General features: G+C 70.8%; 204 protein-coding genes, 1 tRNA gene and 5 pseudogenes (2 of these 210 running past the window's edge). 119 read left to right on the forward strand and 91 right to left on the reverse strand.

Annotation, left to right across the window (positions count from 1 at the left end; genetic code table 11):
• The 3 genes in view from PH203_RS02825 to PH203_RS02835 are tightly spaced (at most 44 nt apart) and all read right to left on the reverse strand, a layout consistent with a single transcriptional unit that may run on beyond the window.
• On the reverse strand, nt 1-168 hold the 5' portion of the coding sequence (locus tag PH203_RS02825; protein ID WP_289915649.1) for a TetR/AcrR family transcriptional regulator. 450 nt of this gene lie to the left of the window's left edge; 168 of the gene's 618 nt are visible here — the first part of the coding sequence; its start codon is at nt 166-168; the stop codon falls past the left edge of the window.
• 44 nt (nt 169-212) lie between these two features.
• Complete coding sequence (locus PH203_RS02830; protein WP_289915651.1) at nt 213-2,297, reverse strand: YhgE/Pip domain-containing protein; 2,085 nt, start codon at nt 2,295-2,297, stop codon at nt 213-215.
• Complete coding sequence (locus PH203_RS02835; RefSeq protein WP_289915653.1) at nt 2,269-3,117, reverse strand: ATP-binding cassette domain-containing protein; 849 nt, start codon at nt 3,115-3,117, stop codon at nt 2,269-2,271. The genes PH203_RS02830 and PH203_RS02835 overlap by 29 nt, the downstream gene beginning before the upstream one ends.
• A gap of 199 nt (nt 3,118-3,316) precedes the next feature.
• Here PH203_RS02835 and PH203_RS02840 point away from each other — a divergent pair, with 199 nt between their 5' ends.
• The 3 genes from PH203_RS02840 (at nt 3,317) to PH203_RS02850 (ending at nt 5,720) form a co-directional block, all read left to right on the forward strand.
• Complete coding sequence (locus tag PH203_RS02840) at nt 3,317-3,886, forward strand: SAV_6107 family HEPN domain-containing protein (protein ID WP_289915654.1); 570 nt, start codon at nt 3,317-3,319, stop codon at nt 3,884-3,886.
• Nucleotides 3,887-4,276: 390 nt separating this feature from the next.
• Complete coding sequence (locus PH203_RS02845) at nt 4,277-5,047, forward strand: methyltransferase (RefSeq protein WP_289915656.1); 771 nt, start codon at nt 4,277-4,279, stop codon at nt 5,045-5,047.
• Between the two features lie 277 nt (nt 5,048-5,324).
• Nucleotides 5,325-5,720 (forward strand): DUF3040 domain-containing protein, encoded by a 396-nt coding sequence (locus PH203_RS02850; RefSeq protein WP_289915658.1) that lies wholly within the window; start codon nt 5,325-5,327, stop codon nt 5,718-5,720.
• 203 nt (nt 5,721-5,923) lie between these two features.
• On the opposite strand, the gene PH203_RS02855 is transcribed toward PH203_RS02850, so the two are convergent.
• The 4 genes from PH203_RS02855 to PH203_RS02870 all read right to left on the reverse strand — a co-directional run bounded on the left by PH203_RS02855 (nt 5,924) and on the right by PH203_RS02870 (nt 11,493).
• Entirely contained in the window at nt 5,924-8,308 is a 2,385-nt protein-coding gene (locus tag PH203_RS02855) for a DUF3488 and transglutaminase-like domain-containing protein (RefSeq protein WP_289915661.1), read from the reverse strand.
• Entirely contained in the window at nt 8,305-9,684 is a 1,380-nt protein-coding gene (locus tag PH203_RS02860; RefSeq protein WP_289915664.1) for a DUF58 domain-containing protein, read from the reverse strand. Before PH203_RS02860 ends, PH203_RS02855 begins: the two co-directional genes overlap by 4 nt.
• Complete coding sequence (locus tag PH203_RS02865) at nt 9,684-10,712, reverse strand: MoxR family ATPase (RefSeq protein ID WP_289915666.1); 1,029 nt, start codon at nt 10,710-10,712, stop codon at nt 9,684-9,686. The genes PH203_RS02860 and PH203_RS02865 overlap by 1 nt, the downstream gene beginning before the upstream one ends.
• A 253-nt stretch (nt 10,713-10,965) precedes the next feature.
• Nucleotides 10,966-11,493 (reverse strand): carbonic anhydrase, encoded by a 528-nt coding sequence (locus tag PH203_RS02870; RefSeq protein WP_289915668.1) that lies wholly within the window; start codon nt 11,491-11,493, stop codon nt 10,966-10,968.
• 330 nt (nt 11,494-11,823) lie between these two features.
• On the opposite strand from PH203_RS02870, the gene rsmH reads away from it, so the two are divergent.
• From rsmH to PH203_RS02950, 16 genes are all read left to right on the forward strand, one after another.
• Nucleotides 11,824-12,780 (forward strand): 16S rRNA (cytosine(1402)-N(4))-methyltransferase RsmH, encoded by a 957-nt coding sequence (gene rsmH / locus PH203_RS02875; RefSeq protein ID WP_289915670.1) that lies wholly within the window; start codon nt 11,824-11,826, stop codon nt 12,778-12,780.
• A 42-nt stretch (nt 12,781-12,822) separates the two neighbouring features.
• On the forward strand, nt 12,823-13,362 hold the full coding sequence (locus tag PH203_RS02880; RefSeq protein WP_289915671.1) for a septum formation initiator family protein: 540 nt from the start codon (nt 12,823-12,825) through the stop codon (nt 13,360-13,362).
• 5 nt (nt 13,363-13,367) lie between these two features.
• Entirely contained in the window at nt 13,368-15,332 is a 1,965-nt protein-coding gene (locus PH203_RS02885) for a penicillin-binding protein 2 (protein ID WP_289915674.1), read from the forward strand.
• 174 nt (nt 15,333-15,506) lie between these two features.
• Nucleotides 15,507-17,027 carry a UDP-N-acetylmuramoyl-L-alanyl-D-glutamate--2,6-diaminopimelate ligase gene (locus PH203_RS02890; RefSeq protein WP_289916616.1) on the forward strand — a complete coding sequence of 507 codons (1,521 nt, stop codon included), beginning with the start codon at nt 15,507-15,509 and terminating at the stop codon, nt 17,025-17,027.
• Nucleotides 17,028-17,031: 4 nt separating this feature from the next.
• Nucleotides 17,032-18,432, forward strand: coding sequence for a UDP-N-acetylmuramoyl-tripeptide--D-alanyl-D-alanine ligase (gene murF, locus PH203_RS02895; protein WP_289915677.1), 1,401 nt, complete (start codon nt 17,032-17,034; stop codon nt 18,430-18,432).
• Complete coding sequence (gene mraY, locus PH203_RS02900) at nt 18,429-19,502, forward strand: phospho-N-acetylmuramoyl-pentapeptide-transferase (RefSeq protein WP_289915680.1); 1,074 nt, start codon at nt 18,429-18,431, stop codon at nt 19,500-19,502. The genes murF and mraY overlap by 4 nt, the downstream gene beginning before the upstream one ends.
• Complete coding sequence (murD, locus tag PH203_RS02905) at nt 19,484-20,917, forward strand: UDP-N-acetylmuramoyl-L-alanine--D-glutamate ligase (RefSeq protein WP_289915682.1); 1,434 nt, start codon at nt 19,484-19,486, stop codon at nt 20,915-20,917. The genes mraY and murD overlap by 19 nt, the downstream gene beginning before the upstream one ends.
• Before the next feature lie 20 nt (nt 20,918-20,937).
• Nucleotides 20,938-22,290: a putative lipid II flippase FtsW gene (gene ftsW, locus PH203_RS02910; RefSeq protein ID WP_289915685.1), complete on the forward strand. Its 1,353-nt coding sequence runs from the start codon at nt 20,938-20,940 to the stop codon at nt 22,288-22,290.
• Between the two features lie 6 nt (nt 22,291-22,296).
• A complete protein-coding gene (murG, locus tag PH203_RS02915; protein ID WP_289915686.1) occupies nt 22,297-23,394 on the forward strand; it encodes an undecaprenyldiphospho-muramoylpentapeptide beta-N-acetylglucosaminyltransferase in 1,098 nt (365 codons plus the stop codon).
• Between the two features lie 36 nt (nt 23,395-23,430).
• Complete coding sequence (locus PH203_RS02920; RefSeq protein WP_289915690.1) at nt 23,431-24,225, forward strand: FtsQ-type POTRA domain-containing protein; 795 nt, start codon at nt 23,431-23,433, stop codon at nt 24,223-24,225.
• A gap of 278 nt (nt 24,226-24,503) precedes the next feature.
• Nucleotides 24,504-25,700 (forward strand): cell division protein FtsZ, encoded by a 1,197-nt coding sequence (ftsZ, locus tag PH203_RS02925; RefSeq protein WP_289915691.1) that lies wholly within the window; start codon nt 24,504-24,506, stop codon nt 25,698-25,700.
• Nucleotides 25,697-26,434: a peptidoglycan editing factor PgeF gene (gene pgeF / locus PH203_RS02930; RefSeq protein WP_289915692.1), complete on the forward strand. Its 738-nt coding sequence runs from the start codon at nt 25,697-25,699 to the stop codon at nt 26,432-26,434. The genes ftsZ and pgeF overlap by 4 nt, the downstream gene beginning before the upstream one ends.
• 6 nt (nt 26,435-26,440) lie before the next feature.
• Nucleotides 26,441-27,160 carry a YggS family pyridoxal phosphate-dependent enzyme gene (locus tag PH203_RS02935; RefSeq protein WP_289915694.1) on the forward strand — a complete coding sequence of 240 codons (720 nt, stop codon included), beginning with the start codon at nt 26,441-26,443 and terminating at the stop codon, nt 27,158-27,160.
• A gap of 129 nt (nt 27,161-27,289) precedes the next feature.
• Nucleotides 27,290-27,931, forward strand: a complete 642-nt coding sequence (gene sepF / locus PH203_RS02940) for a cell division protein SepF (RefSeq protein WP_289915696.1) — start codon at nt 27,290-27,292, stop codon at nt 27,929-27,931.
• Between the two features lie 50 nt (nt 27,932-27,981).
• Nucleotides 27,982-28,272: a YggT family protein gene (locus PH203_RS02945; protein ID WP_037937545.1), complete on the forward strand. Its 291-nt coding sequence runs from the start codon at nt 27,982-27,984 to the stop codon at nt 28,270-28,272.
• Nucleotides 28,273-28,324: 52 nt separating this feature from the next.
• Nucleotides 28,325-29,512 carry a DivIVA domain-containing protein gene (locus PH203_RS02950; RefSeq protein ID WP_289915705.1) on the forward strand — a complete coding sequence of 396 codons (1,188 nt, stop codon included), beginning with the start codon at nt 28,325-28,327 and terminating at the stop codon, nt 29,510-29,512.
• A 471-nt stretch (nt 29,513-29,983) separates the two neighbouring features.
• Here the strand turns inward: PH203_RS02950 and ileS are convergent, their stop codons facing one another.
• Entirely contained in the window at nt 29,984-33,145 is a 3,162-nt protein-coding gene (ileS, locus tag PH203_RS02955; protein ID WP_289915707.1) for an isoleucine--tRNA ligase, read from the reverse strand.
• 615 nt (nt 33,146-33,760) lie between these two features.
• Here ileS and PH203_RS02960 point away from each other — a divergent pair.
• From PH203_RS02960 to PH203_RS02985, 6 genes are all read left to right on the forward strand, one after another.
• Nucleotides 33,761-34,771 carry a TraR/DksA family transcriptional regulator gene (locus PH203_RS02960; protein WP_289915708.1) on the forward strand — a complete coding sequence of 337 codons (1,011 nt, stop codon included), beginning with the start codon at nt 33,761-33,763 and terminating at the stop codon, nt 34,769-34,771.
• A gap of 61 nt (nt 34,772-34,832) precedes the next feature.
• Nucleotides 34,833-35,432: a signal peptidase II gene (gene lspA, locus PH203_RS02965; protein WP_289915710.1), complete on the forward strand. Its 600-nt coding sequence runs from the start codon at nt 34,833-34,835 to the stop codon at nt 35,430-35,432.
• 46 nt (nt 35,433-35,478) lie between these two features.
• On the forward strand, nt 35,479-36,423 hold the full coding sequence (locus tag PH203_RS02970) for an RluA family pseudouridine synthase (protein ID WP_289915712.1): 945 nt from the start codon (nt 35,479-35,481) through the stop codon (nt 36,421-36,423).
• Complete coding sequence (locus tag PH203_RS02975; protein ID WP_289915714.1) at nt 36,420-36,890, forward strand: GNAT family N-acetyltransferase; 471 nt, start codon at nt 36,420-36,422, stop codon at nt 36,888-36,890. The genes PH203_RS02970 and PH203_RS02975 overlap by 4 nt, the downstream gene beginning before the upstream one ends.
• Before the next feature lie 91 nt (nt 36,891-36,981).
• Nucleotides 36,982-38,568 carry a Na+/H+ antiporter gene (locus tag PH203_RS02980; RefSeq protein WP_289915716.1) on the forward strand — a complete coding sequence of 529 codons (1,587 nt, stop codon included), beginning with the start codon at nt 36,982-36,984 and terminating at the stop codon, nt 38,566-38,568.
• 68 nt (nt 38,569-38,636) lie between these two features.
• Entirely contained in the window at nt 38,637-39,377 is a 741-nt protein-coding gene (locus PH203_RS02985) for an SDR family oxidoreductase (RefSeq protein WP_289915717.1), read from the forward strand.
• A gap of 144 nt (nt 39,378-39,521) precedes the next feature.
• Here the strand turns inward: PH203_RS02985 and PH203_RS02990 are convergent, their stop codons facing one another.
• The gene (locus tag PH203_RS02990; RefSeq protein ID WP_289915719.1) at nt 39,522-40,634 is read right to left on the reverse strand and encodes a mechanosensitive ion channel domain-containing protein; all 1,113 of its coding nucleotides are present in this window, start codon (nt 40,632-40,634) and stop codon (nt 39,522-39,524) included.
• A 29-nt stretch (nt 40,635-40,663) separates the two neighbouring features.
• Here PH203_RS02990 and PH203_RS02995 point away from each other — a divergent pair, with 29 nt between their 5' ends.
• Complete coding sequence (locus PH203_RS02995; protein ID WP_289915720.1) at nt 40,664-41,233, forward strand: dienelactone hydrolase family protein; 570 nt, start codon at nt 40,664-40,666, stop codon at nt 41,231-41,233.
• A 39-nt stretch (nt 41,234-41,272) separates the two neighbouring features.
• On the opposite strand, the gene PH203_RS03000 is transcribed toward PH203_RS02995, so the two are convergent.
• The 5 genes from PH203_RS03000 to PH203_RS03020 form a co-directional block, all read right to left on the reverse strand.
• Complete coding sequence (locus PH203_RS03000) at nt 41,273-42,256, reverse strand: zinc metalloprotease (protein ID WP_289915721.1); 984 nt, start codon at nt 42,254-42,256, stop codon at nt 41,273-41,275.
• Between the two features lie 164 nt (nt 42,257-42,420).
• Nucleotides 42,421-44,082: an alkaline phosphatase D family protein gene (locus PH203_RS03005; protein ID WP_289915722.1), complete on the reverse strand. Its 1,662-nt coding sequence runs from the start codon at nt 44,080-44,082 to the stop codon at nt 42,421-42,423.
• A gap of 127 nt (nt 44,083-44,209) precedes the next feature.
• On the reverse strand, nt 44,210-45,022 hold the full coding sequence (locus tag PH203_RS03010; protein WP_289915724.1) for a thioredoxin domain-containing protein: 813 nt from the start codon (nt 45,020-45,022) through the stop codon (nt 44,210-44,212).
• A 109-nt stretch (nt 45,023-45,131) separates the two neighbouring features.
• On the reverse strand, nt 45,132-45,824 hold the full coding sequence (locus tag PH203_RS03015) for a hypothetical protein (protein WP_289915727.1): 693 nt from the start codon (nt 45,822-45,824) through the stop codon (nt 45,132-45,134).
• Between the two features lie 122 nt (nt 45,825-45,946).
• A complete protein-coding gene (locus PH203_RS03020; protein WP_289915728.1) occupies nt 45,947-47,287 on the reverse strand; it encodes a DUF2252 domain-containing protein in 1,341 nt (446 codons plus the stop codon).
• Between the two features lie 215 nt (nt 47,288-47,502).
• Between PH203_RS03020 and dnaE the strand changes: the two genes are divergently transcribed.
• Nucleotides 47,503-51,042, forward strand: coding sequence for a DNA polymerase III subunit alpha (gene dnaE, locus PH203_RS03025; protein WP_289915729.1), 3,540 nt, complete (start codon nt 47,503-47,505; stop codon nt 51,040-51,042).
• 79 nt (nt 51,043-51,121) lie between these two features.
• Here dnaE and PH203_RS03030 read toward each other — a convergent pair whose 3' ends face one another.
• Nucleotides 51,122-51,286, reverse strand: a complete 165-nt coding sequence (locus tag PH203_RS03030; protein WP_181387430.1) for a hypothetical protein — start codon at nt 51,284-51,286, stop codon at nt 51,122-51,124.
• 224 nt (nt 51,287-51,510) lie between these two features.
• On the opposite strand from PH203_RS03030, the gene PH203_RS03035 reads away from it, so the two are divergent.
• The 4 genes from PH203_RS03035 (at nt 51,511) to PH203_RS03050 (ending at nt 55,407) form a co-directional block, all read left to right on the forward strand.
• Nucleotides 51,511-52,722 carry an NYN domain-containing protein gene (locus PH203_RS03035; RefSeq protein ID WP_289915735.1) on the forward strand — a complete coding sequence of 404 codons (1,212 nt, stop codon included), beginning with the start codon at nt 51,511-51,513 and terminating at the stop codon, nt 52,720-52,722.
• Nucleotides 52,723-52,828: 106 nt separating this feature from the next.
• On the forward strand, nt 52,829-53,803 hold the full coding sequence (locus PH203_RS03040; RefSeq protein ID WP_289916618.1) for an ABC transporter ATP-binding protein: 975 nt from the start codon (nt 52,829-52,831) through the stop codon (nt 53,801-53,803).
• 76 nt (nt 53,804-53,879) lie between these two features.
• Nucleotides 53,880-54,701 (forward strand): ABC transporter permease, encoded by an 822-nt coding sequence (locus PH203_RS03045; RefSeq protein ID WP_289915737.1) that lies wholly within the window; start codon nt 53,880-53,882, stop codon nt 54,699-54,701.
• Between the two features lie 34 nt (nt 54,702-54,735).
• A complete protein-coding gene (locus PH203_RS03050) occupies nt 54,736-55,407 on the forward strand; it encodes an AAA family ATPase (protein ID WP_289915739.1) in 672 nt (223 codons plus the stop codon).
• A 293-nt stretch (nt 55,408-55,700) separates the two neighbouring features.
• Here PH203_RS03050 and ybaK read toward each other — a convergent pair whose 3' ends face one another.
• The 4 genes from ybaK to PH203_RS03070 form a co-directional block, all read right to left on the reverse strand.
• Nucleotides 55,701-56,204 carry a Cys-tRNA(Pro) deacylase gene (gene ybaK / locus PH203_RS03055; RefSeq protein ID WP_289915743.1) on the reverse strand — a complete coding sequence of 168 codons (504 nt, stop codon included), beginning with the start codon at nt 56,202-56,204 and terminating at the stop codon, nt 55,701-55,703.
• 15 nt (nt 56,205-56,219) lie between these two features.
• Nucleotides 56,220-56,960: an LON peptidase substrate-binding domain-containing protein gene (locus tag PH203_RS03060; protein WP_289915745.1), complete on the reverse strand. Its 741-nt coding sequence runs from the start codon at nt 56,958-56,960 to the stop codon at nt 56,220-56,222.
• A gap of 11 nt (nt 56,961-56,971) precedes the next feature.
• A complete protein-coding gene (locus PH203_RS03065; RefSeq protein WP_289915746.1) occupies nt 56,972-58,006 on the reverse strand; it encodes a hypothetical protein in 1,035 nt (344 codons plus the stop codon).
• Between the two features lie 133 nt (nt 58,007-58,139).
• Entirely contained in the window at nt 58,140-59,717 is a 1,578-nt protein-coding gene (locus PH203_RS03070) for an oxidoreductase (protein WP_289915748.1), read from the reverse strand.
• 158 nt (nt 59,718-59,875) lie between these two features.
• On the opposite strand from PH203_RS03070, the gene hisD reads away from it, so the two are divergent.
• The 10 genes from hisD to PH203_RS03120 all read left to right on the forward strand — a co-directional run bounded on the left by hisD (nt 59,876) and on the right by PH203_RS03120 (nt 67,636).
• A complete protein-coding gene (gene hisD / locus PH203_RS03075) occupies nt 59,876-61,219 on the forward strand; it encodes a histidinol dehydrogenase (RefSeq protein ID WP_289915749.1) in 1,344 nt (447 codons plus the stop codon).
• The gene (locus tag PH203_RS03080) at nt 61,216-62,325 is read left to right on the forward strand and encodes a histidinol-phosphate transaminase (RefSeq protein ID WP_289915750.1); all 1,110 of its coding nucleotides are present in this window, start codon (nt 61,216-61,218) and stop codon (nt 62,323-62,325) included. The genes hisD and PH203_RS03080 overlap by 4 nt, the downstream gene beginning before the upstream one ends.
• Nucleotides 62,322-62,915, forward strand: coding sequence for an imidazoleglycerol-phosphate dehydratase HisB (gene hisB, locus PH203_RS03085; protein ID WP_020137489.1), 594 nt, complete (start codon nt 62,322-62,324; stop codon nt 62,913-62,915). Before PH203_RS03080 ends, hisB begins: the two co-directional genes overlap by 4 nt.
• Nucleotides 62,912-63,076: a hypothetical protein gene (locus PH203_RS03090; protein ID WP_289915760.1), complete on the forward strand. Its 165-nt coding sequence runs from the start codon at nt 62,912-62,914 to the stop codon at nt 63,074-63,076. Before hisB ends, PH203_RS03090 begins: the two co-directional genes overlap by 4 nt.
• Nucleotides 63,073-63,729 (forward strand): imidazole glycerol phosphate synthase subunit HisH, encoded by a 657-nt coding sequence (gene hisH, locus PH203_RS03095; RefSeq protein WP_289915762.1) that lies wholly within the window; start codon nt 63,073-63,075, stop codon nt 63,727-63,729. Before PH203_RS03090 ends, hisH begins: the two co-directional genes overlap by 4 nt.
• Nucleotides 63,729-64,463: a bifunctional 1-(5-phosphoribosyl)-5-((5-phosphoribosylamino)methylideneamino)imidazole-4-carboxamide isomerase/phosphoribosylanthranilate isomerase PriA gene (gene priA / locus PH203_RS03100; protein ID WP_289915763.1), complete on the forward strand. Its 735-nt coding sequence runs from the start codon at nt 63,729-63,731 to the stop codon at nt 64,461-64,463. The genes hisH and priA overlap by 1 nt, the downstream gene beginning before the upstream one ends.
• A gap of 16 nt (nt 64,464-64,479) precedes the next feature.
• On the forward strand, nt 64,480-64,881 hold the full coding sequence (locus PH203_RS03105) for a RidA family protein (RefSeq protein WP_289915766.1): 402 nt from the start codon (nt 64,480-64,482) through the stop codon (nt 64,879-64,881).
• A complete protein-coding gene (hisF, locus tag PH203_RS03110) occupies nt 64,878-65,633 on the forward strand; it encodes an imidazole glycerol phosphate synthase subunit HisF (protein ID WP_289915767.1) in 756 nt (251 codons plus the stop codon). The genes PH203_RS03105 and hisF overlap by 4 nt, the downstream gene beginning before the upstream one ends.
• A 135-nt stretch (nt 65,634-65,768) precedes the next feature.
• Nucleotides 65,769-66,356: a helix-turn-helix domain-containing protein gene (locus tag PH203_RS03115; protein ID WP_289915768.1), complete on the forward strand. Its 588-nt coding sequence runs from the start codon at nt 65,769-65,771 to the stop codon at nt 66,354-66,356.
• A gap of 14 nt (nt 66,357-66,370) precedes the next feature.
• Entirely contained in the window at nt 66,371-67,636 is a 1,266-nt protein-coding gene (locus tag PH203_RS03120) for an MFS transporter (protein WP_289915770.1), read from the forward strand.
• A 55-nt stretch (nt 67,637-67,691) separates the two neighbouring features.
• Here the strand turns inward: PH203_RS03120 and PH203_RS03125 are convergent, their stop codons facing one another.
• A complete protein-coding gene (locus PH203_RS03125) occupies nt 67,692-68,327 on the reverse strand; it encodes a TIGR03085 family metal-binding protein (protein WP_289915771.1) in 636 nt (211 codons plus the stop codon).
• 83 nt (nt 68,328-68,410) lie between these two features.
• On the opposite strand from PH203_RS03125, the gene hisI reads away from it, so the two are divergent.
• The 11 genes from hisI (at nt 68,411) to lgt (ending at nt 77,383) form a co-directional block, all read left to right on the forward strand.
• Entirely contained in the window at nt 68,411-68,809 is a 399-nt protein-coding gene (gene hisI, locus PH203_RS03130; protein WP_289915772.1) for a phosphoribosyl-AMP cyclohydrolase, read from the forward strand.
• An 11-nt stretch (nt 68,810-68,820) separates the two neighbouring features.
• On the forward strand, nt 68,821-70,308 hold the full coding sequence (locus tag PH203_RS03135) for an anthranilate synthase component I (RefSeq protein WP_289915773.1): 1,488 nt from the start codon (nt 68,821-68,823) through the stop codon (nt 70,306-70,308).
• Nucleotides 70,309-70,379: 71 nt separating this feature from the next.
• The gene (locus PH203_RS03140) at nt 70,380-71,021 is read left to right on the forward strand and encodes a TIGR02234 family membrane protein (RefSeq protein ID WP_289915775.1); all 642 of its coding nucleotides are present in this window, start codon (nt 70,380-70,382) and stop codon (nt 71,019-71,021) included.
• Nucleotides 71,022-71,230: 209 nt separating this feature from the next.
• Complete coding sequence (locus PH203_RS03145) at nt 71,231-71,467, forward strand: HGxxPAAW family protein (RefSeq protein WP_289915777.1); 237 nt, start codon at nt 71,231-71,233, stop codon at nt 71,465-71,467.
• Between the two features lie 81 nt (nt 71,468-71,548).
• Nucleotides 71,549-71,989, forward strand: coding sequence for a DUF2752 domain-containing protein (locus PH203_RS03150; RefSeq protein WP_289915779.1), 441 nt, complete (start codon nt 71,549-71,551; stop codon nt 71,987-71,989).
• Between the two features lie 184 nt (nt 71,990-72,173).
• Entirely contained in the window at nt 72,174-72,983 is an 810-nt protein-coding gene (gene trpC / locus PH203_RS03155; RefSeq protein WP_289915780.1) for an indole-3-glycerol phosphate synthase TrpC, read from the forward strand.
• A gap of 22 nt (nt 72,984-73,005) precedes the next feature.
• Complete coding sequence (locus PH203_RS03160) at nt 73,006-73,239, forward strand: tryptophan synthase subunit(beta) (RefSeq protein ID WP_289915782.1); 234 nt, start codon at nt 73,006-73,008, stop codon at nt 73,237-73,239.
• A gap of 74 nt (nt 73,240-73,313) precedes the next feature.
• Nucleotides 73,314-74,597: a tryptophan synthase subunit beta gene (gene trpB, locus PH203_RS03165; RefSeq protein WP_289915784.1), complete on the forward strand. Its 1,284-nt coding sequence runs from the start codon at nt 73,314-73,316 to the stop codon at nt 74,595-74,597.
• Entirely contained in the window at nt 74,594-75,412 is an 819-nt protein-coding gene (gene trpA, locus PH203_RS03170; protein WP_289915787.1) for a tryptophan synthase subunit alpha, read from the forward strand. The genes trpB and trpA overlap by 4 nt, the downstream gene beginning before the upstream one ends.
• 130 nt (nt 75,413-75,542) lie before the next feature.
• Complete coding sequence (locus tag PH203_RS03175; RefSeq protein WP_289915790.1) at nt 75,543-76,319, forward strand: thioredoxin domain-containing protein; 777 nt, start codon at nt 75,543-75,545, stop codon at nt 76,317-76,319.
• 83 nt (nt 76,320-76,402) lie between these two features.
• Nucleotides 76,403-77,383, forward strand: coding sequence for a prolipoprotein diacylglyceryl transferase (lgt, locus tag PH203_RS03180; protein ID WP_289915791.1), 981 nt, complete (start codon nt 76,403-76,405; stop codon nt 77,381-77,383).
• A 65-nt stretch (nt 77,384-77,448) separates the two neighbouring features.
• Here the strand turns inward: lgt and PH203_RS03185 are convergent, their stop codons facing one another.
• The 7 genes from PH203_RS03185 to PH203_RS03215 are packed head-to-tail and all read right to left on the reverse strand — an operon-like array spanning nt 77,449 to nt 85,415.
• Nucleotides 77,449-78,279 (reverse strand): CoA ester lyase, encoded by an 831-nt coding sequence (locus PH203_RS03185; protein WP_289915792.1) that lies wholly within the window; start codon nt 78,277-78,279, stop codon nt 77,449-77,451.
• Complete coding sequence (locus PH203_RS03190; protein WP_289915793.1) at nt 78,276-79,478, reverse strand: CoA transferase; 1,203 nt, start codon at nt 79,476-79,478, stop codon at nt 78,276-78,278. Before PH203_RS03190 ends, PH203_RS03185 begins: the two co-directional genes overlap by 4 nt.
• Complete coding sequence (gene rbsK / locus PH203_RS03195; protein ID WP_289915794.1) at nt 79,475-80,368, reverse strand: ribokinase; 894 nt, start codon at nt 80,366-80,368, stop codon at nt 79,475-79,477. Before rbsK ends, PH203_RS03190 begins: the two co-directional genes overlap by 4 nt.
• On the reverse strand, nt 80,365-81,828 hold the full coding sequence (locus tag PH203_RS03200) for an ADP-ribosylglycohydrolase family protein (RefSeq protein WP_289915796.1): 1,464 nt from the start codon (nt 81,826-81,828) through the stop codon (nt 80,365-80,367). Before PH203_RS03200 ends, rbsK begins: the two co-directional genes overlap by 4 nt.
• Nucleotides 81,816-83,000, reverse strand: a complete 1,185-nt coding sequence (locus PH203_RS03205; protein WP_289915798.1) for an ADP-ribosylglycohydrolase family protein — start codon at nt 82,998-83,000, stop codon at nt 81,816-81,818. Before PH203_RS03205 ends, PH203_RS03200 begins: the two co-directional genes overlap by 13 nt.
• A gap of 7 nt (nt 83,001-83,007) precedes the next feature.
• Complete coding sequence (locus PH203_RS03210) at nt 83,008-84,327, reverse strand: ADP-ribosylglycohydrolase family protein (RefSeq protein WP_289915799.1); 1,320 nt, start codon at nt 84,325-84,327, stop codon at nt 83,008-83,010.
• The gene (locus tag PH203_RS03215) at nt 84,324-85,415 is read right to left on the reverse strand and encodes an ADP-ribosylglycohydrolase family protein (RefSeq protein ID WP_289915802.1); all 1,092 of its coding nucleotides are present in this window, start codon (nt 85,413-85,415) and stop codon (nt 84,324-84,326) included. Before PH203_RS03215 ends, PH203_RS03210 begins: the two co-directional genes overlap by 4 nt.
• A gap of 272 nt (nt 85,416-85,687) precedes the next feature.
• Between PH203_RS03215 and PH203_RS03220 the strand changes: the two genes are divergently transcribed.
• From PH203_RS03220 to PH203_RS03230, 3 genes are all read left to right on the forward strand, one after another.
• The gene (locus PH203_RS03220; protein WP_289915804.1) at nt 85,688-86,419 is read left to right on the forward strand and encodes a VIT1/CCC1 transporter family protein; all 732 of its coding nucleotides are present in this window, start codon (nt 85,688-85,690) and stop codon (nt 86,417-86,419) included.
• Between the two features lie 374 nt (nt 86,420-86,793).
• Nucleotides 86,794-91,410: a glutamate synthase large subunit gene (gene gltB / locus PH203_RS03225; RefSeq protein ID WP_289915806.1), complete on the forward strand. Its 4,617-nt coding sequence runs from the start codon at nt 86,794-86,796 to the stop codon at nt 91,408-91,410.
• Entirely contained in the window at nt 91,403-92,866 is a 1,464-nt protein-coding gene (locus PH203_RS03230; protein ID WP_289915808.1) for a glutamate synthase subunit beta, read from the forward strand. The genes gltB and PH203_RS03230 overlap by 8 nt, the downstream gene beginning before the upstream one ends.
• A 101-nt stretch (nt 92,867-92,967) precedes the next feature.
• Here PH203_RS03230 and PH203_RS03235 read toward each other — a convergent pair whose 3' ends face one another.
• The 3 genes from PH203_RS03235 to PH203_RS03245 form a co-directional block, all read right to left on the reverse strand.
• Nucleotides 92,968-93,726, reverse strand: a complete 759-nt coding sequence (locus tag PH203_RS03235) for a family 16 glycoside hydrolase (RefSeq protein ID WP_289915810.1) — start codon at nt 93,724-93,726, stop codon at nt 92,968-92,970.
• The gene (gene wecB, locus PH203_RS03240) at nt 93,723-94,886 is read right to left on the reverse strand and encodes a UDP-N-acetylglucosamine 2-epimerase (non-hydrolyzing) (protein ID WP_289915811.1); all 1,164 of its coding nucleotides are present in this window, start codon (nt 94,884-94,886) and stop codon (nt 93,723-93,725) included. The genes PH203_RS03235 and wecB overlap by 4 nt, the downstream gene beginning before the upstream one ends.
• Nucleotides 94,887-95,000: 114 nt before the next feature.
• Nucleotides 95,001-96,245 (reverse strand): glycosyltransferase family 2 protein, encoded by a 1,245-nt coding sequence (locus tag PH203_RS03245; RefSeq protein WP_289915812.1) that lies wholly within the window; start codon nt 96,243-96,245, stop codon nt 95,001-95,003.
• 517 nt (nt 96,246-96,762) lie between these two features.
• Between PH203_RS03245 and PH203_RS03250 the strand changes: the two genes are divergently transcribed.
• Both PH203_RS03250 and PH203_RS03255 read left to right on the forward strand, forming a co-directional pair.
• Nucleotides 96,763-98,580, forward strand: a complete 1,818-nt coding sequence (locus tag PH203_RS03250; RefSeq protein ID WP_289915814.1) for a polysaccharide deacetylase family protein — start codon at nt 96,763-96,765, stop codon at nt 98,578-98,580.
• Between the two features lie 11 nt (nt 98,581-98,591).
• On the forward strand, nt 98,592-99,626 hold the full coding sequence (locus tag PH203_RS03255; protein WP_289915815.1) for a hypothetical protein: 1,035 nt from the start codon (nt 98,592-98,594) through the stop codon (nt 99,624-99,626).
• On the opposite strand, the gene PH203_RS03260 is transcribed toward PH203_RS03255, so the two are convergent.
• Nucleotides 99,623-100,528: a chitosanase gene (locus PH203_RS03260; RefSeq protein WP_289915817.1), complete on the reverse strand. Its 906-nt coding sequence runs from the start codon at nt 100,526-100,528 to the stop codon at nt 99,623-99,625. The genes PH203_RS03255 and PH203_RS03260 overlap by 4 nt on opposite strands.
• Entirely contained in the window at nt 100,525-101,439 is a 915-nt protein-coding gene (locus tag PH203_RS03265; RefSeq protein WP_289915820.1) for a rhomboid family intramembrane serine protease, read from the reverse strand. Before PH203_RS03265 ends, PH203_RS03260 begins: the two co-directional genes overlap by 4 nt.
• Nucleotides 101,440-101,536: 97 nt before the next feature.
• Between PH203_RS03265 and PH203_RS03270 the strand changes: the two genes are divergently transcribed.
• Entirely contained in the window at nt 101,537-102,265 is a 729-nt protein-coding gene (locus PH203_RS03270) for a VWA domain-containing protein (protein ID WP_289915821.1), read from the forward strand.
• On the opposite strand, the gene PH203_RS03275 is transcribed toward PH203_RS03270, so the two are convergent.
• Nucleotides 102,246-103,100 carry an aldo/keto reductase gene (locus PH203_RS03275; RefSeq protein ID WP_289915824.1) on the reverse strand — a complete coding sequence of 285 codons (855 nt, stop codon included), beginning with the start codon at nt 103,098-103,100 and terminating at the stop codon, nt 102,246-102,248. The genes PH203_RS03270 and PH203_RS03275 overlap by 20 nt on opposite strands.
• Nucleotides 103,101-103,160: 60 nt before the next feature.
• On the opposite strand from PH203_RS03275, the gene PH203_RS03280 reads away from it, so the two are divergent.
• Both PH203_RS03280 and PH203_RS03285 read left to right on the forward strand, forming a co-directional pair.
• Complete coding sequence (locus PH203_RS03280) at nt 103,161-103,502, forward strand: MerR family transcriptional regulator (RefSeq protein WP_289915826.1); 342 nt, start codon at nt 103,161-103,163, stop codon at nt 103,500-103,502.
• A gap of 49 nt (nt 103,503-103,551) precedes the next feature.
• Nucleotides 103,552-105,198, forward strand: coding sequence for a cytochrome bc complex cytochrome b subunit (locus PH203_RS03285; RefSeq protein ID WP_289915827.1), 1,647 nt, complete (start codon nt 103,552-103,554; stop codon nt 105,196-105,198).
• On the opposite strand, the gene PH203_RS03290 is transcribed toward PH203_RS03285, so the two are convergent.
• Nucleotides 105,176-106,150, reverse strand: coding sequence for an acyl-CoA dehydrogenase family protein (locus PH203_RS03290; protein WP_289915830.1), 975 nt, complete (start codon nt 106,148-106,150; stop codon nt 105,176-105,178). The genes PH203_RS03285 and PH203_RS03290 overlap by 23 nt on opposite strands.
• Nucleotides 106,150-107,289 (reverse strand): acyl-CoA dehydrogenase family protein, encoded by a 1,140-nt coding sequence (locus PH203_RS03295; protein ID WP_289915833.1) that lies wholly within the window; start codon nt 107,287-107,289, stop codon nt 106,150-106,152. Before PH203_RS03295 ends, PH203_RS03290 begins: the two co-directional genes overlap by 1 nt.
• A gap of 70 nt (nt 107,290-107,359) precedes the next feature.
• Between PH203_RS03295 and PH203_RS03300 the strand changes: the two genes are divergently transcribed.
• Genes PH203_RS03300 through PH203_RS03310 form a run of 3 tightly spaced genes read left to right on the forward strand, consistent with a single transcriptional unit; the run spans nt 107,360 to nt 109,985 of the window.
• On the forward strand, nt 107,360-108,151 hold the full coding sequence (locus PH203_RS03300; protein WP_289915835.1) for an SDR family oxidoreductase: 792 nt from the start codon (nt 107,360-107,362) through the stop codon (nt 108,149-108,151).
• Nucleotides 108,152-108,166: 15 nt separating this feature from the next.
• Nucleotides 108,167-108,781: a TetR/AcrR family transcriptional regulator gene (locus PH203_RS03305; RefSeq protein ID WP_289915837.1), complete on the forward strand. Its 615-nt coding sequence runs from the start codon at nt 108,167-108,169 to the stop codon at nt 108,779-108,781.
• A gap of 46 nt (nt 108,782-108,827) precedes the next feature.
• Nucleotides 108,828-109,985: an acetyl-CoA C-acetyltransferase gene (locus tag PH203_RS03310; protein WP_289915839.1), complete on the forward strand. Its 1,158-nt coding sequence runs from the start codon at nt 108,828-108,830 to the stop codon at nt 109,983-109,985.
• Here the strand turns inward: PH203_RS03310 and PH203_RS03315 are convergent.
• Genes PH203_RS03315 through PH203_RS03330 form a run of 4 tightly spaced genes read right to left on the reverse strand, consistent with a single transcriptional unit; the run spans nt 109,969 to nt 113,296 of the window.
• Nucleotides 109,969-111,018 (reverse strand): nitronate monooxygenase, encoded by a 1,050-nt coding sequence (locus PH203_RS03315; protein WP_289915841.1) that lies wholly within the window; start codon nt 111,016-111,018, stop codon nt 109,969-109,971. The genes PH203_RS03310 and PH203_RS03315 overlap by 17 nt on opposite strands.
• Complete coding sequence (locus PH203_RS03320; RefSeq protein ID WP_289915842.1) at nt 111,018-111,737, reverse strand: CoA-transferase; 720 nt, start codon at nt 111,735-111,737, stop codon at nt 111,018-111,020. The genes PH203_RS03315 and PH203_RS03320 overlap by 1 nt, the downstream gene beginning before the upstream one ends.
• Nucleotides 111,734-112,552: a CoA-transferase gene (locus tag PH203_RS03325; protein WP_289915845.1), complete on the reverse strand. Its 819-nt coding sequence runs from the start codon at nt 112,550-112,552 to the stop codon at nt 111,734-111,736. Before PH203_RS03325 ends, PH203_RS03320 begins: the two co-directional genes overlap by 4 nt.
• A complete protein-coding gene (locus tag PH203_RS03330) occupies nt 112,553-113,296 on the reverse strand; it encodes an enoyl-CoA hydratase family protein (protein ID WP_289915847.1) in 744 nt (247 codons plus the stop codon).
• 54 nt (nt 113,297-113,350) lie between these two features.
• Here PH203_RS03330 and PH203_RS03335 point away from each other — a divergent pair, with 54 nt between their 5' ends.
• Together PH203_RS03335 and PH203_RS03340 are read left to right on the forward strand one after the other, a co-directional pair.
• The gene (locus PH203_RS03335) at nt 113,351-114,109 is read left to right on the forward strand and encodes an SDR family oxidoreductase (RefSeq protein WP_289915848.1); all 759 of its coding nucleotides are present in this window, start codon (nt 113,351-113,353) and stop codon (nt 114,107-114,109) included.
• The gene (locus PH203_RS03340; protein WP_289915849.1) at nt 114,093-114,998 is read left to right on the forward strand and encodes an SDR family oxidoreductase; all 906 of its coding nucleotides are present in this window, start codon (nt 114,093-114,095) and stop codon (nt 114,996-114,998) included. The genes PH203_RS03335 and PH203_RS03340 overlap by 17 nt, the downstream gene beginning before the upstream one ends.
• A 42-nt stretch (nt 114,999-115,040) precedes the next feature.
• Here the strand turns inward: PH203_RS03340 and PH203_RS03345 are convergent, their stop codons facing one another.
• Complete coding sequence (locus PH203_RS03345; RefSeq protein WP_289915850.1) at nt 115,041-115,922, reverse strand: hypothetical protein; 882 nt, start codon at nt 115,920-115,922, stop codon at nt 115,041-115,043.
• A 39-nt stretch (nt 115,923-115,961) separates the two neighbouring features.
• Nucleotides 115,962-116,553: pseudogene (locus PH203_RS03350) on the reverse strand (beta-galactosidase); the annotation flags it as partial.
• An 18-nt stretch (nt 116,554-116,571) separates the two neighbouring features.
• Here PH203_RS03350 and PH203_RS03355 point away from each other — a divergent pair.
• The 6 genes and pseudogenes from PH203_RS03355 to PH203_RS03380 all read left to right on the forward strand — a co-directional run.
• Nucleotides 116,572-116,769 (forward strand): annotated as a pseudogene (locus PH203_RS03355) (AraC family transcriptional regulator); the annotation flags it as partial.
• Nucleotides 116,770-116,937: 168 nt separating this feature from the next.
• Nucleotides 116,938-117,279: a chorismate mutase gene (locus PH203_RS03360; protein WP_289915852.1), complete on the forward strand. Its 342-nt coding sequence runs from the start codon at nt 116,938-116,940 to the stop codon at nt 117,277-117,279.
• A 148-nt stretch (nt 117,280-117,427) separates the two neighbouring features.
• Nucleotides 117,428-118,015 (forward strand): response regulator, encoded by a 588-nt coding sequence (locus PH203_RS03365; RefSeq protein WP_289915854.1) that lies wholly within the window; start codon nt 117,428-117,430, stop codon nt 118,013-118,015.
• Nucleotides 118,016-118,071: 56 nt separating this feature from the next.
• On the forward strand, nt 118,072-120,576 hold the full coding sequence (gene pepN, locus PH203_RS03370; protein WP_289915855.1) for an aminopeptidase N: 2,505 nt from the start codon (nt 118,072-118,074) through the stop codon (nt 120,574-120,576).
• 161 nt (nt 120,577-120,737) lie between these two features.
• Entirely contained in the window at nt 120,738-122,183 is a 1,446-nt protein-coding gene (locus PH203_RS03375; protein ID WP_289915857.1) for an aminotransferase class V-fold PLP-dependent enzyme, read from the forward strand.
• On the forward strand, nt 122,180-123,664 hold the full coding sequence (locus PH203_RS03380) for a SidA/IucD/PvdA family monooxygenase (RefSeq protein ID WP_289915860.1): 1,485 nt from the start codon (nt 122,180-122,182) through the stop codon (nt 123,662-123,664). The genes PH203_RS03375 and PH203_RS03380 overlap by 4 nt, the downstream gene beginning before the upstream one ends.
• Nucleotides 123,665-123,788: 124 nt before the next feature.
• Here PH203_RS03380 and PH203_RS03385 read toward each other — a convergent pair whose 3' ends face one another.
• Nucleotides 123,789-125,603: a 5'-nucleotidase C-terminal domain-containing protein gene (locus PH203_RS03385; RefSeq protein ID WP_289915862.1), complete on the reverse strand. Its 1,815-nt coding sequence runs from the start codon at nt 125,601-125,603 to the stop codon at nt 123,789-123,791.
• A 150-nt stretch (nt 125,604-125,753) separates the two neighbouring features.
• Between PH203_RS03385 and PH203_RS03390 the strand changes: the two genes are divergently transcribed.
• A complete protein-coding gene (locus PH203_RS03390) occupies nt 125,754-126,473 on the forward strand; it encodes an SIMPL domain-containing protein (protein ID WP_289915864.1) in 720 nt (239 codons plus the stop codon).
• Nucleotides 126,474-126,617: 144 nt separating this feature from the next.
• Nucleotides 126,618-128,054, forward strand: coding sequence for a pyruvate kinase (gene pyk / locus PH203_RS03395; protein ID WP_289915865.1), 1,437 nt, complete (start codon nt 126,618-126,620; stop codon nt 128,052-128,054).
• Between the two features lie 10 nt (nt 128,055-128,064).
• On the opposite strand, the pseudogene PH203_RS03400 reads toward pyk, so the two are convergent.
• Both PH203_RS03400 and PH203_RS03405 read right to left on the reverse strand, forming a co-directional pair.
• Nucleotides 128,065-128,840 (reverse strand): annotated as a pseudogene (locus PH203_RS03400) (transcriptional regulator).
• 106 nt (nt 128,841-128,946) lie between these two features.
• Nucleotides 128,947-129,021: transfer RNA gene (locus tag PH203_RS03405), tRNA-Leu, on the reverse strand.
• 100 nt (nt 129,022-129,121) lie between these two features.
• On the opposite strand from PH203_RS03405, the gene PH203_RS03410 reads away from it, so the two are divergent.
• Nucleotides 129,122-129,778, forward strand: coding sequence for a response regulator (locus PH203_RS03410; RefSeq protein WP_289915866.1), 657 nt, complete (start codon nt 129,122-129,124; stop codon nt 129,776-129,778).
• Between the two features lie 84 nt (nt 129,779-129,862).
• Here PH203_RS03410 and PH203_RS03415 read toward each other — a convergent pair whose 3' ends face one another.
• The 8 genes from PH203_RS03415 to PH203_RS03450 all read right to left on the reverse strand — a co-directional run bounded on the left by PH203_RS03415 (nt 129,863) and on the right by PH203_RS03450 (nt 139,751).
• Nucleotides 129,863-130,579 carry an ABC transporter ATP-binding protein gene (locus tag PH203_RS03415; RefSeq protein ID WP_289915867.1) on the reverse strand — a complete coding sequence of 239 codons (717 nt, stop codon included), beginning with the start codon at nt 130,577-130,579 and terminating at the stop codon, nt 129,863-129,865.
• The gene (locus PH203_RS03420; protein WP_289915868.1) at nt 130,576-131,457 is read right to left on the reverse strand and encodes an ABC transporter ATP-binding protein; all 882 of its coding nucleotides are present in this window, start codon (nt 131,455-131,457) and stop codon (nt 130,576-130,578) included. The genes PH203_RS03415 and PH203_RS03420 overlap by 4 nt, the downstream gene beginning before the upstream one ends.
• A 3-nt stretch (nt 131,458-131,460) precedes the next feature.
• Entirely contained in the window at nt 131,461-133,287 is a 1,827-nt protein-coding gene (locus PH203_RS03425; RefSeq protein ID WP_289915870.1) for a branched-chain amino acid ABC transporter permease, read from the reverse strand.
• Between the two features lie 5 nt (nt 133,288-133,292).
• Nucleotides 133,293-134,225, reverse strand: a complete 933-nt coding sequence (locus PH203_RS03430) for a branched-chain amino acid ABC transporter permease (protein ID WP_289915872.1) — start codon at nt 134,223-134,225, stop codon at nt 133,293-133,295.
• 139 nt (nt 134,226-134,364) lie between these two features.
• Nucleotides 134,365-135,594, reverse strand: coding sequence for a branched-chain amino acid ABC transporter substrate-binding protein (locus PH203_RS03435; protein WP_289915874.1), 1,230 nt, complete (start codon nt 135,592-135,594; stop codon nt 134,365-134,367).
• Between the two features lie 290 nt (nt 135,595-135,884).
• Nucleotides 135,885-136,496 (reverse strand): Tat pathway signal sequence domain protein, encoded by a 612-nt coding sequence (locus PH203_RS03440; RefSeq protein ID WP_289916619.1) that lies wholly within the window; start codon nt 136,494-136,496, stop codon nt 135,885-135,887.
• Nucleotides 136,497-136,923: 427 nt separating this feature from the next.
• Nucleotides 136,924-137,412: a hotdog fold thioesterase gene (locus tag PH203_RS03445; RefSeq protein ID WP_289915875.1), complete on the reverse strand. Its 489-nt coding sequence runs from the start codon at nt 137,410-137,412 to the stop codon at nt 136,924-136,926.
• A 59-nt stretch (nt 137,413-137,471) separates the two neighbouring features.
• Nucleotides 137,472-139,751 carry an FdhF/YdeP family oxidoreductase gene (locus PH203_RS03450; RefSeq protein ID WP_289915877.1) on the reverse strand — a complete coding sequence of 760 codons (2,280 nt, stop codon included), beginning with the start codon at nt 139,749-139,751 and terminating at the stop codon, nt 137,472-137,474.
• A gap of 280 nt (nt 139,752-140,031) precedes the next feature.
• On the opposite strand from PH203_RS03450, the gene polA reads away from it, so the two are divergent.
• Both polA and PH203_RS03460 read left to right on the forward strand, forming a co-directional pair.
• Nucleotides 140,032-142,758, forward strand: coding sequence for a DNA polymerase I (gene polA / locus PH203_RS03455; RefSeq protein WP_289915879.1), 2,727 nt, complete (start codon nt 140,032-140,034; stop codon nt 142,756-142,758).
• Nucleotides 142,759-143,195: 437 nt separating this feature from the next.
• Nucleotides 143,196-143,543, forward strand: a complete 348-nt coding sequence (locus PH203_RS03460) for a hypothetical protein (RefSeq protein WP_289915882.1) — start codon at nt 143,196-143,198, stop codon at nt 143,541-143,543.
• Here PH203_RS03460 and PH203_RS03465 read toward each other — a convergent pair.
• Nucleotides 143,479-144,354, reverse strand: a complete 876-nt coding sequence (locus PH203_RS03465; protein ID WP_289915883.1) for a DUF4184 family protein — start codon at nt 144,352-144,354, stop codon at nt 143,479-143,481. The two genes, PH203_RS03460 and PH203_RS03465, sit on opposite strands and share 65 nt — an antisense overlap.
• A 273-nt stretch (nt 144,355-144,627) precedes the next feature.
• Between PH203_RS03465 and PH203_RS03470 the strand changes: the two genes are divergently transcribed.
• The 3 genes from PH203_RS03470 to PH203_RS03480 all read left to right on the forward strand — a co-directional run bounded on the left by PH203_RS03470 (nt 144,628) and on the right by PH203_RS03480 (nt 147,631).
• A complete protein-coding gene (locus PH203_RS03470; RefSeq protein WP_289915885.1) occupies nt 144,628-146,340 on the forward strand; it encodes a lytic transglycosylase domain-containing protein in 1,713 nt (570 codons plus the stop codon).
• Nucleotides 146,341-146,485: 145 nt separating this feature from the next.
• On the forward strand, nt 146,486-146,620 hold the full coding sequence (locus tag PH203_RS03475; RefSeq protein ID WP_289915888.1) for an SPW_0924 family protein: 135 nt from the start codon (nt 146,486-146,488) through the stop codon (nt 146,618-146,620).
• 21 nt (nt 146,621-146,641) lie between these two features.
• A complete protein-coding gene (locus PH203_RS03480; protein ID WP_289915890.1) occupies nt 146,642-147,631 on the forward strand; it encodes a DUF3068 domain-containing protein in 990 nt (329 codons plus the stop codon).
• On the opposite strand, the gene hrpB is transcribed toward PH203_RS03480, so the two are convergent.
• Together hrpB and PH203_RS03490 are read right to left on the reverse strand one after the other, a co-directional pair.
• Nucleotides 147,621-150,134 carry an ATP-dependent helicase HrpB gene (hrpB, locus tag PH203_RS03485; protein ID WP_289915891.1) on the reverse strand — a complete coding sequence of 838 codons (2,514 nt, stop codon included), beginning with the start codon at nt 150,132-150,134 and terminating at the stop codon, nt 147,621-147,623. The genes PH203_RS03480 and hrpB overlap by 11 nt on opposite strands.
• Before the next feature lie 71 nt (nt 150,135-150,205).
• Nucleotides 150,206-151,075, reverse strand: coding sequence for a class I SAM-dependent methyltransferase (locus PH203_RS03490; RefSeq protein WP_289916621.1), 870 nt, complete (start codon nt 151,073-151,075; stop codon nt 150,206-150,208).
• 372 nt (nt 151,076-151,447) lie between these two features.
• Between PH203_RS03490 and rpsA the strand changes: the two genes are divergently transcribed.
• The 4 genes from rpsA to PH203_RS03510 all read left to right on the forward strand — a co-directional run bounded on the left by rpsA (nt 151,448) and on the right by PH203_RS03510 (nt 155,598).
• Complete coding sequence (rpsA, locus tag PH203_RS03495; RefSeq protein WP_289915893.1) at nt 151,448-152,944, forward strand: 30S ribosomal protein S1; 1,497 nt, start codon at nt 151,448-151,450, stop codon at nt 152,942-152,944.
• A 550-nt stretch (nt 152,945-153,494) separates the two neighbouring features.
• Nucleotides 153,495-154,433 carry a PAC2 family protein gene (locus PH203_RS03500; RefSeq protein ID WP_289915894.1) on the forward strand — a complete coding sequence of 313 codons (939 nt, stop codon included), beginning with the start codon at nt 153,495-153,497 and terminating at the stop codon, nt 154,431-154,433.
• 75 nt (nt 154,434-154,508) lie between these two features.
• Nucleotides 154,509-155,132, forward strand: a complete 624-nt coding sequence (coaE, locus tag PH203_RS03505; protein WP_289915900.1) for a dephospho-CoA kinase — start codon at nt 154,509-154,511, stop codon at nt 155,130-155,132.
• A gap of 85 nt (nt 155,133-155,217) precedes the next feature.
• The gene (locus PH203_RS03510; protein WP_289915902.1) at nt 155,218-155,598 is read left to right on the forward strand and encodes a tetratricopeptide repeat protein; all 381 of its coding nucleotides are present in this window, start codon (nt 155,218-155,220) and stop codon (nt 155,596-155,598) included.
• A gap of 27 nt (nt 155,599-155,625) precedes the next feature.
• On the opposite strand, the gene PH203_RS03515 is transcribed toward PH203_RS03510, so the two are convergent.
• Nucleotides 155,626-155,886 carry a DUF6343 family protein gene (locus tag PH203_RS03515; protein ID WP_289915903.1) on the reverse strand — a complete coding sequence of 87 codons (261 nt, stop codon included), beginning with the start codon at nt 155,884-155,886 and terminating at the stop codon, nt 155,626-155,628.
• 76 nt (nt 155,887-155,962) lie between these two features.
• Between PH203_RS03515 and PH203_RS03520 the strand changes: the two genes are divergently transcribed.
• The 3 genes from PH203_RS03520 (at nt 155,963) to PH203_RS03530 (ending at nt 158,243) form a co-directional block, all read left to right on the forward strand.
• A complete protein-coding gene (locus PH203_RS03520; protein WP_289915906.1) occupies nt 155,963-156,874 on the forward strand; it encodes an acyltransferase domain-containing protein in 912 nt (303 codons plus the stop codon).
• A gap of 74 nt (nt 156,875-156,948) precedes the next feature.
• Complete coding sequence (locus PH203_RS03525; protein WP_289915908.1) at nt 156,949-157,629, forward strand: class I SAM-dependent methyltransferase; 681 nt, start codon at nt 156,949-156,951, stop codon at nt 157,627-157,629.
• A 149-nt stretch (nt 157,630-157,778) separates the two neighbouring features.
• Nucleotides 157,779-158,243: a DoxX family protein gene (locus PH203_RS03530; protein ID WP_289915911.1), complete on the forward strand. Its 465-nt coding sequence runs from the start codon at nt 157,779-157,781 to the stop codon at nt 158,241-158,243.
• A 213-nt stretch (nt 158,244-158,456) separates the two neighbouring features.
• On the opposite strand, the gene PH203_RS03535 is transcribed toward PH203_RS03530, so the two are convergent.
• On the reverse strand, nt 158,457-159,050 hold the full coding sequence (locus tag PH203_RS03535) for an RNA-binding S4 domain-containing protein (protein WP_289915913.1): 594 nt from the start codon (nt 159,048-159,050) through the stop codon (nt 158,457-158,459).
• 101 nt (nt 159,051-159,151) lie between these two features.
• Between PH203_RS03535 and PH203_RS03540 the strand changes: the two genes are divergently transcribed.
• Both PH203_RS03540 and pip read left to right on the forward strand, forming a co-directional pair.
• Nucleotides 159,152-159,829 (forward strand): uracil-DNA glycosylase, encoded by a 678-nt coding sequence (locus PH203_RS03540; RefSeq protein ID WP_289915916.1) that lies wholly within the window; start codon nt 159,152-159,154, stop codon nt 159,827-159,829.
• A 37-nt stretch (nt 159,830-159,866) separates the two neighbouring features.
• Nucleotides 159,867-160,829 carry a prolyl aminopeptidase gene (gene pip, locus PH203_RS03545; protein ID WP_289915918.1) on the forward strand — a complete coding sequence of 321 codons (963 nt, stop codon included), beginning with the start codon at nt 159,867-159,869 and terminating at the stop codon, nt 160,827-160,829.
• 4 nt (nt 160,830-160,833) lie between these two features.
• Here the strand turns inward: pip and PH203_RS03550 are convergent, their stop codons facing one another.
• On the reverse strand, nt 160,834-161,502 hold the full coding sequence (locus tag PH203_RS03550; protein ID WP_289915921.1) for a GntR family transcriptional regulator: 669 nt from the start codon (nt 161,500-161,502) through the stop codon (nt 160,834-160,836).
• Nucleotides 161,503-161,662: 160 nt separating this feature from the next.
• Here PH203_RS03550 and PH203_RS03555 point away from each other — a divergent pair, with 160 nt between their 5' ends.
• Together PH203_RS03555 and PH203_RS03560 are read left to right on the forward strand one after the other, a co-directional pair.
• Complete coding sequence (locus PH203_RS03555) at nt 161,663-163,114, forward strand: NCS1 family nucleobase:cation symporter-1 (protein ID WP_289915922.1); 1,452 nt, start codon at nt 161,663-161,665, stop codon at nt 163,112-163,114.
• Between the two features lie 5 nt (nt 163,115-163,119).
• Nucleotides 163,120-163,914 (forward strand): aspartate/glutamate racemase family protein, encoded by a 795-nt coding sequence (locus PH203_RS03560; RefSeq protein ID WP_289916623.1) that lies wholly within the window; start codon nt 163,120-163,122, stop codon nt 163,912-163,914.
• 201 nt (nt 163,915-164,115) lie between these two features.
• On the opposite strand, the gene PH203_RS03565 is transcribed toward PH203_RS03560, so the two are convergent.
• The 3 genes from PH203_RS03565 to PH203_RS03575 form a co-directional block, all read right to left on the reverse strand.
• Nucleotides 164,116-164,568 carry a GNAT family N-acetyltransferase gene (locus tag PH203_RS03565; protein ID WP_289916627.1) on the reverse strand — a complete coding sequence of 151 codons (453 nt, stop codon included), beginning with the start codon at nt 164,566-164,568 and terminating at the stop codon, nt 164,116-164,118.
• 175 nt (nt 164,569-164,743) lie between these two features.
• Nucleotides 164,744-165,889, reverse strand: a complete 1,146-nt coding sequence (locus tag PH203_RS03570; protein WP_289915924.1) for a terpene synthase — start codon at nt 165,887-165,889, stop codon at nt 164,744-164,746.
• Nucleotides 165,890-166,060: 171 nt separating this feature from the next.
• A complete protein-coding gene (locus PH203_RS03575; RefSeq protein WP_289915926.1) occupies nt 166,061-166,459 on the reverse strand; it encodes a RidA family protein in 399 nt (132 codons plus the stop codon).
• A 302-nt stretch (nt 166,460-166,761) separates the two neighbouring features.
• Here PH203_RS03575 and PH203_RS03580 point away from each other — a divergent pair, with 302 nt between their 5' ends.
• The gene (locus tag PH203_RS03580) at nt 166,762-167,145 is read left to right on the forward strand and encodes a hypothetical protein (protein ID WP_289915927.1); all 384 of its coding nucleotides are present in this window, start codon (nt 166,762-166,764) and stop codon (nt 167,143-167,145) included.
• Nucleotides 167,146-167,200: 55 nt separating this feature from the next.
• Here the strand turns inward: PH203_RS03580 and PH203_RS03585 are convergent, their stop codons facing one another.
• Both PH203_RS03585 and PH203_RS03590 read right to left on the reverse strand, forming a co-directional pair.
• Nucleotides 167,201-167,872, reverse strand: a complete 672-nt coding sequence (locus PH203_RS03585) for a hypothetical protein (RefSeq protein WP_289915929.1) — start codon at nt 167,870-167,872, stop codon at nt 167,201-167,203.
• A gap of 83 nt (nt 167,873-167,955) precedes the next feature.
• Nucleotides 167,956-168,570 carry a hypothetical protein gene (locus tag PH203_RS03590; RefSeq protein ID WP_289915931.1) on the reverse strand — a complete coding sequence of 205 codons (615 nt, stop codon included), beginning with the start codon at nt 168,568-168,570 and terminating at the stop codon, nt 167,956-167,958.
• A 448-nt stretch (nt 168,571-169,018) separates the two neighbouring features.
• On the opposite strand from PH203_RS03590, the gene PH203_RS03595 reads away from it, so the two are divergent.
• The 7 genes and pseudogenes from PH203_RS03595 (at nt 169,019) to PH203_RS03630 (ending at nt 177,776) form a co-directional block, all read left to right on the forward strand.
• Nucleotides 169,019-169,801 carry a nucleotidyltransferase domain-containing protein gene (locus tag PH203_RS03595; protein ID WP_289915934.1) on the forward strand — a complete coding sequence of 261 codons (783 nt, stop codon included), beginning with the start codon at nt 169,019-169,021 and terminating at the stop codon, nt 169,799-169,801.
• Between the two features lie 218 nt (nt 169,802-170,019).
• The gene (locus PH203_RS03600) at nt 170,020-171,306 is read left to right on the forward strand and encodes a beta-ketoacyl-ACP synthase 3 (protein WP_354671229.1); all 1,287 of its coding nucleotides are present in this window, start codon (nt 170,020-170,022) and stop codon (nt 171,304-171,306) included.
• Nucleotides 171,303-172,547, forward strand: a complete 1,245-nt coding sequence (locus tag PH203_RS03610; RefSeq protein WP_289915936.1) for a beta-ketoacyl-[acyl-carrier-protein] synthase family protein — start codon at nt 171,303-171,305, stop codon at nt 172,545-172,547. Before PH203_RS03600 ends, PH203_RS03610 begins: the two co-directional genes overlap by 4 nt.
• An 18-nt stretch (nt 172,548-172,565) precedes the next feature.
• A complete protein-coding gene (locus PH203_RS03615; protein WP_289915938.1) occupies nt 172,566-173,705 on the forward strand; it encodes an SDR family oxidoreductase in 1,140 nt (379 codons plus the stop codon).
• Nucleotides 173,706-173,869: 164 nt separating this feature from the next.
• Nucleotides 173,870-175,228 carry a hypothetical protein gene (locus PH203_RS03620; RefSeq protein ID WP_289915940.1) on the forward strand — a complete coding sequence of 453 codons (1,359 nt, stop codon included), beginning with the start codon at nt 173,870-173,872 and terminating at the stop codon, nt 175,226-175,228.
• Between the two features lie 145 nt (nt 175,229-175,373).
• Nucleotides 175,374-175,559 (forward strand): annotated as a pseudogene (locus tag PH203_RS03625) (hypothetical protein); the annotation flags it as partial.
• A 285-nt stretch (nt 175,560-175,844) separates the two neighbouring features.
• Nucleotides 175,845-177,776 carry an FUSC family protein gene (locus PH203_RS03630; RefSeq protein ID WP_289915943.1) on the forward strand — a complete coding sequence of 644 codons (1,932 nt, stop codon included), beginning with the start codon at nt 175,845-175,847 and terminating at the stop codon, nt 177,774-177,776.
• 42 nt (nt 177,777-177,818) lie between these two features.
• On the opposite strand, the gene PH203_RS03635 is transcribed toward PH203_RS03630, so the two are convergent.
• Nucleotides 177,819-178,769, reverse strand: a complete 951-nt coding sequence (locus PH203_RS03635) for an endonuclease/exonuclease/phosphatase family protein (protein ID WP_289915944.1) — start codon at nt 178,767-178,769, stop codon at nt 177,819-177,821.
• A gap of 105 nt (nt 178,770-178,874) precedes the next feature.
• On the opposite strand from PH203_RS03635, the gene PH203_RS03640 reads away from it, so the two are divergent.
• From PH203_RS03640 to PH203_RS03650, 3 genes are all read left to right on the forward strand, one after another.
• Nucleotides 178,875-180,254: an amidohydrolase gene (locus PH203_RS03640; protein ID WP_289915947.1), complete on the forward strand. Its 1,380-nt coding sequence runs from the start codon at nt 178,875-178,877 to the stop codon at nt 180,252-180,254.
• Between the two features lie 92 nt (nt 180,255-180,346).
• A complete protein-coding gene (locus PH203_RS03645; protein WP_289915949.1) occupies nt 180,347-181,036 on the forward strand; it encodes a DUF899 domain-containing protein in 690 nt (229 codons plus the stop codon).
• Nucleotides 181,037-181,191: 155 nt separating this feature from the next.
• Nucleotides 181,192-181,380 (forward strand): hypothetical protein, encoded by a 189-nt coding sequence (locus PH203_RS03650; protein WP_289915952.1) that lies wholly within the window; start codon nt 181,192-181,194, stop codon nt 181,378-181,380.
• Nucleotides 181,381-181,389: 9 nt separating this feature from the next.
• Here the strand turns inward: PH203_RS03650 and PH203_RS03655 are convergent, their stop codons facing one another.
• The 3 genes and pseudogenes from PH203_RS03655 to PH203_RS03665 form a co-directional block, all read right to left on the reverse strand.
• Nucleotides 181,390-183,321 carry an ABC transporter ATP-binding protein gene (locus tag PH203_RS03655; protein ID WP_289915955.1) on the reverse strand — a complete coding sequence of 644 codons (1,932 nt, stop codon included), beginning with the start codon at nt 183,319-183,321 and terminating at the stop codon, nt 181,390-181,392.
• A gap of 234 nt (nt 183,322-183,555) precedes the next feature.
• On the reverse strand, nt 183,556-183,999 hold the full coding sequence (locus PH203_RS03660) for a hypothetical protein (RefSeq protein ID WP_289915957.1): 444 nt from the start codon (nt 183,997-183,999) through the stop codon (nt 183,556-183,558).
• Nucleotides 184,000-184,436: 437 nt separating this feature from the next.
• A pseudogene (locus PH203_RS03665) lies at nt 184,437-185,006 on the reverse strand (ATP-binding protein); the annotation flags it as partial.
• A gap of 238 nt (nt 185,007-185,244) precedes the next feature.
• Here PH203_RS03665 and PH203_RS03670 point away from each other — a divergent pair.
• Together PH203_RS03670 and PH203_RS03675 are read left to right on the forward strand one after the other, a co-directional pair.
• Nucleotides 185,245-186,105 carry a helix-turn-helix transcriptional regulator gene (locus PH203_RS03670; protein WP_289915959.1) on the forward strand — a complete coding sequence of 287 codons (861 nt, stop codon included), beginning with the start codon at nt 185,245-185,247 and terminating at the stop codon, nt 186,103-186,105.
• Complete coding sequence (locus PH203_RS03675) at nt 186,106-186,360, forward strand: DUF397 domain-containing protein (RefSeq protein WP_059197394.1); 255 nt, start codon at nt 186,106-186,108, stop codon at nt 186,358-186,360.
• 85 nt (nt 186,361-186,445) lie between these two features.
• Here the strand turns inward: PH203_RS03675 and PH203_RS03680 are convergent, their stop codons facing one another.
• The 4 genes from PH203_RS03680 to PH203_RS03695 form a co-directional block, all read right to left on the reverse strand.
• The gene (locus tag PH203_RS03680; RefSeq protein WP_289915965.1) at nt 186,446-187,150 is read right to left on the reverse strand and encodes a dual specificity protein phosphatase family protein; all 705 of its coding nucleotides are present in this window, start codon (nt 187,148-187,150) and stop codon (nt 186,446-186,448) included.
• A 125-nt stretch (nt 187,151-187,275) separates the two neighbouring features.
• Nucleotides 187,276-188,193 (reverse strand): hypothetical protein, encoded by a 918-nt coding sequence (locus PH203_RS03685; protein WP_289915967.1) that lies wholly within the window; start codon nt 188,191-188,193, stop codon nt 187,276-187,278.
• Nucleotides 188,190-190,586: a PEP/pyruvate-binding domain-containing protein gene (locus PH203_RS03690; RefSeq protein ID WP_289915969.1), complete on the reverse strand. Its 2,397-nt coding sequence runs from the start codon at nt 190,584-190,586 to the stop codon at nt 188,190-188,192. Before PH203_RS03690 ends, PH203_RS03685 begins: the two co-directional genes overlap by 4 nt.
• 299 nt (nt 190,587-190,885) lie before the next feature.
• Complete coding sequence (locus PH203_RS03695) at nt 190,886-192,400, reverse strand: PLP-dependent aminotransferase family protein (RefSeq protein WP_289915971.1); 1,515 nt, start codon at nt 192,398-192,400, stop codon at nt 190,886-190,888.
• 47 nt (nt 192,401-192,447) lie between these two features.
• Between PH203_RS03695 and PH203_RS03700 the strand changes: the two genes are divergently transcribed.
• Nucleotides 192,448-192,936, forward strand: a complete 489-nt coding sequence (locus PH203_RS03700; protein WP_289915973.1) for a carboxymuconolactone decarboxylase family protein — start codon at nt 192,448-192,450, stop codon at nt 192,934-192,936.
• Between the two features lie 61 nt (nt 192,937-192,997).
• Here PH203_RS03700 and PH203_RS03705 read toward each other — a convergent pair whose 3' ends face one another.
• The 4 genes from PH203_RS03705 to PH203_RS03720 form a co-directional block, all read right to left on the reverse strand.
• Nucleotides 192,998-194,485, reverse strand: a complete 1,488-nt coding sequence (locus PH203_RS03705; RefSeq protein WP_289915975.1) for a glutamate synthase subunit beta — start codon at nt 194,483-194,485, stop codon at nt 192,998-193,000.
• A gap of 161 nt (nt 194,486-194,646) precedes the next feature.
• Nucleotides 194,647-195,126 (reverse strand): anthrone oxygenase family protein, encoded by a 480-nt coding sequence (locus PH203_RS03710; RefSeq protein ID WP_289915977.1) that lies wholly within the window; start codon nt 195,124-195,126, stop codon nt 194,647-194,649.
• A 253-nt stretch (nt 195,127-195,379) separates the two neighbouring features.
• Complete coding sequence (locus PH203_RS03715) at nt 195,380-196,075, reverse strand: DUF2293 domain-containing protein (protein WP_289915980.1); 696 nt, start codon at nt 196,073-196,075, stop codon at nt 195,380-195,382.
• Nucleotides 196,063-196,848, reverse strand: coding sequence for an NAD(P)H-binding protein (locus tag PH203_RS03720; RefSeq protein ID WP_289915982.1), 786 nt, complete (start codon nt 196,846-196,848; stop codon nt 196,063-196,065). The genes PH203_RS03715 and PH203_RS03720 overlap by 13 nt, the downstream gene beginning before the upstream one ends.
• A 252-nt stretch (nt 196,849-197,100) precedes the next feature.
• On the opposite strand from PH203_RS03720, the gene PH203_RS03725 reads away from it, so the two are divergent.
• The 4 genes from PH203_RS03725 to PH203_RS03740 all read left to right on the forward strand — a co-directional run bounded on the left by PH203_RS03725 (nt 197,101) and on the right by PH203_RS03740 (nt 199,285).
• A complete protein-coding gene (locus PH203_RS03725) occupies nt 197,101-197,478 on the forward strand; it encodes a helix-turn-helix domain-containing protein (RefSeq protein ID WP_354671230.1) in 378 nt (125 codons plus the stop codon).
• A complete protein-coding gene (locus PH203_RS03730; protein ID WP_289915986.1) occupies nt 197,403-198,044 on the forward strand; it encodes a uridine kinase in 642 nt (213 codons plus the stop codon). The genes PH203_RS03725 and PH203_RS03730 overlap by 76 nt, the downstream gene beginning before the upstream one ends.
• Before the next feature lie 49 nt (nt 198,045-198,093).
• A complete protein-coding gene (locus PH203_RS03735; protein ID WP_289915987.1) occupies nt 198,094-198,507 on the forward strand; it encodes a PPOX class F420-dependent oxidoreductase in 414 nt (137 codons plus the stop codon).
• Nucleotides 198,508-198,856: 349 nt separating this feature from the next.
• The gene (locus tag PH203_RS03740; protein ID WP_289915989.1) at nt 198,857-199,285 is read left to right on the forward strand and encodes a CBS domain-containing protein; all 429 of its coding nucleotides are present in this window, start codon (nt 198,857-198,859) and stop codon (nt 199,283-199,285) included.
• 55 nt (nt 199,286-199,340) lie between these two features.
• Here the strand turns inward: PH203_RS03740 and corA are convergent, their stop codons facing one another.
• The gene (gene corA, locus PH203_RS03745) at nt 199,341-200,468 is read right to left on the reverse strand and encodes a magnesium/cobalt transporter CorA (RefSeq protein ID WP_289915990.1); all 1,128 of its coding nucleotides are present in this window, start codon (nt 200,466-200,468) and stop codon (nt 199,341-199,343) included.
• A 365-nt stretch (nt 200,469-200,833) separates the two neighbouring features.
• On the opposite strand from corA, the gene PH203_RS03750 reads away from it, so the two are divergent.
• Nucleotides 200,834-201,628: a methyltransferase domain-containing protein gene (locus tag PH203_RS03750; RefSeq protein WP_289915992.1), complete on the forward strand. Its 795-nt coding sequence runs from the start codon at nt 200,834-200,836 to the stop codon at nt 201,626-201,628.
• 307 nt (nt 201,629-201,935) lie between these two features.
• Here the strand turns inward: PH203_RS03750 and PH203_RS03755 are convergent, their stop codons facing one another.
• On the reverse strand, nt 201,936-202,829 hold the full coding sequence (locus PH203_RS03755; RefSeq protein WP_289916632.1) for a sugar kinase: 894 nt from the start codon (nt 202,827-202,829) through the stop codon (nt 201,936-201,938).
• 401 nt (nt 202,830-203,230) lie between these two features.
• Nucleotides 203,231-204,139: a pseudouridine-5'-phosphate glycosidase gene (locus PH203_RS03760; RefSeq protein WP_289915994.1), complete on the reverse strand. Its 909-nt coding sequence runs from the start codon at nt 204,137-204,139 to the stop codon at nt 203,231-203,233.
• Nucleotides 204,140-204,238: 99 nt separating this feature from the next.
• On the opposite strand from PH203_RS03760, the gene PH203_RS03765 reads away from it, so the two are divergent.
• Nucleotides 204,239-204,667, forward strand: coding sequence for a VOC family protein (locus PH203_RS03765; protein WP_289915996.1), 429 nt, complete (start codon nt 204,239-204,241; stop codon nt 204,665-204,667).
• A gap of 53 nt (nt 204,668-204,720) precedes the next feature.
• Here PH203_RS03765 and fdhA read toward each other — a convergent pair whose 3' ends face one another.
• The 3 genes from fdhA to PH203_RS03780 all read right to left on the reverse strand — a co-directional run bounded on the left by fdhA (nt 204,721) and on the right by PH203_RS03780 (nt 207,581).
• A complete protein-coding gene (gene fdhA / locus PH203_RS03770) occupies nt 204,721-205,953 on the reverse strand; it encodes a formaldehyde dehydrogenase, glutathione-independent (RefSeq protein ID WP_289915999.1) in 1,233 nt (410 codons plus the stop codon).
• A gap of 144 nt (nt 205,954-206,097) precedes the next feature.
• Nucleotides 206,098-206,652: a methylated-DNA--[protein]-cysteine S-methyltransferase gene (locus tag PH203_RS03775; protein WP_289916001.1), complete on the reverse strand. Its 555-nt coding sequence runs from the start codon at nt 206,650-206,652 to the stop codon at nt 206,098-206,100.
• Nucleotides 206,653-206,708: 56 nt separating this feature from the next.
• Nucleotides 206,709-207,581 carry a glycerophosphodiester phosphodiesterase family protein gene (locus PH203_RS03780; protein WP_289916004.1) on the reverse strand — a complete coding sequence of 291 codons (873 nt, stop codon included), beginning with the start codon at nt 207,579-207,581 and terminating at the stop codon, nt 206,709-206,711.
• A gap of 291 nt (nt 207,582-207,872) precedes the next feature.
• Between PH203_RS03780 and PH203_RS03785 the strand changes: the two genes are divergently transcribed.
• The 7 genes from PH203_RS03785 to PH203_RS03815 all read left to right on the forward strand — a co-directional run bounded on the left by PH203_RS03785 (nt 207,873) and on the right by PH203_RS03815 (nt 216,598).
• Nucleotides 207,873-208,742 carry an MHYT domain-containing protein gene (locus PH203_RS03785; RefSeq protein WP_289916006.1) on the forward strand — a complete coding sequence of 290 codons (870 nt, stop codon included), beginning with the start codon at nt 207,873-207,875 and terminating at the stop codon, nt 208,740-208,742.
• 40 nt (nt 208,743-208,782) lie between these two features.
• Nucleotides 208,783-210,921 (forward strand): excinuclease ABC subunit UvrB, encoded by a 2,139-nt coding sequence (gene uvrB, locus PH203_RS03790; protein ID WP_289916008.1) that lies wholly within the window; start codon nt 208,783-208,785, stop codon nt 210,919-210,921.
• 151 nt (nt 210,922-211,072) lie between these two features.
• Entirely contained in the window at nt 211,073-211,651 is a 579-nt protein-coding gene (locus tag PH203_RS03795; protein ID WP_289916009.1) for a TerD family protein, read from the forward strand.
• A gap of 49 nt (nt 211,652-211,700) precedes the next feature.
• Nucleotides 211,701-213,749, forward strand: coding sequence for a TerD family protein (locus tag PH203_RS03800; protein WP_289916012.1), 2,049 nt, complete (start codon nt 211,701-211,703; stop codon nt 213,747-213,749).
• 243 nt (nt 213,750-213,992) lie between these two features.
• A complete protein-coding gene (locus PH203_RS03805; RefSeq protein ID WP_289916014.1) occupies nt 213,993-214,994 on the forward strand; it encodes a TerC/Alx family metal homeostasis membrane protein in 1,002 nt (333 codons plus the stop codon).
• A 129-nt stretch (nt 214,995-215,123) separates the two neighbouring features.
• Complete coding sequence (locus PH203_RS03810) at nt 215,124-215,426, forward strand: hypothetical protein (RefSeq protein ID WP_289916016.1); 303 nt, start codon at nt 215,124-215,126, stop codon at nt 215,424-215,426.
• Between the two features lie 71 nt (nt 215,427-215,497).
• Complete coding sequence (locus PH203_RS03815; RefSeq protein ID WP_289916018.1) at nt 215,498-216,598, forward strand: ionic transporter y4hA; 1,101 nt, start codon at nt 215,498-215,500, stop codon at nt 216,596-216,598.
• A 61-nt stretch (nt 216,599-216,659) separates the two neighbouring features.
• On the opposite strand, the gene PH203_RS03820 is transcribed toward PH203_RS03815, so the two are convergent.
• Both PH203_RS03820 and PH203_RS03825 read right to left on the reverse strand, forming a co-directional pair.
• Complete coding sequence (locus tag PH203_RS03820; protein WP_289916020.1) at nt 216,660-217,967, reverse strand: MFS transporter; 1,308 nt, start codon at nt 217,965-217,967, stop codon at nt 216,660-216,662.
• 51 nt (nt 217,968-218,018) lie between these two features.
• Nucleotides 218,019-219,065, reverse strand: a complete 1,047-nt coding sequence (locus tag PH203_RS03825) for a S66 peptidase family protein (RefSeq protein ID WP_289916022.1) — start codon at nt 219,063-219,065, stop codon at nt 218,019-218,021.
• 103 nt (nt 219,066-219,168) lie between these two features.
• Between PH203_RS03825 and aroQ the strand changes: the two genes are divergently transcribed.
• Nucleotides 219,169-219,642, forward strand: a complete 474-nt coding sequence (gene aroQ, locus PH203_RS03830; protein WP_289916023.1) for a type II 3-dehydroquinate dehydratase — start codon at nt 219,169-219,171, stop codon at nt 219,640-219,642.
• Nucleotides 219,643-219,676: 34 nt separating this feature from the next.
• Here aroQ and PH203_RS03835 read toward each other — a convergent pair whose 3' ends face one another.
• The 5 genes from PH203_RS03835 to PH203_RS03855 form a co-directional block, all read right to left on the reverse strand.
• A complete protein-coding gene (locus PH203_RS03835) occupies nt 219,677-220,405 on the reverse strand; it encodes an amino acid ABC transporter ATP-binding protein (protein ID WP_289916635.1) in 729 nt (242 codons plus the stop codon).
• Between the two features lie 68 nt (nt 220,406-220,473).
• On the reverse strand, nt 220,474-221,370 hold the full coding sequence (locus PH203_RS03840) for an amino acid ABC transporter permease (RefSeq protein WP_289916024.1): 897 nt from the start codon (nt 221,368-221,370) through the stop codon (nt 220,474-220,476).
• A complete protein-coding gene (locus PH203_RS03845) occupies nt 221,367-222,254 on the reverse strand; it encodes an ABC transporter substrate-binding protein (RefSeq protein ID WP_289916026.1) in 888 nt (295 codons plus the stop codon). Before PH203_RS03845 ends, PH203_RS03840 begins: the two co-directional genes overlap by 4 nt.
• A 370-nt stretch (nt 222,255-222,624) precedes the next feature.
• Nucleotides 222,625-223,281, reverse strand: a complete 657-nt coding sequence (locus tag PH203_RS03850) for an MBL fold metallo-hydrolase (protein WP_289916027.1) — start codon at nt 223,279-223,281, stop codon at nt 222,625-222,627.
• Nucleotides 223,282-223,908: 627 nt separating this feature from the next.
• Nucleotides 223,909-224,595 carry a maleylpyruvate isomerase family mycothiol-dependent enzyme gene (locus PH203_RS03855; RefSeq protein ID WP_289916028.1) on the reverse strand — a complete coding sequence of 229 codons (687 nt, stop codon included), beginning with the start codon at nt 224,593-224,595 and terminating at the stop codon, nt 223,909-223,911.
• Nucleotides 224,596-224,819: 224 nt separating this feature from the next.
• Here PH203_RS03855 and uvrA point away from each other — a divergent pair, with 224 nt between their 5' ends.
• Nucleotides 224,820-227,864: an excinuclease ABC subunit UvrA gene (gene uvrA / locus PH203_RS03860; protein ID WP_289916030.1), complete on the forward strand. Its 3,045-nt coding sequence runs from the start codon at nt 224,820-224,822 to the stop codon at nt 227,862-227,864.
• Between the two features lie 165 nt (nt 227,865-228,029).
• Here the strand turns inward: uvrA and PH203_RS03865 are convergent, their stop codons facing one another.
• The 3 genes from PH203_RS03865 to PH203_RS03875 form a co-directional block, all read right to left on the reverse strand.
• Nucleotides 228,030-228,935, reverse strand: coding sequence for a carbohydrate kinase (locus PH203_RS03865; protein ID WP_289916032.1), 906 nt, complete (start codon nt 228,933-228,935; stop codon nt 228,030-228,032).
• Entirely contained in the window at nt 228,932-230,044 is a 1,113-nt protein-coding gene (locus PH203_RS03870; protein ID WP_289916033.1) for a LacI family DNA-binding transcriptional regulator, read from the reverse strand. The genes PH203_RS03865 and PH203_RS03870 overlap by 4 nt, the downstream gene beginning before the upstream one ends.
• Before the next feature lie 129 nt (nt 230,045-230,173).
• Nucleotides 230,174-230,686, reverse strand: the 3' portion of a protein-coding gene (locus PH203_RS03875) for a hypothetical protein (protein WP_289916034.1). It continues 447 nt past the right edge of the window; 513 of the gene's 960 nt are visible here — the last part of the coding sequence; its start codon lies off the right edge, out of view; the stop codon is at nt 230,174-230,176.

The raw sequence follows: 230,686 nt of genomic DNA on the forward strand, positions 1-230,686 counted from the left end.
CTTGCTCGCGAAGTTGTAGTAGACCGTGCCCTTCGCCACCCCGGCCCGCTCGGCGATCTCGTCGACCGTCGTGGCGGAGAAGCCCTGCTCCGCGATGAGTGTCACGGCCGCCTCGTAGAGCTTCTGCCGGGTGGCCTCGCGGCGCGTACTGCCGCTGCTGCTTTCCATGGTCCCGATTCTCACAGCAACCGGGGACCCGGAGGTCGTCGAGGTCACAGGCTCAGCTCCGGGTGCAGTCGGTCGAGCGTCCACACCTGGCGGCGGCGGGCCGAGACCGCGGTCAGCGCGAGGGCACCCGCGGTGAAGGCGACGAGCACCACGCACGCGTGCCACACCGGACCGAGACCACCGCCCGTGATGAGCCGGCGCAGCGCCTCCACGACGTAGCTCATCGGCAGGAAGGGGTGGAGCGCGTTGAAGAAGCCCGGGCTGGTCTGCACGGGGTAGGTGCCGCCCGCGGACGTCAGCTGGAGCATCAGGAAGGCGAGCACGAGGATCCGGCCCGCCGCCCCGAAGCGGGCGTTCAGCCACTGCACGATCGCCGCGAAGCACGCCGTGACCAGGAACAGGAAGCCCACGGTTCCGGCCGCCCGCACCATCTGCAGGCCGATCGCCCAGTGCAGCACCGACATCAGGGCCACCGTCTGCAGCACCCCGACCGCCACCACCGGCAGCCAGCCCGCCAGCGCGATCCGCCACGCGGGGGCGCCCGCGGCGAGCGCACGCCGGTTCATGGGCGCCATCAGCATGTACGCCACCATGGCGCCCACCCACAGGGAGAGCGGGATGAAGTACGGGGCGAATCCGGTGCCGTAGTTGGGCGCCTTGTGCAGATCCCTGGAGACCAGCTGGACGGGGTCGGCCATCACGCCGGTGCGCTGGTCGCGGTCGGCCTTGTCGTAGTCGGGGATCTGCTCCGCGCCGTCGTGCAGTCCGTCCGAGAGCTTCCCGGAGCCGTCGACGAGCTTGTACATGCCGCCGTTCAGATCCTCGGCGCCGGTCTTGAGCTCGCCGACCCCCTCGTCCAGGTCGCCGGCGCCGGTCTCGGCCGTACCGAGGCCCGTGTGCAGCTTCTTGGCGCCCGCGGCGACCTTGCCCGCGCCCGCGTTCAGGTCGTTGATCTTGGAGACGGCGTCGTCGAGGTCCTCGGAGAGATGCGGCGCCCGGTCGGCCAGCGCCTGGGCCTGCTTCTGCAGGGTCGCCAGGTTCTTGTCGAGCTTCTTCAGATCGCCGTCCTGGTCGCCCACGAGGGTGTTGATGTCATCGGCGACGGTCGCCACATCGGCGGCCGCGTCCTTGGCCTTCTCCAGGTCCGGGCAGGCCGCGTCGGGCAGTACGGGGTTCTCGCAGCGCGCCTTGTAGACGTCGTTCAGCGTGTCGGACGCCGTACGCGCGCCCTCGGCGGCGGCCGGTGCCGTCTTCACCAGGGTGCCCAGATGCTTGCGGATCGCCTTGCTGGAATCCGCGACGAGCTGGGCGGTGTCACCGATCGTCTTCTCGTTGTCCTCAAGGAACGGGCCGACCTTCGCGGCGACCCCGTTGACCTTGTCGGCGAGCGTCTGCGTGCCCTCCGCGACCTGCTGCGAGCCGTCCTCCAGGTCGCCCGCGCCCGCGTCGAGCTTCGTGATCCCCTTGGACAGCTTGCCGCTGCCGCTCTTGGCGTCCTTCAGCCCGTCGGCGAGATCTTTCGACCCCTTCTCGGCCTTGCCGATGCCGCCCTCCAGCTTGTCCGCGCCCTTGGCCGCCTTGACCGTCGCGCCATGGATGTCGGAGAACGAGATGAAGATCCGGTCCAGGAAGGACCGCGACGCCTTCGTGGACGCGGCCTGGCGCACCTCGCTGAAGACCGTGCGCGAGATCTGGCCGACGATGTAGTTGTTCGCGTCGTTCGTCCGCACCTGAAGCGCACCCGTCTCGGGGGAGTCGCCCGCGTTGGACGCGATCCGCGCGCTGAAGTCGGCCGGCACGGTGAGCGACAGGTAGTACGTGCCGTCCTCCACGCGCGCGCGTGCCTCGGCGGCACTCACCTCGTGCCACTCGAAGACGTCGCTGTCCCGCAGCCCCTTCACGATGTCGTCACCCACCGCGAGCTTCTTCCCCTCGGCGGTCGCCCCCTTGTCGTCGTTCACGAGGGCCACGGGGATGCGGTCGAGCCGGCCGTACGGGTCCCAGAACGACCACAGGTAGAGAGCGCCGTACAGCAGCGGCAGCACCAGCAGCGCGACCAGAGCGGCGCGCGGCAGCTTCCCCCTGCCGAACCGCCGCAGCTCAAGCGCGGCCAGTCGCGGCGATCGCATCGCCGTCCTCCTTCTCCTCGTCGGAGTCCTGGGTGGAGTCCTGGGTGGCGTCTTCGGTGGTGTCTTGGGCGGCCTCTTCGGTGGTGTCCTCGGTGGCGGCCCCCGGGGCGGAGCCCTCGGGTGAGTCCTGGGCGAAGCCCTGTGTGGACACCTTCACGGCGTCCTCGGGAGCCTCGCTGCACACCGCCACCACCGTGGTCCCCGCCTCGGCGATCGACCTCAACAGCGCCCAGACCTCCGCCCGTTCGGCGTCCGACAGCTTCAGATCGGTGTCATCGATCCCGAGCAGCGACGGACGCCCGATCAGCGCCAGCGCGACGGACAGCCGCAGCGCCTCCACCCGCTCCAGATCGCGTACGGCGGTCCGCGAGCCCTTGGGCAGGGACTCCCGGTCGAGTCCGGCGGCGGTCAGGGCGGTGTCGATGCGCAGCTTTGCCTCGGCGGCGCGCTCGGCTCGCGGCCGCAGCAGCCCCCGCAGCGAGTCCCCGAACCGCCGCTGCAGCAGCGCCCGTTCCCGCAGGTGCTCCCCGACGGTCAGGGCCGGGTCGAGGTCGGTGACACCGGCGACGTGGGCCACGGCGCTCACCCGCCGCACCGCCCCCAGGTGCTTCGGCAACCGCGCCCCGCCCACGGCCGCCGTCCCCTCGGACGCCTTCATCCGCCCGGTGAGCGCGAGCAGCAGACAGGTACGGCCCGATCCCGACGGCCCTTCGACCGCGATCAGCGAACCGGGCGCCGCGTCGAGGTCGATCCCGCGGAACGCCCATCCACGCGGCCCCTTGAGCCCGAACCCCTCGGCTGTGACGGCGACTCCGTCCACAGCCCACCCCCTGAATCTCCGAACTGCCGGAAGAACTACCGGAGTTTTTGAACTGACTGGTCAGTGCAAAAAGTAACCCGAACCTTCGATCGAAGCAAAGGCGCAGGTCAGAACGGATTGTCAGTGCCATACCTCACGATGGGCACATACGGCATCCCGTAACGGGACGTGCCGTCACACAGACGACAGGAGGTTCGTCATGGCCAGCTATCACGCCGCAGCCGCCCGCCGGCGCCGCGCCACCGGCCCTGCCCCCTCACTGACCGGTCCGGCGAGCGACGTGCACCCCGTGCTCCGCCGGTCCACGGCCCCGCCCGCCGCCCTCGACCTGCTCGCCCAGGCCCGTGCCGGACTCGACGAGGCCGCCGTCCTGGAGACTCCGAACGAGCGCTATGCCACGGCCCACCTCGCCGCCCTGCGCACCGCCGCCGCCGTGCTCGCCGCACGAGGGCGCCCCGAGCCCACGTCCCGACGCCGGGCCAAGATCCGGAGCGCCTGGGAAGTGCTCCCCGAGATAGCGCCCGAGCTCGCCGAGTGGAGCGCGCTGTTCGCCTCCGGCGCCCGGCGCCGCGCCCGGGCCGAGGCGGGTATCCAGGGCGCGGCCAGCCGCCGGGACGCCGACGACCTCATACGCGACGTGGCGATGTTCCTGCGCCTCGTCGAACGCATGCTCGTCCTCCAACCGGTCCTGCCCCAGCCCCGCCAGGACATGGACCAGCCGGACCCGGGCGAGCACGACACGGGCCGGGACATGCCGGACGCGGGCTGACGGCCCCTACACGGCCGGGTTGTGCGCCGGTCAGGGGTGCCTGGAGACCGGGGGTGCCTGCCCACGGGGCCCTGGCGGCCGGGGTACCTGTCGGCGCCTAGCCGTGCGCCGGCGGGGGCGTGCGCCCTCCGGGCGCCTGGAGGTCCGCTCGGGCGAGGGTCGCGGACTCCTCGCGAACCCCTCACCGACTCCCCGTGCCCCGCCTGCGGACATCTAGAGGTCCGCCGTATGAGACGTGGGGTCGGGCCGCTGGCCGTGGTGGCCGGGTGAGGCATCCGAGGCAATAGGGTGGAGGGCGCCTGAAGCCTTCCCCGCCGGTACCCCGGAGGGGCGGGCAGCCCGTTCGCCCCGCCGCGCAAGAGGCGGTGCCGCGCCGAGGAGTCAACTGCCGTGTCGGACCCACTGCGACCCCGCGCCTCTCTCCGTACCGCCGTGGTCTGGGAGGTCCTCCAGGAGGCCCTTGAACGGCGGGTCAAGGCCACGGGCCAGGAGTCGCTCGACATCCTGGACACCGGGGGCGGCAGCGGTAACTTCGCCGTGCCCGTCGCCCGGCTCGGCCACCGTGTCACCGTCGTCGACCCCAGCCCCAACGCGCTGTTCGCCCTGGAGCGCCGCGCCGCCGAGGCCGGAGTCGCCGACCGGGTCCAGGGTGTCCAGGGCGACGCCCACGGCCTGTTCGACGTGGTCGAGCGCGGTGCCTACGACGCGGTGCTGTGCCACGGCGTGCTGGAGTACGTCGACGACCCGGCCGAGGGCATCCGCAACGTGGTGGCCGCCCTGCGTCCCGAGGGCGTCCTCAGCCTCCTCGCCGCCGGCCTCGGCGGCGCCGTGCTCGCCCGCGCCCTCGCCGGTCACTTCAAGGAGGCCAAGCAGGCCCTCGACGACCCGAACGGCCGATGGGGCACCGGCGACCCCGTGCCGCGCCGTTTCACCACCGACCAGCTCACCGAGCTGGTCGAGGGCGCGGGCCTGACGGTCGCCGCCGTGCACGGCGTACGGGTCTTCGCCGACCTGGTCCCCGGAGTGCTGGTCGACACCGAGCCCGGCGCCCTGGAGGCCCTGCTCAAGCTGGAGGAGGCGGCGGCCGAACTCCCCGCCTTCCACTCCGTGGCCACGCAGCTTCATGTGCTCGGTGAGACCCGAGGGACCGCAGAGGCCTGAGACGACTCCGCTGGTGCGGCGCTGATCAGGGACTTGGGTGCAGATGGAGTACGCCACAGGCCCCCCGATCGGGCGGTCGGCGCCGTATGATCGAGGGAGACCGTCCGGCATGACGGGCCGGCCGCTGGGGAATGCAAGATCTAGCGGGCCGGGACGTTCATGGCGGAATCCCGGTTGGCCAATTGGCGTAGAGGGGCGGGTTTCACGGGGGCGATTCCCTGCCTATCCTGAAGGGACCCCCTAGTCGCCCCGGCGACTGCACGATGAGGAGGACTCCGTGCCGCTCTCGGAGCACGAGCAGCGAATGCTCGAGCAAATGGAGCGAGCGCTGTACGCCGAAGATCCCAAGTTCGCGACAGCGCTTGAGGGAAGCGGGCTGCGCACGTACACCCGGCGACGGGTCTACCAGGCGGTCGCGGGCTTCCTCGTGGGTATCGCGCTCCTCATGGCCGGTATGGTCGCCAAGCAGGTGTGGCTCAGTGTGGTGGGCTTCCTCGTCATGCTGGGCTGTGCGGTACTCGCCGTGACCGGTTGGCGCAAGGCTCCCAAGCCGGGCGAGCAGCCCGCGGCCGGTGCCCCCCACGCTCGCCGTCAGACCAGGCAGAAGCGCTCCATGATGGACCGCATCGAGCAGCGCTGGCAGAAGCGCCGCGATGAACAGGGCGGCCATTAGCTCGACCAGCAGCTGATGCTGAGGGGGTGACCGCCCGGCGGGTGGTCACCCCCTCACGCACGCCCTCTTCGCGGTTCCGTACGCCCCCTCGCTGCCCGTCGGCGGGTGGCGGAGATCCCGGCCCGCGCAACGCTTGAGGCCCCGATCCGCTCACATGGATCGGGGCCTCAGCCATTGCTCCGAAGGCCACGGGCTCCGAAGGCTCAGCCCTGCTGGCCCGACGGCTTGCGCAGCGTCGGTCTGGCCGCCGCCGCCCGGGCCGTCACGCCGTTCCACCACTCCGAGAACGCCCACACCACCCGCACGGTGGAACGCGGGGCGAACATCGCCCGCAGTTCCGTGCCGCGGGGTGCCGGATCGGCGAGGCCGGCGATCGCCCGCCGGACGTCCTCCGCCAGCCCCGCCGTCGGGCGCGGCCGCGGTGCGTAGAGGACCTGCTCCACGGCGTCCGCCACCCGGTGGACCGCGGCAGCGGCCGCCGGGTCGAGATGGCCGAGTCTGACGATCCGGGCCGCGGCCTTGCGCGGGGTCTGTGAATCGTCCGGCAGGATTCCGAAGTCCCATGCCGTATCGGTCAGTTCCAGCCAGACCGCCAGGGTGTGGGGCGCGACGTCCGCCTCACCGCGGCCGTGCGCGCCCAGCCGGGTCGCCCGGACGCGCCGCCGCCACAGCATCGGCGCCAGCGGGATCACCAGGGCGGCCAGCCCGCCGAGGGCCCATGCCAGCACGACGTACCACTTCGGCCCGTCGTCCTCCGTGACGGGCAGGGCCGCGGAGGACTCGCTCGGGCACGCGTCCAGCTTCTTCTGCTCCGCCGAGCAGCTCTCGCTCGCCGAGGCGGAGGTGGACGGCGCCGTGCTCGCCGACGACGACGGGCTGCCGATGCTCGGGAGGGAGGTGTTCGGGCTGTCGGTCTGGGTGTACTCGGGCAGCGTGCCCCGGGTCGGGGTGGGCTCGAAGCGGGTCCAGCCCACGCCCTCGAAGTACAGCTCGGGCCAGGCGTGGGCGTCCCGCAGCCCCACCGTCACCGTGCCGTCGGCCTCCGGAGTGCCGGGCGCGAAGCCGACCGCCACCCGGGCCGGAATGCCCAGGCTGCGGGCCATCGACGCCATGGCGAAGGAGAAGTGGATGCAGAAGCCCTGCTTGTCCCTGAGGAAGTTGGCGATGGCCCGGGAGCCGGTGCCGACGCTCACCTGGGTGTCGTACTGGAAGCCGCCGGTCAGGGAGAAGTACTCCTGGAGCTTGACCGCCTGCTCGTAGTGGTTCGCGGAGCCCTTGGTGACCTCACGCGCGGTGCTGGCCACGACCGGCGGCAGCGAGCTCGGCAGCTTGGTGTACCAGGCCTTCAGGTCCGCGGGTGGCGCCGGGGCCGCGGCCAGTTGTTCCGCGGTCGGCTGCACGACCAGGCTCTTGACCTCGTACGTGGACCCGCCGGTGTTCTGGCCCTTGTCGCCGACGAGGGCCATGCCCTCGGGCTCGTAGCGCCAGTTGCCGTCGATCTGCACCCCGCTGGGCGGGTACGGCATCGGCAGCCAGTCCTGCTTGTAGCCCTTGTCGGCCGCGACCAGGGTCGTGATCTCGGCACGGCGGACGTCTGCGCCGAGACCGACCGGGTTGGGGAACTCGTCCGGCACCGGGGCGATGTCGCGCTTGGACGCTTCCCAGACCTTGCCGTCGAACTTGTCCAGGGACACGATCCGCATATAGAGGCTGGACTGGTCCTCGGGCTTGGTGCGCAGGGTCAGGACCTTCTTGTCCTGGTCCAGGTTGAGGTTGTCACGCAGGGACAGCAGCGGGTTCACCGCGGAGATGGTGCCGCCGCTGCCGTTGCCACCGCCCACCCCCGCCCCGGCGCCGTCCAGGAGGCCGCCGTCCATCGCGGGCAGCGCGACCGGCACCACCAGGGCGAGCCCCAGTGCGACCGCGCCGATGCGCCGCCCGGTGCGGACCGGCGCCACCACGCCGGATTCCCCGCCCGGGGTGCGAGGCGCGCCGCCGAAGACCCGGCCCCACTGGGAGAGCCGGTCGCGCCCCTCCGCGAGGAGCAGCGTCAGATAGCCGGCCGCCGCGACCAGGAACCACAGCCAGTCGGAGCCGCCGTCGGACAGCCCCGCGGCGACGGAGTACAGCGCGAGCAGCGGCAGCCCGGCCGGAGCCGCACTGCGGAAGGTCACCGCGAGGGCGTCCACGGCGAGGCCGATGACCAGCACCCCGCCGACGATCATCAGCCGGATGCCGTCGGACTCCAGCGGCGCCGGGATCGCGTACCGCGCGATGTCGTCGCTGCCCTGCTGGAGGAGATCGGCGAAGCGCTGGAACGCCTCCGGACCCGGGACCAGCCCGCCGAGCGCCTGCTCCCGGGTGAAGGCCAGCGTCAGCATCATCAACGTGACGAGGGCCTGTGCGGCCACCGTCAACGGCCGGGCCAGCGGCACCCGTCGGGTCGCCGCGCCCACCAGCGACTGGATGCCGAGCAGGAAGCCGGCCTGCAGGATCCAGGTGGCCGGCTCGACCAGGGGGAGCATGGCGCAGGACGCCATCAGGGTGGCCGCCCAGGCGCACAGGGCCAGTCGTGCCCGCCCGCTCATGCCGGTCCTCCCTCGGCTCCGCCGCCGCTCGTGGCACCGAGGCCGGTGCGCTCGCGGTCCGCCTGGCGCCACAGCTCGGTCAAGGACGCGCCCCGCGGCACGCGCAGCGCCGTCCAGCCCGCCTCGCGCAGCATCCGCAACCGCTCCTCGTTCCTGTCCAACGGCCGTGCCGCATCGCCGGGTTCCCGCACCCAGCCGTCACTGTCCAGCAGGAAGGCGACCGCGCTGCCACTGCGCTGGCGCATCTTGGCCGCCACTGTCGCCTGTACCTCGTCGAGGTCGCCGAGGAAGGCGACCAGCAGCCCCTCGTTCCCCCCGCGCAGCACGTCGTAGGCCCGTGACAGGCCCGTGCCGTCGGAGTGGTCGATCACGGCGAGGGTGTCCATCATCAGCCCGGCCGCGTCCGCCGACTCCTGGCTGGCGCCCGCGAACCCGTCCGCGCCCTCGCCGGGCACCGAGTTGCCGGTGTCCGTCAACAGTCGTACGGAAAAGCCCCGTTCGAGCATGTGCACCAGCGCCGACGCGGTGCCCGAGACGGCCCACTCGAAGGCCGAGTCGGGGCCCGCGCCCCGGAAGGCGAGAGACCGGGTGTCCAGCAGCACCGTGCAGCGGGAGCGCTGGGGCTGCTCCTCGCGGCGCACCATCAGCTCGCCGTAGCGCGCGGTGGACCGCCAGTGCACCCGGCGCAGATCGTCGCCGTAGCGGTACCCGCGCGGGATGACGTCGTCCTCGCCGGCCAGCGCCAGCGAGCGCTGCCGCCCGTCGCCGTACCCCTTGGCCTCACCGCTGAACCGCACCGGCGGCAGCGGCTCCACGCGCGGGATCACCGTCAGGGTGTCGTACGAGGAGAAGGACCGGGTCAGTTCGCACATGCCGAACGGGTCGGTCAGGCGCAGCTGGAGCGGGCCCAGCGGATAGCGGCCGCGCAGGTCGGAGCGGACCCGGTAGGAGACCTCGCGGCGGCCGCCCGCCTCGACCCGGTCCAGGACGAAGCGGGGGCGCGGGCCGAGGACGTAGGGCACCCGGTCCTGGAGCATCAGCAGGCCGGTGGGCAGCCGCGAAACGTTGTCCACGCGGAGATGGACCCGGGCCTCGGAGCCGGCGGGCACGCGCGCGGGGGAGAGCCGGCGGCTGCCGGCGACCCGGTAGCGGGTGCGGTAGAGCACGGTCGCGCAGACCAGCGGCAGCACGGCGAGCAGCAGGCCGACCCGGAGCAGATCGCTCTGCCCCAGGACGTACGCGCAGATGGCTGCGGCGATGCCGGCGGCCAGGAAGGAGCGGCCGCGGGTGGTGAGCCCGGCCAGTGCGGTGCGCACCCCGCCCTTGTCGCCCCGGTCTGCCTCGGAGTGCTGGCCCGGCCCCGCGGCGGTGGTCATCACAGCCTCCGCGGCGGCTGCTGGCCGTACGTCTGCGTGCCGTGGCCCAGACCGATGCCGCTCTGCTGCTGGGGCACCGGGGTGCGCTGCAGGATCTCCTGCACGACCTGCTCGGAGGTGCGCCGGTTGAGCTGGGCCTGGGCGGTGGGCAGCAGCCGGTGGGCCAGGACGGCGACGGCGAGGGCCTGCACGTCGTCCGGCAGCGCGTAGTCCCGGCCGCTGAGAGCGGCGGACGCCTTCGCCGCGCGCAGCAGGTGCAGCGTCGCACGCGGGGAGGCGCCGAGTCTCAGGTCGGGGTGGCTGCGGGTGGCCGCGACCAGGTCGACCGCGTACCGCCGGACCGCGTCGGCCACATGGACGCCGCGGACGGCGTCGACCAGCTTCACGATGTCGTGCGCGTGCGCCACCGGCTGGAGGTCGTCCAGCGGGTTCACCCCGCCGTGGATGTCGAGCATCTGCAGCTCGGCCTCCGCGCTGGGGTAGCCGATGGAGACCCGCGCCATGAAGCGGTCGCGCTGGGCCTCCGGCAGCGGGTAGGTGCCCTCCATCTCCACCGGGTTCTGCGTGGCCACCACCATGAAGGGACTGGGCAGCTCGTACGTCTGCCCGTCGATGGTGACCTGACGCTCCTCCATGGACTCCAGGAGCGCCGACTGTGTCTTCGGCGAGGCGCGGTTGATCTCGTCGCCGATCACGATCTGCGCGAAGATCGCGCCCGGCTTGAACTCGAAGTCCCGGCGCTGCTGGTCCCAGATGGACACACCGGTGATGTCCGAGGGCAGCAGGTCGGGCGTGAACTGGATACGCCGCACCGAGCAGTCGATGGACCGCGCCAGTGCCTTGGCCAGCATGGTCTTGCCCACGCCCGGCACATCCTCGATCAGAAGATGCCCCTCGGCGAGCAGTACGGTCAGCGAAAGCCGTACGACCTCGGGCTTGCCCTCGATCACACCCTCCACCGAACTGCGGACTCGCTCCACAGTGGCAGTCAGATCAGTAAGGCTCGCTCGATCGTCATAGGTCGTCACCCGGCCCTCCTCGGCCCGTTCTTTCTCCGGGCCGACGCTCTGCAGTGCGGACCGGCCCACCCCTGAAACACGGACACCACGCGTGAATGGTTCCGCGCGACGTCCACCCCCGCATTCTTGCTGCCGTTACCGATTCGTGTCACTCGCCTGTGGACAACTGCCTGCGATATGTCGGGGCTTGCGACCTTTTGAGTACCCCGGAACCGGAAATCAACAGCAGAAAGACAGCTTCGGAGGGCGATCGGAAAGGCGATCAGGAAGGGTCGATCTCGCGCAGCAGGCCCGTCTTCACGTCGAACACGAAGCCGCGCACGTCGTCGGTGTGCAGCAGGAACGGGTTGGTGCGCACCCGCTGCATGGACTGCCGTACGTCCTGGTCGACGTCCCGGAAGGACTCCACGGCCCAGGCCGGGCGCTGGCCGACCTCCATCTCCAGGTCGGTGCGGAAGTCCTCGGTGATCTGCTCCAGACCGCAGCCGGTGTGGTGGATCAGGACGATGCTGCGGGTGCCGAGCTTGCGCTGGCTGATGGTGAGCGAGCGGATGACGTCGTCGGTGACCACGCCGCCCGCGTTGCGGATGGTGTGGCAGTCACCGAGCTCCAGGCCGAGCGCCTTGTGCAGGTCGAGCCGGGCGTCCATGCAGGCGACGATGGCCACGTGCAGGACGGGGCGGGCGTCCATGCCGGGATCGGCGAAGGCGGCGGCGTACCGCTCGTTCGCCTCGACGAGGCGGTCTGTGACCGCGTTGGTGGCGGAGGATGCGGAAGTCGTCATAGGCATGACGTTACTGGTCACGCCGTTTCCGGTCTTGTTGTGAGATGGGAAAAAGAGCGTTATCACGTGCTCACTGTGAGGTAACCCACAAGGGTGAGGAGGGGGGCTCTCCCCGCCGGGCCGCGCCGCACAGGCCGGTTGATTGACCGCGAGACAGCGTGGACTAAAGTGACGCGAAGCGGGAGGCGAGGTCTCCCCGCTGGCATGAATTCCCCAGGAGACACCGGCAAAGTCACCGGATCTCCCCACGCGCGCGGCGCGTACGTACGGCTCGGCCCTCTCCCGGAGGGCGGGGATCCGGCGGTGCGGACGGCCCGCCGGACCTGAGAGGGCCCCTTGAGCAACAGTCGACATGTCCCGGTGATGCTCCAGCGGTGCCTGGACATGTTGGCCCCCGCCCTGCAGGCCCCCGGCGCGGTCGTCGTCGACTGCACCCTCGGCCTCGGCGGCCACAGCGAGGCCCTCCTCCAGCAGTTCCCCGAGGCCCGCCTCGTCGCCCTCGACCGCGACAAGGAGGCCCTGCGCCTGTCCGGCGAGCGCCTCGCGCCGTACGGGGAGCGCGCGACCCTCGTCCACGCGGTGTACGACGAGCTCCCGGAGGTCCTGCGAAGGCTCGGCGTCCCGCGCGTGCAGGGCGTCCTCTTCGACCTCGGCGTCTCCTCCATGCAGCTCGACGAGGCCGACCGCGGCTTCGCCTACGCCCAGGACGCCCCGCTCGACATGCGCATGGACCAGACGACCGGCGTGAGCGCCGCCGAGGTCCTCAACACCTACCCGGCCGGTGAACTCGTCCGGATCCTCCGGGCGTACGGCGAGGAGAAGCAGGCCAAGCGGATCGTGTCGGCGATCGTGCGCGAGCGCGAGAAGGAGTCCTTCTCCAACAGCGCGCGGCTGGTCGAGCTGATCCGGGACTCCCTGCCGCAGGCCGCCAAGCGCACCGGCGGCAACCCGGCCAAGCGCACCTTCCAGGCCCTGCGCATCGAGGTCAACGGTGAACTCGCCGTCCTGGAAAGGGCGATCCCGGCCGCGGTGGACGCCCTCGCCGTGGGCGGTCGGATCGCCGTCCTGTCGTACCACTCGCTCGAGGACCGCCTGGTCAAGCAGGTGTTCGCGGCCGGTGCCGCCAACACCGCGCCCCCCGGGCTGCCGGTCGTGCCCGAGCAGTACCAGCCGCGGCTCAAGCTGCTCACGCGCGGTGCCGAACTTCCCACGGAGGAAGAGGTCGCCGAGAACCGGCGCGCCGCCCCCGCGCGGTTGCGTGGTGCCGAGCGCATCCGGGAGGCGCTGGAATGAGGAGCGTGAGTGGGTTGGGCAACTGGACTCACTGGAGGGTGAGTGAGTAGGAAACCCGAACTGAGGGGGCGGGCCGCCCGTCTCGCGCGACTCTTCCCGACCACCGGGGGCCGGGCCCAGGCGGCCCGCACCCCGTTCGTCCTCCTCGTCGTCCTGCTCCTCGGCGGCGGTCTCATCGGGCTTCTCGTGCTGAACTCCGCGCTCTCCGAAGGGGCGTTCAAGCTCGACGACCTCCAGCGGGAGACCAAGAGCCTCACCGACCAGGAGCAGGCCCTCCAGCGGGACATCGACGCCTACTCCGCCCCGGACGCCCTGCAGCGCCGGGCCCGCGAACTCGGCATGGTCCCCGGCGGCGACCCCGCCTTCCTCGACCCCGACGGCACCGTCAAGGGCGTCCCGGGAGCCGCGGCCGAACAGTCCTCGGCCCAGGTCGTACGGCCGCCCGAGGTGATGCTCCCGCCGCCGGTCACCTCGGCACCCCCGTCGCCCTCGGCGACCCCGACGGCGGCCGCCACGCCCGGCGCCGCCGCAGCCAGCCCCTCCACCACCCCGTCCTCCCCGACCCCGACCCCCGGCAGGTGACGGAAGTGTCCGACAGGGAACCGCCGCGCCGCCGTGTGCCCGGACCCGCCAGGCCCGCCCCCGACGCCCGGCGGCGCCCCGCCGGCCCCGGCGCCCGCCCGGCCCGCCGGCCCACGGCGCCACGACCGAGGGCGCCGCGTCCCGCGGCCCCGCGCCTGATCAGGCTCGGCAGCCCCCGGCCCCGGCTCCGCATGGTCAGCCTCGCCCTGACCCTCGTACTGATCGCCTTCACCGTGCGACTGCTCCAGGTCCAGGCCGTCGACGCGAGCACCTATGCCGCCAAGGCCGAGCAGAACCGGTACGTCGGCTACACCCTGGCCGCCGAGCGCGGTCAGATCACCGACCGCTCCGGGGTGGCTCTGGCGACCAGCGTGGACGCGTACGACATCACGGCCGACCCCACGCTGTTCAGCAGGAAGCAGCTCAAGATCTCCGACGGGCCCGAGCAGGCGGCCGCGCTGCTCGCCCCGATCCTCGGGCAGGAGCAGGCCGAACTCGCTAAGAAGCTGCGGGCCAAGGGGCAGTACGTCAAGCTCGCCGGCCGGCAGACGCCTCAGGTCTGGAAGCAGATCAAGGATCTCAAGAGCGCGCTGGCCGCGAAGGCCGCCGAGGACAAGACCACCGTCAATGTGCTCGCCGGTGTCTTCGCCGTCGCCACCAGCAAGCGCGTGTACCCCAACGGTGATCTCGCCGCCGGGATACTGGGCTGGGTCAACGCCGACGGCAAGGGCGGCGGCGGGGTCGAGCAGCAGCTGAACGGCCTGCTGGCCGGCAAGGACGGCAAGATCCGCTACGCCCAGTCCGGCGGCCGTCAGGTGCCGACCGCGGGTTCCACGGAGACCCCCGCCGTCGCCGGCAGCGACGTCGAGCTCACCATCGACCGCGACATCCAGTGGGCCGCGCAGAACGCCATCTCCGAGCAGGTGAAGAAGTCCAAGGCGGACCGCGGGTACGTGATTGTGCAGGACACGCGGACCGGCGAGATCCTCGCCATGGCCAACTCGCCCGGCTTCGACCCAGGCGACCTGTCCCAGGCCGATCCGAGCACCCTGCACAACTGGGCCGTGGAGGACGCCTACGAGCCCGGCTCCACCGCCAAGGTCATGTCGATGGCCGCCGTGCTGGAGGAGAACGTCGCGACGCCGCTGACCCATGTCGTCGTGCCCAACCGGCTGCACCGCGGCGACCGGCTCTTCCAGGACGACATCGACCACGAGACCTGGTACCTCACGCTCAACGGCGTGCTCGCCAAGTCCAGCAACATCGGCACCATCCTGGCGACCGGCCAGCTCGGCAGGACGCAGGCCCAGTCCAACCAGGTCCTCTACTCCTATCTGCGCAAGTTCGGCCTGGGCAGCTACAGCGGCCTCGACTTCCCCGGCGAGACCAGAGGCATCCTCGCGGCGCCGCAGGACTGGTCGACCTCGCAGCAGTACACGATTCCTTTCGGCCAGGGCGTCTCCCTCAACGCGATGCAGGCCGCGTCCGTCTACTCCACGATCGCCAACGGCGGCGTACGGATCGAACCCACGCTCGTCCGCGGCACCCAGGGACCTGACGGCCGCTTCACCCCCGCCGCGAAGCCGGAGCGGACAAGGGTGATCAGCGCGAAGACGGCGAAGACCCTCGCCCAGATGCTGGAGTCGGTCGTGGACGACCGGGAGGGCACCGGCACCAAGGCGCGCATCCCCGGCTACCGGGTCGCGGGCAAGACGGGTACGGCCAACCGCGTGGATCCGGCCACCGGCAAGTACCGCGGCTACACCTCCTCGTTCGCCGGGTTCGCGCCCGCCGACAAGCCCCGTGTCACCGTGTACTGCGCCATCCAGAACGCCACCAAGGGCAGCTACTTCGGCGGCCAGATCTGCGGTCCCGTCTACAAGCAGGTCATGGAGTTCGCCCTGAAGACCCTCCAGGTCCCGCCGACCGGGGCCAAGTCCGCCAGCCTCCCCGTCACCTTCAAACCCTGACCTGCACTGTTCAGCACGGAACCACCCAGGAACCAGCTCGTGACAACGATCACTCCCGATTCCGGGAACCAGGGCGTGCCCCTGCCCTCACTTCGCTCCGAACGGGGTGTGCCCGGTACGCTCACCGCCGTGCCACACGCTGATCAGTCCCAAACCACCCAGAAGGGCCATCCCGTGACATATCCGGGGCCGCCCCGGCCGGTTCAGGTCTCCGCCACACCCCTTGCGGAGCTCGCCGATCAGCTGGGTGTCACCGGGCCGGAGAACGACGTAACGGTCACGGGCATCACCCATGACTCGCGCGCGGTCCGCCCCGGCGACCTGTACGCCGCCCTCCCGGGCGCCCGTCTGCACGGCGCCGACTTCGTGACCCAGGCCGCCGGCCTCGGCGCGGCCGCCGTGCTGACCGACCCGACCGGCGCCGAGCGCGCCGCTGCGACCGGCCTGCCGGTCCTGGTGGTCGACGACCCGCGCGCGCGGATGGGCGAACTGGCGGCCACGATCTACGGCCGCCCCGGCCGCGATCTGCTCCAGATCGGCATCACCGGCACCTCCGGCAAGACCACCACCGCCTACCTGGTGGAGGGCGGTCTGAAGGCCGTCCGCAGCACCGGGCTCATCGGCACCGTCGAGATGCGCATCGGCGACGAGCGCATCAAGTCCGAGCGCACCACCCCCGAAGCCACCGACCTCCAGGCCCTGTTCGCCGTCATGCGCGAACGCGGCGTCGAGGCGGTCGCCATGGAGGTCTCCAGTCACGCGCTGGTCCTCGGCCGGGTCGACGGCACCGTCTTCGACATCGCCGTCTTCAACAACCTGAGCCCGGAACACATGGAGTTCCACTCCGACATGGAGGACTACTTCCAGGCGAAGGCGCAGCTGTTCACGGCGAAACGCAGCAGGCTCGGCATCGTCAACTACGACGACGAGTACGGCCGCAGGCTGGTCAAGGAGGCGGGCGTCCCGGTCCTCACCTTCTCCGCCGAGGGCCACCCCGACGCCGACTGGCGCGCCGAGGACGTCCAGGTCGGCCCGATGGACTCGACGTTCACCGTGGTCGGCCCGGGGGGCGAGCGGATCGCCGCCAGGTCGCCGATCGCCGGGCCCTTCAACGTGGCCAACTCCCTCGCCGCGATCGTCGCCCTCGCCGCCGCCGGCCTCGACCCGCAGACCGCGGCCGACGGCGTGGCCGCGGTGGCGGGCGTGCCGGGGCGCCTGGAGCGCGTGGACGCCGGACAGCCGTATCTGGCGGTCGTGGACTACGCCCACAAGACCGACGCCGTCGAATCGGTCCTGCGCGCCCTGCGCAAGGTCACCGAGGGCAAGCTGCACATCGTGCTCGGCTGCGGAGGCGACCGCGACAGGACCAAGCGGGCCCCGATGGGCGCCGCCGCGGCCCGGCTCGCCGACACCGCCGTACTGACCTCCGACAACCCCCGCTCCGAGGACCCCCTCGCGATCCTCGCAACCATGCTCGAAGGCGCGGCGTCCGTGCCAGTACACGAGCGCGGCGAGGTCCAGGTCTTCGAGGACCGGGCCGCCGCGATCGCCGCCGCCGTCGCCCGAGCACGGCCCGGAGACACCGTGCTGGTCGCGGGCAAGGGCCATGAGCAGGGCCAGGACATCGCCGGGGTGGTCCGTCCCTTCGACGACCGCCAGGTGCTTCGAGAAGCCATCCAGAAGACCCAGGGATGAACTTGTGATCGCCCTCTCTCTCGCCGAGATCGCCTCAGTCGTCGGCGGGCAGACCCACGACATACCGGATCCGTCGGTACAGATCACCGGGCCGGTGGTCCGTGACTCCCGCGAGGTGGAGCCCGGCAGCCTCTTCGTCGCCTTCGTCGGCGAGCGCGTCGACGGCCATGACTTCGCCGCGCAGGTCGTCGAGGCGGGCGCGGCCGCCGTCCTGGCCTCGCGCCCGGTCGGCGTCCCCGCGATCGTCGTGGACGACGTGCAGACCGCGCTCGGCGCCCTCGCCCGTCATGTCGTACGACGGCTCGGTGCGACCCTCGTGGCCCTCACCGGCTCCGCGGGCAAGACCAGCACCAAGGACCTGATCGCCCAGGTGCTGCAGCGCAAGGCGCCGACGGTGTGGACCCCCGGCTCGCTCAACAACGAGATCGGGCTGCCGCTGACCGCCCTGAGCGCCACCGACGAGACGAGGTTCCTCGTCCTGGAGATGGGCGCCCGCGGCATCGGCCACATCCGCTACCTCGCGGATCTGACGCCGCCGAAGATCGGCCTCGTCCTCAACGTCGGCACCGCCCACATCGGCGAGTTCGGCGGCCGTGAGCAGATCGCCCAGGCCAAGGGCGAGCTCGTCGAGGGCCTGCCCGAGGACGGTACGGCGGTCCTGAACGCGGACGACCCCCTCGTACGGGCCATGGCGTCCCGTACGAAGGCGAGGGTGATCCTTTTCGGAGAGTCCGACGAAGCGGACGTACGCGCCGAGAACGTGCGACTCACGGACAGCGGACAGCCTGCCTTCCTGCTTCGCACACCCTCCGGTGCAAGCGAAGTGACCATGCGCCTGTACGGTGAGCACCACGTGTCGAACGCGCTCGCCGCGGCCGCCGTCGCCCATGAGCTGGGCATGTCCGCGGAAGAGATCGCCACCGCGCTCTCCGAGGCGGGCTCCCTCTCCCGCTGGCGGATGGAGGTCACCGAGCGCCCCGACGGCGTGACCGTCGTCAACGACGCCTACAACGCCAATCCGGAGTCCATGCGGGCCGCCCTGCGCGCGCTCGTGGCCATGGGCCAGGGGCGGCGGACCTGGGCGGTGCTCGGCAAGATGGCCGAGCTCGGGGACGAGGCGCTCGCCGAGCACGACGCGGTCGGGCGGCTCGCCGTCCGGCTCAACGTCAGCAAGCTCGTCGCGGTCGGGGGCAGGGAAGCGTCCTGGCTGCAACTGGGCGCATATAACGAGGGTTCGTGGGGTGAGGAGTCGGTGCACGTGTCCGACGCACAGGCGGCGGTCGACCTGTTGCGCAGTCAGCTGCGCCCGGGAGACGTCGTACTCGTGAAGGCGTCCCGTTCGGTGGGCCTGGAGAGTGTCGCCGCGGCGCTGCTCGGCGGCGAGGGTGAGGTTGCCGCCCGATGATGAAGCAGATCCTGTTCTCGGGAGTCATCGGCCTCTTCCTGACCCTGGTCGGCACCCCGCTGCTGATCAAGCTCCTGGCCCGCAAGGGCTACGGCCAGTACATCCGGGACGACGGCCCGCGTGAGCACGCGAGCAAGCGCGGTACGCCGACCATGGGCGGTATCGCCTTCATCCTGGCCACGGTCGCCGCCTACTTCCTGTCCAAGCTCATCACCGGCTACCCCCCGACCTACTCGGGTCTGCTGGTGCTCGGCCTGATGGTCGGCATGGGTCTGGTCGGCTTCCTCGACGACTACATCAAGATCGTCAAGCGGCGCTCGCTGGGTCTGCGGGCCAAGGCGAAGATGGCCGGCCAGCTGATCGTCGGCATCTCCTTCGCGGTGCTCGCGCTGATGTTCCCGGACGCCCGCGACAACACCCCGGCCTCCGACCGGCTGTCGTTCATCACGGACTTCGGCTGGAAGATCGGCCCCGTGCTGTTCGTGGTCTGGGCGCTGTTCATGATCCTCGCGATGTCGAACGGCGTGAACCTCACCGACGGTCTGGACGGTCTGGCCACCGGCGCCTCCGTGCTCGTCTTCGGTGCCTACACCTTCATCGGCGTCTGGCAGTTCCAGGAGTCCTGCGCCAACGCGGGCACCCTGACCAACCCGGGCGCCTGTTACGAGGTGAGAGACCCGCTCGACCTCGCGGTCATCGCCTCGGCGCTGATGGGTGCCTGCCTGGGCTTCCTGTGGTGGAACACCTCGCCCGCGAAGATCTTCATGGGCGACACCGGTTCGCTCGCGCTCGGCGGTGTCCTCACCGGTCTCGCGATCTGCTCCCGCACGGAGCTGCTCGTGGCGATCATGGGCGGTCTGTTCGTCCTCATCACCATGTCGGTCGTCATCCAGGTCGGTTCCTTCCGGCTCACCGGAAAGCGCGTCTTCCGCATGGCACCGCTCCAGCACCACTTCGAACTCAAGGGCTGGTCAGAAGTCCTGGTCGTGGTCCGCTTCTGGATCATCCAGGGCATCTGTGTGATCGTCGGCCTGGGCCTCTTCTACGCGGGATGGGCAGCAGAAAAGTGACCTCCTCGGAGCCTCTCGACTGGCAGGGCAAGCACGTCACCGTCGCCGGACTCGGCGTCTCCGGCATCCCGGCGGCCAAGGTGCTGCACGCGCGCGGGGCGCACGTCACGGTCGTCAACGACGGCGACGACGCACGCGCGCGTGAGCAGGCCGCCGAACTGGAGGCGCTCGGCATCACCGTCCGCCTCGGTGACGGCGCGACCCTGCCCGAGGGCACCGACCTCATCGTCACCGCACCTGGATGGAAGCCGGACAAGCCGCTGTTCGAGGCGGCCCGTGCGGCCGGCGTGGAGATCTGGGGCGACGTCGAACTCGCCTGGCGCCTGCGCGGCCCCGACGCGGCCCCCTGGCTCGCGATCACCGGCACCAACGGCAAGACCACGACCACGCAGATGCTCGCGTCGATCCTCAAGGCGGCGGGCCTGCGCACGGCAGCCGTCGGCAACATCGGCGTCTCGGTGCTGGACGCGGTGCTCGGCGAGGAGCAGTACGACGTCCTGGCCGTGGAGTTGTCGAGCTATCAGCTCCACTGGGCGCCCTCCCTGCGCGCCCACTCCGCCGCCGTCCTGAACCTCGCCCCGGACCACCTCGACTGGCATGGCTCCATGGAGGCGTACGCGCGCGACAAGGGCCGCATCTACGAGGGCAATCGCATCGCCTGTGTCTACAACGTGGCCGACAAGGCCACCGAGGACCTGGTGCGCGAGGCGGACGTCGAGGAGGGCTGCCGGGCCATCGGCTTCACCCTGGGCTCCCCGGGCCCCTCCCAACTCGGGCTCGTGGACGGCATCCTGGTCGACCGCGCCTTCGTCGAGAACCGGCAGAAGAACGCCCAGGAGCTCGCCGAGATCTCCGACGTCAACCCGCCGGCCCCGCACAACGTCGCCAACGCCCTTGCCGCGGCGGCCCTCGCCCGTGCGTTCGGGGTGCCCCCGAAGGCCGTACGGGACGGTCTGCGGGCGTTCACGCCGGACGCGCACCGCATCGCGCATGTGGCCGATGTGGACGGGGTCGCTTACGTCGACGACTCCAAGGCCACCAACACCCATGCCGCGGAAGCCTCGTTGGCGGCCTACGAGTCGATCGTGTGGATCGCGGGCGGACTCGCCAAGGGTGCCTCCTTCGAGGAGCTGGTCGCCAAGTCGGCAAAGCGACTTCGCGGTGTCGTGCTCATCGGCGCCGACCGCGCGCTGATCCGTGAAGCCCTCGCGCGACACGCCCCGGAAGTACCCGTCGTCGACCTCGACCGGACAGACACTGGGGCGATGCTCCAGGCGGTGACGGAGGCGAAGCGGCTGGCTCAGCCCGGCGACACGGTGCTGCTGGCCCCGGCCTGCGCCTCCATGGACATGTTCACCAACTACAACAAGCGCGGTGACGCGTTCGCGGAGGCGGTTCGCGAACTCGGCTCCTGACCGACGTAGCGGAGGCTCTGATGCCCAGCAGCCGTACCGGCCGACCGCCCGTGCAACGGGTCGTCAGACGTCCCGCCGCCTCCCGTCCGGTGCGCGACAACCCCGTACGACGCCTCTACACACGCGCGCGCAAAGCCTGGGACCGGCCGCTGACCGCGTACTACCTGATCCTCGGCGGCAGCCTGCTGATCACCGTGCTCGGGCTCGTCATGGTCTACTCGGCGTCCCAGATCACGGCCCTGCAGAAGTCGCTGCCGGGCTCCTTCTTCTTCCGCAAGCAGTTCCTGGCCGCCGCCATCGGTGCCGTGCTGCTGCTGATCGCCTCCCGGATGCCGGTCAAGCTGCACCGGGCGCTGGCCTATCCGATCCTCGCGGGCGCCGTCTTCCTGATGGCGCTGGTGCAGGTGCCGGGGATAGGAGTCGCGGTCAACGGCAACCAGAACTGGATCGCCCTCGGCGGCTCCTTCCAGATCCAGCCCAGTGAGTTCGGCAAGCTCGCCCTGGTGCTGTGGGGCGCCGATCTGCTGGCCCGCAAGCAGGACAAGAAGCTGCTGACCCAGTGGAAGCACATGCTGGTGCCGCTGGTCCCGGTCGCCTTCATGCTGCTCGGGCTGATCATGCTCGGCGGCGACATGGGCACGGCGATCATCCTCACGGCGATCCTCTTCGGCCTGCTGTGGCTGGCGGGGGCGCCCACCCGGCTCTTCGTCGGGGTGCTGTCGATCGCCGCCACGATCGGTGTGATCCTGATCAAGACCAGCCCCAACCGGATGGCCCGGCTCCAGTGCATCGGCGCCACCGACCCGGGCCCGGGGGACGCCTGCTGGCAGGCCGTGCACGGGATCTACGCCCTCGCCTCCGGCGGAATCTTCGGCTCCGGGCTCGGCGCGAGTGTGGAAAAATGGGGGCAACTCCCGGAAGCGCACACGGACTTCATCTTCGCCGTCACCGGTGAGGAACTGGGCCTGGCGGGGACGCTGTCGGTGCTGGCCCTCTTCGCGGCTCTAGGCTATGCGGGTATCCGCGTGGCCGGACGCACGGAGGACCCCTTCGTCAGGTATGCCGCGGGAGGCGTGACCACCTGGATCACGGCCCAGGCCGTGATCAACATCGGTGCGGTGCTCGGCCTGCTGCCGATCGCCGGAGTCCCCCTCCCGCTGTTCTCCTACGGAGGATCCGCCCTGCTCCCGACCATGTTCGCCATCGGGCTGCTGATCGCCTTCGCGCGTGACGATCCCGCTGCGCGGGCGGCGCTTTCGATGCGGCAACCCCGCTTTGGTAGAAAGCGGGGTGGCGGGGGGCCTTCGGGACCTCGGAGATGGAACACGATGCGACGGCGTGCCTCGGTGGCGCGCTCGTCCGGAGAGCGGTGAATTTCGGTGCATGTCGTACTCGCCGGTGGGGGGACCGCCGGCCACATCGAGCCCGCGCTCGCCCTCGCGGACGCCCTGCGCAGGCAGGACCCGACCGTGGGGATCACGGCCCTCGGCACGGAGCGCGGCCTGGAGACCACGCTGGTCCCGCAGCGGGGCTATGAGCTCGCGCTGATCCCCGCCGTACCGCTGCCACGCAAGCCCACCCCCGAGCTGATCACCGTCCCGGGCCGGCTGCGCGGCACCATCAAGGCCGCCGAGCAGATCCTGGAACGCACCAAGGCGGACGCCGTCGTCGGCTTCGGCGGTTATGTGGCGCTGCCCGGCTATCTCGCCGCCAAGCGCCTCGGTGTGCCGATCGTGATCCACGAGGCCAACGCCCGCCCCGGCCTCGCCAACAAGATCGGCTCGCGGTACGCCGCCAGGGTCGCCGTCTCCACCCCGGACAGCAAGCTGCGCGACGCCCGCTACATCGGCATCCCGTTGCGCCGCACCATCGCCACCCTGGACCGGGCCGCCGCCCGCCCCGAGGCCCGCGCGATGTTCGGCCTCGACCCCAACCTGCCGACCCTCCTGGTCTCCGGCGGCTCCCAGGGCGCCCGCCGCCTCAACGAGGTCGTCCAGCAGGTCGCCCCCTGGCTCCAGCAGGCCGGCATCCAGATCCTGCACGCGGTCGGCCCGAAGAACGAACTGCCGCACGTACAGCAGATGCCGGGGATGCCCCCGTACATCCCGGTACCGTACGTGGACCGGATGGACCTCGCGTACGCCGCGGCCGACATGATGCTCTGCCGCGCGGGCGCGATGACCGTCGCCGAACTCTCCGCCGTCGGACTTCCGGCCGCCTACGTCCCGCTGCCCATCGGCAACGGCGAACAGCGGCTCAACGCCCAGCCGGTGGTCAAGGCCGGCGGCGGACTGCTGGTCGACGACGCGGAGCTGACCCCCGAGTGGGTCCAGCAGAACGTCCTGCCCGTCCTCGCCGACCCGCACCGGCTGTACCAGATGTCCCGCGCCGCCGCCGAGTTCGGCCGCCGGGACGCCGACGACCTGCTCGTCGGCATGGTGTACGAGGCGATCGCCGCCCACCGTGCACACCGCTAGGGACGGCGTCTTGACATAGAGCGAAGGGCAGGGAGCGTGGCCGGAACGACTACCGCCGAGCGCGGTGAACGCCAGCAGGAGTCGTCCGGTCCGCCGCCTGCCCGGCGCTTGAGGGTGCCTCAACCCCGTACGATCATCATTCTTGCCGTCGCGCTGGTCCTGCTCGGCGCGGGCAGCGCCTGGGCGCTGTACGGCTCGCAGTGGCTGCGTGTGGAGCGGGTGACGGTCTCCGGCACCGACGTCCTGACACCCGCACAGGTGCGCGAGGCCGCCGATGTCCCGCTCGGATCGCCACTGATTTCCGTCGACACCGATGCGATTGAGGCACGGTTGCTACGGAAATTGCCCCGAATTGACTCGGTTGACGTGACTCGCTCCTGGCCCCATGGAATCGGGCTGAAAGTGGTCGAGCGGACTCCGGTTCTTCTTGTCGAAGAGGGCGGAAAGTTTGCCGAAGTGGACGATGGCGGCGTCCGTTTTGCCACGGTTTCCCAGGCTCCGAAAGGCGTTCCCGCGCTCGAATTGACGGTCTCCGAGTCCGGCTCCGCCGCTGCGAGCCTGCGCCGCTTCGGCGCGGACCGGCTCGTACGCGAAGCCGTCCGCGTCGCCGGTGACATTCCGGCCGCCGTCGCGAAGAACACCCGGACCGTCAAGGTGCGCTCGTACGACGACATCTCGCTGGAGTTGAGCGGTGGGCGGACCGTCGCGTGGGGGAGTGGCGAGAAGGGCACCGCGAAGGCCCGTACGCTCACCGCTCTGCTGAAAGCTGCGCCCGATGCGCGGTACTTCGACGTCTCGGTTCCCACCGCCCCTGCGTCATCAGGGAGTTGACGTACATCCGCGCAGGCCAGCACCCTGGTTGGCTACCGCTACGGCTGATCACATAGGGTGAAAAGAAAAACGGGAGGTTCGGCGTGTTCGTTGAACGTGCGCCACTTGTCGACTTAGTGTCCTGTTCAGAAGACTCCAGGGAACAGACACACTGGTAACCCTAAACTTCAACGTTAGGGTTCGGGTCGGCACTATGGACCGTCCCATTCGGCATCCGTCGGCGTATCGCATGACCACGCGAGACGACGACACGTAACTCGAGGCGAGAGGCCTTCGACGTGGCAGCACCGCAGAACTACCTCGCAGTCATCAAAGTCATCGGTGTCGGCGGCGGTGGTGTCAATGCCATCAACCGGATGATCGAGGTCGGTCTCAAGGGCGTCGAGTTCATCGCCATCAACACCGACGCACAGGCGCTGTTGATGAGCGATGCCGACGTCAAGCTCGACGTCGGCCGGGAACTCACCCGCGGACTCGGCGCCGGAGCCAACCCGGCCGTCGGCCGCAAGGCCGCCGAGGACCACCGCGAGGAGATCGAGGAGGTCCTCAAGGGGGCCGACATGGTCTTCGTGACGGCCGGTGAAGGCGGCGGCACCGGCACCGGCGGCGCGCCCGTCGTGGCCAACATCGCCCGCAACCTGGGCGCCCTCACCATCGGCGTCGTCACCCGCCCGTTCACCTTCGAGGGCCGGCGCCGCGCCAACCAGGCCGAGGACGGCATCGCGGAGCTCCGCGAAGAGGTCGACACCCTCATCGTCATCCCGAACGACCGGCTGCTGTCCATCTCGGACCGCCAGGTCTCGGTCCTCGACGCCTTCAAGTCGGCCGACCAGGTCCTGCTCTCCGGTGTCCAGGGCATCACCGACCTCATCACCACGCCCGGCCTGATCAACCTCGACTTCGCCGACGTCAAGTCGGTCATGTCCGAGGCCGGTTCGGCCCTCATGGGCATCGGCTCGGCCCGCGGCGACGACCGCGCGGTGGCCGCCGCCGAGATGGCGATCTCCTCGCCGCTGCTGGAGGCGTCCATCGACGGCGCCCGCGGTGTGCTGCTCTCCATCTCCGGTGGCTCCGACCTCGGCCTGTTCGAGATCAACGAGGCCGCCCAGCTGGTGAGCGAGGCCGCCCACCCCGAGGCCAACATCATCTTCGGCGCGGTCATCGACGACGCCCTCGGCGACGAGGTGCGCGTCACGGTCATCGCCGCCGGCTTCGACGGCGGCCAGCCGCCGGCCCGCCGGGACACCGTCCTCGGCTCGGCCTCCAACTCGGCCCGCCGCGAGGAGCCCACTCCGGTACGGCAGACCGAGTCCCGCCCGTCCTTCGGCTCGCTCGGCAGCGTCACGCCGAAGGAGGACCCGGAGCCCGCGCCCGACCCGGTCGCCGACCTCCCGGTCGCCCCGCCGGTCCCGCCGTCGCGGACCTACTCCGACAGCGCGGCCGAGGAGCTGGACGTGCCGGACTTCCTGAAGTGATAGGACAGCGCTCCGGAACGAGCACTGTGAGCGGCGCGCACTTCGCCTTCACCGACCGGTGGGGCGGGGTGAGCGCCGTTCCGTACGAGGAGCTCAACCTCGGCGGGGCGGTCGGGGACGACGCCGACGCCGTACGCACCAACCGTGAACTGGCCGCCAAGTCGCTGGGTATCGACCCGGCGCGGGTGGTCTGGATGAACCAGGTGCACGGGGCGGAGGTGGCCGTGGTCTCCGAGCCCTGGGGTGACCGGCCGGTGCCGGAGGTCGACGCGATCGTCACCGCCGAGCGCGGTCTCGCCCTCGCCGTCCTCACCGCGGACTGCACGCCGGTCCTGCTCGCCGACCCGGTCGCCGGAGTCGTCGGTGCCGCCCACGCGGGCCGGCCCGGCATGGTGGCCGGGGTCGTCCCCGCCGCCGTACGGGCCATGACCGGACTCGGCGCCGATCCCGCCCGGATCGTCGCCCGCACCGGACCCGCCGTGTGCGGCCGGTGCTACGAGGTGCCCGACGCGATGCGCGCCGATGTGGCCGCCGTCGAACCGACGGCGTACGCCGAGACGAGCTGGGGCACACCCGCGGTGGACGTGACCGCCGGAGTGCACGCGCAGCTCGAAAGGCTCGGGGTGCACGACCGGGAGCAGTCGCCGGTGTGCACGCTGGAATCGGGCGACCACTTCTCGTACCGACGCGATCGCACCACGGGGCGACTCGCGGGATATGTCTGGCTGGACTGAGAGAGCATGACGGACCGTAAGGGCGAACTCGCCGCGAACCTGGCGAAAGTGGAGGAGCGCATCGCCGCCGCGTGCACGGCCGCTGGGCGCAAGCGCGAGGAGGTGACCCTGATCGTGGTCACCAAGACCTACCCCGCGAGCGATGTGCGGATCCTGGCGGAACTCGGCGTGCGCCACGTCGCCGAGAACAAGGACCAGGACGCGGCACCCAAGGCGGCCGAGTGTTCGGATCTGCCGTTGACTTGGCACTTCGTGGGCCAGCTGCAGACCAACAAGGTGCGTTCTGTGGCCGCTTATGCCGATATGGTGCAGTCCGTCGACCGTGCTCGGCTTGTCACCGCGCTCTCCAAGGAAGCGGAGCGGCAGGGGCGGGAACTCGGCTGTCTGATCCAGGTCGCGCTCGACGCGGACGAGGGCGGACGCGGGGACCGCGGGGGTGTCGGACCCGATGGAATCGAAGAGTTGGGCGAACTCGTGGCGCGGTCGCCGGGGCTGCGGCTGGCGGGTCTGATGACCGTCGCACCGCTCACCGGCGTCTACGCGGGGCGCGAACTCGCGGCGTTCGAGCGGTTGATGGATTTGTCGACCGACCTGCGCCGAGCTCATCCGGCTGCGAACATGGTCTCGGCAGGAATGAGTGCGGATCTCGAACAGGCCGTGGCGGCCGGGGCGACACATGTACGCGTCGGCACCGCGGTACTCGGTGTCCGCCCGAGGCTCGGGTAACGTCGCCAGGAAGTCGGACCACAGCAGAAAATATGGTCAATACCGCCGAAAAGCGGGTGTAACGACCACGTGGATCGCAGGCACTTGGCAGTCGTCAGCCGATCCACCACAGAGCGGAGGACTCAGAGCATGGCCGGCGCGATGCGCAAGATGGCGGTCTACCTCGGCCTCGTGGAGGACGATGGGTACGACGGCCGCGGATTCGACCCCGACGACGACTTCGAGCCCGAACTGGACCCGGAGCCCGAGCGTGACCACCGGCGGCACGAGCCGGTGCATCAGGCGCACAGCGCACATCAGTCCCAAAGGGACGAAGAGGTGCGAATCGTGCAGCCGGCTGCGCCGCGTGAACCGCTCGCCCGTTCCGCTTCGCTGGCCGCTGAATCCGGACGCCCCGCGCGGATCGCGCCCGTGGCGTCCATCACACAAGAACGCCAGAGCCTGGAGAAGAACGCACCGGTGATCATGCCCAAGGTCGTGTCGGAACGAGAGCCTTACCGGATCACCACACTTCACCCGCGGACCTATAACGAGGCCCGTACCATCGGGGAACACTTCCGTGAGGGCACCCCGGTGATCATGAATCTGACTGAGATGGATGACACAGACGCCAAGCGACTTGTCGACTTTGCGGCCGGTTTGGTGTTTGGTCTTCACGGCAGCATCGAGCGGGTGACGCAGAAGGTGTTCCTGTTGTCGCCTGCTAACGTCGATGTCACGGCGGAGGACAAGGCCCGTATCGCAGAGGGCGGGTTCTTCAATCAGAGCTGAGACAGACGACCGGTAAGCAGTAACGAACAGGGGAGAGGGAAACACAGGCCATGGGCGTGTTCGCGCAGGTGATCTACATCGCGCTGATGGTGTTCCTCATCGTGCTCATCTTCCGGTTGGTCATGGACTACGTCTTCCAGTTCGCCCGCTCGTGGCAACCTGGCAAGGCGATGGTGGTCGTTCTGGAGGCCACCTACACTGTCACCGATCCACCGCTGAAGCTTCTGCGGCGGTTCATCCCGCCGCTGCGCCTCGGGGGCGTGGCGCTCGACCTGTCCTTCTTCGTGCTGATGATCATCGTCTACATCTTGATCTCCATCGTGGGCAATCTCGCGAGGTGACAGTGGACGATACGGTCTTGCCGACTGCCGATGACTACGTTGAGGTGAAGAGATGCCGTTGACCCCCGAGGACGTGCGGAACAAGCAGTTCACGACCGTCCGCCTCCGAGAAGGCTATGACGAGGACGAGGTCGATGCCTTCCTCGATGAGGTCGAAGCCGAACTGACGCGCCTGCTGCGCGAGAACGAGGACCTGCGCGCCAAGCTGGCCGCGGCGACGCGTGCCGCCGCGCAGAACCAGCAGAACATGCGCAAGCCCCCGGAGGGCCCCGGCGGCCCCCAGGACCAGCAGCAGGGTATGCCGCAGGGCGGGATGCAGCAGGGTGGAATGCCGCAGCAGGGCATGCGTGGGCCGGGCGGCCCCGTGCCGGCCGGCATATCGGGCCCGCCGCAGCAGCAGATGGGCGGCCCCATGGGCGGCCCGCCCCAGCTGCCGAGCGGCGCCCCGCAGCTGCCTGCCGGTCCCAGCGGCCAGGGCGGCCCGCAGGGTCCCGGCCCGATGGGGCAGGGTCCCGGTCCGATGGGCCAGGGTCCGATGGGTGGCCAGCCCCCCATGCAGCAGCAGATGGGCGGCCCCATGGGCGGTCCTATGGGTGGCCCCATGGGCGGTCCGATGGGCGGCCCCGGTCAGGGCCCCGGTGGCGACAGCGCCGCCCGTGTCCTCTCGCTGGCCCAGCAGACCGCCGACCAGGCGATCGCCGAGGCCCGTTCCGAGGCCAACAAGATCGTCGGTGAGGCGCGTTCGCGTGCCGAGGGTCTCGAGCGTGACGCCCGTGCCAAGGCCGACGCCCTGGAGCGGGACGCGCAGGAGAAGCACCGCGTCGCGATGGGCTCCCTGGAGTCCGCCCGCGCCACGCTGGAGCGCAAGGTCGAGGACCTGCGCGGCTTCGAGCGCGAGTACCGCACCCGCCTGAAGTCGTACCTGGAGTCGCAGCTGCGTCAGCTGGAGACCCAGGCCGACGACTCGCTGGCCCCGCCGCGCACCCCGGCGACCGCGTCGCTTCCGCCGTCCCCGGCGCCCTCCATGGCCCCGGCCGGCGCGAGCGCCCCGTCGTACGGCGGCAACCCGGGCGGCATGGGCGGTGCCCCGGCTCCGGCTGCCCCGTCCTACGGCGGCCAGCAGCAGATGTCCCCGGCGATGACCCAGCCGATGGCTCCGGTCCGCCCGCAGGGTCCTGGCCCGATGGGCCAGGCGCCCTCCCCGATGCGTGGCTTCCTCATCGACGAGGACGACAACTGACGGGTTGTAGCACGCCATAGGCGTCGGCAGCGTTCAAAAGGGGCGAGCCCTGGACTTTGGTCCGGGGCTCGCCCCTTTTACGCGTGTTGATCAGTGGGCCGAGGTGGGCGGATGGGGAGCGGGTGACTTTTCGGTGCCCGGTGCCCGGTGCCCGGTGCCCGGTGCCCGGTGTTGGTGCTGGGCGGGGGTGGGTGTCGCTCGCCCGCGCCGGCGGGGTGCCGCTGCGCCCACCCGTGCCGCCCCAGCGGCACGACTGCCCGCAGCTACGTGGGGTGGGGGTGTCGGGGCTGTGGTGCGATGGTCGGCGGCTGTGTGGGGTGGGGCCGCTCCAGTGGCGCGACCGCCCGCGGCTACGTGGGGTGGGGGTGTCGGGGCTGCGGTGCGATGGTCGGCGGCTATGCGGATGTTCGGCTCTTTGTGACGAAGGCCCGGTCTCCCCGCGTGGGGAGACCGGGCCTTCGTAGGACGCGTTTACGCCTTGCGCAGGCGGAACGTCAGGGACAGGCCCTCGTCCGTGAACGGGTCGCCGTATGTGGCGTCCGTCTCACCCTGGCCGCTGTCCTCATTCAAGAAGGCCGTCGCCAGGACCTCGTCGGAGATCAGGCCCGAGTGCTCGGTCAGGGCCGCGACCACCGCCGGGTCGGTGGACGTCCAGCGCAGGGAGATGCGGTCGGCCACATCGAGGCCGCTGTTCTTGCGGGCCTCCTGGATCAGGCGGATCGCGTCACGCGCGAGGCCCGCCTGACGGAGCTCCTCGGTGATCTCCAGGTCCAGGGCGACCGTGGCACCGGAGTCCGAGGCGACCGACCAGCCCTCGCGCGGGGTCTCCGTGATGATGACCTCGTCCGGGGCCAGGGTGATCGTCTCGCCGTCGACCTCGACCGACGCCGTGCCCTCGCGGAGGGCCAGCGACAGTGCCGCCGCGTCGGCGTTCGCGACCGCCTTCGCGACGTCCTGGACGCGCTTGCCGAACCGCTTGCCCAGAGCGCGGAAGTTGGCCTTGGCGGTGGTGTCGACCAGGCTGCCGCCCACCTCGGAGAGGGACGCCAGCGACTCGACGTTCAGCTCCTCCGTGATCTGCGAGTGCAGTTCGGGGGTCAGGGTCTCGAAGCCCGTCACCGCGACCAGCGCCCGCTTGAGCGGCTGGCGGGTCTTCACGCCCGACTCCGCGCGCGTGGCGCGGCCCAGCTCGACCAGCCGGCGGACCAGGACCATCTGCCGCGACAGCTCCGGGTCGATGGCGGAGAGGTCCGCCTCCGGCCAGGAAGACAGGTGGACAGACTCGGGCGCGCCCGGCGTCACCGGGACGATCAGGTCCTGCCAGACCCGCTCGGTGATGAACGGGGTCAGCGGGGCCATCAGCTTGGTGACCGTCTCGACGACCTCGTGCAGCGTGCGCAGTGCGGCCTTGTCGCCCTGCCAGAAGCGGCGACGCGAGCGGCGGACGTACCAGTTGGACAGGTCGTCGACGAAGGCCGACAGGAGCTTGCCGGCGCGCTGGGTGTCGTACGCCTCCAGAGCCTGCGTCACCTGGTCGGTGAGCGCGTGGAGTTCGGAGAGCAGCCAGCGGTCCAGGACCGGGCGGTCGGCGGGGGCCGGGTCGGCCGCGGAGGGCGCCCAGTTCGACGTACGGGCGTACAGGGCCTGGAAGGCGACCGTGTTCCAGTAGGTCAGGAGCGTCTTGCGGACGACCTCCTGGATGGTGCCGTGGCCCACGCGGCGGGCCGCCCACGGGGAGCCGCCGGCCGCCATGAACCAGCGGACCGCGTCGGCGCCGTGCTGGTCCATCAGCGGGATCGGCTGCAGGATGTTGCCCAGGTGCTTGGACATCTTGCGGCCGTCCTCGGCGAGGATGTGGCCGAGGCAGACGACGTTCTCGTACGACGACTTGTCGAAGACCAGGGTGCCGACCGCCATCAGCGTGTAGAACCAGCCTCGCGTCTGGTCGATGGCCTCGCTGATGAACTGGGCCGGGTAGCGGGACTCGAAGAGTTCCTTGTTCTTGTACGGGTAGCCCCACTGCGCGAACGGCATCGAACCCGAGTCGTACCAGGCGTCGATGACCTCCGGCACGCGCGTGGCCGTCTTGCCGCAGGCGTCCTTGGGGCAGGCGAAGGTGACGTCGTCGATGAACGGGCGGTGCGGGTCCAGCTCCGACTGGTCCGTGCCCGTCAGCTCGGTGAGTTCCGCGCGGGAGCCGACGACCGTGAGGTGGTCGTCCTCGCAGCGCCAGATCGGCAGCGGGGTGCCCCAGTAGCGGTTGCGGGACAGCGCCCAGTCGATGTTGTTGTTCAGCCAGTCGCCGTACCGGCCGTGCTTGACCGTGTCCGGGAACCAGTTGGTGTTCTCGTTCTCCTGGAGGAGACGGTCCTTGACCGCGGTGGTGCGGATGTACCAGGAGGGCTGCGCGTAGTAGAGGAGCGCGGTGTGACAGCGCCAGCAGTGCGGGTAGCTGTGCTCGTACGGGATGTGCCGGAAGAGGAGGCCGCGCTGCTGAAGGTCCTCGGTGAGCTTTTCGTCCGCCTTCTTGAAGAAGACGCCGCCGACCAGGGGGACGTCCTCCTCGAAGGTGCCGTCGGGGCGGACGGGGTTCACCACGGGCAGGCCGTAGGCGCGGCAGACCTTGAGGTCGTCCTCACCGAAGGCGGGGGACTGGTGGACCAGACCCGTACCGTCCTCGGTCGTGACGTACTCGGCGTTCACCACGTAGTGGGCGGGCTCCGGGAACTCCACGAGCTCGAACGGACGTTGATACGTCCAGCGCTCCATCTCGGCGCCCGTGAAGGACTGGCCGGTGGTCTCCCAGCCCTCGCCGAGCGCCTTCTCGACGAGCGGCGCGGCCACGACGAGCTTCTCCGTACCTTCCGGGCCCTTCGTCGCGACGACATAGGTCACGTCGGGGTGAGCGGCGACCGCGGTGTTGGAGACCAGCGTCCAGGGCGTGGTCGTCCAGACCAGGAGCGCGGCCTCGCCGGCGAGCGGACCGGAGGTGAGCGGGAAACGGACGTACACGGACGGGTCGACGACCGTCTCGTAGCCCTGCGCCAGCTCGTGGTCCGACAGGCCGGTGCCGCAGCGGGGGCACCAGGGGGCGACGCGGTGGTCCTGGACCAGCAGGCCCTTGTTGAAGATCTCCTTGAGCGACCACCAGACCGACTCGATGTACTCGGGGTCCATCGTGACGTAGGCGTCGTCGAGGTCGACCCAGTAGCCCATGCGGGTCGTCAGGTCGGAGAAGGCGTCGGTGTGGCGCAGCACGGACTCGCGGCACTTGGCGTTGAACTCGGCGATGCCGTACGCCTCGATGTCCTTCTTGCCGCTGAAGCCGAGCTCCTTCTCCACCGCGAGCTCGACCGGGAGGCCGTGGCAGTCCCAGCCGGCCTTGCGGGCGACGTGGTAGCCGCGCATGGTGCGGAAGCGGGGGAAGACGTCCTTGAAGACGCGCGCCTCGATGTGGTGGGCGCCCGGCATGCCGTTGGCGGTGGGCGGGCCCTCGTAGAACACCCACTCGGGCTGCCCCTCGGACTGCTCCAAGGACTTGGCGAAGATCTTCTGCTCGCGCCAGAAATCGAGCACCGCGTGCTCGAGCGCGGGCAGATCGACCTGGGCGGGCACCTGGCGGTACTGCGTCATCAGTCTTCCTCCGGCGGACTTGCTGCCTTCCGTCCGGAGGGACGAGAGCCGAATCTTGTACGCCGGTTTCGGCGCGCTCCCGCGGTACCACCCTCCTTGGCTCTCCGGTGCGCCTTCCACACCGATGAGCCCCCTCATTGGGGTCGCGATGCCGGGTCTACTGTCCTGTCGGGCCCGTGGGCGGAGCCCACTGACCCAAGGATTTCTTCCGGCGGCTCCGGGGTGATCTTCACGTCGCGCTCGCCCCCGGGCTTCCACCGTCCCCGGGTCGCTCTGGGCTGCGTACGTCGCTACTCGTCCCCATCCACGCTTCTCGCTCCGCCCAGTGTACGGCGCCGCACGGACAGCGGCCGACCGGTTTTCGGGGGTCCCGGAGGCCGGGCGCCGCCGGGGCCGGGGTGACTCGAATGGAGCGGTACGCGTGTTCGGATTCTGGGACGCGCGGTCCGGCGGATTACCCGGCGGGGAGCTGGGCACAACGCATGCAGGCTCGGCGCGCTGAGTGCGCGAGCCGGGCGAATCGGGCGGTGCGCCCCGTTGCCGCGGGACTCAAGTCGATTTATCGTCCCAGCACGATTCGCGTGCAAGATCACAATATGTGAAGGGGCCGCGGCCATGGTGGCGAAGAAGACCGCCGTACAGCAGTCGGCGTCAGGCAGTGCGGCCAAGGATGTGGGCGGGAAGAAGAGCGCGCAGGGAGGTACCGGCAAGGCCGCCAAGGCCGTGAAGACGGTGGGCGCCGCCGCGAAGAGGGCCGCTGCCAAGAGTCCCGCGAAGAAGACCGCGGTCAAGAAGGCCACGGCCTCCAAGGCGGCTCCCGCGCGGAAGGCCGTCGCGGAGGAGGGGCCCGAGAGACCGGTGGCGGCCGGGAAGGCCGCCTCGAAGCGGACGGTGGCGAAGAAGGCGGCAGCCGAGAAGACGGCGGCCAAGAAGGCGCCGGCGGGCAAGAAGGCCGCGGCGTCCAAGGCGGCGGCCGAAGAGCCGGCAGTGGCGGTGAAGAAGACGGCCGCCAAGAAGACCGCTGCCGGGAAGAGCATCTCCAAGAGCACTTCCACGAAGAGTGCGGCCGGCAAGAGCACGTCCGGCAAGAGCACGGCCAAGACGGCGGGCGCGGCCCAGGCCGCGAAGCAGACGGGAGCCACGACGGTGGTTGCGAAGAAGACTCCTGGCACGGCCACGGCGGCGAAGACGGCCGTCCCCAAGGCACGCCTCGCCGCGGCGGTGGCACCGGGCGAGCTCGCGGTCCGCCCCGGCGAGGACCCCTGGACGCCCGAGGAGGTCGCGGAGGCGCGCGCCGAGCTCCAGTCCGAGGCGCTGCGGCTGCGCACCGAGATCGCGTCGTCCGAGGAGTCCCTGCAGGGTCTGATGCGGGACTCCGGGGACGGCGCCGGCGACGACCAGGCCGACACCGGCACCAAGAACATCACGCGCGAGCACGAGATGGCTCTCGCGGCCAACGCGCGCGAGATGCTGCTCCAGACCGAGCGCGCCCTGGAGCGGCTCGACGCGGGCACGTACGGCCTGTGCGAGAACTGCGGCAACCCCATCGGCAAGGCGCGTATGCAGGCCTTCCCGCGGGCCACGCTCTGTGTGGAGTGCAAGCAGAAGCAGGAACGCCGGTACTGAAGGCCCACGCACGCGTGCCGTACCCTCGTCCTCAGTCAGGTACCTAGGTCGAGGGACTCACGTGGCAGAGGCGGAGCGCATCATCGGTACGCCGGACTCCCCGGAGGGGGCGGAGGCCGAGCCGGAGCAGTCGGCCGGCGCGGAGGGGCAGCAGAGCGCCGAGGCGCGGCCCAGGGGGAAGCGGCGGATCGCCGTGCTGTTCGCGGTCGCCGCGTTCGCGTACGTCCTCGACCTGGTCAGCAAGATGATCGTGGTCGCCAAGCTGGAGCACCACGCGCCGATCGAGATCATCGGGGACTGGCTGAAGTTCGAGGCGATCCGCAACGCGGGCGCGGCCTTCGGCTTCGGCGAGGCCTTCACCGTGATCTTCACGGTGATCGCGGCGGCGGTGATCGTGGTGATCGCCCGGCTCGCCCGCAAGCTGTACAGCCTGCCCTGGGCGATCGCGCTCGGCCTGCTGCTGGGCGGTGCGCTCGGCAACCTGACCGACCGGATCTTCCGCTCGCCCGGCGTCTTCGAGGGCGCGGTCGTGGACTTCATCGCGCCGAAGCACTTCGCGGTGTTCAACCTGGCCGACTCGGCGATCGTGTGCGGCGGCATCCTGATCGTGCTGCTGTCCTTCAAGGGGCTGGACCCAGACGGGACCGTCCACAAGGACTGAGGGGCTCGTTTACGGGGGTGTCGGTGCTGTCCGGCATACTCGACGGGTGAGCACAGTTCCCGAGATCCGTACCCTGCCCGTGCCCGACGGCCTGGAGGGCGAGCGCGTCGACGCCGCCATCTCCCGCATGTTCGGCTTCTCCCGCACCAAGGCCGCCGAGCTGGCGGCGGCGGGCAAGGTCCAGGTCGACGGGAGCGTGGTCGGCAAGTCCGAGCGGGTGCACGGCGGGGCCTGGCTGGAGGTCGAGATGCCGGGCGCGCCCGCCCCCGTGCAGATCGTCGCCGAGCCGGTCGAGGGCATGGAGATCATCCATGACGACGATGACGTGGTGGTCATCGTCAAGCCCGTCGGGGTCGCCGCCCATCCGTCGCCCGGCTGGACCGGCCCGACCGTCATCGGCGGCCTCGCCGCCGCCGGGTACCGCATCTCGACCTCCGGTGCCGCCGAGCGCCAGGGCATCGTGCACCGGCTCGACGTCGGCACGTCCGGGCTGATGGTGGTCGCCAAGTCCGAGTACGCGTACACCTCGCTCAAGCGCCAGTTCAAGGAGCGCACGGTCGACAAGCGCTACCACACGCTCGTGCAGGGCCACCCGGACCCGACGAGCGGCACCATCGACGCGCCCATCGGCCGGCACCCCCACCACGACTACAAGTGGGCGGTCACCGCCGAGGGCAAGCCGTCGGTCACCCACTACGACCTCATCGAGGCGTTCCGCGCGGCCTCCCTGCTCGACGTGAAGCTGGAGACCGGCCGCACCCACCAGATCCGCGTCCACATGGCCGCCCACCGCCACCCGTGCGTCGGCGACCTGACCTACGGCGCCGACCCGACCCTCGCCAAGCGGCTGCACCTGACCCGCCAGTGGCTGCACGCCGTCCGCCTCGGCTTCGAGCACCCCGGGGACGGGGAGTGGGTCGAGTTCGCCAGCGACTACCCGGCCGACCTGCAGAAGGCGCTGGACCAGGTCCGCGAGGAGACGTACGGGTGAGCGTGCCGTCGTACGCGGTCCGGGTCGTCGAGGACCCCGCGGACCGCGAGATGTGCTTCGTGGTGCGCAAGGAGGTCTTCGTCGCCGAGCAGGGCGTGCCCGAGGACCTGGAGTACGACGCGTACGACGCCGTGGCGGTGCATGTGCTGGCCGTGCGGGAGGACGGGGTGCCGCTGGGCACCGGGCGGCTGCTGTACGGCCCCCGGGCCGCGGAGAAGGTCGGCGGTGATCTGTCGCTGGGGTCGCTCGGGCGGCTCGCCGTCACCCAGGAGGCGCGGGGACTGGGCGTCGGGGTGGCGCTCGTGCGGGCCATCGAGGAGGCGGCACGCGCGCGTGGGCTGACGGCGGTGGATCTGCACGCGCAGACGCATGCGCTGGGGTTCTACGAGCGGTTGGGGTACGTGGCGTACGGGCCGGAGTACCTGGAGGCGGGCATTCCGCATCAGGGGATGCGGCGCGCTCTGTAGGACCAAATCGGGCGTGGCGGTATCAAAGGGCCGTCCGTGGCAGGCTGGTGGTCTGTAGGTTCTTGATCGCCCAGACCTCCGGAGCCTGACCGTGGATCAGCTGGCCCTGTTGTTCGTGCTGTTGCTCGGGGCCGTGGTGAGTGTCCCGGTGGGGGACCGGTTCGGACTGCCTGCGCCGGTGCTCATGACCCTGCTCGGGATCGTGCTCGCCCTGCTCGACTTCGTGCCGAACGTCGAGATCCCGCCCGAGCTGATCCTGCCGCTGCTGTTGCCGCCGCTGCTCTACGCCGCCGTGCGGCGGACCTCCTGGCGGCAGTTCGCGGCCAACGTCAGACCGATCTTCCTGCTCGCCGTGGCGCTGGTGTTCGTCACCACGTTCTGTGTGGCCGTCGTCGCCCACGCGATCGTGCCCGGGCTGCCGATCGCCGCCGCCGTCGCGCTGGGCGCGCTGGTCGCGCCGCCCGACCCGGTCGCCGCGACCGCCGTCGCCGGACAGCTCGGGCTGCCGCGGCGGCTGGTGTCGATCCTGGAGGGCGAGGGGCTCTTCAACGACGTGACGGCGATCGTGCTGTACCACGTGGCGATCACCGCGGCCGTCAGCGGCTCGTTCACGGTCGGGGAGGCCGCCGTCGAGCTGGTGCTGTCCGCCGTCGTGGCCGTGGCGATGGGACTCGCCCTCGGCTGGGGCGCCAACCGGCTCATGGACCTGCTCGACGACGCGACCCTGCAGATCGGCCTGACCCTCCTCGTGCCGTACGCCTCCTATGTGCTGGCCGAGGAGCTGCACGGCTCCGGAGTGCTCGCCGTGCTCACCACCGCCCTGTTCCTCGCCGAGTACGCCACCGACGCCGACGACGTGCTCACCCGGCTCGCCGGGCACACCTTCTGGGACATCGTCGACACGCTGGTCACCGGTGTGGCCTTCGGGCTGATCGGGCTCGAACTGCACAACGCCGTCAGGACCGCGTCCGGCCGGTGGGGCGAGATGCTCGGCTGGGCCGCCGCGATCGTGGGGGTCGTCGTCCTCGTACGGCTGGCGTGGCTGCTGCCCGCGACCTGGGTCGCCAAACGGCTGCACGCCAAGCAGGACTACGACGAGGAGATCCCCATGAGCTGGCGGGAGACCGTCGTCATGTGGTGGTCCGGGATGCGTGGGGTGGCGTCCGTGGCGCTGGCACTGGCGATTCCGCTGAAGACCGACGAGGGGTCGGCCTTTCCCGACCGGGACGAGATCGTCTTCATCGCGTTCGGGGTCATCATGGCGACCCTGGTGCTGCAGGGGCTGACCCTGCCGTGGCTCGTGAGGAAGCTCGGGGTGAAGGCCGACACCGAGCGGGAGAAGGAGTTCGAGAAGGCGCTGGCGATCCGGGCGGCCAAGGCGGCCAAACGCAGGCTACGGGAGATCGAGGAGGTCGAGGAGCTGCCGGAGGAGCTGTCCGAGCAGATGCTGCGGCGGGCCTTCGAGATCGGGATCCGGATCAGCCCGGACATGGGGGACGAGGAGCGGCGGGAGGCGCATCAGCAGCGGGTCACACGGCTGAAGCGGGTCCGGCGGATCCAGGGCGAGATGCTGAGCGCCGCGCGCCACGAGGTGCTGGCGGCGCGGAGCGAGGCGGGGGCCGATCCCGAGATCGTGGACCGGGTGCTGAGACACCTCGACGTGCGCAGTCTGCGGTGATCCGGCCGTCGCATGGCGATCACGTAAAGGGAAATGACTTTGCGGGCGGCCCTTTTTAGGGTGGTGGCATGGCTCGCAATGTGGTGATCAGTGGTGGCGGTACGGGAATTGGGCTGGCGGCGGCCCGTGTCTTCGCCGCGGACGGGGACCGGGTGCTGCTGCTCGGGCGGCGCAAGGACGTGCTGGAGCAGGCCGGGGTGGCGGGGGCGTTGAGCTACGCGGCCGATCTCAGTGACACGGCGAGTGTGCGCGGGGTCGCCGAGTTCGTCGGGCGGGAGCTGGGGACCGTGGATGTGCTGATCCACAGTGCCGGGGGCGCCGGGCACCTTGAACCGCCGGCCGAGGGCGACGATCCGCTCGACGCCGTCGCCCACAACTGGACCGTCAACTTCCGGATCAATCTGCTGACCGCCGCGCTGCTCACCGAGGCGCTGAAGGACCGGCTCGCCTCGCCCGGCGGACGGGTGCTGTTCGTCAGTTCCATCGCCGCCTACCGGGGGTCCGGGAGCGGGGCCTACGGGGCGGCCAAGGCCGGGCTGCATCCGTACGCCCATGATCTGACGCGCGAGCTCGGGCCGCGCGGGATCACCGTGAACGTGGTCGCGCCCGGCTATGTGGAGGACACCGAGTTCTTCGGGGCGGCCATCGACCCCGCCCGGCGGGAGCGGCTGATCGGCGAGACCCCCAACGGGCGTGCCGGGACGCCCGGCGACGTCGCCGGCACGCTGCACTGGCTGGCCTCGCCCGGCGCCGGGCATGTGACGTCGCAGGTCGTGCAGGTCAATGGGGGTGCTGAGCGGGGGCGTTGAGGGTTCTTTTCTGCTGGGGGGCCGGGGGTCGCCCCCCGGGTGGGTGCAGCACTTCGCAGGTCGTGCAGGTCAACGGGGGCGCCGAGCGGGGGCGTTGAGGGGCGGCCGGCGAGGAGGTGTGCCGAGCCGCCCCACGAGCGGTCGTCAGCGGCCCGCCCTCGGTGGCTCGTGGGCTCGGCGGGGGCCGCCGTCCGGGGAGGTGGGGCGGTTGCCGTTGACGCCGGGGGGCAGGGTGGCGTCCGCCGTGTTGACCCGGGGCAGGGCGTACGGGTGGTGCTCGGAGAGCCAGCGGAGCATGCGTTCGCGGACCGTGACCCGGACCGTCCAGATGTCGTCCGCGTCCTTGGCGGTGACCAGGGCCCGTACCTGCATGGTGTTCGGGGTGGAGTCGGTGACGGTCAGGTCGTAGGCGCGGCCGTCCCAGGCCGGGCAGTCGCGCAGGATGTCCCGGAGCTGCTCGCGCATCGCGTCCATCGGAGCCGAGTGGTCCAGGTGCCAGTAGACGATGCCGGTCATCTGGGCGCCGCCGCGCGACCAGTTCTCGAAGGGCTTGGAGGTGAAGTACGACACCGGCATGGTGATCCGGCGTTCGTCCCAGGTGCGGACCGTCAGGAACGTGAGGGTGATCTCCTCGACCGTGCCCCACTCGCCGTCCACCACGACTGTGTCCCCTATGCGCACCATGTCGCCGAACGCGATCTGCAGCCCCGCGAACATGTTGCTCAGCGTGGACTGCGCGGCGACACCGGCGACGATGCCGAGGATGCCGGCCGAGGCCAGCAGCGAGGCGCCGGCCGCGCGCATCGCCGGGAACGTCAGCAGCATCGCGGCGATCGCCACGACGGCGACGATCGCGGTGACCACCCGTGTGATGAGGGTCACCTGGGTACGGACGCGCCGGACCCGAGCCGGATCGCGCTGGGCGCGGGTGTAGCGGGTGTACGTCGTCTCGACGACCGCCGCCGCGATCCGGATCGTCAGCCAGGCCGTCGCCCCGATGAGCACCAGCGTCAGCGTCCGGCCGATGCCGATCCGGTGGGCCTCCAGCACCCGAGCCTCGTCGTAGGACCCTCTCAGCAGGGCCGCGAAGATGACGAGCTGGTAGGGGATGCGGCCGCGGCGCAGCAGGCCCCAGAGCGGGGTCTCACTGTGCCGTTCGTCGGCCTTCCGCATCAGGAGGTCGGTCGCCCAGCCGATGAGCAGCGTGAGGACGACCGAGCCGCCGATGACGATCAACGGGCGCAGTACGTTCTCCATGTCTTCGACCGTACTGGCACGATGGGCTCATGAACATCATGCTCTTTCACTCGACGTACGGTCTGCGGCCCGCGGTGCGCGCGGCGGCGGACCGGCTGCGCGCCGCCGGACACGAGGTGTGGACGCCGGACCTGTTCGAGGGGAGCACGTTCGAGACGGTCGAGGAGGGCCTGGAGTTCAAGGAGCGGATCGGCAAGGACGAGCTGCTCAAGCGGGCCGTGCTGGCCGCGGCGCCCTACTCGGAGCGGGGCCTTGTGTACGCCGGGTTCTCCTTCGGCGCCTCCGTCGCGCAGACCCTCGCTCTCGGCGACGACAAGGCGCGCGGGCTGCTGCTTCTGCACGGCACCTCGGACATCGCCGCCAACGCCTCGGTCGACGAGCTGCCGGTCCAGCTGCATGTCGCCGAGCCGGACGCCTTCGAGACCGACGACTGGCTGAGCTCCTGGTATCTCCAGATGGGCCGGGCCGGCGCCGATGTGGAGATCTACCGGTACGCCGGGGCCGGTCACCTGTACACCGACCCCGACCTGCCGGACTGGGACGAGGAGGCCGCCGAGGCCACCTGGAGAGTGGCGCTCGGCTTCCTCGACTCGCTCTAGACGGCGCCTCGCTCTAGACGGGGCCCCGCCTTAGGCGGTTCAGCCGGCCGCCCGGTACGCCGCCCAGTTCTGCTGCATGCGCGTCACCTGGCCCGCGGTGAACTGGTACATGCAGTCGTCGTACGTGTAGTCCATGAAGTTGTGGATCGGGTCGACGCCCGGCTTGGTGGTGCAGGTGTCGCGGCCGGTCGGGCACTCGTACGCGGCGCTCTTCTCGGCGGGGGTGTCGTCGACGTAGTCGCCCTTGCCGTTACAGCCGCCCTGGAAGGTGTGGTACAGCCCCATCCAGTGGCCGACCTCGTGGGTGGCGGTGTCGCCCTCGTCGTAGTTGGTGGCCGAGCCGCCGGGCAGGGACGCGTCGAGGAGGACGACGCCGTCCATGGACGGGCTGGCCTTGTACGAGCTGGGGAAGGTGGCCCAGCCGAGGAGGCCGTCGCCGAGGTTGGCGGAGTAGATGTTGAGCGCGTTGGCGCCGCCCTTGCGCAGGGCGGACTTCATCGCCTTCTCCTCGGCGGAGCCGTAACCGACGTTGTACCAGGCCGCGTTGTCGGTGTAGTCGGTGCCGGCCAGCGTGAACTGGTAGCCGGAGTCGACGTTCCCGGTGCCCTGGCCGGCGTAGGCCGCGTTCAGGACGTTCAGCTGGGCGGTGATGTCGGAGGAGCTGAGCTGGCCGGTGGCCCCGTCGTGGATGACGTGGAAGTACACCGGGATGCTCGTCGAGGCGGCCGCGGCGAGGCTCCGGCTGCCGGAGGACGGCAGTTTGTCGAGCTTGGCGCGCAGATCGGCATCCATCGACTGGGCCTTGGCGGTGCTGATCTCGTTGGGCTCGGCGACCGTCTCGCCGCTGTGGCCGGGACGGGCCTCACGGGCGGCGGCATTGGTGTCCGTGTCGGCGCAGTCGGCGGCGGACGAGATCTGGGCCGCTGCAAGCCCGGCGGGTGCCGACAGCGGGGTGAGCATCAGGGTTCCGGCCACGGCTGCGGTGGTGAGGAGACGTCTGGATATCCGGGCAGGCGCACGCATGCAGGCTCCTGGTGGGATGCGGAAGGAAGCGGTACGCAGGGGTTTCCTGGCCGCCGCCCGGAGATTACGTGTACATGCTCAAGCCTGTAAATGCCCCCGCCGCGGCGGATGGTGTGGCCGGAACCGGACCGGGCCCGCACCACCCGCCGTCGACGGGACCCGCCTTACACCGGGTCGTACGTCCGCTCGACCTTCTGCGTGCCGCTGCGCGTGCGGTACGAACGGGCCCAGGACGAGGTCGCGTCGGCCTTCGTCCGGTCGGAGAGGACGTAGTAGTCCATCTGTGCGCGGGCGGCCGTGATGTCCAGGACGCCGTAGCCGTGGCGGTCGGTGTCGACCCAGTGGACATGCCGGTTGGCGGCCTTGATGACCGGCGAGGCGAGCGCGGAGACCACGCCCTCGGGGACCTTCAGGATGTCGTCGAGGTTGTCGGAGGTCACCGACGTGACGACGAACTCGGTGGCGGCCGAGGCGGACAGCGGATACGTACCGGCGTCCACCGGCACGTCGTTGGCCCACGCCATGTGGATGTCGCCGGTCAGGAACACGGTGTTGCGGATCGCGTTCGAGCGGAGGTGGGCGAGCAGTTCACGGCGGTCGTCCGTGTAGCCGTCCCACTGGTCGGTGTTGAGGGCGAGCCCCTCCTTCGGCAGCCCGAGCAGCTCGGCGAGCGGCTTGAGCAGGTCGGCGGAGAGCGAGCCGATGGCGAAGGGCGAGATCATCACCGAGTTGCCGACCAGCCGCCAGGCGGTGTCGGAGGACTTCAGCCCGGCCTTCAGCCAGTCGAGTTGGGCCCGCCCGGTGAGCGTGCGGTCCGGGTCGTCGACCGAGCCGTTGCCGACGGAGACCTGCTGCGAGCGGAAGGAGCGCAGGTCGAGCAGCGACAGATCGACCAGTTTGCCGAAGCGCAGCCGCCGGTAGGTCGTCCCCGCGATCGCCGGACGCACCGGCATCCACTCGAAGTAGGCCTGCTTGGCGGCCGCCTGACGCGCGGCCCAGGCGCCCTCCGCCCCCTCGGTGTGGTTCTCGGCCCCGCCCGACCAGGCGTCGTTGGCGAACTCGTGGTCGTCCCAGATTGCGACGACGGGCGCCGCCGCGTGCAGCGCCTGGAGGTCGGCATCGGTCTTGTACTTGCCGTGCCGGGTGCGGTAGTCGGCCAGCGACAGGATCTCGTGGGTCGGCGCGTGCTGCCGTACGACGGTGTCGCGCGTCCCGTACTCGCCGGTGCCGTACTCGTAGATGTAGTCGCCCAGATGCAGCCAGGCGTCCAGGTCGCCGCGCGCCGCGAGATGGCGGTACGCGGAGAAGTAGCCGGCCTCCCAGTTGGCGCAGGAGACCACGCCGAAGCGCAGGTTGGACACGGCCGCGTCCGCCGCCGGCGCGGTGCGGGTACGCGCCACCGGGGAGTCCGTGCCGCCCGCCGAGAAGCGGAACCAGTAGTCGGTGGCCGGGGCCAGGCCGCGGATGTCGGCCTTCACGGTGTGGTCGGACGCGGCGGTCGCGGTGACGGAACCCTTGGCGACGACGTTCGTCAGCGCCTTGTCCGTGGCGACGATCCAGCTCACCTCGGTGTCCGGGCCGAGCCCGGAGCCGGGTATCGCCTCGGCGGTGGGGGTCACCCGGGTCCACAGCAGGACGCCGTCCGGGAGCGGGTCGCCGGAGGCGAGGCCGTGCAGAAAGGCGGGGGCCTCGGTGGCCGCGCGGGCCGGGATCGCGGCGGCGAGCGGACCGGCCAGGACGGCAGTGGCCGCCGCGGCCTTGACGACCGTACGGCGGCGCGGCGACAGGGAGTTGAGATGCTCGGTTGCTCTGAATCTACTGGTCACGAGCGATCAGGTTACTGGCCGGTATGAACGAGAGCGGGCGAACCGGTGAAAGTTCGCCCGCTCTTCGGCCGTAGGTCGTCTCGGACCGGGGTCGGGCCAGGGGTCAGGCCCAGGTTCAGGCTCGGGCTCAGGCCTTGAGAGCCGCCTCGATCGCGGTGTTGAAGTCGGCCACCGTCATCGGCGCGTTGTCGCTGCCCGGGGCGGTCAGCGCCTTGCCGTCCATCTTCAGGGTCGGGGTGCCCTGGACGCCGCTGTCGTCGAACTTCGCGGACATCTCCAGCGCCCACTTGTCGTAGGTGCCGTTCTTCACGGCGTTCTGGAAGGTCTTGTTGCCCTTCAGGGCGTCGACCGTGTCCGCGATCTCGATGAGGTAGGAGTCGTCCTTGAACTTGTCGTCGGACTCCTCCGGGTGCCACTTCGCCGAGTACATCGCGGTCTTGTACTCAAGGAACGCCTCGGGGCTGACGTTGAGCGCCGCGCCCAGCGCGCTGAGCGCGTTCTTCGAGCCCTCGCCGGTCAGGCTCCGGTCGAGGAAGCTCGCGCCGATGAACTGGACCTTGTACTTGCCGTCCTCGACGCCCTTGTCCAGGGTCGCGCCGACCGTCTGCTCGAACTGGGCGCAGACCGGGCAGCGCGGGTCCTCGTACATCTCGAGGGTCTTCTTGGCGCTGCTCTTGCCGATGACGACCGTCGTGCCGTCGGCGCCCGTGGTGTTGGCCGGCTTGACGAGCTTGTCGTCCTTCGCCGCCTCCCAGTAGCCGGGCTTGTTGCCCTGGACGACCGCGTAGCCGATGCCGCCGGCTATCGCGAGGACGCTGACGACCGAGAAGGCCACGATGACCTGCCGCTTGACCTTGGCACGCTTGGCCTGGCGCTCGCGCTCCTCGCGCAGCCGCTCGCGGGCCGCCGTCTTCGCCGCCTGGCTGTTCCGCTTGCTCATGGGTGATCTCCGTAAGGGGACGCGCACAACTCGTGTGCGGGATATCTGGGGTGCGCACACCGGGTGCGCGGGATGCATGGGGCACTGGTGGTGCTCGGCTGGCGTTCGGTCAGACGAACGCGACCGGGCACGGCGGTCCACGCCGTCCCAGGGAGTGCGCGAGGATCCGGTCGCGCACGAGAGCGGTACGACGACGCGGGCGCCGCGGGGTGCGGGCGGCGGGGGTCCGGCGTACCGTCACCGCGGCGACGGCCAGCAGGAGCGGCCGGAACGTGGTCGCCACCGCCGCGCCGAGCAGCTGGGCCAGCGCCCGCTCGCCGCGGCGCAGCCAGGCGGCCGCGACGAGACCGACGCCGATGTGGGCGCCGAGCAGCAGCCAGGCGGCCTGGGGATCGGTGTGGGCGAGGGCGCCCGCGAGGCGGTCGGTGTCGGTACCGGTGACCCGGGCCAGCGGACTGCCGACGCTGGTGCCGTCGCCGCAGAACACGTTCCAGCCGACCGAGCGCAGGGGGCCCGCGACGGGTCCGCCGGCGGCGCCGTAACAGACGTGCTGCCCGGTGGTGAAGACGGTGTCGGCGGCCAGCTCCAGCGGGATCACCAGGGCGGCGATCCGCCCGAAGCTCCGCTCGCGGCCGGCGAGGGCGTATGCGAGGACGAACACCGCGGCCGCGATCAGGGCCACGGTGTTCAGGGGCAGCGGGACCCGGGACAGCAGCACGTGCGACGCGGTGCTGAGCGTCACGACGAGTGCCGTGAACAGCGCCGCGCGGAGCGCTCGTAGCTGGGTCCCGGATATGTCCATAGCGCAGAGAGTGTGTCACGCGGGCCTGTAAGGGACCCCTAAAAGATTCCTGTGAGCGGCCCTGTCGTTATGACCCTGTTGTCGTCGGCCCGTTGTTGCAGGCCTGTTGTCGTCGGCGGTTTCTACAGGCCCGGAATGCGGCCGTTGCGGAACAGGTCCACGAAGATCTGGTGGTCGGCACGCGCGCGTGCCCCGTAGTCGTGCGCGAAGGAGACCAGCAGGTCGGCGAAGCCGTCCTCGTCGGCCGCGATGGCCGCGTCGATGGCCCGCTCGGTCGAGAAGGGCACCAGGGACTCGCCGGACTGGTCGTCAGCGGCCGAGTGCATGGTGGCCGTCGCCCGGCCGAGGTCCGCGACGACCGCCGCGATCTCCTCCGTGTCGTCGATGTCACCCCAGTCCAGGTCCACGGCGTACGGCGAGACCTCGGCGACCAGCTGACCCGCGCCGTCCAGCTCGGTCCAGCCCAGCCACGGGTCCGCGTGCTGCTGCAGGGCCCGCTGCGAGAGCACCGTGCGGTGGCCCTCGTGCTGGAAGTAGTCGCGGATCGCCGGGTCGGTGATGTGCCGGGAGACGGCCGGGGTCTGGGCCTGCTTGATGTAGATCACGACGTCGTTCTCCAGCGCGTCGCTGTGGCCCTCCAGAAGGATGTTGTACGACGGCAGGCCGGCCGAGCCGATGCCGATGCCGCGGCGGCCGACCACGTCCTTCACCCGGTAGGAGTCCGGGCGGGCCAGCGAGGTCTCCGGGAGGGTCTCCAGATAGCCGTCGAAGGCGGCGAGCACCTTGTAGCGCGTGGCCGCGTCCAGCTCGATGGAGCCGCCGCCGGGCGCGAAGCGGCGCTCGAAGTCGCGGATCTCGGTCATCGAGTCCAGCAGGCCGAAGCGGGTCAGCGAGCGGGCGTCGCGCAGCGCGTCCAGGAGCGGGCCCTCGGCGGTGTCCAGGGTGAACGGCGGCACCTCGTCGCTCTTGGCGCCGGTGGCCAGGGCGTGGATGCGCTCGCGGTAGGCGGCCGCGTAGATCTGCACCAGCTCGCTGATCTGGTCGTCGCTGAGTGCCTTGGCGTACCCGATGAGGGCGATGGAGGCGGAGAAACGCTTGAGGTCCCAGGTGAAGGGGCCGACGTAGGCCTCGTCGAAGTCGTTGACGTTGAAGATCAGCCGGCCCGTGGCGTCCATGTACGTGCCGAAGTTCTCCGCGTGCAGGTCGCCGTGGATCCACACGCGCGAGGTGCGCTCGTCCAGGTACGGGCCGCCCCGCTTGGAGCCGAAACCAATATTTGCAGTGAGGTCGTGGTAGAAGAGGCACGCCGTACCCCGGTAGAACGCGAACGCCGAGGCCGCCATCTTGCGGAACTTCACGCGGAACGCGGCCGGGTCGGCGGCCAGGAGCTCGCCGAAGGCGGTGTCGAAGACGGCGAGGATCTCCTCGCCGCGAGGCTCGTCGCTGAGCTGCGGTACCGACATCGCTGGGTGCCTCCTGGTGCATGTGTACGTGCATGTGTACGACAGCGTTTCTGTCGTCTCAACGGGCGGGGCCGGACGAAAGTGCCCGCGAAAACCCTCGCTGTGAAGGTACGCGGGGCAGCCCCCGGAGTGTCAGTGGTCAGGCATAGACTTCGACGCTGTCCCCCGAACTGTCCGCCCGTCTGTCGCCGAGTGTTTTCCATGGAGGCCACGCCGTGTCAAAGCCGCCGTTCACGCACCTGCACGTCCACACCCAGTACTCCCTGCTGGACGGTGCCGCGCGGCTCAAGGACATGTTCAACGCGTGCAACGAGATGGGCATGACCCATATCGCCATGTCCGACCACGGCAACCTCCACGGGGCGTACGACTTCTTCCACACCGCGAAGAAGGCCGGGGTCACCCCGATCATCGGCATCGAGGCGTATGTTGCCCCCGAGTCCCGGCGCAACAAGCGCAAGATCCAGTGGGGTCAGCCGCACCAGAAGAGGGACGACGTCTCCGGTTCGGGTGGTTACACCCACAAGACGATGTGGGCCGTGAACAAGACGGGCCTGCACAACCTCTTCCGGCTCTCCTCGGACGCGTACGCCGAGGGCTGGCTGCAGAAGTGGCCCCGGATGGACAAGGAGACGATCTCCCAGTGGTCCGAGGGGATCGTCGCCTCCACCGGCTGCCCCTCCGGCGAGCTCCAGACCCGGCTGCGCCTCGGCCAGTACGACGAGGCCCTGAAGGCGGCCGCCGACTACCAGGACATCTTCGGCAAGGACCGCTACTTCCTGGAGCTGATGGACCACGGCATCGAGATCGAGCACCGGGTCCGCGACGGCCTCCTGGAGATCGGCAAGAAGCTCGGCATCCCGCCGCTGGTGACGAACGACTCGCACTACACGTACGCGCACGAGGCGACCGCCCACGACGCCCTGCTGTGCATCCAGACCGGCAAGAACCTCTCCGACCCGGACCGCTTCAAGTTCGACGGCACCGGCTACTACCTGAAGTCCACGGACGAGATGTACGCCATCGACTCCTCGGACGCCTGGCAGGAGGGCTGCGCCAACACGCTCCTGATCGCGGAGATGGTCGACACCACCGGCATGTTCGAGGCCAAGAACCTCATGCCGAAGTTCGACATCCCCGAGGGCTACACCGAGGTCACCTGGTTCCGCGAGGAAACCATGCGGGGCATGCACCGCCGCTTCCCGAACGGCATCCCGGACGACCGCATGAAGCAGGTCGAGTACGAGATGGACACCATCATCTCGATGGGGTTCCCGGGCTACTTCCTCGTGGTCGCCGACTTCATCATGTGGGCCAAGAGCCAGGGCATCGCGGTCGGCCCCGGCCGAGGCTCCGCGGCCGGTTCGATCGTCGCCTACGCCATGGGCATCACCGACCTCGACCCGATCCCGCACGGTCTGATCTTCGAGCGGTTCCTCAACCCCGAGCGCATCTCGATGCCCGATGTCGACATCGACTTCGACGAGCGTCGGCGCGTCGAGGTGATCCGGTACGTGACCGAGAAGTACGGCGCCGACAAGGTCGCCATGATCGGCACCTACGGCAAGATCAAGGCCAAGAACGCGATCAAGGACTCCGCGCGCGTGCTGGGCTACCCGTACGCGATGGGCGACCGTCTCACCAAGGCGATGCCCGCCGACGTCCTCGGCAAGGGCATCGACCTCGACGGCATCACCAACCCCTCGCACCCGCGGTACAACGAGGCGGGCGAGATCCGGGGGATGTACGAGAACGAACCGGACGTGAAGAAGGTCATCGACACCGCCAAGGGCGTCGAGGGCCTGGTCCGGCAGATGGGCGTGCACGCGGCCGGCGTGATCATGTCCAGCGAGCCGATCGTCGACCACGCCCCGGTCTGGGTGCGGCACACCGACGGCGTGACCATCACACAGTGGGACTACCCGAGCTGCGAGTCGCTCGGCCTGCTGAAGATGGACTTCCTGGGCCTGCGCAACCTGACGATCATGGACGACGCCGTCAAGATGGTGAAGTCCAACAAGGGCATCGATCTCGACCTGCTGGCCCTGCCGCTCGACGACCCCAAGACCTTCGAACTCCTCCAGCGCGGTGAGACCCTCGGCGTCTTCCAGTTCGACGGCGGCCCCATGCGTTCGCTGCTGCGGCTGATGAAGCCCGACAACTTCGAAGACATCTCCGCCGTCTCCGCGCTCTACCGTCCGGGCCCGATGGGCATGGACTCGCACACCAACTACGCCCTGCGCAAGAACAAGCTCCAGGAGATCACCCCGATCCACCCGGAGCTGGAGGAGCCCCTCGAAGAGGTCCTCGCGGTCACCTACGGCCTGATCGTCTACCAGGAGCAGGTGCAGAAGGCCGCCCAGATCATCGCCGGCTACTCGCTCGGCGAGGCCGACATCCTCCGCCGCGTGATGGGCAAGAAGAAGCCCGAGGAGCTGGCGAAGAACTTCACCATCTTCCAGGCCGGCGCCCAGAAGAACGGCTACAGCGACGAGGCCATCCAGGCCCTGTGGGACGTGCTGGTCCCCTTCGCCGGCTACGCCTTCAACAAGGCGCACTCCGCCGCGTACGGACTGGTCTCGTACTGGACCGCCTACCTCAAGGCCAACCACCCGGCCGAGTACATGGCCGCGCTGCTGACCTCCGTCAAGGACGACAAGGACAAGTCGGCCGTCTATCTCAACGAGTGCCGCCGCATGGGCATCAAGGTGCTCCCGCCGAACGTCAACGAGTCGGTGCACAACTTCGCCGCCCAGGGCGACGACGTGATCCTCTTCGGCCTGGAGGCCGTGCGCAACGTCGGCACCAACGTGGTCGAGTCGATCATCAAGAGCCGCAAGGCCAAGGGGAAGTACGCCTCCTTCCCCGACTACCTCGACAAGGTCGAGGCGGTCGCCTGCAACAAGCGCACCACCGAGTCGCTGATCAAGGCGGGCGCCTTCGACACCCTCGGACACACCCGCAAGGGCCTGACCGCGCACTTCGAGCCGATGATCGACAACGTGGTCGCGGTCAAGCGCAAGGAGGCCGAGGGCCAGTTCGACCTCTTCGGCGGCATGGGCGAGGAGGAGACCAGCGAGCCCGGCTTCGGACTCGACGTCGACTTCACCACCGACGAGTGGGACAAGACCTATCTGCTCGCCCAGGAGCGGGAGATGCTCGGTCTCTACGTCTCCGACCACCCGCTCTTCGGCCTGGAGCACGTGCTCTCCGACAAGGCCGACGCGGGCATCGCCCAGCTCACCGGAGGTGAGCACGCGGACGGCGCCGTCGTCACCATCGGCGGCATCATCTCGGGCCTGCAGCGCAAGATGACCAAGCAGGGCAACGCCTGGGCGATCGCCACCGTCGAGGACCTCGCCGGCTCCATCGAGTGCATGTTCTTCCCGGCGACCTACCAGCTCGTCTCGACCCAACTCGTCGAGGACGCCGTGGTGTTCGTCAAGGGCCGCCTCGACAAGCGCGAGGACGTCCCGCGCCTGGTCGCCATGGAGATGCAGGTCCCCGACCTGTCCAACGCGGGCACCAACGCGCCCGTGATCCTCACCATCCCGGCGACCCGGGTCACCCCGCCCATGGTCAGCCGCCTCGGCGAGATCCTCACCCACCACAAGGGCGAGAGCGAGGTCCGCATCAGGCTCCAGGGCCCGACCAAGACCACCGTGCTCCGCCTGGACCGGCACCGGGTGAAGCCGGACCCGGCACTCTTCGGCGACCTGAAGGTGCTGCTCGGACCCTCCTGCCTGGCGGGCTAGCGACACGTCGAGAGGGCGCACCCGCAAGCCGGGTGCGCCCTCTCTGTGTGCCCGGGTCTCAAAACCCGTTATGCAGATGTCAGTTGTGGCCGAAGCGCTTCTGCTTGCCCTTGCGGGCGATGTCACCCGGAGTCACCTGGGTCATGCGCTGCTCGGCCTGCGCCTCCATCGAGGACTGCTGGGCCTGCTGCTGACCACGCTCGGACTGCGGCTGCTTACGGTCACGGTTCTTGTTCTTGGCCATGGTGATCTGCCTCCTGAGGGGGATCTAGGGGCCAGGGCCGGGACCAGATTCACATAGGCTTACAAAGAACGCATTTCGGATAATTACCGTCCGTGACAGGGCTTGTCGCTCGGATCGGTCCCGAAACGCCACGCCGAAGATCGAGTTCCGGCCGTTAACCTCCGCGCGGTCGGGCAGACTCGAAGGAAGCCCGAAGTAAACCGCCTCGGAAGAGGGTGAGTCGCGTGGACCGCTGCATCGTCCTGGTGGACGCCGGGTATCTGCTGGGGGCCGCCGCCTCGCTCCTTGCCGGGGAACCCTCGCGCTCCCGGATCACCGTCGACCACGCCGCCCTCATCCAGGGACTGCGCGAGCGCGCCGAGTCCGACACGGAACGGCCCCTGCTGCGCATCTACTGGTTCGACGGCGCCCCCGACCGCGTCCCGCAGCCCGAGCACCGCCGGCTGCGTGTGATGCCCCGGGTCACCGTCCGGCTCGGCGCCCTGACCCGCAGCGACGGCCGCTGGGCCCAGAAGGGCGTCGACGCGGCCATGCACGCCGAGCTCACCGAGCTGGCCCGCAACCGCGCCTGCTCGGACGTCGTGCTGGTGACCGGCGACGGCGATCTGCTGCCCGGCATGATGGCGGCGAAGGAGCACGGCGTCGCCGTACACCTGTGGGCCGTGCAGGCCGCCGACGGGGACTACAACCAGTCCGAGGACCTGGTCGCCGAGGCCGACGAGCGGCGCGTCCTTGACCGTACGTGGATCACCAAGGCCGTGCGCGCGAAGGAGCTCGGCGGGATCTGTGCTCCGCCGCCCGCGCCGCGGCCCGAGATCGCCGCGATCCTGTCCGCGCCGCTGCCCGACTCCGCGCTCGCCGCGCCGGCCGAGCGGCCCGCCGAGGAGGGCGAGCACGCGCCCGCCGCCGCGGAGAACGGCATCCAGGAGCGGGTGCCCGCGCCCAAGGGCGTGCCCACCCCCAAGGACCTGGCCGCCCTGCGCGCCCCCGGCGTCCAGCCGCAGCACCCGGCCAACGCCACCCTGCGCTGGTCCTCCGACAAAGGCTGGGTAGACCGGCCCGGCGGCTCCGCCGAACCGCCCGAGATCGCGTCGATGCCGACGCTCGCCCAGCTGACCACGGCCGAGCAGCGATGGGCGGACCGCGAGGAGGACATCACCACCGTCGGCGGCGACCCCTACGAGGTGGGGCAGGTCTTCGCGCGACGGTGGATGGAGCGGCTCGGCGACCAGAGCCATCTGCAGAAACTGTCGGGGATGTATCCGCGCATCCCGCACCGCATCGACGGCGAGCTGCTGCGCTACGCCGCCCGCTTCGGACTCCTCGCCCACAAGGACGACCAGATCGACGAGCACGACCGCTACGCCATCCGTGGCGGGTTCTGGCGCGAGATCGACGTACGGACGGCCACGGAACACGCGCCCGCGGGGGAGTGAAACGGCACATACGCCGCCCCAAGGACGAGCCGCGCTCCCCGACCCCGTACTCTCGTCCCTTGTGAGTACGCGCGCGGCACAGGCACTTCGACACGGTGACGATGTCGTGTGCGCGGTACGCGGACTGACCAAGACCTACCCCGCGGTACGAGGCCGGCGCGGCGCCCCCGGAACACCCGAGGTGCGCGCCACCGACGACGTACGACTGGACATCCGGCGCGGTGAGATCTTCGGGCTGCTCGGGCCGAACGGGGCCGGCAAGTCCACCCTCGTACGGCAGCTGACCGGGCTGATGCGGCCCGATCGCGGGACCGTGGAGATCCTCGGGCACGACATCGTGCGGCACCCGGAGCGGGCCGCGCGGATCCTCGCCTATCTCGGGCAGGAGTCCAGCGCGCTCGACGAACTGACCGTCTCGCTCGCGGCCGAGACCACCGGGCGGCTGCGGGGCCTTGAGGCGCGGGCGGCCCGGGACGAGAAGGACGCCGTGCTGGACGAGCTGGGGCTCACGGCGCTCGCGGGGCGCCCGCTGAACAAGCTCTCCGGCGGGCAGCGGCGGCTGGCCTGCTTCGCCGCCGCGCTGGTCGGGGAGCGGCCGCTGCTGGTCCTCGACGAACCGACCACCGGGATGGATCCGGTGGCGCGGCGGGCCGTGTGGTCCGCGGTGGACCGGCGCCGGGCCGAGCGCGGGACGACCGTGCTGCTCGTCACCCACAACGTCATCGAGGCGGAGACCGTCCTCGACCGGGTCGCCGTGCTCGACCAGGGGCGCGTGATCGCCTGCGACACACCTTCCGGACTCAAGGAGCAGGTCGCCGGGGAGGTCCGCGTCGACCTCGTGTGGCGGGAGGGCGCGCCGCTGCATGTGCCGGAGGTGGCCGCGCTGGAGGACCGGGCCGTCGCCTCGGGGCGGCGGTGGACGCTGCGGCTGGCGCCGGAGGAGGCGCGGGCGGTCGTCGCGACCGTCACGGGCGGGGCCGCCTTCGCCGCCCTCGACGACTTCACGCTGGCCACGCCGAGCCTTGAGGACGTGTACCTCGCGCTCGGCGGGGCGGCACAGCAGGGGTTGGTGAAGGCTTGAGCACACAGACCGCCGTATCCGTACCGAACAGCGCCGTGACCGTCGTGAACCGCCGTGTGAAAGGGAGCAGCGCCACGTGAGTGTCGTACCCGCCGAGGTTCTGCCGGGCAGTGTCCTGGGCGTCGAGGAGACGGTCCGGGAGGCGGCCGAGCTCGGGCCGCGGGCCCGGCTGTGGCCGGCGCTCGTCGCCGTGTACCGGGCGCAGCTGTCCCGGGCGCGGGTGGCGCGTATCCCGCTGCTGTTCGTGGCGACCTTCCAGTCGGTCGGGATCATGATCCTGATGAGGGGGGTCGTCGACGGCGGGGCCGAGGCACAGGCCGTGGTGGCCGGGGCGTCGGTGCTCGTCGTGGCGTTCGTCGCGCTGAACCTGCTCGCGCAGTACTTCGGGCAGTTGCGGGCGAGCGGGGGGCTCGATCACTACGCGACGCTGCCGGTGCCGCCGGCCGCGGTGGTGCTCGGGGCGGCGGGGGCGTACGCCTCCTTCACCGTGCCCGGCACCGTGGTGACCGCCGTCTTCGGATGTGTGCTGTTCGGGCTGCCGTTCGCGCATCTGTGGGTGCTGGTCGCGGTGATCCCGCTTGCGGGAGCCGCGCTGGCGGGGCTCGGGGCAGCCTTCGGGCTGCTTGCGCCGAGGCCGGAACTGGCGACCGTGCTGGGGCAGTTGGGGATGTCCGCCGCGCTGCTGCTCGGGGTGCTTCCGGCTGACCGGATGCCGGAGGCGGTGCAGTTCCTGCGGGATCTGCTGCCTTCGACGTACGGCGTCGAGGCGTTCGCGCGGACGTTCGGGCCGCATCCGGACTGGGCGTTCGTCCTCGGTGACCTGGCCGTGTGCGGGGTCGTAGGCGTCGTCTCGCTCGCCGTCGCCACCTGGGCGTACCGTCGGGCGGCCGTCCGGTGACGCGCCGCTCAGGCGGGCCTGGCACGATGTCAGGGTGACCGCACCGCTGACTCCTCCTCCGCCGCCGAGCGATCCGTCCCCGCACCAGGCCGCCTGGCAGGTGCCGCCGCCCTATGGGCCCGGGGGGCCGGGTCCCGCGTACGAACAGGACGGCCCCGGTATGAAGACCGAACTGCGGGAGGCCGCGGTGGTCGCGGTCGCGGTGGCGCTCGGTGGGGTGCTGCTGGGGGTGCTGTGGTGGTGGCTGGCTCCCTCCGTGCCGTTGGTGGGGGATGTCGTCGACAAGAGCTGGGTCGTCTACCTCGGGGACAGCGAAGGGGAGCAGGCGGTGGGGGTGGACGGAACGTTCACTCTGCTCGCGTTGGCGTTCGGGTTCTTGAGCGCGCTCGTGGTGTTTCTGGTGCGGCGGCGGGGCGGGGTGCCGCTGGTTGTCGCGCTGGGGGTCGGTGGGTTGCTCGGATCGCTGCTGGCCTGGCGGGTGGGGGTCTGGCTCGGGCCCGCGCAGGATGTGATCGCCCATGCGAAGTCCGTGGGCAAGGGGGTCACGTTCTCGGCGCCGTTGAAGTTGGGGGCGAAGGGGGCGTTGCTGGCGTGGTCGCTTGCGGGGCTGGTGGTGCATCTGGGGCTGACGGCGCTGTTCGGGCCGCGGGATCCGGATCCGTACCAGCAGGGGCCGTACGGGCCTCATGGGGCGCCGTTGTCGTAGGTGGTGGGTGTGTGTGGTTGCGGGCGGGCTTTTTCTCGCCCCCGCCGCCCCTACCCGTCCCGTCCCTGGGGGCTGCCGCCCCCAGACCCCCGCTTCGGCCCCGAAAGGGCCTCGTCCTCAAACGCCGGACGGGCTGAAAACACCCCTCCGGCGTTGAGGCGTGCCGTTCCTGGATGTTTACGCCGGGCGACTGCCGTGGTTTGCGCGGCGCTTCTTGAGGCGCCACTTCCGCTTGCGCGTTTTCTTCGACATGTTCCTCGTACCTAGTCGAGGAACCCGGGCTCGTCGAGGGGTCACGCACGGCCGATGGGGGCCACCGTCGCTTCCGTCAGTCTGGTGAGGTCCTCGGGGGACAATTCGACCTCCAGGCCCCTTCGGCCCGCCGAGATGCAGATCGTGGTGTGGGCGGAGGCCGAGGCGTCCAGGACCGTCCGGAGCTTCTTGCGCTGGCCCAGGGGGGAGATGCCGCCTCGGACGTAGCCGGTGGTGCGTTCGGCCAGGGTCGGGTCGGCCATGGTCGCCCGTTTGCCGCCCACCGCGGTGGCCAGGGCCTTCAGGTCCAGTTGGCCCGCCACCGGGACCACCGCCACCGTCAGGGCGCCGTCCACGTCCGCCACCAGCGTCTTGAACACGCGGTCAGGGGAGACGCCCATCGCCTCCGCCGCCTCCTCGCCGTAGGAGGGGTGCGCGGGGTCGTGGTCGTAGGCGTGGACCGTGTACGGGACCTCGGCCGCCGTCAGGGCCACCGTTGCCGGGGTTCCGGCCGACTGCTGCTGCTTCTTCTGCTTCTTCGCCATTGATGCCGTCCCGGCTCAGTTCATACTCGTCGGGCCGCGCGTCAGGTCCGACGCCGGCAAGGACGGCAGGTTACGGATGATCGAGGTCTCCGAGCGAAGGAGTTTCAGTTCGTCCCGGAGGCGGGACGCGGTGTCGGGGGACTGGAGCAGGCGCTGCTTGGTGGGGGTGTCCAGCATCATCGCGGCGGCCACCAGGTAGGAGACCACCCCTGGTTCGTCGGGGAGTTCCGAGCCCGTGGTCAGGGAGCGTTCCCGGGCGCCCGCCAGGCGCTTCTGGTACTGGCGGAAGGCTCGCAGGACACCCTCGGCCAGTGCCCCGGCCTCTTCGCCCGGGTCCTCCGGCAGTGCCTCCAGCTCCGCCGTCAGGTACGGGCCCGACGCGTCCACGGACAGCAGGCGGACCCTTGTCGTACCCGTCGCCAGTACCTCGAACGTGCCGTCGGCCCGCTCCCGGATCGTCGCCGCGTCCGCGATGCAGCCCGTGCCGTGGAACGCCTTGATCGGGTCCGCGCCGAAGCCCGCCGCGGGGCCGCGCTCGGGCACCGCCGTCGGATCGGGCATGCCGGGAGCGCTCGCGGCGACCTCGAGGCCGTCGCGGATCGCGACGACGGCGAAGCGGCGCGGTTCGTCCTCGGGGGTCTTCAGCAGTTCGCGCATCATGGCGCGATAGCGCTCCTCGAAGACGTTCAGCGGTAGCACCAACCCCGGGAACAGCACCGAGTTCAGGGGGAAGAGCGGGAGACGGACGGTGGTCACGGCGCAAAAGCCTAATGGTCGCCGGAGAGTGCGCGGCCGCTGTGCCCACCTGGTGGATGCCCGGAGGCCGCGTGGAGGCGGATCTCCTCGCGCAGTTCCAGGAAACAGCCCAGCGGATCGTCCGAGAGCTGCTCCCAGGGGAACGACGTCGCGTACGGGCCGATGAGCCGCATCTGCTCCAGGGCGTCCGGCCAGCGGTGCAGGCGGGAGAGGACGTACGCCAGCTTGTTGCGCAGCTTCGCGGGCCAGGGGTCGGCCGCCGGGAAGCGTGCCGAGAGCGCGATCGCCCGGTCGGCCGCCGCGGACAGGCGCTCCACCGGGATGTCGGGGCCGCAGCCGTCGGTCAGATAGGCGAAGGCCGCCCTTGTCGGCAGTGCCTGGACGAGTGAGTCCGCCGGGGCGTCCTGGGCCGCCGTCTCGGCGAAGTCGAAGCACTCGTGGTGGGAGCCGTGCCAGCTGTCGGCGAGGTAGCGCAGGGCGGCCGCGTGGCAGCCGTAGTGGTGCGGGGCGCGGCGGATCGCCGCCTCCCACAGCTCCTCGAAGTACTTGTGGCCGGCGTTCGAGCCGTGCGCGTGGTCCAGGGCCAGGCGCCACGGCACCGGGTCGCGGTCGTCGCCGCGCGCGGCGGCCGTGATCAGCGGGTTCAGCTCGCGCAGCAGCTCCGCCCGGGCCGGCGACTCCCAGGCCCGGGCCACCGCGCGCTGGGCGGCGACCAGCAGCATGTCCGGGTCGTGCGGGGCGGCCCTGCGCCAGTCCTCGAACCACTCGGGGCGGGCCCCGGCGAAAGCGGCGAGGCGTACGACGTACCGGTCCCGGTGTTCCCAGGCGGCGCTGGCGCGGGTCGCGGTCAGCAGGGTGGACGCGGTCTGCCAGGTGCCCTGTCCGGCGGCGACGAGCGCGGGGGCCAGTCGGTCGTCCGGCGCGTCGAGGAGCACCTCGTCGTCGGCCGGGAGCACGACGGCGAGATGCTGGACGACGGACCGGCGTGTCCGGGGCGTGCGCGACGACCGGACGAACGGAGGCAGCAGAGCCATGGTGTCGACCATTGAAAAGCCGCAGGTCGCACAAGCGCCAGAGGTTCCGGGCAATGTGTGGAAAGTTGTACGAGCGGAGGTCAAGAGTCGGTAAAGTGTTCAGTGTTCAACAATTGTTCGATCGTCGTTTGTCCGGCGTTGCAGGCTAGCTGCGGCGCAGCAGTCTCGTCGCCCCCGCCGCCACCGTCGTCGCCAGGATCCAGCCCAGCAGGATCATCGCCGCCGCCAGCCACTGCCAGCCGCCCCGCAGCTGCCAGAAGCCGACCTGCCCCAGGTCGATGACCGGCAGGAGCAGGTCGAGGGCGAACAGGGACGGGTTCCAGTACGGCGCCTCACCGCTCTTGATCGGCGGATGGTGGGCGTGCGCGAAGGCCAGCGAGCCCGCCGCCCACAGCACCGCCATCCACACCAGGGCCCGTCCCGGGCGGTACCCGTAGGCGACCGTCCAGTCCTGCACGTACCCCCAGAGCTTGGCCGCGGGCGGCAGCGTCTCGCGGCGGCGGCGCTGCTTGGCGAGCAGCACCTCGCGCGCGTCCTCGTCCTCGCCGCCCGCCCGCAGCACCGCCGCCAGCCGCTCGTACGGCTCCGGGTTGTACTCGGCGGTCGCCGCGCTCACCCACTCCAGCCGCTCCTCCATCGGGAACGGGCCCCTCGGCACCAGGTTCTCGTAGCTGAAGCCGCCCATGTGCAGCCGGCCCGGGCCCGGCCAGCTGTCCGTCCTGTCCATCAGGTTCACCACCCGCGCCCCCGACAGCACGACCCGGCCGCGCGCCGGCGCCTCCCCGAGGAAGCGCAGCTCGGGCGTCTGGATGCGGCGCAGCGACACCTCCTGCTCGTCGGTGAGGGTGAACCGGGCCCGCTCGAAGTCGACCGCGTCACCGAACCGCCCGTCGTCCAGGCGCAGTCCGCCCTCGCAGGTGAACCGCTGGATCCGCGTCCCGTGCGCGGGGGTCGCCCCGCTCACCATGGAGGCGCCGATGCCCGCCGGGGTCAGATACATCGACCGCTCGACGGTCAGCTGCGGGGCGTTCAGGGCGAGCCGCGTGTAGGGGTTCGCCAGCTTCGCGCCGCGCAGGCTCAGCGAGACGCCGACCTTGGCGCTGCGCAGGCTCAGCTCGCCGTGCGATTCGAGGAGCTCGGCCTGGAGGTCCTGTCCGACCGTCATGCCGTCGGCGGCGATCGAGCGGCCGCTGCGGTCCCGGTGGACGATCGCCTGGTTGAGCAGCAGATCGGTGCCTATGTGCGCGTCGGTCAGCCGTACGCCGTTGTGGAAGCGGCAGCGGGGGAGGTGCAGGTCGCCCTCGGTGTGGACGCGGGCCGCCTCCAGGCGGGGCACCGAGCAGTCCACCAGCCGCACGGTCGTGAAGCGGGCCTCCGGGAGCAGGACGTCCCGCTCGAAACGGCAGCCCCTCATCTCCACGTACGGCACCACGATGCCGCCCGCCAGGTCCAGCGTGCCGCTGATGTGCACGCCGCTGAGCTTCAGGGACGACACCCGGCCGGCGAGTGCGGGCGGTCCGTCCAGGAGCAGCCAGCACACGATCCGGGCCCGTACGGTCCGTTCCGGGCCCCACGGATGTCCGCCGTGCGGATCGTCGACGACCGCGTCCCCGCTGCTCAGGTCGTACACGCTGCCGTTGCGGAAGGCCTGCCACATGCCGGCCTCGGCGGCGGTGAGATCGTCCGGCAGATCCCCGTCATGGAGGCCGGCCCCGTCGGTCACGGCTCTTTCATCCCCCTCGGCTGTTCATGTATCGCACAAGTGTTCATGCCCGTTCGGTGACGCCCTGAACGCTAGACGTGAAGGGGATCTTCCGGGTTGCGTATCAGCCACTGGAATGCCCGAACGACGCCGAACCGTGGTCTGAGAGAATTGACCCCGTGATCTCCCGAATCGATCTGCGCGGCGACGCCCTCCCCGAGGGCCCCGCCCTGCGCGACCTGCTGCCCCGAGCCGACTTCGACGTTCAGGCCGCCCTGGAGAAGGTGCGTCCGATCTGCGAGGCCGTGCATCATCGGGGCGACGCGGCGCTGATCGACTTCGCCGAGAAGTTCGACGGGGTCCGGCTGGAATCCGTGAGGGTCCCGGCCCAGGCCATCAGCGACGCACTGGAATCACTGGACCCGGCCGTCCGCGCGGCCCTGGAGGAGTCCATCCGGCGCGCCCGGCTCGTCCACCGCGCGCAGCGCCGCAGCACCCACACGACCCAGGTCGTGCCCGGCGGCACCGTCACCGAGAAGTGGGTGCCGGTCGACCGCGTCGGCCTGTACGCGCCCGGCGGCCGGGCCGTCTACCCGTCCTCCGTGATCATGAACGTGGTCCCGGCGCAGGAGGCCGGCGTCGAGTCCCTCGCCCTCGCCTCCCCGGCGCAGGCCCCCGCTTTTGAAAATGATCCAGCCGGCGGGCTTCCGCACCCGACGATCCTCGCCGCCTGCGCGCTGCTCGGCGTCGACGAGGTGTACGCCGCCGGCGGCGCGACCGCCGTCGCGATGTTCGCGTACGGCACCGAGTCCTGCCCGCCCGCCAACCTGGTCACCGGCCCCGGCAACATCTGGGTCGCCGCCGCCAAGCGCTACTTCACCGGCAAGATCGGCATCGACGCCGAGGCGGGCCCGACCGAGATCGCGATCCTCGCGGACGACACCGCCGACCCGGTGCACGTCGCCGCCGACCTGATCAGCCAGGCCGAGCACGACCCGCTCGCGGCCGCCGTCCTGGTCACCGACTCGGTCGCGCTCGCGGACGCGGTCGAGAAGGAGCTGGAGCCGCAGGTCGCGGCCAGCAAGCACATCGAGGACCGGATCGCCCCGGCCCTCGCGGGCAAGCAGTCCGCGATCGTCCTCGTCGACGGCATCGACGAGGGCCTGCGGGTGGTCAACGCGTACGGCGCCGAACACCTGGAGATCCAGACCGCCGACGCCGCCGCGGTCGCCGAGCGGGTCCGCAACGCGGGCGCGATCTTCATCGGCCCCTGGGCGCCGGTGTCCCTCGGCGACTACGCCGCCGGGTCCAACCACGTCCTGCCCACCGGGGGCTGCGCCTGCCACTCCTCCGGGCTGTCCGTCCAGTCCTTCCTGCGCGGCATCCACATCGTCGACTACACGCAGGACGCGCTGGCCGACGTGGCGCATCACGTGGTCACGCTGGCGGAGGCGGAGGACCTGCCCGCGCACGGCGCGGCGATCAAGGCAAGGTTCGGTTGGAAGGTGCCTGAGAGCAAGTGAGCTTCGGAATCGACGATCTCCCCGTACGGGACGAGCTGCGCGGCAAGTCCCCTTATGGCGCGCCCCAGTTGGACGTCCCCGTACGGCTGAACACCAACGAGAACCCCTACCCGCTGCCCGAGCCGCTGGTGGAGCGCATCGCCGAGCGGGTCCGTGAGGCCGCCCGGAACCTCAACCGCTACCCCGACCGGGACGCGGTCGAACTGCGCACCCAGCTCGCCAAGTACCTGACGGACACGTCCGGTCACGAGGTCGGCCTGGCCAACGTCTGGGCCGCCAACGGCTCCAACGAGGTCATCCAGCAGCTGCTGCAGACCTTCGGCGGCCCCGGCCGTACCGCGATCGGCTTCGAGCCGTCGTACTCGATGCACGGCCTGATCGCGCGAGGCACCGGCACGGGCTGGATCTCCGGTCCCCGCAACGACGACTTCACCATCGACGTCGAGGCGGCCGTGCAGGCCATCGCCTCGCACAAGCCGGACGTCGTCTTCATCACCACCCCCAACAACCCCACGGGCAACGCGGTCCCGCCCGAGACGGTCCTCGCGCTGTACGAGGCCGCGCAGGCGGCGAAGCCGTCGATGGTCGTGGTCGACGAGGCGTACATCGAGTTCAGCCACGGCGACTCGCTGCTGCCGCTCATCGAGGGGCGGCCGAACCTCGTCGTCTCGCGCACGATGTCGAAGGCCTTCGGCGCGGCGGGCCTGCGCCTCGGCTATCTCGCCGCGCACCCGGCGGTCGTGGACGCCGTACAGCTCGTACGGCTGCCCTACCACCTGTCGGCCGTCACCCAGGCGACCGCCCTGGCCGCCCTGGAGCACACCGACACGCTGCTGAAGTACGTCGAGCAGTTGAAGGCCGAGCGGGACCGGCTGGTCAGCGAGCTGCGCGGGCTCGGTTTCCAGGTCGTGGAGTCGGACGCGAACTTCGTGCAGTTCGGGCTCTTCGACGATTCCCACGTGGCCTGGCAGAAGATCCTCGACCAGGGTGTCCTGGTCCGGGACAACGGCATTCCGGGGTGGCTGCGGGTGTCCGCCGGAACCCCCGAAGAGAACGACGCGTTCCTCGACGCGGTCCGTGAGTTGAAGAAGGAGCTGAACGCATGAGCCGCGTGGGACGCGTGGAGCGAGTCACGAAGGAGACCTCCGTGCTCGTCGAGATCGATCTCGACGGCAGCGGCAAGGTCGATGTGTCGACCGGTGTCGGTTTCTACGACCACATGCTCGACCAGCTCGGCCGCCACGGCCTGTTCGACCTCACGGTGAAGACCGAGGGCGACCTGCACATCGACTCGCACCACACCATCGAGGACACCGCCCTCGCCCTCGGCGCCGCCTTCAAGCAGGCGCTCGGCGACAAGGTCGGCATCTACCGCTTCGGCAACTGCACGGTCCCGCTGGACGAGTCCCTCGCCCAGGTCACCGTCGACCTCTCCGGCCGCCCCTACCTCGTGCACACCGAGCCCGAGAAGATGGCGCCGATGATCGGTGAGTACGACACCACCATGACCCGGCACATCCTGGAGTCCTTCGTCGCCCAGGCCCAGATCGCGCTGCACGTGCACGTGCCGTACGGTCGGAACGCGCACCACATCGTCGAATGCCAGTTCAAGGCGCTGGCGCGGGCCCTGCGGTACGCGAGCGAGCGTGACCCGCGTGCCGCCGGCATCCTTCCCTCCACGAAGGGCGCGCTGTGAACGGGCTGTCCACCGTCCTGATCGTCGTCGGCCTCTTCCTGGTCGGCGGGATCATCTCCTTCGTCAAGCAGGGGATGCCGAAGCAGCTCATCGTGCTGCTCTCCGTCGGCGCCGCGATGTGTCTCGTCGCCGGGGTCCTGAGGCTGGAGGTGTGGAATTGAGCGCGGCTTCGTCCAAGAAGGTCAAAAAGGTGGTCGTCTTCGACTACGGCTTCGGCAATGTGAGGTCCGCCGAGCGCGCCCTCGCCCGCACCGGCGCCGAGGTCGAGATAACGCGTGACTTCGACAAGGCGATGAACGCCGACGGGCTGCTGGTGCCGGGCGTCGGCGCCTTCGCCGCCTGCATGAAGGGCCTCAAGGAGGCGCGCGGCGACTGGATCATCGACCGCCGGCTCTCCGGCGGCCGCCCGGTCATGGGCATCTGCGTCGGCATGCAGATCCTCTTCGCGCGCGGCATCGAGCACGGCGTGGAGACCGAGGGCCTCGACGAGTGGCCCGGCTCGGTCGAGCCGCTCCAGGCCGAGATCGTGCCCCACATGGGCTGGAACACCGTGGACGTACCGGCCGGCTCCCAGCTGTTCGCCGGTCTCGACGCGGACGCCCGCTTCTACTTCGTGCACTCCTACGCCGTCCACGACTGGTCCCTGGAGACCACGAACCCGGCGATGCAGGCCCCGCTGGTCACCTGGACCACCCACGGCAAGCCCTTCGTGGCCGCCGTCGAGAACGGCGCCCTGTGGGCCACCCAGTTCCACCCCGAGAAGTCCGGCGACGCCGGAGCGCAGCTGCTGAACAACTGGATCGGAACCCTCTGATGCCCGCGAAGCCCTCACGGCTCGAACTCCTCCCCGCCGTCGACGTCCGCGACGGCCAGGCCGTCCGTCTCGTGCACGGCGAGTCCGGCACGGAGACCTCCTACGGCTCCCCGCTGGAGGCCGCCCTCGCCTGGCAGGCGGCGGGCGCCGAGTGGCTGCACCTCGTCGACCTGGACGCCGCCTTCGGCACCGGCGACAACCGGGACCTGGTCCGCCAGGTCACCGAGGCGATGGACATCAAGGTCGAACTGTCCGGCGGCATCCGCGACGACGCCTCCCTCGCGGCGGCGCTGGCGACGGGCTGCACGCGCGTGAACCTCGGCACGGCCGCCCTGGAGACCCCCGAGTGGGTCGCCAAGGTCATCGCCGAGCACGGCGACAAGATCGCGGTCGGCCTCGACGTCCGCGGTACGACCCTCAAGGGCCGCGGCTGGACCAGCGAGGGCGGCGACCTCTACGAGGCGCTGGAGCGGCTCGACAAGGAGGGCTGCGCGCGGTACGTCGTCACGGACATCGCCAAGGACGGCACGCTCCAGGGCCCCAACCTGGAGCTGCTGCGCAACGTCTGCGCGGCGACGGACCGTCCGGTCGTGGCGTCGGGCGGCGTGTCGTCGCTGGACGACCTGCGGGCCATCGCCGAGCTGGTACCCCTCGGTGTCGAGGGCTCCATCGTCGGAAAGGCCCTGTACGCGAAGGCGTTCACCCTGGAAGAAGCCTTGGAGGCTACGTCGTGAAAATGGATGCAGTGTCATGAGCGGTGCCGTGCGGCGCGTGCAGAGCGGAAGTCCCTGGGAAGAGTCCTTCGGTTTCGCGCGCGCCGTAGCGGCGGGCGACCGTGTCCTGGTGGCCGGGACCACCTCCTTCAAAGGCCGGGTGCTGTACGGCGAGGGCGACCCGTACGAACAGGCCAAGGTGGCGTTCACCAGCGCGATCGAAGCGATCGGCGAATTCGGGCTCGGCGTCGAGTCCGTGATCCGTACACGGATGTATCTGACCCATGCGCGGGACGTGGACGACGTGGGACGGGCTCACAAGGAGCTCTTCGACGCGGTGCGTCCCGTCTCGACCCTCCTTGTCGTGGAGGGCTTCGTCGACCCGCGCATCCTGGTCGAAGTGGAACTAGAGGCATTCAGAGGAGCCGTGAACTCATGACCCTGGCGGTCCGAGTCATCCCCTGCCTGGACGTGGACAACGGCCGGGTCGTCAAGGGCGTCAACTTCCAGAACCTGCGCGACGCGGGCGACCCCGTCGAGATGGCCAAGGTGTACGACACCGAGGGCGCCGACGAGCTGACGTTCCTCGACATCACCGCGTCCTCGGGCAACCGCGAGACGACGTACGACGTGGTGCGCCGCACCGCCGAGCAGGTCTTCATCCCGCTCACCGTGGGCGGCGGTGTGCGTACCGCCGAGGACGTGGACAAGCTGCTGCGGGCCGGTGCGGACAAGGTCGGGGTGAACACCGCGGCGATCGCCCGCCCCGAGCTGATCAAGGAGATCTCGGAGCGGTTCGGCAGCCAGGTGCTGGTGCTGTCGGTGGACGCGCGCCGCACCGAGTCGGGCTCCTTCGAGGTGACCACCCACGGCGGCCGCAAGGGCACCGGGATCGACGCCGTCGAGTGGGCGCACCGGGCCGCCGAGCTGGGCGCGGGCGAGATCCTGCTCAACTCGATGGACGCGGACGGCACGAAGGACGGCTACGACCTGGAGATGATCACGGCGGTCCGCAAGCATGTGACGGTTCCGGTGATCGCCTCGGGCGGCGCCGGCAAGCTGGCCGACTTCGCTCCGGCCGTCGAGGCGGGGGCGGACGCGGTGCTGGCGGCCTCCGTGTTCCACTTCGGTGATCTGCGGATCGGCGAGGTGAAGGGCGCGTTGCGGAGGGCGGGGCACCCGGTCCGGTGACCTGACCTGACGTGCTCTGAGGTCTTGAGGTAAGCCCCGGCCGCCTGGTGGTCGGGGCTTACCTGCGGACAGATGCGAAAGAGAAGTTGCGCAAAATATATTGCGCAAGATTTCTTTCGTATCTACGGTTGGGGCATGCCAAGCAAGGAGAACCGCCGGATCAAGGACGTGGGGACGCTGAAGGCGCTCGCCCACCCGCTGCGCGCAAACTTGTACCGGGCGCTGTCCCTGGCCCGGATCGCGACCGCCTCGCAGCTCGCCGAGCAGGTGGACGAGGCCGTGTCGCTGGTCAGTTACCACCTGCGCAAGCTCGCCGAGCACGGGCTGATCGAGGAGGCCGAGCCGCAGCGCGCGGACGGCCGGGAGCGCTGGTGGCAGCCGGCCTCCGACGGCATCAGCATCCGCGACGCTGACTTCGGCGACGCCCCGGAGAAGGCCGCGGCCCACACCGCCGCCGCGCGGCTCTTCCACGAACAGCGCGCCGACCTCTACCGCCGCTACCTGGACGAACGGGTCACCTGGAGCGCCGAGTGGAAGAGCGCCGCCCAGGACTCCGAGTCCTGGCTGCGCCTGACCTCGGCCGAACTGTCCGCACTCAGCGAGGAACTGCTCGCCGTCGTCAAGAGGTACGACGAGCTGGGCCGGGCCGCAGAGGCCGCCGGTGACACCGAAGGGCGCGAGAACGTCGCGCTGCACCTGTACGGCTTTCCGTTCCGCGTCTGAGAGAGGCCACCTCCGTGACCGCCACGCTCATAGCCCCGGCCGAAGCCGCCGCCAGACCCGCCCACCGCGACGGCAACGTCCTGCGCTGGCTCGCCGCCTACACCTCCTCCATGGTCGGCGACAGCGTGTACTACATCGCCCTGTCCTGGGCCGCCGTACAGGCCGGCAGCCCCTCGCAGGCCGGTCTGGTGATGTCCGTCAGCGCGCTGCCGCGGGCGGTGCTGATGCTCGGCGGGGGAGTGCTCGCCGACCGGCTCGGGCCGCGCCGGGTGGTCATCGGCAGTGACGTGGTGCGGTGCGCGGCGGTACTGGCGGTGGCGGCCCTGCTGTTCTTCACGAGCCCCGGGCTGTGGCCGCTGGCCGCGCTGGCCTTCGTCTTCGGCACCGTCGACGCGGTGTTCATGCCGGCCGTCGGGGCGCTCCCCGCGCGCGTGACGTCACGGGACCAGCTCGCGCGCGTGCAGGGCATGCGGGGACTCGGCATCCGCTTCGCGAGCGTGGTCGGCGGACCGCTGGGCGGGCTCGCGGTGGCGGCCGGCGGCGCGGCGGCCGGATTCGGTGTCGCGGGGTTGCTGATCGCCCTGTCGGTGCCGCTGCTGGTCTCGGTACGGATGCGGGAGCTGCCCGACGACGCCCCCGACGACGGCACCGCCGCCTCCGCCCGCCGCAGCACTGCCTGGGCCGATCTCGTGGACGGACTGCGCCACATCCGCCACCACCGCGTCCTCGCCCCGCTGATGCTGGCCATCACCCTCGGGGACCTCGGCTTCGTCGGCCCCCTCAACGTCGGCCTGACCCTCCTCGCCGACGAACGCGGCTGGGGCGCCTCGGGCATGGGCTGGATCCTCGCCGGGTTCGGCGTGGGCGCGGGGGCGGCGTCCTTGCTGCTGACCGTGCGCGGGCGGCTGCCGTACGCCGGGCAGGTGGCGGCGTACGCGATCCTCGCCGGCGCGGTCGCGATCGGCGCCCTCGCCTTCGCGCCGGGCATCGCGGCCGCCGTCGTCACGGCCCTGTTCGTCGGACTGCTCGCCGGGCTCAGCGGCGCCCTGTGCGCGGCGCTGCTCCAGACCCACACCGAACCCGCCTACCTGGGCCGCGTCACCGCCGTCGCAGGCCTCGCCAGCCTGGGCCTCGCCCCGTTGAGCATGCCGGTGTCCGCCGCGGCGATCGGGGCGTGGGGGACCGGACCGGTGTTCGTCATCAGCGCGGCGGTGTGCGGGCTCGGCGGGGTCGTGGCCCTGTGCGTACGGGACCTGCGCCGCGCGGAGCTTTTGAAGTAGGGCTCGGGGGCCTGCGAGGCCCGGGGCTCCACGCGAGCCCCGGCCCCCGCGAGGTTCAGATCCCGAGTTCCTTCGCCTCGTGCAGCTTGGCGATCGCGTCCTTGTCGCCGTCCAGTTCGACCTCGGCGGCGTTCTGGCGGCCGTACAGGAACAGCAGGAGCTCCGAGGGCTCGCCGGTCACCGTCACGACCGGGGTACCGCGGTGGGCGACCGCCGTCTGGCCGTCCGGGCGGCGCAGGACCAGGCCGGTCGGGGCGCTGCGGCCCATCAGGCGGGCGGTGCGCTCCAGGCGGCTCCAGAGGGCGTCCTGGAAGACCGGGTCCAGCTCGCGCGGCGTCCAGTCCGGCTGGGCGCGGCGGACGTCCTCGGTGTGGACGTAGAACTCGATCGTGTTGGAGGCCTCGTCGATCTGCTTGAGGTTGAACGGGGAGAAGCGCGGCGGGCCGGTACGGATCAGCTGGATCAGCTCCTCGTACGGCTTGGCCGCGAACTCCTCCATGGCCTTGTCGAGGCGGGCGGCGAGCTGCTTGATGAGGAGGCCGCCTGCGGCGTCGGGCCGGCGCTCGCGCACCACCACGTGCGCGGCGAGATCCCGGGTCTGCCAGCCCTCACAGAGAGTGGGAGCCTCGGGACCGGCGGTCTCCAGGAGGTCGGCGAGCAGAAGTCGTTCACGCTTGGCGAAAGTCGACATGCCGTCAGCCTACGACCGTGTTCGAGGTCCGCACAGTGGACGCCGCGCCTGCTCTGTCAGTGGCGCGCGGCACAATGGCACCCATGACCAGCAGCACTCCCGCGCCCACCAGCCTCGACCCGGAGATCGCCGCGCGCCTCAAGCGCAGCGCCGACGGGCTCGTCCCCGCCATCGCCCAGCAGTACGACACCGGTGAGGTGCTGATGCTCGGCTGGATGGACGACGAGGCGCTGCACCGCACGCTGACCACCGGCCGCTGCACCTACTGGTCGCGCAGCCGCCAGGAGTACTGGGTCAAGGGCGACACCTCCGGCCACTTCCAGTGGGTCAAGTCGGTCGCGCTGGACTGCGACGCCGACACCGTGCTGGTCAAGGTCGACCAGGTCGGCGCCGCCTGCCACACCGGCGCGCGCACCTGCTTCGACGCCGACGTGCTCCTCAAGGACGGCGCCGGTTCCGGCGTACCGGCCGCGGATCAGTAAGGTCACCGGCCATGGACCTTGAGACCTTCCGCAAGCTCGCCACCGACCGGCGTGTCATCCCGGTCACGCGCAAGCTCCTCGCCGACGGCGACACCCCGGTCGCGCTCTACCGCAAGCTCGCCGCCGAGCGCCCCGGCACCTTCCTGCTGGAGTCCGCGGAGAACGGCCGCACAGCTTTTCAATGGTCTCGCTACTCCTTCGTGGGCGTCCGGTCGGCGGCCACCCTCACCGCGCGCGACGGCCAGGCCCACTGGCTCGGCGCCCCGCCCGTCGGCGTCCCGGTCGACGGCGACCCCCTCGTCGCCCTGCGCGCCACCATCGAGGCCCTCCACACCCCCCACCAGGAGGGCTTGCCGCCCTTCACCGGCGGCATGGTCGGCTACCTCGGCTACGACATCGTGCGCCGCCTGGAGAAGATCGGTCCCGGCGAGCGCGACGACCTGCAGCTGCCCGAGCTGACCATGCTCCTGACCAGCGACCTCGCGGTCATGGACCACTGGGAGGGCTCGGTCCTCCTGATCGCCAACGCGATCAACCACAACGACCTCGACACCGGCGTCGACGAGGCATACGCCGACGCCGTGGCCCGCCTGGACGCCATGGAGGCGGACCTGTCCCGCGCGGTGGCCCAGCCGCCCGCCGTACTGCCCCCCTCCGAACTCCCCGAGTACACGGCCCTGTGGGGCGGCGAGGAGTTCCAGGAGGCCGTCGAGGACATCAAGGAGCGCATCCGCGCGGGCGAGGCCTTCCAGGTCGTCCCCTCGCAGCGCTTCGAAACGCCGTGCACGGCGAGCGCGCTGGACGTCTACCGGGTCCTGCGGGCGACGAACCCGTCGCCGTACATGTACCTGTTCCGCTTCGACGGCTTCGACGTCGTCGGCTCGTCCCCCGAGGCCCTGGTCAAGGTCGAGGACGGGCGGGCCATGGTCCACCCCATCGCCGGCACCCGCTGGCGCGGCGCGACCCCGCAGGAGGACCAGGCCCTCGCCGACGAACTGCTCGCCGACCCCAAGGAGCGCGCCGAGCACCTCATGCTCGTCGACCTGGGCCGGAACGACCTCGGGCGGGTCTGCGAGCCCGGCTCGGTGGAGGTCGTGGACTTCATGTCCATCGAGCGCTACTCCCACGTCATGCACATCGTCTCGACGGTCACCGGCAAGGTCGCCCAGGGCCGCACCGCCTTCGACGTCCTGACGGCCTGCTTCCCGGCGGGCACCCTCTCCGGCGCCCCCAAGCCGCGCGCGATGCAGATCATCGACGAACTCGAACCCTCCCGGCGCGGGCTGTACGGCGGCTGCGTCGGCTACCTCGACTTCGCGGGGGACTCCGACACGGCCATCGCCATCCGTACGGCGCTGCTCCGCGACGGCACGGCGTACGTCCAGGCCGGCGCCGGCATCGTCGCCGACTCCGACCCGGTCGCCGAGGACCAGGAGTGCCGCAACAAGGCGGCGGCGGTGCTGCGGGCGGTCCACACCGCGAACCGACTCGGCAAGTAGGTCTTCCACCAAGAAGTGGGGCGCTTCTCATACGAACCCCGGGTGACGGTTCGCCCGGGGTTCGGGTGATAGTGGAGTACGTGACTGCTGTTCCTCACCCCCGTTCCGAAGGCGCAGGCCCTGCCGGGCCCGGCCGCCTCAGCCTCGCCGTAGCCCTGCTCTCCGGCGCGCTCGGCGCGGCCGTGGCGCTGCTCTCGACCAGACAACAGTGGTCGTCGGGCACCGCGACGGTGGCGGGCGGCGCGTTTCCGCTCACCGCGAAGGGGAGCGACGTGACGGGCGTGCCGGCCGCCCTCGCCATAGTCGGCCTCGCCGCTCTTGTCGCCGTGTTCGCCGTGCGGCGGGCGGGGCGTTTCGCTGTTGCCGGGCTTCTCGCGCTGTCCGGGGCGGGGATCATCGCGGCGGCGATGCTGGGTGCGAGCGACAGTTCCGCGCTGGACGAGCAGGCCGCGAAGGCGTCCGGAGACGCGTCGGCGACGGTTGCCGCGTTGAGCCATACCGCTTGGCCGTACGTTGCCGCTGTCGGCGGGGCGTTGATTCTTCTGGCCGGGCTGCTTGCCCTGCGTTACGGGCGGTCGTGGCCCGCGATGTCCGGGCGGTACGAGCGCAACGGGGCGCCTCGGGCCAGTCGGCGGGCGAAGGCTGTGGATCCTGAGCGGCCTGAGGAGATGTGGAAGGCGCTGGATCGAGGGGAAGACCCGACAGGGGCGTAAGTGGGGTGTATTTCGGCTGGCGGCCGGTGGGGGCTTGTCGCGCCCGCGCGGCGGAGCCGCAAATCGATACAGCCCCGCGCCCCTGGGTGTCTGCACTTCCCCAGCGTTGAGCCGCTAGGGCTACCCCTGCGTACCTCTTCCCCACGCGTGCGGAACAATGAGGGCTGAGCGTCCGGCTCAGACACGTTTACAGCAACGAGGAGCAAGTCATGGCGGGCAGCAGCCACGGTCACACCCCGGCCGCCTGGACCGGTGTCACTATCGCGTTCATCGGTTTCTGCGTATCGGGCGCCTTCATGGTGCTGGCCGAGCCGCTGGGATTCTGGGCGGGCATGGTGATCGTGGTCGCCGGTGGCATCGTCGGCTGGATCATGAGCGCGATGGGTCTGGGGCAGCCGAAGGACGCTCACAAGGCGCTGGTGACCTCGGCGCAGACCGAGAGCTGAGCGGTACCGCAGTCGCGTACGACTTCCTGAGGGGCGGCCCCGTGCCGCCCCTCACGCGTGTCCGGGCCCGGGAGGGGCACAATGCAAGGCGTGAACGCCGACAGTCACAGGGTGACGCCGTACACGGCGAGGGCGGGGCGGGTGGCCGTGCCCGCGGGGATCATGGCGGCCGTCGCGGGGGCTTTCGCGTACGTGGCCGCCGTGGACCCCAATGAGCCGGGGCACTATCCCGTCTGCCCGCTCCTCCGCTACACCGGCCTGTACTGCCCGGGCTGCGGCGGGCTGCGCAGCGCGCACGCGTTCATCCACGGGGACTTCTTGGCCGCGTTGCAGGCCAACGCACCCGCCGTTCTCGGCTATCTGGGGTTCGCCGTGCTGTGGACCGTCTGGGTGGTCCGTGCCGTGCGGGGGCGGCCGATGCGGCTCGACCTGGGGCCCGTGTACCTGTGGACCGCGGGCGCATTGCTGCTGGTCTTCACGGTTGTCCGGAACCTGCCGTTCGGTGGCTGGCTGCATCCTTGATCAACTGGCGAACGTCCAGTACGGGGGCACCTCCCGCCCGAGCATGCGAAGCTTGTTCGAGGGTGGCGGAGGGGCCGGCGTCAACCGGATGCGAGGCCTAAGCCCTCCTCCGGATACCATCGCAGTGACCACCTCTTTTCACTGGTCGCTGGAACTGTCAACCGTCTGGAAGGGGGCCGCTCGCGTGAGTGTGCTCGACGAGATCATCGACGGAGTCCGTGCCGACCTCGCGGAGCGGCAGGCGCGCGTCAGCCTCGACGAGCTCAAGGAGCGCGCCGCGAAGGCTCCCGCGGCCAAGGACGGCGTGGCCGCACTGCGCGGCGACGGCGTCAAGGTCATCTGCGAGGTCAAGCGCTCCAGCCCCTCCAAGGGCGCGCTGGCCGCGATCGCCGACCCGGCGGGCCTCGCCGCCGACTACGAGGCCGGCGGCGCCGCCGTCATCTCCGTCCTCACCGAACAGCGCCGCTTCAGCGGCTCACTGGCCGACCTGGAGGCCGTCCGCGCGCGCGTGGACATCCCGGTCCTGCGCAAGGACTTCATCGTCACGTCGTACCAGCTGTGGGAGGCCCGCGCGTACGGCGCCGACCTCGCGCTGCTGATCGTCGCGGCCCTGGAGCAGCCCGCCCTGGAGTCCCTCATCGAGCGCGCGGTGTCCATCGGACTCACCCCGCTCGTCGAGGTCCACGACGAGGACGAGGTCGAGCGTGCCGTGGACGCCGGCGCCAAGGTCATCGGCGTCAACGCCCGCAACCTCAAGACCCTCGAGGTCGACCGCGGCACCTTCGAGCGCGTCGCCCCCGAGATCCCCGACCACATCGTCAAGGTCGCCGAGTCCGGCGTCCGCGGCCCTCACGACCTCATCGCCTACGCCAACGCGGGCGCCGACGCGGTCCTGGTCGGCGAGTCCCTGGTCACGGGCAAGGACCCCAAGGCAGCGGTGGCCGACCTGGTCGCGGCGGGCGAGCATCCCGCATTGCGGCACGGGCGCAGTTGATCTTTCGATAGGCTTGCGCGCGATGACTCCGACCATCCCTGCCGCTTCTGCGGACCGCTACGCCCGCCTCGCGCGCGGCTGCCGTCCGCGCGGCTGTCGCGCGCCCGCCCGCCGGGTGCACGGCCGCCGGGTGCGGTACGTGATCGGAGATGAGCCGGGGCAGGTCAACGGCATGCGATGGCAGCAGCGCCCCTTCAGGGGCGCGGGGCTGTATTTGATGTGCGGCGACCGCCGCGCGGGCGCGACCAGCCACTGACGGCCCGCAGTCGACTGACAACCCCACGCCCCACGGCGATCAGGCGTTTCCCAAACTCACCGTGAGGTTTCCGCATGCCCAGCGAGTTCTTCATCCCCGACCCGGAGGGTCAAGTCCCCAGCCCCGAAGGCTACTTCGGCGCGTTCGGCGGCAAGTTCATCCCGGAGGCCCTCGTCGCCGCCGTGGACGAGGTCGCCGTCGAGTACGACAAGGCCAAGCACGATCCCGAGTTCGCCCGCGAGCTCGACGACCTGCTGGTCAACTACACCGGCCGCCCCAGCTCCCTCACCGAGGTGCCGAGGTTCGCCGAACACGCCGGTGGCGCCCGGATCTTCCTCAAGCGGGAGGACCTCAACCACACCGGCTCCCACAAGATCAACAACGTGCTCGGCCAGGCCCTGCTCACCAAGCGCATGGGCAAGACGAGAGTCATCGCCGAGACCGGCGCCGGCCAGCACGGCGTCGCGACGGCCACCGCCTGTGCCCTCTTCGGCCTTGAGTGCACGATCTACATGGGTGAGATCGACACCCAGCGCCAGGCCCTCAACGTGGCCCGGATGCGCATGCTCGGCGCCGAGGTCATCGCCGTGAAGTCCGGCAGCCGCACGCTGAAGGACGCGATCAACGAGGCGTTCCGCGACTGGGTCGCCAACGTCGACCACACGCACTACCTCTTCGGCACGGTCGCCGGACCGCACCCCTTCCCGGCGATGGTCCGCGACTTCCACCGCGTCATCGGCGTCGAGGCCCGCCGCCAGATCCTGGAGCGGGCCGGCCGGCTCCCCGATGCGGCGATCGCCTGTGTCGGCGGCGGCTCCAACGCCATCGGCCTCTTCCACGCCTTCATCCCGGACGCGGGCGTCCGCCTCATCGGCTGCGAGCCCGCCGGGCACGGGGTGGAGACCGGCGAGCACGCGGCCACCCTGACCGCGGGCGAGCCCGGCATCCTGCACGGTTCGCGCTCCTACGTCCTGCAGGACGAGGAGGGCCAGATCACCGAGCCGTACTCGATCTCGGCCGGTCTGGACTACCCGGGCATCGGCCCCGAGCACTCCTACCTCAAGGACAGCGGCCGCGGCGAGTACCGCGCGGTCACCGACGACGCGGCCATGCAGGCGCTGCGGCTGCTGTCCCGCTCCGAGGGCATCATCCCGGCGATCGAGAGCGCGCACGCGCTGGCCGGTGCCCTGGAGGTCGGCAAGGAACTCGGCAAGGACGGGCTGATCATCGTCAACCTGTCCGGGCGCGGCGACAAGGACATGGACACGGCCGCGCGCTACTTCGGGCTGTACGACACCGACGCCGAGGTCGCGGCCGACGCCGCCGACCTCGCCGAGATCGAGGGGGACGCCAAGTGAGCGGGAACATTCAGCTGCTGACCGACACCCTCGCCGGTGCCAAGGCCGAGGGCCGCTCCGCGCTCATCGCCTACCTCCCGGCCGGGTTCCCGACCGTGGACGGCGGCATCGAGGCGATCAAGGCCGTCTTCGACGGCGGTGCCGACGTCGTCGAGGTGGGCCTGCCGCACTCCGACCCGGTTCTTGACGGTCCCGTCATCCAGACCGCCGACGACATCGCCCTGCGCGGCGGCGTCAAGATCGCGGACGTGATGCGGACGGTGCGCGAGGCGTACGAGGCGACCGGGAAGCCGGTGCTCGTGATGACGTACTGGAACCCGATCGACCGCTACGGCGTCGAGCGGTTCACCGCCGAGCTCGCCGAGGCGGGCGGCGCCGGGTGCATCCTGCCCGACCTGCCCGTGCAGGAGTCGGCGCTGTGGAGGGAGCACGCGGAGAAGCACGGGCTCGCGACCGTGTTCGTGGTGGCGCCGAGCAGCAAGGACGAGCGGCTCGCGCAGATCACCGCGGCGGGCAGCGGGTTCGTGTACGCCGCCTCGCTCATGGGGGTCACCGGTACGCGCGCGTCGGTGGGCGCGCAGGCGCAGGACCTGGTCGAGCGCACGCGCGCGACCGGGACCGGCCTGGCCGTCTGCGTCGGGCTCGGGGTCTCCAACGCGACGCAGGCCGCCGAGGTGGCCGGCTTCGCCGACGGGGTGATCGTGGGCTCGGCCTTCGTGAAGCGGATGCTGGACGCGCCGGACGACAAGGCGGGCGTCGAGGCGGTGCGCGAACTCGCGGGTGAGCTGGCGAAGGGCGTGCGCAAGCAGGCGTAGGGCTCTCCGCGGATCCCGGCCGTGGTCCTGCGGAGCCTGGCCCCAGTCGGGACATTTCGTACAGGTCACTCGAACGGGTGGACCTGGGACCGGGGAGGCGCGCTGCGCCTCCCCGGTTCGTTCTGCGGGTGTGAGCGAGAAGAACCGTGAGGGAAAGCGCACCGCCCGCGAGCGGCTGGCGGTCGAGCGAGAGAAGCAGAAGACCGCGGAGAAGCGGCGGCGGACGCTGATTGTGGGTGCCAGTGTCGTCTGTGTGCTGGGGCTCGCGGCGGTGATCGGAGTGGTCGCCGCCAACGCGGGCAAGGACGACGACAGCGACACCGCGGGCCCGGTCGTGGCGCCCTCGGGGGCCAACGGCGACGGCAACCTCGCCGTCCCGGTCGGCAGGACGAGCGCCAAGTCCACGCTCACGGTCTGGGAGGACTTCCGCTGCCCGGCCTGCAAGTCCTTCGAGGACGCCTACCGCTCGACCATCCACGAGCTGACCGACTCCGGACAGCTGAAGGCCGAGTACCGCCTCGCCACGATCATCGACACCAACATGGGCGGCTCCGGCTCCCGCAAGGCGGCCAACGCGGCGGCCTGTGCGCAGGACGCGGGCAAGTTCACCGCGTACCACGACGTGCTGTACGAGAACCAGCCGGCGGAGACCGACGACGCCTACGCCAAGAACAGCAAGCTCATCGAGCTGGCCAAGAAGGTCGACGGCCTGGACACCCCGGCGTTCCGCACCTGTGTCGAGGGCGGCACCCACGACAGCTGGGTCGCCAAGTCCGCGGCGGCCTTCCGCAAGGGCAAGTTCACCGGTACCCCGACCGTGCTCCTGGACGGCAAGAACATCTATCAGGACCAGACGATGACCCCGGCGAAGCTGAAGCAGCTGGTGCAGGAGGCCAACAAGGGATAGGAGTTCTCCGGCCCTCCCGTTATGGACCCGTAGCCGGGCTGCCTGCCGCGGGCGCCGCCCGGCACGGTAGCGTCGGGGTTGCCATGGAACTTGCCTACATTCCCAGCCCGTCGCGCGGGGTGATCCACCTCGGCCCCATTCCGCTGCGCGGCTATGCGTTCTGCATCATCATCGGCGTCTTCGTTGCCGTCTGGCTCGGCAACAAGCGCTGGATCGCCCGGGGCGGGCGGGCCGGCACGGTGGCCGACATCGCGGTCTGGGCCGTGCCGTTCGGTCTGCTCGGCGGCCGGCTGTACCACGTGATCACGGACTACGAGCTGTACTTCAGCGAGGGCCGTGACTGGGTGGACGCCTTCAAGATCTGGGAGGGCGGTCTCGGCATCTGGGGCGCGATCGCGCTCGGTGCGGTGGGTGCCTGGATCGGCTGTCGCCGCCGGGGCATCCCGCTCCCGGCCTACGCCGACGCCATCGCCCCCGGCATCGCCCTCGCACAGGCGATCGGCCGTTGGGGCAACTGGTTCAACCAGGAGCTGTACGGGCGGGAGACGGATCTGCCCTGGGCCCTGCACATCACGTCCTCCACGGACGGCCGGGTCCCGGGCTACTACCACCCGACCTTCCTCTACGAGTCCCTGTGGTGCATCGGCGTCGCCCTCCTCGTCATCTGGGCCGACCGCCGCTTCAAGCTGGGCCACGGACGAGCGTTCGCGCTGTACGTCGCCGCGTACTGCGTGGGCCGGTTCTGGATCGAGTACCTCCGCGTCGACGACGCCCACCACATCCTGGGCCTGCGGCTGAACAACTGGACCGCGGTCATCGTGTTCCTGCTCGCGGTGCTGTACATCGTGCTGTCGGCGAGGAAGCGCCCGGGGCGCGAAGAGGTCGTCGAGCCGAATGCCGCTGACGGTGAGGACGCGGAGGACGAGAAGACGGACGGCGAGGAAAAGGCCGAGCCCGGCTCCGCCGAGGTGAAGGCCGAGGCCGAGTCGAAGGACGAGGCCGGATCGACGGATACGGATGCGGCCGAGTCCGCGGATGAGGCCGAGTCGGCCAGGAAGAGCTGACGGCTGTCGTACGACGACGAGGGCGCCCGGGTCTGCCGGGCGCCCTCGTCGTATGCGGGCGGTCGTCAGCGGCGGCGTGCCAGGGACAGGGTGCGTCGGGCCGCCGCCACCACCGCGGCGTCGATGAAGCTGCCGTCGGGCAGTGCCTGGGCGCCCGGTTCCACGGACGCCGCCTTCACGATCGTTTCCGCCTGTTCGATCTCCCAGGTCGTCGGGAGGTAGGCCCGCTCGATCACCGGGAGCTGGCGGGGGTGGATGGCGGCGCGGCCCAGGAAGCCGAGGGTGCGGCCGTGGGCGCAGGAGGCGGCCAGGCCCTCCAGGTCGCGGATGTCGGGGTGGACCGACTGGGGCGGGGGCGGGAGGGCCGCGGCTCGGGCGGCCACGACGACTCGGGAGCGGGACCAGTCGAGGCCGGCGTCGTCGCGTACGCCCAGGTCGGCGCGGAGGTCCGCCTCGCCGAGGGCGATGCCGTGCAGGCAGGGGTGGGCCGCGGCGATGTCGTAGGCGCGCTCCACGCCCAGGGCTGTTTCCAGGAGGGCGTAGAGGGAGAGGGCGCCTCCGGCGGCGGGAGGAATGCGGTCGGCGATGGTGGTGATCTGGTCCGGGGAGGTGACCTTGGGGAGACGGAGGCCGGCCAGGCCGGGGAGGGCGGACAGTGCCTTCAGATCGTCCGCCGCGAGAGGGCTCTCCAGGGCGTTCACCCGGACATGGACGGGGACGGGGTGGGGCTCGGTCAGGAGCTCGGCCGTGGCGTCGCGGGCGTAGGCCTTGCGGTCGGGGGCGACCGCGTCCTCCAGGTCGATCACCACGACATCGGCGCCGGCCGTCAGGGCCTTCGCCACCACGTGCGGGCGGTCGCCGGGGGCGTACAGCCAGGTCAGTGGTGCTGCCGTCATACGGCGCCCGCCTGGCGCAGCGTCGCCAACTCGGCCTTGGTCAGGCCCAGTTCGGTCAGGACCTCCGCGGTGTCCGCGCCGTGCGGGCGGCCGGTCCAGCGGATCGCGCCGGGGGTGGCCGAGAGGCGGAAGAGGACGTTCTGCATACGGAGGGGGCCGAGCTCCGGGTCGGTGACCGTGGTGATGGTGTCGAGGGCCTCGTACTGGGGGTCCGTCATCACGTCCCGCACGTCCTGGACCGGGGCCACCGCGGCCTCCGCCTTCTCGAAGGCCGCCAGGACCTCCGTACGGGTGCGGCCGGCGATCCAGGTGCCGACCGCCTCGTCGAGGACGTCGGCGTGGGCGGCCCGGTCGGCGCCCGTGGCGAACCACGGTTCGGCGATCAGGTCCTCGCGGCCGACCAGGCGCATCACGCGTTCCGCGACCGACTGGGCGGAGGTGGAGACGGCGACCCAACTGCCGTCCGCGGTGCGGTAGGTGTTGCGCGGGGCGTTGTTGGCGGAGCGGTTTCCGGTGCGTTGCTGGACGTAGCCGAGTTGGTCGTACCAGGTGGGCTGCGGGCCGAGGACGCTGAGGATCGGTTCGATGATCGCCATGTCCACGACCTGGCCCTCGCCCGTGCGGTCGCGGGCGGCGAGAGCCGTCATCACCGCATACGCCGTCGCCAGCCCGGCGATGGAGTCGGCGAGGCCGAACGGGGGGAGCGTCGGGGGTGCGTCCGGTTCGCCGGTGATCGCCGCGAAGCCGCTCATCGCCTCGGCGAGGGTGCCGAAGCCGGGGCGGTGGGCGTAGGGGCCGAACTGCCCGAAGGCGGTGACACGGGTGAGGACCAGACGGGGGTTGGCGGCGGAGAGCTCCTCCCAGCCGAGGTCCCATTTCTCCAGGGTGCCGGGGCGGAAGTTCTCGATGAGCACGTCGGCGGTGGCGGCGAGGCGCAGGAGGGTGGTCCGGCCGCCCGGCTTGGAGAGGTCCAGGGTGATCGTGCGTTTGTTGCGGCCGAGGAGTTTCCACCACAGACCCACGCCGTCCTTCGACGGGCCGTGGCCGCGGGAGGGGTCGGGTTTGGCGGGGTGCTCGACCTTGATGACCTCCGCGCCGAAGTCGCCGAGCATCGTGGCGGCCAGGGGGCCGGCGAAGAGGGTGGCGAGGTCCAGGACACGCAGGCCGGTGAGGGGTGCGGCTCGGTTCATGGCGGTCATCCCGTGAACTGCTTGTCGATCTCCGGGCGGTAGGGCATCGATGTGGAGGCGCCGGGCCGCTGGACCGAGATCGCCGCGGCCGTGGCCGCCCACTTCAGGGCCTGCGGCATGGGGCGGCCTTCGCCCAGTGCCACCGCGAGGGCGCCCACGAAGGTGTCGCCCGCGCCGGTCGAGTCGACCGTGGACACCTGCGGGGCGGGGACGGCCACGGGGTCGGCGTCGCGGGCCACGTAGAGGCTGCCCGCGGAGCCCAGGGTGACCACCACCTCCGGCACCTCCTCCAGCAGGGCGAGGGCCGCGGCGTGCGGGTCGGTGCGGCCGGTGAGGGTGGTCGCCTCGTGCTCGTTGGGGATCAACAGGTCAGTGGCGGTGAGGAGTTCGAGGGGGAGAGGCTGGGCCGGGGCAGGCGTCAGGATCGTCCGGACACCGTGGGCGCGGGCCGCCTCGGCGCCCGCGACGACCGCCGCCAGCGGGATCTCCAGCTGGAGGAGCAGGGCGTCGGCGCCGGCGATGAGGCCCTCGTCGCCCGGGGCCAGGTGGTCGACGGTGCCGTTCGCGGCGGGGATCACCACGATCGCGTTGCCGCCCTCGTCGTCGACGACGATGTGGGCGGTGCCCGACGGGCCCTCGACGGTGCGGAGATGGTCGGTGTCGACGCCGGAGTGTTCGAGGGTGGAGCGGAGCTGGGTGCCGTAGGTGTCGTTGCCGACCGCGCCCATCATCGAGACGTTCGCGCCGGCGCGGGCCGCGGCGATCGCCTGGTTGGCGCCCTTGCCGCCGGGGACCGTACGGAACTCGCGTCCCGTCACGGTCTCTCCGCGTTGCGGGGCCTTCTCGACATAGGCGACGAGGTCCATGTTCGTGCTGCCTAGGACGGCGATGTGGGTCATGGGCGGGAAGCCTCCAGGTGGGTGAGGTGGGCCAGGGCGTCGAAGCCGCTGCCGTCGAAGTCGGCGACGGTGGTGGAGAGGCGGTTCTTCAGGGGGGCGGTCCAGCGGTCGGGGAGGTTGTCGGGAGTGCCGGCGAGGAGGGCGGCGATGCTGCCCGCCGTGGCGCCGTTGGAGTCGGTGTCCCAACCGCCGCTCACCGCTTTGCAGATGGATGCGGTGAAGTCGCCGTCGGCGTGCGTGAGGGCGGCGGTGATGAGGGCCGTGTTGGGGATCGCGTGGACCCAGTGGTGGGTGTGGGCGTAGGTGGCGTGGAGTTCGTCCACGACCTTGTCGAAGTCTTCGGTTTCTTCTGCCAGTTGGATCGCGTGGTGGATTGCCTTCATCAGGCGGGAGGTCGGGGGGATCACGGTCAGGCCGGTGCGCAGACAGGCGTGGATGTCGTGCTCGCCGGTGGCCGCGGCGGCGATCGTGGCCGCCGTGAACATCGCCGCGTAGACGCCGTTGGCGGTGTGGGTGAGGGTGGCGTCTCTATGGGCCTGTTCGGCGGCGGCTGCCGGGTCGCCGGGGTTGGTCCAGCCGTGGACGTCGGCTCGGATCAGGGCGCCGATCCATTCGCGGAAGGGGTTGCGGTGGCGGGCCGTGTGCGGTGGGTTCAGGCCGAGGAGGAGGTTGCGGTAGGCGATGCGTTCCGCTGTGAACGTGCGGCCTGCGGGGAGTTCGTCGAGCCAGAGGGTCGCTACGTCGGGGGTGGTGAAGGATCTGCCGTGGCGTTGCAGCAGGAGGAGGTTGAGGAGGGGGTAGTTGAGGTCGTCGTCCTCTGGCATGCCGTCGATGTTCTCGGCGAGGGAGGTGGGTGCCGAGCGGCGGTTCCAGGGGTGGGCTTCGAGGAGGGGTTCGGGGACTCCCTTGGCTGTGAAGTACGCGTTCAGGGGCCAGTTGCCGGTGGATCTGGCCAGGGCGCGGATGGCTTCCAGGGGGAGTTTCTCCACTGGTTTGCCCAGGAGGCAGCCGATGGCTCTGCCTAGCCAGGCTGCTTCGTAGTTGGCCTGGGTGGGGGTTGCTGTCGGGGTGGGTGCGCTTGCCCGCGCTGGCGGGGTGCCTCCCCCAGAGGGGGGACCCCCAGCGCCCACCCGTGCCGCCCCTAGCGGCACGCCTGCCCGCAGGCTAAGCGGGCTAAGTGGCCATGCTGGGCACAGTGCCTTGATGCTCGCCAGGTCTGTTGGTTCGGCTTCCTCTGACTTGCTTGGTAGGTCTGCCAGTTCGTCCAGTAGGTCCTTTGCCAGTTGGCGCAGGTATCTGGAGGAGGGGTCCGGGGAGGCGCCTGCGCTCAGGGGGGCCTCCTGGCCTCCCGCCGCTTTCCATCGCGCCGCGATCAGGCATGCCTCTCGGCCGTCCAGCACCGCCTGGCGGAGTTCGTGGCCCAGGAGGTCTTCCGGCTGGACCCAGGTCAGTCGGAGCATCTCGGGCCTCCGACCGCGGTGAAGGCCGCCTCGTGGGCGCGGCGGCGGCGTACGTCCCGTTCGTAGATCTCGCGGGTCACCTCGGTGAGTGTCGTCGCCGGCTCCCAGAGGTCCAGACGGCTGGCTTCCGATACCTGTTTCGCCCAGTCCTCAGGGGGCGGGGAGCCCAGGGCGCCCGCGATCGCGCCTGCCATCGTGGCGATCGAGTCGCAGTCGCGGCCGTAGTTGACCGCGCCCAGGACCGCGTGGCGGAAGTCGCCCGCGGCCACCAGCAACATGCCGAGGGCGACGGGGAGTTCCTCGATCGCGTGGAGGCGGGAGGGGCGGCGGGCGCCCAGGGAGGGGGCGCGGTAGTCGGGGCCCACGGTGTCGTAGGGGGCGACCGCTTCTCGGAGGGGGATCAGCGCGGACTCGAAGTCCCTGTGCTCCTGGGCCGCTTCGCAGACCTTGAGGATCGCTTCCCGGGTGCCGTCCTTCGCCAGGGACAGGCATGCCGTGACCACCGACTCCGGGGTCGCGTCCGGGGCGCAGGCCGCCGCCACCGCCGCCGCGAAGACCCCCGCCGCCTCCCTGCCGTACGACGACTGGTGGGGGCCCGCGATGTCCAGCGCCTCGGCGTACGCGGCGCGGGGGTTGGCCGCGTTCACCAGGCCGACCGGGGCCATGTACATCGCCGCGCCGCAGTTCACGATGTTGCCGACGCCTGCCTCGCGGGGGTCTGCGTGGGCGTAGTGGAGGCGGGTGACCAGCCACTTCTCCGCCAGGAAGACGCGGTGCAGGGGGAGCGCCTCTTGTTCCAGCTCCGGGATCCAGCGCGGGGTCGTCATCAGGTCCGGGACCAGGTGGTCCGCGATGGCGTAGGCGTCCAGGTGGTCGCGGACCTTGGCGTAGACCCTGATCAGGGCGTGCGTCATCAAGGTGTCGTCGGTGACGTGGCCGTCGCCCTTGTGGTACGGGGCGATGGGGCGGGCCGTGCGCCAGGCGTCGCCGTTCCAGGGGCCGACGATGCCGTGGACGCGGCCGCCGTGGCGTTCGAGGATCTGGTCGGGGGAGTAACCCTCGACCGGACCGCCCAGGGCGTCGCCTACCGCCGCGCCCACGAGGGCGTGGGCGATCCGGTCTTCGAGGGGTGTCGCATCGGGCGGACGTCTTTCTTGCTGTTTGGGCGTCATGCCCGAATCATCCACCTGGTGGGGCCGGTTGTGTGGCTTCCAGGAGCTCGGCGAGTTCCACGAGGTCGGTGCCGGTGAGACGGGGGAGGGCACAGCCGGAGAGGGTGCGGCAGGTGTCCCGCCAGGTGGTGGGGATGGCGTTGCCGCCGCTCAGCGCGCCGGTCAGGGCGCCGGTCAGGGCGGGGGCGGAGTCCGCGACCCGGGAGAGACAGGCCGCGGCGGGGATCGCCTCGGCGATGCGGCCTCGGGCGGCGGTGGAGAGGGCCAGGGCCACGGGGACCGTTTCGGCGGCTGCGATGCCGTAGCTGTAGACGTGGTCGACGATCTGGTGCTCCAGGAGGGGGACGAGGGTGAAGGCGTTCTCTGCGTCCTGGGCGAGCTTCAGGGCGTGGCGGGCGTTTCTGCCGATCTCTGTTTCCTCGGGGAGTTCCGCGAGGGCGGCTGTGGTGCAGGCGTGGACGGTTTCGCCGGTCAGGGCCAGGGAGACGGCCGCGGCCATGGCTCTCGCGCCGTGCACTCCGTCGCCGTCCTGGGTGTAGCGGGCGTCGAACTCGGCGAGGGCCGCGGCGAGTCGGGGGTCGCCGGGGTGGGCGACCGCCAGGACGCAGGCCCTGACGCAGGCCGCGTCGTCGAAGTAGTGGGGGTTGTCATGGCCTGTCGCGGGTGGGCGCAGGCCGGCGGCCAGGTTGCCCAGGCCCGCTCGCACCGAGATACGGGCTCTCAGGGGGAGTACGGCGGATTCGACCTCGGGGGCGCGGTCCGCCGCAGCGGCCACCTCACTGGCGAGGGCGTTCCAGGTGAGGTCGATCGCGGCTCTGGTGCGGCGTTCCCGGCTCAGGTCGCCCAGAGCGGTGTCGTCGCCTGCGCGGAGGAGGGCCTCGGCGGCGAAGGCCGCCCATTCCGCGTCGTCGGAGGGGCCGAGGCGGAGGGGCTCGGGGGGTTGGTTGAGGGCGATGGGGACGGGGAGGGTGGTGGTGGCGTTCTGTTCGGCGAAGGTGTCGAGTTCGCGGGTGAGGCGGCGGGTCCAGTCGGGCATGCGGGCGGCTCTGTGGCGGGCGGCGGGCCAGCCTGCGGCGTCGCCTGCGGCCAGGCCTAGCAGGAGGCCTTCGATGCGGCGTTGGGTGCGTTGTTCGGTGCGTTGTTCGGTGCGCCGGGATTCTTTCGCCCCCGCCGCCCCTTCCCTCCCCCAGAGGGGGGACCCCCACCGTCCTCCAGGGGCTGCCGCCCCTTCGACCCCGCACCCAGGGGGCTCCGCCCCCTGGACCCCCGTCGGCCCTGAAGGGGCCTCGTCCTCAAACGCCGGACGGGCTGAGAGGTGCGGGCTCATCCGTTTGTCCCCGAGTCCTCGTCCGCCGCCAGCGCGAACGCCGTCGGGTCCGGAGTCGGCCAGTGCTCCTCGCTCACGGGATCTGGGCCTCGTACCGCTTCCGTCAGTCTGTCCGCCACGTCCAGGACGTGATGGCCCGCCATTGCCGGGAGGCAGCTGCCTCTGGCCGGGCCGATCGCTGATGCCCAGTCCGTCGGGATGGCGGACACGCCCCTTGTCGCGCCCGCCAGCGCCCCCGCCACCGCTGCCGTCGTGTCGGCGTCTCTTCCCATGTTCACCGCCGTGAGGACCGCGTCCACGAAGTCGCCGTCGGCCGCCGCGTAGGCGCCGAAGGCCAATGCGACCGCTTCGGGGGCCAGGTCGGTCCAGGGGTAGCCGCCGATGACCACCGCTGAGCGGACCGCTCGTTCGCCTCTGTGGGCCACCGCCACCGCCCTGCGCAGGGACCGTGCCGTCCATGAGTCGTCCGGGACCACCGCCAGGGCCGAGGCCACCACCGCGATCGTGGGGGCGCCCGTCATGGCGGCTGCCACGCCTGCCGCCACCGCCTGGCCGCCGTAGATGCCCTCGCCGTCGTGGCTGACCGAGCCGTCGATGGCCACCAGCCTTGCCGCCTCTGCCGGGCGGCCCGCCGCGAAGACGCCGAAGGGGGCCGCCCGCATCGCCAGGCCGTCGCTCCAGGCGTGGCGATGCTGGGCCGAGATGGGGGCGGCCAGGCCTCTGCGGAGGTTCTCCAGGGTGCCTCGTTCGCTGAAGCCCGCCCCGCGGAAGGGCCCCTCGTCCCGGTCCGCGATCCACTTGTGCCAGGCCGCTTCCACATCGGTCGGCGTCAGTGCCGAGCCGTGGCGGGCGAGGAGGAGGCCCGAGAAGATCGCGTACTCCGTGTCGTCCGTGCCCGCGGGGTGTTCCGCGACGTAGCCCGTGATGCGGCCCCAGCGGGCTCTGATCTCCGACGGTTTCATGTTCTCCGCCGGTGCTCCCAGTGCGTCGCCCACCGCCAGGCCCAGGAGCGCGCCGCGGGCCCGCTCGCGGAGCCGGGCGGCGTCGCCGGGTGTCGGAACCGAGGGAATGCAGGCGATGGATGCCATACGGGGCCTCTCTTCCGGAGGCTCCGCACGGGACGCGGGGCCTTTGCGGATGTGTCCCACCGGGGTGTGTCACACGAGCATCCGCAGCCCCAGCATCACCCGGTCGACATATGAGCGGGGTGCTGATCGTATGCGCATTCGAGGGTAAAGCTGCAGGTTAGCCCAGGCTTTCCTTTCTGGCGGGCAGGAATTCCGCGGCGTACAGTCTGGTTGTCGGTAATTAGAATCAGTCTAAAGTTAGCTTTGGCTTAGCTTTCCTGGGGGAGTCCGAGATGGCCATCATCGAGACCGAGGCGCCACTGCACGAGGCGCACCGTGACAACCACACCCACCGCGATGTGAACGGTGGTTGGCTGCGGCCCGCCGTCTTCGGGGCCATGGACGGGCTTGTCTCCAACCTCGCCCTCATGACCGGCGTCGCCGGCGGGGCCGTCGGCCAGCAGGTCATCGTGGTGACGGGGCTTGCCGGCCTGGCCGCCGGCGCCTTCTCCATGGCCGCCGGTGAGTACACCTCCGTCGCCTCGCAGCGGGAGCTGGTCGAGGCCGAGCTGGATGTCGAGCGGCGGGAGCTGCGCAAGCATCCGCAGGACGAGGAAGCCGAGCTCGCGGCTCTGTACGAGGCCCGAGGGGTCGAGCCCTGGCTCTCGCGGGAGGTCGCCAAGCAGCTGTCGCGGGATCCCGAGCAGGCCCTGGAGATACACGCCCGTGAGGAGCTCGGGATCGATCCCGGGGATCTGCCCTCGCCGCTCGTCGCCGCCGTGTCGTCGTTCGGGGCGTTCGCGCTGGGCGCCCTGCTTCCCGTACTGCCCTATCTGCTGGGCGCCAGTGCGCTGTGGCCGGCCGTGCTCGTCGCGCTCCTCGGGCTCTTCGGGTGCGGTGCCGTGGTGGCCAAGGTGACCGCGCGGACCTGGTGGTTCAGCGGACTGCGGCAGCTCGCTCTCGGTGGTGCCGCGGCCGGTGTGACGTACGCCCTGGGCACTTTGTTCGGAACGGCCGTAGGATAAGCCAACTGGAACTTATGCGTTGGGCCGCATAAGTAGCCGTTACTCACTGGTTTCGAATGCTTAACCACTGGGCATGAGCCGTAAGCGCTGGTGGGCAATGACGCCTGCCGCGCACTCGCGAGGTGGGCGACGCCGCTCCCCCCGCCCCCTTGGACCGACAGACACTGATCTGTCCTGTTCGGTCCCACACACTTCAGGCCACGTTCGCGATACCCGCATCGCACTCTCGTGGCGTCCGCATGTTGGAACGGGATATCCGCTTCCCGAGATCCGCTCCATCATGTAACCTGCACGAAATTTTGCGCACACGCAGAGGGCCAGCGTCGTCCCTCGGCACGCCAGACATGCCACTTGAGACGACGACGGGAGAGCCGATGCGTACGCCGCGCCAGCCGTCCCAGCACTCCGCGAATGGCCAGAAGTGGTCCTTCATGGATGCTCGCCCTGCTGCGCAGGGTATGTACGACCCCCGCAACGAGCGCGACGCCTGTGGCGTCGGCTTTGTGGCCACCCTCACCGGCGAGGCGAGCCATGCGCTGGTCGAACAGGCGCTCACGGTTCTGCGCAACCTGGAGCACCGCGGTGCCACCGGCTCCGAGCCCGACTCGGGTGACGGCGCGGGCATCCTGACCCAGGTCCCGGACGCGTTCTTCCGTGAGGTGGCCGGGTTCGAGCTGCCCGAGGCCGGTGCGTACGCCGTCGGCATCGCCTTCCTCCCGGAGGACGGCACCGAGGACTCCGTCTCGCAGATCGAGACCATCGCGTCCGAAGAGGGCCTCACCGTCCTCGGCTGGCGTGCGGTTCCGGTCGCTCCTGAGCTGCTCGGTGCCACCGCCCGGTCGACCATGCCCGTCTTCCGCGAGATATTCGTCGCCGACGGCGTCAGCTCCGGCATCGACCTCGACCGCAAGGTGTTCGTGCTGCGCAAGCGCGCCGAACGCGAGGTCGACGTCTACTTCCCGTCGCTCTCCGCGCGCACGATCGTGTACAAGGGCATGCTGACCACCGGTCAGCTGGAGCCCTTCTTCCCGGACCTGTCCGACCGCCGCTTCGCCTCGGCCATCGCGCTCGTCCACTCGCGCTTCTCCACGAACACCTTCCCGTCGTGGCCGCTCGCGCACCCCTACCGCTTCGTCGCGCACAACGGTGAGATCAACACCGTCAAGGGCAACCGCAACTGGATGGTGGCCCGCGAGTCGCAGCTGGTCTCGGACCTGTTCGGCAACGACGACAAGGCGCTCGAGCGCGTCTTCCCGGTGTGTACGCCGGACGCCTCCGACTCGGCGTCCTTCGACGAGGTGCTCGAACTGCTCCACCTCGGTGGGCGTTCGCTGCCGCACTCCGTGCTGATGATGATCCCGGAGGCGTGGGAGAACCACGACTCCATGGACCCGGCCCGGCGCGCCTTCTACCAGTTCCACTCCACGATGATGGAGCCCTGGGACGGCCCGGCCTGTGTCACCTTCACCGACGGCACCCAGGTCGGTGCCGTGCTCGACCGCAACGGCCTGCGCCCGGGCCGCTACTGGGTCACCGACGACGGTCTGGTCGTACTCGGCTCCGAGGTCGGCGTCCTCGACATCGACCCCGCCAAGGTGGTCCGCAAGGGCCGGCTGCAGCCCGGCAGGATGTTCCTCGTCGACACCGCCGAGCACCGCATCATCGAGGACGACGAGATCAAGGCCGAGCTCGCGGCGGAGAAGCCGTACGCCGAGTGGCTCGAGGCCGGCGAGATCGAGCTGTCCGACCTGCCCGAGCGTGAGCACATCGTGCACACCCACGCCTCGGTCACCCGCCGCCAGCAGACCTTCGGTTACACCGAGGAGGAGCTGCGCGTCATCCTCGCGCCGATGGCCAAGGCCGCCGCCGAGCCGATCGGTTCGATGGGCACGGACTCGCCGATCGCCGCGCTGAGCTCGCGCCCGCGCCTGCTCTTCGACTACTTCACCCAGCTGTTCGCGCAGGTCACCAACCCGCCGCTGGACGCCATCCGCGAGGAGCTCGTGACCTCGCTGCGGTCGTCCCTGGGCCCGCAGGGCAACCTCCTGGAGCCGAGCGCCGCGTCCTGCCGTACGGTCACCCTGCCGTTCCCGGTGATCGACAACGACGAGCTGGCCAAGCTCATCCACATCAACGCCGACGGCGACATGCCCGGCTTCAAGGCCGCGACCCTGTCCGGTCTGTACCGGGTCTCCGGCGGCGGTGACGCCCTCGCCGCGCGCATCGAGGAGATCTACGCCGAGGCCGACGCCGCCATCGAGAACGGCGCCCGTCTGATCGTCCTGTCGGACCGGCACTCCGACGCCGAGCACGCGCCGATCCCGTCGCTGCTGCTCACCGCCGCCGTCCACCACCACCTCATCCACACCAAGCAGCGCACCCAGGTGGGCCTGCTGGTCGAGGCCGGTGACGTCCGCGAGGTCCACCACGTCGCCCTGCTGATCGGCTTCGGCGCCGCGGCCGTGAACCCGTACCTCGCCATGGAGTCCGTCGAGGACCTGGTCCGCGCCGGCACCTTCCTGTCCGACATCGAGTCCGAGCAGGCCATCCGCAACCTGATCTACGCCCTCGGCAAGGGCGTTCTGAAGGTCATGTCGAAGATGGGCATCTCGACCGTCGCCTCCTACCGCGGCGCCCAGGTCTTCGAGGCCGTCGGTCTCGCGGACGAGTTCGTCGAGAAGTACTTCAACGGCACGGCCACCAAGATCGGCGGCGTCGGCATCAACGTCATCGCCAAGGAGGTCGCCGCCCGCCACGCCAAGGCCTACCCGGCCTCCGGCATCGCGCCCGCGCACCGCGCCCTCGACATAGGCGGCGAGTACCAGTGGCGCCGCGAGGGCGAGCCGCACCTGTTCGACCCGGAGACGGTCTTCCGCCTCCAGCACTCCACGCGCACCGGCCGCTTCGACATCTTCAAGAAGTACACGGACCGCGTGAACGAGCAGTCCGAGCGGCTCATGACGCTGCGTGGACTCTTCGCCCTGAAAACAGAAAAGAACGGCAAGTCGGACCGCCCGTCGATCTCCGTCGACGAGGTCGAGCCCGTCTCCGAGATCGTCAAGCGTTTCTCCACCGGCGCCATGTCGTACGGCTCCATCTCCAAGGAGGCGCACGAGACCCTCGCCATCGCCATGAACCAGCTGGGCGGCAAGTCCAACACCGGTGAGGGCGGCGAGGACCCGGAGCGTCTGTACGACCCGGCCCGCCGGTCGTCCATCAAGCAGGTCGCCTCCGGCCGCTTCGGTGTGACCTCCGAGTACCTGGTCAACGCTGACGACATCCAGATCAAGATGGCGCAGGGCGCCAAGCCCGGCGAGGGCGGTCAGCTGCCCGGCCACAAGGTGTACCCGTGGGTCGCCAAGACGCGTCACTCGACGCCGGGCGTCGGCCTCATCTCCCCGCCGCCGCACCACGACATCTACTCCATCGAGGACCTGGCCCAGCTGATCCACGACCTGAAGAACGCGAACCCGCAGGCGCGGATTCACGTGAAGCTGGTCTCGGAGGTCGGCGTCGGCACGGTCGCCGCGGGTGTGTCCAAGGCGCACGCGGACGTCGTGCTCATCTCGGGTCACGACGGTGGTACGGGTGCTTCTCCCCTTACTTCCCTGAAGCACGCCGGTGGTCCCTGGGAGCTGGGTCTCGCCGAGACCCAGCAGACCCTGCTGCTCAACGGCCTGCGCGACCGGATCGTCGTGCAGACCGACGGTCAGCTGAAGACCGGCCGTGACGTCGTCATCGCCGCGCTGCTCGGCGCCGAGGAGTTCGGTTTCGCGACCGCGCCGCTCGTCGTCTCCGGCTGCGTCATGATGCGCGTCTGCCACCTGGACACCTGCCCGGTCGGCATCGCCACCCAGAACCCGGTGCTGCGCGACCGGTTCACCGGCAAGGCCGAGTACGTGGTGAACTTCTTCCAGTTCATCGCCCAGGAGGTCCGCGAGCTCCTCGCCGAGCTGGGCTTCCGCTCCATCGAGGAGGCCGTCGGCCACGCCGAGGCCCTCGACGTGACCCGCGCGGTCGACCACTGGAAGGCGCAGGGCCTGGACCTGGAGCCGCTCTTCTACGTGCCCGAGCTGCCCGAGGGTGCCGCTCTGCACCAGGTGATCGAGCAGGAGCACGGCCTGGAGAAGGCACTCGACAACGAGCTCATCAAGCTCGCCGCCGACGCCCTCGCCGCGTCCAGCGCCACCGACGCCCAGCCGGTGCGCGCCCAGGTCGCGATCCGCAACATCAACCGCACGGTCGGCACCATGCTCGGCCACGAGGTGACGAAGAAGTTCGGTGGCGCCGGTCTGCCCGACGACACCATCGACATCACCTTCACCGGTTCCGCCGGCCAGTCCTTCGGCGCCTTCCTGCCGCGCGGTGTCACGCTGCGCCTGGAGGGCGACGCCAACGACTACGTCGGCAAGGGCCTCTCCGGCGGCCGTGTGATCGTCCGCCCGGACCGGGGCGCCGACCACCTCGCGGAGTTCTCCACGATCGCGGGCAACACCATCGCCTACGGTGCGACCGGCGGCGAGCTGTTCCTGCGCGGCCGTACCGGTGAGCGCTTCTGCGTCCGCAACTCCGGTGCGCTGGTGGTCTCCGAGGGCGTGGGCGACCACGGCTGCGAGTACATGACCGGCGGCCACGCGGTGGTCCTCGGCGAGACGGGCCGCAACTTCGCGGCCGGCATGTCGGGCGGTATCGCGTACGTCATCGACCTGGACCGCGACAACGTCAACGTCGGCAACGTGAACGCCGTGGAGGCGCTGGACGACGCCGACAAGCAGTGGCTGCACGACGTGGTGCGCCGCCACGCCGAGGAGACCGGTTCGACGGTCGCCGAGAAGCTGCTCGCCGAGTGGGATGCCGCCGTGGAGCGCTTCAGCAAGATCATCCCCAGCACGTACAAGGCAGTGCTCGCCGCCAAGGACGCCGCCGAGCAGGCGGGACTCTCCGAGTCCGAGATCACCGAGAAGATGATGGAGGCGGCGACCAATGGCTGACCCGAAGGGCTTCCTGAACCACGGCCGCGAGGTCGCCAAGTCCCGCCCCGTCGACGTCCGGCTGAAGGACTGGAACGAGGTCTACGTCCCGGGCTCGCTGCTGCCGATCATCTCGAAGCAGGCGTCCCGCTGCATGGACTGCGGCATCCCGTTCTGCCACAACGGCTGTCCGCTGGGGAACCTCATCCCCGAGTGGAACGACTACGCCTACCGCGAGGACTGGGCGGCCGCGTCGGAGCGGCTGCACGCCACCAACAACTTCCCGGAGTTCACCGGGCGGCTGTGCCCGGCTCCCTGTGAGTCGGCGTGTGTCCTCGGCATCAACCAGCCGGCCGTGACCATCAAGAACGTCGAGGTCTCGATCATCGACAAGGCGTGGGACAGCGGTGACGTCGCCCCGCAGGCCCCCGAGCGCCTGTCGGGCAAGACCGTCGCCGTCATCGGCTCGGGCCCGGCGGGTCTCGCCGCCGCCCAGCAGCTGACCCGGGCCGGTCACACCGTCGCCGTCTACGAGCGCGCGGACCGCATCGGAGGCCTTCTCCGGTACGGCATCCCCGAGTTCAAGATGGAGAAGCGGCACATCAACCGCCGTATCGAGCAGATGCGCGCGGAGGGCACCCGCTTCCGCACCGGCATCGAGATCGGCCGCGACCTCAAGGCGACCGACCTGAAGAAGCGGTACGACGCGGTCGTCATCGCCGCCGGTGCGACGACCGCGCGTGACCTGCCGGTGCCGGGCCGCGAGCTCAAGGGCATCCACCAGGCCATGGAGTACCTGCCGCTGGCCAACAAGGTGCAGGAGGGCGACTACGTGACCGCCCCCATCACCGCCGAGGGCAAGCACGTCGTGGTCATCGGCGGTGGCGACACCGGCGCCGACTGCGTGGGCACCGCCCACCGCCAGGGCGCGGCCTCCGTCACGCAGCTGGAGATCATGCCCCGCCCGAACGAGGAGCGGAACGCGGTCTCCCAGCCGTGGCCGACCTTCCCGATGCTGTACAAGGTCACGTCCGCGCACGAGGAGGGCGGCGAGCGGGTCTACTCCGTCTCCACCACCCACTTCGAGGGCGACGAGGACGGCAACGTACAGTGGCTGCACCTCACCGAGGTCGAGTTCGTCGACGGCAAGCTGACCCAGAAGCCGGGCACGGAGCGCAAGATCCCCGCCCAGCTGGTCACCCTCGCGATGGGCTTCACCGGCACCGACCGCGAGAACGGCCTGGTCGAGCAGTTCGGCCTGGAGCTCGACGAGCGCGGCAACATCGCGCGCGACGCCGACTTCCGGACCAACGTCCCCGGTGTGTACGTCGCCGGTGACGCGGGCCGCGGCCAGTCCCTCATCGTGTGGGCGATCGCGGAGGGCCGCTCGGCCGCCCGCGGCGTCGACCGGTTCCTGACCGGGGCCAGCGAACTGCCGGCCCCGATCCGCCCGACGGACCGTTCCCTGATGGTCTGATCCGGAGGATCGACAGACGTCCCGTACAAAGGCGTACGGAACAGTGACCGCGCCTGCCTTCCTCGTCCCCGACCGGACGGATGGCAGGCGCTGTCGCATGCTCAGGAGGCGTCGAGGCCTTCGAACTTGACTGTGGCGTCCTCGGTGTAGGCGCCCACCCTGCCCTGGAGATAAGGGCGTTCGGTGTCGGTGAAGGTGACGAGCTCCTCTCCGTCCACCTGTACGGTGAGCGCCGCCGCCTTCTGTTCCACTCGGACGGAGGACCAGTCGCCCACCGGGTACTCCTCGTGCCCCGTGGCCAGGAACCGCTGCCCGCCCGGATACGCCGGGTCCCGCTTGCCGAGCTCCCAGCCGTTCGGCTTGAGGGCGATGTAGTAGAAGTGCTCGGGGTCGGTGTACGCCCAGACCAGCCAGGGCACTTCCCACGGGTTCGGCTTCGGCGACCGCAGCTGCTCCACCGTCCGCATCCGCGCCTCGAACCGTACGTCGGCGTAGGACGCGGTGCTGACGACGAGCCCGGCATGGGTGGTGCCCGGGTCCTCGGCGGGCATCGGGGACAGGGTCAGCGAGTCGTCGTCGCCGGTGTTGGTGCCGTGGCCGTTGAACACCGAGGTCCAGCGGCCGTGGGTGGAGCCGTCGGCCCAGGGAACCACCTGCGGTGGAGCGGGGTCCGAGTCGCACTGGCTCAGTGTGACGGACAGGACGACCGTCAGCGCGAGAGCCAGTGCGACACCGGCCAGGATCCGACTCCTGCGCCCCGGCCCCGACGGCAGCTGCGGCGGAGACGACCGAGGTCCCGTGCGAAGTCCCTGTGGAATCAGGGGAATCCGTCGGCGCGAGCGCAGGAGTGACGGGGTCATGTGGTCGAGTATGGCCCGGATGCCGTCAGCCCGACCGGGACATCGGCGGCGAAGTCCTCGGCCAGTTGGGCCAGGATCCGGCGCGCGGCCGTGCCGTCGCCGAACGGATTGCCCGCGCCCGCCATCCTCCGGTACTCCACCGGATCGTCCAGCAGCCGCTCCGCCCAGGTCACGATGGCCTCCGGGTCGGTGCCGATCAGCCGGGCCGCCCCGGCCTCGACCGCCTCGGGCCGCTCGGTGGTGGTCCGCAGCACCAGCGAGGGCTTGCTGAGGCTCGGGGCCTCCTCCTGGATGCCGCCGGAGTCGGTGAGGACCAGGTCGCACTCGGCGAGGGTGGCCGCGAAGTCCAGATAGCCGAGTGGCTCGACGAGCGAGATGCCCTCGTGGCCGTCGAGCTCGGGCAGTAACACGTCCCGTACGGCCGGGCTCTTGTGCAGCGGCAGCACGATCTCCACGTCCCCGCGCCGGGCCAGCCGGGTCAGCGCCCGGCCCATGCCGCGCATCCGCTCGCCCTGGTTCTCCCGGCGGTGCAGGGTGACGAGGATCCGCTTGGCGGCGGTGCGGAACGCGGAGGCGCCGGTGCCCTCGGACAGTACCCACAGCAGGTTGTCGATCACCGTGTTGCCGGTGGTGAACACCTGCTCCTTGGCGACGCCCTCGTCGGTCAGATGCCGGGCCGCGGCCTCGGTCGGGGCGAAGTGCCAGCGGGCGATCCGGCCGATGAGGCTGCGGTTGAGCTCCTCCGGGAACGGGTTGTCGATGACGCCGGTGCGCAGTCCGGCCTCGACATGGGCGACCGGGATCTTCTCGTAGAAGGCGGCGAGCGCGCCGGCCAGCGCGGTCGTGGTGTCCCCCTGCACCACGACCAGGTCCGGCCGCTGCTCCCGCATCGCGTCGCCGAGGTCGCCGACCAACCGGGCGGTGAGATCGGACAGTTGCTGCCGGGTGCGCATCACGTCGAGGGCGACGCGTACGTCGACGCAGAGCATGCCGAGCATCTGGTGGAGCATCTCGCGGTGCTGGCCGGTGGTGACGACGACCGGCTCGAACTGTGGACTTTCGGCCATAGCCCGGGCCACCGGCGCGAGTTTGATCGCCTCCGGCCGGGTGCCGAGCACGAGCATGGCGCGTACGGGCACGGCTGACGGGTGTGTGGACATGGGTGCCCCCCTTGGGCATGCGTGATCGGCGCGGCGACCACGTCGAGGGTGATGAGAGAGGTGATGAGAGAGGTGTTGAGAGAAAGACGTCGTTACGTCATGTGCGCGGTCACATCAGGTGCGCGCGGTCTTCAGCCAGCCCCGCTGGCCGGTGAGCATCCGCCAGAACCCCCACCAGCCGGCCGCGAACCAGATGTAGCCGTAGAAGACGAAGACATGGGCGAGCAGTACCGAGCGCACCAGGCCCAGCTCCCGCTCCCGCTTGGCGTACACGAAGCCGTACGCGTAGGCGGCGGTGAACGAGAGCAGATACGGGCCCAGCAGCCACATGGGCGAGACGAGAGCGTGGCCTGCCTGGACGGAGGCCACGGTGGTGGCGCCGACGGCGACGAGGAAGGACAGCGGCAGCAGCGAGGTGAGCAGGATCAGCACCGGGCTGGAGAGGTGGTAGAGCAGATCGATCGCGGCTCTGGTGGGCACGTCCCTGAGGATGAGCGGGACGAGTCCGGAGGACTGCAGGTGGCCCTGGAACCAGCGGGAGCGCTGGCGGATCAGGCGCCTGAGGCTGAGCACGGCCTGCTGGGAGACCGCGGCGGTGGTGCAGTGCTGGTTGGTCCAGCCCTTGGCGATCAGCCGCACCCCGAGGTCGAGGTCCTCGGTGAGGCTGTCGCTCCAGGGGCCGTCCCCGTCAAGGGTGTTGAGCGCCGACAGCCGCATGAACTGACCGTTGCCGCCCATGCCCACGCTGCCGATGAAGCGGCGGGCGCTCTGGAAGACGTCGCCGTAGACGACGAACTCCATGTCCTGCATACGGGCCAGCAGTCCGAGGTGCCGGTTGTACATGCGGACGCAGACCTGGACCGCGCCGGTGCCCGGATCGTCGAAGTACGGATCGACGGACTGCACGACATGCGGATCGAGGCGGCCGTCCGCGTCGACCACGCAGAGCACCACATCCGCGGGGTCGTAACCGGCGAGCAGACCGGATTCCCGCAGGTGACGTACGCCGTCGTTGAGTGCTGCACCTTTCCCTTTCCGGGCGTTCGGCGGAGTGCGCCGGTGCAACCGGACCACGGCCGGATCGGAGGCCAGGGCGATCTCCGAGGTGCGGTCGTCCGAGCCGTCGTCGATGACCAGTGCCATGTAATTCCGGGCGGGCAGCGAGGTGATGCGCGCCAGGCTTTCGGAAAGCACTTTCTCCTCGTTGAGGCAGGCCAGGAGGAAAACGTAGAACCGTTCTTTCCGGTCGGTTCGAGAACGGCGAATTCTGCGTCTCGACAGTAGAAAGAGGCTTGTGTTGTAGCAGCCCGCCATGATGATCAAAGTGATGCTGGCCCACAGGAGCAGTTCGGTGATCATGACTGCTCCCGCGTGCCCACCTGCGCCTTTGTCGCTTGTCGGCGCAGCCGTATCCGGGCGAGCAGAATCAGACAGGCTGTCAGGCAATAGAACAGGAATCCGGCACCGGCCGTGGCCTGCAGGGCCTTGGCCAAAGGTAGCCCCGGCACGGCTTCTGGCGCGGCCATCGCCCCTGCAAGAGGCAGCAGTGCCCCCAGGGCGGGTCGTCCATACATTGTCCCCCCACACATTTAACAGCGCGTCCCCATCGCGCGAAACAGGAACGTAGCAGAGGTCGGGGGCGCGTCTGAAGAGTATCCGGAAAAACGACATGTCCGATCTTCATACCGGGTCTCCTGGTACTCCAGGAATTCACCCTTCGGACCATTGACACCCTTCGTGACCGTCATAAGAATCGGTGACTTCCTGTTACGAAAAGCCTTTGCCAAGGATTGGCAAAGTGGGGGGAATGATCGTGAGACCACTGATCGCAAGACCACTGACCCGTGCCCGGAGGCGGGGAATCCCCAGGTTTTCCGTGCTCCTGCTGCTCGTCGCCGCTCTGCTCAGCGGCACCTTCCTCGCCGCCGGCGCCCAGGCCGCTCCGGGCGGGGACCGGCCCGGCCACGAGAACGTCGCCGGAAAGTCCGGACTGAACCGCGTCGACCTCAAGGGCTGGGCCAAGGCCCAGCTCAAGGCCGACCGGGCCCGCCACTCCGAACAACGGCAGAAGCCCGCCGCCACCACGCTGTCGACGGCCACCGGCTTCCCGGTCGGCACCGCCGCGGCGGTGACCCGGCAGGCCGCCGCCCTGCTCCGGGCGGACGTCGCCGCCGCGGCCGACCCGACCACACTCGTGCTCTACGACACGGCGGGCCCCTACGGTCAGTTGGGCGAGCTGTACGCCATGGCCGCGGCCAACCTCGCAGGCCACTTCGGTACCGTCACCGCGAAACCGGTCCAGCAGTACACCGCCGGCATGGTCGAGTCGTACACGGCCGTGATCTACATCGGCTCCACCTACTACTGCTGCGACACCCCCGACGCCGTCCCGGCCGCCTTCTACCAGGACGCGTCCACCACGACCAAGCCCGTGATCTGGATGGGCGCCAACATCTGGAACATGGCCAACGCGCTCGGCGTAGCCCAGTTCACCCAGAAGTACGGCTGGGACCCGACGACGTCGTACTACGAGGACGGTGGTTCGATCGGCACCGTGACACAGGTGACGTACAAGAACCAGGCACTCACCCGGAAGATCCCCGCGGGCCAGGACGGTGGTGTGCTGCGCCCCAACGTCCTCACCGGCCCCGGCTATCCCGCGGTCACCAGGGTCGCGGAGGGTCTGGACAGCTCCAACGGCCACACCTTCGGATGGGCGGTCCGCTCCTCCAACCTCACCTACATCGGTGAGATCCCGTTCGCGTACGTCTCCGAGAGCGACCGCATCATCGTCCTGGAGGACCTCCTCTTCGACGCCCTCGCCCCGGCCACCACCGAACGGCACCGCGCACTGCTGCGCCTGGAGGACATCAGCCCCAACTCGGAACCCTCCGAACTACGGGCCATGGCCGACCTGTTGCAGGCCGAGAACATCGCGTACGGCATCAACGTGATCCCCGTCTACACCGACCCCAACGGCACCTACAACAACGGGGTCCCGGAGACGGTGACACTCGCCCAGCGGCCGCAGGTCGTCAGCGCCCTGAAGTACATGCTGGCCAGGGGCGCGGTCCTGATGAACCACGGCTACACCCACCAGTACGACAATGTCGCCAACCCCTACAACGGGGTCACCGGCGACGACTTCGAGTTCTACCGGGCCCATGTCGACGCCGCCGACAACGTCGTCTACGACGGACCGGTCGCCGGGGACTCCACCGCCTGGGCCCAGGGCCGCGTGAACAGCGCGCTGGCCGCCTTCACCGCCGCGGGCCTGCCGAAGCCGACGCTGTGGACCACCCCGCACTACGCGGGCTCGGCCACCGACTACAAGGTCTTCAGCGCCAACTTCAACGCCCGCCTGGAGCGTTCGCTGTACTTCTCCGGAACCCTCAGCGGCAACTCCGCCGGACCCAACGTGTTCATCGGCCAGTTCTTCCCGTACGTCGTCAATGACGTGTACGGCACCAAGGTGCTGCCGGAGAACATCGGCAACTACGAGCCGGACGCCTACAACAACCATCCGCCGAGGCTGCCGGCCGACCTGATCGCCTCGGCCAAGGCCAACCTCGCGGTCCGGGACGGGTTCGCCAGCTTCTTCTACCACCCGTACTTCCCGACCCAGCCCCTCAAGGAGACCATCGACGGCATCGAGGCCCTGGGCTACACCTTCGTCAGCCCGGCGAGCCTGTGAGCACATCGGTCATGAGCAGGAGGGTCGTCACCGCAGCCGCGGTGGCGGCCCTCCTCGCCGCGAGCGGCTGCACGGTCACCGGATCCACCCCGGATGCCACCGATGGCAGGGAGCCGGCCCCGGTCATGCGCGGCATCACCCTGCCCTCCTGGTACCGCACCGACTACGACAGCCCCGCCGCCGACCGCTATCTGCGCGGCATCCGGGCCACCGGGGCCCGCTGGGTCACCCTCACCCCGACCTGGTACCAGAAGCGGCGCACCGACACCGTCATGCGCCCCACCGAGGAGACCGCGAGCGACACGAGCCTGCGCCGGATCGTGCGCCGCGCCCACGCGCGCGGCCTCAAGGTGATGATCAAGCCGCACGTCGACCTGCCCGGCGACGGCGACCGCGCCGAGATCGACCCCCGTGACCGGGCCGCCTGGTTCACCTCGTACCGCCGCTTCATCACCCACTACGCCGCTCTCTCCGCCGACACCGGCGCCGAACAGTTCGCCGTGGGCACCGAACTCGCCGGGGTCTCCGGCGACACCGCGGCCTGGACCCGGACCGTCGACACCGTCCGAGACCACTACGACGGCCCGCTGACGTACGCCGCCAACTACGACGAGTACTCGAAGATCCGCTTCTGGAAGGAGCTCGACCTCATCGGCATCGACGCCTACTGGCCGCTGTCCGAGCAGCCGACCGAGGACACCGCACGGCTGCGGCGCGCCTGGAAGCCGATCGCCCGGGAACTCGCCGCGTTCGCCCGCCGCCAGGACCGGCGCATCCTGTTCACCGAGGCCGGTTACGTCAGCCAGCGCGGCTCGACGACCGCGCCGTACGCCTGGGACATCAGCGGCCGCACCGGGTACGGCGAACAGGCCGCCGCCTACCGGGCGTTGCTGGAGACCTTCACCGGCCGCCGCTGGTGGGCCGGGGTGTGCTGGTGGATGTGGGACGACTGGCCGGCAAGCGGGGAGACGCCCGCGAAGCTGGCGTACACACCGCACGGGAAGCCGGCGGAGAAGGTGCTGCGGGAGAAGTGGGGGACCGGCTAAGGGACTTGGTACGTGTCGCCGTACACCGCCCATGTCAGCGGTGTCTCCAGGTCCAGGTTGCCGTTGTGGAGGAACCGCCGCTGGGCCGTGTCGATGCGGGAGGTGTCGATGTCCGCCTTCCGCTTCTGCATGGCCTTCTTGCGGACATCCAGGAAGATGTCGAGATACGCCTTCTCGGAGCCGCCCTCGGAGGGCAGGTCCGCCTCGTGGAGGGCCCGTTCGCGCAGCCCGTAGAAGCTGGTCGGGTTGGTGCCGGGGCCGTGGAAGACCATGGCGTCGTAGTAGATGAACTGACCCAGGTTGCCCAGGCCGTCGAGCTTGGCCAGGCGGACCGCGGGGTTGAAGTAGACGCGGTCGCGCTCCTCGTCCTGGGCGTCCTGGAAGGCCTCGACCTTTGCCTCCGCCTTCCACGCCTTGGTGAAACCGGGGTCCAGGCCCTCGTGGGAGTCGGTGCCGTCCACCTTGCGCAGGGCGGGGATGTAGCGGGCGAGCCCGTTGCCCGGGTGGGCCTCGGTGTAGCGCTCGACCAGGGTGAGCAGATCGTGGGTGCCGGTGCAGAAGCCGATGATTCCGGCCGTGTAGCCCTGGCCGTCCCCGATGTCCTCGATGTAGCCGTACGCGGTCTGCCAGTCGAGCGTGGAGTTCTCGGCGCTGGCCACGATCTGCTGGGCCAGCTCCTTCTTGTCGGGGTCGGACAGTCCGGGCGGCAGCGCGGCGATCGCTTTCTCGTCCGCCGCCCGCTTCTCCTCGGCGCGGCTCCTGGCCTCCTCGCGGGCCGGCTGCGAGGCGGACACGAGCGGCTTCGCCGGGGCGTCCGCGGAGTTTGAGGGGGAGAGGACGTAGACCGCTGCCGTGAGGGCGACGGGCACGGCCGCGAACAGCAGGACACCGGCTCGTCTCACTGGGTCAGCTCCAGGTACTTCGCGATCGACACGGCCACGAGCAGCGCCAGCAGCGCCACGCACGTGGCCGCCTGGATCAGACCCTGCCGCGGTCCCCGGGGAGCGTACGCGTAGGCCAGCGTGACCGCGCCACCGGTGAGCAGGCCGCCGAGGTGCCCCTGCCAGGAGGTGAAGGTCGCGGAGGCCACCAGCCACAGCAGCAGGAACGCCATGAAACGGTTGACCGCCTGCATGTCCGAGCCGCCGCGCCGGGCCAGGACGTAGTACGCCGCGCCCAGGCCGAAGATTGCCCCCGAGGCGCCGAGGGAGGTGTCGTTCGGGTCCGTCAGCAGCAGCTCCAGGACGGACCCGCCGACCGTGGACAGCAGATACAGCGCCAGAAAGCGGACCCGGCCCAGCAACGGCTCCACGGCCCGGCCGAGCTGCCAGAGCGCGGCCGTGTTCATCACGACATGCAGCAGGCCAAATGTTCCCTCAGTGGGCTCCGCGTGCAGGAAACCGCTGGTCAGCAGCCGCTCCCACTGGCCCGCCACCACGCCCTCCGCATGGAAGTCCGACGGGTAGGAGGACTGGTAGACGTAATGGCCGCCGTCCGGTCCCACCAGCCGCGCGGTCAGCATCGCGAACCGGTCGACGATCTCCGGACGTATCACCTCACCGATGTACACCAGGACGATCAGCCCGATCAGCACGTACGTCACCAGCGGCACCGCCGACACCCGGCCGCCGACGACCGTCCGGGCCTGGCGGATCGACCGCGCGCCCTCCTTCACGCACTCCGGGCACTGGTGGCCGACGGCCGCCTCCCGCATACAGGCCGGGCAGATGTACCGGTCGCAGCGGGTGCAGCGGACGTACGACTCCACCTTGGGATGGCGGTAGCACGTGGTGACGGTGGACTCGGACTCCACGGCCGGCTCCTCGGGGATGGGACGATCAGTGAGCCGGTGGGGACGGCGGCGAACAAAATAGCCAATGGCTGTGACAAGAGCGAGAGTGGGGGAACATATGGCAGCGATCAGTCTCCGTAAGGTCGAGGAGACCGCGCCCGCGCTGGTCAGCCTGTACAAGACCGCGGGGGTGTCCCTGCAGAAGCACGGGCTGGACGGGCTGCGGGCCGCGGTCTACCTCGTCGTCGACTACTCCGGGTCCATGAAGCCGTACTACAAGGACGGCAGTGTGCAGGCCCTCGCCGACCGGGTGCTCGGTCTCTCGGCGCACCTCGACGACGACGGCACCGTGCCGGTGGTGTTCTTCTCGACCGATGTGGACGCCGAGACCGAGATCGCCCTCGCCGACCACCAGGGGCGGATCGAGCGGATCGTGGCCGGGCTCGGGCACATGGGCAAGACCAGCTACCACCTCGCCATGGACGCCGTCATCGACCACTATCTCGACAGCGGCTCCCGCGAACCGGCCCTCGTCGTCTTCCAGACCGACGGCGGACCCATCAACAAGCTCGCCGCGGAACGGTACTTGTGCAAGGCGGCCAGACTGCCGCTGTTCTGGCAGTTCATCGGGTTCGGGGACGCGCGGAGCAAGCAGTTCGACTATCTGCGCAAGCTCGACGAACTGTCCGTGCCGGACAAGCGCGTGGTCGACAACGCCGGGTTCTTCCATGCGGGGGCCGAGCCGCGGAAGGTGTCCGACGCCGAGTTGTACGACCGGATCGTCGGGGAGTTCCCGAAGTGGCTGGTGGCGGCGCGGGCCGAGGGGATCATCCCGCCAGGCGCTTGAACTGGTCGTCCGTGAGGGTGAGTTCGAGGGCCGCGAAGTTCTCCGCCAGATGGGCGGGGGAGGACGTGCCGGGGATCGGGATCACGTTCGGCGCGCGGTGCAGCAGCCAGGCCAGCGACAACTGGGAGGCGGTCGCGTCCAGTTCGGCGGCGATCTCCGGCAGCGGACCGTGGTCGCCGGTGCTGACCGGGAAGTACGGCACGAAGGCGATCCCGCGTTCCGCCGTGTGGTCGATCACCGGGTCATGGCCGCGCTCGGCGAGGTTGTAGAGGTTCTGCACACTCGCGATCGGGGCGATCGCCTCGGCGGCCGTGAGGTCCTGCACGGTCACCTCGGACAGCCCGATGTGCCGGACCTTGCCCTCCTCCTGGAGCCGCTTGAGCGCGCCGATCTGGTCGGCGAGGGGGTAGTCGGGGTCGATGCGGTGCAGGGTGAAGAGGTCGATGCGGTCGGTGCGCAGGCGGCGCAGGCTCAACTCGGCCTGCTGGCGCAGATAGGCCGGGTGGCCGTGCGTGATCCACTCCGCCGGGCTCGGGCGGAGCACGCCCGCCTTCGTGCCGATCACCACCTCGTCGCGGTGCGGGCGCAGGGCCTCCGCCAGCAACTCCTCGTTGGCGCCGAGGGCGTAGGCGTCGGCGGTGTCGAAGAAGTTCACGCCGAGCTCGACCGCCTTGCGCAGCAGGGCGACCGACTCCGCGCGGTCCGTGGGCGCGGTCCAGATGGGGGCCGTCATGCCGGAGCGCTCGTGCGGGGCGTTCGCCAGGCGCATCGCGCCGTAGCCGATCCGCCGTACGTCGAGGTCGCCGCCGAGCCGGAATACCGTCGTGTTCGTCATGGCTGTGACGCTAGGAGCTCACATGGATGTGAGCTTCAAGTGGATGTGAGGGGGATCACGTTGAAGATCGGGGAGCTTGCCCGCGAGACCGGCGTGAGCGTACGGCTGCTGCGGTACTACGAGGAGCAGGGGCTCCTGGATGCCGGGCGTACCGCCGGCGGACAGCGGGTGTACGACGCCGGCGCGCCCCTGGTCGTACGTCGGATCCGCGTCCTCCTCGACGCCGGGCTGCCCACCCGGGTGATCCGTGAGGTGCTGGACTGCGTCTGCGGCAGCGAGGCGGAGGTCGAGCCCTGCCTGACGCCGATGCTGCTGGAGCAGCTCCAGGGGATCGAGGAGCGGATCGCGACGCTGGAGGGTTCGCGGCAGTCGCTCACGAGGCTGCTCGCCCCGTTGGCTTAGCCGTGGCGCCGTGCCACGCTGGGCTGATCCGACGGGGAGGCGACGACGTATGGACGGCGCACGATCGGGGAACGAGCCGCGGGGGCGGAGCCGGGGGGACGCCCGCGGGGGTGGGGAGAAGCTCGCCGACTGGGCGGACGGACGGCTGGGGCTGTATGCGCTGGCCAAGGCCAATATGCGCAAGGTCTTTCCGGACCACTGGTCGTTCATGCTCGGCGAGGTCTGCCTCTACAGCTTCATCGTGCTGATCCTCACCGGGATCTATCTCACCCTGTTCTTCGAGCCCAGCGGTGTCGAGGTCGTCTACAACGGCTCGTACGAGCCCCTCAACGGGGTAGTGATGACCCGGGCGTTCGAGTCCACGCTGGACATCAGCTTCGATGTGCGCGGTGGGCTGCTGATCCGGCAGATCCATCACTGGGCGGCGCTGGTCTTCGTCACCGGGATGCTCGTGCACATGATGCGGGTGTTCTTCACGGGCGCCTTCCGCAAGCCGCGCGAGCTCAACTGGGTGTTCGGCTGGACCCTGTTGATGCTCGGCATCATCACCGGCCTGACCGGCTACTCCCTCCCCGACGACCTGCTCTCCGGCACCGGTATCCGCTTCGCCCAGGGGGCGATCCTGTCGGTGCCGATCGTGGGGACGTATCTGTCGTTCTTCCTGTTCGGCGGGGAGTTCCCGGGCGACGACATCATCCCGCGGCTGTTCCCCGTCCATGTCCTGCTGCTGCCCGGGATCATGCTGGGGCTGGTGGTCGCGCATCTGATCCTGGTCTTCTACCACAAGCACACGCAGTATCCGGGGCCCGGCCGGGACCAGAAGACGGTCGTCGGTATGCCCTTCCTGCCGGTGTACATGGCGAAGGCGGGCGGCTTCTTCTTCCTCGTCTTCGGGGTGCTGGCGGTGATGGGCGGGATCGCCCAGATCAACCCCGTGTGGGCGTTCGGGCCGTACCGGGCGGACCTCGTGACCACCGGCGCTCAACCGGACTGGTACCTCGGCTTCTCCGAGGGGCTGATCCGGGTGATGCCGGGATGGGAGATCAACGCCTGGGGCCACACGCTCCAGTTGGGCGTCTTCATCCCCTTCGCTCTCTTCCCGCTGATCCTGCTCGCCCTCGGTGTGTATCCCTTCGTCGAGGCGTGGATCACCGGTGACAAACGCGAGCACCACATCCTGGACCGGCCGCGCAACGTGCCGGTGCGGACGGGCCTTGGGGTGGCCTGGCTGAGCCTGTACGTGGTGCTGCTGATCGGTGGCGGCAACGACATCGTGGCCACGCATCTGCATCTGTCCATCAACGCGATCACATGGTTCGTACGGATCTCGGTGTTCGTGGTGCCGGTGCTCGCGTTCATCGTGACGAAGCGGATCTGTCTGGGGCTTCAGCGGCGGGACCGGGACAAGGTGCTGCACGGGCGGGAGACCGGCACGATCAAACGGCTGCCGCACGGCGAGTACGTCGAGATCCACGAACCCCTGGCGCAGGAGGTCCTGCACACGCTCACCCAGCACGAGCAGAACCCGCCGTACGAGATCGGGCCGCTCGTCGACGCGAACGGGGTGCGGCGGCCGGTGACCGCCTCCATGAAGCTGCGGGCTCGGCTGGCCCGGGTGATGTTCGGGCCGGAGACACGGATCGCGAAGCCGACGGTGGCGGAGTACCGGGAGGTCACCAGCGGCGATCACCACTGAGGAGGACGGTGGTCCGGCACTCGTCGGGGGTGCCCCAGGCGGTGCGCAGGGCGCGGGCCTTGGTCAGCCACAGCGACAGGTCGTACTCGGCGGTGTAGCCGATCGCGCCGTGCAGCTGGAGTGCGGTGCGGGCGGTGGCGTACGCGGCCTCGCAGGCGGTGACCTTCGCGGCGGCGATGTCCTCCTCCGTCATGGTCAGGGCGGCGCCCAGGAGCAGGGGGCGGGCGAATTCCAGGGCGATCCTCGCGTCGGCGAGCCGGTGCTTGACCGCCTGGAACGAGCCTATGGGGGCGCCGAACTGGGTGCGCTGTTTCACGTGGGCGACGGTCCGGTCGAGGAGTGCGAGTCCGACGCCGAGGGCTTGGGCGGCGGTGGTGAGGCGGGCCAGCTGGAGGGCTGAGGACAGGGACGGTGGATCGGTGGCGAGGAGTTCGCCCTGGTGGGGGGTGGCGGGGAAGAGGCGGCGGGCGGGGTCGAGGGAGGGGGAGGGCGGGCTCGACGGTGGGGGAGCGAGACGGAGTTCGGGCGTCGACAGGCTGAGGCGCACCTCCGTCACGTCCGCGTCGAGTGCGTACGGCCCGATGGCCAAGGTCGCCAGTGACTCGCCCGAGGCCAGCGCCGGCAACAGGCGCTTCGCCGGGCCCTGGTCGTCAAGGCCCGCCAGCAGCACCGCCGCCGCCACCGTCTCCGCCAGCGGGCCGGGGACCGCATGCCTGCCCAACTCGACGAAGGCGAGCGTGAGTTCCACCGGGCGCAGCCCCAGGCCCTCGTACGCCTCCGGCACCGCCAGTGCGAACACCCCGGCCTGCGCGACACGGGACCACAACGCCCGTCCGCTCGTATGCTCCCCGCGGCTCCACTCCCGTATCACCGCCGGAGTGTCCGCCGCCGTCAGCATCGCGTCCAGGGAGGCCGTGAACGCCCGCTGTTCGGCGTCGATCAGGAACCGCATCAGCGGCGTCCTTTCGGCAGGCCGAGCAGGCGCTCGGCGATGATGTCGCGCTGGATCTCGTTGGTGCCCGCGTAGATGGGGCCGGCGAGGGAGAAGACGTAACGCTCGGACCAGTCGGTGTCCGCCAACTCACCCTCGGGGCCCAGGAGATCGAGGGCCGTCTCCGTCAGGGCGATGTCGTACTGCGACCAGAAGACCTTGTTGAGGCTGGACTCCGGGCCCAGGGACTCGCCGTCGAGGAAGCGGGAGGCGGCCGCGTGGGTGAAGAGCTGGTAGGCGCGGGCGCCGATGAGGGCGTCGGCCACGCGGGTTGCCGGCTCCACCGGGCTGCCCTTCTCCCTCCAGAGCGCGTGGAGCCGGGTCGCCGCCGCCAGGAAACGGCCGGGTGAGCGCAGCTTCAGGCCGCGTTCGTTGCCCGCGGTCGACATCGCGATCCGCCAGCCCTGGCCCGGCTCGCCGATCACGTCCTCGTCCGGTACGAACACCTCGTCCAGGAAGAGTTCCGCGAAGGCCGGCTTGCCGTCGAGGCGGGCGATCGGGCGGACCGTCACGCCGGGCGCGGTCAGGTCGAACATCAGGTACGTCAGGCCCTGGTGGGGCTTCGGAGTCTTTGGATCGCTGCGGAACAGGCCGAACGCGCGGTCCGCGAACGCCGCCCGCGACGACCACGTCTTCTGGCCGCTCAGCAGCCAGCCGCCGTCCGTACGGACCGCCTTCGAGCGCAGGGACGCCAGGTCCGAACCCGCCTCCGGCTCCGACCACGCCTGCGCCCAGATCACCTCGCCGACGGCCATCGGCGGCAGCACACGCGCGCGTTGTTCCCGTGTGCCGTGGTCGAAGAGGGTCGGGGCGAGCAGGCTGATGCCGTTCTGGTTGACACGGCCCGGCGCCCCGGCGGCGTAGTACTCCTCCTCGAAGAGCAGCCAGCGGACCAGCCCCGCGTCCCGGCCGCCGTACTCCGCCGGCCAGTCGACCACCGACCAGCGGTCCGCTGCCAGTTCGGCCTCCCACCCGCGGTGGGCCGCGAAGCCCTCCGCCGTCTCCAGGGAGGGGAGGGGCTCCGCGGGGACGTGGGCGCTCAGCCAGGCGCGGGCCTCCGCCCGGAAGGCCTCCTCTTCCTCGGTGAAGGCGAGATCCATCGGCTCCAGCCCTTCGACGACGCGTCGTCCATGCTTCCCTAACAAGTGTTTGGTAGGTTAGCGTGGCCCCATGACAGGCGTCGAGAGTCCGGCGTACGAGCCGGGGCACGGGCTGCTGACAGGCCGCACCGCCGTCATCACCGCCGCGGCCGGAGCCGGCATCGGCGGTGCGACCGCGCGGCGCTTCCTGGAGGAGGGCGCGCGCGTGCTGATCAGCGATGCGCATGCGCGGCGGCTCAAGGAGCACGAGGCCCGGCTGGCCGGGGAGTTCGGGGAGGCGGCGGTGAGTGCCGTCGCCTGTGACGTCACCGACGAGACACAGGTCCAGGCGCTCTTCGAGGCTGCCGTACGGGCCCATGGGCGGCTGGACGTCGTGGTCAACAACGCCGGGCTCGGCGGGACTTCGCCCCTCGTCGACATGTCCGACGAGCAGTGGTCCCGTGTCCTGGACGTCACCCTCAACGGCACCTTCCGGTGCACCCGGGCCGCCCTGCGGCTGATGCGCGACTCCGGCCGGGGCGGGGTCGTCGTCAACAACGCGTCCGTCGTGGGCTGGCGCGCCCAGGCCGGGCAGGCGCACTACGCGGCCGCGAAGGCGGGAGTCATGGCGCTGACGCGGTGTGCGGCTCTGGAGGCGGCCGAGTTCGGGGTGCGGGTCAACGCCGTGGCGCCGAGTCTCGCCATGCATCCGCACCTCGTGAAGGTGACCACCCCCGAGCTGCTGGAGGAGCTGACCGCGCGGGAGGCGTTCGGGCGGTACGCCGAACCCTGGGAGGTGGCCAACGTGATCGTGTTCCTGGCGTCCGGCTACTCCTCGTACATGACCGGGGAAGTCGTCGCCGTCAGCAGCCAGCACCCCTAGGGCCAGAATGATGCCGTGCCGACCAAGAAGAAACCCCAGGTGACCCCCGCCGCGCCCGCCCGCCGCCGGGAACTCCTCGACATCGCCGCCGAGGTCTTCGCCGAGCAGGGCTACAACGCCACCACCGTCCGCAAGATCGCGGACCAGGCGGGCATGCTCGCGGGCAGCCTCTACTACCACTTCGACTCCAAGGAGTCGATGCTCGAGGAGATCCTGCGGACCTTCCTCGACGAGCTCTGGGGCGGCTACGACGCCGTCCTGGGCGCCGAACTGGGGCCGCGGGAGACCCTCGAAGCCCTGGTCACCGAGTCGTTCCGGGAGATCGACCGGCACCGCGCCGCCGTCGCGATCTACCAGAAGGAGAGTCGGCAGCTGGTCGCGCAGGAGCGGTTCGCGTTCCTCGCCGACTCCCAGCGCCGGTTCGAGAAGGCGTGGCTGTCCACGCTGGAGCGCGGGGTCGCGGCCGAGGTCTTCCGGGCCGACCTCGACGTCCGGCTCACCTACCGCTTCGTGCGCGACACCGTCTGGGTCGCCGCGTCCTGGTACCGGCCCGGCGGACAGCACAGCCCGGAGGAGATCGCCCGGCAGTACCTGTCGATGGTGCTGGACGGGATCGCCGTACGCGAATGACCCCCATCAGGTGCCTTATCAAGCCCTTTCACGCGAGGGAGTTGTCATGGCCGAGGCCTACATAGTCGAAGCGGTGCGGACGCCGGTCGGGCGGCGGGGCGGTGGGCTCAGCGGGGTCCATCCGGCCGACCTCGGCGCGCATGTCCTCAAGGAGCTCGTCGGACGGGCGGGGGTGGATCCGGGGGCCGTCGAGGACGTCGTCTTCGGATGCCTCGACGCCGTCGGGCCGCAGGCCGGGGACATCGCGCGGACCTGCTGGCTGGCGGCCGGACTGCCCGAGGAGGTACCGGGCGTGACCGTGGACCGGCAGTGCGGGTCCTCGCAGCAGGCCGTGCACTTCGCGGCGCAGGGCGTGCTGTCGGGGACGCAGGACCTGGTGGTCGCGGGCGGTGTGCAGAACATGTCGATGATCCCCATCGCCTTCGCGACCCGGCAGGCCGCCGAGCCGCTGGGGCTCACACAGGGCCCCTTCGCGGGGAGCGAGGGCTGGCAGGCGCGGTACGGGGGCAAGCCGGTGAACCAGTTCGCCGGCGCCGAGATGATCGCCGCGAAGTGGGGGATCAGCCGGCAGGACCAGGAGGAGTTCGCGCTGCGGTCCCATCAGCGGGCGGTGCGGGCCATCGACGAAGGGCGGTTAGAGCGGGAGACCGTGGCGTACGGGGACGTCACCGTCGACGAGGGGCCACGCCGGGACACCTCACTGGAGAAGATGGCCGGGCTGAAGCCGGTCATCGACGGCGGCACCATCACGGCCGCCTGCTCCTCCCAGGTCTCCGACGGGGCGGCGGCCATGCTGCTGGCCTCCGAGCGGGCGGTGCGGGAGCACGGGCTCACACCACGCGCGCGCGTCCACCATCTGTCGGTGCGCGGCGAGGACCCCATCCGTATGCTCACGGCCCCCATCCCGGCCACCGCCCACGCCCTGAAGAAGACCGGCCTGTCCATCGACGCCATTGATCTGGTCGAGATCAACGAGGCTTTCGCGCCGGTGGTGTTGGCATGGCTGAAGGAGACGGGCGCGGACCCGGAGAAGGTCAACGTCAACGGGGGTGCCATCGCCCTCGGCCATCCGCTGGGCGCGACGGGCGTCAAGCTGATGACGACGCTGCTGCACGAACTGGAACGCACGGGCGGCCGGTTCGGGCTGCAGACCATGTGCGAGGGCGGGGGGCAGGCGAACGTGACGATCATCGAGCGGCTCTGAGGGCCTCGAGCACGTCACCGGCCTCCTTCATGATCCGCTCCACCAGTTCCGCGCACGACGGCAGGTCGTCGATCACCCCGGCGACCTGCCCGGAGGCCATGACCCCGAGATCCGTACGGCCCTCCACCATCGCCGACCTGAGAAGCATGGGGGTGCTGGCGGCGAGGAGGACCTGGCTCCAGGTGAGGTTCTTGCCGTGCCTCATGGCGAGGCCGTCGTGGAGCATCTGACGCCAGGTGAGCCCGGACAGACGGCGGAAGGCGGCGGCGTGCCGCAGAGCCCGCAGCAGGGTCCCGGCGCGGCCGGAGTTCTCCAGCCCGGTCACCAGATCCGTCCGCAGCATGCGGTGCGGCAGGCCGTCCACCGCCCGGGTCACCGTCACGTCCCTCGCCGTCGCCGCGAGATAGCGGGCCTTCACCGCGTCCGGCACCGTCGAGTCCGACGTCAGCAGGAAGCGGGTGCCCATCGCGACGCCCGCCGCCCCGTAGGCCAGCGCCGCCACCAGTCCCCGCCCGTCGAAGAAGCCGCCCGCCGCCACGACCGGGATGTCCACCGCGTCGACCACCTGCGGCAGCAGTACGGTCGTCGCCACCTCGCCGGTGTGGCCGCCGCCCTCCCCGCCCTGCACGATCACCGCGTCCGCGCCCCACGCCGCGACCTTCTCGGCATGCCGCCTGGCCCCGACGGACGGGATGACCACGAGGCCCGCCTCCTTGAGCTCGGCGATCAGCCCGGGGGAGGGAGCGAGGGCGAAGGACGCCACGCGCACCCCCTCCTCGATCATCACGCGCACCCGGTCGGCGGCGTCCGCCGCGTCGGCGCGGAGGTTGACCCCGAAGGGCGCGTCCGTACGGGACTTGACCTCGCGGATCGCCTTGCGGAGCTCGTCGAGGGTCATCGTCGCCGAGGCCAGGATGCCCAGCGCGCCCGCGTTCGCCGTGGCCGACACCAGGCGGGGGCCCGCGACCCAGCCCATCCCGGTCTGCACGACCGGGTGGCGGACGCCGACGAGCCGGGTGAGTGCCGTGTCCATCAGGCGGCGACCTCCCGGGCGCGGTGGCCGGCCGGGTCGAGCACCTCGCGGATCAACCGCAGTTCCTCCGCGGTGGGTTCGCGGGTGTACGGCACCTCGGCGGGGATGCCGAGCGTGAAGCCCGTCGCCTCCACCACCTGCTCCACGGTCACCCCGGGGTGCAGCGAGGCCAGCCGCATCGAGCGGTCCGGGGTCGCGAAGTCGAGGACGCCGAGGTCGGAGACGACCCGTGGGATGCGGTGGAAGCGGGCGCCGGCCGCGTGGTCGTAGCCCACCCCGCACACCATGTCGACCTTCTCCACGAAGACCCGCCGGGAGTGCCTCGGCACCCAGTAACTCGTCGGGTTGTTCAGGGTGTTGACCGGCGCGCCCCGCACCCCGAGCAGCTGCCGCTTCGGCCGCTCCCAGTCGCCGATGCAGGAGATGTTCTGGTTGCCGTACCGGTCGAGCTGGCTCGCGCCCATCATCACGTGCCGCCGCCCGCCGGTGACCAGGGCCAGATGCTGCCGGTACGGCAACCAGCCCTCGACCGTGCCGTCCGGCCGGACCAGCAGTGCCTCGCCGTCCGTCAGCAGCAGGTCGGGGGCGAAGGTGAGCCGGGCGAGACGGGCGCCGACGGAGGGGATCAGACCCATGGGACTGGCGAGGATCTCACCGCCGCCCCGCCATGCCTCGGCGCAGGCGATCACGCAGTACTCGGCGCGGGTGACCCCGGTCATGCCCCCTCCTCCAGGTACCGTGCCGCGAACTCTGGCCAGGGAGTGGTCGCGTACACCTTCTGCGCGGCCTCGTCCCGGCCGTAGTCCGGCGCGCAGGACGTGAAGTGCGCCCCGTTCGGGGCCTCGACGACACCGGTGACGGTGTGCCGTTTGACCAGCAGCGACTGCGGTGCCGCCTCCTTCGTCAACTCCGCCGTGTCGACGACCCGTTCGCACGACAGGTACGCCGTGTCGGCCGCCTCGCAGAAGAGGTCGTCGAAGTAAGGATCCGGGCCCAGACACTGCCCGTTGCCCAGCCGGTCGGCGCGGTTGACGTGGACCAGGGCCGCGTCCAGGCGCAGCGCGGGCATCGCGACGAACGTCTCGCCGTCGGCGTACGGCGAAGTCACCGTCCGCAGGCCGGGGTTGACGCGCATGACGTCGGAGCCGAGCCCCGCCCGCACGGGGAGGAAGGGAAGCCGGTGCGCGGCGGCCCGCAGGCCCCACATGAACATCGCCTCGTCGATCTCCGTCAGCTCGAAGGCGCCGGCCTCGCGGGCCGCCCGGTAGTTAGGCTCCAGGGGGATCGAGTCGAGGGTGACGAAGGCGGCGACGAGCTTGCGGATCCGACCGGCCGCGGCGAGCATGCCGACGTCCGGGCCGCCGTACGAGACGACCGTGAGGTCGGTGATCTCCGACCGGAGCAGGGCCCTGACCAGGGCCATCGGTTTGCGGCGCGAGCCCCAGCCGCCGATGCCGAGGGTCATGCCGCTGTGCAGCCGGGACACGGCCTCGTCGGCGGTCATGGTCTTGTCGGCCGTGTTCGCGCCGCTCATCTAACGGCCCTCCTTTCCGAAACGGTCACGGATGCGGTCGGCGACCCCGGCGGCGGACGCCTCATAGGTGAAGCCCTGCTCGAAGCGGTAGCTGCGGCGGACGTCGACCGGGTCGATGCCGTTGATGGCGGCCTTGGCGAGGCGGAGCAGCTCCCCGTCCTTGGCGGCGATCTCGGCCGCCAACTCCAGGGCTGCTGTGCGGAGTTCGGCGCGCGGCACGACCCGCCACACCGAACCGTGCGTGTGCAGCTCGGCCGCGGAGGCCGTGCGGGAGGTGAAGTACAGGGTTCGCATGAGGTGTTGGGGGACCAGCCGGGCCAGATGTGTGGCGGCGCCCAGCGCGCCCCGGTCCAGTTCGGGCAGTCCGAAGACCGCGTCCTCGCTGGCCACGATCGCGTCCGCGTTGCCGACGAGCCCGATGCCACCGCCCAGACAGAAGCCCTGCACCGCCGCGACGACCGGCACCTCGCAGTCGTACACCGCCGAAAAGGCCTCGTGGCAGCCGCGGTTGGCGCCGACGAGCGCCGAAGTCCCCTGTGCCTGGATCTCCTTGATGTCCACGCCCGCGTTGAACCCACGCCCTTCGGCGGCCAGGACGACGCACCGCACCGCCGGGTCGCGGCCCGCCGTGCGCACCGCGTCGGCGAGGGCGAACCAGCCGTCCACCGGCAGCGCGTTCACCGGCGGGACGTCGACCGTGACGAGACGGATCCCCTTTTCCGGGGACGAGGTGGAGACACCCATAGCCGCATCAGCTACCTTTCCACCAAACGTTTGTTAGGTGGAGGGTAGCGGCGAATGGAGCTGAAGGGGAGGGTCGCGGTCGTCACGGGCGGCACACGCGGGGTGGGCGCCGGGATCACGCAGGCGTTGGTGCGGGCGGGCGCGGAGGTCGTGGTGTGCGCGCGCAGGCCACCCGAAGTACCCCTGGGAGGAGCCGAGTTCATACCCGTGGACCTGCGGGACCCGGCCGCCGTACAGGCCTTCTTCGCCGAACTGCCCCGCGTCGACGTCCTCGTCAACAACGCGGGCGGCGGCCCGTACCGTCTGCTGGCCGACGCGGCACCCGAACGGCACGCCCGGGTGATCGAGCTGAACCTTCTCACACCGCTCACCGCTTCCCTCGCCGCGTACGAGCACCTGCGGCGCGCGAAGGGCTCCGTCGTGATGATCGGCAGCGTCAGCGGCAGCCGGCCCTCGCCCGGGTCGGCGGCGTACGGGGCGGCGAAGGCCGGACTGGAGAACCTGGCGCGGTCGATGGCGGTGGAGTGGGCGCCGGACGTGCGCGTGAACACGCTGGTGGTCGGCATGGTGCGCACGGAGCTGGCGCACCTCCACTACGGCGGCCGGGACGGGGTCGCCGCCGTGGCCGCCACCGTCCCCCTCGGACGCCTCGCCGAGCCCTCGGACGTCGGATCCGCGGCCGTCTTCCTCGCCTCGGACGCCGCCGCGTACATCACCGGGGCGTCCCTGCTGGTGCACGGGGGAGGGGAGCGGCCCGCGTTCCTGGACGCGGCAACTGTCAACAAGGAGGCCGGAGTTGAGCGGAATCTGTGACGGGCGGACCGTGATCGTCACCGGGGCGGGCCGGGGACTCGGCCGGGCGCACGCCCTCGCGTTCGCCGCCGAGGGGGCGCGGGTCGTCGTCAACGACCTCGGGGTCGGCCTCGACGGGGCGCCCGGACCCGACAGCCCCGCCGCGCACGTCGCCGCCGAGATCCGCGCGGCGGGCGGCGAGGCCATCGCGCACGGCGGGGACATCGCGACGACCGAAGGGGCGGCCTCCCTGATCGCCGCCGCGCTGGAGACGTACGGCCGACTCGACACCCTCGTCAACAACGCCGGGTTCCTGCGCGACCGGATGCTCGTCAACCTCGACGAGGACGACTGGGACGCGGTGATGCGGGTCCATCTCAAGGGCCACTTCCTGCCGCTGAGACACGCCGCCGCGTACTGGCGGGGGGAGGCGAAGGCGGGACGTGCGCCGGTGGCCCGGGTCGTCAACACCAGCAGCGGGGCGGGGCTGTTGGGCTCGGTCGGCCAGGGGAACTACAGCGCGGCGAAGGCGGGCATCGTCGGCCTGACGCTGGTGGCTGCGGCCGAGCTCGCCAGATACGGGGTCCAGGTCAACGCCATCGCCCCGGCGGCACGCACCCGGATGACGGAACACGCCTTCGCCGACACCATGGCGGCGCCGGAGACCGGCTTCGACGCGATGGCCCCGGAGAACGTCTCCCCGCTCGTGGTGTGGCTGGGATCGGCGGGCAGCGCCGGGGTGAGCGGGCGCGTCTTCGAGGCGGAGGGCGGCCGGATCACCGTGATGGAGGGCTGGCGGGCGGGCCCGAGCGCGGACAAGGGCGCGAGGTGGACGGCGGCGGAAGCGGGAGACACGGCACTGCGACTGCTGGCGGAGGCGGAGACCCCGGGACAGGTGTACGGGGCATAGATACGTGGCCTGGATACGGGGCCTGGAAACGCCCGCCGGCTCTCACGTGTCGCACTCCAGCACCGTCCGGCACACCGCGCACCGCGCCCGCATCCGGCCCTTCACCGGGACCCTGATCCGCTGGTGGCAGGTAGGGCAGGGAAAGGAGACCCGCAGCCCTCCGGCGCCCCCGTCCGGTGTGAAGGCGTACCGCGCGTCGGGATGCGGGGCATGGGCCCGCCGGTCGCGCGCGTACCGGCGCCGGCCCGCCCACCCGGCCGCGGTCAGCGGCGGCTGCTGCTCGTCCTCCCGGGCCCGCGCCATCCCCTTCACATACGCCGTATAGGCCTGCGGACTGGTGAACCACACCGACGGATCCTCCCCGAACACCAGCGCCCGCTTGGCCAGCACGTACCCGAACTCCTCCGGCGTCAGATACCCCAGCTTCTGCGAGGACGCCGAGTCCTCCCGGTACGCGTCGAGCAGCAGCCACCCCGCCCCCAGATACGTCGTCGCCGTGTCCGTGAGGATCTCGTTCTCCCGCAGCCCCGGGAACGACAGCCCGAGCCGATGCAGATAGACATGCATCACCTCGTGCGCCAGCGCCGCCCCGATGTCCCGCCGATGGGTCCGGAAACGGTCGTTGAGCTCGACGAAGTACTCGGGCCCCGCGGCCAGTTCGACGTTCGCCGCGTGCGTCATCTCCCGGAAGCCGACGATCAGCCGCGCGTCCGGCAGCCGGTAGTGCCGCACCAGCTCCCGGGCCACCCGCTGCGCCCCCAGATAGAGATCGTCCGTGTCGCAGAACGCCACGTCGGCCGGGGCCACGCTCGTCGCGAAGGTCTGGACGGTGTCGTACGACAGCCGTTTCCAGAGCGCCGTGATCGAGTCCCGCACCGTCTCCAGATGCGGGTAGCCGTGCTCGACCGGTCCGTCGTTCGCCACGCCCGTACCCCCACAAGACGCCCTGAACCCGGTTCCACTCTACGAGGCCGCGGGCGGAATTTCCCCGGCGGTACGAGCCGCGCGCAGGCGCGGGCCGCCGCCGGCCGCGGGCGCCTCGTCCAGTTCCAGCAGCCACACCGCGTTGTCCCCGTCCCACAGCACCGGCCCCGGCACGTACGGCGAGTGCTGCGGCCCCACGTTCCAGTACCGGCCGAGGCCGAATCCGTTGATCCACACGAAGCCCCGCCCCCACCCGGACAGTTCGAGCACCGCGTCCCCCGCGCCCCGCACGGTGAGGGAGCCCCGACACAGGCCCGGGCGCGATCACCGGCGAGCGGCCGGAAGGCCACCCCCTCGACGTCCTCCAGGGCGTCCAACCGCAGCCCACGCGCGCGTACCCCGTGCAGAAACCGCCGCTCGTGCAGCAGCCCCCGGTGATCCCCTTCGCCTCCCCGGTCCGCGGCCCGTAATTGACCGGCCCCAGCGACTCCACCCACAGCTCCACGCACGCGTGCCCGGCGACCGGCTCCTTCAGCCGCTCGTCCGCCTCGGTCAGCACCCCGGCCCGCTCCCCGTCGACGTACACCACCGCCAAGTCCCGCAGCCCGCGCGCGATCAGCGGATACGGCTGCCCAACTGCGCGGGCATCGAACTCCCCGTCGCCGCCGTCACCCGCCGCGTCGGCTACGACGACCCCGCCTACTTCTCCCGCCTCTTCACCCGCCGAGTCGGCACCGTCCCCACCCGCTTCCGCACCCGACAGGGCCGCACCGTCCACGGCGGCTGGACCGACCAGGTCCCGGACCCGGCCGATCCGCCACGCATTCCGGGGCTGGGAAGGGTGTAGGGCTCGGGGGCGGCGGTCGCGCCGAGTTCGGCTGGGCCGGCCCGACGGCCGTACCGGCCGCCCCTGCGCGCCCCCGCCGGCAGCGATCCGTACCGGCCGACCTCCCCGCGCACCCTCCTCCACCGCGCCCGACAGGTGCCCCGCGGGCACCCCGTAGGGTTGTCGCTCATGACCACCAGCAACAACGGAAACGGTGACGTCGACCCCGCCGTCCGCGAGGAACTCGCGCGGTTGCGGGACAGCATCGACAACATCGACGCGGCAGTCGTCCACATGCTCGCCGAGCGCTTCAAGGCCACGCAGCAGGTCGGCCACCTCAAGGCCCAGCACCAGCTGCCGCCCGCCGACCCGGCCCGGGAGGCCCGGCAGATCGAGCGGCTGCGGACCCTCGCCGAGAACGCCAAGCTCGACCCGGCGTTCGCTGAGAAGTTCCTGAATTTCATCATCGCCGAGGTGATCCGCCATCACGAGCGGATCGCGGAGGACACGGTCAACGGGGCCACGCCGTAAGCGAACCGACCTCGTACGACGGCATAAAGGCGTGACAGGCGCGCCCGCGCGGGGCATGCTGCGCTGTGCACTCCTTGTCAGCTGACGAGCACTCCGCGTCAGCGATTCGGACCTAAGCTGGTTGTCCCATGCGGAGGGACGTCGGGCCATGCCGTCGGATGCCAAGATCCTCATCGTCGACGACCATGAGGACACGCTGTACGCACTGGAGAGCGCCCTCGCCCCGCTGGGGTACCGGCTCAGCCGCGCCACCAGCGGCGACGAGGCGCTCAAGCAGGTGCTCCGCGGACAGGTCGGCCTGCTGCTCCTCGACGTCCGCATGCCCGGCGTCAGCGGCCTCGACGTCGTCCGCTACATGCGCCGCCTGGAGCAGACCCAGCACATCCCCGTCATCCTGCTCACCGGCTTCGGACTCGACCAGGAACTCACCGCCGCCGCCTTCGGCCTGGGCGTCGCCGACCTGATCACGAAACCCATCGACCCCTGGGCCCTGCGCACCAAGGTCCGCTACCTCTACGACGCCCACCGACGCCACCTCGCCCTGGCGGCGGAGATCCGCGAACTGCGCGCCCTCGTCAAGGACCACCAGGATCCCGAAGGCCATCAAGATCCCCAGGTCCACACCGAGGCCGCCGACCGCCTCCCGCGCCCCGTCCTGCCCCACCCCGACACCCGCGTCCCGCTGCAGCGCGCACAACAGGCGCACGACGCCGGCCTCGAACAGGACCGGACATAGGGCGCGTACCGATCCGCCCCTGTGCCGCGCCTTTCCCATCAGGCAGCATGTCGTCCATGTCCGTACTGACGCGCGACGAAGCGCAGACCCGATCCAAGCTCCTCGACGTCCACCGGTACACGATCGACCTCGATCTGACCACCGGCGACGACACCTTCGACTCGCACACCGTCATCCGCTTCAGCGCCCGCACGGACGCGGACACCTTCGTCGAGCTCAAGCCCGCCGAACTGCGCTCCGCCACCCTCGACGGACACCCCCTCGACCCCGAGAGCCTCGACGGCGACCGGCTGCCCCTGAAGAACCTCACCGCCGGCGAACACGAACTCCGCGTCGACGCGGCCATGCGCTACTCCCGCACCGGCGAGGGCATGCACCGCTTCACCGACCCCACCGACGGCGAGACCTACCTCTACTCGAACCTGTGCATGGACGACGCCCAGCGCGTCTTCGCCGTCTTCGACCAGCCCGACCTCAAGGCCGTCTTCGAGCTCACCGTCAAGGCCCCCGAGAACTGGACCGTCCTCGCCAACGGCATCACCGAACACCTCGGCGACGGCCGCTGGCAGGCCGCCCCCACCCCCCTCATCTCCACCTACCTCGTCGCCCTCGCCGCCGGACCCTGGCACTCCGTCACCACCGAACACCGCGGCCTGCCCTTCGGCATCCACTGTCGCCGCTCCCTGGCCCCGTACCTCGACGCGGACGCCGACGAACTGTTCGAGATCACCAAGCAGTGCTTCGACCGCTACCACGAGAAGTTCGACGAGCCCTACCCCTTCGACTCCTACGACCAGGCGTTCGTCCCCGAGTTCAACGCCGGCGCCATGGAGAACCCGGGACTCGTCACCTTCCGCGACGAGTTCGTCTACCGCTCCGCCGTCACCGACACCGAACGGCAGACCCGGGCCATGGTCATCGCCCACGAGATGGCCCACATGTGGTTCGGCGACCTCGTCACCCTGCGCTGGTGGGACGACATCTGGCTCAACGAGTCCTTCGCCGAGTACATGGGCTACCACACCCTCACCGAAGCCACCCGATTCGCGGGCATCTGGGCCGACTTCGGCGTCGCCCGCAAGGCCTGGGGCTACGAGGCCGACCAGCGCCCCTCCACCCACCCCGTCGCCCCCGACCCCGAGCTGGTGCCCGACACCGCCTCCGCCATGCTCAACTTCGACGGCATCTCCTACGCGAAGGGCGCCTCCGCCCTGCGCCAACTCGTCGCCTGGCTCGGCGAGAAGGACTTCCACGCCGGCATCAACACCCACTTCGCCCGGCACAAGTTCGCCAACGCCACCCTCGCCGACTTCATCGACTCCCTCGCGAGCAGCACCGAACGCGACGTCCACGCCTGGGCCGAGACCTGGCTGCGCACCACCGGCGTCGACACCCTCCGCCCCGTCGTCACCCGCGGCGACGACGGCGTCCACGTCCTGCAGGTCGAACACGACGGCGGCCGCCCGCACCGCATCTCCGTCGGCCTCTACGACCGGGCCTTGGCCGATAATGCAGCGGACGAAGGCCGCCACCTCGTCCTGCGTGAGCGTCTCGACCTCGACATCCCACAGACCGCGCCCCAGCCCATCGGCAAGCGCCCCGCCCTGCTGCTCCTCAACGACGGCGACCTCACCTACGCGAAGGTCCGCTTCGACAGCCACTCCTTCGAAACCCTCCGCGACTGCCTCTCCGGCCTCCCGGACCCCCTCACCCGCGCCGTCGTCTGGAACGCCCTGCGCGACTCCGTCCGCGACGGCGAACTCGCGCCCACCGCCTATCTGGAGGCGGCCCGCACCCACCTGCCGCACGAGACCGACCTCGCCCTCGTCCAGGGCGTCCTCGCCTTCGCCGTGGTCCAGGTGGCCGACCGCTACGTCACCCCCGAAGACCGTCCGGCAGCCCTCAGCACCCTCACCTCCCTCTGCCGCGACCTCATCCGCCGCACCGAGGACGGCGACAACCCGGGCCTGCGCCTCATCGCCGTACGCCACTTCATCGACGTGGCCGCCCACCCGGACACCATCGCCGCCTGGCTCGCCGACGGCACCGTCCCCGGCGGCCCCGAACTCGACCCCGAACTCCGCTGGCGCGTCCTCGCCCGCCTCGCCGTCCTCGGCGCCACCGACGAGGCGGCCATCACCGCCGAACTGGACCGCGACCCCTCCGCCACCGGCCAGGAAGGCGCCGCCCGCTGCCGCGCGGCCCTCCCCGACCCGGAGGCCAAGGAGCGGGCGTGGGAGGCGATGTTCACCCACGACGACCTCTCCAACTACCTGTTCATCGCCGCCGCCCAGGGCTTCTGGCAACCCGAACAGGCCGATCTGGTACGGGAGTACATCCCCCGCTACTTCAAGGACGCCGTGGCCCTCGCCACCCGCCGCAGCCCCGCCGTCGCCGACGCCGCCGGCCGCTGGGCCTTCCCCGTCCACGCGGTGGACGCCGACACCCTGAGCCTGGGCGAGGCCTGTCTGCGCGACGCCGAACCCACCCCGGCCCTGCGCCGCCGGCTCGCCGACCAACTCGACGACCTGGCAAGGGCGTTGCGCGTGCGGGAGGCATAGCCCCCAGGGGTCCGCGAGGCACGGCACCTCGCGGACCCCGACACGCTGTCCCCGCACGGAAGTACCCCTTTTCGGGTCTGGATCGTTGAACTTTTCGGGCGCGCCCACGCAACCGCGTACAAGCTGGAACTCCCCCCGCCTCGGCGCCCCGGAGGACGACCATGAGTACGCCACCACTTGCGTCGGGTCCCGCGGGCCCGCAGGCCCTGGGCCCGCTGCTGGAGACCACCCTCGACGCGGTGCGGGACGGCACGAGGCGACGCGGGGGCCCCTTCCCGGCAGGAGGCCCGGCGGAGGTCGCGGCACGGCTACGGCACGCGCTGGGCGACGTACTGCCGGAGGAGGGCGACCCGGAGGCACTACGGCTCCTGGTGCGGGCGCTGGCGGAAGGCTCGGCCGACCCGGCGGACCCGTTGTGCGCCGCGCACCTCCACTGCCCACCGCTGGCGGTCGCGGCGGCGGCAGATCTGGCAGCAAGCGTTCTCAACCCGTCTTTGGATTCATGGGATCAGGCACCAGCGGCCTCGGAGCTGGAAGAGCTGGTGACACGGTCACTTGCAACCGAGGTCTATGCCGACGTGCCCGGGGGCGCGGGGCTGTATCGATTTGCGGCTCCGCCGCGGGGCGCGACCAGCCACGATGCATCCGCACCCAACAACGCACCCGATGCCCTGGTGACAACGGGCGGCACCGAATCGAACCAACTGGCACTTCTACTGGCCAGAGAAACCCTGGACGCCGGAGTCCGCCTGGTCTGCGGAGCCAACGCCCACCACTCCCTGCCCCGCGCCGCCTGGTTGCTCGGGTTGCCCGACCCGGTGATCATCCCCGCCCCCGCAGGAACCCTGGACCCCACCGCCCTGGACGCGGCCCTGAGCAAGCTCCCCGGCCCCCACCTCGTCGCAGCCACCGCAGGCACCACAGACGCCGGCCTCATCGACCCCCTCCCCGAGATCGCCGCCGTCTGCCAAACCCACCGCGCCCGCCTGCACATCGACGCCGCATACGGCGGCGGGCTCCTCTTCAGCGACAGTCAGAGAGCCAAGCTCACCGGCATCGGCGCAGCCCACACCGTGACCCTCGACCTGCACAAACTCGGCTGGCAACCCGTCGCCGCGGGGATCCTCGCCGTTCGCGAGCGCAGCGACCTCGCCGCCCTCCACCAGCGCGCCGACTACCTCAACGCCGACGACGACACCGAGGCCGGCCTCCCCGACCTCCTCGGCCGCTCCCTCCGCACCACCCGCCGCCCCGACGTCCTGAAGATCGCCGTCACCCTGAAAACGCTAGGCCGGACGGGACTTGGCGCCCTGGTCGACCAAGTCTGCGCCCGCGCACGGGAGTTCAGCGACCTCATCGCCGCTCACCCCCGCTTCGAGCTCTACGACACCCCCACCATCAGCACCGTCCTGTTCCGCCCCGCACACGCGACGGACGACGACATCGCAGCCGTACGCCGAACCCTCCTCGCCACCGGCCGCGCAGTCCTCGGCCGCGCCCGTCTCGACGGCCGCCTCTGGCTCAAGGCGACGATCCTCAACCCCCACACCCGGCCCGACGACCTGGCCGCCCTGCTGAAACTCGTGGAAGGAACCACCCCCAGATGACCCCCACCCCCACCTCCGGCCCCACCCCCACCTCCGGCCCCGCCTCCACGCCCGCCCCCGCACCCGGCCACGGCGCCACCCCGCAGCACCACGAGCCCGACGCCCCCCGCGACCTCGTCGGCATCGGCATCGGCCCCTTCAACCTCTCCCTCGCCGCCCTCGCCCACCCCCTCGCCGAACTCGACACCGTCTTCTACGAACAGCGCCCCACCTTCGACTGGCACCCGGGCCTCCTCATCGACGGCGCCAGAATCCAAGTCCCCTTCCTCGCCGACCTGGTGACCCTCGCCGACCCCGCCAGCCCCTGGACCTTCCTCAACTACCTCAAGAGCCGCGACCGGCTCTTCCCCTTCTACTTCGCCGAGCGCTTCCACATCCAGCGCGCCGAATACGACGCCTACTGCCGCTGGGTCGCCGAGAGCCTCCCCGGACTCCACTTCGCCCACCAGGTCGACGCCGTCCGCTGGAACCCCGAACGCGACCTCTTCGAGGTCGACTTCACCCAGCTCGACACCGACGGAGAAGCCGAGGCCCTCGGGCGGACGTACACGAAGAACATCGTCCTCGGTGTCGGCACCGAGCCCTACATCCCCGAACCCCTCAAGCCCCTCGTCGAGGCCACCGGCGTGCCCGTCATCCACGCCGCCGACTACCTCGCCCACCGCGACGCGTTCCTGCGCGCCGAACACATCACCGTCGTCGGCACCGGACAGTCCGGCGCCGAGATCTTCCTCGACCTGCTCCGCGAGCGCCCCGCGGGCCGCGAAGGCCTCCACTGGCTCGGCCGCACCGAGGCCTTTGCCCCCATGGAGTACTCCAAGCTCGGCCTGGAACACTTCACGCCCGACTACACCCGCTACTTCCACGCCCTCCCCGAAGCCGAACGCGACCGCCTCGTCGCCTCCCAATGGCAGCTCCACAAAGGCATCGACGCCGACACCATCGCCGCCATCCACGACGAGCTCTACCGGCGCACCCTGCACGGCGGCTGGCCCGACACCACCCTCACCCCCGGCGTCCGCGTCCGCACCGCGGGCCGTGTCGCCACCACCAAGGTCGAGCTCCATCTGGAACACACCGAGCAGAACACCCGCTCCCGCCTCACCACCGAGGCCGTCGTCCTCGCCACCGGCTACCGCGAACGCCCCCTGGACCGCATCCTCGCCGGCCTCGACCCGTACCTGCGCCGCGACAGCCGCGAACGCCCGCGCGTGGACGAGCAGTTCCGCTTCGTCCTCGACCCGTCCGTCACCGGCTCCGTCTACGTCCAGAACGCCCGACGCCACACCCATGGCGTCGGCACCCCCGACCTCGGCCTCGCCGCCTGGCGCAGCGCCACTATCCTCAACTCCGTCACGGAGAAGGACACCTACCCCCTGCCCACCCGAACCGCCTTCACCACCTTCGGCCTCGACCAGCAGCCCCTGATCCCGGCCGCCCGACAGGCACCGGCACTCACCCCCCTGGTGCAAGGCCGCTGAGAAGACGTGCCACGGCATAAAACGCGCACAAATAACGCACAAATAACGCATAAACCGCACAAAAACATCGACGACGCCGGCGCTGAGTCGGCGCCGACGCCGTCGATCCGTCATACCCGGAGCGCTAGAAGACGGGCGTACCGTTCCGCGTCAGCTTCCAGTCCACCGCCGCGAAGTCGGCCGGGTTCAGCACACCCTTCGCGGTCACCCACTCCGCGATCCGGGTGCGGATCTCCGTCGACTCCGCCCACAGCTGGGTCGCCGACGCCACGTGCGGGAACGCACCGCCACCGTTGGCACGGTAGTTGTTCACCGCGAACACGAACCGCTGAGCGTCGTCCAGCGCCGCACCGTTGTACGTCACGTTCTTGATCCGCGAACCCGCGGCCTGCGCGATGTCGATCTCGTACTGCAGCCCCGACACATAGTCGTAGTTGTAGTCCGGCCGGCCGTTCGCGTTCGTCAGCTTGTCCACCTCGACCGCCGCGCCCGCCGGAGTCTGCACGAAGTACTCCGCCGAGTACTCCAGGTACGCCTTGATCTGCGCACCCGTCAGCAGCTTCGCCACCAGCGTGTTGTCGTACACGTACAGGCTCGACAGATCCCGGATCGTCACCTTGCCGGCCGGGATCTCCGACGTCCGCGAGAACGGCGACGCCTGCGAGATCACCGGCAGCGAGGCGTACTCCGTGCCCGCCAGCGCCGCCTTGACCACGTCCTCCTGGACCTTCGTGATCAGGTCGATGATCGGGGCGTCCTTGTAGCGGGCCTCGACCGTCGTCAACGTCTCGGTGGCCGTGCCGACGACCTGGTTGACGTACTTCACGACGATGTCGTGGTCGTCCTTCAGCAGCTTCGTGATCTTCGGGTCGTCCGCGACCGTCTTCGAGTCACGCACCGTCGCCTTCACCGACTCGACCGTCCAACGGCCCTTCGCGAAGACCAGCTCGAAGTCGAACAGGGTCAGCCGCTGCGCGAAGCACAGCGGCTCCGACAGGACGACCGTCTTGCCGGTCTTCTCGTTGGTGACCAGCAGCTCCGCGATCTCGGTGTGCGCGTGACCGACCAGGATCGCGTCGATACCGGGCACCTGCTGCGCCACCAGCGCCGAGGAGTTCTCGATGTACGGCAGCTGGTCACCGTACGACGAAGTGCCGGACGAACCGGAGTGCGCCGACACGACGACGACATCCGCACCCATGGAGCGCAGCTTCGGCACCCACTTCGCGGCCTGCTCCTCCAGACCGGGGAACACCAGCTTGCCGTCGACGTACGCCTTGTCCCAGATCGCGATGCCCGGGTTGGTCAGGCCGAGGACGGCCACCTTGACCGGCGGGAGGCCGGGCGGGCAGAACTTCTTGATGAAGTAGGGCGGGAAGGCCGGCTTCAGCGTCTTCGCGTCCAGCGCGTTCGCACCCAGCAGCGGGAAGTCGCACTGGTCCTCGAACTTGCGCAGCGTCTCGATGCCGTAGTTGAACTCGTGGTTGCCCAGGGCCACCGCGTCGTACCCGATCGCGTTCATCGCCGCGGCCATCGGGTGGACCGGACCACCGGGGGCGGTGATCGGGTCCACCTTCGCGTAGTAGTACGTCAGCGGCGTGCCCTGGATCGTGTCGCCCGCGTCGATGAGCAGCGTGTTGCGGCGGCCCTTCTCCTCGCGCACCTGGTTCACCAGGGTCGAGACCCGCGCCAGCCCCTTCGCGTTGCCCTTGGCGTCCGAGAACTCCGTGTCCTTGAAGTAGTCCCAGTTGAAGATGTTGCCGTGCAGATCGGTCGTGCCCATCACCGTCAGGGAGTACCGCTTCGCGGGCTTCCGCCCCGTCCCGGCCGCCGACGCCTCCGCGGCCTCGGCCGCAGGAGCCCCCACGGCACCGGCCAGCGCGACGCCCGCACCGGTCACGGCGGACTTCTCCAGGAACTTCCTGCGGTTCAACGGCATGTCTCGATCTCCTCGGGGAACGGTCAACAACGCGCGTAGATTCTGACCCGCACATGGTGAGCGGCAACACCCCCTACAGGTTTCGATCTGATGACCCGACCTGTGACCTGCCGCGCCTACAAACCCCCAAGAAGTGACAGAGTGGGTCGTATGACCACACCACCTGCGGACGAACCCCAACCCTTTGTGCCCTACGGCACACCCGACGCCCCCCGCATCGCCGTCCGCGGCGAAGCCCACCTCGAAGTCGACCCCGAGATCGCCCGCATCGGCGTCAGCATCGCCGCCCGCGGCAAGGACCGCCGTACCGCCCTCGACGACCTCACCCGCCGCAACGCCACCGTCCTCGACCTCATCAAGACCTACGGCGACGCGGTCGAGCGCCTGGAGACCGGCGCCTTCTCCCTCACACCCCAGCTCAAGGAGAAAGGCCGCGGCGAACGCGTCCACGCCTACCACGGCCACGTGCACGTCACCGCCGAACTGACCGACTTCACGGCACTCGGCGAACTCACCACCCGCCTCGCCGACCTGGACCTCACCCGCGTCGACGGACCCTGGTGGGCACTGCGCCCCGACTCCCCGGCCCACCGCCAAGCCCGCCGGCAGGCCGTGAAGGAAGCGGTCCAAAGGGCCCGCGAATACGCGGAAGCCCTCGGCACCACACTGGCCGCCCTCGTGGAACTCGCCGACATCGGCGCCGAGAACGCCCAGCCCTACGCCCCCGCCGCGTCCGGCGCCCGCATGCGCTCCATGGCCTACGCCGCAGCCGAGGACACCGCCGCCGCCCCTCTCGACCTCGAACCCCAGCGCCAACACGTCCACGCCCAGGTCAACGCCCGCTTCACCATGGCACCACCACAGCTGTGACACGCTCAGAATTCACTGCAGCGAACGCTCATCGGAGCACCCCGCCGCACAATTCAACACTTGTCAATAACCCGTCACCCAAAGGTTGTTGAGTAGTCACCCCCACCCAAATCTCTACCGGCGGGTAAGGCCTAGGGTCGAAATATGCGCCGAGCAAAGATCGTCTGCACCCTGGGCCCCGCCACCGACTCGTACGACCAGATCAAGGCACTGGTCGAAGCCGGAATGGACGTGGCCCGCTTCAACCTCAGTCACGGCAGCTACGCCGAGCACGAGGAGCGCTACCAGCACGTCCGCAAGGCCTCCGACGAGACCGGCCACAGCGTCGGCATCCTCGCCGACCTTCAAGGTCCGAAGATCCGCCTCGGCCGCTTCACCGAAGGCCCCGTACTCCTTGAACGCGGCGACACCTTCACCATCACCGTCGAAGAAGGCGCAGAAGGCGGCCGGCAGTCCTGCGGAACCACATACGCCGGACTCGCCGACGACGTCACCACCGGCGAACGCATCCTCGTCGACGACGGCAAGGTCTGCCTCGAAGTCACCGCCGTCGACGGACCCCGCGTCCACACCGCCGTCGTCGAAGGCGGCATGGTCTCCGACAACAAGGGCCTCAACCTGCCCGGCGTCGCGGTCTCCGTCCCCGCCCTGTCCGAGAAGGACGAGGCCGACCTGCGCTGGGCCCTGCGCACCGGCTTCGACGTGATCGCCCTGTCCTTCGTCCGCTCCGGACGCGACATCGAGGCCGTCCACCGGATCATGGACGAGGAAGGACGCCGCCTCCCCGTCATCGCCAAGGTCGAGAAGCCCCAGGCCGTCGACGCCATCGAGGGCATCGTCGCCGCCTTCGACGGCATCATGGTCGCCCGCGGCGACCTCGGCGTCGAGATGCCCCTGGAGCAGGTCCCCATCGTCCAGAAGCGTGCGATCAAGCTGGCCAAGCGCAACGCCAAGCCCGTCATCGTCGCCACCCAGATGCTCGACTCGATGATCGACAACTCCCGCCCGACGAGGGCCGAGGCATCGGACGTCGCGAACGCGGTCATCGACGGCACGGACGCCGTGATGCTGTCGGGAGAGACGAGCGTCGGCAAGTACGCCGTCGAAACCGTGCGCACGATGGCCAAGATCGTCGAAGCGGCCGAGGAGGACATCCTCGCCAAGGGCCTCCCGCCCCTGACCGAACGCAACAAACCCCGCACGCAAGGCGGCGCGGTGGCGCGAGCGGCGGCGGAGATGGGGGACTTCCTGGGCGCGAAGTTCCTGGTCGCGTTCACACAGTCCGGTGACACGGCTCGCAGGCTCTCCCGCTACCGCTCCCCGATCCCGCTGCTGGCCTTCACCCCGGAGCCGGCGACGCGCTCCCAGCTGAACCTCACGTGGGGTGTGGAGACGTTCCTGGGCCCACAGGTGGAATCCACCGACGCGATGGTCGACCAGGTGGACGAACTGCTCCTGAAGTACGGCCGCTGCCAGAAGGGCGACGTCGTGGTGATCACGGCCGGTTCGCCGCCCGGGGTCGCCGGGGCGACGAACATGGTCCGCGTGCATCACATCGGGGAGGACGACAGTCCCAAGTAGGGGATGAGGCTCAGTGTCTGGGGCCTACGTGAGCGTCCATGAGGGCGACTGAGGCTTTGCGGGCGATGGAGATGTTGAAGGGGTCGCTGCCTCGGGCGAGGGTTGTCCATTCAACGCCCACGAGGTCCAGGGTGTTGGTGAAGAGCTTCCGGATGTCGTCGGACTTGTTGCTGAAGAAGTACCGGGGGTATTCGTAGCGCTTTCGTTCACCGGCTACGAGGCGGGTCGTCCAGTTGGTGATGCGGCATCCGTCGGAGTGGATGAGGCCGCGGATGAACTCCCAGGGGTGGGCGTCGACGATTTCCTGTTGCCAGGGGGGAGGAAGATGGGGCGCTCGTGCTTCTTGCCGGGGCCATGTTGGGGGAAGAAGCAGGGCCAGTGCCTGCTGTAGCCGACTACGGAGGTGTATCCGACTGCCTGGACTCGATTTGCCTTACCGCTGGGATTGACGGATTTGATGGCGGCAACGCAGGCCTCGATGAGACCGGGCCACGAGTCGGCACACGCGATGCGAAGGAAGTAGCCCGACTTCATGCCGGGGCTGATGCAGCCGTCGCCGAGATAGAGGCCGAGTAGATAGCTGTAGGACGCACTGTCTGTAGGAGGCTCTGCCGTCGGACCGCACCGCGAGCAAGGTGTCCATCTGATGCGAGGCAGCGGTTCGATGCGCGTCTGCCAAGAGCGAATAGCCGCGCGGGATACACCGGTCTCCTTGCTGACGGAGTCCAGGCTGCGCCCCTGTGCCACCAGAGCCAACGCTCGTTTGCGTGTGCTGATGTCGTACATGCGCACACCTTGCGAGAGTGATCGCGGCGACACGCAGCAAAAAGCGGATGTTCGCGAGAACGGGAACATCCGCTTCTTTAGGCTAGCCTTCGAATCGAAGGAAAAGTGCCCCGGGTGGGATTCGAACCCACACTGTATGCTGTTTGAGAGCATCGCCTGCTGCCGATTGGGCTACCGGGGCCCAATGAATCGAAGGTTTACCTCGACCCGCTGCCCGTCCACCATACCGCAGCTAGGTAGGCTCTTGGGAGCAGCACCCCTGCCCTGAACAAGGAGCCCCCGTGACCGCCCCCGAGTCGCCCCAGCCCCTAGACGCACCCGACGACGACAAGTCGCACGTGCCTCCGCTGACGACCCGTGTCGTCATCGCCGAGGACGAGGCACTGATCCGCCTCGACCTGAAAGAGATGCTGGAGGAAGAGGGCTACAGCGTCGTAGGCGAGGCCGGTGACGGTGAGCAGGCCATCGAGCTCGCCCGTGAGCACAAGCCGGACCTCGTCATCCTCGATGTGAAGATGCCCAAGATGGACGGCATCTCCGCGGCCGAGAAGATCGCCGAGGAGCGTATCGCCCCCGTCCTCATGCTCACCGCCTTCTCGCAGCGAGACCTCGTGGAGCGTGCGCGTGACGCCGGTGCGATGGCGTACCTCGTGAAGCCGTTCAGCAAGAGTGACGTCGTCCCGGCGATCGAGATGGCCGTCTCCCGGTTCACCGAGCTGAAGGAGCTGGAGGCGGAGGTCGCCGACCTGACGCTCCGTCTGGAGACCCGCAAGCTGGTGGACCGCGCCAAGTCGATCCTGCAGACCGAGTACGGGCTGACCGAGCCGGCCGCGTTCCGCTGGATCCAGAAGACGTCGATGGACCGTCGTATGTCGATGCAGCAGGTCGCCGAGGCGGTCATTCAGGACGCCGAGGAGAAGAAGGCCGGCAAGGGCTGACGCCCTTCACGTCCGTTCACGCGCGAGGCCCGCGTCCCCGGGAGGGGGCGCGGGCCTCGTCGTTCGGTGGACGAGAGCGGGGACTCAGTCCTCGCCGAGGTACGCCTTGCGTACCGACTCGTCGTGCAGCAGGTCCTGTCCGCTGCCCGACAGCACGATCTTGCCGATCTCCATCACGTGGCCGTGGTCGGCCAGCGACAGAGCCGCCTGGGCGTTCTGCTCGACGAGGAGAATCGTTGTGCCCTGCGACTTCAGCTCGGCGATGGTCGCCATGATCTTCTGCATCATGATCGGGGACAGGCCCATGGAGGGCTCGTCCAGCATGAGCAGCTTCGGCTGGGACATGAGCGCGCGGCCCATCGCCAGCATCTGCTGCTCACCGCCCGAGAGGGTTCCCGCGGCCTGCTTGCGGCGCTCTCCCAGGATCGGGAAGAGGTCGTAGGCGCGCTGGATGTCCTTCTCGATGCCCGGCTTGTCGTTCCGGAGGAAGGCGCCGAGGCGGAGGTTGTCCTCGATCGTCATGCGCGGAAAGATGTGCCGGCCCTCGGGGGAGTGGGCGAGCCCGAGCGAGACGATCTGGTGGGCGGGGATCTTCTTCAGCGACTTGCCGTCGAACTTGATCTGGCCGCCGACCGGCTTGAGGAGGCCGGAGAGGGTGCGCAGGGTCGTCGTCTTGCCGGCGCCGTTGGTGCCGATGAGGGTGACGACTTCGCCGGCCTCGACCTTGAAGGAGATGCCCTTGACGGCTTCGATCTTGCCGTAGGCGACTCGGAGGTCCTCTACTTCGAGGAGTGCGGTCATCGGTCGTTCTCCTTGCCGGGCGCGGCGTCGGTCGTGGTGTCGGCCTGTGCCTCGGCCGCCTCGACCTCCGCGACTTCGGCGGCGCCGGGGGCGTCCTCGAAGGGTTCGCCGAGGTAGGCGGCGATCACGCGTTCGTCGCCCTGGACCGTGGTGCTGTCGCCCTCGACGAGCTTCTCGCCTTGGACGAGCACGGCGACGCGGTCGCAGAGGTTGAAGATGAAGCGCATGTCGTGCTCGATGACGAGGACGGCGATGCCGCGGTCGCGGATGGCGAAGACGAGTTCTTCGGTGGCCCGCGTCTCCTGGGGGTTCATGCCGGCTGTGGGCTCGTCGAGGAGGAGCAGGCCGGGTTCGCTCGCGAGTGCCCGGGCGATCTCCAGCTTGCGCTGTTCGCCGTAGGGGAGGTTGCGGGCGAGGTGTTCGGCCTTGTTGGCGAGGCCGACGAACTCGAGGAGTTCCATGGCGCGTTCGCGGGAGGCCGCTTCGGCGCGGTGGAAGCCGGGGCCGCGCAGGAGGGCGGACCAGAGGCCTTCCTTGGTGCGGGTGTGGCGGCCGACGAGCACGTTTTCCAGGACCGTCATGTTGGCGAAGAGACGGATGTTCTGGAAGGTGCGGGCGATGCCGGCGGCGGTGACCTTGAAGGACTTGGGCGGCAGGACGTTGCCCTGGTAGCGGACTTCGCCCTCGGTGGGGATGTAGAGCCCGGTGAGGCAGTTGAAGAACGTCGTCTTGCCGGCGCCGTTGGGGCCGATGAGGCCGACGATCTCGCCGCTGTTGACCTGGAGGTCGACGTTGCGTACGGCGGTGAGGCCGCCGAAGCGCATGGTGACGCCGCGGGCGTCGAGGACGGTCGTCCCGGAAACAGTGGTGGTGGTCATGTGTCAGGCCCCTGCCTTGCCGAGGACTGTGGGCGCTTCGGTCTCTTCGTGGAACTCGAGCTGGCGGCGCCGGTTGGGGATGAGGCCCTCGGGGCGGAAGCGCATCAGGAGGATGAGGGCGACACCGAAGGCGAAGAGCTGGTAGTTGGCCATGAACTGGAGCTTGGCCGGGATGAGGTAGAGCAGTGCGGCACCGACGAGGGGACCCGCGATCGTGCCCATGCCGCCGAGGACGACGGCGGCGAGCAGGAACGCCGAGTTGGGCGGGACGGGTCCGGCGAACTGGTACTGCTCGGGCGTCACGGTGTAGGTGACGTGGGCCTGGACGGTGCCGGCGAGGCCGGCGAGGGTGGCGCCGAGGGCGAAGGCGATGAGCTTGACGCGGAAGCCGTTGATGCCCATGGCGAGGGCGGCGGTCTCGTCTTCGCGGATGGCGATCCAGGCGCGGCCGATGCGGGAGTCGCTGCTGCGGCGGAAGACCACCACGACGACGAGGGTGATGAGCAGCATCAGCAGGAAGTAGTTCGCGAAGCGGGCGATGCTGAAGCCGGCGATCTCGTGGGTCTGACCGAAGTCGAAGCCGAGGATCTCCAGGTTGGGGATCGAGGCGATGCCGTTGGAGCCGTTGGTGATGTCGGGGCCCGAGGTGCCGTCCATGTTGAGGACGGTGATGCGGAAGATCTCTCCGAAGCCGAGGGTCACGATGGCGAGGTAGTCGCCGCGCAGTCGCAGGGTGGGGGCGCCGATGAGGACGCCGAAGACCATGGCGACTGCGGCGCCGAGGAGCGCGGAGGCCCAGAAGGGCCACTGGACGCCGAGCGGTGAGGTCGGGGAGCCGGAGACCAGGGCCGCGGTGTAGGCGCCGACGCCGAGGAAGGCGACGTATCCGAGGTCGAGGAGGCCGGCGAGGCCGACGACGATGTTCAGGCCGAGGGCGACGGTGGCGAAGATGAGGATGTAGACGCCGAGGGTCGCGTAGCGGTCGTCGGACTGGGTGAAGGGGAAGGCCGCTGCGGCGACGAACGCACCGATCATGGTGACGTTGCGGTGCTTCGCGGTGATCCCCGAGACCCGGGCCACGAGCCCGGCCTTGGAGACGGCGGCGAAGAGGAAGCCGACGGTGATGAGGAAGCCGATGAAGAGCTCGTCGTACTCGGTGCCGATGCCGTAGGTGAAGACCGTGAGGCCGACGGCGAGGGCGGCGACGATGATGAGGATCTCGGCGTAGGCGGGGAGCTGGGGTGCCTTGCCGGGGGTGCCGGAGGCGATGGACGCCTTGAAGACGGACCAGCTGTGGCGTCCGTTGTGCTTGAACTGCTCCCAGCCGGTGTCGTCCGGGTCGATGGGGTCGGGTTCCGGGTGGACGAAGGGCAGGGAGAAGGCGCCGAGGACGGCGGCGAGGGTGGCAACGGCGACGATGTAGCCGCCGGGTTCGAGGTTGACGACGCCGCCGAGGTTCACGCTGATGGCGATGACGGTGTACCAGGCGGTGGCGAAGGTGCCGAGTGCGGCGAGTTTGACGGCGCTGTCGGCACCCGCGGGGGTGAGCCAGCCCAGGCCCTTGACTCCGTAGGAGGCGAGGCCGAGGAGCGCGGTGAGGGCGCCGCCGATGAGGACGAGGACCTGGAGGCCGCCTGGGTAGCCGTAGACGGTGAGGTCGCCGGGGAATTCGCTGGTCCAGGTCCAGGCGAGGAAGGTGGAGACGACGGCGAGGGCGCCACCGCCGGTGGCGAGTGCGCGGCCGATGTTCTCGGGGATGCCGATGAGGCCGGTGGGCGCGGTTTCCTTCTGGAGGGGGGCGCCGGAGGTTTCGGTGGTCTGTGTGGTCATCGGTGTCACGCCCTGTCAGCGACGCGCTCGCCGAGCAGACCCTGAGGCCTGAACAGGAGTACGAGGATGAGGAGTACGAAGGCCCAGACGTTGGCCCAGGACTGGCCACCGAGCTTGTCGAAGCCGGGGACGTCGGCGATGTACGCGGTGGCGAGGGTTTCGGCGAGGCCGAGCACGACGCCGCCGATCATGGCGCCGTAGATGTTGCCGATGCCGCCGAGGACGGCCGCGGTGAAGGCCTTGAGGCCGAGGATGAAGCCCATCATGAAGTCGACCTGGCCGTACTTGAGGCCGTAGGCGACGGATCCGACGGCGGCGAAGGCGGCGCCGAGGGCGAAGGCGATCACGATGATGCGGTCGGTGTTGACGCCCATGAGCTTGGCGGTGTCGGGGTCCTGGGCGGTGGCCTGCATGCCGCGTCCGGTGCGGGTCTTCATGACGAAGTAGGCGAGGATCGCCATGCTGATGGGTGCGGCGATGAACAGGAAGATGTCACCGGTCTGGATGGTGACGCTGCCGATCTCGAAGGGGCCGCCTTCGATCTCCGGGAACTTGATGGGCGACTTGGCGTCGGGGTACCAGGCCCAGACCGCCTGCTGCAGGGCCAGGGAGAGGCCGATGGCGGTGATGAGGGGGGCGAGGCGTGGGGCGGTGCGCAGGGGGCGGTAGGCGAACCGTTCCGCTCCGACGGCGACGGTGACGGAGACGATGACGGCGCCCAGGAGCATGAGGGGCAGGGCGATCGCCATCGAGGTGCCGTCGGGCAGTACGTACAGGTAGACGGTGACGGCACCGAATCCACCGGTCATGAAGATCTCGCCGTGGGCGAAGTTGATGAGCTGGACGATGCCGTAGACCATTGTGTAGCCGATGGCGACGAGCCCGTACATTGCTCCTAGTAGCAGGCCGTTGACCAGCTGCTGCGGCAGTTCGTTCACCGCATGTCCTCCGAGACTTCGGATGTTCGACGGATGTGTGGCCGGGTGTGTGGCCGGTTGAGGCCGGATGCGAGTCCGCGCGGGGCGCCAGTGGAACAGCGCCCCGCGCGGCTCGATCAGGTGGTGCTGCGGGTCTCTATCAGCCTGTGTAGGTGCCGGACTTGACGGCCTTCCAGGCGCCGTTCTCGACGGCGTAGACGGTGAGCTGCTTGTTGGTGGCGTCACCGTACTGGTCGAAGGAGACCTTGCCGGTCACACCGTCGAAGGAGACGTTCTGGACGGCGGCGGTGATCTTCGCGCGGGCGTCGGACGGCAGCTTGCCGTCGTTGTCCTCGACGACCTTCTTCACGGCGAGGATGATCGACCAGGCGGCGTCGTAGGAGTAACCGCCGTAGGCCGCGTACTCCTCCTTGTAGCCCGCCGCCTTGTAGTCGGCGACGAACTGCTTGGCGGAGTCGAGCTCCTCGACCGGGGCACCGACGGAGGTGGCGAGGTCGCCGGTGCTGTTGGCGCCGGCCAGCTCGATGAAGGTCGGGTCGTAGATGCCGTCACCGCCGACGAGCGGGACCTTGGCGCCGGCGGCCTTGATCTGCTTGCTGAGCGGGCCGGCCTGCGGGTACTCACCGCCGTAGTAGACGACGTCGGCGCCGGAGTTCTTCACCTGGGTGGCGACCGCGGAGAAGTCCTTGGTGGTGGGGTCGATGTGCTGGGTGCCCACGACCTTGCCGCCGAGCTTCTTGAACTCCGCGGTGAAGGTGGCGGCGAGACCGGCGCCGTAGGTCTTCTTGTCGTCGATGACGAAGACCTTGGTCTTCTTCGCGTCGTTGTAGACGTACTGCGCGGCGAACGGGCCCTGGATGGCGTCCGTGGTCGACGTGCGGAAGTACGACTTGTAGGTGCGGACCTTCTCCTTCTGCCAGTTGACACCCTGGGTGAGGGCCGGGCCGGTGTTGGCCGGGGAGACCTCGACGAGCTTGGCGTCGTCGAAGACCTTCTGCATCGACTCGGCGACGGAGGAGTTCAGCGGGCCGACGACACCGAGGACGTCCTTGTCGGCGACCAGGGTGGAGGCGTTGGCCTGGCCCGAGGAGGGCTGCGCCTGGTCGTCGAGGGCCTTGATCTCGAAGGTGACGCCGTCGACGAGCTTCTGCTTGTTGGCCGTCTTGGCGGCGAGGTCGACCGAGTTCTTGATGCCGAGACCCAGAGCGGACAGGTCACCCGTCAGAGGGGCGTCGACGCCGATGACGACCTTGGTGCCGCCGCTACCGGAGTCCGAGCCGCCGTCGTCGTCGCGCGAGCCGCAGGCGGTGAGGGTGAGTGCTCCCGCCGCCAGCGCGGCGGTGATGGTGATGAGCGAACGTTGACGCACGATTCGTCCTTTCACTGGCGCGGCGCTTCCCCGTGGAAGCGGCCGAGTCTCTGCGCTGGTCATAGGTTAGGTAATCCTGTGGCGCGGTGACTGGGCGTGACTCTAAGCGTGTGGGGGGATCGTGGAGGAGTGTCTGACGGAGGCTGTGACGCTCTTGTTATGACACGTCGTAATGCAGAGCGGTACTGAGTGGGTGGAACAGTGGAATTCGGCCTGATTCGCCCTGTCCACATAGTGAGAATCCGCAGGATCCGTACGGGGTTGTTCAGGTGTCTCGGGTGTTTTGGTAATTACCTGAAACCGTTGCTGCAGGCGACTTGTAGGGCCTCGGAGAGCTGTTGCGCATAGCGCTCGCCCAGGATGAAACTGTGCACTTCTATTGCGCGCGTATTACGTAGAGTTACGTCGAGGAAAGGGAGCCCGGCGTTCCATGGCACTTTCCGGCATTGCGTGACATGCATGGTGACCACGACTTTGCGGCTCGTCCCCGCTTCCGTACGGAAAGGCGCCGCCGGGGTCGATTTCACGGACAGGCCCTGGTACGGCTGGGAAATCCGCGTCACGGTGACCGGTGGCCCGGCGAGCACGGTCAGTTCCACCCCGAAGCTGAAACTCCTGTCCGGAGCGCCCGCGGGGGTGACCTCCGAGCTCAGGTAGTGCATGTCCGTCACCTGGGACGGATACGGCGGTGGCGGCGGCTCCGGCGGCTCCGGGCGTGTCGCATAGAGGTAGCCCCCGCCCACGAGCAGCACGAACGCCGTCACACCACCGAGAACGGCCCGCCGGTGCCTGCCGTACAGCTCCGCGAGACGCCCATGGGCCAGACGGGCGGGCCGGGGGACCACGGGGGCCTCGAAGGCGTCCCAGGTGCCTTCTCCCGGCTCGACGGGCCCGATGCCGATGCCGATGGCGCCTGCGGCCGGTTCGGCGGGTCCGATGCCGCCCAGGGCGCCTGCGGCGGGCTCGACAGGGCCGATGCCGTCCAGAGCGCCATCAGGCGGCTCGACAGGGCCGATGCCGTCCAGAGCGCCATCAGGGGGCTCGACAGGGCCGATGCCGCGCACGGTGCCCTCGCTCGGCTCGGCCGGTCCTGTGGCGCTCACCGCCGGTGCCCGTCGCCGACGGCCGGCCGGACCGCTGCCGCCGCGTCCCCGAGCGCCGGGGGTCCTCCCGTTCCCATGCCTTGACGCTAGAGCGTGGGGGAGGTGTCGGGCCAGAGGCCGTCCGGGACGCCCGCGACGGGGCGCCGCCGTCACTCGACCGCGACGTCGGCCGTCGGCCCGCACGCGCACGTCCACGCCGCCAGGTCTCAGCTGCGCGCGCGTGCCGTCAGCCCGCGGACTGTATGTGCGCCCCGTCGCCGGGCCGCACGTCCCGCAGCAGGCACGTCAGCCGGGCGGTGCACACCCGCCGCCCGTCCTCGTCGCTGATCACGATCTCGTACGTCGCCGTCGAGCGCCCCCGGTGCACCGGCGTGGCGACGCCGGTCACCAGGCCGGAGCGCGCACCGCGGTGGTGGGTGCAGTTGAGGTCGACGCCCACGGCGATCTTGGAGCTGCCGCCGTGCAGCATCGAGCCGACCGAGCCGAGGGTCTCGGCGAGCACGGCGGAGGCGCCGCCGTGCAGCAGCCCGTACGGCTGGGTGTTGCCCTCGACCGGCATGGTCCCGACGACCCGGTCCGCGGACGCCTCGACGATCTGCACGCCCATGCGCGTACCGAGGTGTCCCGCGGAGAACAGCGCCGGCAGGTCGACGCCGAGCGCCGCGTACTCGTCGACGACCTCTTGTGGGAACTTCACGTGCTGCTGCTCGCCCATGGGGCCCGGCTCCGTTCGTCGCGATGGCTCACGTCGGGATCACTCGGCTGAGCAAACGCTCAGTCGGTCGTCGATTGTTCCAGACGTACGACGACGGACTTGCTGGCCGGGGTGTTGCTGGTGTCGGCGGTGGCGTCCAGCGGGACGAGGACGTTGGTCTCCGGGTAGTAGGCGGCCGCGCACCCGCGCGCGGTCGGGTAGTGCACGACCCGGAAGCCGGGCGCCCGCCGCTCCACGCCGTCCTTCCACTCGCTGACGAGGTCGACGTAGGAGCCGTCGGCGACCTTCAGCCGCTGCGCGTCCTCGGGGTTGACCAGGACGACCCGGCGGCCGTTCCTGATGCCCCGGTAGCGGTCGTCGAGGCCGTAGATCGTGGTGTTGTACTGGTCGTGCGAGCGCAGCGTCTGCAGCAGCAGCCGGCCCTCGGGCAGCGCGGGGAACTCCACGGGCGCGGCGGTGAAGTTGGCCTTGCCGGTGGCGGTCGGGAAGCGGCGCTCGTCGCGCGGGGCGTGCGGGAGGGCGAAGCCCCCGGGGCGGGCCACACGCGCGTTGAAGTCCTCGAACCCGGGGATCACGCGCGCGATGCGGTCCCGGATCGTGGCGTAGTCCTTCTCGAACTCCTCCCACGGCGTACGGGACTCGTCGCCCAGCACCCGGCGGGCGAGGCGGGCCACGATGGCCGGCTCGGACAGCAGCTGCGCGCTCGCGGGCTCCAGGCGGCCGCGGGAGGCGTGGACCATGCCCATGGAGTCCTCGACGGTCACGAACTGCTCGCCGCTGCCCTGGAGATCGCGCTCGGTGCGGCCGAGGGTGGGCAGGATCAGGGCACGCGCGCCCGTGACCACGTGCGAGCGGTTCAGCTTGGTCGACACGTGCACCGTCAGCCGCGCGCGCCGCATGGCCGCCTCGGTGACGTCGGTGTCGGGGGAGGCGGAGACGAAGTTGCCGCCCATGGCGAAGAAGACCTTCGCCTCGCCGTCGCGCAGCGCCTGGATGGCCCGTACGACGTCGAAGCCGTGCTCGCGCGGCGGGGCGAAGCCGAACTCCTTCTCCAGGGCGTCCAGGAAGGCGGGCGCGGGCCGCTCGAAGATGCCCATCGTGCGGTCGCCCTGCACGTTGGAGTGGCCGCGGACCGGGCAGACGCCCGCGCCCGGGCGGCCGATGTTGCCGCGCAGGAGGAGGAAGTTGACGACCTCGCGGATGGTCGGCACGGCGTGCTTGTGCTGGGTGAGGCCCATGGCCCAGCAGACGATGGTGCGCTTCGAGGCGAGCACCATGGCGAGGGCCTGCTCGATCTCCGCGCGCGTGAGGCCGGTCGCGGTGAGCGTCTCGTCCCAGTCGGCGGCGCGCGCGGCCTCGGCGAACTCCTCGAAGCCGTGGGTGTGTTCGTCGATGAACTCCTGGTCGACGGCGCTCTCCGTCTCCAGGATCAGCTTGTTGAGGAGGCGGAAGAGGGCCTGGTCGCCGCCGATGCGGATCTGCAGGAACAGGTCGGTGAGGGCGGCGCCCTTGAGCATGCCCTGCGGGGTCTGCGGGTTCTTGAACCGCTCCAGGCCCGCCTCGGGCAGCGGGTTGACGCTGATGACCTTCGCGCCGCCCGCCTTGGCCTTCTCCAGGGCGGTGAGCATACGGGGGTGGTTGGTGCCGGGGTTCTGGCCGGCGACGACGATCAGGTCGGCCTTGTAGAGGTCTTCGAGCAGGACGCTGCCCTTGCCGATGCCGATGGTCTCCACGAGCGCCGAACCCGAGGACTCGTGGCACATGTTGGAGCAGTCCGGCAGGTTGTTGGTGCCGAGCTCGCGCGCGAACAGCTGGTAGAGGAACGCCGCCTCGTTACTGGTGCGGCCCGAGGTGTAGAAGAGGGCCTCGTCGGGGGAGCCGAGTGCGGCGATCTCCTCGGCGATGATGTCGAAGGCGCGCTCCCAGGCCACCGGCTCGTAGTGGGTGCCGCCCTCGGGCAGGTACATGGGGTGGGTGAGCCGCCCCTGCTGTCCCAGCCAGTAGCCGCTGCGGGTGGCGAGGTCGGCGACGGGGTGCGCGGCGAAGAACTCCGGGGTGACCCGGCGCAGGGTGGCCTCCTCGGCGACCGCCTTCGCGCCGTTCTCGCAGAACTCCGCCTTGTGCCGGTGGTCCGGCTCGGGCCAGGCGCAGCCGGGGCAGTCGAAGCCGTCCTTCTGATTGACCCGCAGCAGGGTGAGCGCGGTCCGCTTGACGCCCATCTGCTGCTGCGCGATCCGCAGGGTGTGCCCGATGGCGGGCAGTCCCGCCGCCGCATGCTTCGGCTCGGCGACCTCGGGAGCGTCCTGAACGGGATCGCCCTTGGGCGGCTTGGTGGCCATCGCACACACTCCTTGTCCTTAGTTCGCCTCCGGAGCGCTCCAGCCGAGGTCGAGAGCGCGACCGTGCTCAGCCCTCCTGCGTCGGGCCTCCGCGCGTTCGCGCCCTCGACCTCGGCGCGCTTCTGCGGCTCACTGGTCGCACACACATGTGAGGTACGTCTCCGATCCTCGCACGCGGGAGTGACAGCGGTGATCCCCGGGCGGGCGGAGAGCGGCAGCGATGCCTGTCGTCGGTGGCGGGCGGGGCTGACTGTCAGTGGCTCGTGGCAGGATCGGGGTCGTGGCAGAGACAGCAGCGAAGAAGACCGACAACAGCCCCGGCGGCAGCCGCCCTCGTCTGATGCTCATGGACGGGCACTCGCTGGCGTACCGCGCGTTCTTCGCGCTGCCCGCGGAGAACTTCACGACCGCGACGGGCCAGCCGACGAACGCGATCTACGGCTTCGCCTCGATGCTCGCCAACACCTTGCGCGACGAGGCGCCGACCCACTTCGCCGTGGCCTTCGACGTCTCCCGCAAGACCTGGCGCTCCGAGGAGTTCACGGAGTACAAGGCCAACCGCTCCAAGACCCCGGACGAGTTCAAGGGCCAGGTCGAGCTGATCGGCGAGGTCCTCGACGCGATGCAGGTGTCGCGGTTCGCGGTCGACGGCTTCGAGGCCGACGACATCATCGCGACGCTGGCCACCCAGGCCGAGGCCGAGGGCTTCGACGTGCTGATCGTCACCGGCGACCGTGACTCCTTCCAGCTCGTCAGCGAGCACACCACCGTGCTGTACCCGACGAAGGGTGTCTCGGAGCTGACCCGGTTCACCCCGGAGAAGGTGTTCGAGAAGTACGGACTGACCCCCGCCCAGTACCCCGACTTCGCGGCCCTGCGCGGCGACCCGTCCGACAACCTGCCGGGCATCCCGGGCGTCGGCGAGAAGACCGCCGCGAAGTGGATCAACCAGTTCGGTTCCTTCGCGGACCTGGTCGAGCGCGTCGACGAGGTCAAGGGCAAGGCTGGTCAGAACCTCCGCGACCACCTGGAGGCGGTCAAGCTCAACCGCCGCCTGACCGAGATGGTCCGCACCGTCGAGCTGCCCAGGACGGTCGCCGACCTGGAGCGCGCGCCGTACGACCGCAAGTCGCTCGCGATGATCCTCGACACCCTGGAGATCAGGAACCCGTCCCTGCGGGAGCGGCTGCTGGCCGTCGACCCGGGTGCGGAGGAGGCCGAGCCGGCCCCGGCCGCGGCGGCCGGAGTGGAGCTCGACGGCATCGTGCTGGGCACGGGCGAGCTGACGGCCTGGCTCACCGAGCACAGCACCGGCACCCTCGGTGTCGCCACGGTCGACAGCTGGGCGCTGGGCACCGGCTCGGTCGCCGAGATCGCCCTCGCGGCGGCCGGGGGAGCGGCGGCCTGGCTCGACCCCACCCAGCTCGACGAGGCGGACGAGACCGCCCTCGCCGCCTGGCTCGCCGACGCCGGCAAGCCCAAGGTCTTCCACAACGCCAAGGGCGCGATGCGGGTCTTCGCCGAGCACGGCTGGAGCATCGCGGGCGTCGCCATGGACACCGCGCTCGCCGCGTACCTCGTCAAGCCGGGCCGCCGCTCCTTCGACCTGGACGCCCTGTCCCTGGAGTATCTGCACCGGGAGCTGGCGCCCGCCGCCGCGGCCGACGGCCAGCTCGCCTTCGGCGCGGACGACGGCGCCGAGGCCGAGGCCCTCATGGTCCAGGCCCGCGCCATCCTCGACCTGGGCGAGGCCTTCGAGGCCCGCCTCGATGAGGTCGGCGCCGCGGACCTCCTGCGTGACATGGAGCTGCCCACCTCCATCCTGCTGGCCCGCCTGGAGCGGCACGGCATCGCCGCCGACCGGGCCCACCTGGAGGCCATGGAGCAGATGTTCGCCGGCGCCGTCCAGCAGGCGGTGAAGGAAGCGCACGCGGCGGCCGGGCACGAGTTCAACCTGGGCTCGCCCAAGCAGCTCCAGGAGGTCCTCTTCGGCGAGCTGGGCCTGCCCAAGACCAAGAAGACGAAGACCGGCTACACCACCGACGCCGACGCTCTGGCCTGGCTGGCCACCCAGACGGACAACGAACTCCCGGTGATCATGCTCCGCCACCGTGAGCAGGCCAAGCTCCGCGTGACCGTGGAGGGCCTGATCAAGACGGTCGCTGCGGACGGCCGTATCCACACCACGTTCAACCAGACGGTGGCGGCGACGGGCCGGCTGTCCTCCACCGACCCGAACCTGCAGAACATCCCGGTCCGCACGGACGAGGGCAGGGCGATCCGCCGCGGCTTCGTGGTGGGCGAGGGCTTCGAATCCCTGATGACCGCGGACTACAGCCAGATCGAACTCCGCGTCATGGCCCACCTCTCCGAGGACGAGGGCCTCATCGAGGCCTTCACCTCCGGCGAGGACCTGCACACCACGGTCGCCTCCCAGGTGTTCGCGGTCGACCGCGCGGACGTCGACGCGGAGATGCGCCGCAAGATCAAGGCCATGTCGTACGGCCTGGCGTACGGCCTGTCCGCCTTCGGCCTGTCCCAGCAGCTGAACATCGACGCGGGCGAGGCACGTGCCCTGATGGACACGTACTTCGAGCGCTTCGGCGGTGTCCGGGACTATCTGCGGCGCGCGGTCGACGAGGCGAGGGCCACCGGCTACACGGCCACCCTCTTCGGCCGCCGCCGCTACCTCCCCGACCTCAACAGCGACAACCGCCAGCGCCGCGAGGCAGCCGAACGCATGGCTCTCAACGCCCCCATCCAGGGCACAGCGGCCGACATCGTCAAGATCGCGATGCTCAACGTCGACAAGGCCCTGCGGGAAGCCGCCCTGACCTCCCGCATGCTCCTCCAGGTCCACGACGAAATCGTCCTGGAGATCGCCCCGGGCGAGCGAGCACAGGTCGAGGAGATCGTCCGCCGGGAGATGGCGAACGCGGTCCACCTCAGGGCCCCGCTGGACGTCTCGGTGGGAGTGGGGGCGGACTGGGAGTCGGCGGCGCATTAGCCTCCGGCGGTGGGGCGGGTGAGGTGCGCTTGCCTCCGGCGGTGGGGCGAGGGGGCGTCGGTCGGCTGCGGTGCCGGTGCGGATGCGGTGGGTCCGGTGGTCGGGCGGGAAGAATGCCGGGTCCAGATGCACCGGCGGCATCGGCAACGCGCCCCGCAAGGGGCGCGGGACCGTATCAAACGTGCGGCTCCGCCGCGATGGGGGTCCCTCCCGCTCGAGCGAAGCCGAGAGTGGGGGAGCGACCAGCCCCCGCCCACCCGCACCCGCCCACGAAAGCCCCCCGGCCCCCGCCCCCGCCCTCCGCGGGGGGTCGAAGGGGGCGCAGCCCCCTGGGGACGGGACCGGGAAGGGGCGGCGGGGGCGAAGGGAAACCCCTCGTCACCCACGTGGTCCCCACCAACACGCCCCCAGCCCACCCCGCCCGTAAAGATGCGGACATGGGTATACGCACGCTCCACCGCCACTCGGCCCCGGCGCAGGCGACCACCGGCGAGACCACGCCCCCCGAGCCCTCACCGGTCCCGCCCTTCGCGCCGACGGCCGGCACCCCCCACATCCCCACCCCGCCGGCAACCAGCCTGCGCAACAGAGCGACACCCCTCCGCCAGGCCCTCACCGCCCGCACCTGGCACCGCTGCGCCGAACAGGCCCGCGACTACCTGGCCCTGCTCCTCACCGCGGTGCCCCGCTCCCGCCCCGTCCGCACGGCCACCGTCTTCATCACGACCGCGGGCGGCTCAGCTCAGGCTCAGCACCGGACACCGGAACCGGACGCCACACCCTGACGCCCACGGCGTACGCGAGCACCCCCAGCACCAGTCCGGCCCCCGCGCCGAAGCACACGGTCGGAATGAGCTCCCAGGGCTTCGCCGTGGACCCCCAGTAGTCCCACCACCGAGAGGCACGCTGCACGGCCGCCACCGCCGCACAGCCGCCCATCACGGCGGTGGCCCACCATCGATCGGCCCGGGACAGCACAGGCACCCCCACCGCCCCGGAGACCCCGCCCGGCACCGACACCGACACCGGCTCCGGCACCTGCGCCCGCCGCAGCGCGAGCACCACGAACACGCCGATCACGACCGCCGCCACCGCCGACCCTCCGTACTGCAGATACCAGTACAGCGGCGACCCCGCGACCGTCTCCCCGAGCACCGGGAACAACCGCATCCCCCACCGGTCGAGATGCGTGAACGCGTCCCACACGACATGCGTCAGCGCCCCGATCACGGCGGACACATACCACCGCACCACCAACGGCACCCGCACCCGCGCCCGCGGCGAGCCGCACCGCAGCAGCGCCGCCGGCCGCCCCTGCCGTCGCGCCGGCAACAGCGCCACCAGCGGCTCCCGCACCACCAGCCACAGCCCCACGAGCGCCCAGGCGACGAGCACGTCGAAGGTGAAGACGCCCGTGAACGAGTGCGTGAACTCCCCGAACTCCATGGCCCCGTCCAGGACACTCGCCGCGTAGTAGGTCATGTCGGGCGCGAAGGAACCGGCGAACAGCACGGCGGGCACCAGCGGCCCCCGGCCGGTTCCGTCGGTGCGCACGGCGGGCAGTACGGCGGCTGCGTGGCTCAGCGTGAACGGCAAGAAGTCCCCCGGATCAAGAAGTCCCCCGGATATGGAGTGGTCGGTCCGGCTCAGTATGGCCAACTGGTGAAAACCGGGCACGAACAGGTGCCCGTGCAAAGCAAGTTGTCGTAGGGTCGCACGGGTCGCCGTGCCGGGGAGCGCGGTCGAACACAAGAACAGCGCATGGATAGGCTCCACGAGGGCAACCGGCACCACGGCTCGATCGTCACACCATGACGAGATCGTCGTACGGAGACGGACGCTCGGGCGTCCACGGGAGGGGTTCGGTTTATGTCGGCGCAATTCGGCAGGAGGCTGCGCAAGGGGGCGGTCGCCACCACCGTCGCCGCCGCGGCGGTCGCGGCTCTCTCCGCGTCCCAGGCACCCGACGTGACGGTCGACGGCAACGGCAGATCGACCGCGGCCGACGCCCAGCCCACCCCCGACGCGGATGCCTCCGACAGCGCGACCGGCAATTCGCGGTACTACACGGACCTGCCTCCCCTCGACAGCCCGAGCCCCTCGCCCACCACCGGCACGCCCGCCGCGCCCGGCGCGACGGAGGCCGGGATACCCGCGACCGTCCTCGACGCCTACAAGAAGGCGGCGTCCACGCTCCAGTCGGCCAAGCCCGGCTGCAATCTGCCCTGGGAGCTCCTGGCCGCCATCGGCAAGGTGGAGTCCGGGCAGGCGCGTGGCGGCCGGGTCGACGCGGACGGCGACACCATCGGCCGGATCCTCGGCCCCAAGCTGGACGGCAACGGCTTCGCGCACATCAGCGACACCGACGGCGGCGCGTACGACGGCGACAGCGTCTACGACCGGGCCGTCGGCCCGATGCAGTTCATCCCCTCCACCTGGGCGTGGGCCGGCCGCGACGGCAACGGCGACGGCAAGAAGGACCCCAACAACATCTACGACGCCGCGCTGGCGGCCGGCCACTACCTGTGCCGCTACGGCTGGGACCTGTCCACCCAGTCCGACCTGCGCAGCGCGATCCTCAGCTACAACAACTCGACGGAGTACCTGAACACGGTCCTGTCGTGGCTGGAGTACTACCGCAAGGGCACCCACGAGATCCCGGACGGTACCGGCACCCTGCCCAGCAACCCCAGCGACGGGAACAGCGGCGCGAGCCCTTCGCCGTCGCCCGAGACCCCGTCGACGCCCGGTACGCCGAGCACCCCCGGCACTCCGAGCACACCGGGCACCCCGAGCAATCCGTCGACACCCGGCACGCCGACCCCGACCCCGACCCCGACTCCGACGCCCACCGACACGGTGGACCACCTGGAGGACGCGGGCACCGCCAAGCTCACCGCGCAGGCCGGCGACACCTTCACCAAGCGGATCAGCACCCGCGCCGAGACCTCGGCCGGCAAGGCCGTCGGCAAGGTCCGGATCCGCTTCACGATCGTCGGCGACACCGACACCACCTTCACCGGCGGCGAGAGCGTGGCCACGGTCGTCACCAACAGCTCCGGCGTCGCGGTGGCGCCCGCCCTCAAGGCGGGCGAGAAGACCGGCGAGTTCACCGTCCGCGCCACGGTCGTGGGCCGCGCCGTCGCCGGCCTCGACTACACGGCCAGCGTCACCGAGCGTGTCGCCGACGCCCTCGCCCGCACCAGCGACACCGCGCTGACCTGCACCCCCGGCGGTGAGTTCGCCGACCAGGTCGAGGTCAGGGCGACGTACGGCGGAGCGGTCGCGGACGGGGTCGCGGCGACCGCCACCCTGATCACCTCGGCGGACGACCCCACCGAGAACACCAAGGGCCCCTACTTCAAGGACGCGGACGGCAAGACCGTACGCACCCTCACGGGCCTGGAGACGGACGCCGACGGTCTGCTCAAGCTGCCGAAGCTGTACGCGGACGACACCACGGGCACGTTCCTGCTGCGCATCAACACCTCCGGCGGCGCGAGCCTGACCGTCGAACTGACGGTGGCCGCGGCAGCCGACCCGACGCAGTCCCCGAGCCCGTCGGCCGACCCGAGCGCATAACGGCTCGCTCCTTCTGTACGACCACGGCGGCGCCCCTCGTGAGGAGGGGCGCCGCCGTCGTGTGCAACGTGTTCTCATCTCGGCCGCCCGTTGCTACGGTGCCGAACCTGACGACCTATCAGTTCCGGCCCGTCGGGAGGCCCGTATGCGTGCCCTGATCGCCGCCGCGATCGGCCTCGCCGTCGCACTCGCCCTGGTCCTCACGATCACCGCGATGGGCTCGCCCACCGGCACGACATCCCCGAAGCCGCTGCTGACGACGGTGCCGTCACACCCGTAACCACCCGGCAGGGAGGCCGAGATGAGCCGCAGGGCCAGTCTGATCCTGCTCGCCCTCGCCGTGTTCTTCGCGGCGCTGTCGCCGATGCTGCGCTGGTACGCCTTCCCGCGCCTCGCCAAGATCCCCGCGAACCAGTACCAGGACATGGTCCTGGAGGCGCGGGACGCGACCCTCATGGACAACTCCATGCAGGTCAAGAAGGTCTCCAAGGTCACCATCGTGCAGACCCTCAAGGGCAACGTCGAGGAGTCGGAGAAGATCGAGAAGACGCTCGGCCGGGACGTCGTCGTCTGGGACGGCCTCTCCTACGCCCAGGGCCCCGACGGCGAGCAGGTCGCCTACATCCCCGAGCGGTACATCTTCGACGCCCACACCCAGGAACCGGTCCACGCCACCGGCGAGATGGTCGACGGCGACCCGGTCAAGCGCGAGGGCCTCGAATTCAAGTGGCCCTTCCTGACCGAGAAACGGGACTACGAGTACTTCGACGCCCAGACCCGCACCTCGAACCCCATCCACTACAAGGGCACCCAGGACTTCCGTGGTCTGGAGGTCTACTACTTCGAGCAGACCATCCCCTGGACCCAGGTGAAGTGGCCCAAGAAGCTGCCCATCGCCGGCATCACCCCCGAGCAGCTGGAGAAGACCGGCACGACCCGCTGGTACACCACGGTCCGCAAGTTCTGGGTCGAGCCCGTCACCGGCGCACCGGTCTACGGCGAGGAGATCCACAAGGAGGAACTCCGCGGCGGCACCCTCCTCGGCGACCGCGACAAGGTGACCGCCTTCGCCGGCCACGTGAAGATGCGCGAGGACTACATCGAGCACACCGTCGACCTGGTCAGGTCCAACCGCACCCTGGTCCTGCTGATGACCTCGTACCTCCCGTGGGGCTTCGCGGGTCTGGCCGTCGTCCTGCTGGCCCTCACCCTCTATCTGGAGGCCCGCGGCCGCCGCCCGGACGAACCGGAGCCCGCCACGAACTCCGAACCCGAACCGGTCACCGCCTGAGCCGGGCGTTGGTGAACCGCGTCGGCTCCGCACCCGCCGGATCCTCGGGCCACGGATGCTTCGGATACCGCCCCCGCAGATCAGCCCGCACCCCGTTGTAACCGTCCTTCCAGAACGACGCGAGATCCGCGGTGACGGCGGCGGGCCGCCCGGCGGGCGAGAGCAGATGAACGAGCAACGGCACCCCGGCGACGGCGGGCGACCGGTCAAGCCCGAACATCTCCTGCAGCTTGACGGCGAGAACGGGCTGTTCGGGATCGGTGTAGTCGATCCGGATCCTGGACCCACTGGGCACGGTGATCCGCTCCGGAGCGAGCTCATCGAGCCGTGCGGCCTCCCCGGAGGACCACGGCAACAGCCGGGCGAGCGCCTGCCCGGCGTCGATACGCGCGAGGTCCGCCCGCCGCCGGGCCCGCCCGAGCTCCGGCTCCAGCCACTCGTCCACGCGCGCGTGGAGCGCTTCGTCGGACACCTCCGGCCACGGCTCCCCGAGATGCAGCCGCAGAAAGGCGAGCCGCAACCGCAGCACATCGGCCTCCGCCGACCACCGCAACAGCCGCAACCCGTCCCGCCGCAACCCGTCGAGAAGAGCCTCCCGTACGAGAACGGGGTCGGGGTTCCTGAGCGGGCGCACAGCCAGCTCCACCGCCCCCAGCCGCTCCACCCGCCGCGCGACGACGTCCCCGTCGGCCCAGTGGACCTCGTCCCGCTCGTCGAGCAGCGCCCCGGCCGCCCGCCGCGCGGTCTCCTCGTCCACGGCCGCGCCGAGCTGCACACGCGCGTGCCCCTTGCCGACGGGCCGGTCCGCGACGGCGACGGCGATCCAGGGCGCCCCGCGCAGACCGGTGCCGTCCCGGACCTCGGCACGGGTCCCCGACACCATGAGGTAGGAACCGCCGTCCACCTTGGCGACCCGCTCGGGGAAGGCGAGGGAGGCGACGAGACCGACGAGGGCGTCCTCGGTCACAGAAGGCGTCCCGGAGCCATGGGCCGGTGGCTGGGAAGCATCCGCCGCGACGCCCCGCAGCCTCCGCACCTCCGCACGCCACCGCCCCGCGTACGCGTCGCCCCCGCGCCGGGCCGCCCTCAGCGCGGCCGCCAGATCGTCCCCGTACTCCCGCGGCGGCTCCTCACTGAGGAGTGCCACGACCTCGGCCACCTGCTCCGAGGCCCCGGCGTCCAGCAGCGCCCGCCCGAGCCGGGGGTGCAGCCCCAGCCGGGCCAGCCGTACGCCCCGCTCCGTGGCCCGCCCGTCGGCGTCCACCGCCCCGACCGCCGACAGCACGCTCAGGGCGGCCGCCATCGCCCCGCCCGGCGGCGGGTCCAGCAGCGCCAGCCCCGAGGCGTCCGGATCGCCCCAGCAGGCCGTCTGGAGGGCGAACGACGTCAGGTCGGCCACTTTGATCTCAGGGGCCGGGAAAGGCGGCAGACGGACGTCCTCGGCCTCCGTCCAGCAGCGGTACGCCACACCCGGCGCCTCACGCCCGGCCCGGCCCAGCCGCTGGTTCCCGACCGCGCGGGAGGCCCGTACCGTCGTCAGCGCGCTCAGGCCGCGCGCGTGGTCCACGCGAGGTTCCCGGGTCAGCCCCGAGTCGACGACGATCCGCACGCCCGGCACCGTCAGCGAGGACTCGGCCACCGAGGTCGCCAGCACCACCCGGCGCCTCCCGCCGGGCGCCAGTACCGCGTCCTGCACGGCGGCGGGGGCGCGTCCGTGCACCTGGAGGACGTCCACGTCACCGAGACCGCCCAGCTGCCCGGCGACCCGCGCGATCTCGCCCACGCCGGGCAGGAAGCACAGCACGTCCCCCTCCCGCTCGGCCAGCGCCCGCCGCACCACCGACGCCACATGCGTCAGCAGCGCCGGATCGACCCACATGCCGTGCGAGGGCCGTACCGGACGGGCCGGGGGAGCCCAGACCACCTCGACGTCGTACGCGCGCCCCCGCGCCTCGACCACCGGCGCCCCGCCCAGCAGCCGGGCCCAGCCCTCCGCGTCGGTCGTGGCCGACGCGGCCACCAGCCGCAGCTCCGGCCGCAGGGCCTGCCGTACGTCCCACAGGAAGGCCGCCGTGGTGTCCGCGTCCAGATGCCGCTCGTGGCACTCGTCGAGGACCACCACGTCGACGCCCGCGAGCTCCTGGTCCCTCTGCAGCCGCTGGAGCAGCACACCGGTCGTCACGACCTCCACGCGCGCGTGCCGCCCGACGACCCGCTCGCCGCGCACGGTGTACCCGACGCGCCCGCCGACCTTCTCGCCCAGCAGCCACGCCATCCGCCGGGCCGCCGCGCGGGCCGCGATCCGCCGTGGCTCGGCCACGACCACGCGCCGCGCGGGGGCGTCGTCGTCCAGGAGGCCGGCCAGCGCCAGCGGTACGAGGGTGGTCTTGCCGCTGCCGGTCGGCGCGACCAGGACGGCCGTGCCGTGCGCCGCCAGGGCGTCGTCCAGCCCGGGCAGGGCCGCGCGTACGGGAAGGGCGTCCAGAGCGTCGTAACGGATCACGCGTCCTAGTGTCGTACGACGGCGAAACGCCCCCTATGCGCGCGTGCCTCTTATGTCAGTCCCGCAGGATGTCAGTCCCGCTCGCACACGAAGATCGCCGAGCCCGGGATCAGGTTGCCGCGCAGCGGCGACCAGCCGCCCCACTCCGAGGTGTTCCAGGCCGGCCACTCCGGCTCGACCAGGTCCACCAGGCGGAAGCCCGACGTCGCGATGTCGCGCACCCGGTCGCCGATCGTGCGGTGGTGCTCTACGTACACCGCGCGGCCCTGCTCGTCCTGTTCGACGTAGGGAGTCCGGTCGAAGTAGGAGGCGGCGACGGACAGCCCCTCCGGGCCCGGCTCGTCGGGGAACGCCCAGCGGATCGGATGGGTCACCGAGAAGACGAAGCGGCCGCCGGGACGCAGCACGCGGTGCAGCTCACGCAGGACCAGACGCGGGTCGGCGACGAAGGGCAGCGCCCCGTAGGCCGAGCACGCCAGGTCGAAGGAGGCGTCCGCGAAGGGAAGGGCACCGGCGTCGGCGCAGACCAGAGGGAACCCGCCGCCGATGCGCAGGGCGTGCTGCAGCTGGCGGTGCGAGATGTCGAGCGCGACCGGGCGGGCGCCCTGCGCGGCCAGCCAGCGCGAGCACTGGGCCGCGCCGGCGCCGATCTCCAGGACGTCCTTGCCCTTGAGCTCCTCCGGCGGGCCGAGCAGCTCGGCCTCCACCTCGTCCAGGCCCTCGGGTCCCCACACGAAGCGGTCGTCGCCGAGAAACGTGCCGTGCTCGACCTGGTACTCGTCCGCGTTGCGGTCCCACCAGCCCCGGTTGGCCCGGGAGCTCTCCGAGACATCCGCGTCGCGCCGGGTGGCCTCGGGCTCGAACTCGAAGTCGGATGTCTCGGCGTCCGGTGTGACATCCGGTGTGACGTTCGGCTCGGACGCTGCGGGCTCTTGGATGATCGGCTCCCTCGTCGTACTCTTCCCTCCAATCCGTCACCTCAGGGGTGTCACGGAGGAGGTGTCCCGGGGCCCGGATGGCCTCCAGAGACAGTTCTTGTGCCGGGTATGCGGCGATCCGCCCCGGGTGTGCGCCTTCGCGCATTGACCCTGCCCGGCTGCCCCCGTATGCTACAAGTTGCGCTGCGGGCCTGCGCACCTCAGACGTAGCAGGCTGCGCTCGCATCTGTTGTATGTCCCCTCGGTTTTCGAGGCGCCATCACCAGTTTTTCTCGGTGGGGCGCTTCCTTGGCTGTCCGGCTTCTTCAGAGCGATACGGGCTCCCGGCGTAGCAGTACCTACGACTTCAATGTCCGTACCGGAGCCCTTTCCCACATGACGAGCAGCACCGAGACCACCGCCACCACCCCGCAGGTAGCGGTCAACGACATCGGTAACGAGGAAGCCTTCCTCGCCGCGATCGACGAGACGATCAAGTACTTCAACGACGGCGACATCGTCGACGGCGTCATCGTGAAGGTCGACCGGGACGAGGTCCTGCTCGACATCGGTTACAAGACCGAAGGCGTTATCCCGAGCCGCGAGCTCTCCATCAAGCACGACGTCGACCCCAACGAGGTCGTCGCCGTGGGCGATGAGATCGAGGCCCTGGTCCTCCAGAAGGAGGACAAGGAAGGCCGCCTCATCCTGTCCAAGAAGCGCGCTCAGTACGAGCGTGCCTGGGGCACGATCGAGAAGATCAAGGAAGAGGACGGGATCGTCACCGGTACCGTCATCGAGGTCGTCAAGGGTGGTCTCATCCTCGACATCGGCCTCCGCGGCTTCCTCCCGGCCTCCCTGGTCGAGATGCGCCGTGTCCGCGACCTCCAGCCCTACGTGGGCAAGGAGCTCGAGGCGAAGATCATCGAGCTGGACAAGAACCGCAACAACGTGGTCCTGTCCCGCCGTGCCTGGCTGGAGCAGACCCAGTCCGAGGTCCGCCAGACGTTCCTCACGACCCTCCAGAAGGGTCAGGTCCGCTCCGGTGTGGTCTCCTCGATCGTCAACTTCGGTGCCTTCGTGGACCTGGGTGGCGTCGACGGTCTGGTCCACGTCTCCGAGCTGTCCTGGAAGCACATCGACCACCCGTCCGAGGTTGTCGAGGTCGGCCAGGAAGTCACCGTCGAGGTCCTCGACGTCGACATGGACCGCGAGCGCGTCTCCCTGTCGCTGAAGGCGACCCAGGAAGACCCGTGGCAGCAGTTCGCCCGGACCCACCAGATCGGTCAGGTCGTCCCGGGTAAGGTCACCAAGCTCGTTCCGTTCGGTGCGTTCGTCCGCGTGGACGAGGGCATCGAGGGTCTGGTCCACATCTCCGAGCTGGCCGAGCGCCACGTGGAGATCCCGGAGCAGGTCGTCCAGGTCAACGACGAGATCTTCGTCAAGGTCATCGACATCGACCTCGAGCGTCGTCGCATCAGCCTCTCGCTGAAGCAGGCCAACGAGTCCTTCGGTGCCGACCCGGCCTCGGTCGAGTTCGACCCGACCCTGTACGGCATGGCCGCGTCCTACGACGACCAGGGCAACTACATCTACCCCGAGGGCTTCGACCCCGAGACCAACGACTGGCTCGAGGGCTACGAGACCCAGCGCGAGGCGTGGGAGTCCCAGTACGCCGAGGCGCAGCAGCGCTTCGAGCAGCACCAGCAGCAGGTCATCAAGAGCCGCGAGGCCGATGCCGCTGCCGCTGCCGAGGGCGGCGACGCCGCGGGTGCGGCTCCGGCCGCGGGCGGTGGCTCGTACTCCTCCGAGGGTGCGGACACCTCCGGTGCCCTTGCTTCGGACGAGGCGCTCGCCGCTCTGCGCGAGAAGCTGGCCGGCGGCCAGAGCTGAACCAACCGCTTGCCGCTGAGGCTTAGCCGTTGACTGAGGGGCCGTACCTTTCGAGGTGCGGCCCCTTGGCGTTGCCCTGACCCGTTTGCGATTCGGACCGCCCGGATCCCACAGTGGATGGTCACCTTCGACTACTGCCGTGAACTCGGCGTCCCCGTCGAGATGTTCGGATACACGACCGTCTCGTTCGAGTTCGGCTTCGACCACCGAGGGCGCTCACGCGTGCCATCGGCGCCCACCGGGTACGTACTGGGGCAGCGGTCACGAAAATCACCGACACCGGCAGCGGTGTCTCCTCGGCTCCGGCGTGCAGTCCGCGTTGGACGGACCACCGCATCTACGGCGGCATCACCGAGACCGACCAGGACGTCACCCACATCCGGCATCCCCCGCAAGGCGGTGACGGCCCTCCACGCGCGTGTGCCGGCCTCGTGACGCGGTGGAGCAGGACATGAGAACGCGGTAACACGTGGCTGATCAGGGACGTGGACGGGAATGCCCACGTCCCGGGGGGTGTTGTGCAGTACGAACACGAGGAGGAGCGGTCACTGTGCTTGATCCGCAGGGTTTGTACGCATGGGAGCCGAAGGGCCTGGCTGTCGTCGACATGGCGCTCGCCCAGGAATCGGCCGGACTTGTCATGCTCTACCACTTCGACGGATACATCGACGCGGGCGAGACCGGCGACCAGATCGTCGACCGGCTGCTCGACACGTTGCCCCACCAGGTCGTCGCCCGGTTCGACCACGACCGGCTCGTGGACTACCGCGCCCGCCGCCCGCTGCTGACCTTCAAGCGCGACCGCTGGACGGACTACGAGGAGCCCACCATCGACGTGCGCCTCGTCCAGGACACCACCGGAGCGCCCTTCCTGCTGCTCTCCGGACCCGAGCCGGACGTGGAGTGGGAGCGCTTCGCCGCGGCCGTCCAGCAGATCGTGGAGCGGCTCGGCGTCCGCCTCTCGGTGAACTTCCACGGCATCCCGATGGGCGTCCCGCACACGCGCCCCGTCGGCCTCACCCCGCACGGCAACCGCAACGACCTCGTCCCGGGCCACCGCAGCCCCTTCGACGAGGCGCAGGTCCCCGGCAGCGCCGAGGCGCTCGTCGAGTACCGCCTCATGGAGGCCGGCCACGACGTCCTGGGCGTCGCCGCGCACGTGCCGCACTACATCGCCCGCTCCCCGTACCCGGACGCGGCGCTGACCGTCCTGGAGGCCATCACCGCGGGCACCGGACTGGTCCTGCCGGGCATCGCGCACTCGCTGCGCACGGACGCCCACCGCACCCAGACCGAGATCGACCGCCAGATCCAGGAGGGCGACGAGGACCTGGTCGCGCTCGTCCAGGGCCTTGAGCACCAGTACGACGCGGCCGCGGGCGCCGAGACCCGGGGCAACATGCTGGCCGAACCGGTGGACATTCCGTCGGCGGACGAGATCGGGCGGGAGTTCGAGAAGTTCCTGGCGGAACGGGAGGGCGAGGGCTGACGGCCCCCGCCCGGCCGCGACGGCCGAGGCCCTCCGCCGGGTGCGCCGTCAGTGGTGGGGCCTAAGCTTTCGGTCATGCTGAAGGTGGGCCTGACCGGCGGGATCGGCGCCGGCAAGAGCGAGGTGTCGCGGCTGCTCGTCGAGCACGGGGCCGTGCTGATCGACGCGGACCGTATCGCGCGCGAGGTCGTCGAGCCCGGCACGCCGGGGCTGGCGGCGGTGGTCGACGCCTTCGGCCGGGAGGTGCTCGCCGCCGACGGCAGCCTGGACCGGCCGAAACTCGGCTCGATCGTCTTCGCCGACCCCGACAGGCTGGCCGTGCTGAACTCGATCGTGCACCCCCTGGTCGGCGCCCGCTCCCGCGAGCTGGAGTCGGCCGCCGCCTCCGACGCGGTGGTGATCCACGACGTCCCGCTCCTCGCCGAGAACGCCCTCGCACCGCTGTACGACCTCGTGGTCGTCGTCGACGCGAGCCCCGAGACCCAGCTCGACCGCCTGGTGCGGCTGCGCGGCATGACCGAGGAGGACGCACGCGCGCGCATGGCCGCCCAGGCGACCCGCGAGAAGCGCCTGGAGATCGCGGACGTCGTCATCGACAACGACGTACCGCTGGAGGAGCTGCGGCGACGCGTGGCGGAGGTGTGGGGCGAACTCGTACGAAGAGCCCGCGCGGCCGGTGATTCGTCCCAGGCGCAGTGATTCGTCCCAGGCGTCCCAGGACCGGTCAGGAATAGCGGTCCCCGGTCCGGGCGTTGAACCCTTGCAGTGAGGGAAGGACTCAGCCGTGCCCGAGACCAGCGGATCGACCGGACGTACTCCGGAGACGCATGTCATCGACTTCCGTGCCGCCGAGCAGTTGCTCGCCGCACGGGATCCGCGGGGCGCGGTGAAGCTGCTCGACCAGGTCATCGCCGCGCACCCCGAGAACACCGCCGCCCGCCTGCTGCGCGCGCGTGCCTTCTTCGCGGCCGCGCAACTGCGGCCCGCCGAGCTGGAGTTCACCATCGTCCTGGAGCGCGAGCCGGACAACGCGTTCGCGCACTTCGCGCTCGCCCGCACCTACGAGCGGCAGTCGCGCCCCGACCAGGCCAAGCGCCACTTCCGGCTGGCGGCCGCGCTGGACCCGAACCCGCAGTATCTGAAGGCGGCCCGGTTCGAGTCCTGAGCACCGGCCGACGGCTGCCCCGGCCGGCTATCGGCTCTCCGGCGGGCGGTACGGCGGGATGTCCGGGCCCGGCTGGTAGTGCGGGCCCTGGCGGATGTGCCGGAGGATCAGCGCCAGATCCACGGTGATCACCAGCCAGAGCACTCCGCAGGCGACGGCCCAGCCGGGGCGTCCCGCGAGTGCGAAGGCGGCCGTCCCGAAGACCGCCCAGACCAGCCCCCACACGCTCAGCCAGAAGCGCGCCCGCAGTGCACTGCGCGCGGTCGCCGGCTCACTGCCCGTACGCATCGGGATCACCACTCCTCACTGGAAACGTACTCTTCGGTGCGACGTGCACCAAAGGCTCCGACCAGGGGAGGGTCATGTGATTCCGGACGCCGACGAGCTGGCCGAGGTCCTGCTGGACCTTGCGGTACCGCACGAGGACATCGACGAGCTGATCGCCCTGCGGCGGGCACTGACCGCAGACGCCGGGGCGATGCGGCTCCTTGAGGAGTGCGCCGGGGAACTCGTGCGCGACATGGGGCAGATCGTCGACTACGGCGACGGGCTCCAGCTGCGCGAGCGGGTCACCGAGGCGCCCGCGGGGCTGGGCGGCCACTTCGCCACGTACGTCTTCGTCGCGGCGCTTCCGCACACGCGCGCGTACCACCGCGCACGCGGCGTCCCCGCCGATGTCTCCCGGCGCACCCTCACCGACCTCGGACGGCACATGGCCCTGCACCGCCGACGGCACGGCAGGGGCGGGGTGCAGTCGCCGCAGTGGCTCGTGCTGCATTTCCGCGGGGAGCTGTACCAGCTGGGGCGGCTTCAGTTCCAGCGGGCGCAACTCTGGCGGCGCGCGGCGCTGACGCTCGGGACCGCCGGTTTCGACGGGACGGCGGGCACGCCCTGTCTGGACATCCACATCCCCGAGTTCCTCGGCCCGCTGACCCCGGCGGCCTGCGACCGTTCCCTGGCGCTGGCGCGGGAGTTCTTCGCCCTGCACCATCCCGAGGAGCCCTACCGGGCGGCGATGTGCCACTCCTGGCTGCTCGACCCGCAGTTGAAGAAGCACCTCCCCGCCGACTCCAACATCGTCCGCTTCCAGGAGCGGTTCCGGATCGCCCGCCGGGACTCCGAGCCGGCCGACAGGGAGCCGGTCCAGTTCGTGTTCGGGGACCCGGAACTGCCGGTGGCGGGGCTGCCCCGGCGTACGACGCTGGAGCGCGCGATCGGGGATCATCTGCGGGCCGGAGGGCACTGGTACATCGGGCGCGGATGGCTGCCGCTGTAGCTCGTACGGGTGAAGACGTTCGATGGGGGAACGGCCGTGCGGGGGCGGTCCGTTGGACGGGCATGGAGCTGAAAATGCGTGAGGGGTACGAGGGGACCGGGCCCGGGGCGATCACTCCCGACGGTTGTGCGGTGGAGCTGTACGCGCGGCTGCCGGTGAGGGAGGAGCCCGACATCGTCGTGGCGGCCGTACCGGCGGGGGCGCACATCCTGGAGCTGGGCTGCGGGGTGGGGCGGGTGACGCACCCGCTGCTGGACCGGGGGTTCACGGTGACGGCGGTGGACGAGTCCCCGCAGATGCTGGAGCGGGTCCGCGGGGCGCGCACGATATGCGGACCCATCGAAGGCCTCGACCTCGGCGAGAGGTTCGACGTGGTGATGCTCGCGTCGTTCCTGGTGCACGCCGGTGACGTCGAGGTGCGGCGGGGGCTGCTGCGGAGCTGCGTCCGGCATGTCGCGGAGGGCGGCTGTGTGCTGATCCAGCGGGAGGGCGCGGACTACCACTCGAACCTGCCGCGCGAGCGGGTCGACCCGAGCGGGTACACCGTCCGGATGGTGTCGGCGGAACCGGTCGGGGACGGGGTGAACTCGGTGCGGGCGGAGTACGAGTTCCCGGACGCGGTGTGGACCCAGACGTTTCTGGCACGGCCGTTGAGCAAGGAGCAGTTCGAGGAGGCGCTGGCGGAGGAAGGACTGCGGGTGGACAAGTATCTGACGGAGGACGGGACATGGGCGCGGGCGGTGCCCGCGGGCTGAGGGCGCGGGCGGGGGCGCGGGCCGTGGCCGTCGGGACCGGCTCTGCGGTACGGGTTCCGGATTCGGTCGCCGGGCGGCGATGAGTTTTCGCGTGGGGGTCGGTCTACCTCTGTGACAGCACAACGGACCGCTTTTCACAGGAGACCCCGATGTCCGAGACCACCGTCCCCGTCACCACCGCCTCGTCCGCCCGGTCCCGCACCGTCGTCGCCGAGTCCGCGACCCCTCGCGGCCGCCGTGCCCGGATCGCCCTGCGCACCCTGCAGGTTGTGCTCGCCCTGTTCTACGCGATCGCCAGCGCGCTGCCCAAGCTCATCGCGCACCCTTCGGCCTCCGAGGGCTTCGCCGAGATGGGCTGGGGCAACGCGGGGATGTACACCATCGGAGTGCTCGAACTGGCCGGTGCCGTGGCCCTGTTGATCCCGGTGCTGCAGTCGGTGGCCGCGACAGCGCTGAGCGCGCTGATGGTGGGCGCGTTCGTCGTCCAGCTCTCCTACTTCGACGGGGAGAACGCGGCGACCCCGCTGATCCTGATCGTGCCGCTGGCCCTCATCGCCTGGGCGAGGCGGGACCAGAACGCGCGACTGCTGGGACTGGTACGACGACGCGCCTGACCGGCGCCGCGGCACGACCCTTCGGCAAGGGTCGGCAGCGACACCGGCATCGACGCACAGGGCGGTGGCGTCCGGAGGGCCTGAGGGCCGGCTCCGGACGCCGTCGCCGTGTGCGTGCGGTGGGGGTGTCGGCCTCGGGGCGCGCTATGAGGGCGCGGTGTGCGGGGGGCGTGGTATGAGGGGTGCGGTGTGTGCGGGCGCGGCCTTACGGGATCAGCGCCCTCCGGGGCGGCCGCCCAACCCCCGCAGGCGTTCGATGTCGCGCCGGTCCCGCTTGGTCGGGCGGCCGGTGCCGCGGTCGCGGATGCCGGCCGGGGCGACGTTCTCGCGGGGCGGGGGCGGAGGGCTGTTGTCGACGTAGCACTGGGTGGCCACCGGGGCGCCGACCCGCTTGCGGATGAGGCGCTTGACGATGACGATGCGCTCCCGGCCCTCGTGGACCAGGCGGACCTCGTCGCCGACGTGGAGGGAGTGGGCCGGCTTGACCCGCTCGCCGTTCACGCGGACGTGTCCGCCCTTGCAGGCGGTGGCTCCGACGGAGCGGGTCTTGACCAGACGCACGGACCAGATCCAGCTGTCGACGCGGACGGACCCGCCGTGCTGGGGACCCGCGGCCTCGGCGGCGGCCACCGCGGCGGCGACCTTCGGGTCCACGGCCGGGTCGAAGTCGCCCTTGCCGGGCGTGCGCGTCTCGGGGGAGGCCTCGGCATCGGCCGCGGGGGCTCCGGGCACCTCGGCATCCGGCCCCGCCCCCGCACGGGTGCCGGTCAGGTCGTTCGCGGCGGTCTCCGCACCTTCAGCAGCCATGCCCCGACCTTAGTCCTTCTCCCGCATCCGGCCCGACGGGATTTCCATGCCGCCCGGGGCGGTCTGGACCCGGGCCGCGGGTGCGGTCGTACGGTGGTGGCGTGGACCCGCTCGACGACCTCGACCAGCGCATCGCCGGCTGCCGGGCCTGTCCCCGCCTGGTCGACTGGCGCGAGGAGGTGGCCCGTACCAGACGGGCCGCGTTCGCCGACCAGACGTACTGGGGCCGCCCGGTGCCGGGCTTCGGACCGTCCGACGCCCGGATGCTGATCGTCGGCCTCGCCCCCGCCGCGCACGGGGGCAACCGGACAGGACGGATGTTCACCGGCGACCGTTCCGGGGACGTGCTGTACCAGGCGCTGTACGACGTCGGGCTCGCCTCGCAGCCCACGTCCGTCGGCATCGGTGACGGCCTGGAACTGTACGGCGTACGCGTCACCTCGCCCGTGCACTGCGCCCCGCCCGCGAACAAGCCCACACCGGGGGAGCGGGACACCTGCAGGCCCTGGCTCGTCCAGGAGCTGACGTTGCTGCGGCCGACGCTGCGGTCCGTGGTGGTGCTCGGCGCCTTCGGCTGGCAGGCCACGCTGCCCGCGCTCGCGGAGGCGGGGTGGCGGGTGCCGCGGCCGCGGCCCGTCTTCGGGCACGGGGCGCGGGTGGCGCTGGACGGGATCGGCCTCTTCGGGTGCTTCCACGTCAGTCAGCGCAACACCTTCACCGGGCGGCTGACCCCGGAGATGCTGCGGGACGTGCTGCGGACGGCGGCCGGGACCCATTAGGGCGACCGGGCGGCCGTAGCGGAGTTAGGGTCGCCGGATGCCTCTTTACCCGGACCTCGAACCGTACGACCACGGCATGCTCGACGTCGGTGACGGAAACCGCGTCTACTGGGAGACCTGCGGGAACCCTCGGGGGAAGCCCGCGGTGGTGCTGCACGGGGGGCCGGGGTCCGGCTGCGGGCCGTACTTCCGGCGGCTGTTCGACCCGGCCGAGTACCGGATCGTGCTGCTCGACCAGCGCGGCGCCGGGCGTTCGACGCCGCCGGCGAGCGCGTACGACACCGACATGCGCGTCAATACGATGCCGCACCTCATCGCCGACCTGGAGCTGCTGCGGGCGCGCCTCGGGATCGAGCGATGGCTGGTGTGGGGGGTGTCGTTCGGGTCGGTGCTGGGGCTGCGGTACGCGCAGACGCATCCGGCGGCGGTCAGCGAGCTGGTGCTGACCGGGGTCGCGACCGGCTCCGATGCCGAAGTCACCTTGCTGACCAGGGGACTTGGGCAGATCTTCCCGGAGGCCTTCGAGCGGTTCCTGGCGGAGCTGCCGCCCGGGGAACGGGACGGGAACCTCGCCGCCGCCTACAACCGGCTCATCGAGTCGCCCGACCCCGAGGTGCGGGCGCGGGCGGCGCGGGCCTGGACGGACTGGGAGACGGCGTGCGTCCCCGCACCGCCACGATCCGTGCCGCGGTTCGAGGACGAGCGGTTCCGGATGGGCTTCGCCCGTACTGTCACGCACTACTTCGGCAACGGCCATTTTCTCGGTGAGGGCGACGAGGACGGTGTCGTCCTGCGGGACGCCCCGCTGCTGAAGGGCATTCCCGGGACCCTTGTGCAGGGCAGCCTCGACTTCGGCAACCTGCTCGGGATCGTGTGGCGGCTCCACCAGGCCTGGCCCGGCAGCGAGTTGGTGGTCATCGACGACGTGGGGCACAACGCGGGGGCGCCGGGCGTGGGGGAGGCGCTGGTGGCGGCGACGGACAAGTACGCGCGGGGGTGAACGACTAGGTGAGTTCCGCGTCCTCGCCGAACAGGTGCCGTACGGTCGACTCGTAGTTGGTCCGCACGTGCGCGAGGGCGTGCGCGCGGGCCCGCTCCGGGTCGCCGGAGGCGATGGCCTCGTACAACTCGCGGTGTTCGACGAGGAGTTGGGGCCACTCCTCGTTCCGGCGGGTCATCCAGCGCAGCCGTCCCGCGACCGGTTCGAGGGCCTCTATCAGCAGGCTGTTGCGGGCCATCGCCACGATCCTGTCGTGCAGTCGGCTGTTGACGTCCGTGATGGTCTCCGCGTCGCCGGCCTCGGTCGCGATGGCCGCCTGGTCGAGGAGCTGTTCGACCTCGGCCAGGTCCTGCGGGGTCGCGCGGGCCGCGGCGAGAGCTGCCGCGTACACCTCCAGCGCCTCGCGGAGTTCGAAGAGTTCCTTGACGTCGTTGGGGGTCAGCCGGCGTACGACGGTGCGGCGCGGCGTCTCGAAGTGGACGAAGCCCTCGGTGACCAGGGCCCGGATCGCCTCGCGGACCGGCACCCGGGAGACCCCGAAGCGCTCGGCGAGCTCCCGCTCCACCAGTCGGTCGCCCGGCCGCAGCCGGCCCGCGATGATCTCCTGTCGCAGGGTGGCCAGGACGCGCTCGCGGACGGCGCCCAGGGGTTCGATGTTCGTTGCGGAGCTCATGGAGCAATCTTCGCCGACGCCGGAGGTGTTTTACGGAGCGTTAACGGACACGACATCGGCCGGAACGCTTGACGGGAGGACCATGACCGCAGTTTGGTATACCAAAATTGGTTGCCAGGTCGCTGTCGCCCCTCCTCCGTCCCCGTCCATGGAGGCCTCCGTGTCCCTAGCCGACCGCGCCGAAGTCACCGGCGCGCCAGCGTTCGTCCCCGACCCCCGGCTCACCAACGAAGACCTCGCGCCCGCCGAGAAGCGGAACTGGAAGGTCTTCGACCTCTTCGCCATGTGGATGTCCGACGTCCACAACCTGGGCAACTACACGTTCGCCGCGGGTCTGCTGGTCCTCGGCATGAACGTGTGGCAGGTCTTCACCTCGCTGCTCGTCGGCTTCGTGCTCATCTACATCGGCATGAACTGGATGGGGAAGATCGGCCAGCGCCACGGCGTGCCGTTCCCCGTCGTCAGCCGCATCAGCTTCGGCGTCTGGGGCGCCAACATCCCGGCCCTCATCCGGGCCGTGATCGCCATCATGTGGTACGGCATCCAGACCTACCTCGCCTCCGTCGCCGTCAATGTGATGCTGCTGGCCGCCTGGCCGGGCCTGGAGTCCTGGACGCACAGCTCCTTCCTCGGTCTGGACGCGCTGGGCTGGGTCTCCTTCGTGTCGCTGTGGCTGATCCAGGCGATGATCATCAGTCAGGGCATGGAGTCCGTGCGGAAGTTCCAGGACTTTTGCGGACCCGCGATCTGGGTGGTCATGATCGCGCTCGCCGTGTGGGTGCTGGCGAAGGCCGACTGGACCATCTCCCTGACCTCCACCCCGCACCCGGTCTCGGTGGGCGAGCAGTGGCGGCAGTGGTTCGGCGCGATCGGGCTGATCCTCGCCACGTACGGCACGCTGATGCTCAACTTCTGTGACTTCTCCCGCTTCGCGCCGGACTACAAGACCGTCCGCCGCGGCAACTTCTGGGGCCTGCCCATCAACTCCACGGCGTTCGTGGTCGTCTCGGTGATCGTGACGGCCGGTTCGCTGGAGGTCTTCGGCGAGGCCATCACCGACCCGGCCGAACTGGTCGCCAAGGTCGGCAACACCTGGGTCCTCGTCCTCGCCGCGCTGACCTTCGCCATCGCCACCATGGGCGTCAACATCGTCGCCAACTTCGTCTCCCCGGCGTACGACCTGGCCAACGTCTGGCCGCAGAAGATCACGTTCAAGGTCGGCGGCATGATCAGCACGGTCGCCGCGCTGCTCGTGACCCCGTGGAACCTCTTCTCCAACCCCACGGTCGTCAACTACTTCCTCGGCGGCCTCGGTGCCTTCCTCGGCCCGCTGTTCGGCGTGATCATGCTCGACTACTACTGGGTCAAGAAGGGCCGCGTCGACGTGGACGAACTCTTCGACGCCACCCCCGGCTCCCGCTACTACTACCGCAAGGGCGTCAATCCCAAGGCGCTGTGGGCGTTCCTGCCTGCGGCGGCCGTCGCGGGGGTCCTCGCGCTCGTCAAGACGTTCAGCGACGTGGCCCCGTACTCCTGGTTCATCGGCACCGCCCTGGCGGCCGGTCTGTACGCGCTGCTGTGCCGGAACGAGCGAGCGGCTGTGGAGGCTTGAGCGGAGTGCGGATCGTCGTCACCAACTGCAACACCACGCAGGAGATGACCGAGGAGATCGTACGAGGTGCCCGGGCCGCCGCAGGCCCGGGCACCGCCGTGACCGGGCTGACGCCGACGTGGGGGCCCGAGTCGGCGGAGGGCTGGCTCGACAGCTACCTCTCGGCGGCCGCGGTGATCGACCTCCTGCGAACCTACGAGGGTCCCGCGTACGACGCCGTCGTCATGGCCGGCTTCGGCGAGCACGGGCGCGAGGGCGTCCGGGAACTGGTCGACGTCCCGGTCGTCGACATCACGGAGGCGGCCGCGCATCTGGCCTGTCTGCTGGGGCGCCGGTACGGGGTGGTGACCACCCTTGAGCGCTCCTGCGGCCAGATCGAGGACAGCCTTGAGCTGGCGGGCGTGGGACGCAACTGCGCCGCCGTGATCGGCACGGGCCTGAACGTGCTGGACCTCGGCGATGCCGCCCGCACGGAGTCCGCCTTCCTGGCCGCGGCGGAACAGGTCCGGCAGGCCGGTGCCGAGGTGCTGGTGCTGGGGTGCGCCGGGATGACGGGGCTGCAGCGGGTCGTGGGCGAGAAGCTGGGGATGCCGGTGGTCGACGGGGTGGGGGCCGCGGTGAAACTGGCGGAGTCGTTGGTGGGGCTGGGGCTGCGGACCAGCAAGGTCGGGGGGTATGCGGGGCCGCTGCCCAAGGGACGGGTGTGGGGGAGGCCCTCGGAGCGGTTTTCTGGGCGGGCCCCGGGGAGGCCCTCGGGACAGTCGTCCGGGCGGGCCTCGGGGCGGCCCTCACCGGGGTGAGGGGTGGCTACGGGGGGCTGTGCGGCTGCGTGTGCCTCGTGATCGCTCGCGCCCCGCGGCGGAGCCGCCGGTGAACAGCATCAGGAACGGAGTCGCCCCTTGCTGTCCCCGACGCCCGGAGCACGCACCCCCCGCGGCTCCCGACCTGTGGCCCGGATGTTCCTCGCCGTCCTGCTCGCCGGCCTGTGCTGTGCCGGCGCCTCAGGGCTGCCAGACGTACCGCACGTCCGGCTCCCGCTCCTCGTTCCCGCTGCCGTCCGTGTGCTCGACGGCGACGAAACCGTGCCGCTCGTAGAAGCGGTGGGCCGGCTTGTTGACCTCGAACGTCCACAGACACAAGCCTTGAGGCCGGCGCTCCTTGGCGAGTCCGACGAACCGGTCGCCGATGCCGCGCCCGCGCCAGTCGGGGGCGAGATAGAGCTGGGACAGGTCCTCACCGTCCAGCACCATCACCCCCACGACCCCGCTCTCGTCCCCCGCCTCCGCGACCGCGACCCAGGTCTCCTGCAGCGGCACGACCACGTTGCGGAAGTAGTCCCGCACCTCGTCGTCGGACCGGGGCCTGACGACGCTCGGCAGTGCGGCGGCGAACGAGCGCAGCCAGACGTCGGCCACCTCGGCGGCGTCTGGGGCGGCGGCCCGCCGCAGGGTGATCGTTGAGCCGGGTGTGCGGCCGGATGCCGGGCTGTGTGCGGAGCCGTGCGTGCGGCCGTGTGCGGAGCCGTGTACGAACTCGCAGGCCGGGCTGTCGTCTGAGGTCACGCCACGGGATCCTGTCAGGGAACCGACGCTTCCCGCACCGCATTTCCGCGCTCCTCGCCGGTCCGTCTCAGTGCGCCGGGGACCGCTGCTCCGGGAACTCGAAGGCGTCCCACCACCATGACACCGCGGGGATGTGGAGCCGCTCCGGGGCGGACGGCGAAGGCGTCGCCGTGTACACGCCGATCAGGCCGGAACGCGGCAGGTCCCGCACCGGCACAGCGAGCTCGGCGGCCGTGCCCTCGACATCCAGATAGCGCTCACAGATCTGCCCCCATTCCAGGTTGGCCCGGATCCAACTCGCCAAGCCGTCCACATACGCCCGCAGTTGCGGCCCGGCCCCGCCCTTCACCTCCTCCAGCAGACCGACGAAGCGCCGCATCACGCAGTCCCGCAACGCCAGAGCCGTCGCCAGCGCCTGCGGTCGCGCGCACCGGTGGTCGCGGGCCAGGACGTCCAGCAGGTTCTGACCGTCGCCCACCCGCCGACGCTCCTTCTCGTACGAGATGATGTCGTTGTCCCAGCCCACGAGTGCGCAGGTCATCTCCCGCAGGGCACGCACCCGCGGACTGCCGAACTCACCCGGGGAGAGCTCCAGCCCGTCCACGACGTCGCACAGCGCCGTGGTGACTCCCATCGAGCCGTTGGCGAGCCGCATCAGCAGATAGTCCGGCAGTGACGGAACGACGCCCCGCACCCGCAGCTGCGCACACCAGACCTGGTCGAGGAAGTAGGCGCGCAGCGCATCGGCCCACCGGCTGGTCTGTGCCGGGCTCGCGCACCCGGCGAGCCGGACGGCGATGTCCCGCAGGGCGGCCGCGTACCGGTCCCGGTCGAACGCGTCCGACTCCGGGACCTCGACCGCACGCAGCAACCTGCGCAGCGTGGCCACTAGATCACCGGGGCGGCGGGCCAACGGGCCTTCCTCGCAGTACTCGTCGTCGAACGCGTACAGCCACATCAGGAAGTCCGAGGCGAGCCGCAGACCTTCGTCCGTCCCGCGCGGGTGGGCCAGCGCGGCGAGCAGCCCCGGCATCGACCTTGTCAGCCGCAGATACTGGCGCTCGGAACCGAAGAGCTCGTACCGCTCCAGCCAGCCGATGCTCGCCTGCGTGAGCTGCTCATGGCCGGGGTGGACGGCAAAGGGGATCGGACAGTAGAAGGACGGGACGGCTGGGGTCGCCGATGGGGCCGACTCCGGGTCGTGAGCGCTCATCCGGTCTCCGAAGGGTGCGGGGACAGAGCTGGGGGAGGGGGCTGGGGGGAGCTGAAGGAACTGGGCGGGAGCGAGGTCTCCCGCAGACGTCCTACCCTCCGGCGACGCCCCCTCCCCGACCCGCCCCGGAGTCACGGCCGAAACCACCCCTGGCGGCGAATGCCACGGCGCCTAGGGGACGGCCGCCGTCGCCGTGATCTCCACCAGCTGACCCGTGTACCCGAGGCAGGCGACTCCGAGCAGCGTCGACGCATGCGGACCGGTGCTGAGTCCGGACGCCTCCACGACCTCCCAGACGGCGGAGAGCACTGACGTCTCGGCACTCACCACATACACGTCGGTGTAGAGGACGTGCGCCAAGTCGCTCCCCACTTCGCGCAGTTGCTCCTCCAGGTTCGCGATCACCTGCTGGGCCTGCAGCACGGGATCCCCCTCGCCGACGATCCTGCCCTCGGCGTCGAGCGGTACCGACCCGGCGAGGAACGCGAGCTTCGTGCCGGCCTCCACGACGGAGGCGTGGGAGTAGGTGGGCGGTGGGAAGAGGGCGGGTGCGGTGACGCGCCGGATCACTGGGCCTCCAGAGGCGGGTGGGCGGACGACGGGCAACCTCGCGATCATCCAAGCCGGGGTATGGGGCCGCACCCGATTTTCGTGCACCGTGGACCGGAACTCGCGGCTTCGCTCCGGCGCCCCGAGCAGCCGCTGCACCAGGTGGACCAGGTGGCCGGCCGCCCTCGCCTGTGGATAACCGCTCGACATCGCAGTCCCGCAGCTGCCAGTCTTCCGCCATGCGTGACAGACACCTGGGGCGTTTCACCGCAGCGGACTTCTAGCGCCGCACCGGAAACCCCGGTGGGCTCAGGAGGTCCGCCATGTCACGCACCGCTCACCACGTCCCGTACCGGCACCGCACCCTGCCCGCCTTCTGGCCGCTCGGCCGGCCGGGCCCCTGGACGGGCAACACCGTCGAGGAACTCCGCTACTCGCACGAGGAGTTGAACCTCGCCGGGCGCGAGGGCCGCCGACCCGTGCCGACGCTCGTCGTACGGAACTTCACCTCGTACACCTTCCCCCGCGCCACGAACGAGCGTCCCTACAGCCCCTACGAACGCCGGGCCCGGGCCGCCCTCCAGGTCTTCCGCACCTCCGCTCGCCGACACCTGCGGTCGGCCCTTACGGGGGCGCTGCCGCTGTGGGCCGAGGAACTGGACCATCCGCCGACCCGGCATCGGCACAGCGATCTGTGGGATGCCTGACGGTCGCTGACGGGTGGGGGCTCTCCAGGCGACCCCCGACACCCCCCCGGGCACGTCATGCCTGCGATGGACCGAGCTGCGGGGCACGCACTCGGCGTTGGCACTCCTGGACGAGGTCTGGGTACGCCTCGGCGATGGCCGCGTAGACCTTGCGCCGCAGCAAGTCCTCCGCGGCCGCACGCCCCGTGCTTCCGTACAGGCTGCCGAGGAGTTCGCCGTAGCCAGGCAGCTGAGCGCACAGATAGTCGACCTTCCAGCGGGCCAGTGTGCTCGGCCCGGTGCCCTCGACCGTGGCGGTCTTCGGCACGTGGCGCCAACGCCGGTGCGTCCGTTCCTCGTCGCGGCGATTGCGGTGCGCGACGGCCGCGGCCGTCAGCCTCTCGGGCGGCATCCGAGGGACGGCGACCGGCTCCGCCGCGATCCGTGCCAGTACCTCCCGCCGCCTGCGCTGCGCGGCGGCCCTGGCGACGGCGGACCGACGTGCGGCGGCCGCCGACACCGCTTTGAACTCCTCGCTCCCTTCGGCCGCTTCGATCCGCCTCATGTCGTAGAGCCGGGTCTGCTGAGCAGTGCGGAAGTGCGGATGAGCCAGGACCAGATCGGGCTCACCGAGCAGTTGCCGCACCATTCCGGCAGTCCAGCCGCGGGCCCGCAGGCCGGGTGCGGAGAGATGGGTTCCTTGGGTGCGTGCGGTGCCGTCCTGCCCATGCTGCTCGTCGTGCGTCATCACAGTTCCCCCGTCGTTACGCTGAGTGACGAGTTCATTGATAGCGCGTGCCACTGACAACGGGGGTGCCGGCGGGGTCGGCCTCAGTCGCCCGGGCCCTGGGGATCCCTCTGGACCGCGGGGGACACGTCCTGTTCGGGCGCCCGTGGCGCCGGCAGGTCGATCAGGTCGCTGACGTCCGCGACCTCCTGCAGCGTGCGCGCCAGCGAGACAAGGGTCCGGCGTACCTGGGCGATCCGTTCGCGGAGGGCGTCCGTGTGTTCCCATTGCCGTTCCCAGGCCACCGGATCGTGGCCTTCCGGGCGCTGGGACTCGTATGCCGCCAGGCGGGGATGCCACTCCGCGAGCAGCGGGCGCAGGACGCGGTTGAGGACGGTGACCGCGAGGACGCCGAAGCTGACGTGGCCGGGGGCGAGGGGTGGGGCGACCTCGGGGCCGTAGCGGCGGAGGATCTCTCGGGTGGTGTTGAAGAAGGTGTAGAGGGAGGACAGTGCCTCGCGCAGGAAGCCTTCCTCGGGGTCGAGTTCCTCGACCGACACGCGTGTGACGAGTTCCAGGTACAACTCCCAGGCCGCGCTGCGCTCCGCGTCGGCCGGCTCCCATGTGCCGGTGATGTCGCCGACGAACGGTATCGCCAGCCTCGCCGTGATCTGCGACGGACCGCCCGGTCGACGCCGCTTGCGCTGCCTGTGTGCCATGATCGCCCTCCCCGGTACCCACAGTAGGGTAAGCCGCCTTGCGGGACGTGCTTCTCGGTTGCGGCCGCGGTGATATGGAGCAAGTCCTTCCGCTTGTACGGGCGTTGTACGACATCGGCGTGCCCGAGTCGCCCCCTTCGTCATCTCCTGGCACCCGCGCCTGTCCGCGCACGAGACCCGTCGGCCCGCGGACGTCTCCCCCCCTCGACCACGAGACGGCCTGGCCGGCGGCGGCGGTGATGCGAGCCGAGTTCGCCGCGCTGCGGGAGCCGTTGCGGTGGATCGCCGAGGAGTTCGGGGGCATCTCCGGGGCGGGCTTCGGGGTGTCGGCGACGGGTTGATCCCGTCACCTCATCTCGTCACCTCATCACGTCACCTTGATCCCGTCGCCTCGATCGCGTCCCCTTAATCCGTCGCCGTGCATCACGGGCCTACGTACCCTGCTCCCATGCCCACCCTCACTGACCTCGCCTTTCTCGACGCCACCGCCGACCGTCTCGCCACCCTCCCCACCGTCCGCGCCGTCGCCCTCGGCGGCTCACGCGCCCAGGGCACGAACCGGCCGGACAGTGACTGGGACCTCGCGGTGTACTACCGCGGGGAGTTCGATCCGGACGACCTCCGAGCCGTCGGCTGGGAGGGCGAGGTGTCGGATGTCGGCGGCTGGGGCGGCGGTGTCTTCAACGGGGGCGCGTGGCTGACGATCGACGGCCGGCGGGTCGACGTCCACTACCGCGATCTCGACGTCGTGGAGCACGAGTTGGCGGAGGCGGAGGAGGGGCGGTTCCGGGTGGAGCCGCTGCTGTTCCATCTCGCCGGGATTCCCAGCTACCTGGTGGTCGCGGAGCTGGCGATCAACCAAGCGCTGCGAGGTTCGCTGCCGAAGCCGGCCGCCTACCCCGAGAAGCTCCGCACGTCCGCTTCCGAACGCTGGCTCGGCACCGCCCGCGCCACCCTCGCCTACGCCAGGGCGAACCATGCTCCGGCCGGCCGTGTGACCGAGGTGGCCGGCGCCATCGCCACAGCCTCCGTGCAGGCGGCACACGGGGTGTCGGCGGGGCGGGGGGAGTGGGTGACGAATGAGAAGCGGTTGCTGGAGCGCGCGGGCCTGCGCGCCGTGGACGACGTCCTCACCTCGCTCTCCGCCGACCGGGACCCGGACGCGCTGAACCGGGCGGTCGACGAGGCCGAGGCACTCTTCCGAAGGGCGGGGCGGGACACGGACGTCTGAGCCGCTGGAGTCTGTCCACCTGGACCAGCCACACCTTGACGCCGGGTGACGATCTGTCTGTCACCGACCGATCAACAGGTTCAACACCTCCGCATCCGGGCGTACTTCCGGATGAGGTGGCTTTGAGGGTTTTCTGGTGATCGACAGTAGGTCGGTTGAACCGGCAACCAGAAGTGGCCCAGGAAGTAGGGGGACTTGTGTCGCAGGCTTGTTTCTCCGTGGTCAGGGGTGTCGGGGCCTGTCTTCCCGAGCGGGTCGTCACCAACGATGACCTGGTCCGGGACGGCCTCGACACCTCCGACCGCTGGATCCGCTCGCGTACGGGGATCGTCAGCCGCCGCCGGGCCGGTCCCGGTACCAGTACCGGGGACCTCGCTGTCGAGGCCGGGGCCGCCGCGCTCGCCTCGGCGAGTGTCCCGGGAGCGGATCTGGTCGTCCTGGCGACCACCACTCCGGACCATCCCTGCCCTGCGACCGCCCCCGAGGTGGCGATGCGGCTCGGGCTCGGCGCGGTGCCCGCTTTCGACCTCGCGGCGGTGTGCTCGGGCTTCGTCTACGCGCTGGCGGCGGGCGACGCCTGGATCCGGTCGGGGGCGGCGGAGACGGTGCTGGTCATCGGGGCGGAGACGTACTCGACGATCGTCGACCCGGCCGACCGGAACACCGCTGTCATCTTCGGCGACGGAGCCGGCGCCGTCGTGCTGCGCCGCGGCGAGGGCGTCGAACCCGGTGCGATCGCCGCGGTGGATCTGGGCAGCGACGGCAGCGGGGCCGACTACGTGATGATCGAGGCCGGTGGCTCCCGCTGGCCCGACCCGCAGGGCCTGGACGGGCCGGCCGCCCACAGCCTGCAGATGAAGGGGCGCGAGGTGTACGGGCACGCCGTACGCCGGATGACCGCGTCCGCGCAGCGCGTACTGCGGCGGCTGGAGTGGCCCGTGGAGTCGCTCGGTGCGTTCGTCGGCCACCAGGCCAACCAGCGGATCCTCGACTCCGTCGCCGACCGCCTCGGCATCGCCGCGCAGCACCGCTTCGGCAACATCCAGGACGTCGGCAACACCGCGGCGGCGTCCATCCCGCTCGTCCTCGCCGAGGTGGTCGCCGACGATCGGGTGTCGCCCGGCACCCGGACTCTGCTCACTGCCTTCGGCGGTGGTCTGACCTGGGGCTCGGTCGCGCTGACCTGGCCCGACTGCACTGCTGGAACCGGCTTTTCCACTCAGTCCGATCAGTCCGAGAGGATCACCATGAACTCCGTCGGCCCGACCCCTTACGAGTACCTCACCGACGTCCTGGTCGAGAAGTTCGAAGTCGACCGTGCCGACATCGCCGAGACGGCCACCTTCAGCGATCTGGACCTGGATTCCCTCGCTGTCGTCGAACTGTTCGTCACGCTCTCCGACCAGTGGCGGGTCGCCCTGGACGACAGTGAGGCCGTACCCGGTCTGACCCTCGCCGCCACCGCGGCCCTGGTCGACAGGGCACTGCAGGACCAGGCGGCGTGACCGGGCCCGGAGCCGGGGCCGGGCCCGAGGTCGCCGTCACCGGCATCGGTCTCGTCACCCCCGGCGGCACCGGGCGGGAGGCCACCTGGAGCCGTGTCGTCGAGGGGCGTCCCACCGCGGCACGCGATCCCGAACTGGCCGGTCTGCGCGTCGACTTCGCCTGCCGCGTCGGCGACTACGATCCCGGACGCGCCGTTCCCGGCGGCCGTCCCTGGCAGTACGACCGGCACTGCCAGTTCGCCCTCACGGCCGCCGGGGAGGCCGTGGCGGACGCGGGACTCGATCCCGACGGCTGGGACGGAGAGCGGGTGGCCGTCGTCGTCGGCACCGCCTTCGGCGGCACCACCACCCAACTTGCCCAGCACCGGACCTATCTGGAGCGTGGCTCCGCACTGGTGTCGCCGCTGCTGGTGCCCATGTTCCTGCCCAATATGGCGGCCGGGCAGGTCGCCATCCGTCTCAAGGCGCGCGGCCCGGTGCTGAGCACCTCCACCGCCTGTGCCTCGGGGGCCACGGCCCTGGGTGTCGCCTGGGACCTGGTGCGCTCCGGCGCCTGCGACATCGCCGTCGCGGGCGCCGCCGACGCCGCCGTCCATCCCCTGTGGGTGTCGGGCTTCGACCGGATGGGTGCGCTGTCCCGGCGCACCGGGGAACCGGGCGCCGCCTCACGGCCGTTCGACGCCGGCCGGGACGGCTTCGTGATGGGCGAAGGCGCCGGCGTACTGGTCCTGGAGCGTGCGGACCGGGCCCGGGCACGTGGCCGACCGGGTTACGCGCTGATCGCCGGATACGGGGCGTCCGCGGACGCCCACCACGCAGTGGCGCCCGATCCGTCGGGCCGCGGCATCGAGCTCGCCACCCGGCGGGCGCTGGCCGCCGCGGGTGCCACGCCGGCCGAGGTCGCCCACATCAACGCCCACGGCACCAGCACCCCCCTCAACGACGCGGCCGAGGCCGCCCTGATCACCGGACGGTTCCCGCACCGGCCGTCCGTCACCTCCGCCAAGGGCGTGTTGGGGCACCTCCTCGGCGCGGCCGGGGCGGTGGAGGCCGCGCTGACCGTGCTGAGCCTGGCCCGGGAAACCGTCCCGCCCGTCGCCAACCTGGACAGCCCCGGACCGGGCATCGACCTCGACACGGTCACCAAGGCCGCCCGTACGCAGCGCATCCTCCTGGCCCTCAGCAATTCCTTCGGCTTCGGCGGCCACAACGCCGTCCTCGCCTTCCGCTCCGCGGTATGACGCGCGAAAGGAGAGCCCGTGTCCACCACCCATGTCATCACCGGCGCCACCGGACTGATCGGAGCCGCACTGGTCCTGACCATCGCCGAGCACAGCGACGACGAGATGATCTGCCTGGTACGCCCCGGCAGCCAGGCGCCGGAAACCCGCCTGCACCAGGTGCTCGAAAGAGCCGCCGCGGCCTACGACACCCCCCGGGACGTCCTCGACTCCACGCTGCGCCGCACCCGCGCCGTCCCCGCCGATCTCGGCGAGGACCTGCACCGATCACGGCTGTCGTTCCCCGCCCGCACCGGACGCGTCGAGTACTGGCACGGCGCCGCTCGCATGCTCTTCCGCGAGCGCGACCGGCGGGTGTCCTTCGCGACCAACGTGGCGGGTACCCGCCGAGTCCTCGACCTGGCCCGGCGGACGGGCGCCGACGCCTTCACGTACATCAGCACCGCCTATGTGGCGGGCCGCGCCGAAGGGGTCGTCCGGGAGGAACCGATCGCCGTGCCCCAGGCGCGGACGCCGTACGAGCGCAGCAAGATCTCCGCCGAACGGCTGGTGGCCGCCGCGGGCGACTTCCCGGTACGGATCCTGCGGCCGAGTGTCGTCGTCGGCCACAGCTCTACCCTGCGTTACCCGGGCACTTCCAGCGGCGCGTACACCATCCAGCAGCTGATCGCCGCCTACCACCGGGGGCGGATCGACCGCGGCGAGCCGTTCCCGCCCCGCCGGATGCTCGTGCGCGCGGACCAGCCGTTCAACCTGGTTCCCGTCGACCATGTGGTCCGGCAGGCGCACGCCCTCAGCACCCGTGCCACCGCGGCGCTCGGCATCTTCCACCTCACCAACCCGACCCCGCCCACGACCGGCGATGTCGTACGCGCGCAGGTGGCCAACACCGGAGCCCTCGCACCGCACTTCGTCACCGATCCCGACGAACTCACCTGGGAGGACCGTCAGTTGGCCGCTGCGATCGGCGTCTACCAGCCGTTCCTGAACAACCCGCAGCACTTCGACCGCGGTCGCACCGACGCCGCCCTGCCCACCAGGCCGGGCTCATTCGACTGGTCACCCGACACGGATACACTCCGCGCGCTCTTCCGGCCCTTCGCCGGACGACCGAGGCGTGCACCCGGGCGACGCACCAGCACGGACGAAGCCGCCTGACTGCCCGCTCACCGCGAGGTGGCCCCATAAGGGCATTTAGTCAGAACCGACTCATTCACCCGCTTGTTCGCGATTGTCGTCAACAGGGCGGGGGTATGCAATCCCCGCCCTGTCAGAGCCGCGCAGGTCCGACATGCCCCCATCAGCTCCACTGGCGAGGCGCGATGAAAGAGACCCGTGCGACGAACCACGCTTTACGTGCTCTGCTCGACGAATCCGGCTGGACGCAGGAAGCGCTCGCGCGTGCGGTCAACGCGGCCGCCGCGGAGATCGGTCTGCGACTGCGCTACGACCGCACGTCCGTTGCCCACTGGCTCACCGGTGCTCGCCCCCGCGCCGACGTCGTCCGACTGCTCGCCGAAGTGCTCTCCCGCCGCCTCGGCCGCCCCGTCAGCGCCGCGACACTCGGCCTGGATCCTGCTCCGACCTCCCCGTCGACGCTGTTACGCCGCCCGGCGCGGGAGGCGCTGGCCGACCTTGCCGGCATCGACGCCGACCCCCACCGCCGCCACCACCTCGTCCATCTCCCCTATCGCCTCGATCTCCCCGACTCCGATACCGACCCCGACACCGACCCCGACGAGCCGACCGCCCTTTCGCGAGAGCCCGCCCGGCCTTTCCGGAGGGTCGGCGCCGCCGAGGTACGGGCCCTGCAGCTCGCGGTCGATGCCTTTGCCCCCCTCACCGACTCCCTGGGCGGTGGCCACGGCCGCACCGCCCTCGCCGCCTTCCTCGCCGACGACGTCACCGGCTGGCTGCAGGCCCACGCCGACGACCGGACCCGTCACGACCTGCTCACCGGTGCCGCCCGGCTCGCCCTCCTGCTCGCCCGCACCCACATCGACCAGTACGCGCACGGCCTCGCCCAGGGCTATCTCCGCATCGCACTCAGCCTCGCCACCGAGGCCGACGACCCCAGCACCACAGTGATCATCCTGAGGACCCTGAGCACCCAGGCCCACGGGATCGGCCACCTCCGCACCGCCCTCCGCCTCGCCGAGGCGGCCGAGAACGCCGCCCGCGGCACACCCTCCTCCGTGCGCTCCTTCCTGCACGCGCAGCTGGCCGTGTGCCGTGCGGCCGACGGCGACCGCCGCGCCGCGGTCGTGTCCCTCTCCTGCGCCGAACGGCTCGGCGGGCGTGCCGACGAACCCTCGCCCGGCCTCTTCACCTCGTACGCCAGCACGGCACTTCAGTACCAGAGGGCCCAGGCGCTGTCCGCCCTCCACGACCATGCCGGCGCCGTCGGCGCGCTCAAGACCTCGCTCCGCAACCGGTCACCGGCCGACATCCGCGCCCGCGCCCTCGTCAGCGCCGGTCTCGCCAGACTGCACCTGCGCATCGGTCACCTCGAAGAGGCATGCGCCGCCTGGGAGAGCTTTCTCGATCTCTACCCCCGGCTCAACTCCGTACGGGCCGACCATGAACTCGCCCAGCTCCTGCAAGGGTTACGTCCCTACCACCGCCAGCCGGCAGCCGAGCGTCTACGCGCACGCGCCCGCATGATGCAGCGCCCGGACTGACCAGCTGGTCCAACCGAGTGGACTGCGCTGTGTGGTCAGCGCAACGCACGCAGGGCCGGGAACAAGGTCGATCATGACTGATCCGTTCGATTACGCAATCGCCCGCCCGGCCGTCGACGGTCCGGGCTCGTGCGGGCCCGCGGAGGTGACGGAGTCGGCCCGCCGCGACCCGCTCCCCGAAGGCGTCAAGTCCAAGGCGCACCAGGACCTGACGGCAGCTCGTCATGGGCTGCAGAAGCCCGCGTTGCCGGCCGGTGTCTCGCGTACGTATCAGCCGAAGGGCGAGGAGGGCGAGCAGCTGCCGCCCGAGTCCACGCGGGTGCAGGTGAAGCCACAGTAAAGCGTGGGTTCTCAAGTGTGCCGGCGTGCGAAACGGACGGCATCCACAGGGCCCGGGGGCAGGCTACGCCCTCGGGCCCGCTCCTTTTCCCGCACCGTTTCCCGTTCGGTCCGTCGAGGGTTTCGTTCATAAAGAACGTGGCCTGGCCACGTATCGTCACATCCCCGAAATACGACCGCCCCGCCCCCTCCGACAACGCGATCTACCGTGGACACCACAGCCCGGCCACCGTCGCCCGAAGGCACACCCCGCCCTCGCCCCGCTGACAGGAGCCCCGTGTCCCGCCCCGCCGTGCGTATGCCCGCTCTTCCGCCCTGGCTCGCCCACACCCTGCGCGCCCAGCGCGGCCCCGTGCCCTGGAGTGCGGTCACGCGTGGGGCGCTGGCCGCCGGACCCCTTCTTCTTGCCGCCGTGCTCGTCGACCGTGCGTCGCTCGGTGTCGTCGCGGCCATCGGGGCCATGCTCGCCGGGATCAACGACCGGCCGGGCAGCAGGCGGGCCTCCGTCAGGCGGCTCGGGGTGCCGGCGCTGGCCGGGGCGGTCGGGCTGCTCGTCGGGACGTATGCCGGGGACCATGTCGGGGCCGTGGCGCTCACCCTCGTACTGACCGGCGTCGGACTGGTCGCGGGCGGTGTCAGCGCAGTCGGGCCCGTGGCCTCCGGGGCCGGTACGCAGCTGTTGGTCGCCTCTGCGATCGGGGCCGGGATGCCGTTGCCGGACGAGGGGTGGCAGCGGGCCCTCGCCTATCTCGCGGGGGCCGGATGGCTGCTCGCGCTGCGGCTCGTACTGCCCACGCCCGGCGCACTCGCCGGTGACTACCGGTTCGACGGCGAGCGGGACGCCGTGGCGGCCGTCTACGACGCCGTCGGTGAACTGCTCGACGCGGTCGGCGGCGCCCGTGCCACCGCCCGGCGGGCCGCACTCACCGCCGCTCTCGACCATGCGCAGGACGCCCTCACCGGGCCGCGGCTGCGGCGGTACGCCAGCTCCTCGGCCGAACGGCGGCTGCACGCGCAGTACGCCGCCGCGCTGCCCCTCGCCGAGGCCGCGACCGCGCTGGCCTGGGCGGGGGAGCCCGTGTCGGGGCGCGCCTCCGAAGGACCCCGGCGGCTCGCCACCGCCGTAAGCGAGAACACGCACACCGGGCCGCTGCCCGCGCCCAGCCGTTCCGCGCCCGCGCTGCGGGCCCTCGACGACGCGCTGCTGCAGGCCGCCGAGGCCTTCGACCAGGCCGAGCGGAGCGATCTGCACACCCGCAGGCGCACCCCGAAGGATCTGCTGCGGGCCGTCTTCGGGGTCGGCGGGCGGGAGTACGGGCTGCGGGTCGCCCTCTGCTTCGGGGCCAGCGCGGGCGTCGCCCAGGCCCTGCACCACGCCCGCTGGTACGGGGAGCACGAGCACTGGTACTGGCTCCCCGCCACCGCCGTCTTCCTCGTCAAGCCCGACCTCGGACCACTGGTGTCCAGGGTGCTGTGCCGGGCGGCGGGGACCGTGCTCGGGGCGCTGGTGTTCGTCGGCTTCGCCCTCGTACTGCCCCGGCCCGAAGGGCTCATCGCGCTCGTCGCCGTCAGCGGCGCCCTCATCCCCGTCGCCACCCGGCACTTCGCCGCCCAGACCGCCGTCGTCACCGTCCTCGTCCTCGCGCTGGTCATGGTCGGCGGCGAACCCCAGGCCTCCGCCGGACGGATCGGCGAGACCCTGCTGGCCTGCGCGATCGTCCTCCTCGTCGGCCACCTCCCGATGCCGGGACAGCGGGGCGGTGCGGTACGTGCCCGGCTCGTCGCGGCGAGCGGCGCGGCGCGGGCGTACCTGGACCATGTGCTGAGCGAGGCCGACGGCGACCTGCGGAGCGCGGCCCGTGCCCCCGGCGACTTTGATCCCCGCGCCCTCCGCTGGACCCTGCGCCGCGAGGCCTACCGCACCCTCGCCGAGGCCCGCACCGCCATCGCCCTCGCCGCCGCCGAACTGCCCGCCCTCGCCCGTCACTCCGAGGGGGCCGGGCACATCGTCGCGACCCTCGAACGCCTCGTCGACACGACCACGGCCTGCGCGGTGCACCTCGACGACTCGGGCCGGCTCACACCGCGTCATACGGAACGTCTGACCGAGGTGTTGGACGAACTGGCCGAGGGGCGTGAACGGGCGGGGCTGCGACTGCCCGGGCTGCCCGAGCTGTCCAAGCTGCGCAAGCTGTCCGTGGCCGTTTAGCGCCGGAGCGGAAGCGTTCCGCAACGGTCGCGGGCCGCCGCGCTAGTCGACCCGTACCCACACCGGCGCGTGATCCGACCCGGCCGCCCCCCGCCGCTCCACCGGATCGCCCCCCACCGACGGCAGCCCGGCGGCCCCCTCGCCCGGCACGCCCGTCCCCGCCACCGTCACCCGGCGCACCAGCCGATGGCTCACCAGGAGATGGTCGATCAGCTCCCGCCGCCCGGAGTTGACCCGCGAGAAGCGCTGCTCGGCAGGGATCTTCGGAGCCACGTTCCACAGCCGTGCCGCGTCGCCCCCGTCCGGCCGGTCGAAGCCGGGGGTACCGAGCTCGGAACCGGGCGGCCCGAGCAGGATCTGGGTCGTCGCCGCCTGCACCTCGTCGTTGAGGTCCCCGAGCACCACCACGTCCCGCTCGCGCCCGTCACCGTCCAGCAACTCATCCGCCAGCGCCCGCAGCGAGGCCGCCTCCGCCGCCCGCCGAAACAAGGCGTACGCCCCGAACCGCGCCCGCTCCCCCTCGTCCCGCGGCTGGAACCGCCCACCCGGGTACGACAGCAGCTTCGACTTGAGATGGCACACCGCCGCCCGCAACGGACCGCCCTGCGTCGCCACCTCCACCGCGAGGAAGCCCCGCCCCGCCTCCGAGACCAGCAGCCCCTTGTCGTCCGCCTGCACCGGCCGCAGCTTCGCCGGGAACCCCTTCGTGTCGTGCAGCACCTCGAACGGTGCACGGCTGAGGAAGCCGACCCGGATGCCACGGCTGTCCGGGTGCCGGGACAGCGCGGTGTGCCAGTCGCCGTCCAGCATGCCGACCAGGTCCCGCAGCGCCTCCGGCTCCCCGACCTCCTGCACGCCCAGCAACGTCGGATCGAGTGCCGCGATCACCTCCGCCAGAGCGGCGAGCTTGGTCTCGTACGCCGCCTTGTCCTTGGGCCCGAACGGGCCGCCGGGCCGGTACAGGTTCTCCAGGTTCCAGGTGCCGATGAGCATGCCGGTCCCCCTTCCAGACGCTGTGGTTGAGGCCAGGGTGCCCGTCCGGCCGACAATGCGACAGAGCAGGGACACGATGCGCGGACGACGCCGTACGTTGGCATGATGACCGACTCTCCCGCCGACCTCGTCATCACCGGATGCACCGCCCTCGTCCACGACGACCAGGAGCGCATCGGGTTCGAGGAGAACGCCACGATCGTCGTACGAGACGGAGTCATCGAGTCCGTCACCACACCCACCGACCGGACACCCGCAGACGGGACACCCGCCGAAGTCCCGTCCGCCGCCCGGCACATCGACGCCCGCGGGCAGGTCGCCCTCCCCGGGCTCGTCAACTGCCACACCCACGCCCCGATGGTCACCCTCCGCGGCGTCGCCGAGGACCTGCCCACCGAGGAGTGGTTCAACGACGTCGTGTGGCCCGTCGAGTCCAACCTCACCGCGAAGGACGTGGAGTTGGGGGCCCGGCTCGCCTGCGCCGAGATGATCCGCGGCGGTGTCACCTGCTTCGCCGACCACTACTTCTCGATGGACGCCGTCGCCTCCGTCGTCGAGGAGTGCGGGATGCGCGCTCTGCTGGGCGAGGCGTACTTCTCCTCCCAGGGCCCCCAAGGGCGGGAGAAATCACTGGAGTTCGCGCTGCGGCACCGAGGTGCGGCGGACGGTCGTATCACCACCGCCCTGGCCCCGCACGCGCCCTACACCGTCGACGACACCGACCTCGCCGCCACCGCCGAACTCGCCGGCGCACACGGCCTGCCCGTCCACATCCACGCCGCCGAGAACCGCGACCAGACGGACGTCAGTCTCGACCGCCACGGCGTCACCCCCATCGAGATCCTGGAACGCACCGGCATCCTCGGCGGCACCGACGTCCTCATCGCGCACGGCACCGGGATCGTCGAGAGTGATCTGCCCGCCCTGGAGCGCGCGCGTGGGCGTACCGCCGTCGCCTCCGCGCCCCGCGGCTACCTGAAGTTCGCCTGGCCCACCACCACACCCCTGCGCGCCCTGCACGACATCGGCATCCCGGTCGGCCTCGCCACGGACGGCGCCGCCTCCAACAACTCCCTCGACGTATGGGAGTCGATGGCGCTCACCGCCCTCATCCAGAAGTCCACGACCGGCGACCCCCGCTGGCTGACGGCCCGTCAAGCACTGCACCACGCAACGCTCCAGAGCGCCCGCGCGGTCGGCCTCGGCGACCGGATCGGCAGCCTCGCCCCGGGCCACCGCGCCGACATCGTCCTCGTCGACCTCACCGGCCCGCACACCCAGCCGGTCCACGATCTCGCCGCCACCCTCGTGCACAGCGCGCGCTCCTCCGACGTACGCACCACGATCGTCGACGGCCGGGTGCTGATGCACGACCGCGAGCTGCTGACGATCGACGTGCCGGAAGTCGTACGGGAGTTGGGGGAGCGCATGCCCGCCCTCCTCGACCGCAGCCACGGCAGACGCATCCAGGACTACGACACCTGAGCCCTGGATCCGGAAAAACTTCCCGTACGGCGATGAGTTCCGCCCCGCGCGCCGGTCACCACCCCGAACGGACCGTCGCACCAGGAGGAGCCATGTCGCTTCCGGAGGTCGTCTCGCGCGAGCAGTGGCGCGCGGCGCGCGGGGAATTGCTGGTCAAGGAGAAGGCGGCCACGCGCGCGCGTGACGCGCTCAACGCCGAGCGGCGCGGGCTGCCCATGGTGGAGATCGAGGAGGAGTACGTCTTCGAGGGCGGCGACGGAAAGGCCACGCTGCTCGACCTGTTCGAGGGGCGCGCCCAACTGATCGTCTACCACTTCATGTTCGCGCCGGAGTGGGACGCGGGCTGCCGCAGCTGCTCCGGATTCCTGGACCAGATCGGGCACCTGGCGCATCTGAAGGCACGCAGGACGACGTTCGCGGCGGTGTCCAGGGCGCCGTACACGAGGATCCTGCCGTTCAAGGCGCGGATGGGATGGACGGTTCCCTGGTACTCGTCGTACGGCAGCGCCTTCAACCACGACTTCGAGGTGACCCTGGACCACGAGGGGGAGTCCTTCGAGCGGCCGGGGATCAGCTGCTTCCTGCGGGACCGGGACCGGATCTTCCACACGTACTCGACGTACGAGCGAGGTCTCGACGGGCTCGGTTCCACCACCAGCCTGCTGGACCTCACCGCGCTGGGGCGGCAGGAGGAGTGGGAGGAGCCGAAGGGGCGCGCGTCGGCGGTGGGGGCGCCCGCGGGGAGTGAGCGCGTTCGGTATCACGACGAGTACGAGGAATGACACGGACGGTATCGGAAGTGACCGTTCGGTAACCGAATTCTCACGCTGCGCGCTGAATACGTGTCAGCTACGTCTCAGTCCCGCAACTCAGCGAGCCGTCCGAGGCCTCCAGAGCGTTAACTCCTACAAGGACGACGCTTTTCTGGAGGTGCAGGATGGTGAACGGGCGAACCGTGCTCGAGCGCTTTCCCGCAGGTGGGCCGCGAGGCTCGTGGCCGGCGGAGGAGTTCGCGCACGCGCGACGGCTCGAAGGGCTGCCCGCGGAGGTCGTGATGGACCTCGCGACGGACGCGTTCCTGGTGATCCTGCGGGGCGGCGAGGCGGTGGCCGACGCCGTCGCGTGAGGACGTGCCTCAGCTCGCCTTCGGGGCGGTGAACTGGTCCGCCTGGAGCGCGTACAGCTCCGCGTAGACGCCGCCCGTGGCGAGCAGCTCCTCCGGTGTACCGGACTCCACGAGCCGGCCCTGCTCCAGGACGTGCACCAGGTCCGCGTGGCGCACGGACGCCAGCCGGTGGGTGATCAGGACCACCGTCTGCCCGGTGCCCGCGAGGGCCCGGATCTTCTCGAAGACCTCCAGCTCGGCCCGGGCGTCGAGCGCCGCCGTCGGCTCGTCCACGATGAGGATGCGGCCGCGGCGGTACGCGGCCCGGGCGATGCCGAGCCGCTGCCACTGCCCGCCCGACAGCTCGTGCCCACCGCTGAAGTGGCGGGCCAGCAGGGTGTCCAGGCCGCGCGGCAGATCGGCCACCACGTCCTGGGCACCCGCCTCGGCCACCGCGCCGTCCAGCCGCTCCTCGGTCAGCGGCGCGGCCGAGCGGCCCACGGCCACATTCACCTTCGCCGTGAACGGCCACCGCTTGAAGTCCTGCGCCACCATCGCGATCCGCTCGGCCAGCAGCCGCCGGTCCGCCCCGGCCGCGTCCACACCGTCCCACAGGATCCGGCCCCGGTCGGGGGTGTACAGCCCGGAGAGCAGCTTCACGAGGGTCGTCTTGCCGGAGCCGTTCTCACCGACGAGCGCGACGATCCGCCCCAGGGGGAGGGACAGCGTCACGTCGTCCAGGGCGGGCCGGGTGGACTCGCCCGGATAGCTGAAGCTGACGTTCTCGAAACGGATCTCCCGCGGATCCTCGGGCAGCTCCTGCCCGCCCACCGGGATCGCCCGCTTCTCCGCCTCGACGTACAGCCGCTGCAGATCCCCCACGAACAGGGCCTCCTGATGCAGCTGGTTCACCTCCAGGACGAGACTGTCCAGGCTCGACGACCCCGAACGGATCGCGATCACGGCCGTACCCGCGACCGACAGCGCCATGGCCCCGGCGAGCAGCAGACCGCCGAGCGTCGCGTACGTCGCCACCGTCGCGATGCCCGTCCAGGCCGCGGCGATGAGCCCCGTACGGGCGGCCAGCCGGGCGAGCCGTGCCTGTTCCGCCTCCGCGACCTCGGACATCGCGCGGTAGTGGTGGAGGAGGAAGGGACCGACGCCGTGCAGGCGGATCTCCGGCGCGGACTCGGGCTCGGTGAGCAGGCCGCTGAGGAGATGACCGGCCCTGGCGTGCTGCACCCACGTGTGGAAGGACTCGTACCGGCGGCGCGCGACGGTCAGGGCGCTCCAGGCGCTGGGCAGGGTCATGGTCACGAGGAGGGGGAGCAGGGCGGGGTGCAGCACGGTCAGGACACCGGCGGCCGCGACGAGGGAGATCGCCGCGTTCATGACCCGGGTGGCGTAGCCGATCATGCGGCGGGCGGAGGTGGCGCCGTACTGGGCGGTGTCCAGCAGCTTGTGGAAGGCGTGGTCCTCGATCGCGGAGAGTTCCACGGCGGCGGCCCGCTCCAGATACCGCTCGGTGGCCACACGCTCCACCTTCGGTTCGAGCCGGCCGGTGGCGTACGTCGACGCGGCCCGCAGCAGCGCGGAGACCAGCATGACGGCGGCCATGGCGACGAGCGCGGGAACGGCACCGCGCAGCCGTCCCTCGATCGGGCCGCCGCTCATCAGCCGCCCCAGCACACTGTTGACGGCCAGCAGACTCACCGCCTGCGCCACGCCCCGGCCCGTCTCGGCGCCGAGCACGACCCGCGCGGCCTTCCGGTCCGCCTGCCAGGCCAGCCGGAAACTCAGCGAGAGCAGCGCGGGGAGCTGTCGCACCATGGCCCGGAAGCTCAGCTGCAGGCGGGCCTCGGAATGGCTGTTCCAGCCCGTGTCGTACCGCAGCGGGCCACCGAAGAGCAGCTGCTCCGACTCGGACAGCTCGGGCCCCGCTGCCTGGCGCTTCTTCCTCACCGTCGACCTCCCCCGATCGTGGACGGAGGGCCACTATCGCGGGAGGGGGGTGCCGGGGGCAGGGCGCAGACGGACAGACGGGGGCACGCGGGCGTACGCCGGGTTCGTGGGTGGGTTCGGGCGGTGCTTCAGGATGGGCGGCTGATGCGTCGGGGACGGTGGGCCGCTCAAGACGCAGGCCACCGGCACCCACGCCTCCATCAACCCCCTGCCCCCCGCCGAACCGCCGGAGGCCTACGCGCTGATCGAGCGGGACCAGGTCGGTGTGGTCCCGATCAGCCGGCACAGCACCAGGTACAGCGGGATCGGTGACGTGTACGGGAGCTTGCCCTCGGGGCGGTGGATCAGGTCGGGGGCCACCGGCGCGTCCGGAACGATCGCGCCGGTGGCGTACTGGGCGGGGGCGGGCCACTCCAAGGCGTAGTCGGAGTCGGCGGGGACCAGCCACCACCAGTGCGTCTCATCGGCGTAGACGCACCCGATGCGGGGCAGCCTCGGCATGATCAGCGGGCCGAGGTGGGCGGGTACCGCCACCGCGTCGCAACCCAGCGGGGCCGTCATGCCCTCGGGAAGGGGCAGACGGAGAGGTGCGGCGGCCGGGGTGTGCAGGCCGCGTCGGAGGCGGACCAGCGTGTTCAGGGTCAGTACCGAGCCGCCGGCCACGGGCCTCACAGCCATGGGCCCCCCGTCCCGTGGTGCCGTGTCATGCCGTGATGCCGGGAGCCCGCCTCGCCATACCGGGAGCCCGTCTCGTCGTACCGGAGGCCGGTCTCGTCGTACCGGAGGCCAGTCTCGTGGTGCCGGGTCCCCGCCTCGTAGTGCCGCGTCTCCGCCCAGTCGCACTGCGCCACCCTGTCGTGCAGTGCGGTTCCGGCGTACCGCGGGACGCCGTCGTGTCGCGTCGCGCCGTCATGCCGAGTGGTGCCGTCGTATCGCGTGGCGTCGTCGTATCGCGTGACCTCGTCGTACCGAGGGGCGTCGCCGTACCGCGTGGCGTCCCCGTACCCGGTCGCGTCGCCGTACGACGCGGCGTCGCCGTGTCTCGCGCCCGTGTCCGTGCCCGGATGTCCCGCCGCCGAGCCGGTGTGTCCTGTGTCCGCCTCGTCGTCCCCGCCGCCGGAGCCGCCCGCAGGGCCAGGCTTCGGGCGGGCCCCCCAGCCCAGGTCGTTGCAGGGGGCGCAGTCGTGCAGGGCGGCGGTCTGGCGCGGGAGCTCCGCCCAGACCAGCAGGCCGGGACCGTGTTCATGGGCGCCCCAGGCGTGACAGAGGGCGTCGACGAGAAGCAGTCCCCTCCCGTGCTCCTCCTCGCCCCGCTGCGCCACGGACGGATGAATCTCGCCCGGAGTGCAGCCCTCGTCACGCACGGCTATTCGCACCAGCTCGTCGCCGTCGTGCAGCTCGCAGACTATGTGGCTGCTCGCGGTGTGCACGATGGCGTTGGTGACCAGCTCGGTGACGACCAGGACCGCCGAATCGCAGATGTCCTCGCAGACCGACCAGCCGTTCAGCCGTGCCCGCGTCAGCCGTCTGGCCTGGGCCGGGGAACCCGGATGTGCGGCCAGTTCGAACCGGAACCGGCGCTCGGCAGCGGCCCCACCAGGGGTTACTCCCGGAGCAGCGCCAAGGCTGTGGGGGCCTGCGGCGGCGTCTGTTCCTAAGGGCGCGGACGGAATCACGCTTGCCACTATCGCCCCGCCGTGAACACTTGGCAAGTGTCACTCTGAAAATTGCAGAGTGCTGTGTGACGGTCTGGAAGGCCGTGGCACACTGCTCGCAACAGCATGTCGAGCGGCGCCAGTTGAGATCACCGGAGATCCGACCAGGTCTTCGAATAGGTCTTCGAATGGCGCCGTCCGGCTGCCAGGATTCTTTTGCGCAGGTTTTTACGGTCTTCGGACCTCAGGGACGTCCAGGAGGTGGAGGGTGAGCGAGCCGCGGTCCGCGCCGACGGTCGGCCAGGTCGTCCTCGGCCGGCGCCTCCTCGACCTGCGCGAGCGCGCCGGTCTCAAGCGCGAGGAGGCCGCCAAGGTCCTCCGCGTCGCCCCCGCCACGGTCCGTCGTATGGAGATGGCCGAGGTCGCCCTCAAGATCCCGTATCTGCAACTGCTCCTGAAGTCCTACGGCGTCTCCGAGGAGGAGGCCGACGTCTTCGTGGAGCTGGCCGAGGAGGCCAACCGCCCCGGCTGGTGGCAGCGGTACCACGACATCCTGCCCGGCTGGTTCTCGATGTACGTCAGCCTGGAGGGCGCCGCGAGCCTCATCCGCTCGTACGACCCCCACTTCCTGCCGGGACTGCTCCAGACCGAGGAGTACGCCCGGGGTGTGCTGAAGTCGGGGGCCATCGGCCAGACCAGCCCGGACGACATCGAACGGCACGTCGCACTGCGAGTACAACGCCAGGAACTGCTCACCCGTCCCGACGCGCCGCGGTTCTGGGCCGTGGTGGACGAGACCGCGCTGCGCCGCCCCGTCGGCGGCCCGGAGGTGATGCGTGCCCAGATCGACAAGCTGCTCGAGGCCACGAAGCTGTCCAACGTGACGCTGCAGATCGCCCCGTTCGCAAACGGGCCGCACCCCGGCACGTACGGGCCCTTCGTGCTGTTCCGATTCGCCGTGCCGGAGCTTCCGGACATGGTTTACAGCGAGTACCTGACCGGCGCGGTCTATCTCGACGCGCGTCCCGAGGTGGCGACCCATCTCGAGGTCATGGACCGCATGGCGGCGCAGGCCGCTACGGCACATCGCACGAAGGAGATCCTCCGGGATCTCCGCAAGGAGCTGTGAATGGATCGCATCAAGCCGCGCATACCCGTCTACAACGGCATGCCCGCGCGGGAGTTGGGCAGCGAGGGCTGGCACAAGCCCTGGAGCGGCGGCAACGGCGGCAACTGCCTGGAGGCGATGAAGCTCGCCGACGGACGGATCGCCGTCCGTCAGTCCACCGATCCGGACGGCCCGGCGCTGATCTACACGACCGACGAGATGACGGCCTTCATCGAGGGCGCGAAGGCGGGGGAGGCGGACTTCCTGCTGTCGTGACGTGGCCGTCGTGACATCGGCACCGCTTCGACCGGAACCAGGACATGACGCGCCGCTAGAACCAGGACATGAGGCGCAGCTAGAACTAGAACCAGGACATGATGCGCCGCGGCGCATCCACCAGCCGGCTCACCGCCACCACCGGCAGCGGCGGCTGTGCCGCGTCGTCCCGGCTGAGGTTCAGCCCGTAGTAGATCTGCTCGATCGACGGGGGTCCGACCGCGAGATTGCGCCGGACCGCCGCCGATGACGACTCCTCGCCGGTCTGCACGAGATACGCCGCCGCCATCGTGCCGGTACGGCCCACCCCCGCCCCGCAGTGCACGAACACCGGCCCGGACGAACCGGCCACGATGTCGAGGAAGCGCCGCACCTGCTCCGGCTTCGGCGTCTGACCGTCCCGGATGGGCAGCCGTACGACGTCCAGGCCCGCGTCGGCCGGCCCGGCGAGCTGCTTGGTGCTGAGGTCCTCGGCGCGCAGGTCGACGACGGTGGTGAAGCCCATGGCCGCCAGCGTCCGGTAGCCGGCCGGGGACGGGGCGGCGCCGCGCCACAGATGGCCCGAGGTGTCGACCGGCTGGAAGTTGTGGACGCCCTGCACGGTGCGGGTGCCCGCCGGTGCCGGGGTCTCCGCGCGCATCCAGTACGACAGGGCCAGGATGCCTCCGGCGCCGGCCGCCCACAGAAGGGCGTAACCGAGGACGAGGGTCAGCAGAATGCGCACGGTACGGCGCTGGAGCGGGCGCTTGGGGAGGGTGGGGCGGGGGAGCGTGGCGGTGAGGACGGCCATGAGCGACCAAGGGGACTAGGGGACGTGGGCGTTTTGGCAGAGTACCCCGGGGTGGTGATCATCTGTGTTTTACATCCGTTTTGTGCCCTAGATCTCAATTGTCATGTCCAGTCGTCTGTCGTACTTCAGTCGTCGTCAGTGTCCGCGTCGCCGATGCCGACGACCGTGAGATGAGCGCGTTCGAGAGTCGCGTCCTCCAGGCAACCGCGCAGCCGCAACCGGTCGTGATCGGTGAGCGCGGGCCGCACGACTCCCGCGAACAGTCCGTCGCCCAGATCACCGAGGGTCTCGTGCCGCAGCGGCACGGACGTGGAGTCCCGACAGCGCTCCCAGATCTGTTCCGCGGCCAGTGACCGCCGCTGGTGCGTGGTGTCGGGACCACGCATGTCGACCTTGACGACCACCGAGGTCGCCGCGCTGTCGTTCGCGTGCTCCTCCCGGGTCTGGGTGAGGTCCGCGAGCCCCACGACGAGCCCGCCGAGCAGGGCGACCCCGACGACGCCGACAGCGGCCATGCGCACGGTCCGGCCCCTGGGCGGTACGGCGGCCGGGGCCGGCAGGTCCTCCAGGTCGTCCGGGGAGGCCGGGTCGGGTGCGGTGAGCACGGCCAGCCGCCCGGCGAGCCGCCGCTCGGCCGGTCTGCCCGTGGCGGCGGCGATGCGCTGCACGACCCAAGCGAGCCCGGACAGCACCACACCGGTGACCATGAGCACCGGCACGAAGACGTACGCCTTGTCCGCCGGGTCCGCCAGCCAGCGGAACTGTGTCTCCTCCCGCTCCAGCGCGGGCTGCCGCAGCCGGGCGAGCGCGTCCTCCTGCCGGGCCGCCAGCTCCCGCTGCCGCCGGTCGGACGCGCTGATCCGCTCCTCGATCCGGGTCAGCCGCCCCAGCATCACGATGCCGAGCAGCAACACCTCCACGACCAGCAGCAGAACCCCGCACAGCATGGCCCGCTGCCACTGCCACCGGTACAGATAGACCACGAGATACGTCCCGGCCCCGGCGGCGGCCAGGCCTCCGAAGAGGTACGCGATCCTCCTCATGGCGCGTCTCCCGGCTGTACGTCCCCGACGGTCCCGTCGACGGTGAGACGGGAGCCGACCGGGAAGCGGTGCACGGCGTCCGCCGCCCCGACGACGGCGGGAACCTCGAACTCCCGCGCCAGCACCGCGAGATGGGACAAGGGGCTGCCGGTCTGCGCGACCAGCCCGGTCAGTCCGGGCAGCAGCGGAGCGAGCGCGGGATCGAGAGTCCGTACGACGAGGACGGCGTCCTCGGGCCGAAGCCCCGCCCCGTCCCACACGGTCCCGACGGCCCGCCCTCCGGACACGCCCCGCATACCGTCCCGGCCGCCACCGTCCCGCTCGGCGACGACGACTCCGCCCTCCGTCAGCCGGAACGCGTCCGGCAACGGCGGCGACTCGCCGTCCGGCACCCGCGCCGCGAGATCGACGGGCAGCGCGGCGCCGTGCAGCACGCCCGCCAGCTCCCGCCAGCGCAGCTGCCCGACCTGCTCCACATCGAGCTGGACGCGCCGCCCGGCATCGCGCACGAGCCGGACCTGGAGCTCCTGCACCCAGCGGATGCGGAGCCGGAGGGCTTCGCGGGGCGGGAGGGAGGCGGTGAGGGGCGGGGGGCTGGGGGTGGGGGAGGCGTTGGTGGTGGGGGCGCCGGTAGCGGTGGCGGTGGCGGTGGCAGCGGCAACGGTGGCGGTGTCGCCGGTGGTGGGGACGCGGTGCGCGGATTCGCGAGCGGTGGCCGGGGTGGTGCCCGGGGTGCTTGCGGTGGCTGTGGGGTGAGGACCCATCGCCGTGCCGTCTCGTGGCGCCGCGGTTCCGGTGCCGTCGTCCCGGCCGGTGCTGCCCCGGCCCGGCAGCAGCGGCTGAGGGACGCGCCTCGACGCGCCGGTCCCGGACGCCACCGATTCCTCGGCATCCGCCGCTCGCGAACCCGGTATGCCTTGCTCCGTCCCCCCGCCCCCCGGCCCCGGCAACCGCCCCGGCCCCCGCAGGCTCGGTGCCGTCAGCGCCAGGATCACCGGGGCCGCGGCGACGGCCTGGTCGTCGGGTACGCCACGTGCGCGTGCCGTTTCCAGGGCGGCCAGCGCCGTACCCGCCGCCGTACGGCTTTTCGGCGGCTCGCGCAGCAGGGCTCCGGCGAGGGCTTCCTGGGCGTGCAGGGAGGCCAGGGTGCGGCGGGTCCAGCGGATCTCCGCGACCAGGGCGGACGCGGGGAGCGTCGAGGGCGGCGGGATCTCGGCGAGGTGGCGGTCGACGTCGGCCGCGAGGTCCGTCGCCAGGCCCGGCAGCGCCGCGGAGAGCCGGCCCACCCGCCAGGCCGCACCCAGACGGCGCGCCCCCGGCGCCGGGTTGAGCAGTGCCAGCCACCGGTGCCGCGGGGGAGCGGCGCCGAGGAGCCGTAGGTCGGCCGCGGCCCGCCCGCCGACCGTCCTGACCACCGGAACCGTCCGCAGCAGCCGCCGCGGCGCACTCCCGGCGATGTCGAGCGCGGCGGCGAGCCCGCGGGCCATGGGCGCCACCCACAGGTCCTCCTCCAGCGGCACCAGCTGCTCCGGCAGGGTCTCCGCCACCGGACCGGGCCCGAGCAGCCGCGCCCCGTGCGGCGGCCGCACCGCCATCGCCGTGATCGGACGGCTCTGGAACAGCCACAGCCGCCCCTCCCCGTCGAACCCGAACTCAAGGTCCTGCGGCCCGCCGAAGATCCGCCGGGCCCGCCGCGCGAGCCGCGCGAGACGGGCCAGCTCGGACCGGGTGAGCGGCGAACCGCCCTCCGCGGCCTCCGTGCGCAGCAGCCGTCCCCGCCCGCTCAGCCAGTAGTTCGTGCCCGCCTGTTCCCCGCTGACCAGCGAGTCCGGACCACCCCGGACCGCGCTCACCAGCATCCGGTCGGTACGCCCCTCGACGGGATCGGCACCGAACATCACCCCGCCGACCCGCGCCGTCAGCATCGGCTGCACCAGCACCGCCATCGGCGCCGTGCTGCCGTCGGGCCGTACCGCCGAGTCGAGCACGGTACGCACCGCCGTACGGAACGCGTGCCAGCCGCGCACGTCGAGGACGGAGGCGAACTGGCCCGCCAGCGACGACTCCTCCGTGTCCTCCTGAGGGGAGGAGGACCGTACGACGAGCGGGCGCGCGCCGCCGTCGGAGAGGTCGTGCCAGGCGTGGCGCAGGGCGACCGGGTCGGTGCCGCCGCGGTACGGGATCACGAAGCCGGGGAGGACCGGCAGACCGGCACCCGCCGCGCGGGCGAGGTTCGCGGCCTTGGACCCCGCGCTGCCGGGCACCGCGGCGGCGGGCCGGTCGAGTGGGACGGTGGCCGGGGCATGCGCGTCGACCAGGCCGAGGAGCACCTCGCCGCGGGGCCTGTCCCCGTCTTGCGCACCTTCTCCGTGACGTTCGTCGAGCGTCGTCATCGCTCACCCTCCAGGACCGGCCGCCAACAGGGGGGACGCGCGGGGGTGACCCTGCGCCTGACGGCGGAACGAAGGATGGGGCGGGCCGCTGCCGACCCCTGCAGGGGCTCGACGGCAGCACACCTCCTGCTGCAATGATCCCACCGCTGTTCGTTTCCATGTCGGTCAGAAGCCACTTTTCGGGCCCTCGGTGAGGATTTACGAACACCGTAGGAGAGCGCGTGGGGCGCGCTCGTCCGCAGGCAGTACGCCGGGCCTCCTCCGGGGGATGGAGAACCCTCGGGGGAGCGGTGTCCGAGCTAGCCGGTCGCCGGGGGGAGGGCCTGGCACAGCGCCTCCAGTGCCGCTCCGTACGCGTGTTCCGAGGGGGTCGCGTAGCCGACGACCAGGCCGTCGTACGCCGGCATGCCCGCTTCCGGTGTTCCTGGTGTCTTCGGTGGTGCCGTCCTTGTCTCCGGGTGCCGGAACTCCGCGAGGCCGTCCAGCGCGACGCCCCGCCAGACGGCGGCCTTGACCGTGGACCTCTCGGTGCCCGGCGGCAACCGCAGCACCGCGTGCAGCCCCGCCGCGACCCCGGTCGCCTCGATGTGCGGCGCGTGCTCGGCGAGCGCCGCGACGAGGCGGTCGCGACGGCTGCGGTACCGCTGTCGCATACGGCGCACATGACGGTCGTACGACCCGGACGAGATGAGGTCCGCGAGGGCCAGCTGGTCCAGGACGCTCGCCCAGGCCTCCCGCTCGCCCTTGGCTGCGAGCACGCCGTCGACGTACCGCTCCGGCAGCACCAGCCACCCCAGCCGCACCGCGGGTGACAGGCTCTTGCTGACCGAGCCGATGAAGATCACCCGCTCGGGGTCGAGTCCCTGGACCGCGCCGACGGGCTTGCGGTCGTAGCGGAACTCCCCGTCGTAGTCGTCCTCCAGCACCACCCCGCCACGCGCGCGTGCCCAGTCGACGACGGCCGCCCGCCGCTCGGCGTGCAGCGGACCTCCGGTCGGGAACTGGTGCGCGGGCGTGAGCAGTACGGCCCGTTCACGCGCCAACAGGCTCACGTCGGCGCCGTGTTCGTCGAGGGGCAGCGGTACGGTCCGGACGCCCGCGTCGGCGAGGAGCCCGCGGTGGAAGGGGAGGCCGTACGCCTCGACGGCCAGCGGGCCGCGCAGCACCGGCGTCGGCGCCTGGAAGAGCAGCCGCAGCGCGTGCGCGAAGCCGGAGCAGATCACGATCCGGCCCGGCTCGGTACGTACGCCACGCGCGCGTGCCAGGTACTCGGCGAGCGCCTCCCGCAGCTCGACGCGGCCGGCGGGGTCGCCGGGGCCGAAGACCTCGTTGGGCGCCTGCTGGAGGGCCCGCCGGTAGGAGGCCAGCCAGGCGGCGCGCGGGAACGCGGAGGCGTCCGGGGTGCCCTGGCGGAGGTCGTGCCGCGGTCCACGCGCGCGTGGCGGCGTTTTCACGGGTACCCGCGCGTGCTTGGCGTGGTGGAGCGGCTCGGTCCTCCCCCACTGCCTTGAGGGCGTGGGAGGTGCCCCCACGGCGACCCGGGTGCCCGAGCCCTGGCGGGCGGTGAGCCAGCCCTCCGCGACGAGCTCGGCGTACGCGTCGGCCACCGTGTTCCGGGCGACGCCGAGATCGGCGGCGAGCGAACGGTACGGCGGCAGCCGGGTGCCGGGGGCGAGTCGTCCGCCGCGTACGGCGTCCCGGAGCGCGTCGATGAGAGCGGCCCGTTTGCCGCCCGGTCTGGAGAGCTCCAGGTGCAGGTCGGCGCCGATCCGCTCCGCCGAATCGACCCATGAATTGACCCATGATTCCGCCATGGAAATGCACCCTACAGCGGGTCTTTCCGGGCCATAGATTGATGCACATGACGACGAACACGACCACGGTCCCGAACACCACCGCCGCCCCTCGCCTCAACTTCGCCAAGGCCGCCCCGAAGGTCTTCCGCGCCCTCGTCGGCTTCGACGCGGCAGCCCGCGCGGGCCTCGACCCCGCCCTCGTCGAACTGATCCAGATCCGCGCCTCCCACCTCAACCACTGCGCCTACTGCCTCCACATGCACACCAACGACGCCCGCAAGGCCGGCGAGAGCGAGGACCGGCTGCACATGGTTGCCGTCTGGCGCGAGGCCCGGCACTTCTTCACGGCGAAGGAGCAGGCGGCCCTGGCCCTGACGGAGGCGGTGACGCTGGTGGCCGACGGGGGAGTGCCGGACGCGGTGTACGCGGAAGCCGCGGCCGAGTTCGAGGAGGAGGAACTGGCGCAGGTGCTCGCCCTGATCCTCACGATCAACACCTGGAACCGGGTGGCGCTGGCGACGAAGAAGGTCGCGGGGACGGACGAGCGGGCCTGAGGGGCGGGTCCGAGGGGCGGGTCCGAGGAGCGGACCTGGGAGAGGGCCCGGGGCCGGTCGGTCACACCGTCATCGGGCGGTCGTAGGGTCCGATCGGCGCCGGCAAGCGCGAGCTCCCCGTCAGATGGCGGTCGACCGCCGCCGCCACCGCCCGTCCCTCGGCGATCGCCCACACGATGAGCGACTGCCCCCGCGCGGCGTCCCCCGCGGCGAACACCCCGGGGACGTTCGTGGCGAACTCGGCGTCCCGGGTGATCGTGCCGCGGGGCTCCGTCGCCAGCCCCAGCTGGTCGATCAGCCCGTCCTCCCGGCCCGGGCCGGAGAAGCCGAGGGCGAGCAGCACGAGGTCGGCGGGGAGTGCCCGCCCAGTGCCCGTCACCGGCCGCCTCTCCGCGTCGACCTCGACGAGATGCAGCGACCGCACCCGCCCGTCCGCGTCGCCGGTGAAGCGGAGCGTGGACGCCGCGAACAGCCGCGCGTCCGCGTCGGCCGCCGGGGCGGTACGCAGATCGCCGGCCTCCTGGTGCGCCGCCGACAGCCGGTAGATCTTCGGGTACGTCGGCCAGGGCTCGACGTCCTCGTCGCGCTCGGCGCCCGGCTGGGCGTAGATGTCCAACTGCGTGACGGACGTGGCCCCTTCACGCACCGCGGTGCCCAGACAGTCGGCCCCCGTGTCACCGCCGCCGACGATGACGACATGCTTCCCGGCGGCCGACACGGGGGAGGTCTCCAGGTCGCCCTCGCACACCCGGTTGGCCAGCGGCAGATACTCCATCGCCTGATGGATGCCGGTCAACTCCCGCCCGGGTACGTCGAGTTCACGCCAGGCCGTCGCTCCCGTGGCGATCACCACCGCGTCGTACCGCGCCCGCAGCTCAGTCGCCCCGATGTCCCGCCCGACCGCCGTCGACGTACGGAACTTCGTGCCCTCGGCCCGCATCTGGTCGGTCCGCCGCCGCAGATGGTGCTTCTCCATCTTGAACTCGGGGATGCCGTACCGCATCAGCCCGCCGAGCCGGTCGTCCTTCTCGTACACCGCGACCGTGTGCCCCGCCCGCGTCAACTGCTGTGCCGCCGCGAGCCCGGTGGGCCCCGACCCGATCACCGCGACGGTCCTGCCGGACAGCCGGTCCGGTGGCTGCGGTGGCGCGAACCCCAGCTCCCAGGCCTGGTCGGCGATGGCCACCTCGACGTTCTTGATGGTGACCGCGGGCTGGTTGATGGCCAGCACGCATCCCGCCTCGCACGGCGCGGGACACAACCGCCCGGTGAACTCGGGGAAGTTGTTCGTCGCGTGCAGCCGGTCGGCGGCCTGCCGCCAGTCGTCCCGGCTGACCAGGTCGTTCCACTCGGGGATCAGATTCCCCAGCGGACACGCTTCGTGGCAGAACGGGACACCGCAGTCCATGCACCGGTCGGCCTGCTTGTTGATGATGGGCAGCAGCGCCCCGGGGACGTACACCTCGTCCCAGTCCCTGACCCGCTCCTCGACCGGCCGCCGGGGCCAGTCCTGACGAGGGGTGGTCATGAATCCCTTGGGATCGGCCATGGCCGTCTTCCTTGCGTTGGCTGCGACGGGCCGAGCGTCATCGGGCGGCACTCTTTCGGCCACGATACGTCCCGTGAGCCACTCGCGCAGAGTGGGCGGACAGCGCTTTCCTGAGGTTCCGTGGGCCTCCCCGACGGCCTCCCCGACGGCCTTCCCGGCGTCTAGGTGAGGGCCAGCACGTACGACACCGCCGCCGCACCCGAGGCGACCATGCGCACGTGGTTCCACATCGTCCACTCGCGCACATACGCCGGCCAGTACGCGGCCGCTTCGGACGTACCCGCGTCCAGCTTCATCAGCGTGTCGTTGCGCGGCACGTTGGCGACCATGGTCACCCCGAACGACCCGAACAGATACAGCGCGCTGCCCAGCAGCAGCTCCACCGTCCCCTCGTCCGGCCACAGCACGAACGTCACCACGGCGATCACCGCACACAGCACCGCCGACCCGGCGAACACGAGCATGAACGCGGGCCGCAGCGCGGTCACGTTGATCGCCTTCATCGCGGCGACACCCTGTGCGGGCGGCAGCGCCGCGAGCCCCTTCATCACGAACGTCGAGAACGCACAGAACACCCCGGCCACCAGACCGGTCCCGAGCACACCCAGCACCGTCAGTACGAAGTACGGTCCATCGATCATGTGAACGTCAACTCCCGCATCGAGCCGAGATCCTGCCCGGCACCAACCGTCACCACAAGTGAATTCCCGTACGGGAAGAGTCACCATGGCCGAAGGCCGCGACCGCATACGCGAGCGTCCACAAGGCTCCCCACGCCCGACACAACCTGAATCCCCGACTCCCCTCTACTACACCGTTCCCTGAGGGCCGGCTCTCCCACCCCGGCCCTCGCCGACCTCAACCGGCCCCCGCCCCTCGCCGCTCTCGCCGACTTCAACCGGCCTGCGCCCCTTCCGCCCGCCAGCCGCCCAGCACCGCCTCCACGCCGGAGGCGATCCGACGCCGTGCCTCATGCCTCGGCACACCGCTCATCAGCAACTGGTCGTACGGCGTGTCCAGATGCCGTACGGACGCCACCACCGCCGAGATCACCGCGCCCTCGGACAACGCCCGCCCCGCCGCACTCCGGCCGACCCGCCCGCTGCCCCGCACCGAGGCGTGCACCGCGATGCCCTGTGCCCGCTCGGCCGGGCACCCGGGAAACAGCCGGCGTATCTCCGTCGCGAACGCGTCCGTGAACCGCACGTCCTCCGCGGCCCGCCGCCGCGCGTCCCGCACCCGGCGCCGCCGCCGCGCCTCGGCGTCCGCCAGACACCGCACCTCGGCCCGCGCGAGCGCCGCCTCCTCCACGAGGACGCCCTGCCGCTCGTACCGTGCCTTGCGCCGGTTGAACCGTACGACCACCGCCGACAGGGCACTCTCCTCCCGCGCCCTGCGCGTCAGCGCCGTGTCACCGCGCGGCAGGAACACCAGATGCCCGAGATCGGCGCAGTCCAGACACCGAGGCGCCCCCTCCTCCAGCACCAGCAGCGTCAACGGCCCGCTCCGGCACTCGGCGCACTGCTTCCGCTTGACGGGCTGGACGACGAGAAGCCCGGTGCGGCGCGGGGGAGTTGCTAGGCGAGACATGTCGAATTCATTCCCGGCGGTGGGCCATGAACCACGGCCCCGTCCTTCTGCCTCTCCCAGTCCTGCCGCTCCTGCCGGTCCTCCTCGTCTTTCCTCTCCTTCTCCGCTACTTTGCGTCGAGCACCGACACCCGCCGCCGATTGCACCGTGGGCCGCGCGATCTCGTCGACCACCGCCCCTGCGAGACCCGCGTACGACAGGACCCGCATCCCGTCGGGCGCCTCCTCTCCTCCGAACGCATGGTGCCCGGTGCGCGGAGCGTTCTCCTCCAGTCCTCCTCCCGGGGTGAGCACCACCCGGTCGACACCGCCCTCTTCCGACTCCCGCAGGCGGCGCAGCCCCGCCGTGTGCGCCAGTGCGAACGGCCGGATGTCCGGTGGGAACACCGCAGGGTCGTCCATCACCGGCCGGCCGTCCGCCCCGAGCAGGTCGGCGAACAGCCCCACGGCGACCAGACGCCCGACCCCTGCCGCGGCGAGCCCGCTCAGCAGCGCGTCCGCCGCCTTCACGAAGAACTCCGGGTCGAGCGAGTCGAAGCCCCGTTCCGGCCCGCTGAACGGCGACACCGCGTGCACGGCGGCCACATGCCCGACCGCCACGGCCGCGACCGAACCGGCATCGGTCACATCACCCCGCACCACGGCCACCCCGTCCGCCCCGAGCTCCGGATACCGGGCCGGCTCCCGCACCACCGCCGTCACCCCGTGCCCGCGCCGCCGGGCCTCCGCCGTCACCGCTCGCCCGCCGCCTCCGAAGACCGCGATCGCAGCCATGCCCAACCTCCTTGTCGTGCACCGCGATTCGGTGCCCGACCTGGATGGTGGAGGCGCAACGGCCGGTTACCGCAACGGTATCGGCGCTGACCTCGACCGATGACCGACTCCTGGGACGGCACCGGCACCACCCGGCCCGCTCCACCGGACCCCGACATGTTCGACGCCGGCTGCCCGTCCTCCGCGACGCCGTTCAGAGGTGGGGGACTGGGGGTACCTCCCACGCCCTTAAGGCAGTGGGGGAGGACGGGCATGGTCATCCGCTGCCTCGAAGGCGGCCCGCGCCGCTTCACCGAACTCCGGACCCCGCTCAGGGCCGTCACCCCCAAGGTCCTCGCCGAGACCCTGCGCGCGATGGACCGCGACGGTCTGATCACCCGCACCGCGTACGACGAGAACCCGCCTCGTGTCGAATACGCCCTCACCCCTCTCGGTCGCACCCTGATCCCCCTCCTCGACGCCGCTCGCACCTGGAGCGAGACCCACCTCCCGCAGCTGCTCGCCGCCCGCCGGGCACACGAGCGGGACGCGTCCTGGCCGCCGGCTGGCGCATCATGGGCCCTGTGCGACTCGAAGCGATCACCTGGGACCGGCTCGGCGACCTCCTGGCCGACCGACTGCTCGACCTGAAACCGGCCGACGGCAGCCCCTGGCCCCGCATCGCCTTCGACGGCGCGCCCGCGGCCCGCCCGCAGGGCCTCGCCGAACGCGTCTCCGAAGCGCTCCGGATACGCGGCCGCCCCTCGCTCGTCGTCGGCACCGAGGGCTTTCTGCGCCCCGCCTCGCTGCGCCTGGAGTACGGGCACCGGGACGTGGAGGCCTACTACAACGGCTGGTTCGACACCGGCGCCCTGTGGCGCGAGGTCTTCGGCCCCCTCGAACCCGGCGGCGACGGCCGCGTCCTGCCCGACCTCTGGGACCCGGCGACCGACCGCGCCACCCGCAGCCCCTATGTCCAACTCCCGCCCGGTGGCGTCCTGTTGCTGCACGGCCCCCTCCTGCTGCGCCACTGGTTCCCCTTCGACCTGTCCGTCCATGTCCTCCTCTCCCCGGGAGCCCTGCGCCGCCGTACCCCCGAGGCCGACCAGTGGACCCTGGAAGCCTTCGAGCGCTACGCCGACGAGACCGACCCCGCCGGCACCGCCGATGTCCTGGTGCGCGCCGACGACCCTCGCCATCCGGCGTGGAGCGGCTGATCCGGTAAACCACTTTTACATGCGCATGCATGTAACTAAGGTGGCCCCCATGACGACTTCCACGAGTGATCACCTCTCCTTCGGCGACTCGGTCCGCACCCTCCTCGACGGCAAGAACTTCGCCAGCGTCGCCACCCTCGGCCCCGACGGATCCCCGCAGAACTCCGTGGTCTGGATCAAACGCGAGGGCGACACCGTCCTCTTCTCCTCCACCGACCACCGTCAGAAGGTGCGCAACCTCCGCCGCGACCCCCGGATCAGCGTCTCGGTCTACGACCTCGCCAACCCCTACACCTCCGTCGAGATCCGCGGCACCGCCGAGATCCTCCCGGACCCGGACAAGCGCCTCCCGCACGACCTCTCGCACAAGTACCTCGGCATCGACCCGCCCGCCGAGAAGGAGGACGAGGTCCGCGTGATCATCCGTGTCGTGCCGCGGAAGATCGTCGGATTCTCGGCCTGAGGGACTGCCGGGCAGTCGTCCGGTCCCTGCGCCGGCGCCCCCCGGGTGTGCCCGCTCCGGTACCCCCGGTGTCCCGGCGTCGGCCCCCGGGTGTCCATGCACCGGCAGCCCGCTCTCGACCCGCGGTGCCGGCGGTCCGGCCTCGGTCCCCGATTCCGGCAGCGTGGCCTCGGTCCCCGGTGCCGGCAGCCCGGTTTCGGTCCCCGGTCCCGGCAGTCCGGTTCCTGCAGTCCCGTTGCTGCAGTCCGGTTCCGGGTGCGTGGCTCCGGTCGCGCGGCGAGAATGTAGGGCGCCGGGACCAGCGGTGCGCCCTGCGCCGCGCCGGCCGTCCGGCATCGGGAGGTACTTCATGACCACCGCCGGAGACATCATGCACCGCGGCGCCCAGTGGATCCCGGCCCACGAGACCCTGGACCGCGCCGCCCAGCTGATGCGTGAGCTCAACGTCGGAGCCCTGCCCATCAGCGACGAGAACGAACGGCTCTGCGGCATCCTCACGGACCGCGACATCGTCGTCGGCTGTGTGGCCATGGGGCACGACCCGGCCCGGATCACCGCCGGGGAGATGGCCCAGGGGACACCCCGCTGGATCGACGCCGGTGCCGACGTCGGCGAGGTGCTCCGGGAGATGAAGGACCACCAGATCCGCCGGCTCCCCGTCATCGAGAACAAGCGTCTCGTCGGCATGATCAGCGAGGCCGACCTGGCCCAGCATCTGACGGAAGACCAGATCGCCGCCTGGGCGGAGAGCGTCTACGCGAAGACCACGCCGCACTGACGCGGGTGCCCCCTCCGGGGGTGGGCGTGAGCCCGCCCCCGGACCTCCCGCCGCCTCAGAGCCAGCCGTTGCGCCGGAAGCCCCGGTACAGCGTCAGACACGCCACGGCTATCACGCCCAGTACCAGGGGATAGCCGAAGGTCCAGCGCAGCTCCGGCATGTGCTCGAAGTTCATGCCGTACACCCCGCAGACCATGGTCGGCACGGCGACGATCGCCGCCCAGGCCGTGATCTTCCGCATGTCCTCGTTCTGGGCGACCGAGACCTGGGCCAGGTGCGCCTGCAGGATCGAGTTGAGCAGTTCGTCGAAGGCGGCGATCTGCTCCTTGGCGCGCAGCAGATGGTCGGAGACATCGCGGAAGTAGGCCTGTATCTCCGGGGCGACCACCCGTATCGGCCGTGTGGAGAGCTCCTCGATCGGCCGGGCCAGCGGGACCACGGCCCGCTTCAGCTCCAGGAGTTCACGCTTGAGCTGGTAGATGCGCCCCGGGTCGAGCCGTGCGCCGTTCTGGGAGAAGACGTCCGACTCGACCTGGTCGATGTCGGCCTGCAGGAGGTCGGTGACGTGCAGATAGTCGTCGACCACATGGTCCGCGATCGCGTGCAGCACCGCGGCCGGCCCCTTCGCGAGCTGCTGCGGGTCGGCCTCCAGCTCCTCGCGCAACGGGCCCAGCGAACCGTGCATGCCGTGCCGGACCGTGATCACGAAGTCCTCGCCGACGAACACCATGATCTCGCCGGTGTTCACCACCTCGCTGGTCGCCGTGAGCTCCTCGTGCTCGACGTAGCAGACCGTCTTGAACACCGCGAACAGTACGTCGTCGTACCGCTCCAGCTTCGGCCGCTGATGGGCCTCGATCGCGTCCTCCACCGCCAGCGGGTGCAACTCGAAGAGTTCGGCGATGCCCGCGAACTCCTGGTCCGTCGGCTCGTGGAGGCCGAGCCAGACGAAACCGTCGCCGTGCTTGCGCACCCGCTCGACCGTGTCGACCAGATCGCTGCCGCCCGGGACGCGAGCGCCGTCCCGGTAGGTCACGCAGTTCACCACGGAGGAACCCAGGGGTGACCGGGCGGGGTGGCTCAGGTCGACGCGACGGCCCCGACGCGCCAGCCGTGCCACCTTGCGGAGGCCGCCGACCCTGCCGAGGCTCGTGACCTTCCGCAGATTCCCTGCCATGGACATCTGGATCTCCTTGCGTGGATCCCCGCTCGCCGCATCTCTGCGCCCTGGCCGGCCAGTCTGCCAGCTCACGGTGAAAGCCGTGTAAGCCTGTGGGAACAGGATGTTCCGCTTTGTTCCCGCCTGTGGACGACGAGTTCAGGAGCGTGCGACGGCGAGGAGTCGGGGGAGGCGGTGGGGTGATGCGGTGCGGGGCGTCACGCAGGGCGGTGCGCTCGTGGTGGGGCGGGTGTGACGTACGGGTGTGGTGGGGCGGGTGTGGTGGTGCGGATGTGGCGGTGCGGCGCCTGACGCGTCGCGATCGGCGCATGGTGGGTGCCGGAGCGTCGACCGCCACGGACAACACGGGCAACTGGGATGATCGCGACATGATGCGAACCGACGGGTATCTCCTCGACAACCAGCAGACCGAGGCGGCAGAGCGCTTCGACGCCTTCGCGGCCCTCTTCGACCCCACGACGTTCCGGCACCTCGAAGGCTTCGGCATCGGATCCGGCTGGCGCTGCTGGGAGGTCGGCGCCGGCGGTACGTCCGTGGTGTCCTGGCTGGCCAAGAAGGTCGGCCCGACCGGGCGGGTCGTCGCGAGCGACATCGACACCTCCCGGCTCGGCCCCGCCGCCCGTCCGCCCGTCGAAGTGCGGGTCCACGACGTGGGCGTCGACGAGGCGCCGGGGGAGGGCTTCGACCTCGTGCACGCCCGGCTCGTCCTCGTTCATGTGCCGGACCGGGAGCGGGCGTTGCAGTCGATGGTCCAGTCCCTGCGCCCCGGCGGCCGGCTTCTCGTCGAGGACGCGGACCCCGCCCTTCAGCCCCTGGCCTGCCCCGACGAACACGGCCCCGCCGAGCAGTTGGCGAACCGTCTGCGCCAGGGCTTCCGCCAACTCCTCGCCGACCGCGGTGCCGACCTCTCCTACGGCCGCCGCCTCCCCCGCCTGCTCCGCGAGGCCGGCCTGCGCCGCGTGGAGGCCGACGCGTACTTCCCGCTCACGTCCCCTGCCTGCGCGGCCCTCGAATCCGCCACGATCCGCCAGATCCGCGACCAGCTCGTCACCGCGGGCCTCGCCACGGACGCCGACATCGACCATCACCTCGCGAACGTCGCGTCCGGCTCCATGGACCTCGCGACGGCACCGATGATCTCGGCGTGGGGGCGGAAGGCGTAGGACGGGGGCGGAGGTTGACGGCAGGGGGTGGCGGCCGCCGAGCGGACGTCGGAGTTTGGGCGATGACGTGGGCCTAGTGGGTGTAGAGGGCCGGGCCGATGACGTGGGCCTAGTGGGTGTAGAGGGCCGGGCCGATGACGTGGGCCGGGCGGATGCCGAGGGCCGGGAGTCGGGAGGGGCTGGAAGCTGCGGTGCCCGGTGACAGGCAGGTCGGCTGGATACCGCAGTCGGTTCGCCGGGTGCCGGGGCATCGGCGTGACGAGTGTCGGGACACCGTTCCGCCGTGGATCGCCGCCCCGGCACCCCCTCAACTCGGCATGGCAGGCGGTCTGCCGCCCACCCGCTCCACCGCCATCGCCCCCGCCCGGCATCCCTCCCGCGCAGCCTCCTCGGGATCGGCGCCCGTGAGGAGGCTGGCGAGGAACGCCCCCGTGAAGGCGTCGCCGGCGCCCGTGGTGTCCCTGGGCGTCGCCGGCACGGCCGGGACGTGAGCGAGCACGCTGCCCGAGCGGGCCACGAGCGCGCCGTCGGCCCCCTGCTTGGCGACGACCAGCGGAAACTGCCGGCTCAGTTTGGCCGCCGCGTCCGCCGCGTCGGGCAGCCCCGTCAGCAGACTCGCCTCGTCACGGCTGGGCAGCAGCACATCGATCCCGTCCGTCAGCGACAGGAAACGGTCCACGCCGAGCCGCACGAGGAACCCGGCCGACGCCGGATCCAGGCTCACCGGCACACCACGCGCGCGTGCCGCTGCGAGGGCCGCCCTCACCAGCGCACGGCTCGGCTCCGAGAACAGCAGGTATCCCGACAGGTGCAGCCGGGCCACACCGTCGAGCAGTGCGTCCGACCAGTCCTCCGGGGCGAACCGCAACGACGCACCGCTGTCCGTGACCAACGTCCGCTCGGCAGCGGCACCCGTGTCGACGAGACAGATCACCGTCCCGGTCGGGGCCTCCGCATCGACCACGAGAAGCGGCCGTACCCCGCAGGCCGCCAGCTCCCGCTCATGCCACTCGACCGCCTCCGCCCCGACCCGGCCGAGCATCCGGACCTCGGCCTCGCCCCAACGAGCCGCCCAACAGGCCACGTTGGCACCCGCCCCACCCGGCAACGTCCGAATCGCCGCGGCCGTATCGGTACCGGCGGCGAGCGGCCCCCGATGTCGGGCGACGACGTCCGTGATGACGTCCCCGACGACAAGCAGCGCACCCCCACGAACGGCTTCGCTCCGCGGATGACCGGGCCCAGCGCCGTCCGAGACCGGATCGCCCGGCGTCCGCCCGGCCCCTGCCCCGCCCGGGCCGGCTTCGCTCTGCGGATGACGGGGCCCGGTGCCGCCTGGGACCGCCTCGCTCCCGGCGTGACTTGGCTCGGCACCCTCCGGGACCGGATCGCCCGGCGCCCGCCCGGCCCCTGCCCCATCCGGGCCGGTTTCGCCCCGTGGATGACAGAACCCGCCACCACCCGAGACCGCTTCGCCCCGCCCGCGGCCGAGCCTTGCCCCAGAGCCCGCAGCCGCCTCAGATCCCGCAGCCACCCCACCGCCCGCGGCCACTACGCCCCCCGAACCCGCCGCTCCCGCTCCTGCTCGCGCCCCCGCCCCGTTCACGCCCCGGCCCAGGCCGCCGCGATCCGTCCCGCCAGTCGTACGTTGCCCCGTACCGCCGCCAGGTTGGCGCTCAGGGACGCCCCGTCGGTGTGCTGGACGAGGAAGGACAGGAGGAACGGCGTGACGCCCTGGCCGGTGACGCCCGCGTCCTCGGCGGCGCGCAGGGCGTCGGCGAGCACGCGCGCGTGGAGGTCCGGGTCCAGCTGCTCGGCCTCGGGCACCGGGTTGGCGACGATCAGGGCCGATTCGGGGCCGTTCACCGCGTCCTGAGCCCGCATCACCTCCGCCACCTGCCGCGGGGAGTCGAGCGTCCAGTCCACCGGATGCCCCGAGTCCGACAGGTAGAAGCCGGGGAAGCGGTCCGTGCCGTACCCGGCGACCGCGACGCCCAGCGTCTCCAGCCGCTGCAGGGTCGCCGGCACGTCGAGGATCGACTTCACGCCCGCGCAGACCACGGTGATCCGTGTCCGGGCGAGCAGCCCCAGGTCGGCCGACTCGTCCTGCGTCACCGTCCACTCCCGGTGCACCCCGCCGAGCCCGCCGGTGGCGAACACCCGTACGCCCGCCAGCGCCGCCAGCTGTGCGGTGGCCGACACCGTGGTCGCCCCGCTCACCCCGGCGGCCACCGCGAGCGGCAGATCACGGTGACCCAGCTTGCGGATCCCCTCCTCGTTGGCGACCCGCTCCAACTGCTCCTTGTCCAGGCCGACATGAGGACGCCCGTCCAGCACCGCGATGGTCGCTGGCACGGCGCCCTCCTGCCGTACGACGTCCTCCAGCTCCAGCGCCACCTGCAGGTTCCGCGGCCGCGGCAACCCATGCGCGATGATCGTGGACTCCAAGGCCACCACGGGTTGACGCGCGTCAACCGCCTCGCGCACTTCCTCCGACAACACCAGCACCACGCGCCTGCCTCCTGTCGATCGGTCCTCCCTCATCTCTGGCGGGCGGCGCCCCCGGCCAAACCCTTGCGGGCTGTGGGCGACACCACCAGCCTGGGGAACATGACGGACAACACGACACGTCTCGACCATGTCGTCCTCTGGGTACAGGACCCGGTGGCGTCGGCCGACTTCTACGAGAAGGCGGTCGGCATGGAACCCCTGAGGATCACCGACTTCGCCGCAGGCGCGGTGCCCTTCCCCTCCGTACGGCTCAACGACGAGACCGTCTTCGATCTCATGCCGCTCACCATGGTGGAACGCATGAAGATGGTCCCCGGCGCCGCCGACAGCGCGGGCCACCCGGTCAACCACATCTGCCTGGCCCTGCCCGGCGACGACTTCCAGGCACTCCGCGTCCGTCTGGAGGAACGCTCGGTCCCCGTCTCGGACTTCTCCTACGACTCCTTCGGGGCCCGCGGAATGGCCCGCCGCAGCTTCTACTTCCGCGACCCCGACGGGAACGTCTTCGAGGCCCGCCACTACGACTAGCGCGGCTCGGGCACGGTGAGAGGGCCACGCGCGCGTGGCCCTCTCCACGGACGTCAGACCGGCCGTACGCCGCTGAGTGCCCCATGCGGGTCGAGCACGTACTTGCGGCTGGCGCCCTGGTCGAACTCGGCGTAGCCGCGCGGTGCGTCCTCGATGCCGATCACGGTCGCGTTGACCGCCTTGGCGATGTGCACGCGCTCGTGCAGGATCGCCCGCATCAGACTGTGGTGGTACTTCATCACCGGGCACTGTCCGGTGGTGAAGCGGTGGCTCTTGGCCCACCCGAGCCCGAGCCGCACCTTCAGCGTCCCGGACTTCGCGTCCTCGTCGATCCCGCCGGGGTCGTCCGTGACGTAGAGGCCGGGAATGCCGAGGGCGCCGCCCGCGCGCGTGATGCCCATCAGCGAGTTGAGGACCGTCGCGGGTGCCTCAGGGGCGTCCGGGCCGTGGGCCCGGGCCTCGAAGCCGACCGCGTCGACCGCGGTGTCCACCTCGGGCTCTCCGAGGATCTGTGCGATCTGCTCGTCCACGCTGCCGCGCGAGACGTCGACGGTCTCACAGCCGAAGCTGCGCGCCTGGGCGAGCCGCTCGGCGTTGAGGTCGCCGACGATGACGACCGCGGCGCCCAGCAGCTGCGCGGACGCGGCCGCCGCCAGACCCACGGGCCCGGCACCGGCGATGTACACCGTCGAACCGACGCCCGCGCCCGAGCTCACCACGCCGTGGAAGCCGGTCGGGAAGATGTCCGACAGCATGGTCAGGTCGAGCAGCTTCGCCCGTGCCTGGTCCCGGTCCGGGAACTTCAGCAGGTTGAAGTCCGCGTACGGCACCATGGCGTACTCGGCCTGGCCGCCGACCCAGCCGCCCATGTCGACATACCCGTAAGCCGCCCCGGGCCGTGCCGGGTTGACGTTCAGACAGATGCCGGTCTTGCGTTCCTTGCAGTTGCGGCATCGCCCGCAGGCGATGTTGAACGGTACGGAGACGATGTCGCCGACGTCGAGGGTCTCGACGTCCGGTCCCCGTTCGACGACCTCTCCGGTGATCTCGTGTCCGAGGACCAGTCCCTCGGGCGCGGTCGTCCGCCCGCGCACCATGTGCTGGTCACTGCCGCAGATGTTGGTGGCGAGCACCTTGAGGATCACACCGTGCCGGCACTTGCGGCCGACGTTCTCCGGTGCGACCCCCGGCCCGTCCTGGAGCTCGAGCGTCGGGAAGTCGATGGTCCTGACCTCCACCGCGCCCGGCTTGAGATACGCGACTGCCCTGTTTCCGGTTCCGCTCATGCGTGATCGCCGTCCCTTCGGCTCCGAAGTCTTCGGATGCCAGTGGCTGTGCGCATGGCGGAGTCTGCTACCGCGTCGGCCTTCCGGCCAGCCGTCGCGCGCGGACCGAATCAGCGGTTTCCCCGGGCCCGGTTCGGCGGCCTCTCAGAAGAGCGGCTCGGGCAGTACCCCCTCCAGGGCGAGCAGCTTCCGCTTGGTCTCCAGGCCGCCCCCGAACCCGCCGATCCCGCCGTCGCTCTCCACGACCCGGTGGCAGGGCACGACCACCGGCAGCGGATTGGCCCCCATCGCCGCGCCCACCGCCTGGGCCGCGCCGGGCTGGCCGACCCGCCCGGCCAGATCGCCGTAGCCGACGACCGAGCCGTACGGCACCCCGGACGCCAGCTCGCGCAGCACCTCACGGTTGAAGCCGGAGATCAGCGACCAGTCCAGCGGCAGCTCGAAGTCATGCCGCTCGCCCGCGAAGTACGCCTCGATCTGGCGTATCGCCTCGCTCAGCAGTGCGGAGCCGGGCGCCTCGACGGGCTCGGTGCCCAGCCGGGACGCCAGCCGCTCCAGGGTCCTGTCGCGCACCGCGTCGGTGGCGTGGAAGACGACATTGACCAGGCCGTCGCGGGTCGCGGCCAGCAGCAGGGGGCCGATGCCGGTGCCGACGACGGCCCACACGACCTGCTGCTCGTACTGCCCATGGCTGTCCATGCCGCCCACCGTACGACCCGCCACTGACAACGCCCCGCCGGACGGACCTCAGGCCGTCACGACCCGCCCACCGCGTCCCGCACCACGTCCGGCTTGTTCGTGATGATGCCGTCGACCCCGTACCGGACGACCCGTCGGGCGGCCGTGGCGTCGTTCACGGTCCAGGTGAAGACCTCCAGCGGCTTGCCGTGCGCGCCCGTGAAGGCGTGGACGGCGGAGACATAGCCGGTGGAGATCGTGCTGTGCGAGGGGTTGATCTGGTCGGTGAAGCCCGCGTAGACGGGCAGGTCCGCCACGTTCGGAGTGCCGAGGATGCCGGTCTTCACGGCGGGCTTCAGCTGGTGGACGGTCCGCACGCTGTCCGCGCTGAAGCTCTGCACGACCAGTTTCGAGCCGTGCTGCTGGTCCAGCCACCCCTCGTTGGCGAGGACCTTGAGGGTCTGCTGCTCGATGCCCGGATACAGGGCGGGGTTCTTGATCTCCAGCAGCAGCTTCTGGTGGTTGCGCTCGACACGGTGCAGATACCGCTCGAGCGTCGGCACGCGCGCGCCCGCGTACGCGGGGCCGAACCAGCTCCCCGCGTCGAGGAGCGCGATCTCGGCCGCGGTGAAGTCCTTCACCTTCCAGGGGGCCCGGCCGGGGAAGATCTGTTCGACGTCGGTGGTGCGCTGCAGATTGTCGTCGTGGATCACGACGAGCCTGCCGTCCTTGGTGCGCTGGACGTCGTTCTCGACCCAGTCGATGCCCAGCGCGGCCGCCCTGTCGACGGCGGCCAGGGTGTTCTCCGGGGCGTACGCGGAGGCGCCCCGGTGCGCGAGGACCGTCGGCGGCCCGCCGTCCTCGACGGCCCGGACGTCGGAGGCGGGGCACAAGAGGGAGGCGGCCCCCAGGAGCGCGGTGGTCGTGGCGGCAATTGAGCGCGCGTGCATGCGTACTCCTTGCGTCGAGCGATCACGTACAGCTCAACTGTGACAGCAGAGGGTCAACAGCAGAGGAGTACAGAATGGCCACAGATTGAATGGAGTTGCCCAACTCCGCTCACTGGTGCCGCACAACTGCGGCAAGGGCGTGGCAACGGCGTGTTTCTTTGCCGGAAAATCGTTCGACCATTCCGGTGGGGGTCATACTCTCTGCCTCACCCCTGACCGCTCGGGCGGTCCTGGGAGCGGGCGTATTTCAGCACATTCCGGGACGCAAGAAGGCGGGAAGGACAGCCGCGCATGCAAGGCACGGTCGACGGATTCAGCTACGGACTCGTCACACCGCTGGTGGCTTACCTCATGGCTTGCCTGGGAGGTGCCCTCGGCCTGCGCTGCACCACCCGGTCCATGCTGGTCTCGAACTCCTGGAGACCCGGCTGGCTCGCCCTCGGCTCCGCGGCGATCGGCTCCGGAATATGGACCATGCACTTCATCGCGATGATGGGGTTCACGGTCAAGGGCGCACCGATCCGCTACGACGTGCCGACGACATTCGCGAGCCTCGGCGTCGCCATCGTCATGGTGGGCATCGGGATCTTCATAGTCGGCTACCGGGGCGCGAGCGGAACGGCACTGTTCACCGGCGGCACCATCACCGGCCTGGGCGTTGCCTCCATGCACTATCTGGGCATGGCCGGAATGCGCCTCAACGGGAATCTGGAGTACAACACCCTCACCGTCGCCGCCTCCGTCGTCATAGCGATGTGCGCCGCCACCGCCGCCCTCTGGGCGGCCGGCCAGGTCAGAGGCTTCCTGTGGAGCGTGGGCGCCAGCCTTGTCATGGGGCTCGCCGTCAGCGGTATGCACTACACCGGCATGGCCGCCCTCAGCGTCCATCTGCACGGCAGCGCCGGAGCCCCCTCCGCGGGCGACTCGCCCGCCGAACTGCTCGCGCCCATGATGGTCGGCCCGCTGGCCTTCCTGCTGCTCGCCGGCGTCGTGGTGATGTTCGACCCGCTGATGGTCATGGGCAAGCCCGCCTTGAATCCCGTCGAGCACAAGCCCGGCATCCCGGCCCACCCGGACGCCCCGCACTCCGCCCGCCGCCCCTCGGTCCGCACCCGCCGGGGCGTCGGCCACCGCCGCTCGCGAACCCCGCAGAACCGCTGATCCGACCGCGTTGTCAGTGGGGGGTCGTACGGTGGACTCCATGCGGCCCGTTTCCCACATCGAACGCACGGTGGCGCCTTTCGAGGTCGTCAGCCCCTACCAGCCCAGCGGCGACCAGCCGGCGGCCATCGCCGACCTGGCCAAGCGCATCGAGGCCGGTGAGAAGGACGTCGTCCTCCTCGGCGCGACCGGCACCGGCAAGTCCGCCACCACCGCGTGGATGATCGAGAAGCTCCAGCGCCCCACCCTGGTGATGGCCCCGAACAAGACCCTGGCCGCCCAGCTGGCGAACGAGTTCCGTGAGCTGCTGCCGAACAATGCGGTCGAATACTTCGTCTCGTACTACGACTACTACCAGCCCGAGGCGTACGTCCCGCAGTCGGACACCTACATCGAGAAGGACTCCTCGATCAACGAGGAGGTCGAGCGGCTGCGCCACTCCGCCACCAACTCGCTGCTCACCCGCCGCGACGTCGTCGTGGTCGCCTCGGTCTCCTGCATCTACGGCCTCGGCACACCCCAGGAGTACGTGGACCGCATGGTCCCCCTGAGGGTCGGCGACGAGATCGACCGCGACCAGCTGCTGCGCCGCTTCGTGGACATCCAGTACACGCGCAACGACCTGGCCTTCACCAGGGGCACCTTCCGGGTCCGCGGCGACACCATCGAGATCTTCCCGGTCTACGAGGAGCTCGCCGTCCGCATCGAGATGTTCGGCGACGAGATCGAGGCCCTGTCCACCCTCCACCCGCTCACCGGCGAGATCATCAGCGACGACCAGCAGCTGTACGTCTTCCCGGCCTCGCACTATGTCGCTGGCCCCGAGCGCCTGGAGCGGGCCGCCAACGACATCGAGAAGGAGCTGGGCGAGCGCCTCGCCGAGCTGGAGAAGCAGGGCAAGCTCCTGGAGGCTCAGCGTCTGCGGATGCGAACGACGTACGACCTTGAGATGCTCCGCCAGATCGGCTCCTGCTCCGGCGTCGAGAACTACTCGATGCACTTCGACGGCCGTGAGCCCGGCTCCCCGCCGAACACCCTGCTCGACTACTTCCCGGACGACTTCCTGCTCGTCATCGACGAGTCGCATGTCACCGTCCCGCAGATCGGTGCCATGTACGAGGGCGACGCCTCCCGCAAGCGCACCCTCGTCGACCACGGCTTCCGGCTGCCCTCCGCCCTCGACAACCGTCCCCTGAAGTGGGAGGAGTTCCAGGAGCGGATCGGACAGACCGTCTATCTGTCCGCGACACCGGGCAACTACGAGCTCTCCCGCGGGGACGGTGTCGTCGAGCAGATCATCCGCCCGACGGGCCTCATCGACCCGGAGGTCGTGGTCAAGCCCACCGAGGGCCAGATCGACGACCTGGTGCACGAGATCCGCACCCGCACCGAGAAGGACGAGCGCGTCCTGGTCACCACGCTCACCAAGAAGATGGCCGAGGACCTCACCGACTACTTCCTGGAACTCGGCATCCAGGTCCGCTACCTGCACAGCGACGTCGACACCCTGCGCCGCGTCGAACTGCTGCGTGAACTGCGCTCCGGCGAGTTCGACGTCCTGGTCGGCATCAACCTCCTGCGCGAGGGCCTCGACCTGCCCGAGGTCTCCCTGGTGGCGATCCTCGACGCCGACAAGGAGGGCTTCCTGCGCTCCGGCACCTCCCTGATCCAGACCATCGGCCGCGCGGCGCGCAATGTCTCCGGCCAGGTCCACATGTACGCCGACAAGATCACCCCGGCGATGGAGCGGGCCATCGACGAGACCAACCGCCGCCGGGAGAAGCAGGTCGCGTACAACACGGCGCACGGCATCGACCCCCAGCCGCTCCGCAAGAAGATCAATGACATCGTGGCGCAGATCGCCCGCGAGGACATCGACACCGAGCAGCTGCTGGGCTCCGGCTACCGCAAGCAGACGGACGGCAAGGGCGCGAAGGCCCCCGTGCCCGCCCTCGGCGGCAAGGCGGCCAAGAGCGCCAAGGGAGCCAAGGGCAAGGCCGCGGAGGCCGTGCCCAGCGACCGGCCCGCGGCCGAGCTCGCCCAGCAGATCGAAGAGATGACCGAGCGCATGCGCGCCGCCGCCGCGGACCTCCAGTTCGAGATCGCGGCCCGGCTGCGCGACGAGGTCTCCGAGATGAAGAAGGAACTGCGCCAGATGAGGGAGGCAGGCCTGGCCTGACCGGCCCGCGAGCCCGATGCGACTGCGCTGTGTTGCAAGACCGACACAAAGTGCGGACCTGGGTAGCGGCACTGTCAGTGCCCCTGCGTAGGGTTCTGGTCAACCGCGGATTCCGCGGTAACAGGGGACAGTTCGAGAGGGGAATCAGCGCGTGACCGTCAACATGACCAAGGGTCAGGCCATCAGTCTGCAGAAGAACGACGGCGGCAGCCTGACTTCGGTGCGCATGGGTCTCGGCTGGCAGGCGGCTCCCCGTCGCGGCCTGTTCGGCTCGCGTACCCGGGAGATCGACCTCGACGCCTCCGCAGTGCTGTTCGCGGACAAGCAGCCGGTCGACGTCGTCTTCTTCCGTCACCTGGTGAGCGACGACGGCTCGGTGCGCCACACCGGCGACAACCTCGTCGGCGGTGTCGGTCAGGGCGGCGACGACGAGGCGATCCTCGTCGACCTGGCACGCATCCCGGTCCACATCGACCAGATCGTCTTCACCGTGAACTCCTTCACGGGCCAGACCTTCCAGGAGGTGCAGAACGCGTTCTGCCGTCTGGTCGACGAGACCAACGGCCAGGAGCTGGCCCGCTACACGCTCGCGGGCGGCGGCGCCTACACGGCCCAGATCATGGCGAAGGTGCACCGCAACGGCCCGGGCTGGACGATGACGGCCCTCGGCACCCCGGCCAACGGCCGGACCTTCCAGGACCTGATGCCGGCGATCCTGCCGCACCTGTAGGCGGCGGCGCGGCACCGGACACCGAACAGCGACACAGGGGGACGAAGGCATGACGGCCGAGCTGGTGCGGGGGCAGAACCACCCGCTCTCCCAGGCCCGTCTCGAGATCCGGGTCTCGGCCGGCAAGCCGATCGTGGCCGGGGCGACGCTGAGCGACGAGCACGGCAAGATCCATGGCGTGGAGTGGGTGGCCCACCCGGGCACACCCACCCTGCCGGGCCTGGAGGTCTCCCGGCAGGCCGCGGCCGACCACCGCCTCGCCGTGGACCTGGGCGCCGTGCCGGAGGCCGTGCACCGGGTCAGTGTGCTGCTCGCCCTGCCCGCCGGAGTGGGCGGCCCGGTCCGCTTCGGCGGGCTCGCCGCTCCCTTCGTGGCGGTCACCGGTCTCGACGGCACCGAGGTCGCCAGCTACACCGTCACCGGCCTGGAGGCCGAGTCCGCGGTCGTCGCCCTGGAGCTCTACCGCCGCCAGGGCGCCTGGAAGGTGCGCGCCGTCGGCCAGGGATACGCCGGTGGCCTCGCCGAACTCCTGGCCGACCAGGGTCTGCCGGAGGCCCACCGGCTCGCCGGCTCCATCAATGACGCCGTGGCCCAGGGCATGGCCCGCTCCGTCCCCGCCCCGCCGCGCACGACCGACGGCGACCGCACCCGGCAGACGGCCGCACCGGCGCTCGGCCCCGACCAGGGCGGTCCGGCACCCCAGGGCGCCGTACCACCGCAACCGCCCACGTCCCCTTACGGCACGCCGCCCGGCCAGCCCGCAGATCCTTACGGTGCTCAGGCCCCCGGTCAGCCGCCGCCCCCGTACGGCCCCCAGGCCTCCCCGGACTCCTCCGTGGCCGGCCAGCCGTCCACGCCCTCGACGCCCACCGCGGGCGGCCCGATCGACTACAGCCACCCGCGTCGGCAGACCACGGCCCCGCCGCCGCCCCCGCCGACCGCGCCTCCGGCCCAGCCCGGGCAGCCCCAGCAGCCCGTCGCGGGGGACGCGACCGGCTGGTCCATGGACGAGCGGCTCTACAACCAGGTGTGGGGCATGTTCGAGGACCTCGCCCGCACCGCGGCCGCGTACCGCAGCGCCGTCGACTTCGCCGACTCCCGGATGGAGAAGGAGCTCGACCAGGTCCTGTCCGACCCGCGCAGCCGGATCGGCGGCCAGGGCGACGCCGCGCGCGAGGCGGCCCGCGCCAAGCACACCCAGCTCGTCGAGCAGGCCCAGGCGGTCTTCGACCGGGACCTCGCCCAGCTCCGCGCCGAGTCCGAGGTCGTCGAACCCGCGCTGCCGCCGGCGTACGCCCGCTGGGACAACCCCGTCTGGCACGGCTACCGGGTGCCGATGGAGATACCGATGGCCGTGCGCCTCGGCGACCTGCACCTCCCCGAGGCCCCGGCACTGAGCATCCCGATGCTGGTCAGGCTGCCCCTGGAGCGCGGGCTGTGGATCGACAGCGGTCGGGGCGGCTCGCTCGACGGCTCGTTCACCGACGCCCACGAGGTGAAGCGGCTGGCCATGGACACCGCGGTGGCCGTCGCGGCCCGGCTGCTCGCCGTCTATCCGGCGCGCGAGTTCACCGTGCATGTGATCGACCCGGCGGGTTCGGGCGGGCAGGCGCTGGTGCCGCTGGTGCAGAGCGGCGTGCTCGCGGCTCCGCCCGCGGTCGGCGCGGCCGGGGTGACGGATGTCCTCGCCCGGCTCACCCAGCGGGTGGACCTGGTGCAGATGGCGGTGCGGGGCGGCGCGCCCGACTCGCTCCCGCCCGGCTTCGACACCTCCGAGCAGCTGCTGATCGTCAACGACTTCCCGCACGGCTTCGACGACCGGGCCGTGACTCAGCTGCGCTACCTCGCCGACGAGGGCCCGGCGGTCGGTGTGCATCTGATGATGGTCGCGGACCGCGAGGAGGCCTCCGCGTACGGCCCGTTGCTCGACCCGCTGTGGCGTTCGCTGATGCGCATCACCCCGGTGCCCGACGACCACCTCGCCGACCCCTGGGTGGGTCACGCCTGGACGTACGAGCCCTCACTCGTGCCGTCGGGCAGCCAAGTGCTCCAGCAGGTTCTCCATCAGGTGGCGGCAGCTCGTACCAAGTACTCGTAAAGTCGCCTGACCAGGCACTTTGACCTTTATTTTGCCAATCACTTTACCGTTCCTTGGTGATTGGGGTACGGTGGTTCCCACGGAGGGGAGTACTCCCTGTCGATGCGGCGTTCCCGTCAATACGGATCGGGCCATTCGGATCAGGCCTGAATCCCGGGGCGTCGGCCCACCTTGGGTGGAAGAGACCTCCGGCAGCGCGACGACGCTGGTTATTTGCCGTTACGTAATGCCGGAGGCGTATCAGTGGATGTTTCCGTGACCCTGTGGGTCCTTACGGTCGTGGGCCTCGCCGCCCTGATCGCGGTCGATTTCTTCATCGGCCGCAAGCCGCACGACGTGTCCATCAAGGAAGCCGGGATCTGGACGGTCGTCTGGATCGCCCTGGCCGGCCTCTTCGGGCTCGGCCTGCTCGTCTTCGGCGGCGGCCAGGCCGGCGGAGAGTTCTTCGCGGGCTTCATCACCGAGAAGTCGCTCAGCGTCGACAACCTCTTCGTCTTCGTCCTGATCATGGCGAAGTTCGCGGTCCCGTCGCAGTACCAGCAGCGGGTCCTGCTCGTCGGTGTCCTCATAGCCCTGGTCCTGCGGGCGATCTTCATCGCCGCGGGTGCCGCCATCCTCGCCAGCTTCGCGTGGGTCTTCTACATCTTCGGCGCCTTCCTGATCTGGACCGCCTGGAAGCTCATCCAGGAGGCCCGGGCCGACGAGGAGGACGAGGAGTTCGAGGAGAACAAGCTCCTCAAGGCCGCTGAGCGCCGCTTCGGTGTCGCCGACCGCTACCACGGCACCAAGCTGTGGATCGAGGAGAACGGCAAGCGGGTCATGACCCCGATGCTGGTCGTCATGCTCGCGATCGGCACCACCGACGTGCTCTTCGCCCTCGACTCCATCCCCGCGATCTTCGGCCTGACCCAGGACCCGTACATCGTCTTCACCGCCAACGCGTTCGCGCTGATGGGTCTGCGCCAGCTGTACTTCCTCATCGGCGGTCTGCTGAAGAAGCTCGTCCACCTCAGCTACGGCCTGTCGATCATCCTCGGCTTCATCGGCGTCAAGCTGGTGCTGCACGCGCTGCACGAGTCCGGTGTCCACGTCCCGGAGATCTCCATCCCGGTCTCCCTCGGCGTGATCTGCTCGGTCCTGATCGTCACCACGATCACCAGCCTCCGTGCCTCCAAGAAGCAGGCGGCGGCCGAGGCGGCGCAGGCGCAGAGCGATGGCGCTCCGAAGGACAGCATCGACGCCTGACCACGTCGGACGTAGGAACAACCAGCACCGGGAGCGCCCCGCGGCGAATTGCCGCGCACCGCTCCCGGTGCTTGCTTTGTTCTGAGCGCGTTCCCCGGCCAGGGGGCGCCATGGTCGGCGGAGGCAGCCATGAGGTTCGTGCAGATCATCGACTTCGAGACCGAGCGGATCGACGAGATGGAGCAGCTGATCGAGGACGCCAGGCAGAGCCTGGCGGGCCGGGAGGGCGGCCCCAGCCACCGCATCCTCCTCAAGGACCGCGACACCCCCGGACGCTATCTCGCCGTGATCGAGTTCGAGTCGTACGAGGAGGCCATGCGCAACAACGAGCGGCCCGAGACGGGCAAGATGGCGGAGCAGCTGACCGCGCTGTGTACCCGTGAGCCCCGCTTCCTCAACTGCGACCTGCTGGACTCGCGCGAACTGAAGTAGCCCGCGCCCCTGGTGAAGAGGCCCTGCGGCGCCGAAATGCGGGGCCTCCGCACCTTTGCGACCATCGCTGCATGATCACTCGGCTCAGGGCGCTCACCACCCAGTGGACGGTCCTGGTGCCGGCGCTCGCGGTCGTGCTCCTGGCGTTCACCTGGGGGCGCGACCTGCCGGGCGCGATCGTCGCCCTGGTGACCCTGGTCCTGGCGGGCGCCGTCCTGGCCGCCGTGCACCACGCCGAGGTGGTCGCCCACCGGGTCGGCGAACCCTTCGGCTCCCTCGTCCTGGCCGTGGCCGTCACCGTCATCGAGGTCGCCCTCATCGTCACCCTCATGGCCGACGGCGGCAGCAAGGGCTCCACCCTCGCCCGGGACACCGTCTTCGCGGCCGTGATGATCACCTGCAACGGCATCGTCGGCCTCTGCCTCCTGGTCGCCTCGCTGCGCCACGGCATCGCCGTCTTCAACCCCGAGGGCACCGGCGCCGCCCTCGCGACGGTCGCCACCCTGGCCACGCTCAGCCTGGTCCTGCCGACGTTCACCACGAGCAAGCCGGGCCCGGAGTTCTCCGGCGTCCAGCTGACCTTCGCCGCGCTCTCCTCGCTGATCCTGTACGGCCTGTTCGTGGCGACCCAGACCGTACGGCACCGCGACTACTTCCTCCCCATCACCCGCCAGGGCGAGGTCGTCACCGTCGACGACCACGCCGACGCACCGACCGCCCGCACCGCCCTGATCAGCCTCGGGCTGCTGGGCCTGGCCCTGATCGGCGTGGTCGGCCTGGCCAAGGGCGTGTCGCCCACCATCGAGTCCGGAGTGGAGGCCGCCGGACTTCCCCATGCCGTCGTCGGCGTGATCATCGCCCTGCTGGTGCTGCTCCCCGAGACCATCGCCGCGCTGCGCTCCGCCCGCCGTGACCGGGTGCAGACCAGCCTCAACCTCGCGCTCGGCTCGGCGATGGCCAGCATCGGCCTGACCATCCCCGCGGTCGCCCTGGCCTCCATCTGGCTCGACGGCCCGCTCGTCCTCGGCCTCGGTGCCACGCACATGGTGCTGCTCGCCCTGACCGTGGTGGTCAGCTCCCTGACGGTGGTGCCGGGCCGGGCGACGCCGCTCCAGGGCGGCGTACATCTGGTGCTGTTCGCGGCCTATCTGGAGCTGGCGATCAATCCGTAGACCGACGCGTGATTCGGGCCGTGGACCGACGCGTGACTCGATCCACGGACCGGCCCGCGCCTCAGTCCATGACCGGTGCCGCCGCGGCGGTCAGCGGCACCGGACGTGTCTCCGGCAGCAGCGCGAAGCACCCCAGGCTCAGCAGCGCGATCCCCGTCAGATACGCCCCCACACCCCATGGCACCCGGCCGCCCTGCTCGGCCAGCGCGGTCGCCACGATCGGCGTGAGCGCGCCCCCGAGGACCCCGCCGAGGTTGTAGCCGACCGCGGCACCCGTGCAGCGCACCCGCGGCTCGTACAGCTCCGGCAGATACGCGGCGATCACCGCGAACATCGTGATGAACGCCAGCATCGCGCCCAGGAACCCGAGGAACATCAGCAGCGGTTCCCCGGTCGCGAGCAGCGCGACCATCGGGAACATCCACAGGGCCGCCGCCGTGCACCCGGCCAGGCACAGCGGCCGCCGCCCGTAGCGGTCGCCGAGCAGCGCCACGACCGGCGTGAGCGAGCCTTTCACCAGCACCGCGGCCATGATGCAGGCCAGCATGACCGTACGCCTCACCCCGAGCCGCTCCGTCGCATAGGCGAGGGACCAGGTCGTGACGGCGTAGAAGATCGCGTACCCGATCGCGAGGCCCCCTGCCGTCAGCAGGACGAGCCGCCAGTGGTCGCGCACCACTTCGGCGAGCGGCACGCGCGCGTGGTCGTCGATCTCCAGGAAGCTCGGGCTCTCGGCGAGCGACGACCGCAGCCACAGCCCCGCCACGGCCAGCACCCCCGCCGCCCAGAACGGCACCCGCCAGCCCCACGCGGCGAACTGGGCCTCGGTCAGTGACGCCGACAGCACGAGCATCACCCCGTTGGCGAGCAGAAAGCCCACCGCCGGCCCGATCTGCGGAAAGCTCGCCCACAACGCCCGCCGCTCGGGCGGCGCGTGCTCCGCGGTCAGCAGCACGGCCCCGCCCCACTCCCCGCCGAGCCCGAGGCCCTGCAGGAACCGCAGCACGAGCAGCAGCAGGGGAGCGGCCACCCCGATCGAGCCGTACGCCGGCACACAGCCGACCGCCACCGTGGCACCGCCGGTCAGCAGCAGTGACAGCACGAGGACCGGCCGCCGTCCGCGCCGGTCCCCGATGTGCCCGAACAGGACCGAACCCAGCGGTCGCGCCACGAACCCCACCCCGAAGGTGGCGAAGGCGGCCAGCGTCCCCGCCAGCGGCGAGAAGGTGGGGAAGAACAGCGGCCCCAGGACCAGGGCCGCCGCGGTCCCGTAGACGAAGAAGTCGTAGAACTCGATGGCCGTCCCGGCGAGCGAGGCGGCCGCGAGCCGCGGCATGGAGGGCGTCTTCACGGTGCGTACGTCGTGCATGCCGCGTCAACTACCCACAGTGATCGCGGGTTACGGGGGCGTGCGGGCGCGTCAGTAGGTGACCGTGATGCGCCGGGCGGGACCGTCGACGCGCACGAGACCGCCGTAGGGGATGACCAGTTGGGGATCGGTGTGGCCGAAGTCCACATCGAAGACGATGGTGGTGTCGGGGGCATACATTCGCATCGCGCGCAGCACCGCCTCGCGCTGCTCGGCCGCGTAACGGGCGGCCTCCTCCGGGCTGTTGGGCCGCTCGAAGGACCAGGTCTTCGCGCGCGCCATCAGCAGCGCGGAGAAGCGCCGGAGCAGGCCGCGCTCGCCCATGTTGCGCAGGGTGCGGAAGACCTCTGTGCCGCCGGGCAGTTCCTCGGAGGTCTCCAGGAGCAGTACGCCGCCGTCGTACTCGCTGAGGTCGTGCGCGATCTCGCGGTCGGCCATCAGCAGCCAGGACACGATCTCCAGGCAGCCGCCCCAGGTCCGGCCCTCGATCACACGGTCGGCGTTCAGCCACGTCCAGCCGGTGCCGGGCCTGCTCTGCGGCTCCGTCTCGAAGGCCGCCGGGTCCGCCCAGTCGCGGTCGACGTCGTTCCAGCGGTCGGCGGGCCGCAGTTCGTACTCGCCGGAGGTGAACAGCGCGGCCCGCAGGGAGTCGGCGGTCCGCGGGTGCATGGCGCCGGGGCGCCCCAGCTCGACCATGACGCTCGCGCCGTGGTAGCCGACGATCCCCGCGTTGCGCAGAAACATCAGCAGGTTCGTGTTGTCGCTCGTCCCGAAGAACGGCTTCGGGTTCGCCCGGAGCAACTCCCGGTCCAGATACGGCAGCACGGTGATCTGGTCGTCGCCGCCGATCGACGCGATGACCGCCTTGACGGCCGGGTCGGCGAAGGCGGCGTGGACGTCGTCGGCCCGCTCCTGCGGGGTCGTGCCCATCTTGCGGGTCGTCGGGTACTCGACCGGGACGAGACCGTAGTCCCCACGCAGCCGCTCCAGGCCCAGTTCGAAGGGGTGCGGGAAGAGCTCGGGCAGACCGGCACCGGCCGAGATGACGGCCACACGGTCGCCGGGGGAGGGCTTGGGCGGGTACGAGATCGTCGTCATCCGTGGAGGGTACGGGCCTCCGCCCGTCCGGCGCACCGTGATAAACCGGGTCCGAGCAGCGGTCCTGAACAGATCGCGCATCCGCTACCGGACCGGAGGAACCGTGCCCCGCACCCTGGCCAACGCCCCGATCATGATCCTCAACGGCCCCAACCTGAACCTGCTGGGGCAGCGCCAGCCGGAGATCTACGGTTCCGACACCCTCGCCGACGTCGAGGCCCTGTGCGCCAAGACCGCGGCCGCACACGGCGGCACGGTCGACTTCCGGCAGTCCAACCACGAGGGCGAGCTGGTCGACTGGATCCACGAGGCACGGCTGAACCACTGCGGGATCGTCATCAACCCGGGCGCCTACTCGCACACGTCAGTCGCGATTCTGGACGCACTCAACACCTGCGACGGACTGCCGGTCCTGGAGGTCCACATCTCCAACATCCACCAGCGCGAGTCCTTCCGGCACCACTCCTACGTCTCCCTGCGCGCCGACGGTGTCATCGCGGGCTGTGGCGTGCAGGGATACGCGTTCGGCGTGGAGCGGGTCGCGGCGCTGGCAGGTGCGGGACAGGCGGAGGCCTGAGGGCGGTAATGACCGCCCTCCTGGCGGGCGCCTGTTACAGGCGTCCCGCCTCCACGATCCGTCGCAGGAAGCGCTGCGTGCGCTCCTGCTGCGGATCACCGAAGATCTGCTCGGCCGTCCCGCGCTCCAGGACGACACCTCCGTCCAGAAAACAGACCTGGTCGGCGACGTCCCGCGCGAAGCCCATCTCGTGCGTCGCGAGCACCATGGTCATGCCCTCGTCCTTGAGGTCGCGGACGACGGTGAGGACTTCCCCCACGAGCTCCGGGTCGAGCGCGGCGGTGATCTCGTCGAGGAGCAACAGCCGGGGCCGTACGGCCAGCGCGCGCACGATCGCCACCCGCTGCTGCTGGCCGCCGCTCAGCCGGTCCGGGTACTCGCCCGCCTTCCCGCCGAGCCCGAGCCGCTCCAGCAGCTCCCTGCCGCGCTCCTCGGCCTCCGCCCGGGACACCCCGTGCACCCGGCGCGGGGCGAGCGTGATGTTCTCCAGCACGGTCATGTGCGGGAAGAGGTTGTACGCCTGGAAGACCACGCCGATACGGCGGCGTACCGCGTCCTGGTCGACCCGCGGGTCGGTGATCTCCTCACCGTCCAGCCAGATCGCCCCGTCGTCGATCTCCTCCAGGAGGTTCGCGCAGCGCAGCAGCGTGGACTTGCCGGAGCCGGAGGCGCCGATCAGCGCGGTCACCGTGTGCGGGGCGACCTCCAGGTCGACGTCCCGCAGGACGACCGAGCCGCCGAAGGTCTTGCGCACGGACTCCATACGCAGCACGGCGGACGTACCGGGGGAGTCGGGGGTGCCGGGGGTGCCGGGGATGTCCGGGGTGTCGCTCACGTTGTGCCTCCCTGGGCCCGCTGACGGTCCATCCGGGCCGTCACCCAGTCCGTGAACCGGGTCATCGGGATGGTCAGCGCGACGAAGACCAGACCCGCGACGATGTACGGCGTGTAGTTGAGGCTGCGGCCCACGATGATGTCGGCGGCCCGTACGGCGTCCACCGCACCGCCGATCGACACCAGACCGGTGTCCTTCTGCAGGGACACCAGGTCGTTCAGGAGCGGCGGCACCTGGCGGCGTACCGCCTGGGGCAGCACCACGTGGCGCAGCGCCTGGCGGTTGGACAGGCCCAGCGAGCGGGCCGCGGCGCGCTGCGAGGGGTGGACGGACTCGATGCCGGCGCGGAACACCTCGGCCACGTACGCCGAGTACGTCAGGGTCAGCGCCGTGCCGCCGAGCAGTACCGGGTCCACGGTCACGCCCTGGAGCCGCAGCGCCGGGACGCCGAGGACGACGATCATCAAGTTGATGATGAGCGGAAGGCCCCGGAAGAAGTCCGTGTAGGCGGCCGCCAGCACCCGCAGCGGGAAGAACACCGGGCCGCGCAGGGTCCGCGCGATCGCGATGAGCATGCCGAGGACCAGTACGGCCACGCCGCAGATCAGCAGCAGCCGGAGGTTGAGCCACAACCCTTCGAGCACCTTGGGGAACGCCTCGCGCGCGTACTCCCCGTTGAAGAAGGTCTCCTTGGTGCGCGGCCAGCCCGGCGCGTTGACGACGACCAGGTACAGGACGACGGCCGTGACGAGGGTCGACAGCGCGGCGATCGCCGTGGCACGGCGGGAGCGGGCACGCTTGTGGCGCTCCCGCTCCAGCCGGCGCCGCGAAGGCGTGTACGAGTCACCCGAGTCCGGCGTCTGCGCGCCGGACTCGTCCTTCGTGAGCGTCACTTGAGCACCGGGGCGTCGACGGCGTCCGACAGCCACTGCTGCTCGATCTTCGCCAGGGTGCCGTTCTCGCGGAGGGTGTCGACCGCGCCGGTCACGCAGGAGGTGAGCGCGCTGCCCTTGTCGAGGACGAGGCCGAACTGCTCGGGCGTACCGCCCTTGTTCTCGAACTGGCCGACGATCTTCGCGTCGGTCACCTCGGCCGCGGTGATGTAGAAGGCGGTGGGCAGGTCGACGACGATGGCGTCCACCTGGCCGTTCTTCAGGGCGGACTTGGCCTGGTCGTTCTTGGCGTAGGCGGCGGCCTGCTGCGTCGGCTTCACTACGTCCTCGATGTAGTCGAGGCTGGTCGTGCCGACCTGGGCGCCCAGCTTGAGGCCCTTCAGGTCCGCGATGCTCGTCGCCTTGGCGGCCTTGGTGTCCTTCAGCGCGATGACGGCCTGGCGGACGTCGTAGTAGCCGGACGAGAAGTCGACGGCCTTCTTGCGCTCGTCGCTGATCGACACCTGGTTGATGTCGAAGTCGAAGGTCTTCTCACCGGGCGCGAACGCCTTGTTGAAGGGGACGCTCTGCCAGACGACCGCGCTCTTGTCGTAGCCGAGCTGCTCGGCCACGGCGTAGGCGACCGCGGACTCGAAGCCCTCGCCGCCTGCGGGCTTGTCGTCCTTGAACCACGGCTCGTACGCGGGCTCGTCGGTGGCGATCGTCAGCTTGCCGGAGGTCTTGGTGGCCAGCTTGCCCTTGGCGCACGCGGTACCGGACGAAGAACCCGAGGGCTTGGCCGCCGAGTCCTCCTCCGGCTGCGGGGCACAGCCGACGGCGGTGGCGAGCAGGGTTATGGTCACGGCGGCGACAGCGCGGTGCAGTGCGCGAGGGGCGAGGTGCATGGCGGGAGATTGACAGCAGCTCGCCCCGTTTGTCGAGGTCACGTCGGCTTTTGTCCGCATACTGGGAACGGGTGTTGCGTTTTTGTGAACGTTCCCTGTGCACATCGCCGGGGCCGCCGGTCGAGGGCGGGGATCGGAAGACCGGCGGCCCGTACCGCGCAGGAGCCGTCTTCCTGTGCGGGGCTACCACCAGTTGACCGCGCAACCATGTACGCGGGGAGCGTGCGCATGGCTCCGGCGCGTGCGAACGGTTCACACGGGGCGCGTGCGAAGGAGTGCGCGCCGGGGGCGTGAAGATACGGCGCGTGAAGGGGTGTTGTGCGCCCCGGCGGCTCGCCACCAGTGCTTCACGCCCCGTCGTTCACGTCGTTCACCACCCGCGCGCGTGCCACTCCGGGAGCTGCGGGCGCTCCGAGTCGAGGGTCGTGTCGTTGCCGTGGCCCGGGTAGACCCAGGTCTCGTCGGGGAGGACGTCGAAGATCTTCGTCTCCACGTCGTGGATGAGGCTCGCGAACGCCTCGGGGTCCTTGCGGGTGTTGCCCACGCCGCCGGGGAACAGGCAGTCACCGGTGAACACATGGGGGTGGCCGTGCGGGTCGTCGTAGACGAGCGCGATCGAACCCGGCGTGTGCCCGACCAGATGGCGCGCGGTCAGCTCCACGTGCCCCACCCGGATGGTGTCGCCGTCGTCGACGAGGACGTCGGTCGGCACGGGGATGCCGTCCGCGTCCTCCCGGCCCGCGTACGTACGGGCGCCGGTGGCCTCGACGACCCGGGCGAGGGCCTGCCAGTGGTCGCCGTGCTGATGCGTGGTGACGACGGACGCGATGCCGTCGTCGCCGATCATGCCGATCAGCGTCTCCGCGTCGTTGGCCGCGTCGATCAGCAGCTGCTCGTCCGTGGCCCGGCAGCGCAGCAGATAGGCGTTGTTGTCCATCGGGCCGACCGCGATCTTGGTGATCATCAGGTCCTTGAGCTCATGCACGTCCGCCGGGCCACCGACGGTCACCTGTCCGCTGTACGTCATGGCGGCAGCCTATAGCGGGGCGGACCGGAGGGGGCTGCCGCGGGGGCGGGCGGTGGCGACGGCGGGGGCTGAGGCGGGCGCTCCTGAGGTGCCGGGCCGTGGCGGCGGGGCGGGGGAGGCCTGCCGGGGTCCCGGGCGGTGGTGTCGGCGGGGTCGGGCTGCCTAGGTGCCGGGCTGTGGTGACGGGGCGGGGCTCCTGAGGTGCCGGGCCGTGGCGTTGGGACGGGGAGGGCTGCCGCGGTCCCGGGCGGTGGCGTCGGGACGGGGCAGGGCTGCCGGGACGTCCGACCTGACGGTCACCACATCCACGGGCGGCCGTCCGGCTCGACGGCTACCTGGCCCGACAGCCGACTGGTCCGACGGCAACCCGGTCCGGCGGCCCCCGGCCCGACCATCACCTGGCTCTGCGATCCCCGGTCCGACAGTCGCCCGGCCAGGTGGCCACCCGGTCGCGCCGCCTGGACCGACGGTCCCATGCCCAACGGCCACCTGGCTCGGCAGCCGCCCGGCCAGGCAACCCCTCAGCCCGACAGCCACCCAGCTCCACGTCGCCCCACCCCCGCAGCCCCCTACCGCGCCCCCGCCGTGACCACCCCCGCAGCCGTTCGCCGCCCCCGGCGCCCGTCCCTACAGAGGCGGCAGCTCCGGCAGCTGTCCCCCCTCCACCCGTAGCCCCGCCCCGTCCCGGCGTCCCGTGAGCCAGCCGAGCAGGTCGGCGGGGGAGCCGGTCAGTGTGACCACGATCGGCTCTGCCACCCGGCCCGTGGTCCACGTGCGGGTGTCGTCCGTGAGCCGGGTCGGTGGTACGTCGGGGTGGCCGGTGAAGCGGCCGGCGAGGAACTCGATCTCCCGTTCCGTGAATTCCTCGGGGAGGTCCTCCAGCTCGTACCCGATCCCGAGGTCCACGTGATGCAGCTCCACCTCCGTCCAGCGCCGGAACGGCACCGTGGAAGCCGAGTCGGTGACCCCGTTGCGCAGCTGCACGATCCGCGACCAGTCGGCCGGGACGGCCCCCGTCGCCTGGAGGCGGGCGGCGCTGTCGCGGACGTCCGCGAGGTGGATGTCGAGAGGACGCGGGGCGTCCCGGGCGATGTCGGCGTCCCGGGCCTCCCCGGAGACGTACATGGGCCGGCCCTCCAGGACGTTCATGAGGGCGTCCGCGTTGCGGGCGAGATGGGCGAGGACGTGACCGCGGGTCCACCCGGGGAGCCGTGACGGCTCGGCCACCGACGCGTTGTCCAGTTTGGCGGCTGCGGTGAGCAGCCGCTCCGTCGCGTCACGTACAGACGCCAGGTCATGCGCGTGATCAATCATGCTGCTGACATTAGCCCCGCCACACCTTTGGGTGAAGGTGGTGAAGCAGTGCCGTAAATCGAATGTGCGTGCTATATGGTCGGGAGCGGCGTCGGGCATGCTGGATGGCTCGGGATTGTTGTCCCATTCGGGAATCCGACCGGCGTTGTCAGTGGCTCCCCCTAGTGTGAGAAAGCACGGGGGCCTCGCCCCTGTCACTTCTCTCAAGAAAGGTGCGGACCGGCGTGGCCGACCGTCTCATCGTCCGTGGCGCGCGCGAGCACAACCTGAAGAACGTCTCGCTCGACCTGCCGCGTGACTCGCTCATCGTCTTCACGGGCCTGTCCGGGTCGGGCAAGTCCTCCCTGGCCTTCGACACCATCTTCGCCGAGGGCCAGCGCCGCTATGTGGAGTCACTCTCCTCGTACGCCCGTCAGTTCCTCGGTCAGATGGACAAGCCGGACGTCGACTTCATCGAGGGCCTCTCCCCGGCGGTCTCGATCGACCAGAAGTCGACCTCCCGCAACCCGCGCTCGACGGTCGGCACCATCACCGAGGTCTACGACTACCTGCGCCTGCTCTTCGCACGCATCGGCAAGCCGCACTGCCCCGAGTGCGGGCGCCCGATCACGCGCCAGTCGCCGCAGGCCATCGTCGACAAGGTCCTGGAGCTGCCGGAGGGGAGCCGCTTCCAGGTCCTGTCGCCGCTGGTGCGCGAGCGCAAGGGCGAGTTCGTCGACCTCTTCGCGGACCTCCAGACCAAGGGCTACTCCCGCGCGCGGGTCGACGGCGAGACGATCCAGCTCTCCGAGCCGCCCACGCTGAAGAAGCAGGAGAAGCACACCATCGAGGTGGTCGTCGACCGGCTCACGGTGAAGGACACCGCCAAGCGCCGCCTCACCGACTCCGTCGAGACCGCCCTCGGGCTGTCCGGCGGCATGGTCGTGCTCGACTTCGTCGACCTGCCCGCCGACGACCCCGAGCGCGAGCGCATGTACTCGGAGCACCTGTACTGCGCCTACGACGACCTGTCCTTCGAGGAGCTGGAGCCCCGCTCCTTCTCCTTCAACTCGCCCTTCGGCGCCTGCCCCGAGTGCACCGGCATCGGCACCCGCATGGAGGTCGACCCGGAGCTGATCGTCCCGGACGAGGACAAGTCCCTCGACGAGGGCGCCATCCACCCCTGGTCGCACGGCCACACCAAGGACTACTTCGGCCGTCTGATCGGAGCCCTCGCGGACGCGCTGGGCTTCCGGACCGACATCCCCTTCGCCGGGCTGCCGCAGCGCGCCAAGAAGGCCCTGCTCCACGGCCACAAGACGCAGATCGAGGTCCGCTACCGGAACAGGTACGGCCGCGAGCGCGTCTACACCACGCCCTTCGAAGGCGCCGTCCCCTTCGTCAAGCGCCGGCACAGCGAGTCCGAGAGCGACGCCAGCCGGGAGCGCTTCGAGGGCTACATGCGCGAGGTGCCCTGCCCGACCTGTCAGGGCACGCGCCTGAAGCCGATCGTCCTCGCGGTCACGGTGATGGGGAAGTCGATCGCCGAGGTCTCCGGGATGTCCATCAGCGACTGCGCGGACTTCCTGGGCGAGCTCAAGCTCAACGCCCGCGACAAGAAGATCGCCGAGCGGGTGCTGAAGGAGGTCAACGAGCGGCTGAAGTTCCTGGTCGACGTCGGTCTGGACTACCTCTCCCTCAACCGCGCGGCCGGCACCCTCTCCGGCGGCGAGGCCCAGCGCATCCGCCTTGCCACCCAGATCGGCTCCGGCCTCGTCGGCGTGCTCTACGTCCTGGACGAGCCGTCCATCGGTCTGCACCAGCGCGACAACCACCGGCTGATCGAGACCCTGGTCCGGCTGCGCGACATGGGCAACACGCTCATCGTCGTCGAGCACGACGAGGACACCATCAAGGTCGCCGACTGGGTCGTCGACATCGGCCCCGGCGCGGGCGAGCACGGCGGCAAGGTCGTGCACAGCGGCTCCCTGAAGGAGCTGCTCACCAACGCCGAGTCGCAGACCGGGCAGTACCTGTCCGGCAAGAAGGCCATCCCGCTGCCCGACATCCGCCGCCCGCAGGACCCGTCCCGCAGGCTCACGGTGCACGGCGCCCGGGAGAACAATCTCCAGGACATCGACGTCTCGTTCCCGCTCGGTGTGTTCACCGCGGTCACCGGTGTCTCGGGCTCCGGCAAGTCGACGCTGGTCAACGACATCCTGTACACGCACCTGGCCCGCGAGCTGAACGGCGCCCGGAGCGTTCCGGGACGGCACACGCGCGTGGACGGCGACGACCTGGTCGACAAGGTCGTCCATGTCGACCAGTCGCCCATCGGCCGCACCCCGCGGTCCAACCCGGCGACGTACACCGGCGTCTTCGACCACGTCCGCAAGCTGTTCGCCGAGACCACCGAGGCGAAGGTCCGCGGCTACCTGCCCGGGCGCTTCTCCTTCAACGTCAAGGGCGGCCGCTGTGAGAACTGCGCGGGCGACGGCACGATCAAGATCGAGATGAACTTCCTCCCGGACGTCTACGTCCCGTGCGAGGTCTGCCACGGCGCCCGGTACAACCGGGAGACCCTGGAGGTCCACTACAAGGGCAAGTCCATCGCCGAGGTCCTGAACATGCCGATCGAGGAAGCGATGAACTTCTTCGAGGCCGTGCCGGCGATCAACCGCCATCTGAAGACGCTCAACGACGTGGGTCTCGGCTATGTCCGCCTCGGCCAGTCCGCGACGACCCTCTCCGGTGGTGAGGCCCAGCGTGTGAAGCTCGCCAGCGAGCTCCAGAAGCGGTCCACGGGGCGGACGGTCTACGTCCTCGACGAGCCGACCACCGGTCTGCACTTCGAGGACATCAGCAAGCTGCTGAAGGTCCTCGCGGGCCTGGTCGACAAGGGCAACACGGTCATCGTCATCGAGCACAACCTCGATGTGATCAAGACCGCCGACTGGATCGTCGACATGGGCCCCGAGGGCGGCGCCGGTGGCGGACTCGTGGTCGCCGAGGGCACGCCCGAGGAGGTCGCCGCGGTCCCCGCCAGTCACACCGGCAAGTTCCTGCGGGAGATCCTCGGCGCCGACCGGATCAGCGATGCCTCCTCGGTGAAGGCCCCGCGCAAGACCGCGGCCAAGAAGACCGTCGCCGCCAAGTCGACGGCGAAGAAGACGGCCACCGCCAGGACGACCGCGACCAAGGCCGCCGAGAGCACGCCGGCCAAGAAGGTGGCCGGAGCCACGAAGAAGGCGGCACCCGCGAAGAAGGCGACGCGGGCCCGCAAGGCCTGACGGGCACGGCCCGCCACGAGGGCACTGTCCGACGGACGGCCGGGGCCGCCACGTACCGATCGACTCGGTGCGTGGCGGCCCCGTTCCTGTGAGAGCGGCCTGCAGATGAGACGGCCTGCGCATCAACTCGCGGTACCGGGCCGCTCGCGCGCGACCACGCGGCGGTCAGTCCAGCTCGGAGGCGTACGGCGGCTCCGCCCCCGCCCGTGAGCAGGTGATCGCCGCCGCGCGGGCCGCGAACCGCAGCAGCTGGGTCCAGCCGTCGCGGCCCAGCCCGTCGAGCGCCTCGGCGGACAGGGCGTCCCGGACGGACAGGCCGTGCAGCAGGGCCGCGTTCACCGTGTCGCCCGCCCCGATCGTGTCGACGACGTCGACCTTCTCGCCCGGTACGGCGTGCACCGAGCCGTCCCGGGTGAACGCGGTCAGACCGTCCCCGCCCTGGGTGATGACGACGGCCGAGGGGCCCGCGGCCAGCCATTCACGGGGAGTGCCGCCCAGCCACAGCGCGTCCTCCTCGGACAGCTTGAGCAGGGACACCGAGGGCAGCCAGCTCTTGAACCGGGCCCGGTAGGCGTCCGGATCGGGGATCAGCCCGGCCCGGATGTTCGGGTCGAGCGCGGTGAACACGCCCTGCGCGGCCGCGGTCCGCATCAGCTCCTCGTACACGCTCGCCCCCGGCTCCAGGACCAGCGAGCAGGTGCCGAACGACACCGCGCGCGTGCCGGCGGGGAGGGAGCCGGGGGCCGCGAACAGACGGTCCGCGGTGCCCTCGACGTAGAACGAGTAGGCGGCCGAGCCCCGCGCGTCGATCGTGGCGACCGCCAGCGTGGTCGGCTCCGGTCCGCGCTGCACCGCCGACACATCCACCGACGCCCGACGCAACCCGTCGAGCAGCGCCTCGCCGAAGGCGTCCGACGACGTACGGGAGCAGAAGGCGGTGGGGGAGCCGAGGCGGCCGAGGGCGACGGCCGTGTTGTACGGGCCGCCGCCGAGCGCGGGCGTCAGCCCCGCCAGGGCTCCCGTGCCCTGCGGCACCAGGTCGATGAGGGCCTCACCGGCGACGACGATCACGAGCGGGTTCCTTTCTCGGGCTTGCGAGGCCGTTCCACGACGGCGGGGGAGACGGGCGTATGCAACCGGCCGTCCGGCAGCGGGAGTTCGGGCGCCGCGGCCTTCTCGGGGCAGCCGCACGACGTGCGATGCACGAAGGCGCACGGCAGACGGACCGTCCGGGCGGCGCGGTCCGGCTCGGCCAGGCGTTCCAGCAGCACCGCGACCGCTCGCGCCCCGATCTCCTTGCTGGGCTGGGCGATCGCGGTGAGCCGGGGGGAGAAGAGGTCGGCCCAGGCGAAGTCGTCGAAGCAGCACAGCGCGATGTCGTCGGGCACGGCCAGCCCGCGGTCCCGCAGGGCGCGCAGTGTGCCGAGGGTCATCGCGTTGTTGGCGGTGACGAGGGCCGTCGGCGGCTCGTCGAGGCACAGCAGGGCGGCGGTCGCCCGCTCGGCACCGGCCGACGCGGAGTCGCCATGGACGACCAGCTTCTCGTCGTACGGCAGTCCCGCGGCCGTCAGGCCGGCGCGGTACCCGGCGATCCGCTCGCTGCTGGTGCTGAGCCCGGGCAGCCCCGCGACCAGGCCGATCCGCCGGTGGCCGAGCCCGGCGAGGTGGGTGACCAGCTCGCCGGTCGGTGCGGTGTTCTCGGCGCAGACCTGGTCGAAGCGCGGCGGCGGGTCGTCGACGACGCGGTCGAGCAGCACGGTCGGTACCTCGTGCCGGGTGAGATAGGCGAGGAGGTCGCCCGGTGTCGCGGACGGCGCGACGATCATGCCGTCCACGCGTCGCTCGTGCAGGAGCTGGACGACCTTGCGCTCATGGACGGGGTCGTCGTGCGGGTCGGCTATGAGCAGGCTGTAGCCGTGTTCCAGAGACGCTGCCTCGACTCCCTGGAGGATCTCCGTGAAGTACGGATTGCTGATCGCCGACACCGCGAGCCCGATGGAACGGGTGCGGGAGGTCACCAGCGAGCGGGCCAGGGTATTGGGCGTGTAGCCGAGCTCGTCCATGGCGTCCAGGACGGCCTGGCGGGTGTGCGGCAGGACCGGCCGGGTGTCGTTGAGTACATGGGAGACGGTCGCCACGGAGACGCCCGCGCTGCGTGCGACATCGGCCATCGTCGGCATGACGTCCCGTCCCCTCGTCCTGGGCACCCCTCAGACCGGGAACGTATCCCATCCGCCGATCCGCGTAAACGCTTGCGCAAGCGTTTACGTCAGCTGGAACCGGTCAAACCCGTGCCTCCGCCCGGGCACTCACTCCCAGTCCCACCCGATCCCCACGATCCCCGTCCGCACCCGCGGCTCGACGATGTGCACCGAGCGGTGCAGCCCGGTCAGCGCCAGCTCCTGGCGCCCGCTGCGCGGGGCCGCCGCCGAGTGCTGGGCGAACCGGTGGCAGCGGACCGGCAGCGCGTTCTCGTCGAACCGCACCTGGAGCGCGTACTGCCCGCCCGAGGGACCGAAGCCGCGGACGTACTCGCGGGAGACGCCGGCCGTGCCGTCCTCGACGCCGTAGCGGAACAGGAAGGTGTCGCCGGCCCGCAGCCGGGTGTCGAAGAGCAGCTCGGCGACGAGCACCCCGGTCTCGTGGTGGAGGCGGACGCGTCCCGTGCGGCAGTTCTCCAGGGCGTGCACCTGCATACGCTCCGGCGCGCATCCCGGGTCGCCGTGGTGGACGGCCATGAAGCGGTCGACGCCGTCCTTGTGGGCGCGCACGATGTGGTGCGACTCGCGCCCCAGGAGCTCCCGGCGGCTCCCGATCCGCAC

This window comes from Streptomyces sp. S.PB5, from assembly GCF_030403745.1.
Lineage (GTDB): Bacteria > Actinomycetota > Actinomycetes > Streptomycetales > Streptomycetaceae > Streptomyces.

Bases quoted from the DNA above. Each gene is read 5' to 3' on its own strand.
- PH203_RS02830 (WP_289915651.1), bottom strand. From the start codon at position 2,297: ATGCGATCGCCGCGACTGGCCGCGCTTGAGCTGCGGCGGTTCGGCAGG.
- PH203_RS02840 (WP_289915654.1), top strand. From the start codon at position 3,317: ATGGCCAGCTATCACGCCGCAGCCGCCCGCCGGCGCCGCGCCACCGGC.
- PH203_RS02855 (WP_289915661.1), bottom strand. From the start codon at position 8,308: ATGAGCGGGCGGGCACGACTGGCCCTGTGCGCCTGGGCGGCCACCCTG.
- PH203_RS02860 (WP_289915664.1), bottom strand. From the start codon at position 9,684: ATGACCACCGCCGCGGGGCCGGGCCAGCACTCCGAGGCAGACCGGGGC.
- PH203_RS02870 (WP_289915668.1), bottom strand. From the start codon at position 11,493: ATGCCTATGACGACTTCCGCATCCTCCGCCACCAACGCGGTCACAGAC.
- mraY (WP_289915680.1), top strand. From the start codon at position 18,429: ATGATGAAGCAGATCCTGTTCTCGGGAGTCATCGGCCTCTTCCTGACC.
- murD (WP_289915682.1), top strand. From the start codon at position 19,484: ATGGGCAGCAGAAAAGTGACCTCCTCGGAGCCTCTCGACTGGCAGGGC.
- ftsW (WP_289915685.1), top strand. From the start codon at position 20,938: ATGCCCAGCAGCCGTACCGGCCGACCGCCCGTGCAACGGGTCGTCAGA.
- PH203_RS02935 (WP_289915694.1), top strand. From the start codon at position 26,441: ATGACGGACCGTAAGGGCGAACTCGCCGCGAACCTGGCGAAAGTGGAG.
- sepF (WP_289915696.1), top strand. From the start codon at position 27,290: ATGGCCGGCGCGATGCGCAAGATGGCGGTCTACCTCGGCCTCGTGGAG.
- PH203_RS02945 (WP_037937545.1), top strand. From the start codon at position 27,982: ATGGGCGTGTTCGCGCAGGTGATCTACATCGCGCTGATGGTGTTCCTC.
- PH203_RS02950 (WP_289915705.1), top strand. From the start codon at position 28,325: ATGCCGTTGACCCCCGAGGACGTGCGGAACAAGCAGTTCACGACCGTC.
- ileS (WP_289915707.1), bottom strand. From the start codon at position 33,145: ATGACGCAGTACCGCCAGGTGCCCGCCCAGGTCGATCTGCCCGCGCTC.
- PH203_RS02960 (WP_289915708.1), top strand. From the start codon at position 33,761: ATGGTGGCGAAGAAGACCGCCGTACAGCAGTCGGCGTCAGGCAGTGCG.
- PH203_RS02985 (WP_289915717.1), top strand. From the start codon at position 38,637: ATGGCTCGCAATGTGGTGATCAGTGGTGGCGGTACGGGAATTGGGCTG.
- PH203_RS02990 (WP_289915719.1), bottom strand. From the start codon at position 40,634: ATGGAGAACGTACTGCGCCCGTTGATCGTCATCGGCGGCTCGGTCGTC.
- PH203_RS02995 (WP_289915720.1), top strand. From the start codon at position 40,664: ATGAACATCATGCTCTTTCACTCGACGTACGGTCTGCGGCCCGCGGTG.
- PH203_RS03000 (WP_289915721.1), bottom strand. From the start codon at position 42,256: ATGCGTGCGCCTGCCCGGATATCCAGACGTCTCCTCACCACCGCAGCC.
- PH203_RS03010 (WP_289915724.1), bottom strand. From the start codon at position 45,022: ATGAGCAAGCGGAACAGCCAGGCGGCGAAGACGGCGGCCCGCGAGCGG.
- PH203_RS03015 (WP_289915727.1), bottom strand. From the start codon at position 45,824: ATGGACATATCCGGGACCCAGCTACGAGCGCTCCGCGCGGCGCTGTTC.
- PH203_RS03020 (WP_289915728.1), bottom strand. From the start codon at position 47,287: ATGTCGGTACCGCAGCTCAGCGACGAGCCTCGCGGCGAGGAGATCCTC.
- PH203_RS03030 (WP_181387430.1), bottom strand. From the start codon at position 51,286: ATGGCCAAGAACAAGAACCGTGACCGTAAGCAGCCGCAGTCCGAGCGT.
- ybaK (WP_289915743.1), bottom strand. From the start codon at position 56,204: ATGGCGAAGAAGCAGAAGAAGCAGCAGCAGTCGGCCGGAACCCCGGCA.
- PH203_RS03065 (WP_289915746.1), bottom strand. From the start codon at position 58,006: ATGGTCGACACCATGGCTCTGCTGCCTCCGTTCGTCCGGTCGTCGCGC.
- hisB (WP_020137489.1), top strand. From the start codon at position 62,322: ATGAGCCGCGTGGGACGCGTGGAGCGAGTCACGAAGGAGACCTCCGTG.
- priA (WP_289915763.1), top strand. From the start codon at position 63,729: ATGCCCGCGAAGCCCTCACGGCTCGAACTCCTCCCCGCCGTCGACGTC.
- PH203_RS03105 (WP_289915766.1), top strand. From the start codon at position 64,480: ATGAGCGGTGCCGTGCGGCGCGTGCAGAGCGGAAGTCCCTGGGAAGAG.
- hisF (WP_289915767.1), top strand. From the start codon at position 64,878: ATGACCCTGGCGGTCCGAGTCATCCCCTGCCTGGACGTGGACAACGGC.
- PH203_RS03115 (WP_289915768.1), top strand. From the start codon at position 65,769: ATGCCAAGCAAGGAGAACCGCCGGATCAAGGACGTGGGGACGCTGAAG.
- PH203_RS03125 (WP_289915771.1), bottom strand. From the start codon at position 68,327: ATGTCGACTTTCGCCAAGCGTGAACGACTTCTGCTCGCCGACCTCCTG.
- hisI (WP_289915772.1), top strand. From the start codon at position 68,411: ATGACCAGCAGCACTCCCGCGCCCACCAGCCTCGACCCGGAGATCGCC.
- PH203_RS03135 (WP_289915773.1), top strand. From the start codon at position 68,821: ATGGACCTTGAGACCTTCCGCAAGCTCGCCACCGACCGGCGTGTCATC.
- PH203_RS03145 (WP_289915777.1), top strand. From the start codon at position 71,231: ATGGCGGGCAGCAGCCACGGTCACACCCCGGCCGCCTGGACCGGTGTC.
- PH203_RS03150 (WP_289915779.1), top strand. From the start codon at position 71,549: ATGCAAGGCGTGAACGCCGACAGTCACAGGGTGACGCCGTACACGGCG.
- PH203_RS03160 (WP_289915782.1), top strand. From the start codon at position 73,006: ATGACTCCGACCATCCCTGCCGCTTCTGCGGACCGCTACGCCCGCCTC.
- trpB (WP_289915784.1), top strand. From the start codon at position 73,314: ATGCCCAGCGAGTTCTTCATCCCCGACCCGGAGGGTCAAGTCCCCAGC.
- lgt (WP_289915791.1), top strand. From the start codon at position 76,403: ATGGAACTTGCCTACATTCCCAGCCCGTCGCGCGGGGTGATCCACCTC.
- PH203_RS03185 (WP_289915792.1), bottom strand. From the start codon at position 78,279: ATGACGGCAGCACCACTGACCTGGCTGTACGCCCCCGGCGACCGCCCG.
- PH203_RS03190 (WP_289915793.1), bottom strand. From the start codon at position 79,478: ATGACCGCCATGAACCGAGCCGCACCCCTCACCGGCCTGCGTGTCCTG.
- rbsK (WP_289915794.1), bottom strand. From the start codon at position 80,368: ATGACCCACATCGCCGTCCTAGGCAGCACGAACATGGACCTCGTCGCC.
- PH203_RS03200 (WP_289915796.1), bottom strand. From the start codon at position 81,828: ATGCTCCGACTGACCTGGGTCCAGCCGGAAGACCTCCTGGGCCACGAA.
- PH203_RS03205 (WP_289915798.1), bottom strand. From the start codon at position 83,000: ATGACGCCCAAACAGCAAGAAAGACGTCCGCCCGATGCGACACCCCTC.
- PH203_RS03210 (WP_289915799.1), bottom strand. From the start codon at position 84,327: ATGAGCCCGCACCTCTCAGCCCGTCCGGCGTTTGAGGACGAGGCCCCT.
- PH203_RS03215 (WP_289915802.1), bottom strand. From the start codon at position 85,415: ATGGCATCCATCGCCTGCATTCCCTCGGTTCCGACACCCGGCGACGCC.
- PH203_RS03220 (WP_289915804.1), top strand. From the start codon at position 85,688: ATGGCCATCATCGAGACCGAGGCGCCACTGCACGAGGCGCACCGTGAC.
- gltB (WP_289915806.1), top strand. From the start codon at position 86,794: ATGCGTACGCCGCGCCAGCCGTCCCAGCACTCCGCGAATGGCCAGAAG.
- PH203_RS03230 (WP_289915808.1), top strand. From the start codon at position 91,403: ATGGCTGACCCGAAGGGCTTCCTGAACCACGGCCGCGAGGTCGCCAAG.
- PH203_RS03235 (WP_289915810.1), bottom strand. From the start codon at position 93,726: ATGACCCCGTCACTCCTGCGCTCGCGCCGACGGATTCCCCTGATTCCA.
- wecB (WP_289915811.1), bottom strand. From the start codon at position 94,886: ATGTCCACACACCCGTCAGCCGTGCCCGTACGCGCCATGCTCGTGCTC.
- PH203_RS03245 (WP_289915812.1), bottom strand. From the start codon at position 96,245: ATGATCACCGAACTGCTCCTGTGGGCCAGCATCACTTTGATCATCATG.
- PH203_RS03255 (WP_289915815.1), top strand. From the start codon at position 98,592: ATGAGCAGGAGGGTCGTCACCGCAGCCGCGGTGGCGGCCCTCCTCGCC.
- PH203_RS03270 (WP_289915821.1), top strand. From the start codon at position 101,537: ATGGCAGCGATCAGTCTCCGTAAGGTCGAGGAGACCGCGCCCGCGCTG.
- PH203_RS03275 (WP_289915824.1), bottom strand. From the start codon at position 103,100: ATGACGAACACGACGGTATTCCGGCTCGGCGGCGACCTCGACGTACGG.
- PH203_RS03285 (WP_289915827.1), top strand. From the start codon at position 103,552: ATGGACGGCGCACGATCGGGGAACGAGCCGCGGGGGCGGAGCCGGGGG.
- PH203_RS03290 (WP_289915830.1), bottom strand. From the start codon at position 106,150: ATGCGGTTCCTGATCGACGCCGAACAGCGGGCGTTCACGGCCTCCCTG.
- PH203_RS03295 (WP_289915833.1), bottom strand. From the start codon at position 107,289: ATGGATCTCGCCTTCACCGAGGAAGAGGAGGCCTTCCGGGCGGAGGCC.
- PH203_RS03300 (WP_289915835.1), top strand. From the start codon at position 107,360: ATGACAGGCGTCGAGAGTCCGGCGTACGAGCCGGGGCACGGGCTGCTG.
- PH203_RS03310 (WP_289915839.1), top strand. From the start codon at position 108,828: ATGGCCGAGGCCTACATAGTCGAAGCGGTGCGGACGCCGGTCGGGCGG.
- PH203_RS03315 (WP_289915841.1), bottom strand. From the start codon at position 111,018: ATGGACACGGCACTCACCCGGCTCGTCGGCGTCCGCCACCCGGTCGTG.
- PH203_RS03320 (WP_289915842.1), bottom strand. From the start codon at position 111,737: ATGACCGGGGTCACCCGCGCCGAGTACTGCGTGATCGCCTGCGCCGAG.
- PH203_RS03325 (WP_289915845.1), bottom strand. From the start codon at position 112,552: ATGAGCGGCGCGAACACGGCCGACAAGACCATGACCGCCGACGAGGCC.
- PH203_RS03330 (WP_289915847.1), bottom strand. From the start codon at position 113,296: ATGGGTGTCTCCACCTCGTCCCCGGAAAAGGGGATCCGTCTCGTCACG.
- PH203_RS03335 (WP_289915848.1), top strand. From the start codon at position 113,351: ATGGAGCTGAAGGGGAGGGTCGCGGTCGTCACGGGCGGCACACGCGGG.
- PH203_RS03360 (WP_289915852.1), top strand. From the start codon at position 116,938: ATGACCACCAGCAACAACGGAAACGGTGACGTCGACCCCGCCGTCCGC.
- PH203_RS03365 (WP_289915854.1), top strand. From the start codon at position 117,428: ATGCCGTCGGATGCCAAGATCCTCATCGTCGACGACCATGAGGACACG.
- pepN (WP_289915855.1), top strand. From the start codon at position 118,072: ATGTCCGTACTGACGCGCGACGAAGCGCAGACCCGATCCAAGCTCCTC.
- PH203_RS03375 (WP_289915857.1), top strand. From the start codon at position 120,738: ATGAGTACGCCACCACTTGCGTCGGGTCCCGCGGGCCCGCAGGCCCTG.
- PH203_RS03380 (WP_289915860.1), top strand. From the start codon at position 122,180: ATGACCCCCACCCCCACCTCCGGCCCCACCCCCACCTCCGGCCCCGCC.
- PH203_RS03385 (WP_289915862.1), bottom strand. From the start codon at position 125,603: ATGCCGTTGAACCGCAGGAAGTTCCTGGAGAAGTCCGCCGTGACCGGT.
- PH203_RS03390 (WP_289915864.1), top strand. From the start codon at position 125,754: ATGACCACACCACCTGCGGACGAACCCCAACCCTTTGTGCCCTACGGC.
- pyk (WP_289915865.1), top strand. From the start codon at position 126,618: ATGCGCCGAGCAAAGATCGTCTGCACCCTGGGCCCCGCCACCGACTCG.
- PH203_RS03415 (WP_289915867.1), bottom strand. From the start codon at position 130,579: ATGACCGCACTCCTCGAAGTAGAGGACCTCCGAGTCGCCTACGGCAAG.
- PH203_RS03420 (WP_289915868.1), bottom strand. From the start codon at position 131,457: ATGACCACCACCACTGTTTCCGGGACGACCGTCCTCGACGCCCGCGGC.
- PH203_RS03425 (WP_289915870.1), bottom strand. From the start codon at position 133,287: ATGACCACACAGACCACCGAAACCTCCGGCGCCCCCCTCCAGAAGGAA.
- PH203_RS03445 (WP_289915875.1), bottom strand. From the start codon at position 137,412: ATGGGCGAGCAGCAGCACGTGAAGTTCCCACAAGAGGTCGTCGACGAG.
- PH203_RS03450 (WP_289915877.1), bottom strand. From the start codon at position 139,751: ATGGCCACCAAGCCGCCCAAGGGCGATCCCGTTCAGGACGCTCCCGAG.
- PH203_RS03460 (WP_289915882.1), top strand. From the start codon at position 143,196: ATGGGTATACGCACGCTCCACCGCCACTCGGCCCCGGCGCAGGCGACC.
- PH203_RS03470 (WP_289915885.1), top strand. From the start codon at position 144,628: ATGTCGGCGCAATTCGGCAGGAGGCTGCGCAAGGGGGCGGTCGCCACC.
- PH203_RS03475 (WP_289915888.1), top strand. From the start codon at position 146,486: ATGCGTGCCCTGATCGCCGCCGCGATCGGCCTCGCCGTCGCACTCGCC.
- PH203_RS03480 (WP_289915890.1), top strand. From the start codon at position 146,642: ATGAGCCGCAGGGCCAGTCTGATCCTGCTCGCCCTCGCCGTGTTCTTC.
- rpsA (WP_289915893.1), top strand. From the start codon at position 151,448: ATGACGAGCAGCACCGAGACCACCGCCACCACCCCGCAGGTAGCGGTC.
- coaE (WP_289915900.1), top strand. From the start codon at position 154,509: ATGCTGAAGGTGGGCCTGACCGGCGGGATCGGCGCCGGCAAGAGCGAG.
- PH203_RS03515 (WP_289915903.1), bottom strand. From the start codon at position 155,886: ATGCGTACGGGCAGTGAGCCGGCGACCGCGCGCAGTGCACTGCGGGCG.
- PH203_RS03525 (WP_289915908.1), top strand. From the start codon at position 156,949: ATGCGTGAGGGGTACGAGGGGACCGGGCCCGGGGCGATCACTCCCGAC.
- PH203_RS03530 (WP_289915911.1), top strand. From the start codon at position 157,779: ATGTCCGAGACCACCGTCCCCGTCACCACCGCCTCGTCCGCCCGGTCC.
- PH203_RS03535 (WP_289915913.1), bottom strand. From the start codon at position 159,050: ATGGCTGCTGAAGGTGCGGAGACCGCCGCGAACGACCTGACCGGCACC.
- pip (WP_289915918.1), top strand. From the start codon at position 159,867: ATGCCTCTTTACCCGGACCTCGAACCGTACGACCACGGCATGCTCGAC.
- PH203_RS03550 (WP_289915921.1), bottom strand. From the start codon at position 161,502: ATGAGCTCCGCAACGAACATCGAACCCCTGGGCGCCGTCCGCGAGCGC.
- PH203_RS03570 (WP_289915924.1), bottom strand. From the start codon at position 165,889: ATGAGCGCTCACGACCCGGAGTCGGCCCCATCGGCGACCCCAGCCGTC.
- PH203_RS03580 (WP_289915927.1), top strand. From the start codon at position 166,762: ATGTCACGCACCGCTCACCACGTCCCGTACCGGCACCGCACCCTGCCC.
- PH203_RS03585 (WP_289915929.1), bottom strand. From the start codon at position 167,872: ATGACGCACGACGAGCAGCATGGGCAGGACGGCACCGCACGCACCCAA.
- PH203_RS03590 (WP_289915931.1), bottom strand. From the start codon at position 168,570: ATGGCACACAGGCAGCGCAAGCGGCGTCGACCGGGCGGTCCGTCGCAG.
- PH203_RS03595 (WP_289915934.1), top strand. From the start codon at position 169,019: ATGCCCACCCTCACTGACCTCGCCTTTCTCGACGCCACCGCCGACCGT.
- PH203_RS03620 (WP_289915940.1), top strand. From the start codon at position 173,870: ATGAAAGAGACCCGTGCGACGAACCACGCTTTACGTGCTCTGCTCGAC.
- PH203_RS03635 (WP_289915944.1), bottom strand. From the start codon at position 178,769: ATGCTCATCGGCACCTGGAACCTGGAGAACCTGTACCGGCCCGGCGGC.
- PH203_RS03640 (WP_289915947.1), top strand. From the start codon at position 178,875: ATGACCGACTCTCCCGCCGACCTCGTCATCACCGGATGCACCGCCCTC.
- PH203_RS03645 (WP_289915949.1), top strand. From the start codon at position 180,347: ATGTCGCTTCCGGAGGTCGTCTCGCGCGAGCAGTGGCGCGCGGCGCGC.
- PH203_RS03650 (WP_289915952.1), top strand. From the start codon at position 181,192: ATGGTGAACGGGCGAACCGTGCTCGAGCGCTTTCCCGCAGGTGGGCCG.
- PH203_RS03660 (WP_289915957.1), bottom strand. From the start codon at position 183,999: ATGGCTGTGAGGCCCGTGGCCGGCGGCTCGGTACTGACCCTGAACACG.
- PH203_RS03675 (WP_059197394.1), top strand. From the start codon at position 186,106: ATGGATCGCATCAAGCCGCGCATACCCGTCTACAACGGCATGCCCGCG.
- PH203_RS03680 (WP_289915965.1), bottom strand. From the start codon at position 187,150: ATGGCCGTCCTCACCGCCACGCTCCCCCGCCCCACCCTCCCCAAGCGC.
- PH203_RS03685 (WP_289915967.1), bottom strand. From the start codon at position 188,193: ATGAGGAGGATCGCGTACCTCTTCGGAGGCCTGGCCGCCGCCGGGGCC.
- PH203_RS03690 (WP_289915969.1), bottom strand. From the start codon at position 190,586: ATGACGACGCTCGACGAACGTCACGGAGAAGGTGCGCAAGACGGGGAC.
- PH203_RS03695 (WP_289915971.1), bottom strand. From the start codon at position 192,400: ATGGCGGAATCATGGGTCAATTCATGGGTCGATTCGGCGGAGCGGATC.
- PH203_RS03700 (WP_289915973.1), top strand. From the start codon at position 192,448: ATGACGACGAACACGACCACGGTCCCGAACACCACCGCCGCCCCTCGC.
- PH203_RS03705 (WP_289915975.1), bottom strand. From the start codon at position 194,485: ATGGCCGATCCCAAGGGATTCATGACCACCCCTCGTCAGGACTGGCCC.
- PH203_RS03710 (WP_289915977.1), bottom strand. From the start codon at position 195,126: ATGATCGATGGACCGTACTTCGTACTGACGGTGCTGGGTGTGCTCGGG.
- PH203_RS03715 (WP_289915980.1), bottom strand. From the start codon at position 196,075: ATGTCTCGCCTAGCAACTCCCCCGCGCCGCACCGGGCTTCTCGTCGTC.
- PH203_RS03720 (WP_289915982.1), bottom strand. From the start codon at position 196,848: ATGGCTGCGATCGCGGTCTTCGGAGGCGGCGGGCGAGCGGTGACGGCG.
- PH203_RS03725 (WP_354671230.1), top strand. From the start codon at position 197,101: ATGGTCATCCGCTGCCTCGAAGGCGGCCCGCGCCGCTTCACCGAACTC.
- PH203_RS03730 (WP_289915986.1), top strand. From the start codon at position 197,403: ATGGGCCCTGTGCGACTCGAAGCGATCACCTGGGACCGGCTCGGCGAC.
- PH203_RS03735 (WP_289915987.1), top strand. From the start codon at position 198,094: ATGACGACTTCCACGAGTGATCACCTCTCCTTCGGCGACTCGGTCCGC.
- PH203_RS03740 (WP_289915989.1), top strand. From the start codon at position 198,857: ATGACCACCGCCGGAGACATCATGCACCGCGGCGCCCAGTGGATCCCG.
- corA (WP_289915990.1), bottom strand. From the start codon at position 200,468: ATGTCCATGGCAGGGAATCTGCGGAAGGTCACGAGCCTCGGCAGGGTC.
- PH203_RS03750 (WP_289915992.1), top strand. From the start codon at position 200,834: ATGATGCGAACCGACGGGTATCTCCTCGACAACCAGCAGACCGAGGCG.
- PH203_RS03765 (WP_289915996.1), top strand. From the start codon at position 204,239: ATGACGGACAACACGACACGTCTCGACCATGTCGTCCTCTGGGTACAG.
- fdhA (WP_289915999.1), bottom strand. From the start codon at position 205,953: ATGAGCGGAACCGGAAACAGGGCAGTCGCGTATCTCAAGCCGGGCGCG.
- PH203_RS03775 (WP_289916001.1), bottom strand. From the start codon at position 206,652: ATGGACAGCCATGGGCAGTACGAGCAGCAGGTCGTGTGGGCCGTCGTC.
- PH203_RS03780 (WP_289916004.1), bottom strand. From the start codon at position 207,581: ATGCACGCGCGCTCAATTGCCGCCACGACCACCGCGCTCCTGGGGGCC.
- PH203_RS03785 (WP_289916006.1), top strand. From the start codon at position 207,873: ATGCAAGGCACGGTCGACGGATTCAGCTACGGACTCGTCACACCGCTG.
- uvrB (WP_289916008.1), top strand. From the start codon at position 208,783: ATGCGGCCCGTTTCCCACATCGAACGCACGGTGGCGCCTTTCGAGGTC.
- PH203_RS03800 (WP_289916012.1), top strand. From the start codon at position 211,701: ATGACGGCCGAGCTGGTGCGGGGGCAGAACCACCCGCTCTCCCAGGCC.
- PH203_RS03810 (WP_289916016.1), top strand. From the start codon at position 215,124: ATGAGGTTCGTGCAGATCATCGACTTCGAGACCGAGCGGATCGACGAG.
- PH203_RS03815 (WP_289916018.1), top strand. From the start codon at position 215,498: ATGATCACTCGGCTCAGGGCGCTCACCACCCAGTGGACGGTCCTGGTG.
- PH203_RS03820 (WP_289916020.1), bottom strand. From the start codon at position 217,967: ATGCACGACGTACGCACCGTGAAGACGCCCTCCATGCCGCGGCTCGCG.
- PH203_RS03825 (WP_289916022.1), bottom strand. From the start codon at position 219,065: ATGACGACGATCTCGTACCCGCCCAAGCCCTCCCCCGGCGACCGTGTG.
- PH203_RS03835 (WP_289916635.1), bottom strand. From the start codon at position 220,405: ATGGAGTCCGTGCGCAAGACCTTCGGCGGCTCGGTCGTCCTGCGGGAC.
- PH203_RS03845 (WP_289916026.1), bottom strand. From the start codon at position 222,254: ATGCACCTCGCCCCTCGCGCACTGCACCGCGCTGTCGCCGCCGTGACC.
- PH203_RS03850 (WP_289916027.1), bottom strand. From the start codon at position 223,281: ATGACGTACAGCGGACAGGTGACCGTCGGTGGCCCGGCGGACGTGCAT.
- PH203_RS03855 (WP_289916028.1), bottom strand. From the start codon at position 224,595: ATGATTGATCACGCGCATGACCTGGCGTCTGTACGTGACGCGACGGAG.
- PH203_RS03870 (WP_289916033.1), bottom strand. From the start codon at position 230,044: ATGCCGACGATGGCCGATGTCGCACGCAGCGCGGGCGTCTCCGTGGCG.